Genomic DNA, 227020 nt, shown 5'->3' with positions numbered 1-227020 from the left:
GCATGGACAGCATGTCCTTGGTGATGCCGGCGTTGTTCACCAGCACCTGCAGGCCGCCATCCTGCTTGACGATCGAATCGATCAGCGCGTCGACCGCCGCGACCTCATTGACGTTCAGGACGGCGCCGCGACCGCCGTGCGCCGCCAGGGCCTCGGAGATCGACTGGGCGCCGGCTTCGCTGGTGGCGGTGCCGATGACGACGAAGCCCTTCTGGGCCAGGGTCAGCGCGATCGCGCGGCCGATGCCGCGGCTGGCGCCGGTCACCAGCGCCACTTGCTTGTTGTCGGACATGGATTTCCTTCGGAGCGGAGTTCGTTCGGATCGAGTCGGGTCGGCGGCGGGCCTCAGCCCAGCAACGCGCGGGCCTCGGCCAGCGAGGCCGGATCCAGCACGGTGGCGCTGGCGAGCTCGCCGTCGATGCGCTTGGCCATGCCGGCCAACACCTTGCCGGGACCGCATTCCAGGATGGTGGTCAGGCCGCGGACCTTGAGCGCCTGGACGACCTCGACCCAGCGCACCGGGCCGAAGGCCTGGCGGTAGAGCGCGTCGCGCAGCGACTGGGCATCGTCGGTCACGGCGACGTCGATGTTGTTGATCACGGGGAACGCGGCGGCCTGGAACTGCACCGCGGCCAGCTTCTCGCGCAGGCGGTCGGCGGCGGGCTTCATCAGGCTGCTGTGGAACGGGGCCGACACCGGCAGCGGCAGCGCGCGCTTGGCGCCGGCGGCCTTCAGGGCCTCGTTGGCCTTCTCGATGCCAGCCTTGCTGCCGGCGATCACGGTCTGCTTGGGGTCGTTGAAGTTCACGGCCTCGACCACTTCACCGGTCTCGGCGGCGACGCCGGCGCAGACCTCGCGGACCACGGATGCGTCCAGCCCCAGGATGGCGGACATCGCGCCCGTGCCCACCGGCACGGCTTCCTGCATGGCCTGGGCGCGGAAGCGCACCAGCGGCAGCGCGTCGGACAGGCTCAGCGCGCCGGAGGCGACCAGGGCGGTGTACTCGCCCAGCGAGTGGCCGGCGGCCGCCGTCGGGACCAGACCGGTCTCGGCGATCCAGGCGCGATAGCAGGCCACGCCGGCGGTCAGCATGACGGGCTGGGTGTTGGTGGTCAGGTCCAGCTGTTCCTTGGGACCGTTCTTGATCAGCGCGCCGATGTCCTCGCCCAGCGCGGACGAGGCTTCGGCCAGCGTGCGGACGACTTCCGGATGATCACCCCAGGCGTCCAGCATGCCCACCGACTGCGAGCCCTGACCGGGGAAGACGAATGCGAAGTTCTTGCTCATGGCGGTTCGAGTCCGAGACTATCTATTCAGAGGGAGAAACGCGCGTGACAACCGGGCGACACGTTCGCATCGCCGTCGTCCGCGCGAGCCCGGCCGACGCGCGTCGGCCCGGGCGGGCGGCAATGATCAGAAGTCCAGCAGGACCGCGCCCCAGGTGAAACCACCGCCGACGCCTTCCAGCATCACCGTGTCGCCGGCCTTGATCTTGCCGGAACGCACCGCGACGTCCAGCGCCAGCGGGATCGACGCGGCCGAGGTGTTGCCGTGCTCGTCGACGGTCACGATCAGCTTGTCCAGCGGCATCTTCAGCTTCTTGGCCGTGCCCTGCATGATGCGGATGTTGGCCTGGTGCGGGATCAGCCAGTCGATGTCGGCATCGCTGCGCCCCGCCTTCTCGAGAACGGCGCGGGCGACCTTGTCCAGCACGCCGACGGCGAGCTTGAACACGGCCTGGCCGTCCATCTTCAGCAGCGGGTGGCCGAGGACTTCGCCGCCGGACACGGTGCCCGGGGTGCAAAGGATGTCCGCATGGCGGCCATCGGCGTGCAGCTCGGTGGCGAGGATGCCGGGGGTGTCGCTGGCGCCCAGCACCACCGCGCCGGCGCCGTCACCGAACAGCACGCAGGTCGTGCGGTCCTTGAAGTCCAGGATGCGCGAGAACACTTCCGAGCCCACGACCAGCGCCTTGTTGGCGGCGCCGCTCTTGATCATCGCGTCGGCGACGGTCAGCGCATAGACGAAGCCCGAGCACACGGCCTGCACGTCGAACGCGGCGCAGCCATGGATGCCCAGCTTGTTCTGCAGCAGGCAGGCGGTGGAGGGGAAGACCATGTCCGGCGTGGACGTGGCGACGATGATCAGGTCGATCTCGTCGGGGCGCACACCGGCCGCCTCGAGCGCCGCCAGCGAGGCGGGCAGCGCCAGGTCGCTGGACGTGACGTCCGGCGCGGCGAAGTGGCGGGCGTGAATGCCGGTGCGCTCGACGATCCAGTCGTGCGAGGTCTCGATGCCGTCACGCGCGAGGCGGTCGGCGAGATCCTGATTGGTGACGCGGTCGGCGGGAAGGTGGCTGCCCGTGCCAAGGATGCGGGCGTAGCGCTGGGAAGCAGTGGTCATGCAGCATGGGCGGCCGTGGCCGCCTTGTCTCCAGCACCGTCGCCCTCCTCATTGGCGGGCGCGGGGAGCGCCTGCAGCGTCGCGACGATGCGATCGTGAACCCGGTCTAGGAGCCGGTTGCGGGCCGCATCATACGCCCGGTTCAAAGCCTGCTCGAAAGCGAATGCGTCGGCCGAGCCGTGGCTCTTGAAGACCAGGCCGCGCAGCCCGAGCAGCGCGGCGCCGTTGAAGCGGCGGTGGTCGACGCGGTCCTTGAAGCGCTGCAGCACCGGCATGGCCAGCAGCGCGATCAGCTTGGTGCCGGCGTTGCGGGTGAACTCGGCCTTGATGAAGCTGGAGATCATGCTCGCCAGGCCCTCGGCCGTCTTGAGCGCGACATTGCCGACGAAGCCGTCGCAGACCACGATGTCGGTCGTGCCCTTGAAGATGTCGTTGCCCTCCACGTTGCCGTGGAAGTTGAGCTGGTCATGCGAGGCCGCCTCGCGCAGCAGCTCGCCGGCGCGCTTGATGGTCTCGTTGCCCTTGATCATTTCCTCGCCGATGTTCAGCAGGCCGACGCTGGGGTTCTCCTTCCCGTCGACCGCCGACACCAGCGCACTGCCCATCACGGCGAACTGCAGCAGGTGCTCGGGACCGCAATCCACGTTGGCGCCCAGGTCCAGCACGGTCGTGAAGCCGCCGATCTGGTTGGGCATCACCGTGGCGATGGCCGGACGGTCGATGCCCTCCAGGGTCTTGAGGAGGTACTTGGCGACGGCCATCAGCGCGCCGGTGTTGCCCGCGGAGACGCAGGCCTGCGCCTGGATCGGCGCGCCGTCCTTGCCGGCCTTGAGCTGCGAGATCGCCACCCGCATCGACGAGTCCTTCTTGCGGCGCAGCGCGACCTCGATGGGGTCGTCCATGCTGACGACCTCGCTGGCGGGGACGATGCGGGCGCGCGGCCAATGGGCGGCTTCCTGGAGCGCCTCGGGCTGGCCGACGAGCAGGAGTTCCGCCTCGGGATGCGCGGCCAGGAAGGCCTTGCAGGCCGGGAGCGTCACGGACGGGCCGTGGTCGCCGCCCATGCAGTCCACCGCCAGACGGAGGGGCTCGGCGGAGGGCGAAGAGCTGGAGGCGGGAATAGCGGACATCGAAAGCTGGAAAGAAGCGCCGACCAGGCCGACTGTAGCGACCGCGCAAGAAACATGCGCGACAGCCGGCCATTCGGCCAAGCCGCCGACATTACGCGAGCCGCCCAGGGCGGACAAGCGAGCGCACCCGGGGTCGCCGGGCGCCGACGGCGGTCAGCGGAAAGACGGAAGCAGGAACGGGGACGCGGCGGAAATCGCCACGTCCGGACGAACGAAAGCCCGGCAACGCTGTTCGCGGAGCCGGGCTTGCTTCATTCGATGGGGACCAGGCGGTGGCGCCGGAGCGCCTGGCCAGGCCGGATCGAAGGAACGATCAGGCGGCGTCGGCCTTGGTCTTCAGCACCTTGCGGCCACGGTAGAAGCCGTTGGGGCTGATGTGGTGGCGCAGATGCACTTCGCCGGTGGTCGGCTCGATCGCGGTGCCCGGGGTGACCAGGGCGTTGTGCGAGCGGTGCATGCCGCGCTTCGACGGGGACTTCTTGTTTTGCTGAACGGCCATGTTGATTCTCCTAAAGGCTTCGGCTTCGTGGGCTACGGTGAAGTCGAGGCTTGCTCGGGCTCTCGAGAGAACTCGAGCTGTGCCGCGGACCCATGTTCCGCTACCGACGCCTCGGTCCCGGCCAGTTGCGCAAGGGTTTCGACTGAAACACCTTTACGAGCCGGGAAAGCCCGAGACTATAGCACAAGCCCCTCAGGCTTTACCACCCGTTCCCTTCTTCAGCGCGGCAAGCGCGGCGAAGGGGTTCGGACGGGCCTCCTCTTCCTCGACGACCTCGTCCTCCTCGACGTTGGCGTGGGGCAGCGGCTCGGGGCATGCCTCGTGGCGCGGGACGACGGGGAGCTCCAGCAGCAGCTCGTCCTCGACCAGCTCGCGCAGGTTGAGGTTGCGGGCCAGGGCGAGCACGTCGTCGTCGCTGTCCATGTCCAGCTCGGCGGCCTGGTCCTCGTCCTTGACGAAGCGGAACCAGCGCGACACGGCCAGATCCTCGCCGACCGGCTTCAGGCAGCGCTGGCAGGTCAGCGAGACCTGCGCCTGGGCGGACACCTCCATCCAGACCTGCGCGGCACCGCCCTTGGGGGTGCGCAGCTCGCCATGGGCGGACCAGGTGACGGGCGGCCATTGGGCCGGATCGGATTCAGGCGCGGCCGACTCGGCCAGGCGCGGCAGGCTGATGGCGGGCCACTCGCCCTCGATGGCGGCACCTTCGCGGGCGAAGGCCTCGACATCGAGCTTCAAGGGATCGAACGAACGCGGTTTCATGGGGCGCAAGTGTACGAGCCCCCTCCACGCGCGGGATCGGATACCCACGTCGCACCCGCGCCGGGCGCCGGCCCGATGGGAGAATCCCGGCCCATGACCGCCCTGCCCCGCCCGCTGATCCTGGGCTCCACCTCCCGCTACCGGCGCGAGCTGCTGGAGCGCCTGCGCGTGCCCTTCGAGACCGCCGCCCCCGATGTCGACGAGACGCCCCACTCTGGCGAGACGCCCGAGGCGCTCGCCCGCCGACTGGCACTGGCCAAGGCCCGGGCCATCGCCACGCGTTTCCCGGGCGCGCTGGTGATCGGCTCCGATCAGGTCGCCGATCTCGATGGCCAGCCGCTCGGCAAGCCCGGGACGCACGAGCGCGCCGTCGCGCAGCTGCGGGCGATGCGTGGCCGCACGGTGATCTTCCAGACCGCGCTGGCCGTGGTCTGCGTGGAGACAGGCTTCGTCGCGGAGGACCTGGCGCCGGTCCGGGTCCGCTTCCGCGACCTGAGCGACGACCACATCGAGCGCTACCTGCGCGCCGAACAGCCCTACGACTGCGCCGGCAGCGCCAAGGCCGAAGGCCTGGGCATCGCCCTGCTGGACGCCATCGACTCCGACGACCCGACCGCGCTGATCGGCCTTCCGCTGATCCGCACGGCGGCGATGCTGCGCCGAGGCGGACTCGACGTGCTCGCCCGGCTGCCCTGAGCCGAAGGCCGTTCAGCCCCCATTCGCCGACACCCCGCCACGCAGCAGGCCTCGCAGCCGACGCCGATCCCTCCCCCTTCCTTCGATGGACATTCCGATGACCCGCGGCCACCTCTACCTCGTTCCCAACACCCTCGACTTCGGCATGGACGGCCAGGAAGTCGATCTGCGCGAGGTCCTGCCCGATGCGGTGATCGCGCGCGCCGCGGCCATCACCCATTGGGCGGCGGAGAACGCCAAGACCACGCGCGCCTTCCTGAAGCGCGTCGGCGCGATCCATCCGCTTGCCCTCCCATTGCAGGAGCAGCGCATCGAGGAACTGCCGCGACCGCCCAAGGGCCGCGGCCCGGCGGCCAACGCCGCCATCGCCTCCTCCAGCGAGGAGAAGCAGTGGCTGGCGCTGCTGACACCCGCGATGGACCTCGGCCAGGACATGGGACTGATCTCGGAGGCGGGCATGCCCGCGGTGGCCGATCCGGGCGCCAAGCTGGTCGCCGCCGCGCATGCCGCGGGCATCGAGGTCGTGCCGCTGACCGGACCGAGTTCGCTGCTGATGGCACTCGCCTCCAGCGGCCTGAACGGCCAGAGCTTCGCCTTCGTCGGTTATCTGCCGCTGGAGGCAGCCGAACGCACCGCGCGCATCAAGGCGCTCGACGCGTTCTCCGCCCGCGAGCAGCAGACCCAGCTGATGATCGAGACGCCCTATCGCAACGGCGCGCTGCTGCAGGCGCTGCTGACGACGCTCAAGCCGGGCACGCTGCTGTCGGTCAGCTGCGGGCTGAGCCTGAAGAGCGCGTGGACGCACTCGGCGACGGTGGCGGACTGGCGCCAGGCGCCGAAGGCCCTCCCCGACAAGGTGCCGGCGGTGTTCGCGATCCTCGGCGCGCGCTGAGCCCGAGCGACCGGCTCCGAAGGTCGAGCCGGAACCCGGGGCGCTGAAATGCAAACGGCCGGCGAATGCCGACCGCTTCCTCTCGCATAGGCGCCGCGTCGGGCGCCGCAGGCGTGATCAGGACTCGCTGTCCGCCGTGATCGGCGGCTTCTTGGCGCCGAACAGCGCGGCGACCTTCTTCTTGGGCTTGATGTTGGCCGACACGCCACCACGCGCGGCCGCGGCCTGCCCCTTCTCCCACGAGGGCACCTCGGCGCGCTCGCTGGATTCATAGGGCTTGTCGAACAAGGGGTCGTAGGCCGCCTGGCGCTGGGGCGCGCGATACGGGGCCGACGAGCCATAGGCTTCGTCGCGGCGGTCCTCGCGCTCACGACGGAAGTCGCGGCGCTCGCCGCCACCTTCGCGCTCGCCACGATCACCACCGCGATCGCCGCGGTCCCCACGATCACCACGGTCGCTGCGCTCACCGCGCTCACCGCGCTCACCGCTGAAGCGGCGACGGCTGCCCTCGAGCTCGATCGGCTCCAGGTCCAGCTTCTTCTTGATGAGCTTCTCGATCTCGCCGACCAGACGCGCGTCGGCCTTGGTCACCAGCGTGAAGGCCAGGCCCGAGGCGCCGGCCCGGCCGGTACGGCCGATGCGGTGCACGTAGTCCTCGGCGTTGAAGGGCACGTCGAAGTTGAAGACGGCCGGCAGGTCGGCGATGTCCAGGCCGCGGGCGGCGACGTCGGTCGCGACCAGCAGCTCGACCTCGCCGCGCTTGAAGGCCTCCAGCGACTTCAGGCGCTCGTCCTGAGACTTGTCGCCGTGCAGCGCCGCGGTCTTCAGGCCGTCTCGCTCGAAGGCACGCGCCAGACGCGCCGCGCCCAGCTTGGAGTTCACGAAGACGATGGACTGCTTGATCTCGCGCTGACGCAGCAACTGCTGGACGGCGGCGCGCTTGTCGTCATCGTCGACGCTGAAGAAGCGCTGCTCGACGGTCGATGCCGTCGCGTTCGGACGGGCGACCTCGACCAGCTCCGGATCCTGCAGATAGCTCTGGGCCAGCTTCTTGATCTCGGGCGAGAAGGTCGCCGAGAACAGCAGCGTCTGGCGGGTCTTGGGCAGGTAGCTGAGGATGCGCTGCAGGTCGGGCAGGAAGCCGATGTCCAGCATGCGGTCGGCCTCGTCGAGGACGACGTACTCGACCTGGTTCAGCACGGCGTTCTTGGCCTCGATGTGGTCGAGCAGGCGGCCGGGGGTGGCGATCAGGACCTCGACGCCGCCCTTGAGCTGCAGCGTCTGGGGCTTCATGTCGACGCCGCCGAAGACGCAGGCCACGCGCAGCTGGGTGTGCTTGGCGTAGGCCTTGACGTTGTTGGCGACCTGGTCGGCGAGCTCGCGGGTCGGGGCCAGCACGAGGGCGCGGACCGGGTGCCGGGCGGGCGACATCGAGGCGTTCTCATGCTTGAGCATGCGCTGCAGCAGCGGGATCGAGAACGCGGCGGTCTTGCCGGTGCCGGTCTGGGCGGCGCCCATCACGTCGCGGCCGGACAGGACGATCGGGATCGCCTTGGCCTGGATGGGCGTCATCGTCGCGTAGCCCTGGTCGTCGACGGCACGGAGCAGCTTGGGGTTCAGCGGCAGCGTGTCGAAACGCGGGCTTGGCGTCGGGGTGGTGTCGGTCATAAGCGGCGGATTATCGCCCAAGGCCCTCGTGAGGCCCCGGGAAACCACGGAGGGCGGGTCGGACACGCCCGGAATCCGGGAAGAATCAGTGGTTCTGCGGGTCGACGGGCAGCTTGCGCTGATCGCCGCGGAAGACCAGCCACTTGGGGGTGCGGAAGCGGACGATGCGCCAGTACAGCGCGACGTAGAACACCCCGAACAGCACCATGCAGGCGGCGATCATGGGCGTCGAGTCCCAGAACAGCAGGGCCGGCGCCAGCGAGGAGATGCACAGCGTCCACAGGTAGGGCGCGGTCATCGAGTTCCGGCGCGTCATCAGTCGCGCGTCGCGGGCGCCCAGCGCCCAACGCATCAGCCGACGGTAGATCAGCGAGTGCAGATGGATGCCATCCGGGTCGCCCGGGTTGGTGTTGCGCAGGAAGCGGCGGCGGTAGATCGAGAACAGCGTCTCGAAGACCGGGTAGATGCACACCATCAGCGCGAACAGCGGCGAGACCTCCTGATGACGGTGGATCAGCAGGATGCCGATCTCCGCCAGGTAGAAGCCCATGAAGTAGGCACCGCCGTCGCCCAGGAAGATCAGGCCGGCCGGATAGTTCCAGACGAAGAAGCCCAGGATGGCGCCGACGCCGGCCAGCGACCACAGGGCGATCTCGGTGTCGCCGACCTGGTAGGCGACGTAGGCGAAGGTCAGCAGCATCAGGCTGACGCACATCGAGGACAGGCCGTTGAAGCCGTCGATGATGTTGACCGAGTTGGCCACGCCCGCCACGGTGAAGACGGTGGCGAGGACGGCGCCGACCGTCGTGGCGACGATGAGGTCCAGGCCGGGGATGTCGGTGCGGGTGATCATGGCGCCGAGGACCCAGCAGCCGAGCGCGGCGGACACCGCGGTCGCCAACAGCCGCTTGCCGGGGGAAACGCGCTTGGTGAAGTCCTCGATCAGGCCGGCGGCGAAGGCCGGGATGCCGCACAGCAGCAGCAGCCCACCCATCCGGGCCTGGGGGTGCCCCAGCGCGAAGGCCAGCGCCACCATGCCAGCCAGGCCGGCGAAGATGCCGACGCCGCCGATGCGGGGCACGGGCCGGGCGTGGAACTTCTGCGGCCCGGACAGATCGTGGTCGGCCGACAGGTGCCCATGCACGGTCGACGAATGCACCACGTAGAGAGTGATCACCGCCGCGAGCGCGAACGGGATGAGCAGATACAGCATGCGCGGCAGTGTAACGAGGCGTCGTGCGAATCCCGGCGGTTTTGGCGCAACACGGCTCACATAGAATGCCGCGCTTGTCGACCGGGCATCCTGGCCATCGGCGGCAAAGCCCATCCCAAGGTGAGATCACGCATGGAACTTCGCGCCCAACGCGCCCTTTCCCCGGCCGCAAGAACAACGACCATTGGCCGGCCCCGTTTCGCGCGACAGGCGCTCGCGGTCCTCATGGCCTGCCTGACGGTGGGCTCCGCCATGGCGCAGACCACCGGCTCGACGCTGTCGTCGATGTACGAGTCGTCCAGCGACAGCACCGGCCCGGTGAAGCTGAACTCGTCGAACCGCACGACGCAGGACACGTCCTCGCAGTCGACGGCCGCTTCGACGCAAACCGGCAAGGAAACCCGCAAGCGTGACCGCTACGTGCCGGGCGAGTTCGAGATCTACGTCAACAAGCTCCTGGGCATCGACCTGAAGGATCCCGAGGTCATCGACCAGCTCAAGCGCGCCGACCTCGACCAGGACAATCCCAACCTCTACCTGCTGCGCCAGCAACAGCAACAGTCGGGCGTCGTCACCACCAAGGTCATTTCGCCCGAGATGGTCATCCGCCGACTCGGTTACGACCTGATGCTGGACGACTCCCAGCAACAGCGCGGCCTGAACGGCGATGCCGACGGCCCGCGCATGGCGCCGGCCGACTACCTGATCGGCATCGGCGACGAGATCCAGGTCACCGCCTGGGGCTCGGTCGACGCCGACATGCGCCTGACCGTCGACCGCTCCGGCCGCATCACCATCCCGCGTGTCGGTCCGGTGCTGGTGGCGGGCGTGCGCTACGGCGACCTCAACGAGGTCGTGCGCAACCGCTTCGGTCAGGTCTTCAAGAACTTCCAGGTCAGCACCTCGCTGGGCAAGCTGCGCTCGATCCGCATCTACGTGACCGGCTTCACCGCGAAGCCCGGCGCGTACACGGTCAGCAGCCTGGCCACGATCGTCAATGCGCTGGTGCGTGCGGGTGGCCCGTCGGCGGCCGGCAGCTTCCGCCAGATCGAATTGCGCCGCAACGGCCGCACCGTCGCGACCTTCGACGCCTACGACCTGCTGCTCAAGGGCGACAAGTCCAGTGACCGCGCGCTGCAAGCCGAGGACGTGATCCACATCGGCGCCGTCGGCCCGCAGGTCGCGGTGCTGGGTAGCGTGAACAAGCAGTCGATCGTCGAGCTCAAGCCGGGCGAGACGGTCGATGACGTGCTGGCCATGGCCGGCGGCGTGAATGCCGTGGCCGACCGCACCCGCGTGTCGGTCGAGCGTCTGAGCGAGCGCACCGACAAGCGCGTGGTCGAACTGGCCCTGCCGGCGCAAGCCAAGGCCTCGGTGGTGAACGGCGACGTTCTGCGCGTGTTCAGCAGCGTCAACACCGCGATCCCGCAGTACAAGCAGTACAAGCGCGTGACGGTCGAAGGCGAAGTCGCCAAGCCCGGCGAGTACGTGCTGCCGCCGACGGCCACGCTGCCCGACGCGATCCAGGCCGCGGGCGGCCTGACGCCGCAGGCTTATGTCTTCGGTACCGACTTCTCGCGCGAGAGCGTGCGCCAGTCCCAGCAGGAAAACTATGACCGCGCGCTGCGCGACATGGAGACCGAGCTGACGAAGTACGCGACGACGCAGCGCGCCGCATCCGCCGACGAGGCCGCCGCCAACGCCCAGCGCGCCGCCAGCACCGAGCGCCTCGTCAACCGCCTGCGTGCGGTGCGCCCGACGGGCCGTGTCGTGCTCCAGCTGGAAACCAATGCGAAGCAACTGCCGGCCCTGACCGTCGAGGACGGCGACCGCCTGCTGATCCCCAACCGTCCGATGACGGTGGGCGTGTTCGGCAGCGTGTTCAATGGCGGCAGCTTCTTGCTGAACGACGGCGCGTCGGTGGACGACATCCTGAAGCTGGCGGGCGGCCCGACGCGAGGCGCGGATTCGTCCGGCACCTTCGTCATCCGCGCGAATGGCACAGTGGTGAGCGCCAAGCAGTCGAGCAGCGGCTGGCTGGGCTTCGGCTCCAACCTGACAGGCCTGCAGGCGCTGCCGGGCGACACCGTCTTCGTGCCGGAAGAGATGAACAAGACCACGTTCATCCAGGAAGCGAAGGACTGGACGCAGATCCTCTATCAATTCGGTCTGGGTGCCGCGGCGCTGAAGACGATCAAGAACTGAGATATGTCGATCAGCACCATGACTTCGACCAGCGCTAACAGCCTCCAAGGCGACGATTTCCAGGACGGCATTTCCTTCTCCGTGTTGGCTTCGGCCGTGAAACCCCACAGGCTCAAGATCGCCGCGCTCGCCGTCGCGATCGGCATTGCGGCCTATGGCATTACGCTGATGATCACGCCAACCTTCACCGCACGAGCGACGATCGTCAGCCCCCAGCAGCAGCAAAACTCTGCGGCAAACGCCTTGGCGTCGCTGGGTGCGCTAGCGGGCCTGGCGGGCGGCGGTGCGGTGAAGAGCCAGACTGACCAGTACATCTCGATCATGCAGAGCGTGACGGTGGGCAATCGCATCATCGATCGCTTCAAACTGATGGATTTGTACCAATCCAAGTTCCGGGTGGATGCGCTCAAGCAACTGAGCAGCAGCGTCCGGATCAGCGCGGGCAAGAAGGACAACCTGATCTCGATTGACGTCGACGACAAGGATCCTGCCCGGGCCGCTCAAATGGCAAATGCCTTCGTCGATGAACTTCGTTGGGTCACCAACAATCTCGCATTGACCGAGGCCCAGCAGCGCCGCGTCTTCTTCGAGCAGCAGATGGCTCACACCAAGGAGGCGCTCAAAGCGGCCCAATTGGATGTGCAGAAGACCGGCTTCACCGCAGGCGCGTTGAAAAGCGAGCCAAAGGCTGCCGCCGAGGCCTACGCACGAACCAAGGCGGAGATCGCCGCAACCGAGGTACGCCTGTCCACGCTGCGGAAGACCATGACGGACAGCGCACCCGAAGTGCAGCAGCAAGTGGCAGCACTCGCCGGCCTTCGCGGCCAGCTGGCGCAGTTTGAGCGCCCGATGGAAGCCAGCGGCAGTCAGGACTACGTCTCCGCGTATCGCGAGTTCAAATACCAAGAGGCCGTCTTCGAGATCTACGCAAAGCAGTTCGAGATCGCGAAGATGGATGAAGCCCGCGAGGGCACCTTGATCCAGGTGCTCGATCCGGCCACCCCCCCGGAGCGAAAGAGCAAGCCTCAGCGTACTGTGATCGCGGCGGTCACGACGGTACTTGCAGGGCTCATCCTGACGGCCTTCTTTGCCAGACGAGAGCTGCGTCGGCGACGGGCGAACTGAGGGGGAGGGGGCGTGGTAGAGTCCAGCCCGTTCAACGATTGAACGGGTAATGACTTCGAACGATCCGACCACGTCAGGCCGCGACCCCGAACCGGGTCGGGCGCTCGACTACGAGTTGCTTTCGCAGCTTGAGCAGAAGAACGACAGCAACCAGCGCGACCTCGCGATGCGCATGGGTGTGAGCGTGGGCAAGATCAATTACTGCCTGCGCGCCGTCATCGACCGTGGCTGGGTGAAGGTCAACAACTTTCGTCGCTCGGACAACAAGCTCGCCTATGTCTACATCCTGACGCCGAGCGGGGTTCACGCAAAGATGCGAATGGCGCGACGCTTCCTTGCCATCAAGGAAGCAGAGTTCGAGCAACTGCAGCGAGAGATCGATGCGCTGCGTGACGAGGTATCCCGACAGGGACCGTCGAGTGCCACGGCGGGGCCGATCCATCAAGTTGCTCCAGACGCCACGAGTCACGACGGGCGTGCCTAACTAGAACAAGAGATATCGGGGATGCACACCGTCACCATCAGCAGCGGCAAGACGTTCGAGGCGCAGAGCAGCGAATCGTTGCTCGACGCCGCCCTGCGTCAAGGCGTCGTACTCGACTACAGCTGCCGCACCGGCCGCTGCAGCTCGTGCAAGGGGCGCGTGCGCTCGGGCGAAACGGTCGCCGCGCATGACGAGCTCGGCCTGAGCGCGGAGGACAAGGCCCACGGCTTCATCCTCACCTGCGTGCGACAGGCCTGCGGTCCGGTGGAGCTGGAGATTGACGATCTCGGCGACGTCGTGCTGCCCGAGGCCAAGACCCTGCCCTGCCGAATCCAGTCCATCGAGCGCCTGTCCCACGACGTCGTGCGCGTGATGCTGCGCCTGCCGCCGACCTCGGCCCTGGACTTCCTGCCCGGCCAGTACATCGACGTGATCGGCGCCGAAGGTCTGCGCCGCAGCTACTCCATCGCCAACGCGCCGCGCGCCGACAAGCAGATCGAGCTGCACATCCGTGAAGTGGCCGATGGCGCGATGAGCCGCTACTGGTTCCAGCAAGCCAAGGCGAACGACCTGCTGCGCCTGCGCGGTCCGCTCGGCACCTTCTTCCTGCGCGGCCAGGCCGGCAAGGACTTGGTGCTGCTGGCGACCGGCACCGGCATCGCTCCCGTCAAGGCCATCCTCGAAGGCATGTCCGCGCTGGCCCAGGACGCGCCCCCGCGCTCCGTCACCGTCTACTGGGGCGGGCGCCATCGCGAGGACCTCTATTGGCAGCCGCCCGAGCAGCCGGGCGTGCGCTTCGTCCCCGTGCTGTCGCGCGCCGACGAGGCCTGGACCGGCGCCCGCGGGCACGTGCAGGACGTGATGCTGCGTGAGCACCCCTACCTGGCCGACACGCTGGTCTACGCCTGCGGCTCCGACGCCATGATCCACGGTGCCCAGGCCCGGCTGCACGCGGCCGGCCTGCCCGAGCGCCAATTCCATTCCGACGCCTTCGTGTGCTCGGCCGCGACCTGAGCGTCGACCTCCTCGATCCAACGATCCCGATCCGATAGGACCTTTCCCATGAAAGCAGTGATTCTGGCCGGTGGCCTGGGCACCCGACTCAGCGAAGAGACCTCCACCCGCCCGAAGCCGATGGTCGAGATCGGCGGCAAGCCCATCCTCTGGCACATCCTGAAGATGTACTCGCAGCACGGCGTGAACGACTTCGTGATCTGCTGCGGCTACAAGGGCTACGTGATCAAGGAGTACTTCGCCAACTACTTCCTGCACATGTCCGACGTCACCTTCGACATGCGCAGCAACCGGATGGAAGTCCATCACAAGCGCGCAGAGCCCTGGAACGTCACGCTGGTGGACACGGGTGACGACTCGATGACCGGTGGCCGACTCCTGCGCGTGGCGGACTATGTGCGCAATGACGAGGCTTTCTGCTTCACGTACGGCGACGGGGTCAGCGACGTCAACATCGGCGCCGCGATCGAGTTCCACAAGAGCCACGGCAAGGCCGCCACGCTGACCGCGACCTACCCCCCGGGCCGTTTCGGCGCGCTGGACATCCAGGGCAACCAGATCAAGCAGTTCATGGAGAAGCCCAAGGGCGACGGCGCCATGATCAACGGAGGCTTCTTCGTGCTGTCGCCGCGCGTACTGGACTACCTCGAGAACGACGCCACGGTCTGGGAACAGCAACCGCTGCAACGCCTGGCTGCCGACGGCGAGCTCATGGCCTGGGAGCACGACGGCTTCTGGCAGCCGATGGACACCCTGCGCGACAAGACGTTCCTGGAGGAGCTGTGGGCCTCCGGCAAGGCACCGTGGAAGAGCTGGAAATGAGCAGCCTCGCGCAGACCAATCCCGCCTTCTGGCAGGGCAAGCGCGTCCTGCTGACCGGTCACACCGGTTTCAAGGGCAGCTGGCTCAGCCTGTGGCTGCAGTCCATGGGCGCGACGCTGCGCGGCGTCTCGCTGGCACCGCCGACGGAGCCCGCGCTCTTCGACGTCGCCCGCGTGGCCGAGGGCATGGAGCACTGCATCGCCGACATCCGCGACTTCGCGGCGGTCAAGGCGGCCTTCGACGACTTCCAGCCCGAGATCGTCATCCACATGGCGGCCCAGCCGCTGGTGCGCCTGTCCTATCACCAGCCGATTGAAACCTACGCCACGAACGTGATGGGCACGGTGCACGTGCTCGAGGCCGCGCGCCACACGGGCTCGGTCAAGGCCATCGTGAACATCACGACGGACAAGTGCTACGAGAACCGCGAGTGGGTCTGGGGCTATCGCGAGGACGAGCCCATGGGCGGTCACGACCCTTACTCCAACAGCAAGGGTTGCGCCGAGCTGGTGAGCTCGGCCTACCGCAAGTCCTTCCTCAAGGACGCGGGCATCGCGATGGCCACGGCCCGCGCCGGCAACGTCATCGGCGGCGGCGACTGGGCCCTGGACCGGCTGCTGCCGGACATCCTGCGCGCGTTGCAGGAGAAGCAACCCGTGCTGATCCGCAACCCGCATGCGATCCGTCCGTGGCAGCACGTGCTGGAGCCGCTGTCGGGCTATCTGCTGCTGGCCGAGCGTCTCTATGCGCAAGGCCAGACCGACGCCGAGGGCTGGAACTTCGGTCCCCGCGACGAGGACGCCCGTCCCGTGCAGTGGATCGTCGAGCACCTGTGCGACGCCTGGGGCGACGGCGCTTCCTGGACCCTGCAGCCGGGCAATCACCCGCATGAAGCCAGCTTCCTGAAGCTGGACATCTCCAAGGCGCGCCAGCGCCTGCAATGGGCCCCGCGCTGGTCGCTCGAGACCGCGCTGACCCGCATCACCGATTGGCATCAAGCCTGGCTGTCCGGCCAGGACATGCGCGCCGTCTGTCTGAATCAAATCTCTCAATACCGAGCCGACGTATGACCACTCCCATCAATTTCCAGCCGCAGCTCGACAAGCTCCGCAGCCAGATCAGCGAGCTGGTCCAGCAGTACGCCGACATCGCGTACGCCCCCAAGGCCTTCGTGCCCGGCCAGACGCCCGTGCCCGTCTCGGGCAAGGTGATCGGCGCCGGTGAACTGAAGATGATGGTCGACGCCTCGCTGGACGGCTGGCTGACCACCGGTCGCTTCAACGCCATGTTCGAGCAACGCCTGGCGCAGTTCCTGGGCGTGAAGTACCTGATCACGGTGAACTCCGGCTCCTCGGCCAACCTGGTGGCGTTCTCGGCGCTGACCAGCCCGAAGCTGGGCGATCGCGCGATCAAGCAGGGGGACGAGGTCATCGGCGTCGCCGCCGGCTTCCCCACCACCGTGAACCCGATCGTCCAGTTCGGTGCCGTGCCGGTCTTCGTCGACGTCGACCTGGCCACGCACAACATCGACGCCAGCAAGATCGAGGCGGCGATCACGCCCAAGACCAAGGCCATCATGCTGGCCCACAGCCTGGGCAACCCGTTCAACCTGGACGTGGTCACGGCGCTGTGCAAGAAGTACAACCTGTGGCTGGTCGAGGACTGCTGCGACGCGCTGGGCGCCACGTACAACGGCCAGCTGGTCGGCACCTTCGGCGACATCGGCACCCTGAGCTTCTACCCCGCCCACCACATCACCATGGGCGAAGGCGGCGCGGTGTTCACCAACAACGCCGAGCTGAAGCTGATCGCCGAATCCTTCCGTGACTGGGGCCGTGACTGCTACTGCCCGCCCGGCAAGGACAACACCTGCGACAAGCGTTTCTGCTGGACCAAGGAGCAGCTGGGCGGCGACCTGCCGGACGGTTACGACCACAAGTACACGTACAGCCACCTGGGCTACAACCTGAAGATCTCCGACATGCAGGCCGCCTGCGCGCTGGCGCAGATGGACCGCGTCGAGGAGTTCATTGCCAAACGTCGCGCCAACTTCGCCTACCTGAAGGCCAAGCTGGCCAGCGTGGCCGAGTTCCTGCACCTGCCAGAAGCCACGCCCAACAGCGAGCCGTCGTGGTTCGGCTTCCCGCTGATCGTGAAGGAGACGGCCGGCGTCAAGCGCGCGGACCTGATCAACTTCCTGGAAGAGAACAAGATCGGCACGCGCCTGCTGTTCGCCGGCAACCTGACGAAGCAGCCCTACATGGCCGGCCGCAACTACCGCGTCAGCGGCGAGCTGACCAACACCGACGTCGTGATGAACCAGACCTTCTGGCTGGGCACCTTCCCGGCGCTGGGCCAGGAGCAGCTGGACTACATCGCCGGCAAGCTGGAAGAGTTCTTCGGCGTGAATTTCTGAGCGTCGCCCGCGCGACCTTCGAGACCCCAGACATCCAAGAGAGACAAGTGAGGACAACGATGGACATCGACTACAGCGTTTTCGCCAGCCTGAAGGGCGAGTTCGAAGCCGAGGGCCTGACCCGTGTCGACGTGGCCGCCGAGGCCCTGTTCGCGGCGCGTCAAGGCAAGGACTACCTGGTCAAGATCAGTGGCGCCGAAGCGAAGAGCGACGTCTTCTACCTGGCCGACATCGGCATCACGTCGCTGGTCTGCCCGATGGTGGAGACCGCCTTCGCGATGGAGAAGTACATGGAGATGCTGCCCCAGGGCGCGTTCGAGCATGTGGGCGTGACCATCGAGACGATCACCGCGGTGGCCAACATCGACGCCATCCTGGCCGAGGGCAAGTCGCTCTCCGAGGTCACCATCGGCCGCACCGACCTGACCGCCTCGTACAAGGGCGACAGCGTCGAGTCGGACCGCACCGTGGGCATGGTCAAGACGGTGGCGCGCGCCGCCAAGGCCAAGGGCCTGAAGGTCACGATGGGTGGCAGCGTCAGCAAGCACACGCGCGAGCTGCTGCAGACGGACGCCGAGCTGCGCGGCCTGCTCGACTACGTCGAGACCCGCAAGGCCGTGATGCCGGTGGAGCGCTTCCTGGAGGAGTCCGCGCTGACGCACGCGCTGAAGCTCGAGGAAGTGCTACTGCGCCGCCGGGCGCGCGAGTCCGAGCGCACCCTGCCGGCCGTCAACGCGCGTCTGGCCGCGCTCACCAAGAGGGCCTGAGCCATGAAGCCGCTGATCCTGCTCGACTTCGACGGCGTGCTGTTCAACAGCGCTTACGAGGCTTACCAGGTGTGCGAGCACCTGGCCAAGGGTGACGACCGCTATCGCCACGGACTGTCCTTCGACGAGTTCATGAGCTTCCGCGCCCAGCTGACGGATGCGTGGCAGTTCTGCCGCCTGTATCAGAAGGACCGCATCCTCCGCGACATCACCAAGCTGCACGAGGTCGAGCCGGACGCGGACGACTGGCGCTTCTCGGAAGGCTTCTTCGCCGCGCGCGCCGAGATGATCAAGGACCCGGACTGGGCCAAGCTGATGTCGCCCTACCCGTTCTTCTATCAGCTGCGTCCGCTGCTGATGAAGTACCCGCAGACCTTCAAGATCCTGTCCACCCGCAACAAGGCGTCGATCCAGCGCACGCTGGAGTTCTTCGAGGCCGACGGCATCGAGATCTACGGTCAGGAAGAGATCCGCGAGCACGGCTCCAAGCTGGGCGTGGCCAAGCACAAGCGCTGGCTGGAGAACGGCGACTACGTCGTCTACATCGACGACATGAACTCCCACCTGGAGCCTTTCGAGACCGAGGTGGACCTGTGCATCCACGCGGGCTGGGGCTACGACGTCGCCCACGTGGACAGCTACACGCAGGGCCAGGCCTTCCAGATCATCGGCGGCTTCCTGAAGCTCGCGCACGAGTGAGCGGCACGGCGGGTCCGGTCACGAGCCGCGCCCGCCCGCTTCCCTGAACGACAACCCAAGAGATCCCTCATGAAATACAGCGACCAGATCGGCGAGTGGCTGCGCGACCTCGGCTACACGCATTACTTCTATGTCGGCGGCGGCAACATCATGCATCTCACCGAGAGCCTGAGCCGCTACCTCACCGGCGTGCCGGTGGTGCATGAAGTGGCGGCCGGCATCGGCGCCGAGTATTTCAATGAGATCGCCGAACCGGGTCAGCGCGCGCTGGCGCTGGTCACCACCGGCCCGGGCCTGACCAACGTCGTCACCGCCGTCTCCGGCGCCTGGCTGGAAAGCCGCGAGCTGCTGGTGATCGGCGGTCAGGTCAAGGTCAGCGACCTGGCCTCCGACGGCCTGCGCGGCCGCGGCATCCAGGAGATCAACGGCGTCGAGCTGCTGTCCTCCACGACCAAGGCCTCGGTGCAGTTGCGCGAGCCGGTCGACGCGAAGGCCTTCAAGGACATCGTGTCGCAGTCCTGGCTTCCGCGTAAGGGCCCGGTGTTCATCGAGATGCCCTTGAACGTGCAGGCGGCAACCGTCGAGCCCGAGCCGATCGGCGTGGCGACCAAGCCAGCGCTGCCCATCGCCGCCGAGGCCGACGTGTCCGATGTCGTCGCACGCTACAACGCCGCGAAGAAGCCGGTCCTGCTGATCGGCGGCGGTGTGAGCTACGAGGTCGCACAGCGCCTGCAGCAGCGCCTGACCGAGGCCCGCGTGCCCGTCATGACCACGTACAACGGCGCGGACCGCGTCGACGGCTACGCGGACAACTACCTGGGCCGCCCCAACACCTGGGGTCAGCGCAGCAGCAACATCCTGATCCAGCAATCGGATCTGATCATCGCCGTGGGCACCCGCCTGGGCATGCAGCAGACCGGTTTCAACTGGCAGGAGTTCGGTCGTGACGCCCACATCGTCCAGGTCGACATCGACCCGGCCGAGCTGCGCAAGGGTCACCCGCGCATCGACCAGGGCCTGTGCGTGGATGCCGACGACTTCATCTCCCGCTTCGTGACCGCCGACCTGAAGCCGCATGACGCCTGGCTGGACTACGCCCGCAAGGTGCGCGCCGCGGTGCCGCGCGTCGAGGCGGTCAACCAGACCGGCGCCGACTACCTGTCGCCCTACGACTTCATCGTCACGCTGGAAACGCTGACGAAGTCCGACGATCTGGTGATCCCCTGCTCCAGCGGCAGCGCGTTCACCCTGTCGATGCAGCTGTACAAGCAGCGCTTCGGACAGCGCATGCTGACCAACAAGTCGCTGGCCTCGATGGGCTATGGCCTGTCGGGCGCCATCGGTGCCTGCGTCGCAGCGGACAACGAGCGCCGCACCATCCTGATCGAGGGCGACGGCGGCTTCGCGCAAAACATGCAGGAAGTCGGCACGGCGGAGATCAACGGACTCAACCTGAAGATGTTCATCTTCCACGATCAGGGTCACGCCTCGATCCGGATGACGCAGATCAACTACTTCAAGGGCAAGTACCTCGGCTGCGACCGCAAGTCCGGCCTGGGCTTGCCCAACTGGGACAAGCTGTTCCCGGCCTGGAACGTGCCCGTGGTGCACGTCAACCGCGGCTTCGAGAACGACCCGGTCTTCCTGAAACATTTCAACAACCCGGGCCTGTGCGCCTTCGTCGTGCACATCGATCCGGAGCAGACCTACTTCCCGAAGATCTCCAGCCGCATCACCGAGAGCGGGTCGATGGAGTCCAACCCGATCGACCGCATGACCCCCGAGATCGACTATCTCGAGGGCCTGTCGTTCGACGGCAAGGCCTGACCCTCACGGCAGACACGGCACACGCGATGCATCTGTTCGTCACCGGGGGAACCGGCTTCTTCGGCAAGGCGCTGCTGCGGCACTGGTCCGCGGGCGGCGCGCCGGAACTCGCCGGCGCCCGCTTCACGCTGCTGTCGCGGGACCCCGCGCGCTTCCGCTCGGCGCATGGCGACCTGCTGGCCGGCCTGGACGTGCGCCTCGTCGCCGGCGACATCCAGCGCCCGGAGACGCTGCCCAAAGGCGACTACACGCATGTGCTGCATGCCGCGACGGACTCGACCACGGGCCTGTCGCTGACGCCGCTGCAGCGCTTCAACCAGATCGTCGACGGCACGCGTCACGTGCTGGACCTGGCGCTGCGCTGCGGCAAGCCGCGCGTGCTGCTGACCAGCTCGGGCGGGGTGTACGGGAGCATCGCGCAGTTTCCGGAAGGCGTGCCGGAGGACCACCACGGCATGCCGGATCCGCTGGAACCGCAGAACGCCTACAGCGTGGCCAAGCGACAGGCGGAGCATCTTTGCGCGCTGTACCACGACGCCCATGGCCTCGAGACCGTGGTCGCCCGGTGCTTCGCCTTCGTCGGCGAGGATCTGCCGCTGGACGCGCATTTCGCGATCGGCAACTTCATCCGCGACGCGCTGGCCGGTCGCGACATCGTGATCCAGGGGGACGGCACGCCGGTGCGCTCCTACCTGGATCAGCGGGACCTGGCGCGCTGGCTGTCGACGCTGCTGCTGAGCGGCCGGGCGCAACGCGCCTACAACGTGGGGTCCGGCGAAGCCGTCTCCATCGCGGAGCTCGCGGCCAAGGTCGCGGCGCTCGCACCGGGGCGCAGGCCGGAGGTGCGGGTGATGAAGCAGGCCGAGGCCGGTCAGTCGGCGCGTCGCAACTTCTACCTGCCGGATGTCCGCCGGGCACGCGACGAGCTGGGGCTGCGCGTGGAGGTGGATCTGGCGGCGGCGATCCGCGACGTGTTCCGAGCCAAGGTCGACAGCGGCTTGGACGGCCGTACCGGAGAAAACACATGAGCGATGCAAACAGCACCGCTGCACCGCGTATTGGCGTTCTTGCCAGGCTGGGCCTTGACTTCCACATCCTGGCGACGCTCCTCTTCCGTGGCTGGTCAATCCTCGCCGGGGGCGCCACCGCGCTTCTCATCCCCACTTTTCTCAGTCCGTCCCAACAGGGCTACTACTACACGTTCAACGCGGTACTCGCCACGCAGATCTTCTTCGAGCTTGGTCTCAATCACGTGTTGACCCAACTCACGAGCCACGCCGCCGCGCACCTGCGTCGCGTGTCCGACACCCATCTGGACGGAGACATCCGCTGGCAAAGGGCGGTCGTCTCCCTGCTATCGCTGTCGACGAAGTGGAATGCCGTGATGGCAAGTCTGTTCTTCATCGCACTGCTCGCAGGCGGCAGCCTGTTCTTCTCCCACAAAGGTTCTCTGCCGACCTCCCAGTGGTTGACCACCTGGGTGGTGCTCATCGCGGCCACGGCGCTCAATCTCGCCATGAGCGCGCGCCTGGCGATCTGCGAGGGGCTGGGCGAGGTCGGCCAGGTCGCGCGTCTACGCCTGCGCCAGTCCGTTGCCGGCTATGCCATGCTCTGGCTGCTGTTGCTGAGCGGCCAGGGCCTCTGGGCAGCCGCCGCGGTGCCGCTGGTGTCGGCGGCCGGCACGGCTTGGTGGCTTTCCCGCCAACCCCTCCTGCGTGGGCTACGCGAGCGCGTGTCGACGCCCGCCGACGATCGACCGGCGGGAGGCTACACCTACGGGCGCGACGTATTCCCGCTCCAATGGCGCATCGCGCTGAGTTGGGCGAGTGGCTACTTCATCTTCAATTTCCTGACACCGGTCGTGTTCGCGCATCAAGGCGAGGTCGCCGCAGGACGCCTGGGTTTGGGCCTGACCATCTTCTCGGCGATCTCGACTGTGGGGATCAGCTGGATCTCGGCCAAGATCCCGACCTTCTCCGCGCACATTGCTCGCCGGGAACGCGCCGAGCTGAATGCACTGTTTGACCGCCAGGCACTTCGTTCCGTCGGTGCGACGACCTTCTGCGTGGTCCTGTTCGTCGGCCTCGCGCAAGTCGCGGGTCATTTCGTGCCGAAGATCCTCGACCGACTGCCCCCCCTGCCGGCATTGCTGCTGCTCGCCGCCGTGACGGTCGTGAACTCGATCGTCTTCGCGATGGCGGCCTACATGCGGGCGCACAAGGAGGAGCCCTTGCTGGCCCAGTCCGTCGCCGCAGCCGTCCTCATCGGCGGCGGGGTCTATTGGATGGCGCACGTCAGCCTGACGGCGACCGTCGCGGCTTACGCCGCAGTTTCCTTGTTCGTCGCGCTTCCTTGGTGCGCGCTCATCTTTTCCCGATATCGCCAGAGAACCGAATGACGAGCCGCCCGCTGCTTTCCGTCTGTATCCCGACATTCAACCGAGAAGGATTTCTGCGTGAATGCCTGGAGTCCATTCAGGCTGCAGGTCTTGACGACCAGTTCGAGGTTGTCGTCAGCGACAACGCTTCTTCCGACGGCACGATCGGACTGCTCGAAGAGTTCCGTCACTGCCTCCCCTTGCGGTGGGTCGTGCAGGACACCAATATTGGACCGGACCGGAACTTCGATGCCGTCGTCGCGTTCGCGCAAGGCGAGTACTGCTGGCTGCTGGGGAGCGACGACGTCGTCGAACCCCACACGATCGAGCGCCTTCTGAGATCGCTCCGCGAGCGACGGAACGACATCCTGCATTTCGGCTACGTGCAGACCGACATCCTGCTGAATCGCCTGTATGCCGCGCATCCGCCGGCCGGTCAGGTCGACTCGACTCCCACTGCTCTGGAAAAGTACTTCGGCGACATGCCGAACATGAGCCTACTCTTCACGTTCATTTCTTCTTTCGCATTCCGGCGCACCATCTGGATGGACCGTCGTGATCGAGTGCTTGGCTGGGTCGGCACGTATTACATCCACATGCTCACGATGCATGCCGCCCTCGCGGAAGGAGCTTCCTTGGCGGCGACCGACGAGTGCCTCGTCCTTGCCCGCGGCGGCAATCCCAACGACTTCAATACCGTACCGGGGCGCTTCATCGCACTGGACGCCCAGACCATGCGGCGACTCATCACTGAGATCCACGGCGACACGGCATCCATGTGGAAAGCGATTGGCCGGACATTCCGTCGCTCCTATCCCATCAAGGCGTTGATCTACACGGCGGCCAACGGCGGGCTCCATCATCTGGAAGAGGTGAGGGGCATCTTGATCCGCCTTGGCTATCCAGTCATGTTGCTCGGCTCCTTGCGGCTTCTCGGCAAGCTGAATCTGCTGGGAATCGTCAAGGGCGCACTTGACCTGCGCCGAGCCGCGGTCACCAAACTCTCCACCAAGGTTCATTGACGTGAAGAAAGTTCTCATCGTCTTCGGCACCCGTCCCGAAGCCATCAAGATGGCGCCCGTGGTGCGCGCCCTGCGCAATCAATCGTGGCTCGAGACGAAGGTCTGTGTGACCGCCCAGCATCGTTCGATGCTTGATCAGGTGCTGTCGCTCTTCGACATCGTCCCTGACCACGATCTGAATCTGATGTCCACGTCGCAGACCTTGGACGGTATTTCCGCGCGAATCCTGGAAGCCCTCTCGCGCGTGCTCGACGAGGAACGCCCCGATCTCGTGCTGGTGCATGGCGACACCACCACCACTTCGATGGCTTCGCTCGCCTGTTTCTACAAGCGCATTCCTGTCGGCCATGTGGAGGCGGGCCTGCGCACGGGGAACTTGTGGTCGCCCTGGCCGGAGGAACTCAATCGGCGCATCACGGGTCTCGTCTCGCACCTGCACTTTGCCCCTACGCCGACCTCCGCAGCCAACCTGCAGGCGGAGAAGGTCGATCCGTCGACCGTCGAGATCACTGGCAACACGGTCATCGACGCACTCCTCCAGGTCACCGGTCGTCTCGCGAATGACGCGTCCCTGAGTGCCCCGCTGCACGAGCGCTTCTCCTTCCTCGACAGCGAACGCAAGCTGATCCTGGTGACAGGCCACCGCCGCGAGAACTTCGGCGACGGTATGCGCGAGATCTGCAACGCGCTGCTGGCGCTTTCGCGCCGCGGCGATGTCCAGGTGGTCTATGCCGTCCACCTGAATCCCAACGTCAAGGGGCCGGTCGAGGAGACACTCGGTGGACAGGCCAACATACACCTGATTCCGCCGCAGGATTACCTGTCCTTCGTCTACCTGATGACGCGCAGCCACATCATCCTCACGGACAGCGGCGGTATCCAGGAGGAGGCACCGTCCTTGGGCAAGCCAGTTCTGGTCATGCGCGACACGACCGAGCGGCCCGAGGCGGTCGCTGCGGGCACCGCGCGTCTCGTAGGAGCACACGCAGACAACATCGTGTCGGGCATTGCGGAGTTGCTTGACGCTCCGGGTGTCTACGACGCGATGGCCAATGCGAGCAATCCGTACGGAGATGGCCAGGCCGCCGCTCGCATTGCCGCCCGCATCGAACGGTTCATGAAAGAAGGTCGATGAGCGGCGATATCTGCGTCATTGCATCCTTCCCCTCCGAGGCCAATGCCAAGGATGGAATGATCCAGCGTGTCGCTCACATCGACAGCCTGATGTCCGACGTGCCTCGGACCTATCTGGATCTCTCGTTCACGCGTTTCAGAAACGGGGAGACTCGTCAGGAAGGCGCGGCGACCATTCATTGCCTCAACGTCATCCGTCATTTCTTCCGCATCCTGTCCATACTGAGGAACGCGCGACTCGTGTACGTGCATTCGGCCCATAACGCGCTGCGGCTGATGTTCTTCCGTACTCCGGCTACGGTGATTTTCGACGCCCACGGCATCGTCCCCGAGGAGATGATGGCGGAAGGTCGAGGCGCGGTGGCGCGGGTGATGTCCATCGCGGAGCGGTTCGCGCTGAGGCGTTGTGACGTGCTCGTGTGCGTGACGAGCTCGATGCTGGCCCACTTCAAGGGCAAGCATGGACAGAAGCGCGCACGAGAGGACATAGTGCTGCCAATCCTGCCGCATCTGGGCGATGACACCACCGCGGTTGCCGCCCTGATGGCGAAACGTCTGCCTGACTCGGTCATCTATGCCGGAGGCATGCAGTCCTGGCAGAACGTCGACAAGATGATCGCCGCTGCGGCGCGGCAGCCGCTGCTGTCCTACTCGTTCTTGACCGGTGACGTCGAGCGATTCAGCGCGCGATTGACGGGGAGCCAGATCCCTCGTTTCCAATGTCAATCCGTCGCGCCGGCGAAGGTCAAGGACTTCTATCTCACCCACCAGTACGGATTCGTTCTGCGTGAGGCTGACCTGGTCAATGCGGTCGCCTGCCCGACCAAGTTGGTGGAGTATCTGTACTGGGGCGTGATTCCGGTCGTCATCACGCCACGCATTGGTGACTTCGACAGCACCTCGCTCCAGGGCGTCACTCTTCGGCAGTTCGAGTCCGGCGAACTGCCTGATGCGTCGTCCGCTGATGCCATGCGTCGCCACAACCAGGCGACGGTTCTTTCTCTGGTCGCGTCGGCCCAGGACCATCAGGAGCGCCTGAAGCGAAAGCTGCGAGAAGCGGCGTGATCACAGGCTGCCCAGTACCCACTTATGACCACCACCGACTCCATCACCATCGTTGCCTGTTGCTATCGCATTCCCGCGGCGGAGGTGGTCCGACGGGTTCGTGAACTCGTGGGCGACGATCCCGCAATCGTAACTGGCTACGTCGTCTCCTCCCTGCACGAGCGCGAGTCGGACCTGGGGAACGGTTGGACGGCCCTCCCTTCGGACAACCTCGATTTCGATTTCTCCGCGTACCTCACGGGCGCTCACGCCGCGTTCAGATCTAGCGCCAGCTCGCAGGTGGTCATGTTCCTCAACGACACGTTGTTCACCGATCATGCGGCCACTGCGAACTTCCGGGCGGCGTGGCGCCAACGTGGCCTGATCCGGGATATCGAACTTCCAGCGATGGCCGGAAAGGCTGACGAATACACAACGATCTGCCTGCGGAATCCCTGGAGCGGCCTCGGCATCTATGTCACGAGCTTTTGTTTCGTCCTGAACGGTGCGGCACTCCAACTGATGCTTCGCCTTCGCGATCTCGCGGAGGAAGATGGCGTCACTCATGAGCATGATGTCGACTCGGCGTCATGGGGGGGGCGCCTGCCTGGCGCATTCCGGCAATTTCTCAAGGCGGCCCTGGTATATCCAAGCTCGCCCTACCTTTGGTATCGCCTGCGTAGCGGCAGTTATTCGACGGTGCAGTTGCGCAGCAAGGCGCGCAGCATCTATTTTGAGCATCGCCTTTCGGGTGCGATCGCCGAAAACGGCTGCTTGCTGCCCACGAATGCGGGCCCCCGCTGGGGCACCTACATCGCGATGAGCGAACGGCTGTTCCGCATACGTCGCCGGTTGGGACTGTGATCTACAAGGCTGCATCGATGGACGCCATCCACATGCTCGACACACGGGACCACTTTCGCACCCGCATGCTTTGGTTTGCCGCGGCCCTGTCCGCAGGCTGCGGCTACTCCTTGCTCGACTATGGTTTCACCGCTGATCCGGACTGTCTGACGCAGGCCTGCCTTTGGGCGATCTTGGCGTTGATGTCATTAATCGCGTCGAACGCGCGGACGTCCTATCGATTCCTTTTCTCCTGCGCCTTCTGGGTCACCGTCGAGTTCCTCTTCTACATCGTCCTCAAGGCATTCGCCGTCGCAGACGAGATTGAGCCCGAACCGCTCCAGATGGCACTTCTCGCCTCGCTGCTGTTCCTGGTGGGTTATCTCTTTGGTCAGTGGCTCTGGCCGGCTCGCCCCATCCTTCGCCTGCCGGCAACCAGCGGCGACAAGCGCCTTCCCGGCAGCCGTCGCCTGTACTGGTGGCTCGTACTGTCGTTCGTCGGGTTCAAGCTCCTGTTCTTTGTCATGCTGATGGCCGTTGGCGCGGGCGATACGGCACTCGACGTGTCTCAGGCCACGCAGAACCAGGGAGCGGCCTACCTCTTCAAGATTCCCACGCTGGCCCAAGCAAGCTACTTCCTGCTGCTGCTATTCGCATACAAACATGGCCTCTATCGCAGAACCGCGATCGCGATGACGCTGTGGATCTTCCTGGAGGGCGTGCTGGGCGCGGCTCGATACTCGCTCGTGACGACCATCCTGATCAATCTCCTGCTGTGCCATCTGTATGTCCGGCCGGTGCGGTTGATCTATCTACTGCTGATGGCTCCGCTTTTGGTTTTCCTCGTGACGTTCTTCGGCTATGTCCGGAACATCGAGCTTGCCAATGCGGAGGTCTATCTGGGTGCCTTGAACACATTCGTCGATGAGCGGGAGCTCATGTTCAAACTGTTCATGGGGCGCCTCGACATGCTGCCGCAGATGGCTGAGGCGTTTCAGCTCGACAAGGTCCACCAACTGAAGAACGAGGCTGGGATGTCGTATGTCTATTCGCTGCTGCATGCGGTGCCCCGCAATCTCTGGCCGGACAAACCACCTCTCACGGCGGCGTATGTCACCGAACAGGCAAATCCCTTCGTCTTTGCGGACGGCGTGAACATTTATCCATCGATCATGCTCGAGGGATACATGAACTTTCTTTGGCCGGGCGCCTTGCTCATTGGCGTCGTCATCGCCTGGATGTCCGATTTGTATGAACGCGCACTGCTGCGCGGCTCGCTTCGCGCCCAGGCGTTTGCGTTGCTCGCTTTCACCTTCCCGATGGGCCTGATCAATGAAGGCATCCACAGCAACATCTTCGCCTCTCTCATTTATCTCTTCGCCATCTATGCACTGTGGCTGATGGCGACACAAGCCATCCTTGGCCGCCGACATGTCGCGCGCCTAGCCCTTCCTTGAGACGACTCGCAGACGACATGTCGACGCTCTTCATCAACGGCAAATACCTCGCCCAACCAGTTACCGGCGTGCAACGCTACGCCATGCAGATTCTGGAGGCGCTGGATCTCTTGCTTGCCGAGGGCCAATGGCTCGCGAACGTGCCGCTCGTGCTGCTCGCACCGACACCGTGCCTCCAACCCTTGCCGAACTTTCGTCGTATTGAGGTCCGAAGCATCCCTGCGGGCAACCTGCATGTCTGGGAGCAACTTCGACTGCCAATCGCCGCCCGCGGGTCTTTGCTATTGAATCTCGCCGGCAGCGCGCCGCTCTTCAAGTTCGGGCAGGTCTGCACCTTCCACGACACCGCCGTCTTTGACTTCCCAACGGCCTACAGCGCCACCTTTTCCCGCTGGTATCGCTTCCTCTTTTCGGTTCAGGGAAAGCTCAGCCGCCGTTTGCTGACGGTATCGGAGTTCTCCAAGGCCCGCCTGTCGCTGCACCTCGGGGTCAAGCCAGAGAAAGTGGGAGTGGTTCACAGTGCGGCAGATCACATGCGTGTGCAGGACAGAGACGATCAGGTGCTGTCCAAACTCGGCGTGGCGCCGTCTCGCTATCTGCTCGCGGTTGGCAGCGCAAATCCAACCAAGAACTTCGCACGCTTGATTCAGGCATTCTCCGGTCTTCCCGATCCGGATGCGCGTCTGGTGGTTGTTGGCGGCAGCAATTCAGCTGTCTTCGCGGCAAACGACGACGCAGCCCGGAACGATGCGCGAATCGTTCGCGCTGGTCGTCTGACCGATGCCGAGCTCAAGTCGCTCTACTCGCAGGCGCGCGCCTACGTCTTTCCCTCGGTGTACGAAGGATTTGGCCTGCCGCCCATCGAGGCCATGCTCTGTGGCTGCCCGGTGATCGCTTCCACGGCCGCATCTATCCCTGAAGTCTGCGGTCCCGCTGCCGCCTACTTTGATCCACTCTCCTTGGACTCGATGCGAGAAGCCATGGCTCGGGCCCTGCGAGATGACGCCTGGCTCGACGAACTCCGCGAGGCTGGCCATGAGCGCGCGAAGCTCTACACCTGGCGGAGCGCGGCCACGGGACTGCTCCAGCAACTCGCCCTGCTTGGCGCGGTGCGTCCGGCCGCCTAACGCCGCCTCTGTCCTTCCGATGTTTTGGCCTCTTGGCCACCTTGAGTACAACAACGACATGCCGCCCACCCCGTTGCGCAGCCTTCAGCTGACGAAGTTCTATCCGCCCATCAACGGCGGTATCGAGACCGCAGTACGCGATATCGCGGACGGTCTTACCGCTCGCAACTGGCAAGTCGAGATTCTTTGCGCCAATGTCGTTCGTGAGACTGTCGTCGAATCGGGCACGATCCCCGTGACGAGGGTCGCTTCGTGGGGCCAGGTCGCGTCCACTTCGATGACCCCGTCGCTGATCCCCTGGTTGCGCCGACTTCAGCGCGACCACCAGGTCGTGCACGTCCATTTGCCGAATCCGATGGCGAATCTGGCCCTGTGGCTCACGCGCCCCGAGGCCAAGCTTGTCGTTCATTGGCACAGCGACATCGTCAAGCAGAAGAACCTGCTGAAGCTCTACGCGCCGCTTCAGAACTGGCTGCTGCATCGTGCCGACGCGATCATCGCGACCTCGCCCCCCTATGCGGAGACTTCGCCTTGGCTCCAAGCATTTCGCGACAAGGTCCACGCGGTTCCGCTGTGCGTGCAGGATGTGGGAAAGCAAGGCGATCCAGCCATACGACGAGAGCGGGCAGCATCCCTTCGCGCCAAGTATCCGGGCAAGAAGATCATCTTCGCGCTTGGGCGGATGACCTACTACAAGGGCTTTGACATTCTGATCGAGGCGGCATCATCGCTGAATGACGATGTCATCGTGCTGATCGGCGGGGGCGGCGAACTGCTGCCCAGCCTACGCGAGAAGGTCGTCGCTGCGGGGATTGGCGACCGTGTGCACCTGCTGGGTCGAGTGGAGGACGAGGACCTGCCGTCCTATTACGAAGCGGCCGACATCTTCTGCCTGCCCTCGCTGATGCGTTCCGAGGCCTTTGGTCTGGTTATGCTGGAGGCGATGTCGTTCGGTCGTCCCGTCGTGGCAACAGACATCGTCGGATCCGGCGTGCCGTGGGTCAATGTGGATGGGGAGACCGGCTTGAACGCCAAGCCTGGCGATGCCGCTTCGCTGGCCGCGGCGTTGCGCCGCGTGCTCGAAGACCCCGAGCTGGCCCGCCGTCTTGGAGAAGGTGGGCGCCGCCGCTACGAGAACCAATTTACGATCGAGAAGATGACCGACGCTCTGCTCGGTGTGTACGCTCATCTCGGTCTGTCGCAAGACCTCGGCGCCTGATCGCAAGGTTCCGGATCCCTTAGCCCCCCATCATGACCACCATCGACCGTTTCAAGCAATCCATCGCCAAGTCCATCGAAGTCAAGCAACAGCTGCTGGCCGATGAGGCGCTGATCCACGCCGTCGCTGCCGCGACCGACGCCATCGTGGCCGCAGTCAAGCGCGGGAACCGCGCCATCTTTGCGGGCAATGGGGGAAGCGCAGCCGACGCTCAGCACCTTGCCGCCGAATTCGTCAGCCGTTTCGAGTTCGACCGCCCGGGTCTCCCGGCGCTGTCGCTCTCCACCGATACGTCGATGATCACCGCCATCGGCAACGACTACGGTTACGAACGCCTGTTCCTGCGTCAGTTGCAGGCGCAAGCCCGGCCGGGCGACGTGTTCGTGGGCATCACCACCTCGGGCAAGTCGCCCAACGTGCTGCGTGCCTTCGAGGCCTGCAAGGAGCTTCAGGTCACCTCGATCGCGCTGTGCGGCCTTGGAGGTGATCTGGCCGGCGTGGATCACGTGCTGCGAGCTCCCAGCCGTCATACGCCACGGATCCAGGAATGTCACATCCTGCTCGGCCACATGATCTGCGCCGAGGTTGAACTGCAGATGTTCGGTCATCTCGCTCCCAATCAGGCATGAGTGTCCCCTGCGTCGTCTTGGCCGGAGGTCTCGGCACGCGCTTGCGCAGCGCTGTGCCCGACCTTCCGAAATGCCTGGCGCCAATCGCCGGCAGGCCGTTCCTCGAATGGCAGTTGCGCTCGCTCGCCGAGCGCGGCGTCCCGCGCTTTGTCCTGGCGCTGGGCCATGGCGCCGATCAGGTCCTGCGATCGCTGGCGCAACCCTGGGCACACGACCTGGTCATCGATACCGTGATCGAACGCGAGCTGCTCGGTACCGGGGGAGCCGCTCGCTTCGCGATGGAGGAAACCGGGCTGGACGACGCGCTGATCGCCAATGGCGACACCTTCCTCGGCGGCCCCCTCAACAGCATGCTGGCACCGCTGGATGTCGAGGGCGGCGAACGCATGCGCATCGCTACCGTCCAGGTGCCTGATCGCGGTCGTTTCGGCGGTGTCGCCGTCGATCCAACTCATCGAGTGACGGCCTTCCTCGAGAAAGGTCAGGCCGGCGCTGGACCGATCAACGCGGGGCTGTACCGTGTCCATCGGCTCGCCTTCGACGGCGAACCCGCCGGCGCCTTCTCCATGGAGACCAGCGTGATGCCGCGCCTGGTGGGCCAGCGCGCGCTCCAGGCGCGTGAGTTGGCGGGCCCGTTCATCGACATCGGCATCCCCGATGACTATCACCTCTTCGACACCCGCGTCCAAGACTATGTCCGGCAAGGCTAAGGCCGCCTTCATCGACCGCGACGGCGTCATCAACGAGGAGCGCAACTACGTCCACCGCATCGAGGACTTCGTCCTGTTGCCCGGGGTGGTCGAAGGTCTCGCGCTGCTCCGAGACGCGGGCTACAAGCTGGTGGTCGTGACCAACCAGGCAGGCATCGCGCGCGGCTACTACGACCAGACCGCCATGGAGCGGCTGCACGACCACCTGCGCGCGCGCTTGGCCGAGGGGGGCGTCGTTCTGGATGGCATCTATTTCTGCCCCCACCATCCACAGGGCAGCATCGCCGCCTTCGCCATCGAATGCGACTGCCGCAAGCCTGCTCCCGGCATGCTTCTACAGGCCGAGAGGGACCTCGACCTCGACCTGGCCGGCAGCGTGCTGATCGGCGACAAGCTGAGCGACATTCAGGCAGGTCGACGCGCTGGTGTGCATCGCACCGTCCTCGTCGAATCTGGCCATGCCATCGAAGCCTCCGCGCGCGCCGAGGCGGACCTGGTCGCATCGGACCTGCTCGCCGCTGCCCGGGCGCTCGCCCATTCCTGAGGAGTGGCGCGCGGCGCCCCCCATTTGCTCACATCGAATCGCACGAGGTGCCATGAATCAGATCTATCGCGCACGCGCCCCGCTCCGACTTGGCCTTGCTGGCGGCGGCACCGACGTCAGCCCCTTCAGCGAGGAACAAGGCGGCTTTGTCCTCAACGCCACCATTGACCTCTACGCCCAGGCCATCCTGGAGCCCAGAGACGATGGGCGAATCATCTTCGCCGCCGAGGATCGAGAGGAAACGGTTGAACTCGATTCAATGCCGGCGTTGCCCGATGTCGACCCGCTGCGCCTGCACCGCGGGATCTACAACCGCATCGTCCGGCAGTTCAACGGCGGCAAACCACTGTCCTTCAAGCTCACGACCTTCGCGGATGCCCCCGCCGGCTCCGGCCTCGGCACCTCGTCGACGATGGTCGTCTGCATCATCCAGGCGTTCTCCGAATGGCTGGGACTAGGGCTTGGCGAATATGAACTCGCGCACCTCGCCTACGAGATCGAGCGTGAGGAATTGAAGCTTGCTGGCGGCAAGCAGGACCAGTACGCGGCTGCATTCGGCGGATTCAACTTCATCGAGTTCGGGCCGGGTGCCGATCGCGTCCTCGTGAATCCGCTGCGCATCAAGGAATGGCTGCTCAACGAACTGGAGGCCTCGACCGTTCTGTTCTATACCGGCCAGTCTCGAGAATCCGCCAAGATCATCGAGCAGCAGATCGAGCGGACGAAAGCCAAGTCCTCGCCGTCGCTGACCGCGATGGCTGCGTTGAAGCAGGATGCGGTGTCGATGAAAGAGGCCATCTTGCGCGGCGACCTCGTGCGGTACGCGGCCATCCTGCGTCAGTCGTGGGAAGCCAAGAAGCAGCTGGCCGCCAGCGTCAGCAATCCCCAGCTCGATGCCATCTATGACGACGCCATCGACGCGGGAGCCCTGGCTGGAAAGATCTCGGGCGCTGGTGGTGGCGGCTTCTTCATGTTCTTCGTTCCGCCAGCCCGCCGGATGGCGGTACTGCGCCGACTTCGTCGGCACAACGGAGAAGTCATGAACTTCCATTTCACGGCCATTGGTGCCCAAAGCTGGATCCAGGCGGCCGTCTAGACAGGGCGTAGTGCGGCAAGTGCGTCCTCGCCTTGCCGCCCTCTTCCAGTCAGACCGATTCAGGCGTCCGATAGGCCTCCTTGAATCGAGTGCTGTGCGATCGAGTCTCGATCAGTTCCAGCACCGCGGGGTCATTGGCCTGCGCCTCGCGAGGCGCGAACAATGCCTTCTCGCGCGGGTCGCACCCCTCTGGGACGTCGGTCAAGTAGTAGACGGCGAGCGACTTGCGATAGACGTTCTCAGGCTGCGTCAGTGGCCGCGACAGGCCGTGCCAACTGTTCTGCGTGGTGTCGAAGAGCACCGCGCGGTTGAAGCGCGGAGCCACCTCCCGCTCCAGGTCGCGGGGGGCGCGATTGCCTGCATCATGCGACCAGAATCCGAGGTGGCCGCCATGTGCTTCGGTCATGTCCGACGAGAGGTAGATGATCAGGTTGAGCTTGCGCTGCAGCCGAACCTTGGGGTGGATCGAGTAATCCAGATGCGGGTTGAGGTTGCCCCCGGTACTGTGAATGTGCCAACCGCCCCCATGCAGTCCCTGGTCAGGGTAAAGATTGACATCAAGCGCATCCGCCATCGCCTTTGAAATGGCGTCCGATGTCAGTTCCTTGAAGACCCGATAGGTCAATGACGGGAACACATTCCAATCGTTGAGCGTCTTCTTGTCCTCGATGGCATTCTTGTAGAAGAACCACTTCTCGTGGTCGTAAGGCAGAAACTCGCTTTCGAGCGCCTTGGCCACATCGATCGGGAAAAAGTCGTCAATCACCACATGGCTGAAGGGCTTGCGCTGGTTGAAGTCCTTCAGGGCGGCTCGCAGCCGTGCGAAGTCGATCACAGTCATGTCTGAAGAGTTCCCTGCCTCTGAATATTTGTAAAGCGTGATTATCGCGTTTGCATCGCGTTCGAGTCCCGCCCGCGGTACTCCTCGCCCAGCAAGCTCGCCAGCAATTGACGCGCTTCGGTGTCCAGCCGGCCGCGTGGCACCGCGACACTGCGCTGCAGCCAAGTCGCCACGTCCCTCAGAGCCACTTCGTCATCCAGCTTTGCCAGCAGCAACCTGGACACCGTGGTCTGAAGCGTCTTGTCGCTGTCGCTCAGCAGCTCCTCATAAAGCTTCTCCCCCGGCCTCAACCCCGAGAACTCGATCCGGATATCGCGCAGGTCCTTCCCGCTCATCCGGATCATCGTCTTCGCCAGATCCACGATCTTCACCGGCTCGCCCATGTCGAGCACGAAGACCTGCCCCGACTCCCCGATCGCTCCCGCCTGAACCACCAGGCGCGCCGCTTCGGGAATCGTCATGAAGTAGCGCGTGATCTCCGGATGCGTCACCGTCACCGGCCCGCCCTTCGCGATCTGCTCCTTGAACTTCGGGATCACGCTCCCGCTCGACCCCAGCACGTTCCCGAACCGCACCGCCATGAACTTCGTCGCATGCCCCTGCCCGGCCATGTGACTGATCACCAGTTCCGCGGCCCGCTTCGTCGCGCCCATCACGTTCGTCGGATTCACCGCCTTGTCCGTCGAGATCAGCACGAAGCGCTCGACCCCGCTCTCCGCCGCCGCCAGGCACGCGTGATACGTCCCCAGCGTGTTGTTGCGCAGCGCCGCCCACGCGTTCTCCTCCTCCATCAGCGGCACATGCTTGTAGGCCGCCGCGTGGAACACGATCTGCGGCCGGTGCTTCGCGAAGGTGAACTTCAGGTGCTCCAGGTCCTTCACGTCCCCGATCAGCCGCACCAGCGGGATGTGCGGGAAGCTTTCCCCGAGCTCCTGCTCGATCCGGTACAGCGCGAACTCGCTCAGCTCGTACAGCACGATCCGCGACGGGCCGTAGCGCGCCACCTGCCGGCACAGCTCCGATCCGATCGAGCCGCCCGCCCCCGTGATCAGCACCACCTTGCCGCCGATGCACTCGCTGATGCCGCCTTCGTCCAGCTGCACCGGCTCACGGCCCAGCAGGTCCTCCGGCTCGATGTCGCGCACCTGATTCACCGCGCGACCCGCCAGCAGCTCCTGGCTGCTCGGCACGGTCAGCACGGCCAGGCCCGTCTTGCCCGCGAGGTCCAACGCGCGGCGGCGCTCCGCCGTCGTCGCGCCCGGCATCGCCACGATCACGTGCGTGATGCCCTGCGTGTCCGCCTGGCGCGATGCGTCCTCCAGCGTCCCGATCACCGGCACGCCGGCCACGCGCGCGCCGCGCTTCTCCGGTGCGTCGTCCAGGTAGCCGACCACCACCCAGCCCTGTTGATGCTGGATGCCCGCCACCAGCAGCCGGCCCGCGTCGCCCGCGCCCATCACCAGCGCGCGTCGCTGCTCCTGCGCGCTGCCGCTGATGCGGCTGCGCATGTGCTCGTAGAGCATGCGGTAGCCCATGCGCATGGTCGCGAGCGCCATCAGCGTGAACACCGGATGCAGCGCCAGCACCGCCCGCGGCACCGCCGTCAGCTGCGCCATCAGCACCGCCACCGCGCCGATCAGGCCGGCGATCACGCACACGGCCGCCAGCCGCTTCACCTCGCCGAAGCCGCTGAAACGCCACATGCCCTTGGGCACGCGGAACAGCTTGAGCAGCACGCCGTACAGCGCCACGATGCCCAGCATCACCCAGTGGTCGTAACCAGGCCGGGCCTCGAACCAGCGCTCGAAGCCCAGGCGGAACAGATAGGTCGCCTGCCACGCCAGCGCCACCGCCACCATGTCCAGCGCGAGCGCCAGGCTCTCGCGGTACGGACGGATCCGCGTCAGGAAGGCATCCAGGGACAACCAGTTCATCGTGTCTTTCTCTTTCCCCATCGCGCTTGCTCGTCGTGCTCGCTCGGTTCGCCTTGATCGCCGAAATCGCCCGCGGTCAGGGCTTGATCGCGCCCAGCGTCGCCAGGATCAATCGGATGTCGCCCATCAGGCTGGCGTTGCGCACGTAGTCCGCCGCCAGCCCCAGCTTCATCGGCATCACCACCTCGACGTACTCCCGCTCGGGATCCGCCGCCTTGGCCAGCAGCTCGCTCTCGTTGCGGAAGCTCAGCGAGGCCGGATCGGTGATCCCCGGCCGCACCGACAGCACCACCTCGCGCAGCCCCGCCGGGTACAGCGCGACATAGCGCGGCACCTCGGGGCGCGGGCCCACCAGGCTCATCGCGCCGCGCAGCACGTCCCAGAGCTGCGGCAGCTCGTCCACCTTGCTCGCCCGCAACCAGCGGCCGCTGCGCGTGATGCGCGCGTCCTCGCCGATGGTGATCTGCGGGCCGAGCTTCGGGGCATCCACCCGCATGGTCCGGAACTTGTGGATGCGGAAGGGCTTGCCGTGCCGCCCCACCCGCTCCTGCCGGAACATCACCGGCCCGCGCGAATCCAGCTTGATCCACGCCGCCACCGCCACCAGCAGCGGACTCAGCAGCAGCAGGCCCAGGCCCGCGCAGACGATGTCGAAAAGTCGCTTGGCCATCGGCCCATCCACCCGCGCGTCAGCGTCCCAGGCTGCGGCGCACCGCGTCGACGACGCGCTCCACCTGCGCGTCCGTCATCGCCGTGTACAGCGGGATCGTCACGGTGCGCTCATACGCCTTCTGCGACTCGGGGAACATCTCGGCCGTCAGGCCGTAGCGTTCCTTCCAGTACGGGTGCTGGTGCAGCGGCACGTAGTGCACGCTGCAGCCGATGCCCAGCGCGAACATGCGCTCGATGAACTCGTCCCGCGTCACCGTCGCCGCGTCGCTCAGGCGCAGCACGTACAGGTGCCAGCTGTGCACGTCCTCGTTGGGGGCGCGCGGCGGCAGGATCAGCGGCAGGTCCGCGAAGGCCTCGAAGTAGCGCGCGGCGATCTGCTCGCGACGCGCCTGGAAGGCCGGCAGCCGCTTGAGCTGGTGCAGCCCCAGCGCCGCCGCGATGTCGGTCAGGTTGTACTTGAAGCCGGGCGCGACGATCTCGTAGTACCAGCTCGGCGTCTTGGCCGTGAAGCGGTCGAAGGCGTCGCGGTTGATGCCGTGCAGACGCATCACGCGGGCGCGCTTGGCCAGCTCCGGGTCGCGCGTGACCAGCATGCCGCCCTCGCCCGTCGTCATCGTCTTGTTGGCGTAGAAGCTGAACACCGTGGCGTTGCTGCCCATGGTACCGATCAGCTCCTTCTCCAGCGTCGTGGGCAGTGCGTGCGCCGCGTCCTCGACCACCTTCAGGCCATGCTTGCGCGCGATGTCCAGCAGCGTCAGCATGTCCACGGCCAGGCCGGCGTAATGCACCGGAATGATGGCCTTGGTGCGCGGCGTGATCTTGGCCTCGATCTGGTCGATGGCGATGTTCATGGTCGCCGGGTCGATGTCGACCAGCACCACGTCGGCGCCCATGTAGCGCACCACCTCCGCGGTCGCGGTGAAGGTGTGGGTCGTGGTGATGACCTCGTCGCCGGGGCCGATGCCCAGGGCCTCCAGTGCCAGATGCAGGCCGGCCGTCGCGGAGTTCACCGCCACGCATTCGATCTGCGAGTCGCCGAGGAACTCGGCGAAGGCCTGCTCGAAGCGCTTGGCCTTGGGACCCGTCGTGACCCAGCCGCTGCGCAGCGTGTCGACGACCTCGGCGATCTCCTCCTCGCCCAGCTGGGGCAGCGCGAAGGGCAGGAAGGGCAGCGGCTCGCCGCCGGAGTTCTGGTCTTGGCTCATGGTGTCTTGGTGATCAGCGCCAGCACGTGGCTGCGCAGCAGTGGAATCGTGTTGAGGACGCGATAGGCGGCGGGGTGCACGCGGCAGGCCGCGCGCGCGATCGGGGGCGCCAGCGTGACGCGGCGCACCGTCGCCCGCCCTTGCGGGAACAGCGCGCGCACCCGCGCCAGCGGCACGCCCCGGACGTCCGGGTTGCGCGGATTGTCGACGATGAAGTCGTACCAGAGCACCGCCCCGCCCGGCTTCAGCCAGCGCCACATCGCGTCGGCCAGCCGCCGCTGCAGGGCGTCGTCCAGGATGGACGAGAACACCGTCGACTGCAGCACCAGGTCCTGGCTGCCCGGCTCCACCGCCGCCTGCGAGGCGTCGCCCGCCAGCAGCCGCAGCTGCTGCGGCAAGGCGGCGCGGGCCGCCTCCAGGCGCTCGGGCAGCAGCTCGATGCCGGTCAGGTGCTGGGGCAGCGCGCCCAGCCGCAGCAGGTCCATCAGGTTGCCGCCGGCGCCGCAGCCGACCTCGGTCATGCGCCACTCCGAAGGGGGCAGCGGACCGTCCACGCCCGCCAGGCTGGAGCCCGGCGCGGCGCGATGCGCGGCCAGCAGCCGCAGCGTCGCGGCCTGGCGCTCGTGCAGCATCTGCCAGACCTCGGGGCGCAGCAGGCTGTAGCGCTCCAGCCCAGCGAGCCGCTCGTCGCGGCGGGCATAGCGCTGGGCGATCGCCTGAAGTTCTCGGTCCTGGGTCATGTCGTCGTCGGCGTTGCCTGGGTGAAGACTGCGTGGATCGGGACTGCGGGACTGCGGAAAGCGGACCTGCGCGGGACGGACGGCTGAGATCGTTCCGGAGCGGGTGACCTGTGGTGCCGAGGCGACGAGCCTCAGGACACCGCGTCGATGAAGCGCTGCGCGAGCACCGGATAGGTGTGATTCGCCAGGACGAATGCTCTGCCCCGCTCGCCCATCGCCTCGCGCTCGGCGGCGGGCACGGCGGCCAGGCGCAGCAGACCGTCGGCCACGGCCTTCGCATCCTGCGGCGCGACGGTCAGACCGGCGCCGGCCTCGGCCACCGGATCGTTGCCGGCCTCCACCGAGTGCAGCACCGGCCGCTTGGCCATCATGTAGTCCATCAGCTTGTTGGGCGCGATGCCGAAACGATAGATCGGCGTGCGCTGCCAGCCGATGTAGGCGATGTCGAAGCCCTTGAGCAGCGAGGGGATCTGCGCCTTCGGGATGGGCGGGAACATCGCGACGTTCGTCAGCCCTTCGTCGCGCACGCGCGCTTCGAGCTTCTCGCGCAGATGGCCGCCGCCGACCAGCACGAAGCTCATCGGCCGGTCCTTCACCAGCTTGGCGGCGTCCAGCAGGACATCCAGCGCGTTGGGCTCGCCCATCGAGCCGGCATAGCCCACCACCGTGCGGCCCGCCGCGCGCAGCGCGACCAGATGCGCCTGCACCGCGGCGTCCAGGGGCTCGCCGTGCTCGCTCCATTCGTCCAGCGTGATGCCGTTGGGGACGATGTGCAGCTTGTTCAGGTCCAGCCCGTGCTCGGCCATGTGGCCGTGCACCTTGGGCAGCATGGACACGACCACATCGGCATCGCGGTAGGCATCGTTCTCGGCCTTCTGGCAGAGCATCGCGAAGGGGTGGCGCGGCGACATGCCGGACAGCTCGATCGGCGAGAGCGGCCACAGGTCGTGCACCTCGTAGACCAGCTTGGCCTTGGCCAGGCGCGCGATGCGGCGCGCCACCCACACGTCCATCGGGTAGGTGCTGGAGGCGATCACCACGTCTGGCTCGAACTCGCGCGCCAGGATGTCGGCATCCTTCCAGACCTGCCGGCAGAAGGACCAGATGTTCTTGACCCGGCCCATGCCGTTGCCCTGGTACTCGGGGGTCTCGTAGAAGTGGTAGTTCACGCCGCTCATGCGCGCCATGCCGGGATCCGGCTGCGTCGTGCGCACGTGCGAGTAGGACGCGCCCAGGATCAGCACCTGGTGGCCGGCCTTCACCCACTCGCGGGCCAGGTAGAAGGGGCGGTATTCCATGCCGTGCTTGGGCGAGCCGGCGTAGTGATTGATGAGCAGCAGCTTCATGGGAACGTGGAGAGGATCGGCGCTTGGGGGCAGGCGGTGGGAGGCGGACTCGGCGGGAACTCGGCGGACATGGGGCGCGGGCGCTCAGGCCCGCTTCAGGCGCTCGATGAATCGGGAGACGGCGGGGCCGAACATCGCGTGCTCCGCGATCCACGCCCGGTTGGCGGCGCCGAGGCGGTCCGCGTCGACGGACTGGCCGCCGACATCGGCTTCGCCGACCAGCAGTTGCAGCCGGTCCGGCAAGGTGGCGAGGTCCTCGTCGTGCTTGAGGATCAGCCCGTGACGGCCCAGCAGGGTCTCGGGCTGGACGAGTTCCAAGCTGCCCGCAGTGCCCAGCACCTCGTGATTCGCGGGCAGGTCGGACAGGATGGGCAGGCACTCGTGCGCCATCGCCTCGAGCACGGACACCGACACCGAGTCGCTCTCCGGCAGGCTCAGGAACCAGCGCGCATGCGCATAGCGGCGGCCCTGCGCCGTGGCGTCCAGGCGGCCGGTGAACTCGATCCGGTCGGCCAGGCCGAGCGAGCGGGCCTGATCCTCCAGCGCGCCGCGCAGCGAGCCGTCGTTGGCGACCACCAGGCGCGCCTCGGGCCGCTTGGCGGCGATGGCGGCGAAGACCTCGATGACGCGATGCGGTTGATAGATCGGCTCCAGCCCGCGGTTGGCGAAGAACAGCCAGGGCTGCTTGCGCACGTTCTGCTTGGGCATCTGCTCCAGGCCGAAGGGGAAGGTCATGACCTCGGCAGCGCCGAGCTCGCGCATGCGGGCCGCCATGTGCTCGGAGTCGGAGGTCGTCACCGCGCAGGCCTTGAGCACCTGCGTGGTCAGCCAGCGATAGGCCCAGCCCTGATTCGGGGTGACGAGGATGTCGCTGCCCCAGGCGGAGCCGGCGATGCGGGCGCGCAGCTTCCAGCCGCGGCGCGCGGCCCAGGCCAGCGTGCCGTGCGAGGTCAGGTAGTGCGCGTGCAGCCAGTCGGCGTCGACCTTGCGCAGCCAGGCGCCCAGCGCGGGCAGCTGCTTGAGCACCGCGATGTTGCCGCCCGCGTGCGAGGGATCGGTGCCCAGCGCGAGCCGGCGATCCTCGGGGATCAGGAAGTGGAACTCCGGCGCGAAGCCGCGCGTGGACGCGGCCCAGAGCTCGAGCTCGCGCTGCTGCGAGAGCGCGCGGGCCCATTTCAGGAGGTGGGGACTTTCGCCGTCCCCGATCAGGACCAGTCTCATGCAGGCACTCCGTGGCGGTCCAGGCGCGGCGCGGCGCCGCGGACCAGCCATCCCAGGTAGATCGCGAAGTAGAGGGGCAGCAGCACGGCGATGGCGCCGAGCGCGGTGGTCAGATCGCCGCCGCGGCTCAGCACGATCGCCACCGGCAGCACGTAGAGCGCGTTGCCGATCAGGCTGAAGACGAGCGCGCCCTGCTGGCGGCCGGTCACCATGGGCGTGACCGTCAGCGGCGCGGCGATGAAGTGGGCGGCGACGTAAGGCGCGAGCCAGCGGCCGTACTCGCCGGCGCGGGCCCAGTCGGCGCCCAGCAGCCAGCCGAAGAAGGCCGGGCCGGCGGCCATCAGGAAGAGCATGCAGGGCAGCGCGACCATCGCCAGCAGGCGGATCGCGCGGATCAGGCGCGGGCGCAGGTCGACGCCGCGCTGCCAGTCGCGGGCGAGCTCGCCCAGCAGGGCCTCGGACAGCGCGCCGCCGACCAGCGTCGCCGGCGCCTTCACGAGGCGCACCATCAGCGCGTAGTAGCCGGCCGTCGCGGCGTCGGCCCAGGCGGCGATGAGCGCGAGGACCAGGGTTTCCTGCGCCGCGTTGACGAAGGCATGCGGGCTGTTGAGCAGCGGGAACTGCTTGTAGCGCCAGGCCAGGCGGCGCAGGTGGCGCCAGTGCCAGGTCTTGCCGGACTCGTCGAGCCGGGTGGCGCGGCGCCAGCGGCTGCCGCGCTTGAGCAGCCACAGCGGCGCGAGCAGCGAGGCCAGGCTCTGCGAGAGCACGAGCGCCGCGACGCCGGCGAAGCCGCCCAGCGCGGCGACCGCCTGCGCGGCGGCCATCACGCCCTGCTGCAGCACACGGGCCTGGGCGATGACGCCGATGTTGTTCTGGCGGTTGTTCCAGAGGCTGAGCGCCTGTTGCAGACCCGCGAGCGCGACGACCGGCGCGAGCATCAGCAGCCACGGGTCGAGCGCGTCCAGCGAGACCCAGCGGCCGCCGAGCTTGGCGTGATGCGCCATCGCGAGGTGCCAGGCGCCGGCGCCGACGGCCGTCACGAGGCCCATCGCGAGCGCGATCCAGAGCGCGAGCTGGAGCACCAGCGCGGCCTCGCCGTCGCGGCGGGGGATGACGATGGCGTACTCGTAGCGCGCGTTGGCGATGGTCGCGAGGTTGGCGGCGAGCGCCACGAACAGCGCCCAGTGGCCGAGCGCCTCCGCCCCATACCAACGGGTCAGCAGCGGCGCGGCGAGCATCGGAATCGCCTGCGTCAGCAGCGAGGCGCTCGCCAGTTGAGCGAAGCGGCGGCGGAGGCTCATCGAGCGCCTCCGAAGCGCTCGGCGATCGCGCGCACGGCGGCGCGCTGCGCGGCGCTGAGCCGCGCGTGGCGGCCCAGCGGCAGGTTGAGCACGGTGCGAGCAGCGCGCTCGCCATGCGGGCAGTCGCCCTCGGCGTAGCCGAAGCGGCGGCTGCCCTTGGGATGGACCACGTCGTCGAACCAGGTGCCGCCGACGATGCCGGCCTGAGCGAGCGCTTCGATCGCGGCATCGCGTGTGGCGGTGTCGGGCAGCAGCACCGGATAGCGGAGCAGCACGGCACCCGCGGTCGATGCCGGTCGCTCCCATCCCGGCAGATCGCCGAGCAGCGCGTCGTAGTCGGCGGACTGCGCGCGACGCAGCGCGTGGATCTCGGCGAAGCGGCGGGCTTGGGTGAGGCCGATCGCGGCGCTGAGCGGATGCAGGCCGGCGCGGTAGTCGGGTTGGCTGTCGCCGGCGATCTCGCTGTCCGGCGTCTTGGCGACGACGCCCAGCATCCGCGACGGCGTGCGCAGGATCGCGACCAAGGCATTCAGCGCCGGACGCGGCAGGCTCATCGTGAGCCGATGCCAGCTCAGCGTGAGCAGTTGCTTGACGACGGTCGAGGTCGACGGCGCATGCAGCGCGGGGCGCTTGGCCTCGAACGCGGCGAAGCGCTCGCGCAGCGCGGCGTCGTGGACGACGAGCGCGCCGCCCGTGCCGGTCGTCAGCGGCTTCGAGTACTCGAAGCTGAAGAAGGCCGCGTGACCCAGCGTGCCGGCGACACGGCCGCGACCGTGGCCAGGACCGCCGGCACCGACCATCCCTGTGCTGACCTCGTCGCCGGAACCCGAGTGCTCCGCCGCGTCGTCGGACTCGACGCCGCCCCACGCATGGGCAGCGTCCTCGACGAAGACGACGTCGGGATGCTTCGCCCGCAACAGGTCCAGGCCCGCCGTGACGACACCGAAGTTGTGCGGCACCACCACCATCCGCGTCCTCGCGCCGATCGCGGCGGACCAGTCCTCGGCGCTCGGGTTGAAGCTGTCGGCGGGGATGTCGACATAGCGGACCGTCAGCCCCAGGTGCATGAACACGTTGGGCACGACCACGCAGGTGTAGCCGGGCAGCAGCACCTCCGAGCCGGCCGGCAGCTCGAGCGTCGCGGTGAACGCGTGCAGCGCCGCGCGGCCGCTGCCGAAGAGCTTCAGCTCGTCAACGCCGATGCCCAGGCTGCGCGCGAACGCGGCGCGGAAGTCCTCGCCGCTCGCGTGACCGCGCCGCAGCCAGTGCAGCAGCGCGGCGGGCAGGTCACGCCAGCGCAGCGCGCCGGCGACATGACCCTTCATGAGCCGCTCGACGGCACGCTCGCGCCGTCGGTGCCGTCATTCCTGTCGATGCGATGCAGCGGCCGTGCCGGCACGCCGCCATAGACCCAGCCCGAGGCCAGGAGTCCACGCACCACCGCATGCGCCGCGACGACCACGTCGTCGTCGATGACGCTGCCCGGCAGCACCGTCACGCGGGCGCCGATGAACACGTTGCTGCCGATGCGCACGTCGGCGCGTCGATAGGCCTCGCGGAAGAGACCGGTGGCGGTCACCGCGTTGGATTCGCAGAAGACCATCAGACCCGGGCCGATGGCGACGTCGTCGCCGATGGACAGGCGCTGTCCGGCGACCAGCAGATAGCCGCCCGGCGCGATGTGGCTGCGCGCGCCCATCGTGAAGCGGCCCTCGCCGGTGGCGAGCACCTGCACGTCGCGATAGAGGATGGAGCCGTCGCCGATGGCGCTCCCTGCCCCCGAGCGCACGCGCGCGCCGGGATGGATCCGCACGCCCGCGCCCACGCGCAGGCCCAGCCACGCCGCGACCCGCGCGCCCAGTCGCGCGCGCACCGCATCCAGCGTGTAGCCCAGCAGCGCCATCGGGTGTTTGCCTCGCGTGTCCGGATCAGGTCAGCGCGGCGCGCAACGCGGCGACGACCTGGTCCTGTTGCGCCTCGCTCAGGTCCGCGCTCATCGGCAGGCTCATCACGCGCTGCGCGGCGGCCTCCGAATTCGTCAGCGGCGTCGCGATGCGGCAGCGGTTCTCATAGGCGGGCTGACGATGCAGCGGCTTGGGGTAATGCACTGCCGTCGGAACGCCGGCCTGCTTCAGCGCCTCGACCACCGCCTCGCGGCGGTCCACCTGCACGGTGAACTGCGCCCAGACGCAATCGCGGTCCTCGCGCACGGCCAGTCGCTGCAGCGGCAACTCTCCGATCAGCTGCTGGTAGCGCTCGCCGATGGCCAGGCGCCGGGCGATCTCCCAGTCGAAGCGTTCCAGCTTGCCCAGCACCACCGCGCATTGCAACGTGTCCATGCGACCGCCGACGCCCACCCGCGTGTGCGTGTAGCGCTGGCTCTGGCCGTGGACGCGGATCTCGCGCGCGGCTTGGGCCAGCGCGTCGTCGTCGGTGAACAGCGCGCCACCGTCGCCATAGCAACCCAGCGGCTTGCTCGGGAAGAAGCTGGTCGCGCCCCAGGTCGACAGGCCGCAGCTCTTGCGGCCCTTGTAGCTCGCGCCGAAGGACTGCGCCGCGTCCTCGATCACCGGGATGCCGCCGTGCTTGGCCGCCACCGCGTTGATCGCGTCCATGTCGCAGACCTGGCCGTAGAGGCTCACCGGCATGATGGCCTTGGTACGCGGCGTGATGGCCGCCTCGATCAGCATGGCGTCGAGATTCAGACTGTCCGGCTCGATGTCGACGAAAACCGGCACGCCGCCCAGCAGCACGATGGTCTCGGCCGTCGCGGCGAAGGTGAAGGGCGTGGTGATGACCTCGTCACCGGGCTGCAGGTCCAGCGCCATCAGCGCGATCAGCAGCGCCTCGGTGCCGCTGGCGACGGTGATGCAGTGCTTGGTGCCGGCGTAGGCCGCGAGCGCGGTCTCGAGCTCCTTGACCTCCGGACCCATGATGTATTGGCCGTGGTCCAGCACGCGCTGGATGCGCGCGTCGATGCTGGGCTTGAGCGCCGCGTACTGGGCCTTGAGATCGATGAAGGGCAAGCTCATGCCTGAGGCTCCGTGGCATCCACCAGGCGCAGCGCCCGGTCGTTGAGTTCGTAGACATCGCCGCTGGCCGGGCAGGCCGCGCGGCCCTGGCCCTGGACCGGCAGATCGAGCTTCTCGCCGTGGCGGCTCATCCAGCCGATCTGGCGGGCCGGCACGCCGACCATCAGCGCGTAGGGCGTCACGTCGCCCTTGATCACGGCACCGGCGCCGACGAAGGCGTAGTCACCGACGGTCGCGCCGCACACGATGGTGCAGTTGGCGCCCAGCGTCGCCCCGCGCTTGATCAGCGTGCGGCGGTATTCGTTCTTGCGGGAGACCGCCGAGCGTGGGTTGTAGACGTTGGTGAAGACCATGGACGGGCCGCAGAAGACGTCGTCCTCCAGCGTCACCGCGTCGTAGACCGACACGTTGTTCTGAATCTTGACGTTGCGGCCGATCGTCACGTCGTTGCCGACGTACACGCCCTGCCCCAGCGAGCACCCGTCCCCGATGCGCGCGCCCGCGCACACGTGGCTGAAGTGCCAGACCTTGGTGCCCTCACCCAGCTGCGCGCCCTCGTCGACGAGGGCGCTGTCGTGCTTCCACCAGCCCATGTCAGAACACCAGCGGCAGGCCGACGCGCTGTCCGTCGCGCGCGCTGCGGTAGCAGGCGATCAGCAGCTCCAGCGAGCGCAGGCCCTCGTAGCCGTCGACCTGCGCCTGCGCCTCGCCGCGCAGCGTCTGGATGACGTTGTCGTAATAGGCCGCGTGGCCGAAGCCGTAGACGCTGGTGGTCTCGTAGCTGGCGTTCTTCACCAGCTCGTCGTCCGGATGCGGGGTGTCGAACTGCCAGTGCTCGATCTTGTTGACCGCGGTGCCGCCGATCTTGACCGTGCCCTTCTCGCCCAGGATGGTGATCGAGCCCTCCAGGTTCTGCGGGTAGGTCAGCATCGTGACGTTGATCGACGCCAGGCCGCCGTGGCGCAGGCGCAGGCTCATCACGCCGGTGTCCTCGGCCTCGATGTCGCGGTCCAGCGTGGCGGTGTAGGCGTGCACGTTGTCGACCGGGCCGACCAGCCAGTCCAGCAGGTCCACGTAATGGCTGGCCTGGTTCATGAAGGCGCCGCCGTCCATGTCCCAGCGGCCGCGCCAGCGGGCGGCGTCGTAGTAGCTCTGCGGGCGGGTCCAGAACACGTTGACGGTGCTCATGAAGATCCGGCCGAAGCGGCCCTGGTCCAGCGCCTTCTTGACCAGCTGCACGGTGGCGTTCAGGCGGTTCTGCTTGACGACGAAGAGCTTGACCCCGGCCTCGCGGCAGGCGCGGACCATGGCCTGGCCTTCCTCGAACTTGGTGGCCATCGGCTTCTCGCTGAGCACGTGGCGGCCGGCCTGGGCGCAGGCGATGGCCTGCTGGGCATGCAGGCCGCTGGGCGTGGACAGCACGATCAGGTCGGCGTCCGAGCCCGCCAGCAGCGCCTGCAGCGAGTCGAAGCCGCGCTCGGGCGGCAGGCCGGTCTGGGCCAGCGCGGCCTGGACGGCCTCGGGACGGATGTCGCAGACGGCGACCAGCTCGGCGCGGTCCTGGTGGCGGGCCAGCGCCTCGACGTGGTTCTTCGAGATGCGGCCACAGCCGACCAGGGCGACACGGACCGGGCGGTCCAGGAGGGGGAACTGAGGCATGAGACGCGGGATCACGGGGATCGCAGGGGTTCCCGCGCGCGGGCGGGCGAAGCGCCGGATTTTACGAGCCGAAATGGCGATTCCCGCGCCGCCTGCCGCCCGGACCGCGGCTGGAGCGTCGCGAGCGCCTAAAATCGCGCCCTGCCTTTTTTGCAGCCCACGATGAGCCAGCCCCAAGACCCCCAGACCGGTGCCGACCAAGCGGCACCCGCCCAAGACGAGAACAAGCTGATCGCCGAACGCCGCGAGAAACTCGCCGCGGTCCGCGAGAAGGCCAAAGCCCAGGGCGTCGCGGCCTTCCCCAACGACTTCAAACCGCAGCACCGCGCCCAGCCGCTGCAGGCGCAGTACGGCGAAGTCGCCAACGAGGCGCTGGAGCCGCAGGCCGTCCAGGTGACCGTGGCCGGCCGCATGATGCTCAAGCGCATCATGGGCAAGGCGAGCTTCGCCACGCTGCAGGACGCGACCGGCGCGATCCAGCTCTTCCTGTCCAAGGACGCGCTGGGCGAAGAGGTCTACGCCGACTTCAAGCACTTCGACCTGGGCGACATCCTGGGCGCCGAGGGCACGCTCTTCCGCACCCGCACCGGCGAGCTGTCGGTCAAGGTGACGACGCTGCGCCTGCTGACCAAGTCGCTGCGCCCGCTGCCGGACAAGTTCCACGGCATGGCCGACCAGGAGCAGAAGTACCGCCAGCGCTACGCCGACCTGATCTCGGACGGCAAGGCGCGCGACCGCTTCGTGGCGCGCTCCAAGGCGGTGTCGTCGATCCGCTCGTACATGGTCGACAACGGCTTCCTGGAAGTCGAGACGCCCATGCTGCACCCGATTCCGGGCGGCGCGAACGCCAAGCCCTTCATCACGCACCACAACGCCCTGGACCAGGAGATGTACCTGCGCATCGCGCCGGAGCTCTACCTGAAGCGCCTGGTGGTGGGCGGTTTCGAGCGCGTGTTCGAGATCAACCGCAACTTCCGCAACGAGGGGATCAGCGTCCGGCACAACCCCGAGTTCACGATGATGGAGTTCTACGCGGCCTACTGGACTCACCAGGAGGTCATGAGCTTCACCGAGGAAGTGATCCGACACGCGGCCCGCGCCGCGACCGGCAGCGCGCTGGTGACCTACGCCGGCAAGCCGGTCGACCTGGAGAAGCCCTTCACCCGTCTGTCGGTGCGTCAGTCGCTGATCGTGCACGCCGGCGTGACCGAGGCCGAGGCGGATGACGCCGAGGCGCTGCGCGCCAAGCTGAAGGCGCTGGGCGAGGAAGCTCCGGCGCACTGGGGCCTGTCGGCGCTGCAGTTCGGCATGTTCGAGGCGGCGGTCGAGGAGAAGCTCTGGGAGCCGACCTTCATCGTCGACTACCCGGTCGAGGTCTCGCCGCTGGCGCGCGCCTCGGATGCGGACCCGACGATCACCGAGCGCTTCGAGCTCTTCATCACCGGCCGCGAGTACGCGAACGGCTTCTCCGAGCTGAACGACGCCGAGGACCAGGCCGCGCGCTTCCAGTCGCAGGTCGCCAACAAGGACGCGGGCGACGAGGAGGCGATGTTCTTCGACGCCGACTTCATCCGGGCGCTGGAGTACGGCATGCCCCCGACCGGCGGCTGCGGCATCGGCATCGACCGCCTGATGATGCTGATCACGGACAGCCCGTCGATCCGCGACGTGATCCTCTTCCCGGCGCTGCGCCGCGAGGGTTGACGTGACGGGGGGCCCGCGGGCCCTGCCGCCGAGCCGGACAGGCGTCCGGGCGGCCCCAACGCAAAAGGGACACCGATCGGCGTCCCTTTGCTTTTGGTCTCTGCCCCGATCGCCGGCCGGCGCATCCGGCGGTGTCGATGGGGCCGACCCGTGAGGGCCCTGCGAGGCCTGGCCTTACTTGGCGGCGTTGACCGGCTCGGTCGAGCCACCCTTCTTGGCGGTCTTCAGCGCGGCGGCCTTGGCGGCCAGCTGCTGGGCGCTCGGGGCGTTGATGCCGTTGCTCAGGCCGCTCACGCCAGCCTGGTCGGCCGACAGGGTGGCGACTTCGCCGGAGTCACGGGCGGCTTGCAGCTCGGCGATCACTTCGGCGCGGGTCTTCTCGACGGGCTCGGCGGCGAAGGCGGCACCGGCGGACAGCAGGGCGGCGGCGATCAGGGTGAACTTGTTCAGCGTGTTCATGGCGGTTCCTTCAGGGGTTTGTGGCACCGGACTCCGCACTCCGCGTCGTCCATGGGCTGAACTCTAGGCGGTCCACCCTAGGGGAAACACTAGCCATTCCGGAAAGATCCGTTCGCCGATCGTCAACAATCGCCCAGTTGAGCGCTGACCGTACAGCGGCAAGGGTCAAGGATCGCTGACACATTCATGCAATTCGGCGACGCTCGCCGAACCGGGCCACCCTCTGTGATCACGCGTCGCGGCGGCCCCGGGCTTGCTCACTTGTGCTTGAACGCCGGCGCCCGCTTGGCCAGGAAGGCGTCCATGCCCTCGCGCTGGTCGTCGGAGCCGAACAGCGCGTGGAAGTAGCGGCGCTCCACCGCGACGCCGTCGGTCAGCGGGCCCTGGTAGGCCAGGTTGACCAGTTCCTTGATCAGCATCGTCGACGGGCCGCTGAAGCCGTTGATGGTCTCGGCCGCGGTCAGCGCCTCGCTCATCAGCTGCTCGGCCGGCACCACGCGCGACACCAGGCCGGCCCGCTCCGCCTCGGCGGCGTCCATCATGCGGGCCGTCAGCAGCATGTCCATGGCCTTGCTCTTGCTGACCGCGCGCGGCAGGCGCTGCGTGCCGCCCGCGCCGGGGATGATGCCCAGCTTGATCTCCGGCTGGCCGAAGCGCGCCGTGTCCGCCGCGATGATGAAGTCGCACATCATCGCCAGCTCGCAACCGCCGCCCAGCGCGAAGCCCGCCACCGCGCCGATCACCGGCTTGCGGATCTCCAGAATCGTCTCCCAGTTCTTGGAGATCAGCCCGCTCTTGAACGCCGACATGAAGGTGTGCGGCGCCATCGTCGGGATGTCCGCGCCCGCCGCGAAGGCGCGCTCGCTGCCCGTCAGCACGATGCAGCCGATGCCGTCGTCGGCGTCGAACGCCCGCAGCGCGCGGCCCAGCTCGTCCATCAGCGGATCGCTCAGCGCGTTCAGCTGCTTGGGGCGGTTCAGCCGGATCAGGCCGGTCTTGCGCTCGCCGGTGCCGACGACTTCGACCAGGATGTTCTCGAAGGGCGTCTCGGTCAGGACTGGGGTCATGGGGGTCTCCGTTGAATGCGGGCAACTATAGGGGCGACGAGGCCGGCGCCGCCGTCGGGCCGGACGCCGCTCCCGACGCGGGCGCGGCCGCGGCCATCGCCTGACGCGGCGGGCGCTTGAGCACCAGGTCGATGTGGGTGCGCGGATCCCGCGGCCGGTCCTGCCAGATCCGCACCCGCACCGGCATGAACTGCAGCGAGGGCGCCAGCCAGAACTCCGCCTGCATGTCGCCGCGCGGGTCATCCATGTCGGAATCGATGTGCCATGCCGGGATCGGTCCCAGCGGCGTCGCCACGTCCTCCAGGTCGCGCACCTTGTAGCGCCACAGGTGCACGTTGCGCGGCAAAGCCAGCGGCTGCTGGATGAGCTGATCGCCCTGGGCGACCTGCCGGCCGGTGAGGAACATCCAGGTCAGTTGCACGAACTGGCTGGCCGCGTCCTGCGTGCCATCGGCCACGGGCTCGCGCCGGCCGTCGGCCATGCGCACGCCGCCGACGTCGAAGAGCAGCGTCGCATGGCGATTGCCGCCGGCGAGACCGCCGGTGACCTCGTCGAAGCGCCGCGGCGCGAGGCCCTCGGGCGTGATCTCGCCATCGCTGCTCAGGCGTCGCGACATCAGCGGCGCGATCGACGGCCCCACCCAGGCCTCCAGATGGACCTGGTAGTGCGCCCCGCTGCGCAGCCATTGCACGCGCGCGTCGCCATAGACGGGGCCGCGGAAGTCGCCGGTGAGCTGGTAGTCGAGCTCGGTCGACAGCGGCCACTCGACGCCCGGGATGAACTCGCCCACCGCGTCCGACACCGCCAGCGCGGACGGCGCGACCAGTGCCCGCACCTCGGGCGGCGGCGGCGCGCTCGCGGCCTCGTCCCTCGACAAGGGCGCGAGGCCGTCGGTCGACGCGGGCGTGGGGCTCAGCTTTGGCGGCGGGGTGCCGACCTTGCCTTGGGTTCCTTGGGGGGGCGGTGGCGGCGGGGCCTGCTGGAGCTCGCGCACGAAGGCGGCCTCCAGCCGGTCCGGCTCGGGGGTCTCCGGCATCCAGCGGTCGTGCAGCCCCTGCGCGCCGCGCAGAAGCAGCAAGTGGGCCGCGAGCACCGCCAGCGTCAGCGCGCCCAGGCCGAGCGCGCCACGACGGGCGCGCGGACTCAGCCGCCCAGCCATGCGCGGCGCAGGCTCTGCGCCCGCGCCGGGGCCTTGTCCAGCAGCCCCAGGCAGACGGGACGCGCGGCGCCCTCCTGCGTGGGAAGCGCCAGCGTGAGCGTCAGCATCCGCTGGTCGCGCGCGACCAGCAGGGTCAGGTGTTGCGGGTCCTGCTGGTCCAGCATCAGCGGCAGGTCCTCGAGCTTGCGCACGCGCCAGCCGTTGCAGGCGATCAGTTCGTCGCCGGCGCTCAGGCCGGCCGCCAGCGCGGCGCTGTCCAGCAGCACCTGCTTGATGGTGATCGCGCCGTCGCTCTCCGACACGCGCAGGCCCAGGCGCTGCGCCAGCGTCGGCTTGTCATGGCCCCAGCGCACGCCCATGCGTTCCAGCAACTGCGGCAGCGGCAGGTCGTCGGTGCCGTGGACCCAGGTCGAGAGCGACTGAGCGGCCAGCTCGCCGCCCAGGTCGGTCAGCTTGCGCAGGATCTGCGCCTCGCTCACCGGACCGCCGCCGCTCTCCTTCCAGAGCCCCCGCATCAGCTCGTCCAGCGAGGCGGTCTTCTCCGCGCCGCGCAGCGTCAGGTCCAGCGCCAGCGCCACCATCGCGCCCTTGGCGTAGTAGCTCACCACCGCGTTGGGCGTGTTCTCGTCCTGGCGGTAGTACTTGGTCCAGGCCTCGAAGCTGGAACGGGCCACGCTCTGATGCTTGCGCCCGGGCGCGCCCAGCACCTGGGTGAAGGTCTGCGCGATCAGCTTCAGGTAGCGGGCCTCGTCGATCAGGCCCGAGCGGACCAGGAACAGGTCGTCGTAGTAGGAGGTGAAGCCCTCGAAGAACCACAGCAACTCGGTGTAATTCTCCTGCTCGTAGTCGTAGCGCTCGAACACGTCGGGACGCAGGCGCTTGACGTTCCAGGTGTGGAAGTACTCGTGGCTGATCAGGCCCAGCAGCTTGACGTAGCCGTCGGAGACCTCGTTCTGGCCCAGCCGCGGCAGATCGCGCCGCGACGCGATCAGCGCCGTGCTGGCGCGATGCTCCAGGCCGCCGTAGCCGTCGTCCACGCAGTTGAGCAGGAAGACGTAGCGGTCCATCGGCGGCCGGCTCTTGTGGCAATGCCAGAACGCGATCTGCGCCTCGCAGATGCGCTGGGCGTCGCGCAGCAGGCGCTCGCCGTCGAGGATCGGCAACGCGCCGGAGACGATGAATTCATGCGGCACGCCCTCGGCGACGAACTCGCCGCGCCAGAACGGTCCCAGCTCGAAGGGATGGTCGGCGAGCTCGTCGTAGTCGGCGGACTCGAACTGCTGCGACGCGCCCTCCACCGCCCGCATCGCCGTGCCGATGTCCCAGCCCTTGGGCAGGCCGGCGATCTCGATGCGGTGGGGGAGCGACTCCTTGCCATGCACGCGCAGGCACAGGCTGGTCGGGTTGAAGAAGCCGCGCTGCGCGTTCAGGAAGGCCGCGCGCACCGAGGTGTCGAAGGCGTAGACCGGATAGCTCACGACCAGCGCGCCGCGGCCGGCGCAGTCGAACGCCCAGGTGTTCTTGGAGACCTGGCGCACCGGCACCTCGCGCTGCCCCTGGCGCGCGGTCACGACGCCGACATGGCGGGAGAACTCGCGCACCAGGTAGCTGCCGGGGATCCACACCGGCAGGCTGAGCGTCTGTGAGGCCTCGGGGGCGGGCACCGTGAGCGTCACCTCGAAGCGGTGCGCATGCAGGTCGGAAACGGCGACGCGGTAGTGGATCGCGGCGGTGGCCGAAGCGGTGGGGGAAGTCATGGGGGACAGCCTACCAAGACTGGCCCGGCCTGACACGGAGGCCGGACCCTGCGGGGCGTTACTCGTTCATCGGGCGCTCAGGGGCAACCCGCGGTCCACCGCGGTCGCCCCGGGCGCGCTCAGGTGCCTTGGGCGGCGATGAAGCAGCTCAGGGCCGCCACGGCGCTGAGGCGGAATCGCAGCGTCAGCCAGGCGGAGGCGCCCAGCGACGGGTACAGGCGGCGATCGACCAGGTAGCAGACGATCAGCAGGAAGCCCTCGACGACCAGCCCGGCGTAGGCCGGCATGGTCGAGGCGATCCAGGCCAGCAGCGCTGGAGCGACGCCCCAGATGAAGGGGGTCGGGGACGGGACGGTCTGGCGGAAGCCCAGGCCCCAGTGGATCGCGCCGAGGAAGGAGATCACGACCGCCGCGTAGCGCGACAGCCCGTCGGTGACGTAGGGATGCGCGTCCTCGCGGACCAGCCACACCAGCGCGGCGCCCAGGATGAAGGGGATCAGCCCCGCGTAGCCCAGCCGCAGCGCGACGGGATTGACGCCGCGCGCCGGCGAGGCGGCGGCGGAGGAACTGGAGGACGGGGCGGTACGGTCGTTCATCGCTCAGGCGCCGGGGGCGCGGTGGGCCGCGGGAAATCCGCGTGGATCAGGACTTCTTCTCGAGCGACTGCAGACGCTGCTCGAGCTGTTCGGCGGAGATCGCGCCGGGGGCGCGGCTGCCGTCCTCGAAGAGGATGGCCGGCGTGCCGTTGACGCGGATCTTCTGGCTCAGCGCCAGGTTGCGGTCGATGGCGCTGGCGTCGCACTTGCCGTCGGCGCGCGGCAGCGCGGCGCCGTCCAGCATCCAGTTGCGCCAGGCGATGGTGTTGTCCTTGGCGCACCAGGCGGCACGGGCCTTGTCCGGCGAATCACCGCCCAGGATGGGGATGACGAAGGTGTAGACCGTCACGTTGTTGGCCTCCTGCAGCGACTTCTCGAAGCGCTTGCAGTAGCCGCAGTTCGGATCCGCGAACACGGCGATGCGGCGCTTGCCGTCGCCCTTCTTCCAGACGATCGCGTCCTTGAGCGGCAGCGAGGAGAAGTCGATCGCGGTGATCTTGTTGACGCGGTCCTGCGTCAGGTTGCGCTTGTTCTTGAGGTCGAGGATCTCGCCCTCGATCAGGTACTGGCCGCTGGCGTCGGTGTAGCGGATCTCGGAGCCGATGCGCACTTCCCACAGGCCGGTGATCGGGCTGGCGCGCACCTCGTCGATCTTGATCTCCTTGGGCAGGACGGTCGCGAGGTTCTTGCGGATGGTGTCCTCGTTGGCCTGCGCGGTGCAGCCGAACAGGGCCAGGGCGGCCATCGCCAGCGGCAGGGCCAGGGTCTTGCGGGAAACGTACTTCATGGTCGCCTTCATTCGGTTCGGATCGGGCCGGTCATGCGCCGCGCGGATCGCGCGCGGCGATGGTGGGATTGTGTCGTTCACTGGCCCAGCGCGCGCGCCGTCAGCCACTTCTTCAGGGGGCCCGCGCGGTCGACCAGCCGCAGGCCGTCATTGCGCAGGCGCGCGATCACCGGGATTTGACTGGCGAATCCGCGCAGCAGGCCGTCGGTGAGCTCGCCCATCGCCCAGGTCGGCACGATGCGGGCGCGCTCGTAGCGGCGCAGCAGCTTCTCGTCGCCCAGGCCGCGCCAGGATTCCTTGGCGGCGATGACGTCGGCCAGGGCTTCCACGTCGGCCAAGCCCAGGTTCAGGCCCTGGCCGGCCAGCGGATGGACCAGGTGGGCGGCGTCGCCCAGCAGCACCCAGCCGGGACCGCACAGGCGGTCGGCGCGGCACAGCTGCAGCGGCCAGGCCTGGCGCTCGCCGGCCAGCGACAGCGTGCCGGCGAGGCCGCCGGTGGCCTCCAGCAGCGCCGATTCGAATTCCGCCTTGCCGGCGGTCAGCATCTGCTGCGCGCGCTCGCGCGGCAGCGACCACACCATGCCGTAGCTGTGGCCGGGCTCGGGGCGGTCGAACGGGAGCAGCCCCAGCACGTCGGGGGAACGGAACCACTGCCAGGCCTGGTTCTGATGCGGCTGGCTGGACGTGAGGCGCGTGGCGACACCCAGGTGGCCGTAGTCGTGGCGCTCGTAGCGGACGCCGAACTCCTGCGCCGCGCCGGTGTCGCGGCCCTCGCACAGCGCCTGCAGGGTGGCGGGGACGGCCTCGGTCACGCGGTGCACGTGAGGGGCGAAGCGCAGCGCGGCGTCGAGCTGGTCCTCCAGCGCCGCCGCATCGACGATGTGGCAGAGCTCGCCGGCGCCCTGCTCCCAGGCGCTGAAATGCAGGGCGGCGCCGGCGCGGTCGCCGTGGATGCGCATGTCGTGCACGGGCGTGCGGGCATCCTCGGCCAGGGCTTCCCAGACACGCAGCCGGGTCAGCAGCGCGACCGAGGCGGCATTGAGCGCATAGGCGCGCACGTCGCCGGAGCGGGTCGGGGCGCTGGGGCGGGCCAGCAGCGCGACGCGGTATCCGCGGGCACCGAGCGCCAGGGCCAGGCTGCGGCCGACGCAGCCGCTGCCGCGCACGAGGACGTCGAACTTTTCCATGGCGGGGGATTGTAGGCAGGGGGCTGGGGTCTCCCCGCGCGGGCCGACTAAAATGCGCGCTTCGCGCCGCGGGCGTCGCCATCGGCCCACAAGCGCCGGCGGGTTGACGGAACCCTCTGGCCGCCCATCCTCAAGTTCCCGAAAGCCTTCCCATGAGCCTCAAATGCGGCATCGTGGGCCTGCCCAACGTCGGCAAGTCCACCCTCTTCAACGCCCTGACCAAGGCCGGCATCGCCGCCGAGAACTACCCCTTCTGCACGATCGAGCCCAACGTGGGCGTGGTCGAGCTGCCGGACCCGCGCCTGGGCGCGCTGGCCGAGATCGTCAAGCCCGAGCGCATCGTGCCGGCGATCGTGGAGTTCGTGGACATCGCCGGCCTGGTGGCGGGCGCGTCCAAGGGTGAAGGTCTGGGCAACCAGTTCCTGTCGCACGTCCGCGAGACGGACGCGATCGTGAACGTGGTGCGCTGCTTCGAGGATCCGAACGTGATCCACGTGAACGGCAAGGTCGACCCGATCGCCGACATCGAGGTGATCCAGACCGAGTTGTGCCTGGCCGACCTGGGCACGGTGGAGAAGAGCCTGCACCGCTACAACAAGGTGGCGCGCGCGGGCGACAAGGACGCCATCGCGCTGGTGAAGGTGCTGGAGAAGTGCCAGGCAGCGCTGGACCAGGCCAAGCCGGTGCGCACCATCGACTTCAGCAAGGAAGAGCTGGTCATCCTGAAGCCGCTGTGCCTGATCACCGCCAAGCCGGCGATGTTCGTCGGCAACGTGGCCGAGGACGGCTTCGAGAACAACCCCTTCCTGGACCGCCTGCGCGAGTACGCCGCGGCCCAGAACGGTCCGGTGGTGGCGATCTGCGCCAAGACCGAGGCCGAGCTGTCGGAGATGGAGGACGAGGACCGCGCGATGTTCCTGGCCGAGATGGGTCAGGACGAGCCGGGCCTGAACCGCCTGATCCGCGCCGGCTTCAAGCTGCTGGGCCTGCAGACCTACTTCACCGCCGGCGTGAAGGAAGTGCGCGCCTGGACCATCCACATCGGCGACACCGCCCCGCAGGCGGCCGGCGTGATCCACACCGACTTCGAGCGCGGCTTCATCCGCGCCCAGACCATCGCCTTCGAGGACTTCGTCCAGTTCAAGGGCGAGTCGGGCGCCAAGGACGCCGGCAAGATGCGCGCGGAAGGCAAGGATTACGTGGTCAAGGACGGCGACGTGCTGAACTTCCTGTTCAACGTCTGAGCCAGATCCGATCCAGCCCGGGGCACCCGCCCTGGGCATGACGAGAAACGCCCGCTGTCGCGGGCGTTCTTCATTCCGGCCGAGGAGAGCATCAGCGCGGCGCAGGCCGCCGCGCGAAGATCAGGACTGCTTCCAGCTGTCCATCAGCACGCGCGCGTGATCGCGCGCGGCGCGCTTGATCTTGGTCACCTCGTCGGGACCGAACTGGTCCCAGCCCAGCTTGCTCAGCAGGGTCCGCTTGCCCAGCGAGAACACCATCACCTGCCCGCACAACATCATCACGCGCATCGGCAGCATGGGGTCCGTCGGTCGCAGGCCGCAGTAGCGCGCCACCAGCCGCGCCGACACCTCGCCCATGCGCGGCCGCACGGTGCTGTCGAAGAGCGCGAACAGCACGCCCGGCGCATGGCCGACCTGCTCGTGGGCGATGAAGAGCCGGCGGTACTCGGCGTCGTCGGGCAGCAGCTGGAAATCGGTCAGCGCGTCCAGCATGTCGCCGAACGCGCCGAAGACCTGCTCCGGCGTCGCCGCCGGATCCTCCAGCACCGCCTCGGTCCGCGCCACCACCGGCGCGAAGTGGGCCCGCGAGCTCTCCGCGATGTACTCGGCGCAGGCGCGGTACACGCCTTCCTTGTTGTCGAAGTAGTACTGCAGCGCCGGCGCATTCACCCCCGCCGCCTTGGCGATCTCGCGCGTCGACGCGCCCTCGAAGCCGCGCTCCGCGAACAGCCGCATGGCCACTTCGATGATGCGTCGACGCGTCTCCTCGCCCCGGGCATAGGAGGCTTCGGCGCGGTGGCGGGGCGAACGGGCGGGTCGATCGGAGGCGTCTGTCATGGCGGGGGTACGGCTGGCCACCCCGGTGCGGTCGCAAAGGCGTGGCGCGTCGACATCAAGGCCGCGTGAAGGCCAGAAGGAGGAAATCGCACACCTCGGCGCGCGCCGGGCGGAAACCAAAAATATAGCAGTTGACAGAATTATTCCAACTGGAAAAAGATATCGACCGGAATAATTCTTTGCGCCGGAGCACCGGCCCGACCATGTCCTCCCAGACCCCCGCCGGCCCGAACGGGCCCGACGCCGTGCCGTCCTCCGCCCCCGCCCCCTCGGCGGCCCAGATTTCTCCCGCCGTCAACGGCAAGCCCCCCCGCAAGCGCCGTCCGGTGCTGCTCGCGATCGCCGCGGCGGCGGCGGTCGCCGCCGGCGTCTATGGCGTGCACTGGTGGACCGTCGGCCGCTTCATCGAGTCCACCGACGACGCCTACCTCAAGGCCGACAGCGTCACCGCCGCGCCCAAGGTCGGCGGCTACGTGACGCAGGTCTATGTCGTCGCCAACCAGCCGGTGAAGCGCGGCGATCCGCTGGTGCGACTGGACCCGCGCCAGTACCAGGCCGCCGCCGACCAGTCGCAAGCCACCATCGACGCGCGCAAGGCCGACATCCGCCGCGTCGAGGCCGACCTGCTGCAACAGCAGGCCGCGCTCGCGCAGGCCCGCGCCCAGGCCGATTCGGCCCGCTTCGCCCTGACCCACGCGCAGGACGAGGTCATCCGGCACACGCCGCTGGCCGCCACGGGCGCGACCACCGCCGAGCGGCTCTCCGAACTGCGCAACACGCGCGACCAGGCCGTCGCCAGCCTGGCCGCGAGCAACGCCGCGGTGAAAGCCGCGGAAGGCAAGCTCCAGTCGAGCGAAGCCCAGATCGCGCAGACCAAGGCGCAAGTCGAGGCCGGCGAGGCCGCGCTGCGGCAGAACCACCTGGACGTCGACGACACCGTGGTGCGCGCCTCCATCGACGGCCGCGTCGGCGACACCACCGTGCGCGTCGGCCAGCTGCTGCAACCGGGCACGCGGCTGATGACCGTGGTCCCGACGCAGGACGTCTACCTGGTCGCCAACTTCAAGGAGACGCAGATCGGTCGCATGCGTCCGGGCCAGCCGGTGACGCTGCATGTGGACGCGCTGCCCGACGCCGAGCTGCACGGCACCGTCGAGAGCTTCTCGCCCGGCACCGGCGCGCAGTTCGCGCTGCTGCCCTCGGAGAACGCGACCGGCAACTTCACCAAGATCGTCCAGCGCGTGCCGGTGCGGATCCGCGTCCAGGCCGAGGCCGCCGTGCGCGAGCGCCTGCTGCCCGGCCTGTCGGTGACCGCCGAGGTCGACACCCGCGACGGCTCCGGCGCCAGGGCCGCCGACAGCAAGTCCGCGGACGGCAAGCCCGCGGCCGCGAGGACCGTCGGCGCGTCGGCGGCCACGGAGGCCCGCCATGGCTGAAGCGGCGGCACCCGCCGGCGCCGCGCCGATCCGGTCCCCCGCCGCGCCGGCCCACGCCGAGCCCAACGCCAGCGCGACCGACTGGATCGCGGTGGCCGCCGGCGCGCTCGGCGCGCTGATGGCGACGCTGGACATCTCGATCACCAACTCGGCGCTGCCGCAGATCCAGGGCTCGGTCGGCGCGACCGGCACCGAAGGCACCTGGATCTCCACCGGCTACCTGATGTCGGAGATCGTCATGATCCCGTTGGCCGCGTGGTTGACCCGCGTCTTCGGCCTGCGCAACTTCCTGGTCGGCAACGCCGCGCTGTTCACGCTGTTCTCCGTGCTGTGCGGCCTCTCGGGCAGCCTGCCGATGCTGATCCTGGCCCGCATCGGCCAGGGCTTCACCGGCGGGGCGATGATCCCCACCGCGCAGACCATCATCCGCACCCGCCTGCCGCGCCATCAGCTCCCGGTCGGCATGACGCTGTTCGGGCTGATCGTGCTGCTGGGGCCGCTGCTCGGGCCCGTGCTCGGGGGCTGGCTGACGGAGAACGCGAGCTGGCACTGGTGCTTCTTCATCAACGTGCCGGTCTGCGGCGCGCTGCTCGCATTGCTGCTGCTGGGCCTGCCCTCCGAGCGCACGCATCTGGACCAGTTCATCCGCGCCGACTGGCTGGGCATCGTGGGTCTGGCGGTCGGGTTGTCGACGCTGACCGTGGTGCTCGAGGAGGGCCAGCGCGAACGCTGGTTCGAGTCCCCGCTGATCGTGACGCTGAGCCTGATCTCGGCCGCCGGGATGATCATGATCGCGCTCTCCCAGCGCTATGCCGCCAAGCCCATCCTGCGGCTCAAGCTGATGCGCAACATCCATTACGCCAGCGTCATCGTGATCGTCTTCACCGTCGGCGCGGGGCTGTACTGCATCTCCTACCTGGTGCCGCAGTTCCTGGCGCTGATCGCCGGCTACAACGCGCAGCAGTCGGGCGCGATCATGCTGCTCGCCGGCGTGCCGGCCTTCCTGATGATGCCCATCCTGCCGCGGCTGATCACGCGCGTGGATCTGCGCGTGATGGTGATCCTGGGCCTGCTCGCCTTCGCCGCCAGCTGCCTGCTGGACATCAGCCTGACCGCGCAGAGCGTCGGCCACGACTTCATCGGCTCGCAGCTGCTGCGCGGCGTGGGACAGATGCTCTGCATGATGCCGCTCAACCAGGCCTCGATGGCCACGGTGACGCGCGAGGAATCGGGCGACGCGGCCGGCATCTACAACATGGCCCGCAACCTGGGCGGCTCGGTGGGACTGGCCGTCATCGGCACCTTCATCGACCGCCGCAACAGCCTGCACGTCGAGCGCCTGAGCGAGACGCTCGACGCCAACTCCACGACGCTGCAGGAGCGGTTGGCCGCCAGCGCCGCGAGCCACTTCGCGCAGGTCGGCGACTTCGCCCACGCGCAGTTGCAGGCGATCAAGGAGCTGGTGCTGACCATCCATCAGCAGGCCAGTGTGATGACCTTCTCCGAAACCTTCTACGTGCTGGCGATCGCGCTGCTGCTGTGCATCCCGCTGGCGCTCACGCTCAAGGCGCCGAAGCCGCCCGCCCCGGGCGCGGCCCCAGTGCAGAACGATGCGCACTGAGCGACGCGCACGCCACGCCCTCCCCACGCGGCTCGTTTCCTGAGCGCCCCGCATCGAGACCCCTCATGACGACTTTCCGATTCCCCTCGCCGATCCGCGTCGGCCTGACGACGCTCACGACCCTGTCGGCCGTGGCGGCGGCCGCGGCGATGCTGCTGCTCGCCGGCTGCGCCGCGGTCGGTCCGAACTACGACGGCGCGCCCGGCATCGCCAAGGACGCCCTGGCCGCAGCGCGCTTCGCGCGCGGCGACGCGAACGATCAGAGCACCGCGCCGGTCGCGGCCACCTGGTGGCGCGCGCTGAACGATCCGGCGCTGGACGCGCTGGTCGACCAGGCCCTGCGCGACAGCCCGACCCTGCAGGCCGCGGAGGCCCGTTTGCGCTCGGCCCGCGCGACCCTCAGCACGCAGGAGGCCAACCGGCGTCCGAGCGGCTCGGCCTCCGCGCTGGGTGCCGGTGTCTGGCAAGCCCCGGGCACCGACCATGAATCGACGCTGCATCTCTACAGCGTCGGCTTCGACGCGACCTGGGAGGTGGACCTGTTCGGCGGCCCCCGCCGCGCGGTCGAGTCCGCCACGGCGCAGGCCCAGGCGGTGCAGGCCGATCTGGCCGACGCGCAGGTCTCTCTGACCGCCGAGGTCGCCCAGACCTACGTCGGCCTGCGCGCGCAGCAACGGCGTCAGGCGCTGCTGCGCGACACCGCGGCCGTGGACGCGCAAGCGCTCGCCCTGGCGCGGCAGCGGCTCGCGCAAGGCGTGGCCCCGGCCGACGACGTCGAGCAGCGCGCCCAGCAGGCCGAGACCACGCAGGCCGCGCTGACCGACGTGGCGGCCGAGATCGCCGCCTCGATGGACCGTCTCGCCCTGCTGACCGGCCAAGCCCCGGGCGCGCTGGACGCGCAGCTCGCCAGCGCCACGCCCGCCCTGCCCGCAGCGCCGCGCGAGGTCGCCATCGGCGATCCGGCCGGGCTGCTGCAGCGTCGCCCCGACATCCGCGCCGCGGAGCGACGCCTCGCCGGCCGCACCGCGCAGATCGGCCAGGAGAAGGCGAAGTACTTCCCCAAGCTCAGCCTGCTGGGCAACATCGGCGTCGCCGCGACCGACCCGGGCAAGCTGCTGCGTGCAGACAGCTTGGCGCTGGCCGCGGTTCCGTACCTGAGCTGGAACTTCCTGGACTTCGGCCGCACCGCCGCCGCGGTGCGCCAGGCCGAGGCCGGCCGCGACGAGGCCGTCGCCAACTACAAGGCCGCGGTGCTCGGGGCGCTGCAGGACGCCAACACGTCGCTGTCGCGCTTCGGCCAGCAACGCCAGGCCTTGCTGCATCTGCGGGCGCAGCAGGCGTCGACGGCACGCGCGCTGGATCTCGCGCAGCAACGCCGCCAGGCCGGCACGGCCAGCCAGGTGGACCTGCTCGACGCCCAGCGGCGAGACACGGACGCACGCCTCAAGGCGCTGGACGGCGAGGCCGAGCTGCTCAAGGACTTCGTCGCCCTGCAGAAAAGCCTGGGGCTGGGCTGGGAGGCGGCCTGATCCAGGCGCTGGACACGTCCGTCCAGCCCGAGGCCGGCGCGGCCGCGGCCGCGCCGTCGACCCTGTTCCGCACACCTGGCGTCCATCCGGATCCGCACGGTTCCGCCCCGTCGTTGGATTCCGGGGACAGCCCCGGATCGTGGGGCGGATCGCGGTATCGGGCGGTGCGCGACGCGGGTAGGCTGGCGGCATGACCGCCGCGCCCTCCCCCGCGCCCGCCTCCCCGTCCACCGCCGCCGCGTCGCGGCCCGACATCGACGCCGAAGGCGCGCGGCCGGCGCTCGGCTGGCCGCGGCTGGTGCTGCTGAATCTGGCCATCGCGCTGGCCTATGCCGCGCTCGGCGCGCTGGCGCTGCGGCTGATCCTTCCCCCCGACTACGTCTCTCCCATCTACCCCGCCGCGGGGCTGGCCGTCGCCGCCGTGCTGCGCTGGGGGCCGCGCGCGCTGCCCGGCATCCTGGTCGGCGGCGCGCTGGTCAATCTCTCGCTCTCGCTGGAGCGCGACCACCTGAACCTGCTGCAGGCGCTGTCCGTGGGCATGGGCAACGTCTTGCAGGCCTGGCTGGGCGCGTGGCTGGCGCGGCGCTGGCTCGGTCCGCATCCCACCCTCACCGAGCCCCGCGAGCTGCTGCGCTTCCTGGGCGCCACCGTGGGCGTGGCCTGCCTGGTCAGCCCCACGCTCGGCGTGGCCGCGCTGTGGGTGTCGGGCGCGATCGGGGCCGGGCAGCTCGGGCAGCACTGGCTGTTCTGGTGGATCGGCGATGCCATCGGGGTCCTGATCGGCGCGCCGGTCGCGCTGACGCTGTTCGGCCTGCCGCGCGCGCACTGGGCGCCGCGCCAGATGAGCGTCGCGCTGCCCTTGCTGGTCGCCTGCGCGCTGCTGTTCGCCGCCACCCTGCACGTGGCCCGCAACGAGGAAAGTCGCCGTCGCCATGCGTTCGAGCTGGAGGCCTTCAACGCCCTGGACACCCTGGCCGACACGCTCACCGCGCCGCTGTCCGCGCTGGAGGCCAACCACAGCCTGCTGATGGTGGCGCCCGGCCTGAGTCGTGACGACTTCGAGCGCGCCCATGCGGAACGGGCCCGGGCGGGCGGCGCGGTCTACGCGGTGGGATGGGCGCCCGAGGTCCGCCCCGCCGACATCGCGGCCTTCGAGCGCACCGCGCGGGCCGACGGCTATCCCGACTATCACGTCCACGAGCGCAACCGGCCCGGCGACAGTCCGGCCTCGCCCGACAGCAAGGTGCTGCCGATCCGCCTGATCGCGCCCTATGCCCGCAACCGTCCCGCGATGGGCGTCAACATCCGCAGCATCCCCCAGGCCCGCGAGGCGCAGGACCGCGCCATCGCCACCGGCCAGCCCGCCGCCAGCGAGAGCTTCCCGTTGTCGCAGGACGTGGGCGTGCGAATCATGGGCGTGGTGGTCTACCGCGCGATCTACGACGATGGCGCCGCCGCCCCGCGTGACGCCATGGGCCGTGCGCATGCGCCGAAAGGGCTGGCCTTCGCGACGCTGCGGCCCGAGACCCTGCTGCGCGACGCCCTGCCGGCCCGGCCGCGCCTGGACTATTGCCTGATCGACGCGACACCCCGCACCGCGCACGCGCTGCTGGCCGGCGACCCGCGCTGCACGGACCTGCCCGAGGCCCTTCCACGCAGCGAGCGCGACCTGGACTTCGCCGGCCGGGTCTGGCGCCTGCAGGTCTACAGCCCGTCCGGGCTGCCGGTGCTCGAGGGCAACGCGACCCTGCCCTTCGCGCTGGCCGGCCTGGCCGGCACCGCGCTGCTGGGCGTGCTGCTGCTGGTCATCACCGGCAGCACCGCGCGCGTGGCCCGGCTGGTCGACGAGGCCACCCTGCGCCTGCGCGACAGCGAGGAGCGCTTCCGCATGATCGTCGAGCACGCGCCGGTGGGCGTCGTCGCCGCCGACATCAACGCGCGCCCGCTGGAGATCAACCCCTACTTCTCGCGGCTGCTGGGCATCCCGATCGAGCAGCTGAAGGCGCGCTCGGTACTGGCCTTCACCCATCCCGACGACCGCGCCGAGGACAGCCGGCTCGGCCTGGCGCTGATCCGCGGCGAGATCGACCGCTACAGCCGCATCAAGCGCTACATCGGCGCCGACGGCCAAGTCGTCCCGGTGCGCTCCACCGTGAGCCTGCTGCGCGACGCGCAGGGCCGGCCCTATCGCCTGCTGGGCATCGTCGAGGACATCGGTGAGCAGCTGCGCCTGGCCGAGCTGGAGCGGGAGCACGAGGCGGAGATCGCCGCCAACAAGGCCAAGAACGAGTTCCTGTCCCGCATGAGCCACGAGCTGCGCACCCCATTGAACGCGATGCTGGGGTTCTCGCAGCTGCTGGAGACCGACCAGGAGCCGGGTCACACGCTCAGCCCGCGGCAACTGGTCTGGGTGGCGCAGATCCAGCATTCGGGCTGGCATCTGCTGGCGATGATCGACGACACGCTGGACCTGTCGCGGCTGGAGGTCGGCCAGTTGCGGGTCCGGCTGGGCGACCACGCGCTGACGCCCATCGTCGCGGACAGCCTGGCGATGGTGGAGACCCAGCGCCAGCGCCGTCAGGTCGCCATCGAGGTGGATCTGGCGCCCGAGGTCGATCTGGTGCACGTGGACGCCACCCGGCTCAAGCAAGTGCTGACCAATCTGCTGAGCAACGCGGTCAAGTACAACCACGAGGGCGGTCATGTCTGGCTGAAGGCCCGGCCATGCGGCCCGTCCCGGATCGAGGTCAGCATCGCCGACACGGGCCCCGGCCTGACGCCGGCCCAGCGGGCCCAGCTGTTCCAGCCCTTCAACCGGCTCGGCCGGGAGGCCGGCGGCATCGAGGGGACCGGCATCGGGCTGGTCATCACCCAGCGGCTGCTGGAGTTGATGGGCAGTCAGCTCCAGGTCGCCAGCACCGAGGGCGCCGGGGCGACCTTCAGCTTCGAACTACGAACTTCTGATATTTATCAAGCAGGTCAATGACTTAAGTCGGTGCTAAGACGGCTTGCCCATACTCATTTCTCCGGTGAATCCATTGACGCCCCACGAGAAACAGTGAGTTTCGGGACGCTGTTAGCACTCACCGGACGTGAGTGCTAATATCACCGCTCATCGGCCCGGAAGACCGGCCCGATACAGGAGAAACGAACACATGTCCAACAACCTTGCATTGACGGTCCGCGATCCCTGGGCTCTGGTGCCTTCGCTGGGGAACCTGGACGCCTACATCACGGCGGTGAACCGCATCCCGCTGCTGACGTCGGAAGAAGAACGCGACTACGCCGAGCGCCTGCAGAGCAAGGGCGACGTCGACGCCGCCGGCCGCCTGGTGCTGTCGCACCTGCGCCTGGTCGTCTCGATCTCGCGCCAGTACCTGGGCTATGGCCTGCCGCAGGGCGACCTGATCCAGGAAGGCAACGTCGGCCTGATGAAGGCCGTCAAACGCTTCGACCCCGCGCAGAACGTGCGCCTGGTGTCGTACGCGATGCACTGGATCAAGGCCGAGATCCACGAGTACATCCTGAAGAACTGGCGCATGGTCAAGGTCGCCACGACCAAGGCCCAGCGCAAGCTGTTCTTCAACCTGCGCTCGATGAAGCACGCGCTGAAGGAGCACTCGGATCACCAGCAGCGCGCGTCGCTGACCGAGAGCGAGATCGCCCACGTGGCCGAGACGCTCAACGTCAAGCGCGAGGACGTGCTGGAGATGGAAACCCGCATGTCCGGCGGCGACGTGGCCCTGGAGCCGCAGACCGACGACGACGGCGAGACCTACGCGCCGATCGCCTACCTGGCGGACGACTCGCAGGAGCCGACCCGGGTGCTGGAATCGCGCTCGCGCGATCACCTGGCCAGCGATGGCCTGCGTCTGGCGCTGGAATCGCTGGACCCGCGCAGCCGCCGCATCGTCGAAGAACGCTGGCTGAAGGTGAACGACGACAGCTCCGGCGGCATGACGCTGCATGAGCTGGCCGCCGAGTACGGCGTCTCCGCCGAACGCATCCGCCAGATCGAGGTCGCGGCCATGAAGAAGATGCGCAAGGCGATGACCGCCGCCTGAGCGGCCGGGGCGTTTCCGGCCCGGAACGACGACAGGCTCCGTGAGGAGCCTGTTTCGTTTGGGCCTCCGGCTCTCGTGCCGCGCGCGGATGGCGGGCGCTGCCGCCGCGTCGGGGGCCGGGAGGCCCCCTTCGGATCAGGCGCCGCTCAGCAGCGTCTTGACGTCCGCCAGCATGGCGCTCGCCCCCGCGCCGTAGCGCGAGAACACCCGGATCCGGCCCTGCGGATCGAACAGGAAGCTCGCCGCGGTGTGGTCCATGGTGTAGCTGTCGGGGGTCTGGCCCGGCACCTTGGCGTAGTAGATCTTGAACTCCTTGGCGACATCCTTGAGCTGCTCCGGCGTGCCCCGCAGACCGATGAAGCTGGGATCGAAGCTCTCGAGGTAGGGCTTGAGCAGCTCGGGCTTGTCGCGCTCCGGATCGACGGTGATGAACACGCCCTGCACCTTGTCGCCGTCCGGGCCCAGCGCCTTCTTCACCTGCGCCAGTTCGGCCAGCGTGGTCGGGCAGACGTCCGGGCACTGGGTGAAGCCGAAGAAGACCACCACCACCTTGCCCTTGAAGTCCTCCAGGCTGCGCGAGCGGCCGTTCTGGTCCGGCAGGTTGAAGCCGCGCGCGTAGGCCGCGCCGGTCAGGTCCACGCCCTGGAAGCTGGCCTTCTGGCCGAAGCCGAGCTTGTCGCAGCCGGCGAGCAGGGCCGCCGCGCCGAGGGCCGACAGCAGGAGGGGACGTCGCGAGATCATGGGCACTTCCGATTCGTCGTCGAGGCGGCGCGCGGGCCGCGGCAGTCAGGGAGCGTCGCGGCCGGCCTCAGCCGATCCACGGGCTCACGTAGTGATCGAGCAGCAGCGCGCCGAAGAGCAGCGACAGATGCAGGATCGAGAACATGAAGGTCTTGCGCGCCAGCGCTTCCGAGTACTCGCGCCACAGCAGCCAGGCGTGGTGGCAGAACTTCAGCCCCAGCACCACGGCCGCGGCCAGATAGATCCAGCCGCTCATGCCGCTGAGGAAGGGCAGCAGCGTCGCGGCGAACAGCACCCAGGTGTAGAGGAAGATCTGCAGCCGCGTGAACTCGTTGCCGTGCGTCACCGGCAGCATGGGCAGGCCGGCCTTGCGGTAGTCCTCGCTGCGGTACAGCGCCAGCGCCCAGAAGTGCGGCGGGGTCCACAGGAAGATGATCAGGCACATCAGCCAGGGCTCAGGACCCAGGTCGCCGCGCATGGCGGCCCAGCCGAGCACGGGGGGCATCGCGCCGGAGGCGCCGCCGATCACGATGTTCTGCGGCGTCAGCGGCTTGAGCACCACCGTGTAGATGATCGCGTAGCCGACGAAGGTGGCGAAGGTCAGCCACATGGTCAGCGGGTTCACCAGCACGTACAGCAGCGCCGAGCCCAGCGCGCACAGCAGGCCCGAGAAGGCCAGGGTCTGGTTGCGGCTGAGCTCGCCCCGGGCGGTCGGCCGCCAGGCGGTGCGCTTCATCTTGGCGTCGATGTGCTGCTCGATCAGGCAGTTGAAGGCGGCGGCCGCGCCGGCCACCAGCCAGATGCCGACCGTGGCCGCCACCAGCGTGCCCCACTCGGCCCCGTGCGGCAGGCCGGGAATGGCCAGCGCCATGCCGATGACCGCGCAGAACACGATCAGCTGCACGACCTTGGGCTTGGTCAGTTGATAGAACTGCCACCAGCGCGAAGGCAAGGCGGCGGAGGTCGCGGAACTCATTTCGAACTCACCGTCATGAGGCCGACGCTGTGGCGCGTCGTCTCGATCACACACGTCCGGGTGCCGGCACGCAGGCGCGCCAGCACGATGGAACACATCAACAGCAGCGCGGCCGCGCCACCGGTATGCGCCAGGGCGGCCACCAAGGGCCATCCCAGCACCACATTCGACAGGCCCGAGGCCAACTGCCAGGCGCCGACCGCCAGCAGCCGCCGCGCCCAGCGCCGCCCTTCCCCGGCCGGATCGCCCGCGCCGTGGCGCCACAGCGCCGCGGCCAGCGCCAGCAGCGCCACGAACACGATCATCGCGCCGACGCGATGCGCCAGGTGGATGGCCGTCAGCGCCTCGAAGGGCAGATAGCCGCCCTGGGCGCCGCGGCCCAGCTCGCGCCACAGCGTGAAGCCGTGGTCGAAGTCGGTCGGCGGCAGCCACTGGCCTTGGCAGGTCGGGAAATCCTGGCAGGCCAGGACCGCGTAGTTCGTGCTGACCCAGCCACCCAGCGCGATCTGCGCGATCACCAGCAGCGTGAACCCGCCCACCGCCGCGCGCAAGCCCGCGGACCCGCTCAGCGGGCGCGGTTCATAGGATTCAGCCTGCCAGGCCAGCAGCACCAGCAGGCCGAAAGCCAGCAGCAGGTGGCTGGTCACGATGGCCGGGAACAGTTTCATCGTCACGGTCCAGGCGCCGAACAGCCCCTGCACCAGGATCCAGATCAACGAGAGCGTGGCCCACCAGGGCGAGATCTCGACGCCGCGGTCACCACGATCGCCGCGCGCGTCGCGACGGCGGCGCCACCAGACCCACCAGCTCATGATCGCCAGCGCGACCAGCAGGAAGCCCACGCCGCCCGCCAGATAGCGATGCAGCATCTCCATCCAGGCCTTGCCGTGCGTGACCGGGCCGGTGGGCATGGCGGTCTGCGCGGCATGGATCTCGTCGCGCGCGCCCAGCGGGGAGGCGCTGCCGTAGCAGCCGGGCCAGTCGGGACAGCCCAGGCCGGAATCGGTCAGGCGGGTCAGCGCGCCGATCAGGATCAGGTCGAAGGTGAGGAAGGCGGCGAGCACCGTCAGCGCGCGCAGGCGACGCGCGGTCGCGTCGTGCCGATGCCGCCATTGCCAGACCAGCAGCGGCACCGAGCCCACGAGCGCGGCCACCGCCAGCAACTCCAGCAGTGGCTCGAAATCGAAACCGATGGCCAATCCGTTCATGCGCGCGTCGTCCTCATCCTCTCAACGGCCCGGCTTGTCCCAGCCGGCGTTGGCGCGCATCAGGCGCTCGAGGTCCTTCTTCAGCTGCGACGGGTCGGGCGTCGCCGGGGAGCGCAGCATCCAGCGCCCCATCGGATCGACCAGGAACAGATGCTCGCCCAGGCGGTGGCCGGGCGCGGCCATCAGCCAGCCCTCGATCGCGTCGCGCCTGGCGCGCAAGACAGTCGCGGGAGCGCCGTGGCCAGTGAGCGCGTCCACCTGGGCGGGCGTGAGTTGCACGTCGTCGGGAATCAGGACCAGCTTGTCCAGCCGGTCGCGGTCCTTGCCGAGCATCTCGCGCAACTGGCGCTGCATGAAGAGCATGCGCTCGCAGCCGGTGTCGCAGGCGCGGTCGGGGACGTAGGTCAGCAGCCACTGGCCCTTGAGCGCCTCGGCGGCCACCGGCGCGCCCTGCAGCGTGCTCAGCGCCATCGTGGGCGGCAGGTCGCGGGTGGGCGTGATCAGGTCGCTGTAGGCGCGGCCGCGCAGGTCCAGCACGTAGAAGCTGAAGTAGGAGGCGACCACCGGCGCGGCGCAGATGAGCAGCACCAGCCACAGGGTCCAGCGCGAGCGCCTGGGCGGATCGACGTCCTCCCCCAAGGGCATGGGCATGCTGTGCACGGCCAGCGTCACCGGACCGTCCGGCGGCAGCGGCGTGTCGACCGGCGCGGGCGCGGCCTCAGTCATGGGCGCCGACGGCTCGGCCAGCGCGATGGGGGGCGAGGACTTGGAACCAGACATAAAGACCCAGGATCAGCGCCGCGAGCGCAAACCATTGAAAGGCGTAACCGTAATGCTTGTGGACGTCGACGGTGGGCGCGGGCCAATGCCGGCGCATGCCATCGGACGTGTCGTTGGGCGGACTCGCGCCCGCCGGACCGGCGACCGCGGGGCTTGCCGACGACGCGGCGGCGGACGGGCCGTCGACGCGATCGGGATCGCCTTGCAGCAGCACCAGCGGCAGCAGGCGCAGACCGGTTTCGGCCTGGAAGGCCGCGAGGTCGACATTCTGCCGGATCGGCCCCGACCCCGGTTCGCGTCCGAGTTCGAAGGCCCGGGACAGCGAGGCCGCGAGCCGGCCCTCGATGCGCACATCGCCCGCCGGGGTGCTCACGGGAGGCAGGTCCTCGCGGCGCGCGGCGTTGCGGGGGACCCAGCCGCGCTGGACCAGGATCGCGTCGTGACGGCCCGTCAGCTTCAGCGGCGTGACGACGTAGAAGCCGGGATGGCCCTCCATCACGCGGTTGTCGAGGTAGACGGTGTGGGCGCCGTCCCATTGGCCGGTGAGCGCGGCGCGGCGGTGCTCGAGCGCGCCCGGGGGCGGCAGATCGGCGGGAGGGAGATCGCGGCCCGCGATCGGACTCAGGAGCGCGCGTTCGTCGATCGCCCGTTGCAGCGCTTTTTTCTGATCGGCACGATCGAGTTGCCAGAGGCCCAGCGCGACCGTCGCGGCGATGCCGGCGACCGCGGCGATCAGCAGGACGCCGCGTCGCCCCCGACGGGGCGGTGCCGCGGGCAGCGTGGTCGTCTCAGCCATGCGCATCCCCGGGCGTCGCCCGATGTCCTCGCGGACCTCGGCGTGAATAATCGTCCGCCATGAAATTCATCGTCCTCGTCGCGTTCATCGGCATCCTCGGCGCCCTCGGCTCGGCCGGGGTGCTCATGCTCCGCAAGCAGAAGGGCAAGGCCACCATGTTCCGCGCCCTCGCCCTGCGGGTGGCGCTGTCGGTGGCGCTCTTCCTGTTCATCCTCTTCTCGGCCTGGATGGGCTGGATCCACCCCACGGGTCTGCCGGTCGGGAAATAGGGCCCTTTTCTCCGAGGACCGCCGACTGTCCCCTCGCCCGCTTGCGGGAGAGGGGTGGGGGTGAGGGCCGTGGCAGTCAGCGAGCCCAAGAAAAAAGCGCCGCTCAGCGGCGCTTTCTCATTGTCGATGCCCGATCACATCCAGTACACGACCACGTACAGCCCCAGCCAGACGACGTCCACGAAGTGCCAGTACCAGGCCGCGCCCTCGAAGCCGAAGTGGCGATCCGGCGTGAAGTGCCCCTTCATCAGGCGCAGCGTGATGAACAGCAGCATCAGCATGCCCACGAACACGTGGAAGCCGTGGAAGCCCGTCAGCATGAAGAACGTCGAGCCGAAGATCCCCGAGTTCAGCTTCAGGTTGAGCTCGTGGTACGCGTGGAAGTACTCGTAGCCCTGGAAGCCCAGGAAGGTGATCCCCAGCAGCACCGTCAGCCACATGAAGCCGATGCAACGCGCGCGGTGATTCGCGATCAGCGCATGGTGCGCGATGGTCAGCGTCACGCCCGAGGTCAGCAGCAGCGCCGTGTTGATCGTCGGGATCGGCCACGGCCCCATGGTCGCGAAGGCCTCGACAGTGCCCGCCGGCGACGCCGTGGCGCCCGCCGCGACGCTCGGCCACAGGCCGTTGAAGTCCGGCCACAGCAGGGCGTTGTCCAGGCTGCCCAGCGTAGGGATGCTGTACCCGCGCGACCAGAACAGCGCGCCGAAGAAGGCCGCGAAGAACATCACCTCCGAGAAGATGAACCAGCCCATGCTCCAGCGGAACGACAGGTCGATGCGGTCGCTGTACATGCCGCCTTCGCTCTCGCGGATGGCGTCGCCGAACCACTGCTTGAGCGTGAACGCCCACCACAGCAGGCCCACGAGCAGCGACCACTTGCCCCAGTCGTGGCCGTTGATCCACTGCGCGGCGCCCAGGATCACCCAGAACAGGCCGAACGCGGCCATGACCGGATGCCGGGACGGACCGGGCACGAAGTAGTAAGGGGCCTTGCCTTGAATCGTCGTTGCCGACATGCCTGTCTCTCCTCGAACGCGGTCGCGCGAACGACCGCTGATTTCTCTGAACGACTACAACTTCAAACTGCAACCACCGCGAGGACGTCGCGCGACCCAGCGCGCCCCGCCCCGCTCAATTCATCGCCGCGCCGCTGCTCACGACCCAGCGCACCAGCAGGATCAATCCCACCACGAACAGCGCCGCCGCGATCACGCCCGCCGCGATCACGTGCAGCGGATTGAGCTGCGACACGTCCTTCTCGTACTCCGAGCCCTTGCGGACCCCGAAGAACGACCACGCCACCGCGCGGAAGGTGCCCCAGAACGAGCCCTTGCGCTGCGCGGCCTGCTTCAGATCCTCGCCGGGTTTGAGCTCCTCGGACATCGGCGACGCCATGCCGGTCTCAGCTGCTCGGACCGGCGCGCAGCACCGGGGCCGCCGCCTGCGCCTTGCCCTTGCCCGCCACCTCGAAGAAGGTGTAGGACAGCGTGATCGTGCGCACGTCCTTCGGGATCTTCGGGTCGATGACGAACACCACCGGCCACTCCTTCTGCTCGCCCGGCTTCAGCGTGTACTCGTTGAAGCAGAAGCACTCCAGCTTGTTGAAATACGGCGTCGCCTGCTTGGGCGCGTAGCTCGGGATCGCCTGCGCCGACATGGTCCGCGTCTGGATGTTCTGGAACGTGTACATCACCGTCGTCAGCTCGCCCGGATGGACCACCAGATGCCGCTTGGCCGGCTTGAAGTCCCAGGGACCGCGCGCGTTGGCGTCGAACTCGATCGTGATCTGCCGGCTGTAGTCGATCTGCGTGTTCTTGACGTCCTCGGCCCGCACCGCGTGCTGACGCTCCGACAGCGACAGCACGTTGATGCCCAGCGCCGTGCAGATCGCGCGGTACATGGGCACCAGCGCGTAGCCGAAGCCGAACATCAGGCCCACCACGACCAGCAGCTTGCCGGTCATCCGCAGGTTCTCCCGGCGGAGCCAGTCAGCGATCTTGCGGCGGCTCATCGTGTGCTCGCGACCTGATGGGCCTGTGCGCGCGGCTCGGGCATGAGGCCGCTCAAGCCGCGCCCAGCACGGCGATCTTCACGACGAAACCGATCGCGAAGACCGCGGCCACGCTGGCCAGGACCAGCGCCAGGCGCAGATTGCTCTTGCGTTGCTCGGGGGTCAGCGCCATGGCGGTGCTCCTGCGAGATGGGGCTCAGTGCGCCGCGTGCGACGTGTCGCCGATGATCCGCGTCGCGGTGACGTCCAGCTTGGGCGGCGTCTCGAAGGTGTGGAACGGGGCCGGCGACGGCACTTCCCATTCCAGGCCCTCGGCGGCTTCCCACGGCTTCTGCGGCGCCTTCGCGCCCTTGCCGCGCATCATCGGGATCGCGACCGCGATGAAGAAGTACACCTGCATCAGTCCGAAACCGAAGGCACCGATGGAGGCCAGCGCGTTGAAGTCGGCGAACTGCATCGGGTAGTCGGCGTAGCGACGCGGCATGCCGGCCAGACCCAGGAAGTGCATCGGGAAGAAGGTCACGTTGAAGAAGATCAGCGAGCCCCAGAAGTGGATCTTGCCGCGCGTCTCCGAGTACATGACGCCGGTCCACTTCGGGCCCCAGTAGTAGACGCCGGCGAACAGCGCGTACAGCGAGCCCGCGACCAGCACGTAGTGGAAGTGCGCCACCACGTAGTAGGTGTCCTGGATCTGGATGTCGATCGGGGCCATCGCGCAGATCAGGCCGGTGAAGCCGCCCATCGTGAACACGAAGATGAAGCCGATCGCCCACAGCATCGGGGTCTCGAAGGTCATCGAGCCGCGCCACATCGTCGCCAGCCAGTTGAAGATCTTCACGCCGGTCGGGACCGCGATCAGCATGGTCGCGTACATGAAGAACAGCTGGCCCGTCACCGGCATGCCGGTGGCGAACATGTGGTGGGCCCAGACGATGAACGACAGGATCGCGATCGAGGCGGTCGCGTAGACCATCGAGGCGTAGCCGAACAGCCGCTTGCGCGCGAAGGCCGGCACGATCTGGCTGATGATCCCGAAGGCCGGCAGGATCATGATGTAGACCTCGGGGTGGCCGAAGAACCAGAAGATGTGCTGGTACATCACCGGGTCGCCGCCGCCCGAGGGCGTGAAGAAGCTGGTCCCGAAGTGACGGTCCGTCAGCGTCATCGTGATGGCGCCGGCCAGCACCGGCATCACCGCGATCAGCAGGTAGGCGGTGATCAGCCAGGTCCACGCGAACATCGGCATCTTCATCAGCGTCATGCCGGGGGCGCGCATGTTGAGGATGGTCACGATGATGTTGATCGAGCCCATGATCGAGGACGCGCCCAGGATGTGCATCGCGAAGATGCCGGCGTCCATCGAGGGGCCCATCTGCAGCGTCAGCGGCGCATAGAGCGTCCAGCCCGCGGCGGGCGCGCCGCCGGGCATGAAGAACGAGCCCACCAGGGTCAGCGCGGCGGGGATCATCAGCCAGAAGCTGAAGTTGTTCATCCGCGCGAAGGCCATGTCGGACGCGCCGATCTGCAGCGGGATCATCCAGTTCGCGAAGCCGACGAAGGCCGGCATGATCGCGCCGAACACCATGATCAGACCGTGCATGGTCGTGAACTGGTTGAAGAGCTCGGGGTTGAAGAACTGCAGGCCCGGCTGGAACAGCTCGGCGCGGATGCACAGCGCCAGGATGCCGCCGATCATCAGCATCGTGAAGCTGAACAGCAGGTACAGCGTGCCGATGTCCTTGTGGTTGGTGGCGAAGACCCAGCGACGCCAGCCCGTCGGGGCGTGGTGGTCGTGGTGATCGTCATGATGGTCATGAACGTGACCGGTCGGGTGGTCAAGCACTGCACTCATGTCAATTCCTCGGTAGCTCTATCGGCGGAAATTCACTTGGCGCGCTCGGCCACGACTTCCGCGGGCTGCACGATCTGGCCGGTCTTGTTGGACCAGGCGTTCTTGGTATAGGTGACGACGGCGGCGATCTCGCTGTCCTTGAGCACGGCCTTCCAGGCCGGCATCTGGTTGCGGCCGTTCAGCACGAGGTGCAGCTGCTGCGCATGGTCCTCGGCCTTGACGACGGCGGAGCCGTCCAGCGGCGGGAACTGGCCCGCGCCCTTGCCGCTGGCCTGGTGGCAGACCGCGCAGTTGGCCTCGAACACCTTCTGGCCGCGGGCCATCAGGTCGTCCATCGTCCAGACCTTGCTGGGATCGTCCGCCTTGGCGGCGATCTTCTTCATCTCGCCGTCCACCCAGGCGCTGTAGTCCTTGGCGCTGAGCACCTTGACGTGGATGGGCATGTAGGCGTGTTCCTTGCCGCAGAGCTCGGCGCACTGACCGTAGTAGTCGCCTTCCTTCTCGGCCTTGAACCAGGTGTCGCGCACGTAGCCGGGGATCGCGTCCTGCTTCACGCCGAAGGCCGGCACCATCCAGGCGTGGATGACGTCGTCGGCGGTGGTGATGATGCGGATCTTCTTGTTGACCGGGACGACCAGCGGGTTGTCGACCTTGAGCAGGTAGTTGTCGACGGAGCCGGGGTGGCCCGAGTCCGACAGCGCGCGGTGCGAGGCGTCCAGCGTGGAGACGAAGCCGATGCCCTCGCCCTCGCCCTTGACGTAGTCGTAGCCCCACTTCCACTGGTAGCCGGTGGCCTTGATGGTGAGGTCGGAGTTGGTGGTGTCCTTCATCGCCACGACGACCTTGGTCGCGGGCAGGGCCATGAGGATCACGATGATGAAGGGGATGATCGTCCACGCGATCTCGACCTTCACGCTTTCATGGAAGTTGGCGGAGACGGCGCCCTTGGACTTCCGGTGCTTGAAGATCGAATAGAACATGACCCCGAACACGGCGATGAAGATCGCCAGGCACAGGACCAGCATCATGTTGTGCAGCCACATCTGCTCCTGCGCGATCTTGGTCACGGGGGGCTGCAGGTTCAGCTGGTTGACGGCGGGACCTCCAGGAAGGTCGTTGACCGCCAAGGCGACCTGGCTGGCCAGCGCGGCCGTCAGGCCGAACGCGAGCTGGCTGCAGCGGCGCCCCAGTTGATGCACACAACTGATGTCAATCGTCATGGTCGTCTCTTTATCCAGTCTTTCTCAAGCTCTTGTCACCCGGGTGTCTCCTCCAGGCGGCGTCAGCGCTCGAGCCCGCGTGGGCGGGCTTCGATGCCAAGGCGTTTGGCAGAAACCTTCAGGGCCAGCAGACGTACTCCAGTCGGGGGCGGATTCTAGCCCGGCCCCCTCACGCACTATGACCGCCCCCAGAGGGCCGAACGGCCCAGGATTACCCTCAGAGCACGCCCTCGGCGCGACGTGGCGCGCCTGCGCTAACCGAGCCCGCGCGACGCGGGGGTCAGTGTTTGCCCGCGCCGCGGACCATGGCCCGCATCTGGTCCAGCGAGACCTCGGTGGTCGCCGCCACTTTCAATTTCGGCTGCGGCTTGAACGCATGGCCGTAGACCAGCTCCACGCTCAAGGACAGCAGCCCGTCGGCGCCGCGCAGCGACTCCAGCGCGCGCATGAGCCGATCGCGCCAGGCCCGCGAACGCAGACCTTTCATGCGCGCCGGCGCGACGTTGCCGCCGAGCGCGCGCAGATCCCGCAACAGGTCCTCCGGCCGACGCCAGGTCAGCCGCAGATGTTCCTGGTCCATCACCGGATCGGCGAAGCCCGCGTGCACGAGCAGGTCGCCCAGGTCATGCATGTCGACCCAGTCCGGCGACGGCACGCCCCAGCCCTCGCGCGCGAAGATCGGACGCAGCTCGATGAAGCTGTCCGGCCCCAGGCACGAGAACATCAGGCAGCCCTCGACTTCCAGCCCGCGATGCCATTGCGCGACCAGCGCGGGCTTGTCGGCCTCGCCGTGCAGTTCCATGTTGGACCACAGCAATTGCGCGGCCGCGGCGGGCGGCTCGGCGATGACTTCGGTTCCCGCGCTGCCGCGCAGCTTGTCCATCACCGACTGCATGAAGCCGCGCTTCAGGCGCTGCTGCTGCAGGGCGCGCACGACCTCGTCGGGCTCCAGCCAGAGCTGCGTGGCCTGGGGGTAGTGCTGGCGCAGCCCCGCGTCGCCGCCGCCCGTGGAGGGGCGGCTCTGCAGCACCGCGGTGGGCTGAAGCCGGATCACCGGCAGCCGATCCAGCATGCGGGTCGCGACCTCGTCATGCAGCCAGGGAGCCTGTTCGGATGCGGCCATGCGACGGCGCTGCCGCCGCGCCGCGCCTGCATCGATCTGCTGTGTGCCGGGCGGCCCAACCTCTTCGCCAGTCATGGGGCAGGATTGTAGGCGGCCATGTTTGACCTCGTCCGGCGCTGGTCCTTGTCCCGCGTGACCCTGCGCATGCCGGGCCAGTGCACGCTGTGCCGCCTCTGGTGTCGGGGGCCGATCTGCGCGGAATGCGAGGCTCTCCATCCCGTGGACGACGCGTCGCGCTGCGCGCTATGCGCCCTGATGTTGCCCAGAGGCATCAATGCGGGCCCCAGCGAGGACACCGGCACCGGCCTCCGCGATGCCCCCGGTGAGCGTGTGGCCGACCCCGATGTGGACAGCCGCCCGCGCCTGCGCTGCGGCCGCTGCGCGTCGCATCCGCCGCCGCTGTCGCGCTGCATCGCGGCGATGGATTACGTCTTCCCGTGGGACCGCCTGCTGCTCGGGCTGAAGTTCGGTGAACGCCTGGAGCTCGCGCCGCTGATGGCGTCGCGGCTGGGGCGCGCGATCGCGCGGGCGGACATCGCCGCGGCGCCCGATCTGATCGTGCCGATTCCCTTGTCGATGGCGCGCCTGCGCGAGCGCGGCTACAACCAGGCGCATGAGATCGCGCGCCGATTGCCGCTCGTCACGGAGCGACAATCGCGGCTTTGCGCGCGCACCCTGGTCCGCGTGCGGCACACCGATCAGCAGGCTCAGTTGCCGCTGGACGAGCGACGGCACAACCTGCGCGGCGCCTTCGCCGTCGTGGCGCCGGTGCGGGGGCTGCGGGTCGCGATCGTCGACGACGTCATGACCAGCGGCGCCACGCTGCACGAGGCCGCGCTCACGCTGCACCGCGCGGGGGCCGTCGACGTGCAGGCCTGGGTCGCCGCGCGCACGCCGTAGCGGCCGACGCGCCGCCCAGGCGGCGTTCCCTTCGACAGGCGCGCGCCGCGTCCCGCATCACTTCGAGAAGAGTCGTCCCATGTTCAACATCGTGCTGGTCCATCCGGAGATCCCGCCCAACACCGGCAACGTGATCCGGCTCGCCGCCAACACCGGCTGCCGGCTGCATCTGATCGAACCGCTGGGGTTCTCGATGGAGGATCGTCTGCTGCAGCGGGCGGGCCTGGACTATCACGAGTACGCGCCGGTGCTGCGGCATGCGGACTGGGAGCGGTTCCTGGCGGATGAGCAGCCCGATGCGGCGCGGATGTTCGCGTTCACGACGAGGGGGAGCAGCCTGCTTCCGACGGTCGCGTTGAAGCCGGGGGACTGGCTGGTCTTCGGATGCGAGACGGCCGGACTGCCGCCGGCATTGCGGGATAGTTTCCCGTTGGAGCAGCGGGTCAGGCTGCCGATGCGCGAGGGGCAGCGGAGCCTCAATCTGAGCAATGCGGTGGCGGTGGCGGTCTTCGAGGGGTGGCGGCAGAACGGGTATCTCGATGGGGTTTGAGGTCGGGGGGCTGATGCACGGCATGGGCTGTGGGCTCGCTGTGGGCGACGGCCCTCACCCCAACCCCTCTCCCGCGCCGCGGGAGAGGGGCCACTCGAACCGCGCCGCGTTGACGAACCGCGCCGCCTGAGCCCCTCGCCCGCTTGCGGGAGAGGGGTTGGGTGAGGGCCGTCGCACACCAGAGCCCGCATTGCCCCTCGCCCGCTGCGCGGGAGAGGGGTTGGGGTGAGGGCCGTTGAAGTCAGCGAGCCCCGCTCCCGCGAGGCAACCGTCCTCACTCCCGCTCGATCCTGAGCTGCTTGACCAGCGCTCCCCAGCGCACCCGCTCATCGCGCATCAGCGCATCCAGCCCTTCCGGCGCCGTCCCCGCCGCGCTGAAGTACAGCGGCAACAACTCCCGCCGAAACCCCTCGCCCCTAACGATCCGAATCGTCTCCGCCGCGACCCGCCGCACGATGGCATCGGACGTTCTCGCCGGCGCGAGCAGCGCCTGCCACGAGGTGGCCTCGAACCCGGGATAGCCGGACTCCGCCACCGTCGGCAACTCCGCGAGCGCCGCGAAGCGTCCCGCGCTGGTCACCGCGAGCGCCTTCAGCTTGCCCGCCTTCACCTGCGGCATCGCGATCGCCGGCACCATGAACCCCGCGTGGATCTGCCCCGCGAGCATCGCGTTCACGACCTGCGGGAAGCCGGCATACGGCACGTGCACGATGGACAGCCCCGCCCGCGTGATGAAGGACGCCATGGCCAGGTGCGCCGCCGAGCCTGTCCCCACGCTCCCGTAGTTCAGCGCGCCCGCGCGGCGCTTGGCCAGCGCCACGAACTGCGCCAGCGTCTCCACGCCCAGCGAAGGCGGCACCACCAGCACGTTGGGCGAGCTCGCCACGAAGCTCACCGATCGGAGCTCGCGCGCCGGGTCGTAGGGCAAGGCCTTGGACAGCAGCGGCGCCGTGATCAGCGGCCCCTGAATCGTGAACAGCAGCGTGTGCCCATCGGGCGTCGCCTTCGCCACCGCGCCGGTGCCGATGTTCCCGCCGGCGCCCGGCTTGTTGTCGATGACGATGGGCTGCCCGAGCGCCTGCGCGAGCGGCTCGGCCAAGTAGCGCGCGATCAGATCGGGCGAGCTCCCGCCCGGGAACGGCACGACGAGCCGGATCGGCCTCGACGGCCAGACCGCCTCGGCCCGCGACGCGCCAGCCAGCGGCAGCAACGCGGACGCGGCCAGCAGCTCGCGGCGCCTCGGCATCGCGTTCACCACTCCGACCTGGCCTCGCGGCCCATCAGCGCGTCCATCGCGGCATGCGTGCTCATGCGCCCTTCCAGCACCTCGACGACCGCCGCGGTGATCGGCATGTCCACGCCCGCGCCCCGGGCGCGCGCGAGCACCGTCGGCGCGCTGTACACGCCCTCGGCCACATGTCCCAGCTTGGCGAGGATGCCCGGCAGATCCAGGCCCTCGGCCAGCAGCAGCCCCACGCGCCGATTGCGCGACAGGTCGCCCGTCGCCGTCAGCACCAGGTCGCCCAGACCGGCCAAACCCAGCAGCGTCTCCGGATGCGCGCCCAGCGCGAGCGCGAGGCGCTGCATCTCCGCCAGACCGCGCGTGATCAGCGCGGCACGGGCATTCAGACCCGGACCCTGCCGACCTTGCGCCTCGGCCGCGAGCCGCAGGCCATCGGCGATGCCCACGGCGATCGCCATCACGTTCTTGACCGCGCCGCCGACCTCCACGCCCACCGGATCGGCCGACGAATAGACCCGCAGGCGATCGCTGTGGAAGGCCTGCACGCCCAGTTGCGCCAAGGCCGGATCGGCCGAGGCCGACACCATCGCCGTCGGCTGTCCGGCGGCCACTTCCTGCGCGAAGCTCGGCCCCGACAGGATGCCGGTGGCCAGGTGCGGCGCGACCTCGCGCGCGATCTCGTGACCCAGGCGGCCGGTCCCGGCCTCGAAGCCCTTGCACAGCCACTGCGCGCGCGCGCCTTCGGGCAGTTGCGCCAGCATGCCGCGCAGACCGGACATCGGCGTCGCGATCACGATCAGGCCGTCGCGGCCGTGGCGGATCGCGGTGTCGAGGTCGTCGTCCAGGCGCAGCGACGCGGGGAACGCGGCCCCGGGCAGGTAGCGCTCGTTCGAGCGCGCATGGCGCATCGCGGAGAGCGCGGCGCCGTCGCGCGCCCACAGCAGCACGTCGTGACGCGCGCTCGCGGCGATCGCCAGCGCCGTGCCCCAGGCGCCGGCGCCCAGCACGGTGATCTTCATCGGCGCGGAGGTGTTCATCGCGGTCGGCTCGTTCGGGTCTCAGAAAGCGACACGCCGGCCGGCGGACGGATCCGCGAGGCCGGCGCGTTCACGGGCGTGACGCTCAGTTCGGAGCGGTCGACGCGTCGCCGTTGGCTTGCGCCGCGGCCATGATCTGGGCCTGCTGGGCCTCGAACATCGCCTGGAAGTTCACTTCCGTCAGCATCACGGGCGGGAAGCCGGCGCGCGTGCACACGTCGGAGACGATGGCGCGCAGGTAGGGGTAGATCATCTGCGGGCAGACGATCGACAGGATGCCTTCCAGCTGTTCCTGCGGCAGGTTGCGGATCTCGAAGATGCCGGCCTGCTTGGCTTCGATCAGGAACAGGGTCTTGTCCTCGATCGAGGTCGTCACGGTGGCGGTGACGCTGACCTCGAACAGGCCCTCGGCGATCGGCTCGGCGGCCAGCGAGAGCTTGATGTCGACCTGCGGCTGGGCCTGCTCCATCAGGATCTGCGGAGCGTTCGGCTGCTCCAGCGACAGATCCTTCAGGTACATGCGCTGAATCTGGAACACGGGGGTGTTGGTGTCGTCGGCCATGAGGGTCATCCAAATGAAAAAGCCCGCCAGCGCGGGCCGCGGCGGGCATTATGACCGAGGGATCACGACAGTTCGCCGAGGGATTCCCAGGTCCGGCGGTTCGCGTCGCCGCGCGGTCGGGCGATCTCCGGAAGCCGCCCGATCCGGCCGCTCAGGCCGCCAGCAGCGGCTGCAGGCCGCCGCGCTGGTCCAGCGCGATCAGGTCGTCGCAGCCGCCGACATGGGTGTCGCCGATGAAGATCTGCGGGACGGTGCGCCGGCCGGTCAGCTGGATCATCGCGTCGCGCTGGGTCGGGTCCAGGTCGACCCGGACCTCCTCGATCTGGGCCACGCCGCGCTGCTTGAGCAGCGACTTCGCGCGCACGCAGTAGGGGCAGACCAGGGTCGTATACATCTTCACGGCGGCCATCGCCAATTCTCCAAATGATCGTGTCGAAGGTCCGATGCCGATCGGTCACCCGACCGGCGCGCGGCTGACAGGGCGGTCAGGCCGCGGACTTCTCGACGGGCAAACTCGCTTCGCGCCAGGCCTTCAGGCCGCCTGCCACGACCACGACGTTCGCGTAGCCCTGTTTGCGCAGGATGCCAGCGGCGCGCTGGGCGCGTGCGCCGGTCTTGCACATCAGCACCACGGGCAGGGCCTTGTTCGTGGGCAGTTGCTTGATGGGGGTCTCCGTGCCAGTCAGCAGTTCCAGCGGCACGCTGCGGGCGCCGTTGGCGTGGCCCGCGGCGTATTCCGCGGCATCGCTGACGTCGATCAGCACGCCCTTCTCGCGGTTGATCAGACGCACCGCCTCGGCGGTGGAGACGCCGGCGGACTTGTCCTTGAGGGAGGTCCAGGCCAGCAGGCCGCCCGACACCAGGGCCGTCAGCACGAGATACCAGTTTTCGATCAGGAACTTCAAGGCGCCGCCCGTCTTTGTTGAATCCAAAAGCGGGCGATTATAGAAAGCCCGGCCTCGCGCGGCGCAGGTCGACCCGCAGGACCGACCTGTGCCCGATCACCCGATCACGAGAGCTTGAAGGTCGACACCGCCGACTGCAGGCCGCGGGCCTGCTGCTCCAGGCTGTTGGCCGCGGCGGCGGCTTCCTCGACCAGCGCCGCGTTCTGCTGCGTCATCTGATCCAGCTGCACCACCGACTCGTTGACCTGGCCGATGCCCTGGCTCTGCTCGGCCGAGGCGGCGGTGATCTCGCTGATGATGTCCGAGACGCGCTGCACGCTGGCCACGATCTCCTCCATCGTCACGCCCGCGTCCTGCACCAGACGCGAGCCCGATTCGACGCGCTCGACGCTGGCACCGATCAGGGTCTTGATCTCGCGCGCGGCCTCGGCGCTGCGTTGCGCCAGCGAGCGCACTTCCGACGCGACCACCGCGAAGCCCTTGCCGTGCTCGCCGGCACGGGCCGCTTCGACGGCGGCGTTCAGCGCCAGGATGTTGGTCTGGAAGGCGATGCCGTCGATCACGCCGATGATGTCGCCGATCTTGCGCGAGCTGGCGCTGATCTCGTCCATCGTCGACACGACCTGACCCACCACCTCGCCGCCCTTGCGCGCCACCGTGGCGGCGCTGCCGGCCAGCTGATTGGCCTGGCTGGCCGCGTCGGCGCTCTGGCGCACGGTCTCGGTCAGCTGCTGCATGTTGGAGGCGGTCTGCTCCAGCGAGCCGGCCTGTTTCTCGGTCCGCACCGACAGGTCCTGGTTGCCGGCGGCGATCTCGCGCGAGGCCACCGTCATCGAGTCCGTCCCGCTGCGCACGTTGGCGACGATGGCCGACAGGCCCTGTGCCATGTCGCGCACCGCGGCCAGCAGGCTGGCGTCGGCGCCAGGCGCCACTTCGATGCGCTGCGAGAGATCGCCCTCGGCCATCTGACGCATCACGTCGCGGGCGTACTCGGGCTCGCCGCCCAGCTGGCGCCACACGCTGGCGATCAGCAGCCAGGAGCCCAGCCCCAGGCACAGCACCACGATCAGGCCGCTGCCCACCGTCGCCCACAGGCCCGCGCCGACGCCGTGCTCGGCGCGCGACAGCGTCGCGTCGAAAGTCGCGCGCGCGTCGTTGCGCGCTTCGGTCAGGGTCTGCTCCAGCGACTTCTGGGCCGCCTGCATCTTGGGGATAGCGCCGGCCTGATCGCCCTGCTTGATGCCCAGGAAGAGCTGTGCCGTCTCCACCGAGGCCGCGTAATAGGCCTCGAAGCCGGCGTCCAGCTTGGCGCCTTCTTCGGCGCGGCCCGGAATCGCCTTGATCGAGGCGATCACCTTGCGCATGGACGCGGCGCGCTCGGCGGCCTCGTCCAGACGCTTCTTCTCGCCCTCGGCGACGGCGGACTGGATGGTCCCGCCCAGCGCCTCGAGCTGCGCGGCGACCTGGTTGGTCGCCACGAGATAGGGATAGTCGGCCTCGCCCAGCGCATGGATGGCGCCCGAGGTCCGCGAGGAAAAGAGCAGCACCACGGCGATGCCCACCGCGAAGACGATCGCCGCCAGCACCGGCAGCATCGCGATACGGGTCTTCAAATTCATGCCTGACTCCAGTTCTTCACTGTCTTCACTGTCTCCACCCGGCCTCCCCGGAAGATCGATCCGCCCGATGTGCCGCGGGGGCCGCCGCTCCGGCCGTCTGCGCGGCGTCGGAGCGGGGCCCGCCCGCGGCGGGCGGCGGCGTCAGTCGACGCTCAGCACCACCTTCACCGAGCCGTCGACAGCCGACTTCTCGATGTAGCCGATGGCGTCGGGGTTCGCGGCGACGAACTTCTTCACTTCGGCAGCGCTGCCCAGCTCCTTGGGCGGCGTGCCCTTGCCGGAGAACACCAGGCGCGACCAGGCGGCCTTGACCTGCGCCGAGGACTTGCCGGTGGCCTTCGAATAGAAGTGCTCGCGCGCGGCGGCGCTGTCGGGCAGGTCCACCGCCTGCGCGGCGGCGCCGCTGGGCAGCGTGTTGGTCTTGCCCAGGAAGATGCTGGAGACCTGGTCGGCCGTCATGCTGGCGGCCAGGTTCTTCGGATTGACGACCACGGCGACCTGCGCCTGGGCGGAGGCCGCGGCGACGAGGACCAGCGCGCCGAGCAGGGGCTTGATCATGTTGAACTGCATTGAAGCCTCTTGTCTTGCTTAGAACACGAAGTCCACAGCCAGGCTGTAGACGCCGACGCGCGCGTTGTTGAAGCCCGGCTGGACGTTGTAGAACTGGCCGGCGCCGGTGGTCTTGATGCTGTCGTACTGGGCCTTGACCGCGACATTGCGCCACGCGTCCCAGCGCACGCCCACGGCGATGGTCTTCTGCGGCGTGCTCTGCGCGGCCAGGGCGGCGTCGACGACGGCGCGCAGCGGCAGGTTGGCCACGACCACGCTGGACGGGATGGTGTTGTCCACGTTGCTGCTGTCGGTCTTCTGCTGCGACAGCGTGGCGTAGGGGGTCCACTTGCCGACGCGGTAGCCGACGGTGGTGTACCAGCCGGTGGTGTCGGGGACGAACGAGTCGGTGCGGCGCTTGGTGTACTCGGCGGCGACCACCCACTGGCCTTCGTCGTAGGTCAGGCCGATGCCGGAGAAGCTGGCGTCCTTGTCGGTCGGGTCGAAGGCGTTGCCCACGGCGGCGAACGGCGTCTGGCGCAGCAGGCCGACCAGCGCGTCGGCGGAGGCGCTGTGCGCGCTGAGCTTGCCCTGGACATGGCCCAGGCGCAGGTTCAGGCCGTCGAGCAGCTCGGCGGTGAAGTTCACGCCGACCATCTTCTTGATCTCGATCTTGACCTGGCGGACGTAGGAGGAGCTCTCGCCGCCGATGGCCTGCACCGACACGGTCTTGCCGGCGATCTGGGTGGTCCAGTTCACGTCGGCGCCGTCGAAGTGGCTGACGGGCACCTGGCCGTAGACGTCGATGGGCGGGCGCAGCCAGGTGTTGGCGTAGCCCACGTCGCGGAAGTCGGACACGGCGAAGAAGGGGGCGCCCATGCGGCCGGCGCGGATGGCCAGGCCAGGGGTGGCCTGCCACTTGGCGAAGGCCCATTCGATCTGCGGCGTCCAGTCGCCCTTGCCGGTCTGCTTGGTCAGCACCTGGACGGTGGCGGAGAACTGGCTGTTGAACTTGGCCGTGCCCTGCAGGCCCAGCTTGGAGTCGACTTCGCCGCTGATGGACTTGTCGGCGCCGTGCACTTGGCCGGGGATGACGTACTCGGCGCCGTCCTTGGTCGCGCCGGTCAGGCCGACCGTGCCGAAGCCGGAGAACGAGAACATCGAGTCCGACTGACTCTGCGCCTGGGCGCCGAAAGCCACCAGCGCCAGCGCCAGGGGCGTCATGCGCAAGCTCTTCACAACCATCATTGAAAGTACTCCAGTACTGCGTTGAAGCCCGGCACGGGCCGGAGCGGAATGGCGAGGACGCGGTGCGCCTTTCGCCCGATGCGAAAACTGTTGTCGGCGGTGTGGAAGGCTTCTTGAGGCGATCCCCCTGGAGGGGAACCTCTAGAATCCGCCGGGCCCGCCGGGACCCGGCCAAACTTCACAGACAGACCCCATGTACAAGCTCGTGCTGATTCGCCACGGCGAATCGACCTGGAATCTCGAGAACCGTTTCACCGGCTGGACCGATGTCGATCTGACGCCCACCGGCGTGGCCCAAGCGCAGCAGGCGGGCCGTCTGCTGAAGGAAGCCGGTCTGGACTTCGACGTGGCCCACACTTCGGTGCTCAAGCGCGCCATCTGGACGCTGTGGCATGCGTTGGACCAGATGGATCGCCAGTGGCTGCCCGTGCGTCACAGCTGGCGCCTGAACGAGCGCCATTACGGCGCCCTGCAGGGCCTGAACAAGGCCGACATGGCCAAGCAATACGGTGACGAGCAGGTGCTGGTCTGGCGCCGCAGCTACGACACGCCGCCGCCCGCGCTCGAAACGGGCGACCCGCGCAGCGAGCGCGGCGACATCCGCTACGCGGGTCTCCAACCCAGCGACATTCCGCTGACCGAGTGCCTGAAGGACACCGTGGCCCGCGTGCTGCCGTACTGGAATGAACAGATCGCGCCCGCCATTCTGTCGGGACAACGCGTGCTAATCGCGGCCCACGGCAACTCGATCCGGGCTCTCGTGAAGTATTTGGACGGCATCGCCGACGAAGCCATCGTTGGCGTGAATATTCCCAACGGCATCCCGCTGGTCTACGAACTGGACAAGGACCTCAAGCCCATCAAGAGCTATTACCTGGGCGACGCCGAAGCCGCCGCCAAGGCCGCCGCAGCGGTGGCGAATCAGGGCAAGGCGTGATCGCCTTGAGCGCTTTCACGGCCTGAGCCGCGGTCCAATATCCGCGGCCGCAGGCAGCAAAAAGCCCGGCAGTGCCGGGCTTTCTCTTTTGGGTGAGCGCGTGGGACGCGATCTCAGGCCGACCTCACGCCCGCCTCACCGCCTCCGGAACACCGTCGCCAGCAGCTGCGCGACGCACACCGCGTTGCTCTCGTGCGGGACCGCGTTGCTGCTCCAGACGTGGCGCACGCCGGCCTCGCGCAGCTTGGGCAGGGCGTCACCGTTGAACAGCGCGTGCGTGACGGCCACGTCCACCGACGCCGCGCCGCGCTCCAGCGCCTCGCGCGCCGAACCCATCAGCGTGCGGCCCGTCGAGGCCATGTCGTCGAGCAGCACCACCGCCTTGCCGCGCACGTCGACGTCCGGGAAGGCCAGGGTGACCTGCGTGTCGCCGAAGCGCACCTTGCGGCCCACCGCGTGGGCGAGCTTGCCGGCCCGTGCCGCCTCGGCGACCCATTGGCCCGACTCCTCGTCCGGTCCGACCAGCACGGCGCCCGGCACCTGCGCCGCGATCCAGCGACCCAGCAGCGATGCCGCCGACAGCGACACCCCGCGGCCGACGGGCATCACCTCGTCCAGGCTGGCGATGCGGTGCAGGTGCGGATCCACGGTGACGACGCGGTCGAACTGCGTCGCCAGCAGCGCCGAAATGTGGCGCTGGCTGACCGCCTCGCCGGCAGTGAACTCCATGTCCTGCCGCATGTAGGCCAGATAGGGCGCCACCAGGGACAGGCGCTGCACCCCCCAGGCACGCGCGGCCGGCGCCGCGATCAGCAGCTCGACCAGCCGGTCGTTGGGTTGGTGCTGCAGGCCGCGCAGCAGGATCACGTCCGCGGGCAGCGGCTTGGGCAGCACCAGGCGGACCTCGCCGTCCGGGAAGCGGTGACGGGTGATGACGCCCATCGGGCGCCCGAGCTCGATGGCCAGACGCGTGGCCAGGTCCTGTTCATCGTCGAAGGCAAGCAGCATCGGCGGATCCTCGCACCATTTCCTGTCGTCGGGGAGCGGTCCGCCCCCAGGTGGGGCGGCAATCGGTCGCCCGAGGGCAAGTGCCGCGCCTGGGGGAGCGGCGTACTGCGACGCTCCCACCCTCACCCCCGCCCTCTCCCGCCCCGCGGGAGAGGGAGTGAACAAGCACCGCGCTGAATGCCCCCTCGCCCGCTTGCGGGAGAGGGCTGGGGAGAGGGTCTTCGGGCTCGCCGGAAAGCGAGGCCCCCGCCCTCATCAGGGCGCCGGCAGCGCCGCCGTGATGCGGCGGGCGAGTTCCTCCGCCAGATGGCGGCGGTCCAGCCCTTCGGTGGGCAGCGCCGGCAGCGCGCGCACCTCCACCGCCAGGTCCTTGGCGGTCAGGATGCGCCACAGGCTCTCCATCAGCGACATCTGCCCGATGTACTGGGCCGCCTCGCTGTAAGGCCTGCCCGGCTGGTGCCAGCGCAGCACCACCGGCTGCAAGGGGGTCGCCGTGCTGATCGCCGCCTGCAGCAGGTTCCCGTGCAACGGGAGCAGCGGATAACCGGCGCCGGTCGTGCCCTCGGGGAAGACGGCCACCGTCTCGCCGGCGGCCAGCGCCTCTGCGGTCTTGTGCACCACGCGCAGCGCATCGCGCTTGCTGGCGCGCTCGATGTAGAGCGTGCCCACCGCCGTCGCCAGCGAGCCCACCAGCGGCCAGGTCGCGATGTCCGCCTTGGACACGAAGCGCGCCTCCGGCATCACCGCGTGCATCGCCGCGATGTCCAGCCACGAGATGTGGTTCGCCGTGATCAGCCGCGGCGCGGGCGACTGCTCGCCCGGCGCGTCCAGCCGCACGCCCAGCACGCGCAGCAGCTTGCCCGACCACCAGCCCACGTAGCGCTGTTTGGTCCTGGCGTCGAAGCCGCTCCAGCGCACCTGCACGAGGAACACGCCGTGCCCGATGTGGGCCACCATGCGCAGCGCCCGCCACACCCCGACGAAGGCGCGCATCAGACGGTCCGCTCGACGTCGGTGACCAGCGATTCGAAGGCGACCGTGCCGGCCACCAGCGTGTAGCACACGCGGCCCGGCAGCTCGAAGCCGGTGATGTCGAAGCTGAAGGGGGTGTGCTTGCCCTGGCTGACCAGACGCTCCGGCGTCACCGCGCCACTGGCCTCGGCGTCGAAGACGACCACGTCGCCCACGCCCCCCGCGACCAGCCGGCCCGCGCTCGCCGACAGCGAGCCCAGCGCGCCGCCCAGCACCTTGACGGGACGCGCGGTGATCGCGCCCAGGCTCTGCGCCAGGGACAAGCCCTCGTCCGCGCCCCAGCGCAGCGCCAGGCTCAGCAGCAGCTCCAGCCCGGTCGCGCCCGGCGTGGCCTCGGCGAAGGGCAGCGACTTCTCGTCGGCCGTCACCGGGTTGTGATCGCTGACCAGCGCGTCGATCGTGCCGTCGGCCAGGCCGGCGCGCAGCGCGTCGCGGTCGCGCTGCTGGCGCAGCGGCGGCAGCAGGCGCATCGACGGGTCGAAGTAGCCGATGTCCACGTCGCTCAGGTGCAGCGAGTTGATGGACACGTCCGCCGTGATGGGCAGGCCGTCCTTCTTGGCCTGGCGCACCAGGTCCACGCCGGCCGCGCTGCTCAGGCGGCACAGGTGGACGCGCGCGCCGGTCGTGCGGACCAGCTCGATGATGGTGTGCAGGGCGATGGTCTCGGCGATCACCGGCTCGCCCGACAGGCCCAGCCGCGTCGCCACCGGGCCGCTGGCGGCCACGCCCCCGCTCAGCCACGGATCGCGCGGATGCAGCCACAGCGCGTAGCCGAAGCTCGACGCGTATTGCATCGCGCGCTGCAGCGTCACCGTGTTGCGGATGGGCTGGTTGGCCTGCGAGAAACCGACGCAGCCGGCCTCGGTCAGCTCGGCCATCTCGGTCAGGGCCTCGCCCGCCAGGCCACGCGTGATCGCGCCCAGCGGGAACAGCCGGCAGCGGCTGAGCTTGCGCGCGCGGAACTTGAGCATCTCCACCAGACCCGGCTCGTCCAGCGCGGGATCGGTGTCGGGCGGGCAGACCAGGCTGGTCACGCCGCCGGCGGCCGCGGCGGCCAGCTCGCTCTCCAGCATGCCTTCGTGCTCGTGGCCGGGCTCGCGCAGGCGCGCGGCCAGGTCGACCAGGCCCGGCGCGACCACCAGGCCGCTGGCGTCGATGACGCGGTCCGCAGCGAAGTCGCCGACTTCGCCCATCGCCACGATGCGGCCCGAGGCGATGGCCAGGTCGCCTTGCTGGTCCAGGCCCGACGCGGGGTCGAGCAGGCGGCCGTTCTTGATCAGGATCTTCATGCTTCGTTCCCCGCCAGGATGGACATCACGGCCATGCGCACCGCGATGCCGAAGGTGACTTGAGGGAGGATCACGCTGTGCTGGCCGTCGGCCACGGTGGACGAGATCTCCACGCCGCGGTTGATCGGACCCGGGTGCATCACGATGGCGTCGGGCTTGGCCAGCGCCAGCTTCTCGGGCGTCAGGCCGAAGCTCTTGAAGTACTCGCCCGCGCTGGGCAGCATCGCGCCGCCCATGCGCTCGTTCTGCAGGCGCAGCATGATGATGACGTCGGCGTCCTTCACGCCCTCGGCCATGTCGTGGCACACGCGCACGCCCATGTCCTTGAGGTCGCCGGGGACCAGCGTCTTCGGGCCGACCGCGCGGATCTCCGGCACGCCCAGCGTCGACAGCGCATGGATGTCGCTGCGCGCCACCCGCGAGTGCACGATGTCGCCGACGATCGCCACCGTCAGATTGGTGAAGTCCTTCTTGTAGTGACGGATCGTGTACATGTCGAGCAGGCCCTGCGTCGGATGCGCGTGGCGGCCGTCGCCGGCGTTGACCACGTGGACATGCGGGGCGCAGTGCTGCGCGATCAGATACGGGGCGCCGGACTCGCTGTGGCGGACCACGAACATGTCCGCATGCATCGCCGACAGGTTGGCCACCGTGTCCAGCAGCGTCTCGCCCTTGGCGGTGCTGGAGCGCGCGATGTCCAGGTTGATCACGTCGGCCGACAGCCGCTTGGCGGCGATCTCGAACGTCGTGCGGGTGCGGGTGCTGTTCTCGAAGAACAGGTTGAACACCGACTTGCCGCGCAGCAGCGGCACCTTCTTCACTTCGCGGTCGTTGACCGACAGGAAGGTGCCGGCCGTGTCCAGGATCTGGTGCAGCACCGCACGGGGCAGGCCCTCGGTGGACAGCAGGTGGATCAGCTCGCCGTGCTTGTTGAGTTGGGGATTGCGTTTGCTCAGCATGGGATCAGTCCCCCTTCACGTCGAAGCTGAAGCGGCCGGAGTCGTCCTTGGCCAGGCGCAGGCGCTGCTCGGGCGCCAGCGCGACGCGGGCGGCCGAGAACACCGGCTCGATCGGCAACTGGCGGCCGCCGCGGTCGACCAGCACCGCCAGCGTCACGCTCGCGGGGCGGCCGAAGTCGAAGAGCTCGTTGATCACCGCGCGCGTGGTGCGGCCGGTGAAGAGCACGTCGTCGATCAGCAGGATGTGGCGGCCCTCGACGTCGAAGGGCAGCTTGGTGTGATCGGCGCTGGCGTTCATGCCCTTGCTGCCGAAGTCGTCGCGGTGCAGCGCGCTGGAGATGACGCCGTGCTGGCCGTCCAGCTTCAGGTCCTGCTGCAGGCGCTCGGCCAGCCAGGCCCCGCCGGACCAGATGCCCACCAGGGCGCAGTCAGGTTGCAGCAGGCGCTGGACGCCGCGCGCGAGGTCGGCGTAGAGCGCTTCCGCATCAAGGTGCAATGTGCTCATGGATGTTCCCGGAAGAATTGTTCAAGGATCAATGCCGCGCTGGCGGCATCGAGGTCGCGCGCGCCCTGCGACTGGGCTTCCGCGCTGGTGTAGCGTTCGTCGACTTCGACCACCGGCAGCCGATGGCGGCCGCGCAGCTGGCCGGCGAATTTCCTCGCGCGCGCCGTCATCTCGTGCTCGGCGCCGTCCGGATGCCGCGGCACGCCGACGACCAGCGCGTCGGGCTGCCACTCCTGGATCAGCGCCGCGATCGCGGCCCAGCGGGCGTCGCCCTGCTCGGTGATCGTCCGCAACCCGCGCGCGCTGCCCAGCATCCGGTTGCCGGTCGCCACGCCGAGGCGCTTGGTACCGAAATCAAATGCGAGGGGAGAAACGAAGGAGGCGGGAGTCGCGGCCATGGCTGCGGGCTCCCGGGTCATGCCCGCCGCCGGGCCGCCCCAAGGCGGGCAGCGCCCCTCGGGGGCAGGAGCAAAGCGACTGGGGGGCTCAAGGTGCTCATGCGTGCCCGGCCTCCTGGCTGAGCATGCGGGGATCGATGCCCAGCAGCGCGAGCGCCTTGTCGTAGCGCTCCTCGATGGGGGTCTCGAAGATGATCTCGGGCGTGGCGTCGACGGTGATCCAGCCGTTGCGGCCGATCTCTTCCTCGAGCTGCCCGGCGGCCCAGCCGCTGTAGCCCAGCGTGACCAGCACCCGGCGGGGGCCGGCGCCGCTGGACAGCGCCTCCAGCACGTCGCGGCTGGTGGTCATCTCCAGACCACCGGGGACGGCCAGCGTGGCGTTGTAGTGGTTGCCCTGCTCGTCCAGCGGCTCGTGCAGGACGAAGCCGCGTTCGGTCTGGACCGGACCGCCGTAGAACACCGGCCGCGCGGCCATGTCCTCGTCGTTGAGCTCGAGCTCGACCTTCTCGAACAGGTTGCCCAGCGTGAGCGAAATCGGCTTGTTGATGACCAGGCCCAGCGCGCCCTTCTCGTTGTGCTCGCACAGGTAGACGACGGAGCCGGCAAAGGTCTCGTCCACCATGCCCGGCATGGCGATCAGGAACTGGTTGGTCAGGTCGATGCGTTCCTTGGACATAGCGGCGGATTCTATTTCACCGACACTCCGCTCCCATGACGGATCGCTCCCAAACCACCGCGCCGGACCCGGACACCGCCCTGGTCTGGCTGCGCCGCGACCTGCGCGCGCACGACCATGCCGCGCTGTACCACGCGCTCAAGCGCCATCGCCGCGTGTTCTGCGCCTTCGTGCTGGACACTGCCATCCTGGACGCGCTGCCGCGCGCCGACCGCCGCGTGGAATTCATCCTCGATGCCCTGCGCGTGCTGGACGCGGACCTGGGCGCGCTCGCCCCAGGCGCCGGGCTGATCGTGCGCCACGGCCTCGCCCGTGAGCAGATCCCCGCGCTGGCCGCGCAGCTGGGCGCCGGGGCGCTTTACTTCAACCACGACGACGAGCCCGACGCGCTCGGGCGGGATGCCGCCGTCGGCGAGACGCTGCTGGCGCGCGGCCTGCAGGTGGCGAGCTTCAAGGACCACGTGATCTTCGAGCGCTCGGAGGTGCTGACGGGCGCACGCCAGCCCTACGGTGTCTTCACGCCCTACAAGAACGCCTGGCTCAAGGCGGTCACGCCCTTCTACCTGAGCAGCTACCCGGTCGAGCGCTACGCCGAGCGCCTGGCGCGCCTGCCCGCGACGCTGCCGGACGGCACGCCGCTGCACGGCGCGCGCGTGCCGGCGCTGGGCGACATCGGCTTCGAGCCCGCGGGCCTGAACGCGGCGCTGAGCGGCGGCAGCGCGGGCGCGCGGCGGCTCTTCGACGAGTTCCTCGAGCGCATCGACCGCTACGCCGACACGCGCGACTTCCCCGCCGCCAAGGGCCCCAGCTACTTGAGCACGCATCTGCGCTTCGGGACGATCTCGATCCGCGAGCTGGCGCGCGAGGCGCATGCGCGCGGCTACGCGGCGACCGGCGGCAGCGCGGGCGCGCAGACCTGGTTGTCGGAGCTGATCTGGCGCGATTTCTATCACCAGGTGCTGCACCACCATCCCCGCGTGGCCGAGCGGGCCTTCCGGCCCGAGTACGACCGCATCCGCTGGGCCGAGGGCCCCGACGCGGACGCCGACTTCGAAGCCTGGTGCCAGGGCCGCACCGGCTATCCGCTGGTGGACGCGGCCATGCATCAGATCAACGAGACCGGCTACATGCACAACCGGCTGCGCATGGTCACGGCGAGCTTCCTGATCAAGGACCTGGGCATCGACTGGCGCCGCGGCGAGGCCTACTTCGCCGAGAAGCTGATCGACTTCGACCTGGCGGCCAACAACGGCGGCTGGCAGTGGGCGGCGTCCAGCGGCTGCGACGCGCAGCCCTACTTCCGCATCTTCAATCCGGTGAACCAGAGCGAGAAGTTCGATCCCGACGGGAAGTTCATCAAACGCTACCTGCCGCAGCTGGCGAAGCTCCCGCCCAAGCTGCTGCACGCGCCCTGGCTGGCCAAGCCCGTGGAGCTCGCCGCCTGCGGCGTGGTGCTGGGCCGGGACTACCCCGCGCCCATCGTGCGCCACGAGACGGCGCGCATGGCCACCATGGACCGCTACGCCGTGGTCAAGGACCGCGGCTTCCCGGACGCGCCCCAGGTCTCGGACCAGTAAGGGCGAGCCTCACTGGTAGGTGATCGTGACGGTCACCGCGTCGACGTAGGGCCCGCCGGGGATGGTGGTCACCTGCCGGCCCGGGATCCGGCCGTAGACGGTGTAGGTCACCGAGCCCAGCAGGCTGATCACGTCCAGCAGCACGAAGCCCGAGGCCGTGGACGTCGACGCGGTCCCGTCGCCCCAGATGGACGTGTAGCCGGAGTCGGAATAGAGGTTGTAGCTGAGCACGTTCGCGCCGTAGGCCAGGCGCCGGCCGGCGAAGGTCGAGCCACCGCCGGTGCTGAGCGCGATCGTGTACGGCACCAGCAGGCCCGCGACGCCGCCGCACTTGATCGTCACCGTGCCGGTCGTGTCGGTGTTGCCGTAGGCGAGCGGGTTGTAGTTGGCGAACAGCAGGCTGGTCGTCTGCGCCGAGCAGCTGCACGCGCCCACGCAGACCAGGACGGCCGAGGCCTCGTGCGCCGCGAGCGCCAGCGGCAGCACGAGCGCCGCCTTCAGGGCCAGTCGCGCCGGCAGGCGGCGGAAGAGCGGGAGGGGGGTCGAGGTCATCGTGACTCCTTCGGGAGGACGGGGATCGGCGCGGCGGTCGGCGCGGGAGGCGGGACCGAGGCCGGCGCGGGAGGCGGGGCAGACGTCGGGACGGCGGGCGGAACGGAAGACGGCGCGGGTGGCAGGACGGAGCGAGCTCCGGGCTCCTGGCGGCACACGAGCGTGCCCAGCTCGGGCAGCTCGGCCGCCTGCGGCGGCAGGCGCAGCTCCAGGACGCAGGGCTTGCCGTCCTCGCGCACGGCGCGCACGCGGTTGACGGCGCCGGGCTCGGTCGCCAGGCCGGTCAGGAAGGCCTTGCCGTCCAGACCCATCGGGAAGGCGCGCGAGGCGCCGATCAGGCGCAGCTCGGTCCCGGGGGGCAGCGGCTCGCCGTCCTCGTCGACGGCGCGGAAGGTCGCCGTCTGGCTGTGCGTGATGGGGAAACGGATCAGCGCCGCGCTGCGCGCCGCCGGGGTGACCTGCAGCTCCAGCGTCTCGATCTCGGCGTCCAGCGGCAGGTCGTCGGCGACGACGCCGACGCGATTGACCTGGTAGCCGCGCAGCGACGGCAGGAAGGCGCGCCCGCGCGAATCGGTGCGCGCCACCGGCTGGTTGTCGTGGGTGATGCGCACGTCGGGCTGCTCGCCGACCTGCACCACCGCGAAGCCGCCGTCGATGCGGCGGCTCGCGTAGGCGCTGCCGTCGATGTAGGCCAGCCCGCCGCTGGCACCCAGCCGCACGTCGGTGCGCCCGGCCAGCCGCGACACGCCGCCATCCAGCGCGACCACGTTGCTCTGCCACTGCGCCTGCGCCTGCTGCCGCCCGCGCGATTCGGCGAGCAACTGGTAGCCCAGACCCTCGCCCACCGGCGGGTTGCTCTGGAGCTGCATTTGCCACACGTCCTGCGAGGACTGCCCGCCGCCGCGCTGCCCCTGCCAGGCGGTGGACAGGCTCTTGTTGCCGTCGAGCAGCAGGGTCCAGAACACCGAGATCGAGGTCCCGCCACCATCGCCCGCGCGAAGCGCCGACACGCCGAAGAAGCCCCAGTTGCCCAGACTGCGGCTGGCGTTGAGCGACAGCAGCTTGTTGGCGACCTGCAGTTGCCCGTCGGGCGCGGGCCGCTGCGGCTTGCCCTGGTTCACCAGGCCCACGCCCAGGCCCCACTGCCGCCAGGAGGTGCCGACGGAGGCTGACAGGCTCCACTTCGGCAGCACGGGCGCGCCCAGTTGCGTGAAGCCCGCGCTGGCGCGCTTGATCTGGAAGCCGCCGCTCCAGTCCATGCCCTGGCGCTCGAGACCGACGGTGGCCAGCGCGCCGCGCCGCGCGTCGGGATCGTCGCTGCGGCTGGCCACGCCGGACAGGCTCAGCGTGCCCAGCGAGCGGATCAGCCACAGCCCCGAGGCGCCCACCGCCTGCTGGCGCGCGGAGAACTCGCCGCGCCACTCCTGCGTGAAACCGGCGCTGACGCCGTGGCGCCAGGTGCCGCTGAGCATCGCGCGGCCGTAGCGGTTGCTGTCGATGCCGTAGTTCTCGCGCAGCCAGCCGGTCTCCAGGCTGTAGGCCGACAGCCCCGGCTTGAGCAGCGAGGGGCTGATGTAGTACGGCTGCACCACCACCTGCTCGCGGCCCAGCAGGTCGCGCACCACGGTGCGGATCTCCCCCTGGCCGGTGACGATGGGCAGGTCGGTGATGTCGAAGGGACCAGGCTGCACGCGGCCCTGCAGCCGCTGGCTGTTGTTGACGAAGACGTCCACCGTCGACGGCAGCGCGGCCTCGCCCTTGAGCGTGGGCAGCGGGAAGCTCAGGAAGCCCGGACGCAGCGAGAAGTCGGTGCTCCACTGCACGCCGCCGAAGCGCATCGCCTGTCCCCAGGTGCCGGGCTGCGCGATGCCGTCGCCCACGCGCCAGCTGGTCAGGTGCTCCGGCCGGTCCATGGTCCAGCGCGTGGACAGCCGCACCCAGCCGCCCCCCGTGCCGCTGCGGTAGAGCTGCTGGTGGTTGAGGTCCCCCGCCGGCGTCAGCAGCCCCAGTTCCCCGAAGCCGTCGACGTTGCCGCCCCCGGCCGTGCCCACCCCGGTGCCAGTGCGCAGCTGGCGCTGCCACTGCACGTCGTAGTTGCCGTAGAGCCCGAAGGCCGAGGGCAGCGTCACCTGCGTCGCGGCGCGCGCCACCTCGATCTGCTGGTCGGAGAAGGCCTGGGGCGGCGCGTCGATCTCCAGCGTCTGGCTGAGCTCCTCGATGCGCCAGCGCATCAGCTCGCCGGGGCCCTCGCCCAGGATCATGTGCAGCTCGCCGTCGATCATGCGGGGCGGCAGGCCCCCGGGCCGGAACTTGAGCTCGGTCCAGAGCTCCTGCGGGATCGCCAGCCCCTCGGGCACGCGCACCGCGCGCACCGTCTGCGGCTGGGCGATGCCGTTGATCTTCAGCCCCAGCAGCAGGGTCTCGCCGAAGCGCGGCGTCTGCGCGGCCAGGCGCTCGGCCGAGGCGCGATCCTCGGCGGCCGAGGCCGATGGCGCGGGAGGCACGGGCAAGGGCGCCGACGCGCCAGGCCGCGGTGCCGGGACGGGCGCGGGCACGGTCGGCACCGGCGCGACGGGCGGAGCCTGCGCGCGAGGCTCGGCCGCCGCGGCGATCGCCGTCAGCGTCGCCAGCGCCCGCAGGCGGTGTCGGAGGATCATCGGCGGCAGGGCCGTCTCACTTGGTCGTGGCGCCGGCCGCCGGCATGGTCTGCAGCCCCTGGTCCGTCATGACCTGGAGGTTGCCCACCGCGCCGCTGGGCATCTGCACGCGATAGCTGCGCTGCTCGCCGGGGAAGACCACGCTCTGCGCGCCCTGCACCGGCAGGGACTTGGTCTCGCCCGAGGCGCTGGTGATGCGCAGCTCGCTGACCTTCACATGGACGTTGCCCCCGTTGGTCACCGTGGCCACCGTCTCGCCGCTGGCGGCGCGCTGCACGCTCCAGCTCTCGGCGCGCCGCACCTGCGTGGGCGCGACGAAGACCGGCACCCGCAACGCCACCAGCACCCGCACCGCGCCGGTCACCTGCGTGCCGTCGTTGGCGCGCGGGGTGGGCACCTCGCGCAGCACCATGCGGTAGGTGGCCTCCTGCTGCAGGTCGGGCGTGCGCCGCAGCCCCACGCGCAGCACCTGCGCCTGGCCGGGTTGCAGCGTGAAGATCGGCGGATTGACCAGCAGGTCGGTCGTCGGACCGTCGACGTCCTGACCGTTCTGGCGGGTCCAGAGGATGCCCTCGGCCTGCATGGTCACGGACTCGTTGCCGTTGTTCTGGACCTGCACCGTGGCGCGGTCGTTCGCGCGGTCCAGCCGCACGTTGACCGGCATGATGCTCACGTCCGCGGCCCAGGCCGCCGGCGTCAGCGACGAGGCCACCAGCGCCGCCACCGCCATGAGCGCCCCGCGCGCACCCGCCGCGGACCGCCACGCGGCCCACCCTCGCTTGATCGGATTCATCGACGTCTCTCCCTGATCTGTTCGACTGCTTCCGTCGCGGGCCCGCGTGGCCCGCCTCGTGCTCAATACGTGATCGTCACCGTCACCGTGTCCGTGTAGGTCCCGGGAATCGTCCCGGTCAGCGACGGCAGCCGGCCATAGATGTAGACCGTCAGCAGGCCGCCCGTGCCGTTGCCGCCGTAGGTGGTGCTGCCGCTGGTCCCGTCGCCCCAGATGGCGGTCCGGGCCGCGTCCGTGTAGAGCTGATAGCCCAGCGTGTAGCTGCCGTTCTTGAGCTTGCGCTGGCTGAAGTTGGTGATGCCGCCCGCGTTCAGGCCGGCGCTCAGCGACAGCGTGAAGGGCGTGGTGTTGGTGCACTCGACGGTGAGCGTCGAGGTGGCGTCGACCGGCACGGTGCCGATCGGATCGATGGTGTTGCCGAAGCTCAGCGTCGAGCCCGACACGTTGCAGGCCGTGGTGACGGTGGTCTGCGAGCTCAGCGTGTTCGTCGAGGTGCCGGCCAGGACGGCGTCGCCGTACCCCGACAGGAGCGCGGCGAGGAAGAGGATCCGTCCCTGCATCCGGTCTCCGTTCAGTGCACCACGACGCTGCCCTTTTCGGGAAGCTTGGCGCCATGCGCGCGGGCCTCCGCCAGGATCAGCAGGCCGCGCGCGGTGATCGCGTCGCGGGGATAGAGGGACAGCCCCACGTGCGAGTCCAGCCGCACGGGATGGCCGCCCAGGTCGAAAGGCTCGGACAGCGACTCGCGCATGCGCTCGGCCAGCGATTCGGCCTCGGCGGGCGAGCCCACGCGGGTCACGACCAGGGCGAACTGCTCGTTGGCATGCCGCGCCAGCAGGTCGGCCGGCCCGGCGCAGCCCGACAGGCGCCGGCCGATCTCGACCAGCACCGGCGCCGCCGCCGCCACGCCCTCGCCGCGCAGCAGCGCGTCCAGGCCCTTGAGCACCACGATGTTGACGGCCACCTTGCCGGCCTCGGCGTTGACCATGCGCAGCACCTGGTCCAGGCGCTCGAGCAGCGCGACCTGCCCCAGCATCCCGGTGGCGCCGTCGCGCAGCAGCGGCGAGGGGCGCGACTGCCGGCCGGTGGCGCGCTCGCTCTGCAGCAGCTCGTCCAGGTCGCCGAACAGCGTCTCCAGACCGCTGCCCTTGTCGTAGAAGCCATCGGCCCCGGCCTTCATGCACAGGTCGCGGTAGGCGTCCATCGCATGGTGGGTGAGCATCAGGATGCGGCCGGCGTAGCCCTTGCGGCGCAGCGCGCGCAGCACGTCGATGCCGGTGCCCACCGCCAGCGTCATGTCCAGCAGCACGGTGTCGGGCTGCAGCCAGTCGATCAAGGCGACCGCCTGCGGCGCGGCGTCCGCTTCACCGACGACACGGACACCGGTCATCGATTCGAGCCGGCGCGCCAGGAGCCGGCGGATGGCCGACGAGTCCTCGACGAGAAAGATGTCCATGAAGGGGTACTCCGGATTCGCGCAGCCACGGGTCGTCGCTGCATGTCCGGCATCTTCCGCCCGGGCATGCGAATGCATCAGCAGCGCGCCACGCAAGCTGATGTCGGGGTCCGTCCGCAGGGTTTGTCCGGCGATCACCTACAAGTCCCCCTCCCGTTCGTCGCCCCCTCCGAGGGGTTGCGCTGTCCCGGCCCCGGCGCCGCGCGTCTTCACGCGGCGCTCACGCGGGTCGCGCCGCGGGCCGTGCGGCGCGTCCGTTCCGACAGGACCTCAGGCGGCGTCCGTCAGCCCGTGCTGGACGCAGTACTTGGTCAGCTCGGTGTTGTTGCGCCAGCCCGTCTTCTCCAGGATGCGGGCCCGGTAGGTGCCCACCGTCTTGGCCGACAGGTGCATGGTGTCGGCGATCTCGGCCGGCGTCTTGCCGGCGGCGATCAGCAGCATCACGCGGTGTTCCTGGGCCGAGAGCTGCTCGTGCGGCAGTTGGTCCGGCGAGGCGCCGCTGAGCAGGCCCAGCAGGTGGTCCGCCATCGCCGCCGTCACGTAGCGGCCGCCTTGCAGCAGGCGTTGCAGGGCCACGACCAGCTCGTCGGTCGCCTTGTCCTTGGGGAGGTAGCCGGAGACCCCCATCTGCAGCAGCCGGGCCGCGTAGGCGGACTCGGCGTTCAGGCTCAGCACCAGCACCGGGACGCCCTTGAGCGCGCGCAGCATGCGGCTCGCGCCCTCGGTCCCGCTGGCGTCGGGCAGCGACAGGTCCAGCACCAGCGCGTCGGGCTTGTGGGCCAGGCCGTGCTGGAGCCCCTCGGCGATGGTGGCGGCCTCGTCGATGGTGGCCTGCGGCCATTGATGCTGGATCAGCTGCTTGACCCCAAGCCGCATGATCGGATGGTCGTCAACGATCAGAAACCTCATCCCAGCCCTCCTCGTTCTCGATGGACTCGCCATCGGCATCCGCCGCTCCCGCGTCGCGGTTCAGCGGCACCCGCACGTCGATGCGGGTGCCCCGGCCCTCCGCCGGCCCGAAGGCCATGGATCCGCCGGCCAGCACCGCCCGCTCCCTCATGTTCCTCAGCCCCGACGCGTCGGCCCGCACATGGCCGGGACCGACGCCGTCATCCTCGATCCGCAGCAGGTACTCCGTCCCCTCGATGACCGAGGAGATCGACAGCTGATGCGCCTGCGCGTGCCGCAGCACGTTGGTCGCCGCCTCCTGCAGCAGGCGGAACAGCTGGTTGTGCTGTTCGGCGCTCAATTCGTCGTCCGGGGCCAGGTCCATGTCGATGATCAGCTCGGTCTGCCGCTGCAGCCCCTGCACGTAGTGCTGCACCGCCGCGGCGAAGCCGAAGTCGTCGAGCAACGGGGGCCGCAGGCTGGTGGCGATGCGGCGGGCGGCACCGATGACCTCGTCGGCGATGCCCAGCATCTCGTCCAGCATCGGCTCCCGCGCCGGCGCGATCTTGCGCGCCATCGACAGCGCCAGCATCTTCCCCGCCGTGCCCAGCTGGCCGAGCTGGTCGTGCACCTCGCGCGCCAGCCGGCGCCGCTCGGCCTCCACGCCGCGGTCCAGCTCCGCCGCGAAGCTCTGGATGCGCAGCAGCGCCTCGCTCAACTCCCGGGTCCGCTCGGCCACGGCCGTCTCCAGCTGCGCGTGGCTGTCGCGCAGCGCCCGCTCGGCGGCGTCACGCCGCTGGCGCTCCCGCCACAGGGCCACCAGCGCCGCCGCCACCATCACCCCGCCCGCCGGCGGCAGCACCTGCGCCAGCAGCGTGGTGCGCTCGGTCTGCCGGACCACCTCCACCTCGATCGCGTCGATGCGGCGCTGCTGCAGCGATTCCAGCCGCCCCAGCTCGCCGCGGATCTCGTCCATCAGCTGCTTGCCCGCCACGTAGGCCTGCACGTCCTTGAGCGCCGACTCGCCCAGCTTCCAGCGGTTGTCGATGTTGCTGGCGACCTGGCGCCGACGCTCGGCGATGAAGCGATCCAGGCGTTCGAACGCGGGTTGCTGCCGATCGCCGCTCAGGGCCAGGGCGTCCTTCAACGCGGCGTAGCGGCTGTCCAGCTCGCGCGTCGCGTTCTCATACGGTTCGAGGAAGGCGGCGTCGCCGGTGATCAGGAAGCCGCGCTGGCCGGTTTCCAGGTCGATCAACAGCCCGTTCAGATCGCTGATCAGCAATTGCGTGCGCAACGCATGGGCGCGGACGGCCTCCTGGCGCGTCAGATCGCCCAGACTGCGGTATTCGCTGTACGCGGTGGCCACGAAGGCGATACAGCCGGCGAGCAGCAAGCCCGCGGCCACCGGAAAGGTCTGCAAGCGCATGTAGGACCGGGCTCGAGCACCCGTGTTCAACTCACCCTGTGGAGACCGTCGTATTCCGGTGATGACAAGCGCCCGGCTCCACCCCACTGCTTCGGATCCTTCGATCCCTGGAACTCTCGCTCTCTCGCAATCGACAGGACGCGCCCTCTGCGGGGCGCGTTCACATGGCGCTAACGCTAGAGGGGCTGAGAGAGAAAAGCAAGTCCCGGCTTCGATGCCCGTGCCGGCAACGCCACGATGGCCATTGCCCGAACGGGTCTCGCGATGGGGCATTCCGCCAGCCATGCGGCGTACGGTGCCGGGGTCAGTCCTTGATCGAGATCGCCGGAGGCGACCGCGCGGGGCTCAGAAGAGCTCGACGTCGCTCAGCTGCTTGGCCTCGACCATGGTCCCCTGGGCGACCAGGGCGGCATGGCTCTGGACCTGGTTCCGGCCGGCGCCCTTGGCGTGGTAGACCGCCTTGTCGGCGCGCTCGAAGGCCGCGGCCGGCGAATCCCCGCCGCGGATCTGCGTGAAGCCGATGCTCACCGTGATGCGCCCCACCTGCGGGAAGGCGTACTGCGCGGTGTTGAGGCGGAAGCGCTCGAAGGCATGGGCCGCGTCGGCCTCGTCCTCGCAGCGCATCAGCACGACGAACTCCTCCCCGCCGAAGCGGTAGAGCAGGTCGTTGAAACGGAAGCTGCTGCGCATCAGGCGCGACAGCAGCAGCAGGACCTCGTCGCCGATCAGGTGACCGAAGCGGTCGTTGATCGACTTGAAGTGATCGATGTCGATCACGCCCAGCCAGTAGCGCGGATGGATCTCCGCGTGGCGGCGGTCGTCGCCGGCGCTGACGGGGGCCAGGCGATGCGGGAGCTCCGACACCGCCTTCAGGAAGCTCTCGTCGAAGGTCTTGCGGTTGAGCAGGCCGGTCAGCGTGTCGCGCTCGCTGTAGTCCAGCAGGCCCTGGAAGTTGTGATAGATCCGCAGCACGCTGGAGACCATGCGCTGGGCCTCGGCCTTGAGGCGGCGCGCGGTGTGCAGCTCCAGCACGCCGACGATCTCCCGCTCGGTGGCCAGCGGGAACAGCGTCACCCAGTCCTTGTCCTCGCGCTGCTGCAGCACGCTGCGCTGCGTCAGGCATTCGAGGCGGCGGGGGTGCTCGGCCAGGCGGGGGAGCGCGTCGGGATCGACCCAGAGCGAATCGGCGGTGGCCACCGCGTCGCCGGCGCGCAGCCGGGCACGGGTCAGCCAGCGTTGCTCGCCGGGCTCGCCGACGCAGCGGTAGATCGCCACGGCGACCAGGCCGCCGACGAGATCACGCAGCGCCGTGACCAGGGTGACGTCCATGACGTCCCGGTCACGGAACCCCGTCAGTTCGGCAAGATGATCGACGACCCCGGACATGGTGCTTGTTCGCTGCTCTTGTGGGGCATCGACCGCGTCCGGGAGTGTCCCGACGCCTATGCCCGCGCCGGCTTGCCGGCGGAATGGTGCGCAGTGTATCGGGCGATGAGTCCGAGCAGGTGCTCTTCGTCATAGGGCTTGCCCAGGTAGTCGTCGACGCCGAGTTGCTGCGCGTAATCGCGATGCTTCTGCGCGATCCGCGAGGTGATCATGATCACCGGCAGCGATGACAGGCGTGCGTCGGCCCGCAGGTTGCGCACCAGATCGAAGCCGTCCATGCGCGGCATCTCGATGTCCGACAGCACGACCGCCGGCAGCTCGTCGCCACCCAGCCGTTCCATCGCATCCAGACCGTCCTTGGCCAGCAGCACGCGGTAGCCCTCGCGCTCGAGCAGGCGCTGCGTCACGCGGCGCACCGTCAGCGAGTCGTCGACCACCATCACCAGGGGCGCGAGCTGGACCGGGGCCTGCTCGATCACGACCTGGCGCGCGGCTTCCGCCTCGTGCACGCGCTGCTGCGCGGCATGGCCGTAGCGGTTGGCCAGCGCCACCGGGTTGTAGATCAGCGCCACGTCGCCCGACGCCAGCAGGCTGATGCCGGCAAGACCCGGCACCTGCATCAGCTGCGGGCCGAGGTTCTTGATCACGACTTCCTGGTTGCCCAGCACTTCGTCCACGTGCAGCGCCAGGCGCTGCTGCGCGCTGTGCACCAGCGCCACCGGCACGGTCTTGCCCTGCGCGATGCCGCGGTCGCTGTGGTGCATCAGGCCGCCCAGCCAGTAGAAGGGCATGCGCTCGCCGGCGGCCGTCAGCGCGCCATCGGCGTAGGCCTGCTCGACCTGTTCGACGGACATGCGCTGCACCGACAGCATCAGGTTGGCGGGCACCGCGACCTTGCGGTCACCGTAGCGCAGCACCACGACCTGCGTCAGCGCGGTGGTCAGCGGGACGCGCAGCTCGAAGCTGGCGCCCTGCCCCGCGGTCGACTGGGTCAGCACGTAGCCGCCCAGCGTGTTCACCTCCGAGCGCACGACGTCCATGCCGACGCCGCGTCCGGCCATCTCGGTCAGCGCTTCCGCCGTCGAGAAACCGGGCTCGAAGATCAGGTCCATCAGCTGCGAGTCGTCCATCGCCTGACCCGGCTGGATCAGGCCCTGGCTCTCGCCGCGGGCACGGATGCGGCCCAGGTCCAGGCCGGCGCCGTCATCGCTGAAGCGGACCTGGATCTCGTTGCCTTCCTGATGCAGGCTCAGCACGATGCGGCCCGAGGCCGTCTTGCCGGCCTGCTGGCGGGTCTCGGGCGTCTCGATGCCGTGCACGACGCTGTTGCGCAGCAGATGCTCGAAGGCGCCCGTCAGACGCTCCAGCACCGCGCGGTCCAGTTCGACGCCGCCACCGCGGATCTCCAGCTGGGCTTGCTTGCCGCTCTCGCGGGCGGCCTGGCGGACGACGCGATGCAGACGCTCGGCGAGGCTGGAGTCGAACTCCACCATCCGCGTGCGCAGCAGGTCGTCCTGCAGCTCGCGCGTCAGGCGCGACTGGGCCGCCAGTTCATCCTCGCCGGCCGCGACGTTGCGCTGCAGACCGCGCTGCACGGTCGCCACGTCGTTGACCGACTCCGCCAGCATGCGGGTCAGTTCCTGGAAGCGGGTGTAGCGGTCGAACTCCAGCGGGTCGAAGTCCTTGCCGGTCGCCTGCGCGGCTTCCTGGCGGGCGGCGATGCGGGCCTCGGCCTGCAGCTCCAGCTCGCGCAGCTGCGTGCGCAGACGCTCCAGGTTGTCGTCCAGGTCGGACAGCGAGGTCCGCATCTGCCCCAGCTCGGACTCCAGACGCGCGCGGCGGATGGAGACCTCGCCGGACAGCGCGGCCATGCGTTCCAGCAGCACGCCACGCACGCGCACCTGCGCGGCAGGGGCCACCGGGGCGCTTTCCAGCGGCTGACCCAGGTCGGCGATCTCGCTGAAGTGGGCCCAGTCGATCTCGATGTCGGGCGCGGGCACCGGCGCGGCCACGGGCGCGGCGATCACCGGCTCGGGCAGCGCCTCGGGGGCGCTCGCGGTCATCGGTTCGGCCGGCTCGGCGTGCTCGGCCGCTTCCGGGGCGTGCGTCGGCTCGGCCTCGGCCGGGGCATCGCCCACGGCGGCCGGGATCGCGTCCGAGCCCTCGGCGGGCGCCAGCACGGTCTCGACCGCGGCGGTCGCCGGGAGGGGCGCGGGCAAGTCCACGACCGGCTGCGCGGCGGGCGCCATCGGCGCCGGCACCACCGGCTGCGGATCGCGCCAGTTGCGCTGCAGCGTGGTGAAGCTGTGCTCCAGCGCGTCGCCGGCGTCCTGCAGCGCGAGCAGTTGCTCGAAGCGCGGCTCGCCGTCGCCGATCAGGCGCTCGATCTGCGATTCCAGCTGGTGGGCCTGCTCGCCCAGGCGCATCGCGCCGGCCAGACGGGCGCCACCCTTGAAGGTGTGCAGCACCCGCATGCAGGCGGCGGCGCGGCTGCCGTCCGCGGGCGTCGCGGCCCACTCGCGCAGCGCGGCGTGCAGCTCGCCCAGCAGGTCCTCGGCCTCTTCCTCGAAGATCGGCATCAGCTCCGGCTCGATCTGGTCGGGCTCGCTGAAGTCGAAGTCCTCGTCGGCGGCCTGGGCCGCGTGCGCGACGAAGCTCGCATGCTGCGTGTCGGGCGTCGGCGCCGCGAAGGGCTCGATCGACGCGGCCGACAGGTCGTTCAGCGCGGACGGGAGCGCGGCGGTCGACACCTCCTGCAGCGACATGGCCAGCAGGCCGGCGTCGCTGTCGGCATGGCCGTCCGGGAGCGGCGCGCCCGGTTCGAAGGCATGCAGCTCGGCCATCAGCGCGGGCTCGGCTTCCTTCAGGAAACCGGCGGCGAACTGGTGCAGCAGGCGACGGATCTCGTCGGAGGCGCGCGGGAACAGCGTCGGGTCGCGGACCTCGTGCCCCTGCGCGCGCTCGAGCGCATGCTCCAGCGCGCGGGCCAGCCCGGACAGGTCGTCGAAGCCGACCGTCGCGGCGCTGCCGGCCAGGCCGTGGGCCAGGGCCTCGGCATCGGCGGGCAGCGGGGCCTGGGGCAGCAGCGACCACTCGCTGAGCTCGACCTGCAGACGGCGCGAACGCTCGTCGGCCTCGTTCAGGAAGATGTTGAACAGCGCGATGCTGATGCGCAGCGGGCCGATGACCTTGACGCCCTCGTCCGATTCCTCGGCGGGCTCGTCCTCGTAGGCTTCCGGCGGGATGACCGCGGTGCCGCCGACCAGGCTCAGCGCCGGCGCGGCATGCGCGGGGGACGGGGTCCCCAGATCGAGGTCGGGCAGTTCCAGCTCGGACAGGCTGCGCGGCAACAGGCCGTCCACCGGCGTGGGCGACTCCGCGTCGTGCTCGCCCGCGTGGGCGGAATCGGCCGCGTCGGCGGCCGGCGCGTCGTGGATCAGCTCCTGCGCCAGGTCCAGCGTCAGCGCGACGGCCGGCGCCTCGACCGCGGGCGCGGCTTGCGTGTTCAGGTCGGACAGGTCCAGCAGGTCCAGCGTCGGCTCATCGACGACGGGTTCCGGCGCCAGGTCCAGCGGCATGGCCTCGGTCGGCTCGATGTCCAGCAGCGGCGCGTCCTCCGGCCAGCCCGGGGGCAGGTCCAGCCCCGCGGTCGGTTCCAGCGCCACCGTCGGCTCGGCATGGAAGTCCGGGGCGGCCAGGTCCAGGGTCTCGATCGGGGCGAGCGGCTCGATCAGCTCGGCGGGCTCGACCACCTCGGCCACCGTGGGCAGCGCCAGGGTCTCGTCCAGCGTGGGCGCCGCGGCGGTGACCGCCGGCAGGTCGACCAGCTCGACGACGTCCACCACATCGACCACGTCGACGAGGTCCGTCGGCACGGCCGGCTTCAGCGCGGCCAGGTCGACCGTGCTGTCGAGTTCCGGCAGCGCCTGGGTCAGCTCGGGGATCTGCGGGGCGGTCTCGGCGTGCAGCGCCTGCGGCAGATCGGCCGGGAACTCCAGCGGCAGCTCGGTGAGCTCGGCGGCGGCGGCCGCGCCGCTCACGGCCTGCGGCAGGCCCAGGTCGGTGACGATGTCCAGGTCGGGCATCGGCAGCGGGTCGACGTCCAGGCCCGGCAGTTCGAGCGCGGGCAGGTCCAGCGACGGCAGCTCCTCGGCCAGACCGTGGGACGAGGACGCATCCAGCGTCGCCAGCAGGTCCAGCGCGGCCTGCTCGTCGGGCGTCGGCGCGGCCGCGGCCGTCTCGCCGGTCAGCGTCGGATCGGAGAGGTCGGTCAACTCGCCCAGGTCGCCCAGGGCCAGGTCGGAGACCTCCAGCGTCGCCGGCAGTTCGGCGACCTCGATGACTTCGCCCAGGTCGGGCAGTTCGCCCAGGTCCAGCAGTTCGACCGCGTCGGGGTCGACCGGCGCGGCATGCGCGGTCGGGGCCTCGTGCGGCTCATGGGCCTCGGGAACCGGGAGCGTCTGCGGCAGGGCCAGGTCGACCGCCTCGGCGGCCACGGCCAGCGACAGCGGCACCGCGGCCTGCGCCTCGGGCGTCGGGATCGCGGCGGCGGAAGCGGCCAGCGGCTGATAGCGGTTCTCGAGCCGCAGCGCATCGGCGGCGGCGCGGAACGGGGCGCTGTGATAGCCGTGCGGACGGCCTTCGCCGATGGCGCTCGCCCAATCCTGGAAGGCGTCCAGCGCCTCGTTGCTGAAGCGCAGCAGGTCCTGGTCCGCCTGCGGGTGCTCCGACAGGCGGTGGTTGTAGAGCTGCTCGCAGGCCCAGCCGGCTTCGCCGAACTCGTTCAGCCCGACCATGCGCGAGCTGCCCTTGAGCGTGTGGAACGCGCGCCGCACCGTCGTCAGCTGCTCCTTGTCGGAGCCGTTGCGGGCCAGCGCGGACAGCGCCTCGCGCGCGGTCGCGACGACCTCGCCCGCCTCTTCCAGGAAGATGCCCAGCATCTCCTCGTCGATGGCCTCCTCGGCCTGCGGGATCGGGGCGCTGGGCGCGGGAGCGGGCGGCGCCAGGGGGGCGGCGGCCTCGATGAACTGCTGCAGCGACTCGACGGCCTGGCTGCCGCCGGCCGCGTCGCCCGCGGACAGCAGCTGTTGCTGCGCCTGCTGCGCGGCCTGCGCCAGGCCGAGGTCGTCGGCGGCGCGGGCTTCGTGCGAGATGCGTTCCAGGTCGCGCGCCAGGTCCTCGGCCGGACGGTCGCCCTGGGCGACGGCCTGCGCGGTCGCCTGCAGCTGATCCAGCAGCTGCGGCTTGGCGGCTTCCTCGGCGGCGGCCAGCTCGCGCGCATGGGCGCGCTGCTCGCTCTCGCGGCCGACCAGCGATTGCAGCAGGCCGGCGTCCTCGTCGAAGCGGAACATGCGCTTGGCCAGTTGCGGCTGGACGCTGAGCATGTCGATCAGGAAGCCGACCGCGCCCAGGTTGTGGGCCAGGCGGTCGAACTGCGCCTGCGGACCGGCCAGCGAGGGGTCGACCTCGGTGTTGGCCAGCTCGTCGACCTGGTCGCGCATGCGCAGCATGGCCTGGGCGGCCTGCGCCAGGCCCAGCACGCTGAACACGCCACGCATGGCCTGCAGCTGGTTGGGGACGGGGATCAGCAGCTCGCGCTTGGACGGGTCACGGAAGTACTCGTCGCACTGGCGCTCGACCTCGGACAAGCTGGCGCGCAGCTCGTGCACGACCGAACCCAGGGTCTGGCGGTCGGCGACGCGGCGGTACAGCTCCTCCATCCAGGCTTCGAGCGGGAGCGGTGCCTCGCCGTGGCCGACGGATTCGATGCGGCGGGCCAGGCTCTTGACGCGCTCGGCCTGCTCCGGCTGGTCGAAGGCCTCGTCCTCGAGGGCCGCCTCCAGGTACAGCATGCAGGTGGCGATCTCCATCGCCAGCGCGGGCGACGGGGCCTGCCCCGAGCGCAGCGTGGTGACGACGGCGCGGCGCAGCGTGTCGCCCAGCACTTCACCGCTGGGGAAGAGCTTCTGCAGGGACTCGGCGACGTTGGCGAACTGCTCGTTCAGGCCGCCCAGGCGATGGGTCTCGCCCTCGGCGGCCGAGGCCCAGGATTCCTTGGCCGCGGCGACGCGGCGCTTGGCGTTGGCGACCCAGGTCGGGTCGATGCGGCCCAGCGTGTCGTCGCGGTAGTCGACCGCCTGCGCTTCCACCAGGCCGTAAGCAAGCTGCACCGCTTCGAGGCGCGGGGCGCTGCCGGGCGCGGGCTGCCTGGACGCGGCGGCGAAGAACAGCAGGTCCTTGGCCAAGCGCTCCGACGGGGCGGCGTCGCTGCCGGCGCGCAGCTGCGCCAGCAGGCGCGAGCCCAGGCGTTTGACCAGGGTGTCCACCGGGAGCAGGCCGCGCGATTGGGCCTCGAACTGGCCGGCGGCCAGCATCCAGAGGGTGCGGGCGTTGGGCAGCGATTGGGTCAGCGCCAGGCCGGCGCACAGGTCGCTCAGCAGCTGGCCCTGGCCGGGGGCCGGGGCGCGCATCTGCTTGAGCAGCAGCGTCTCGAAGGGACCGCGCATCTGCTCGGCGCTCAGCGCGCGCACGGCGTGGTCCAGCGGCAGCTCGCGCCAGCGGAATTCCTCGGTCCACAGGTCGGCCGGGTGAATCCGGCCCGCGCCGTTGAGTTCCTGCAGCGACTGATAGGCCGGGAACAGCGCCAGCGAGCTGGGCTGGCCACCGGCCAGGGTCTTGGCGATGAAGGCCAGCACGGCGAAGTCGGCGCGCTCGACGGCCTCGACCTCGGCGATGGTCACCGCGTTGGGGGATTCGGCCAGCCGGAACAGCGTGGCCTCGGCCGCGCGCAGCAGCTGCGCGGCGGCGGGCAGGCTGACCACGGCCAGCACGCCGGCGGCCTGGTGCATCTGCTGGGCAGCGCCCTGCAGCGCGGGGCTGGGTTGGCCGTCGCCGCCGGTCAGGGTCGATGACCGCGCATCGGCATCGCGCAGCACGCGGCGAAGGGCCTTGTGCACCGATTCCAGCGTGCGGCGCAGTTCCTCCTGGACCCAGGCCAAGGGGCTCAGGTCGGCGGGGAACTCGGATTCGCGCGTAAGGTCCATGCTCGCTCTTTGTTGTCGCTCTTGTCTCGCCGTCTTCCCTGCTCGGGCGCGCGGGCCGCTCCTCGGCCTCGCCTGCCCGTCCTCTGGATCAGACGACCTTGAATCGGGCCACCGACTGCTTCAGCGCCTCGGCGGACCGCGACAGCTCGTGCACCATCTGCGCCGTCGACCGCGTGCCCTCGGAGGTCTGCTCGGTCACCGCGAAGATGTGCTGGATGTTGGCGCCGACCTCGTTGGCGGCGCGCGCTTCGTTCTGCGCGACCGACGAGATCTGCGCGATCAGGTCGTCCAGGCGCCGGGACACCGAGTCGATGTCCTCCAGCGCGCGGCCGGCCGCGTCGGACAGCTTCGTGCCCTCGACCACGCCCAGCGTGGACCGCTCCATGGCGGCCACCGCGTCGTGCGTGTCGGTCTGAATGGTCTTGACCAGCGCCGCGATCCGGCGCGTCGCGTCGGCGGAACGTTCCGCCAGACGCTGCACTTCTTCCGCCACCACCGAGAAGCCGCGACCGGCTTCACCGGCGGACGCCGCCTGGATGGCCGCGTTCAGCGCCAGCACGTTGGTCTGCTCGGTAATGTCCGAGATCAGCTCGGTGATCTCGCCGATCTCCTGCGAGGACTCGCCCAGGCGCTTGATGCGCTTGGACGTTTCCTGGATGTGGTCGCGGATCTGGTTCATACCGCCGATGTTGTTCTGCATGGCCTGCAGACCCTGCTCGGCGGCTTCCCGGGACTGGCGCGCCACGTCGGCGGTCTGTTGCGCCTGCGCGGACACGTCGTTGATCCGGTGCGCCATCTGCAGCACGGCCTCGCCGGTGGCGCGGATCTCGTGCAGCTGTTCGGTCGAGGCGGCCAGCAGCTCGGTCGAGGTCTGGTCGACCTGAGCCGTCGTGTCCGTCACCCGGACCGCCGTGGTCTGCACCTGGTGCACCAGCGTGCGCAGCTCTTCCACGGTGTAGTTCACCGAGTCGGCGATCGCGCCGGTGATGTCCTCCGTCACCGTGGCCTGGTGCGTCAGGTCGCCTTCCGCGACCGTCTGCAGCTCGTTCATCAGTCGCAGAATCGCGGCCTGGTTGGCGTCGTTGACGCGCTTGGCCTCCTGCTCCTGGGCCTCGGCCTCGCGGCGCTGTTCTTCGGCCAGCTGCGCGCGGCGTCCCTGGTCCGTCACGTACAGGCGCAGGAAACCGACCGCGCCCAGGATCAGCAGCGCCAGCGAGGCGACCATGCCGATCAGCAGCAGCGGGTTCAGGCCGCCGGCCGACTCCAGGCCCTGCGACAGCTCGTCCAGGTCCTTGCGCAGCACTTCGCTGTCGTTGAGGATCGCCGTCTGCGCTTCCCGCGCGGACACCAGGCCCTGCAGGTTGGACAGGATGGCGGTGGCCTGCGTGCGGGTCTGGTCGTACTGGGTCAGCAGGACCTTCAGGCGCTCGCGCACCTGCGCGTCCTTGGCGCCGTTCAGGTGCAGCTCGGGGTTGCCGTTGAGCAGCGCCTGGGCGATCTCGCGGAAGGCGTTCAGGTCCTTGCCCAGCAGGAAGACGGCCTCGGGGCTCACGCCTTCCTGCGTCAGGAATTCGTTGGCGGACTTGCCGATGCGCTGGGTCAGCATCACCAGCTGGCCGACCGCGGCGACTTCGCCGGTCGGGGCCGAGCTCTGCAGCGACAGCGAGGCCACGGCCTCGGCGCTTTCCAGCAGGTCGGACGATTGCCGGTTGATGGCGCGCAGCGCGGCGCCGACCTGCGTCAGCACCTTCTCCTGGGCCAGCATGACCTTGGTGTTCTTGTCGGCGCGGGCGACCATGGGGGCGATGCGCTCGAGCGTCGCGTCGACCGAGCCCGGGGCCTTGGCCAGATCGCCGCTGCCGTCGCGCAGCGAGCCGATCACGCCGGTCAGCACGTCCGACGCTTCCTTCATCTCGGGGAAGGCGTTCTTGTTGCCCAGCAGCGCGGTCGAGACCGCCTTGGCCAGTCGCTGCGACTGCATGGCCGCCTGACCGGCGCCGCGCACCTGCGCCGCGGAACGGTTGCCGCCGACCAGCGACATCGTCACCGTCAGCGTCGTGCCGATCAGGCCGGCCGCGACCAGCGCGGTCAGCAGGCCGGTGCGGCGGGCCTCGGGGGCCTTCACGGCCGGCATCGGGGTCGGCGCTTCCGGGGCGGTGGCCGACGGCTGGTAGCCGGCGTTCGTGTCCTGGAATTCCGGGGTCGGCTGGGCCGTCGTGATGATCGAGGGCTGGAAGTCCTGGGTGTCGTCGGTGCCCGGCCCCGTCTGCTCGGTGGTCGGTCCCGCGTCGATGTCGACGTCCGCCTTGCCCTCGTTCTTGCCCTTGTTCTTGATCTTGTCCAGGAAGCTCATCTCACCCTCGTTTGGTCGTTTCTTCGTTCGGGACCCGGAACGGGACCGTCGCCTCGCCGTGTGGCGCTCAGTTCAACACGATGCGCAGGAACTGGGGATGCTGCGCGAGCGCATCCAGATCCAGCACCTGCCAGCGCCGGCCCTCCCCGTCGCGCATGCGCGCCGGGGCGAAGTCCGGATGGCCGGGCGTGTCGGGCTCGGCCTGGAGTTGTTCGTCACCGCGCAGCCCCAGCAGCTGGTCCACCAGCAGCGCGCAGTTGATGCCCAGTTCCGGGCTGACCGACACCAGCCGGTGGGCCGTGGTCAGCGCCGTCGGGCCGCGCAGGCCCAGGAAGGCGGACAGGTCCACCACCGTGTGCAGTCCGCCGCGCAGGTTCGCGACGCCCAGCATCCAGGGTTGTGTGTAGGGGACGGGTTGCAGCGGGACCGGCGTGAAGATCTCGCCGGACTGCTTCAGCGGGAGCAGCAGCCCCAGGCCGGCGCACTCGACGGCCAGCCAGCTGGCGGCCTGAGGCGCCTCGCGCGCCGCCTGCATGCGCTGCGCCAGCCGTTGTTGAAGTTCGCGCAGCGCTTGCTTGTTGGCCATGATGGTGTCAGCCCAGCGCCTTGATCTTGGCCAGCAGTTCCTCGGCCTTGACGGGCTTGACGACGTAGTCGCGCGCGCCCTGGCGCATGCCCCAGACCTTGTCGGTTTCCTGGTTCTTGCTGGTGCACATGATCACGGGCACGTCGGCGTAGCGCTCGTCGCGAGTGATGGCGCGGGTCAGCTGGAAGCCGTTCTGGCCGGGCATGACCACGTCCATCAGGATCAGGTCGGGCTTCTCCTCGGCCAGACGCTTCATCGCCTCTTCGCCGTTCTCGGCGGTGCGCACGGAAAAGCCGCGCTTGCCGAGCATGTCGCTCAGCGCGTGCAGCTCGGTCTTCGAATCATCGACCAGCAGGATCTTTTGGATGGGCATGAGAACTCCCCTTGTGGCGCCCCGGGACGGCTGGCGGCCTTGTCGGATGTGGGCGTCGTTGGGTGTTGTGGAAACTGGGCTTGGGAGCGGACGCGGGCTCAGGCCTCGCGCCGGTGCTGTTGGACCGCCTGCAGCAGCTGGTCCTTGGTGAAGGGCTTGGTCAGGTAGTCCTGCGATCCCACCATCCGGCCACGCGCCTTGTCGAACAGGCCGTCCTTGGAGGACAGCATGATCACCGGGACGTTGGAGAACTGCGGGTTGCGCTTGATGATCGCGCAGGTCTGATACCCGTCCAGGCGCGGCATCAGGATGTCGCAGAACACCAGGTCGGGCTGGTAGTCGCTCAGCTTGGCCAGCGCGTCGAAGCCGTCCTCGGCGAGCACGACCTCATGGCCGCCCTGCTTCAGGAAGATCTCGGCGCTGCGGCGGATCGTGTTGCTGTCGTCGATGACCAGCACCTTGGTCGCCGTGCGGGGGCTCGCGCTGGATTCCAAGCTGTTCTCCGTATTGTTCAGACGTTGGTTGTCAGAGAAATTTCAGGATCGCGACAGAAGTTCGGTCCCTTCCGGGGTCGGCCGCGATGATCGATGACAGGACGATCGGCCGGCGCCCGGAAGTGGGGGTCAGATCTGGACCATTTCGAAGTCCTCCTTGCGGGCGCCGCATTCGGGACAGGTCCAGTTCATGTCGACATCCTCCCAACGCGTGCCGGCGGCGATGCCGTGCTCGGGGTCCCCCGCGGCCTCGTCATAAATCCAGCCGCAGATCAGGCACATCCAGGTCCTTGCTTCGCTCACGATGGGTTGACTTTGCATCACTACAATGATCGAAAGATTGTAGCCACGCCCCCCGGGCCGATCGGAGGGCAGAAGTACCGATGAAACAACAGTCGATAGCGGTGCTTCTTCACATCCCGCGCATCAGTTCACGGCTTCGCGCCACCTATTCATGAGCCGCCCAGACCTCTCATCGCAAGACCCCCACGACGCCGTCGACGACGAGCAGGAATCCCCCCCGCCCGCCTGCGTGATGAGCTTCAACGCCAGCGACCCCAGCGGCGCGGGCGGCAGCGCCGGTGACGTCGCGACCATCGCGGCCATGGGCGCGCACGCGCTTCCGGTGGTGACGGCCATCGTCATGCGCGACACGGCGGAGGTCTTCGACCACCACACCCTGGACGGCGACGTGATCGTCGAGCAGGCCCGCTCGATCCTGGAGGACGTCCCGGTCGCCGCCTGGAAGGTCGGTTTCCTGGGCAGCGCCGAGGGCATCTCGTCGGTGGCGGAAGTGCTGTCCGACTACCCCGACACCCCGCTGGTGGCCTATCTGCCCAGCATCTCCTGGCTGGACGAGGAGCAGCAGCAGAGCTACCTGGACGCCTTCCGCGAGCTGGTGCTGCCGCAGACGCTGGTCCTGGTGGGCAACCACAAAACGCTGAGCGACTGCCTGCTCCCGGACTGGGACGCCGACCGCCCGGCCTCCCCGCGCGAGCTGGCCGTGGCCGCGCACCAGCATGGCGCCGCGCACGTCCTGGTGACCGGCATCGGCCTCCCGAACCAGTTCATCGACAACGTCCTGGCCGGCCCGCAGGGCGCCATCACGGGCGAGAAGTTCGAGCGCTTCGAGGCCAGCTTCGTGGGCGCCGGCGACACGCTGTCCGCCGCCCTGGCCGCGCTGCTGTCGGTCGGCTCCGAGCCGCACGACGCGGTGGGCGAGGCCCTGGCGTTCCTGGACCAGTCGCTGGAGGCGGGCTTCCGCCCCGGCATGGGCAACGTGGTCCCGGACCGCTTCTTCTGGGCGCTGCCGCCCGGCGAGGAAGGCGAGGACGGCCAGCCGCTGCCCGCCTCGGCCACGGCCGCCGAGGAAGCCCCGATGGACGAGCCGCCCAGCCGCGGCGGCCCGCGCCGCATCCACTGACCCCGCGCCCGCGCCCACCCACGCGCCGCGCGGCGACCCTCGAGTAGTACGGACCCGATCCCATGAGCCAGAACGAGACCCTGTTCGCCCGCGCCCAGCGCGTCATTCCCGGTGGCGTGAACTCGCCGGTGCGCGCCTTCCGCGCGGTCGGCGGCACGCCGCGCTTCATCACGCGCGGTGAAGGCGCCTACATCGTCGACGCCGACGGCAAGCGCTACATCGACTACATCGGCTCCTGGGGCCCGATGATCCTGGGCCACGGCCATCCGGCCGTGCTGGAGGCCGTGCAGAAGGCCGTGCTGGAGGGCTTCTCCTTCGGCGCCCCCACCGAGCGCGAGGTCGAGCTGGCCGAGGAGATCCTGGCCCTGGTCCCGAGCTGCGAGCAGGTCCGCCTGGTCAGCTCCGGCACCGAGGCCACGATGAGCGCCATCCGCCTGGCGCGCGGCGCGACGCACCGCAGCAAGTTCATCAAGTTCGAGGGCTGCTATCACGGCCACACCGACGCCCTGCTGGTGAAGGCGGGCTCGGGCCTGGCGACCTTCGGCCATCCGACCTCGGCCGGCGTCCCCGAGGAGACCGCGCAGCACACCATCGTGCTGGAATACAACAACGTCGCCCAGCTCGAGGAAGCCTTCGCGCTGCACGGACCGGAACTGGCCTGCGTGATCATCGAGCCCATCGCCGGCAACATGAACTTCGTGCGCGCCAGCGTCCCCTTCATGACCCGCTTGCGCGAGCTCTGCCGCCAGCACGGCGCCCTGCTGGTGCTGGACGAGGTGATGACCGGCTTCCGCGTCGGCCTGCGCAGCGCGCAGGGCCTGTACGCCGACCTGATCCCGGGCTTCGTGCCCGACATCAGCGTGTTCGGCAAGGTCATCGGCGGCGGCATGCCGCTGGCCGCCTTCGGCGCCAGCCGCGAGATCATGCGCCACCTCGCCCCGCTGGGCGGCGTCTACCAGGCCGGCACGCTGTCGGGCAACCCGGTGGCCACCGCCTGCGGCCTGGCGACCCTGCGCGAGCTCAAGAAGCCCGGCGTCTTCGACGCGCTGGCCGCCCGCACCCAGCGCCTGGTCGACGGCCTGAAGGCCGTGGCGGCCGAGAACGGCGTCCCGTTCAGCGCGGATTGCCAGGGCGGCATGTTCGGCTTCTTCCTGCTCCCCGAACTGCCCCAGAACTACACGACCGTCATGACCACGGACAAGGAGCGCTTCAACCGCTTCTTCCACGGCATGCTGGATGCCGGCGTCTATCTGGCCCCGGCCCTGTACGAGGCCGGCTTCGTCTCCGCCGCCCACACCGACGCCGACATCGACGCCACGCTGGACGCCGCCCGCCGCGCCCTGCGCTGAGCCCCTTCCCCGACGGGTCGGGACCGCGGCCCCACCCGTCAGGCGGCGTGCCCGGGTCGTCGCAGGAATTTCACCTCGCGACAGGCATTACCCTTGCTTACCGTTTGGTACAGCAGCTGAGAGAGAGACATGCATATCCACATCCTTGGCATCTGCGGCACCTTCATGGGCGGGCTGGCGGCGCTGGCGCGCGAGGCCGGCCACACGGTCACCGGCTGCGACGCCAACGTCTATCCGCCGATGTCGACGCAGTTGGAGGCCCTCGGGATCGAGCTGATCCAGGGCTTCGGCGCGGAGCAGCTCTCGCTCAAACCGGATCTGTTCGTCGTCGGCAATGTGGTGACGCGCTCGTCGGAAGGCCGCTTCCCGCTGATGGAAGCCATCCTGGACGCCGGCCTCCCCTACACCAGCGGCCCGCAATGGCTGGCCGAGCACGTCCTGCAGGGCAAGCACGTGCTGGCCGTCGCGGGAACGCACGGCAAGACCTCGACGACCTCCATGCTGACCTGGATCCTGGAAGCGGCGGGCCTGGCGCCCGGCTTCCTGATCGGTGGCGTCCCTCAGAACTTCGGTGTCTCCGCGCGCCTGGGCGGCGGGAAGTACTTCGTCATCGAGGCCGACGAGTACGACACCGCCTTCTTCGACAAGCGCAGCAAGTTCGTCCATTACCGGCCGCGCACGGCCATCCTGAACAACCTCGAGCACGACCACGCCGACATCTTCCCGGACCTGGCCGCCATCGAGACCCAGTTCCACCATCTGGTGCGGACGGTGCCGCCGTCGGGCCGGCTGGTGGTGAACGCCCGCGAGGAGGCGCTGCAGCGCGTGCTCTCGCGCGGCTGCTGGAGCGAGGTGCAGCGCTTCGGCGCCCGCAAGGAAGAGCCCGGCGCGCTGCGCGCTCGCGGCGAGCCGACGTCCTTCGACGTGCTGCGCGGCAGCCTGAAGGTCGGACACGTGACCTGGGAACTGCTGGGGGAGCACAACCAGCTCAACGCGCTGGCCGCGATCGCGGCGGCGGAGCACGTCGGCATCGACCCCGAGAAGGCGGCCGAGGCGCTGAGCAGCTTCAAGAACGTGCGCCGCCGGCTGGAGCTGCGCGGCGAGGTCCGGGGCATCAAGGTCTACGACGACTTCGCGCATCACCCGACCGCGATCCACACCACCATCGACGGCCTGCGCCGCCGCATCGCCCCGCAGGAGCGCATCCTGGCGGTCTTCGAGCCGCGCTCCAACACGATGAAGCTGGGCACCATGAAGGCGCAGCTCCCCTGGGCGCTGGAGGAAGCCGACCTGAGCTTCTGCAACCAGGAAGGCCTGACCTGGGACGCGGCCGAGGCGCTGGCCCCGCTGGGCGAGCAGGGGCTGGTCGGCGCCGATGTCGATGCGCTGGTGGCCATGGTCAAGCGCGCGGCCAAGCCCGGCGACCACGTGCTGTGCATGAGCAACGGCGGTTTCGGCGGCATCCACGAAAAGCTGCTGGACGCGCTGAAGTAAACCGGCGATCCTGCGCCCGCGCCGTGCCGGGCGGTTTTCCGCGCCCCGGCACGCATGCTGGGGTCGGTTCTTGCCTACCCCGCCGATATTCGACAGTTCCCGAGGAGCGACGAGACGATGAGTGGTCCTGGCAAGCTGGTGCCCGCGCTGCAGAACCGGTCCTTCCTGTGCCTGCTGGCGCTGGTGACCGTGGCGTTCGGCTGGATCCTGTGGCCGATGCTGAGCGCGGTCCTGTGGGGGGTGGCGCTGGCCATCGTGTTCCAGCCGCTATATCGCAAGCTGCTGCGCAAGACGAAGCGGCCCGGCGTGGCGGCCGGGCTCTCGATCGTGGTGATCCTGCTGCTGGTCGTGCTCCCGCTGACCTACGTCATGGGCGCGCTGGTGAAGGAGGCCTCGGTCGTCTTCGAGATGGTCAAGAGCGGCAAGTTCAACTTCGGCACCTATGTCGCCCAGATCTACGCGGCGCTGCCGGGCTGGCTGCTGGAGCTGCTCGAGCGCCTCGGTCTGCATGACCTGTCCAACCTGCAGGAGAAGCTGGGCAGCGCGCTGAACCAGGGCAGCCAGTTCATGGCGACCAAGGCGCTGGGCTTCGGCCAGGACACCTTCGACTTCCTGGTGAGCTTCTGCGTGATGCTCTACCTGCTGTTCTTCCTGCTGCGCGACGGCGAGCAGCTCTCGGCCCGCATCCGCGACGCGCTGCCGCTGCAGGACTCCTACAAGCGCCAGCTCGGCGAGAAGTTCCGGACGGTGATCCGCGCGACGGTCAAGGGCAACATCGCGGTGGCCGCGATCCAGGGCGCGCTGGGCGGCCTGGCCTTCTGGGTGCTGGGCATCCACGCGCCCGTGCTGTGGGCAGTGCTGATGGCCTTCCTGTCGCTGCTCCCCGCGGTGGGCGCGGCGCTGGTCTGGGGCCCGGTGGCGATCTACCTGCTGTCGACCCACCAGATCGCCTCGGGCGTGGGCCTGCTGTTCTTCGGCACGGTGGTGATCGGGCTGGTGGACAACCTGCTGCGGCCGCTGCTGGTGGGCAAGGACACCAAGATGCCGGACTACATCGTGCTGCTGTCGACGCTGGGCGGCATGTCGGCCTTCGGCATCAACGGCTTCGTGATCGGGCCGCTGTTCGCGGCCATGTTCATCGCCGTCTGGGACATCGTGGCCGCCGAGCGGCGGTATCCGGTCGGGGACAGGGATACATGACGGGCTGACCGCCCCTCCCGATCACGGCGCCTCTTGGCGCCGTTTTCGTTCGTGGCGCCAAAGGGTTCCAAGGAGAACCGTCAGGCGGCATGACGGCCCTCATCAGACCCATAGAGAAAGGCCGGCATTGCCGGCCTTTCGCTTGGAGGCTGGAGAGGCCCGATCACCAGGACCGGGCCGCCCCCGCGCCATCAAGTGCGCGTCATCGACGCCTTCAGCACGTTGCTGATCAGGTCCAGGCTCTCGGCCAGGTGGGCACGGGTCTCGATCGAGCCCTTGCCCTGCGCCGCGCGCAGCTCCGATTGCAGTTGCACCGCGTTCAGGCGCAGCACGGCATAGGCTTCCGCGAACTGGCCCGACGCCGCGCCGCCGCGCGTCAGGTTGGCCTGCAGACGGCGCAGGTACTCGCGCTGCAGGTTGCGACGCAGCGGATCGATCTCCGCGCCGGTCTTGAGCTCGCTCCAGATCGACGATTGCAGCGTCGAGTAGACCTCGTGGATCGAGATCAGGCCCTTGCGCTGCGCTGCCGGCACGTAGTTCGGCAGCTCGATCAGGCGGATGGCCGTCTGCGCCTGCAGCAGGCGATCCAGCGCGTTCAGCTGCACCCGCGACACCGCCGCCGGGATGCTGACGAAACCGCGGTTGTTGAAGTCCACGTAGTCCGCGGTGATCGAGGTCAGGAACTCCGGCTTGAAGCGGAAGCTGTCCGCGCTGAACAGGCCCGAAGCCAGGAAGCGCAGCGCCTCGCGCTGCTTGGCCGGATCGACCGGACGCTGGGCCGGCGTGGCCGCGCCCGGGACGTCGCGGGTCGTGATCATGCCGCCCACGTACTTGCCCACCAGCTCCGACGCGCGGCCCAGCTGGTTGAAGCCGCTCTGCAGCTGGCGACGCTGGCGCAGCGGATCGTCGCCGGCCTCGGGCTTGCGGGCCTGCACGCGCGACCACATCTCCTGCGTCAGCTTCAGGCGCTTCTTGTAGTAGGCCAGCGGATCGTCGCCCAGGTCGAAGCGGTTGATCATCGGATCCATGCCGTCGATCGGACCGAAGCCGCCCGCGTCGTAGTCGTCCGCGTAGGCATGGCCCGGCAGCGTGTTCTGCGACGCGATGCGCAGCAGCTCGGCGGCCTCGGCCTCCTTCGGGACCTGTTTGTAGGCGTACTCGATCGCCCAGTAGTCGTAGGCGCCCAGCGTGGTGTTGTTGTAGGTGGTCGGCGCCTCGCCCTCCAGCGGGATGTTGTAGGCGTTGTAGTCCATCACCGAGGCCGACAGGCCGTGCGCGTCGGTCCAGGCCTTGTCCTTGAGCTGCGCCTGCGTGACCTGCGTCGAGGCCTTGAAGTTGTGCTTCAGACCCAGCGTGTGACCCACCTCGTGCATGATCACGTCCTTGATCCGCGCCTGGATGAAGGCGTCGGCCTCGGGACTGTCCGGCGCGATGTCGCCGCGTGCCTCCAGCACGTCCAGCGCGAATTCCATCTCCGCCGCGGCGTCCTGCGCATAGGTGCAGTAGGTCGCGTTGCGACCTTCGCGCCAGCCCTGGTTCAGCGCCGCGAGCGCATGCGCCTCGCTGATCGAGGCGACCTCGCCGGTGGACGTCGAGCCCATGCCGCGCGGCACGTCCTCGGTGATGAAGGCGCGGCCGCCGCGGCTGAACACGTCGCTCATGCCGATGTCGGCGTCCAGGATCTCACCGGTGCGCGGATCGACATGGCTGGGGCCGATGGCGAAGCCCACGTCCGAGCCCACGAACCAGCGGATCGACGCGTGCGACGCGTCCATGTTGTCCCAGTCCGCGTCGTCGGGCTGCTGCTTGGCCACGACGGCGTTCTTGAAGCCGATCTTCTCGAAGGCCTTGTTCCATTCCAGGATGCCGGCCTCGACCGCGGGGCGGTACTTCGGCGGAATGTTCTTGTCCATCCAGTAGACGATGGGCTGCACCGGCTCGGACAGCGCGGCCTCGGGGTCCTTCTTCTCCAGGCGCCAGCGGTTGACGTTGTGCACGCGCGGATTGGGCTTGAGGTCGTCGCCCAGGTCGGTGTACGACTCGGTGAAGTGGCCCAGGCGGCCGTCGGCGCGTCGCGTGGCCGCGGGCTGCTCGGGCAGCGCGCGGAAGTTGTAGACGAAGCCCATGAACATCGAGCGCGCGTCCGGCGTCGATTGCGGCGGCGTCGGGACCGGCACGGGCGGCGGCACCAGCGGCGGGGCCGGGATGCGCGGCGTGAAGTAATGGACCTTGGCGCCCAGCGTGCTCAGTTGCGCGTCGGCGCGGGTGTTCTCGAAGTAGGAGTTGCCGCGATCCACCGCGTAGGGCAGGCGGTAGGCCATCTCCAGGCGGGTGGACATGCCGGGGATGTCGCTCAGCAGCAGACCGGCATCGACCAGGAAGGACTTGCGCTCCGGGTGATCGGCGCTGGCCACGGGGCCGGCCGCCAGCAGCGAGGGCGAGAAGGCCTCGTCGACGGCGCGCTTGCCGCCGCCTTCGCCGCGGAACTTGGTGTTCAGCGCGATCAGTTGGACGGTGTTGCCGACGCGGCGCCATTCGGCCATCACGTCCGGGCCCATCTGGCTGGCGTAGAAGCCGCGCTCGCCGATGGAGCTGGTGATGTTGATGGTGAACAGGAAGGGCTTGTTCAGCATCGCGCGCGGGATCTCGAGCCAGACCTTCTCGTCCTTGCGCAGGATCGGGAACAGGCCGTCCTGCCGCTTGGTGTCGCGGCTGACCTCGGCGAAGGGCTTGGGCGCGGTCGGATCGGCGGCGGGACGCGGCGCGGTCATCGGCGAGGTGGCGCCAGGCGCGCCCGGCGCGCCGGAGGCGGCGTTGGCCGGGGCCTGAGCGGCGGCCGGCGCGGCGGCGCCCGTGGTGGTGCCAGGCGTGGCGCAGGCGGTCAGCAGCAGGGCCGCGGCCGCGATGGCCGTCAGCTGGATCGTGTCCCTGTGGATCATGGTCGACGTCGTTTTTCCGGGCCGGACCGGGGTCGCCGGTGCGGGCCCATGTTGGGAAATGCCGGCGCCCTCCCCGGGGCCGGCTGGATCGCGCAATGTGCGGGGGCCAGGCCCCCGCGTCAATGCGAAGTAACGAGCGCAACGGCACGCTGCCGCCGCGCTGCGGACGCGATCTTCGCGCGCCGGACGACCCATGCCGGAAGTGACATCGGGCGCACCCGCCCCTCGGAAGGCCCGATGCCATCGGCCTCGCCCGCCGTCGACCGGCGGTCGGCCCGCGAGGCGCGCCTACACTGCGCCGCCATGACCGCCTCGAATCCCGCCGCACCGGCGCAGGGCCCGGTGCCCGCACGTCGCACACATCTGCTGTACCTGCACGGCTTCCGCTCGTCGCCGCGCTCGGCCAAGGCGCAGCGCATGGCGCGCTGGGTGGCCGAGCACCGCCCCCACGATCTGGTCTTCACCTGCCCTCAACTGCCGCCATCGCCTCGCGAGGCGATGGCGCTGGTGGCCGAGCTGATCCGCGACTGGCCGCGCGAGACCATGGCGGTGATGGGCAGCTCGCTCGGCGGCTTCTACGCCACCCACGTCGCGCAGGGCACGGGCGCGCGCACGGTGCTGCTGAACCCGGCCGTCGACCCGGCCCGGGACTTGGCGAACTACATCGGCGAGCAGACCTGTTGGCAGAACCCCGAGGAGCACTTCTTCTTCCGCCCGGAGTTCGTCGACGAACTGCGCGCGCTCGAGGTGGGCGCGCTCGCGCATCCGGACCGGATGCTGGCGGTGATCGCCAAGGGCGACGAGGTGCTCGACTGGCGCGAGATGCACGCCCGCTACGCCGCCTGCCGCGTCCATCTGCTCGAGGGCAGCGACCACGGCCTGGCCGACTTCGACGACTACCTCGAGGCGCTCACGCGCTTCCTCGGTCTCTGAGCCGGCGAGCGGCGCCCGGTCGCCGCGCGGGCGCCGGGCGACGGCCTGTCACGGGTCTCTCCGGGCAGACCTGACGCATCACCTGAGCTGCAGCAGCACGCTCCAGTGCTGCTGGTTGAGGTCGGACTTCTCGCAGGTCGCGTCCTCGGCGCAAGGGCTGCCCGGACGGGGACGGTTCCGCGGCGCGCCGACGTAATGCCGGCGCGACAGCAGGCCGGACTCGTTGATCATCAGCTGGCGCCGCGTCACCGACTGCATCACGTTGCCGCCGATGGATTCGATCTTCAGCGTCTTCCGGTCCACCGAGACGACCACGTCGCAATGCGACTTGGTGCGACCGTCGATGGCGGGCAGGCGCTCCTGCCAGTCGGCGAAGCGATCCAGCACCGGCTTGCCGCGCGAGTAGCAGATCAGATCGCCCACCCGCGGCGCGGTGCGGCGGATGTCGCAGGCGCGGAAGGCGTAGCCGGGGGACTCGCGCATCGCGCCGGCGATGTAGACCGCATGCGCGCCGGAGAAGTGGAAAGCCTGGTCGCTCAGGCCGGCCTCGTGCATCACGAAGGAGATGAACGCGCCCGACCAGGGCGAGTCCGAGATCGCGGCCCGCACCACCGATTCCCGCATCGCCTCGCTCATCGGCGAGCCGGACGGCACCGCGGCGAGCACGGCGCCGACGGTGTCGACACGGCTGCGCGGCGCGGACGCCGGATCGTCGAGCAGCGCCGGCGCCCACTTCAGATCGCGGTGGTCCGCGGTGCCGGGGCGATGCTGGTCCAGCACCTGCCAGTAATGCCAGATGCGACGCCAGGCGTAGCGCTGGGCGGAGGGCGCGTCGTCGCCCTCGGCGGCGCGGAGCGGCTCGGTCTCCGTCTCCACCGAGCCGAACTTCCACAGCCGGCCGTGGGCGTCGATGCGATGGCCGTCGACGCGCTGGTACTCGCGCATCGCGATGTCGGCCAGGCGCTGGCCGAGCTCAGGCGCGGGGCCGGGCGCCTCGCAGGACTGCGCGGCGGCCCGCGTCGGCGCGACATGGAGGACCACCGCGAGCGCGGCGGCGGAGAGGAGGCGAAGCGGCGTGAGGATCATCGGGCGCGGACGTCGTCGTGAGGTCGCGCGCATTGTGGGAGCCGCCCTCCCCCCTCGGTCATGCCAATCGGCGCGAGGTCCATTCCCGGCGGCTATCCACGTCGCGGATCGCCCGGACACGGCCCGGGCACGCCGCCGTGACTCGCGACCCGTAGCTCGTAGCTCGTAGCTCGTGGCTCGTGGCTCGTGGCTCGTGGCTCGTGGCTCGTGGCTCGTGGCTCGTGGCTCGTGGCTCGTGGCTCACGGCTCGCGGCTCGCGGCTCGCGGCTCGCGGCTCGCGGCTCGCGGCTCGCGGCTCGCGGCAGGACCGAGCGCCCCCGCACGCGCCGCCTACTTCCGACGTCCGGTGGCCCGCAGCACCAGCAGCGTCAGCCCCGCCGTCAGCACGACGATCAGGCCGAGCACGACCCAGAAGCCGTTCTTGTGCTCGAGCAAGGGCAGCCCGCCGACGTTCATGCCGAACAGGCCGCTGATCAGGTTGATCGGCAGCGCCAGCACGGTGACCATCGTCAGCACGTACAGCGTCTGGTTGTTCTCTTGCGCGACATGGGCCGCCGTCTCGTCCTGCACCGCGCGGATGCGCTCCTGCAGCGCCTGGATGTCGCGCAGCACCAGCGCGAACTCCTCGCTCGCCTGCTGGAGTTGCTGCTTGTCGTGATCGGCCACCCACTCCGGCGGGTTCGACAGCATGCGCAGCAGCGCGCTCGGCTCCGGCGCCAGCAGCCGCTGCAGCCGCACCATCAGCCGGCGCAGCGCGGCGACCTCGGCCTCATGGCCCGCGTGGCGGCCGGCGAGCAGCGCGTCCTCGATGTCGTCGACCCGCTCGGTGGCCTGGCGGACGATGCGTTGCAGCTCGTCGGCCTGGTCGCGCAGCAGGTGGTCCAGCAGGGCCACGCTGGAGCGCGGCCGGTCGCCGCGCTTGATCGCCATGCGCAGCCGGTCCACCGAGCGCAGCGGCGCGCGGCGCACGCTCAGCACCAGGTGCTCGCTGACCTGCATCCACAGCGTGGAGACATCGCCCACGTCGAAGGCGAAATCGAAGGTGACGTCGTTCAGCACCGCGAAGAGGTGGTCACCGACGCGCTCGATGCGCGAGGAGCGCGAGCCTTGCTGCTGCGCCTCGTCGAAGCTCTCGGCCAGCGCGGCGTTGCGACGCAGCCAGGGCAGCGCGCCGGCATGCGCCAGGTTCAGGTGCAGCCAGAGGAAGCCGCCCTCCGGATCGGACAGGCGCGCCTGTGCCTGGGCCAGCGTGGGCAGCGCCTCGGTCGGGCGTTCCGGATGGATCCAGAAGCCGCAGATCAGGCCGTGCTCGTCGCCGCCGTAGGGGGCCGCGGGCAGGCCGCCGAAGCCGTTCGCGGCCGGACCGGCGGCCGCGCTGGAGGTGTCATTCATCGCCATCCGCGGATGGTAGTTGGGCGATGACCTCGCCCATGCGAATCCGGTCGCCGACCTGCAAGCCTGCCGACAGGTTCACGCCCGGCGGCAGGAACACGATGATGGTCGAGCCCTGCTCGAACCAGCCCATCTCCTCACCGCGCGCGTGCGCATGGTCGACCTCGAAGCGGTGCGGGCCGGGATGGTCCGGCCGCAGCGTCAGGTCCAGCGCATGCAGGCGCAGGCTGGCCACCAGGATGGCCGCCACCGGCACCAGCGCGATGGGGGTGCCGTCGGGCAGCTGGCACTCGACGGCGGCGCGCACGTTGCGGCAGAACAGCCGCTCCACCCGCTTGAGCGCGATCGGGTTCACGTTCCAGGTGTCGCCGGCGATGTGGGTGACGCGCTCGATGCGCAGGTCGGCCGGCGCGTGGAAGCGGTGGTACATCGACGAGGTCAGCCGCAGCGTCAGGTAGCTCCCGTTCAGATAGGGCGCGGCGCGGGTCGCGTCGCCGAAGAGCTCGGCGATGCGGTAGTCCATGCCCTTGGCCTGCAGCGCCATGCCGCGCGTGACCGGGCCGTGCGCGCCGACGATCGCGTCGCAGGGGCTGACCACGGTCGCCGGCGTGGTGGCGATCGGCCGCATGCCGGGCTTGAGCCGGCGGGTGAACACGTCGCGCAGCGAGCGGTAGCCGCGCTCGGGCGGCTGGGCCTCGCTCAAGTCGAGGTCGGTGAACAGTCGCCACAGCGCCACGCTGAAGCGCGTCAGCAGCGGGGACTCGATCCCGGCGTACCAGCCCATGAAGCGCGTCAGCGCCAGGCGGGGGACGCGGTTGGTGAGGAGGAAGTTGAGGTCTTCCTGCTGGGTCAGACGGTCGCGCCAGCGAGCCAGTTTCATGGACATGTCAATTCCGTCGGATACATATCTCCGCAATTTGCCAATGCTGTGTGACAGCTGAACGAGGCTCCGGAGGCCCATGCCCATGTCGACGTCGATCTTCACCTTCGATCTGCTGCCCGTCGCCGCGGCGGCGCTCGGCCTTCTGGCCCTGTACAAGGCGCCCACCGGCTGGCGGCGGCTGCAGCTCTCGCGCGCGAAGCACCCGTCGCTGGCGGGGCACTCGCGCATGGCGGTGCGGCTGGCGCGGCTGATGCCCAGCCAGCGCTTCGACGAGCAGCGCTTCTTCGACGCCGACGACGCGTCGGCGGAGATCGTCGACCGCCGCCGCGCGAGCTTCGCCGCGCTGTCGGCCGGCCTCAAGCGCCGCCACGCGCGCAGCATCGCGACGACGCAGGCGATGAAGCCCTCGCTGCCCGACCTGCAGTTCACCAGCACCTACCGCGTGCCGCCGCCCTTCAGCCCGCTGGTGCAGAGGGAGCTGCCGCTCGGTCCCGTGATGACCTCGTCCGACGGGCACTGGCTGACCGACGCCGATGGCGAGCGCTTCATCGACCTGGCCGGCAGCTACGGGGTGAATCTCTTCGGCTACGACTTCTACCGCGACTGCATCGCCGAGGGGGCGAAGCGGGTGGAGAAGCTCGGGCCGGTGCTGGGGGTCTACCACCCCCTGGTCGAGGAGAACGCGCGGCGCATCCTGGGCCATGCGCGGATGGACCAGCTGTCCTTCCACATGTCCGGCACCGAGGCCGTCATGCAGGCGGTGCGTCTGGCCCGCTATCACACGGGGCGGACGCACATGGTGCGCTTCTGCGGCGCGTACCACGGCTGGTGGGACGAGGCCCAACCGGGTCCCGGCAATCCGCTGCCGGCCGAGCGCACCTACACGCTGCGCGACATGCACGAACGCAGCCTGCAGGTGCTGCGCACGCGGCGCGACATCGCCTGCGTGCTGGTGAATCCGCTGCAGGCGCTGCACCCCAACAAGCCGGCGCCGGGCGACGGCTCGCTGGTGGACAGTTCACGCCGCGCGTCCTATGACCGCGCGGCCTACGCCACCTGGCTGAAGCAGCTCCGCGAGGTCTGCACCGAACGCAACATCGCGCTGATCTTCGACGAGGTCTTCATGGGCTTCCGCCTGGGCGCGGGCGGCGCGCAGGAGTACTTCGGCGTGCGCGCGGACCTGGTGACCTACGGCAAGACCCTGGGCGGCGGGCTGCCGGTCGGCGTGGTGTGCGGCCGCGCGGCCTGGATGAAGCGCTACCGCGAGGAGCGGCCGGCGGACATCTGCTTCGCGCGCGGCACCTTCAACACGCATCCTTATGTGATGGGTGCGATGTCGGTGTTCCTGGATGCGCTGGAGACACCGGAGCGCCAGCGCCAGCTCGTCGAGCAGGACGCGCAGCAGGACGCGCGCCGCGCGCGTCTGAACGCCGCGCTCGAGGCGGAGGGCCTGCCACTGCGCGCGGCCAACATGTCCTCGATCTGGACGCTCTACTACACGCAGCCCTCTCGCTACAACTGGATGCTGCAGTTCTTCCTGCGCGAGCAGGGCCTGGCCCTGAGCTGGGTGGGCACGGGCCGGATGATCTTCAGCCTGGACTTCAGCGAGGCCGATTTCGACGAGGTGCTGCGCCGCATCCTCGCCGCCTCACGCGCGATGCGCGACGGCGGCTGGTGGAGCACCGGCCCCGAGATGGACAGCAACAAGGCCATCAAGCGTCGCGTGCTGATGGAGACGCTGGGCTTGCGCGGGTGAGCACGTCGCGGCCGCCTCTGGCCGCAGTCGCGAATGGATTCTGACGGTGCCCCCCCCTTTGGCGGGGCCGCCATCGGCGCCTTTCCCCATGAGGCAGGAACTTCCCGTCTTCGTTGACGAATGTCAGCGTCATCCCCTGTCCTTGGCGAGGAGCGATTCCTAGACTTCTCGACCTTGCCCGTGCCGTCGCATGGGTCTTGTCCGAAGGAGTCGTTCGATGTATTCGGCATTCGCTGTCGCCAACGCGTTCATCGAACGCGCCAAGGAAGGTCGCCTGCGCGGCCTCACGCCAATGAAGCTCCAGAAGCTTCTGTTCTTCACCCAGGCTTGGCATCTCAAGGTCGTGGGGACACCTTTGATCGACGACACGTTCACACGGCGTCCGAACGGACCGGTACTGCCGTCAATCCAGTACCAGGTGAATGCTTACGGAGAGCGTGAGATCGGCGAGACGATCCGGGCGCTGTCGGGTGTCGACGATCGCGGAGCATGGGCCGTGCCGCTGCTGCAATTGCACGACCGAGACATTGAGCGGCTGGTCGACGCCATCATCGTGTCGTATGGCGGATACAGTGCTCGCGAGCTGTCTGACATGACTCATCTGCCGGGATCTGCGTGGTCGCAGGGTAGCGCGCTCTTCGAGGTCATCCCCAACGAGACCATTCGCCTGGATCCGACGATCGCATGAGGCCAGGACCCGTCACCCAGTGGCACCCCGTCGGGGGTGTCGGAGACCCGCATCGGGACACCAAGGGGGCGGCCAGTCCGGCCGCGCCTGGTGGCGAGCCCACATCGATGGATCAGGTCGGTGCCGATCAACTTCGATTCGAGATCACGGCGGACATGCGCTCCAACCGAGAACTGCGGGAGAAATACGCCAGCAAGGCCTACGGTCTCGCCCTCGCGTGCCTCGCGCTGTGGGCCATCTGCGTCGGCGCCCAAGGTGTGGTGAACGCGATCTCCGGCATCGAGATGTGGTCCGACCAAGTCCTCATCGCCGTCACGACGGGCGTGACCGTCAGCGTGCTGGCGGCTTTCCTCGGTGTGATCCGAGGACTGTTTCCGGGCAAGGGCCAGGAGGCGGAGGTGATGAAAGCCGCCGCCTGAGCCCACCTCAGCGCTGCACTGCCGACGCGGCCGACGCCGCGGTGGCGACGGCTCGCGGCGCCTCGACGGCCTGCTCCGCGGTCGCGGCCTTCTCCGCCTCGCGCTCGCGCGCCTCCCGGGTCACCGCCTCGATCGCAGCGACGACCACCTCGGGCTTGTCCCGCTGGATGTAGTGCCCCGCGCCGGGCACCGGCTGCAGGCCCTTCCCGCCCACCAGCGGCAGCCAGTTCGGCTCCAGCCCGTGGACCATGCTCTCGAAGCCGCTGGCCGCCTCGACCGGCGAATACACCGTCCGCGTCAGCACCCGCACCGGCACCTCGGGACGCGGCTTCTGCAGCAGCGCGTCGACGCACTCCTGCTGCATGTTGAACTCCACCTGCATCATTCCGCGGAACACGCGCCGGCTCATGCTCTCCAGCATGTTGGCCATCAGCGGCACCTCGACCTGCATGCGGCGCAGGTGCATCGGATGCGTGGCGTCGACGAGCACGATGCCCGCCACCTCGTCCGGATACAGCCGCGAGTAGGCGTACTGGTACAGCCCACCGATGGAATGCCCGACCAGCACGTACGGCGGCTTCACGCCCGCGCTCTTGAGCAGCTCATGCAGCTCGCTCGCGATGCCGCAGGGGCTGCGCGGGATGGGTGGCGTGGCGGTGCTCTCGCCATAGCCGGGTCGGTCGTAGGCGAAGACGCTGTAGTGCTCGCGCAACTGGCCGAGCACCGGCGCCCACGGATCGCGGCCGTCTCCCAGGCCCGATTGCAGGACGATGGTCGGCTCGCCATGGCCGACCTTGGTGTAGACGATGGGGCCGCCCACGACGCGCTGATTGCCCGTGTTGGGCATCACGCTGCCGCAGCCGGCCGTCAGCGCGGCCGCGGCGCACACCGCCGCCAGCGCGATCAGGCGCGGCGACGGCCAGGACATCGGCGCCCCAGGGCGCCGTTCATTCGATGACATGCGGGGAACTCCTTCTCGCCGGCGGGCGCGGCCGGATCGTCGCGATCCGCCGTCCAGCCGCCCTGCCCCGCGTCTTCGGACGATCCGCCCTTGCGGATCGTCGCTTGCGCGTCCCTGTCGGGTCAGGCGGCCTGTTCGCCGTTCACGGCATTGTGCCCATCGCCGCGGGCCCACAGCATCGGATCCATGCGCTCACCGCGCAGCAGATGCAGCGGGGCGCGGTGGTACAGCTGGATGTCGTGGAAGGGGTCGGTGATGATCTTGGTCGCCCAGGCCACGCCGGTGCGCAGGTCGCGGGTCACCGCCAGCTGCAGCACGCGGAAGGCCAGGCCGCCCACGCCGATCCAGAACCACACCAGGCCCAGCTGGTGCAGGTACTCGACGAAGCCGGTCGCCGGCGCGAACACGCCGAACAGACCCGGCTGCAGCCACAGCAGCACCGGCGACGCGGCCCACAGGCCCATCAGCACGATCTTGCGGCGCAGGTTGTAGCCGACCTTGATCTCCTCCTTGTACTCATGCGTGGCCTGGTTCACCTCGTCGTAGCCCTTGGGCTCGAAGAAGAAGTGACCCGCCTGGCGGCTGGTCATCGACACGCCCCAGGCCAACAGCGCGGCCCAGGCGGGATCGACCAGCAGCAGGCCGTAGGCGATCACGAAGCAGCAGGCGCTCAGCAGGTGCAGCGACTGGTTGATGCGGCAATGGTGGTAGTAGCGGTGGTCGTCCCAGCGCTGTTCGTTCAGGAGTGCCAGAAAGTCTTTCATGCGGGCCTCGTCCATGGGTGAGCGGGTGAGCGTGCCGGCCATCGATGGCAATCGCGTGATGTCGCGGTGATGCATCGATGACGAACGCGTGGCGACTGTGTCTATCGGCTGTTTCAGGCGCGTGACGGTCCGCGCCGTCACAGAACTGTTGCGATCGAGGTTGATCATCCGCGCCATGACGACCCCGCCGATCGAACTCGAAGTCGACGAGCTCCCCACCCGCCAGCGCCACTTCCGCGTGGCCGTGGTGACGGAGACCTATCCGCCCGAGGTGAACGGCGTGGCGCGCAGCATCGCGTGCGTCGTGAAGGGGCTGCAGGCGCGGGACCACGCGGTCCAGCTGCTGCGGCCGCGGCAGGCGCCGGCGGGACTGCCCGTCACGCAGGAGGCTCCGGTGGACGAGGTGCTGATGCGCGGCCTGCCGGTGCCGCGCTATCCGCATCTGCGCATGGGGGTCGTCTCCAAGCGCACCTTGGCCAATCTCTGGGCCAGCAAGCGTCCCGACATCGTGCACATCGCGACCGAGGGGCCGATGGGCTGGTCGGCGCTGCAGGCGGCCCGGCAGCTCAAGCTCCCGGTGGTGTCGGAATTCCGCACCAACTTCCACGCCTACGCCCAGCATTACGGCATCGGCTGGCTGAGGCGCCCGCTGCTGGCCTATCTGCGCAAGTTCCACAACCGATGCCACAGCACGATGGTGCCGAACGCGGCGCTGGCCGGCGAGCTGATGGCCCAGGGCTTCCGCCATGTCAGCGTGATCGCGCGTGGGGTCGATACGCAACTCTTCCATCCCGGCCATCGCAGCGACGCGCTGCGCGAGAGCTGGGGGGCGGCGCCAGGCGACCCGGTGCTGCTGCACGTCGGGCGGCTGGCGGCGGAGAAGAACCTCCAGTTGCTCGCCGAACTGTGGCCCAGCATCCGCCAGCGGCATCCGCGAGCACGTCTCGTGCTGATCGGCGATGGGCCCGCCCGGGCTGAACTCGAGCAGCAGCTGCCCCCTTCGTCCAACGTCGTCTTCGCCGGCATGCGCCATGGAGATGACCTCGCCGCGTGCTATGCGAGCGGCGATCTGTTCGTGTTCCCTTCCATCACCGAGACCTACGGGAACGTCACGCCGGAAGCGCTCGCCAGCGGGCTGCCGGTCATGGCCTTCCAGTACGCGGCCGCGGCGCTGCTGGTGCGCGATGGGGTGAATGGGGGGCTCGCACCGTTCAACGACAACTCGGCTTTCCATGCGCGAACGCTGGCGTTGCTCGAGGACCTGCCGCGGCTGCGCGCGATGGGCGCCTCGGCGCGCGATACGGCGGATTCGCTCGGGTGGGACGGGATCGTCCAAGGCATCGAGCAGGTCTATGCGGCCGCCATCGACGGCACCAGCACGGCCTTGCGCGCAGGGTCGCAGCTGTCGGGGATGACGGCGACGCGGGCGCTCTGACCGAGCGACAGCTCGAAGCAAGCCCGGCGCGCGGCGCCCCTCGCGGTCCGGCGGGGGCGCTCAACTCCCTCCGCTCACCTGCGGCTCGCTGCGGTCAGACAGAGTGCGCCCAGTCAGTTCACAAGCACGCTTCGCGTGCACCGCCCGACCTTCGGGGCGCCGCGCGCCGGGCTTGCTTCGAGCTGCGATGCAGCGGTTCGGTTCGGGGATCCGGATGGGCGTCAGCCTGATATGCCGCCCTCGGCGGCACCGGGGACCAGGGTCTCGCGGCGGGCGTGGCGTCGGATCATCAGGATCAGGACGCACAGGCACACGAAGAGGCCCAGACCGCTCATCAACCAGACCAGCGGCACGCCCAGGGCCTGCAGGATCGCGTAGGCGCCCAGCATCACGAGGATGCTCAGGTTCTCGTTGAACCCCTGCACGGCAATCGAGCGGCCGGCGCTCAGGATCTGCACGCCACGATGCTGCAGCAGGGCGTTCATCGGGACCACCATCGCACCACCGACCGCACCCACCAGCACCATCGCGGGCAAGGCCCAGCCCAGCGAGGTCACCCAGGGCGTGCCCAGCATCAGCGCGCCCAGCATCAGGCCCAGCGGCATCACCTTCAAGGAGTGATGCAGCGCGATCCAGCGGCCGGCAAGACCCGCCCCCACGACGACACCGACCGCCACCGTGGCCTGCAGGTAGGCCCCCTGGTTGAGGCGCAGACCCAGCACATCCTGGGCCCATTGCAGGACGGCGAGCTGCAGGGTCGCGCCGGCACCCCAGAACAGCGTGGTCATCGACAAGGACAGGCGTCCGCCCAGGCGGTCCCGCCAGAGCGCGGCATTGGAATGGTAGAAGTCCCGCAGGATCTCGCGGGGGCGGCTCGGCGCCTTCGGGTAGACGATGCCGCTTTCCGGCACGCGCAGCTGCAGCGCGGCCGCCAGGGCGTAGACGCCCAGCAGCGCGCAGAGCGAGGCGGTCAGCGGATGCCCGACCCCGAGGGCGGCGACCTCGGCCATCCACCAGGGACTGACCAGCAAACCACCCACCAGGGTCCCCAGCAGCACCGAGCACACGACCGACACCTCGATCCAGCCGTTCGCGGCGACGAGCTTGGTGGGGGGCACGATCTCGGTGATCAGGCCGTACTTGGCCGGGGCGTAGCAGGCGGCGGCGGTGCCGACGATGCCGAAGGCGAGCAGCGGATCCAGTCCCAGCGCGAGCAGGCCCACGCCGACCGCCTTGAGCCCGTTCATGCAGGTCATCAGCGCGACCTTGGGGCAGGCGTCGGCGATCAGCCCCACCACCGGCGCCAGGCCGACGTAGGCCAGCGTGAAGCAGAGCTTGAGCAGCGGCGCCCACCAGGCGGGCTGGCCCATCTCGCGCAGCAGGGCGATGCCGACGATCAGCAGCGCGTTGTCCGCCAACGCGGAAAAGAACTGCGCGGCGATGAGGGTGTGGAAGCGCGGTGGCATGAGCGCGGCGAGTATGCGAAAGCGCCGTGACCGGCGCTTGACACCCGGTTGACTCGGTGTTGACAGCCGGTTGACGACGCGCTCCGGACCGTCGGGCGTCGCGGCGACGCGACTCGTCGGGGCCTTCGGAACGAATTGACACGGCACCCGGCACCACCCGTTCGGACCGCCTTCCCCGATCAGCGACAATCCCGCCGCTATGTTTGCCCTGTTCGAAGACGCCGGAAAGTTCCTCGCCGGCCGCATCCTGTCCGAAGCCGAATCCTCGATGCAGATCGAGCTCGATTCGGGCAAGCGCGTCAAAGTGAAAACCGCGCATGTCCTCATCAAGTTCGACAAGCCCTCGCCGGCCGAGCTGATCGCGGACGGCCAACGCCTGTCCGAGGAGATCGACCTCGACCTCGCCTGGGAGTTCGCGCCCGAAGGCGAGTTCGGCTTCGCCGACCTGGCCCGCGACTACTTCGACGCCAAGGCGACGCTGGGCCAGCAGGCCGGCGCGCTGTTCCGGCTGTTCGAGGCCCCCCATTACTTCCGCCGGATGGGCAAGGGCGTCTTCAAGAAGGCGCCCGCCGAGACGGTGAAGGCCGCCCTGCTGGGCATCGAGCGCAAGAAGCAGATCGCCGCCCAGATCGAGCAATGGGCCGCCGAGCTGGCCCAGGGCCAGTGCCCGGCCCCGATCGGCGACCAGATCTACAAGATCCTCTTCCGCCCCGACAAGAACGGCCCCGAGTACAAGGCCGTGGTCGAGGCCGCCAAGCGCAGCCAGAAGGCGCCGCTGGACCTGCTCAAGGACGCCGGCGCGATCGCCAGCCCCTACCAGTTCCACTGGAAGCGCTTCCTCTTCGAGCACTTCCCCAAGGGCACCAACTTCCCCGCGCTCAGCGCCCCCGAGATCAAGGAAGAGCTGCCGCTCGCACCCGTGCGGGCCTTCTCGATCGACGACTCGCAGACGACGGAGATCGACGACGCGCTGTCCGTCCAGGGCCTGGGCTCCGGCACCGTGGTCTTCGGCGTGCACATCGCCGCGCCGGGCCTGGCCATCCAGCCGGACTCGGCCGTGGACAAGGTCGCCCGCGACCGCTTCTCCACCGTCTACATGCCGGGCTGGAAGCTGACCATGCTGCCCGACGACGTGGTCCAGGCCTACACGCTGATCGAGGGCCGCGACTGCCCCGCCGTCAGCATCTACCTGAGCATGGACGAGGCGACGCTGGAGATCACCTCGCGCGAGACCAGGCTGGAACGCGTGCCCATCGCCGCCAACCTGCGCCACGACAAGCTCGACCACGTCATCACCGACGCCACGCTGACCGGCGCGGCCCCGGCCGACTACGACTTCGCCCCGGAACTGGCCTTCGCCTACCGTCTGGCCAAGGACCTCAAGGCCAAGCGCGAGGTGGTGCGGGGCAAGCCCGAGACCTTCAACCGTCCGGACTACAACTTCCGCCTCGAGGGCAACGACGGACGCGAGCCCGAGGGCGCCGAGCAGGTCTCGATCACGACGCGTCAGCGCGGCGCGGCCCTGGACCTGATCGTGGCCGAGGCCATGATCCTGGCCAACTCGAGCTGGGGCGGCATCCTCGCCGACTGCGGCGTGCCCGGCATCTATCGCAGCCAGGCCAGCCTCGCGCCCGGCATGAAGGTCCGCATGGGCACCAAGCCGGCGCCGCACGCCGGCATGGGCGTCGCGCAGTACACCTGGGCCACCTCCCCATTGCGCCGCTACGTCGACCTGGTCAACCAGTGGCAGATCATCGCCTGCGCCCGCCACGGCAAGACGGCCGCGCTGGCCGCGCCGTTCAAGCCCAAGGACGCGCAGCTGTTCTCCATCATCTCGGGCTTCGACGCGGCCTACAGCGCCTACAACGGCTTCCAGTCCGGCATCGAGCGCTACTGGACGCTGAAGTACCTGCAGCAGCAAGGCATCACCGAGCTGACCGCCTCCGTGCTGAAGGACGGTCTGGTCCGCGCCGACACGCTGCCCCTGGTGTTCCGCGCGCTGGGCTGCGAGAACCTGCCGCGCAACAGCCACGTGAAGGTCCGCATCACCGGACTGGACGAGCTGACGCTGGACGTGCACGCCAACCTGGTCGAACGCCTGGATGCCGAGGCCGAGCCCGCCGCCGACACCGAATCCGACGAGGACGAGGAACCGGCCGGCGTGCTCACCCTGGCCATCGACGTCAACGACGAAGGCGCCGAGCCGGCCGCGCCGGCCCCCGCAGCCTCCTGATCCTCACGCGCCCACGATGCCCAAGCTCAGCGTCCTGCATTACGCCCTGATCATTTCGGCCGGCGTGCACCTGGGCCTGGGCACGCTCAAGCTGGTCGCCCCGGAACAGTTCAACCGGCTGTTCCAGGACGAGGCGCTGGAGGTGGTGCTGGTGAACGCGCGCGGCCAGGACGCGCCCGACAAGGCGCAGGCGCTCGCCCAGGCCAACCTGGCCGGCGGCGGCGAACTGGCCGCCAACGTGCGCGCGACCTCCCCGATGGCGCCCTCCCCGCTCGAGGAGACCGGCGACAGCATCGAGCGCGAGCACAGCCAGATCCAGCAACTGCAGCAGGTGCAGGAACAGCTGCTGACGCAGCTGCGCCGCCAGCTGGCCGTGCTGCCGCCGCCCGATCCGATCCGCGACAAGAGCACGGTCGAGGGCCGGCAGATCGCCGAGCACCGCCGCCAACTGGTCCAGGCGCTGGCCGAGATCGAGAAGCGGGTGAACGTCGAGAACGCGCGCCCGAAGAAGCGCTACGTGAGCCCGGCCACCCGCGAGACGGTCCACGCGATCTATTACGACCAGCTGCGCCGCCGCATCGAGGCCCGCGGCACGCGCGACTTTCCCTCGTACCAGGGCCGCAAGCTCTATGGCGAGCTGACGATGAACATCCAGGTCGACTACCACGGCCGCGTCGTCGAGACCGAGATCGTCCAGAGCTCCGGCAACAGCGTGCTGGACCGCCGCGCCGTCGCGATCGTGCGGGCGGCCGCGCCCTTCGGCCAGTTCACGTCCGAGATGCGCCGCGGCGCGGAGATCCTGGTGATGTCCTTCCGCTTCCGGTTCAACCGCGACGAGAGCGTGGAGACGACGCTCAGCGCGCCGCAGCCGTCCTGAGCGGCCGGCGTGTTCCGAGCCTCCGACCCGACCGCCCCGCCCTCCTCTATATATAGAGAGCCATGAGCGCCGACTCCTCCGCCTCCGTATCGTCCGCCGCCGCGGCCCTCGACCGCTACGCCGTCGCCGGCAATCCGGTCGCGCACAGCCGCTCGCCCGAGATCCACGCCGCCTTCGCCGTGCAGACCGGTCAGTCGCTGGTCTATGAGCGCCTGCTCTGCCCGCTCGACGCCTTCGAGGCGACGATCCGCGGCTTCGTCGCCGCGGGCGCCCGCGGCTGCAACGTCACCGTCCCGTTCAAGTTCGAGGCCTTCCGCCTCGCGCAACGCCTGACCCCGCGCGCCCGCCTGGCCGGCGCGGTGAACACGCTGCGCTTCGACGCGGAAGCCGCGGGCGGCTGGCTCGGCGACAACACCGACGGCGCCGGCCTGGTCGCCGACATCGAACGCAACGCCGCCCGGCCGCTGCGCGGTCAGCGCGTGCTGCTCATCGGCGCGGGCGGGGCCTCGGCCGGTGTGCTCGGCAGCCTGATCGCCGCGCGGCCCGCCGCGATCCGCGTGGTCAACCGCAGCCCCGACAAGGCGCTCGCGCTGATCGACAGCCATCGCGCCTGGGCCGACCAACACGGTGTCGCGCTGAGCGCCGGCCCCTTGGACGCAGCCGCGCCGGACGGACCGCACGAGGTGCTGATCAACGGCACCAGCGCCTCGCTCAGCGGCGCCGGCGTGCCGCTGCCCGAGACCGGCGCGCCCGTGCTGGCCCGCGGCGGCCTGGCGGTCGACATGATGTACGGCCCGTCGGCCGCGGCCTTCCTGGACTGGGCCGACGCGCAGTCGGGTCCCGGCGGCGCGCGACGCGATGGCCTGGGCATGCTGGTCGAGCAGGCCGCGGAAGCCTTCCTGGTCTGGCGCGGCGTGCGCCCGGACAGCGCCAGCGTGCTGGCCGACGTCCGCCGCCGCCTGGAGTCCGCCGCATGAAGCAGGTCTGGCGTGTGCTCGGCATGCTGGTCGTCAGCATCGTCTGCCTGCAGCTCTACTTCGTGGCCCGCATCGTGGTGATGAAGGTGGTCGCGCCGCAGTCCACGACCTTCCAGCGCTCGGAGGCGCTGCGCCTCGCGCGCGAGAACCACCAGATCCTCTGGACCCAGGAATGGGTCGATGACGCGCGCATCAGCAAGCACCTCAAGCGCGCCGTGATCGCCAGCGAGGACGCCGGCTTCATGGACCACGGCGGCGTCGAGTGGGACGCCATCCAGAAGGCCTGGGACAAGAACCAGAAGGCGCAGGAGCAGGCCGACAAGCGCGCCGCGCGCCAGGCCAAGTTCGCGCCGAACAAGCCGCCACCGGTCCCCAAGGTCATCGGCGGGTCGACCATCAGCCAGCAACTGGCCAAGAACCTCTTCCTCAGCTCGGAGCGGACCTTCATCCGCAAGGGCCAGGAGATCGCGCTGACCTACATGCTGGAAGCGATCCTGGGCAAGCACCGGATCCTGGAGATCTACCTCAACAACGTCGAGTGGGGCGAGGGCGTGTTCGGGGCACAGGCCGCGGCGCGTCACTATTACCGCGTCGGCGCGGACCGGCTCGGCCCCAACCAGGCGGCGCGCCTCGCGGTGATGCTGCCCGCGCCCAAGCGGTTCGAGAAACGCCCCGGCTCGCCCTACGTGATGGGCCGTGCTGGCACCATCGAGGCCCGGATGGGCGCGGTCGAGGTACCCTGAGCGGCACGCGCCACCGGGATCGGCGAGCGCGTCCGGACGCCCGCCCGCGTGCCGAAAGAACGCCATGACCGCTGAACTGACGACCGAGATCGCCGCCACCGCCGCCCGGCTGGTGGTGGAGGAAGGCCTGGAATACGGCCCCGCCAAGACCCGCGCGCTGAAGACCTTGGGCCTGCCCGCCCGCACCGCGCTGCCGACCAACGACGAGCTCGAGGACCAGGTCCGCGACTACCTCGCGATCTTCTGCGCCGACACCCAGCCCGAGGAACTGCGAGCGCTTCGCGAGCTGGCCGCCGTCTGGATGGAGCGCCTGGCCGAGTTCCGCCCCCACCTGAGCGGCGCCGTCTGGCGCGGCACCGCGACCCGGCTCTCCAACATCCACCTGCAGCTGTACTGCGATGACAGCAAATCCTGCGAGATCGCGCTGCTCAATCAGGGCATCGACTACGACGTCGGGCAGTCGCGCAACGCGCGCGGCCAGACGGTGGACCAGCTCATCCTGGACGCGCCCTGTCGCGCGCTGAACGAGCGGGTCACCATCGCCCTGACCATCCTCGATTACGACGACCAGCGCGGCGCGCTCAAGCCCGACGCGCGCGGCCGGACCGAACGCGGCGACCTCGCGGCGCTGCGCCAACTGCTGGACACGACGAAGGACGACTGATGCAACGACGCGCGATCTTGGGTTTGGGCGCCGCGGGCCTGGTGGCCGCGGGCGCGGGGGCGTATCTCGCCCTTCGTCACGGCCATGGCGACTCTGCCGGCGGGACCGCCGCCGGACCGGCGGCCGGTCCGCTGTCGCCCGAGGCGGCCGCGTTCTGGAACGCCAGCTTCGACACCCTGGACCAGTCCACCTACCAGCCGGCGCAGCATCTGCGCGGCAAACCGCTGCTGCTGAACTTCTGGGCGACCTGGTGCGCGCCCTGCGTGAAGGAGCTGCCGGAGATCAACCAGTTCCATGACGAGTTCGCCGCCAAGGGGTGGCAGGTGCTCGGTCTGGCGGTGGACGCCCCGACGCCGGTGCGCGGTTTTCTCGAAAAGCTGCCGCTGAAGTTCCCGGTCGCGCTCGCCGGACTGACCGGCACCGACCTGTCCAGGACGCTGGGCAACAGCAAGGGCGGCCTGCCCTTTACCGTCGCGTTCGGCGTTCAAGGCGAACCGATCTGGCGCAAACTCGGCGCGACCCACCTCGAGGAATTGCGCGAGATGGCCCGGTCCGTGACCGTGTGAGCCTCACGCGACCTCGGGTCAACCCCTAGATGGGAGGGGCGCCGGACATAGCCGCCGCCCCAGGCAAGGTCAAGCCATTTATTTTTGGGAAGCCGCCGGGATCTGGGGTCAAAAGGCGTAAAGTCCACCCTTTTACGCTTCTAGTGTCTTCGCTCTAAATGGCGGGACCGGTCGCTGAATGCAAGTTCTGGTACTACACGGCCCCAACCTCAATCTGCTCGGCACGCGCGAGCCCGAGGTCTACGGCGCGACCACTTTGGCGCAGATCGACGACGATCTGCGGCAGATCGCGCAGGAAGCCGGCGTAGCTCTGGAGAGCCATCAGAGCAACCACGAAGGTGCCCTGGTGGACCGCATCCAGGCGGCCGGACGGGACGGGACGCGCTTCATCATCATCAATCCGGCGGCCTACACGCATACCAGCGTCGCGATTCGCGACGCGCTGGCGGCGGTGGCCATCCCATTCGTTGAGGTGCACCTGTCCAACATCCACAAGCGGGAATCCTTCAGGCATCACAGCTACCTGTCGGACCTCGCCGTGGGCGTCATCTGCGGACTCGGCCCGGCGGGTTACCGTCTGGCCTTGCAATACGTGCTGCAGTCCGCGCAGAGCCAGCGTCGAACGTCCTGAGACGCACGGCCCCCGGCCGCAAGAAGATCCCTCCGAAGACCACAACCGATCCCCGTTGGAGAAACCGTTATGGATTTGCGCAAGCTCAAGACCCTGATCGACCTCGTGTCCGAGTCGAACATCTCTGAACTTGAAATCACCGAAGCCGATGGCAAGGTGCGCATCGTCAAGTCCGATGGCCAGCCCGTCGTGGCCGCCATGCCCATGATGCAGGCCGCGCCGCAGATGGTCGCCGCCCCCGTGGCCGCCGCCCCGGTCGCCGCCGCGCCCGCCGCCGCCGCCCCTGCGCCGGTCGTCGAGACCGGCCACATCGTCAAGTCGCCGATGGTCGGCACCTTCTACCGCGCCTCCAGCCCCAACGCCAAGGCGTTCGCGGAAGTCGGCCAGCAGGTCAAGGAAGGCGACCCCATCTGCATCATCGAGGCGATGAAGATCATGAACGAGATCGAAGCCGACAAGTCCGGCACGATCACGAAGATCCTGATCGAGAACGGCCAACCGGTGGAATTCGGCCAGTCGCTGATCGTCATCGAGTAAGGCGGCCCCCAGATGTTCAAGAAGATCCTCATCGCGAATCGCGGCGAGATCGCTCTTCGGATCCAGCGCGCCTGCCGCGAACTGGGCGTGAAGTCGGTCGTCGTGTATTCGGAGGCGGACCGCGACGCGAAGTACGTGAAGCTGGCCGACGAGGCCGTCTGCATCGGCCCCGCGCCGTCCGCGCAAAGCTATCTGTCGATGCCGGCCATCATCGCGACGGCCGAGGTCACCGACGCGGAAGCGATCCACCCCGGCTACGGCTTCCTGTCCGAGAACGCGGACTTCGCCGAGCGCGTCGAGCGCAGCGGCTTCACCTTCATCGGCCCGACCCCGGAGAACATCCGGACGATGGGCGACAAGGTCTCGGCCAAGCAGGCCATGATCAAGGCCGGCGTCCCCTGCGTGCCCGGCTCCGAGGGCGCCCTGCCGGACGACCCGAAGGAGATCGTCCGCATCGCCCGCGCGGTCGGCTACCCGGTGATCATCAAGGCCGCCGGCGGCGGCGGTGGCCGCGGCATGCGCGTGGTCCACACCGAGGCCGCCCTGGTCAACGCGGTGCAGATGACCAAGGCCGAAGCGGCCGCGGCCTTCGGCAACCCGCAGGTCTACATGGAGAAGTTCCTGGAGCATCCGCGTCACGTGGAGATCCAGGTGCTGGCCGATGGCCACAAGAACGCCGTCTGGCTGGGCGAGCGCGACTGCTCCATGCAGCGCCGCCACCAGAAGATCATCGAGGAAGCGCCGGCGCCCGGCATTCCGCGTCGCCTGATCGAGCGCGTGGGCGACCGCTGCGCGGCCGCCTGCAAGAAGATGGGCTACCGCGGCGCGGGCACGTTCGAGTTCCTGTACGAGAACGGCGAGTTCTACTTCATCGAGATGAACACCCGCGTGCAGGTGGAGCATCCGGTGACCGAGCTGGTGACCGGCATCGACATCGTGCAGATGCAGATCCGCATCGCCGCCGGCGAGAAGCTCCCCTTCACGCAGCGCAACATCACGATGCGCGGCCATTCGATCGAGTGCCGCATCAATGCCGAGGACCCGGTGAAGTTCATCCCGTCCCCGGGCCGCATCACGATGTGGCACCCGCCCGGCGGCCCCGGCGTGCGCGTGGACTCGCATGCGTACACCAACTACTTCGTCCCGCCGAACTATGACTCGATGATCGGCAAGATCATCGTCCACGGCGACACCCGCGAGCAGGCCCTGGCCCGCATGCGCATCGCGCTGTCGGAGACCGTCGTCGAAGGCATCCAGACCAACATCCCGCTGCACCGCGAGCTGATGGCCGACGCCAAGTTCATCGAAGGCGGCACCGACATCCATTACCTCGAGCAGTGGATGGCGGCGCACAAGCGCTGATCCAGGCAGTCGCCCTCGCTGAGCGACAATGCACGGCCCTCAAGCGCGGACATCCGTCCGCCTTGAGGGCTTGTCCTTTTCCGATCCTTTGATGCTTCGGCGCCAGGGCCCCGCGATCCTTCCGATCCGCGCGATCCGAGCCGAACGCCCCGACCTCCCGGAGTTGCCATGAGCGATGACACCCCCAACCCCGCCCTGCTGCACGAACTGGTGCTGATCTGCCGCGAGCAGGACGTCGAGATCGTCAGCGACGCGCTGATGGAGGTCGAGTCGCTGGCCGTGTCCGTCGAGGACGCCGATGCCGACACGCCGGCCGAGCACGCGCTGTTCGGCGAGCCCGGCATGCCCGCGCCCAAGCCGGGCTGGGAGCGCTCGGTGGTGAAGGCGCTGTTCGCGACCGAAGCCGAGGCGACCGAGGCGGCGACCCTGCTGCTCGCGCAGGACTGGGCCACCGACGTGCATGTGCAGACCATCCAGGCCGTGGCCGAGCAGGACTGGGTCCGCCTGACCCAATCGCAGTTCGCGCCGGTCGAGATCACGCCCGAGTTCTGGATCGTCCCGTCCTGGCACGAGGCCCCCGCCCAGGCCAGGCAGGTGATGCGTCTGGACCCGGGCCTGGCCTTCGGCACCGGCACGCACCCGACCACGCGCATGTGTCTGCGCTGGATCGCCGGCCACGGCGCGGAAGCGGCTGGCTGGGACCGGGTACTCGACTACGGCTGCGGCTCCGGCATCCTCGCGATCGCGACCGGCCTGTTCGGCGCGAAGCACATCGACGCGGTCGACATCGACCCCGCGGCGGTGACCGCCTCGGTCCACAACGCCAAGGACAACGGCGTGACGCTGAACGCCGCGCTGCCCGACGCCGCCCAGGGCGAGTACCCCATCGTGCTGGCCAACATCCTGGCCACGCCGCTGAAGCTGCTGGCGCCGCTGCTGTGCGGCCACCTCGCGCCCGGCGCCCATCTGGTGCTCGCGGGCATCCTGGAGCGCCAGGCCGACGAGCTCAAGGCCGCGTATGCGCCCTATGTGGCGCTGGACGTCAGCGATCGCGAGGACGGCTGGATCCTGATGACCGCGCGCCGCCCGGCCTGAGAACGACGGGACATCGGGTTGTTCACGGCAAGGCCTGACCCTGGCTCCATGGCATCATCGCGCCCATGAATCTCGCGACCCGCTGCACCACCTGCGGCACCATCTTCCGGGTGGTGCAGGACCAGTTGCGTGTCTCCGAGGGTTGGGTGCGCTGCGGCCGCTGCGCCGAGGTGTTCGACGCCCGCGAGCAGCTGTTCGACCTTGAGCGCGACAGTCCGCCGCCCTGGCCGCCCGTGGGCGCCGGCACGCCGGCGGAACCCGAGCCGCTCGCGCGCCGTCCCGCGCCAGAACCGCCCTATCAGCCCTACCAGGGCCAGTTCCAGCCGAGCCAGCCCGCCCCGCTGCCCGAGCCGATGCCGGCACCGACGCCGGCCTACGCGCCCTCGTCCTACGCACCGTCGTCGTTCCAACCCTCGTCCTACGAACCCTCGCCTCCGGTCCATGCACCGGAGCCGCCGCGCGCGCCCGAACCTCGCCACGAGGTCCGGCAGGACGCCCGCGATTCGTGGCTGGCCGCCGATGACGAGGACCTGAATCCCTTCGCGCCGCCGCGCCAGGTCAGCGACGAGGAGCTCTACGCCGACGACCCCATCGAGGATGTCGTGGGCGCGCGCTTCAACGCGACCGGCTTCGACGAGGAGTCGATCGAGGACCGCCGCGAGCCTTTCCTCGACGCGCCGCCAGCCCCCGCGCCCGATCCCCGCGCGCATCTGCCCGAACCCAAGGGCATGCGCTTCGAGGAGGACGAGCTGCCGCCGCCGATGCTCGACGACGACCGGCCCGACGTGACGCTGGCACTGAGCCCCGCGACCGCCGCGCAGCTCGACGCGCACGAGCCGTCGATGGAGCCGACCACGTCCATCCTCGCGGCCGACGAGGACGCGCTGGCGGAGTCGCACAAGGCCGCCCGCGCCGCCGAGAAAGCGCGCAAGCCAGGACGCTTGTGGAATCCCTTCAAGCGCTTCCGGCGCGAGAAGTCGTCCGCGCCGAATCCGGCCGAGACGACGATGACGGAGCTCGCGAGCGAATCGGAGCTGATGGCCGCCGCGGCGCTGCATGCGCCCGCCATCGAGCCCGGCATGGGCGCCTCCGTGAATGGGGCATCCGCGGCCGCCCCGGTGCCGAGCTTCATGCGCCAGGCCGAGGCCGCGCGCCGCTGGCAGCGGCCCGGCATGCGGATCGCGCTGGGCGGTCTGGCCACGGTGCTCGCGCTCGGCCTGATCGCGCAGCTCACCTGGCACGGCCGCGAGGCGATCGCGGCGCAGTACCCGGTCGCGCGCCCCGCGCTGAGCTCGCTGGCGCAGGCGATGGGCCAGGAACTCAAGCCCTGGCGCCACATCGAGGCGCTCAGCGTCGAGAGCAGCAGCCTCAACCCCGCGGGCGCGGGCAACCAGTACCGCTTCAGCATCAGCCTGCGCAATCGCAGCGGCTGGGACGTGGCGCAGCCCTGGGTCGACCTGACCCTGACGGACGCGGCGGGCCAGATCGTCGTGCGCCGCATGCTGTCGCCGACGGAAATGCAGGCCGGCCGCCCCGCGCTGCCCGCCGGCGCGGACCAGCAACTGCAGCTGGTCTTCGACAGCGGCGCGCAGAAGATCAGCGGCTACTCGGTCGAGCTTTTCTACCCCTGAGCCCCGACCGTACCCAGGACCCTCATCGATCGGGCACCGCGAGGTGCCCGTTTTCCTTGGCGCCGCGATCCTGGAGCGCCAAAGAAAAAACCCGGCTTGCGCCGGGTTTGGAGGGCTTCGCGAAACCGGACCCTGAGGTCCGGTCAGCGCTCAAGCTCAGGGCTTGTTGCCGGTCGGGAAGGGCCACGCGGCTTGCGGGCTCAGGGCCGTCTTGGCAGCGGGAGCCGGCGCGGCGGCAGGCTTGGCAGCCGGGGCAGCGGCAGGCTTGGCGGCCTTGGCAGCCTTCGGAGCAGCAGCCTTCTTGGCAGCGGGCTTCGCGGCCGGCTTGGCAGCGGCCTTGGGCGCAGCGGCCTTCTTCGCAGCAGGCTTGGCGGCGGCCTTCTTGGCAGCAGGCTTCGCGGCCGGCTTGGCGGCGGCCTTCTTGGCAGCCGGCTTCGCGGCAGGCTTGGCGGCCTTGGCAGCCACCTTGATCGGCGGCTTCTTGGCAGCGGAGGCCTTCTTCGGAGCAGCAGCCTTCTTGGCCGGAGCAGCCTTCTTGGCGGCCACGACCTTCTTCGCCGGAGCAGCCTTCTTGGCGGCAGCGACCTTCTTCGCCGGAGCAGCCTTCTTCGCGGCAGCGGCCTTCTTGGCCGGAGCGGCCTTCTTCGCCGGAGCAGCCTTCTTGGCGGCGGCGACCTTCTTGGCCGGAGCTGCCTTCTTGGCCGGAGCGGCCTTCTTGGCGGCCGGAGCCTTCTTGGCCGGAGCGGCCTTCTTCACAGCGGCCTTCTTGGCCGGGGCTTTCTTGGCCGGAGCGGCCTTCTTCGCAGTTGCCATTTCAGTTCTCCTTGATCAAGTGGAAATAGCCCTGCCCGTCATCAACCGGTTGATGCCAGTGCAGGTATTCATCGCCCACGACGCGCGGGAGTTGCGCTCCGCGGTGCGATGAATCAGGTTGCGATGCGTGTCCGCCGCTTCTGCGTCGGTCGGATCTCGCATCGCCAAGCTTGATCTCTTCTTCAAAAACAAACGTGCTTCGAGGGTCGCTCTGGCTCGGGACTCTTCAGTCCCAGGACAGGGCGCCGCCCGATTGGTATTCGATGACCCGCGTCTCGAAGAAGTTGCGTTCCTTCTTCAAGTCGATCATTTCGCTCATCCACGGGAACGGGTTCTCTTCGTTCGGGAACAGCGCCTCGAGACCGATCTGGGTCGCGCGACGGTTCGCGATGTAGCGCAGGTAGCCCTTGAACATCGCCGCGTTCAGACCCAGCACGCCGCGCGGCATGGTGTCCTCGGCGTAGCGGTACTCGAGCTCCACGGCCTGCTGGAACAGCGCCTTGATCTCGGCGCGGAACTCGGGCGTCCACAGGTGCGGGTTCTCGAGCTTGATCTGGTTGATCAGGTCGATGCCGAAGTTGCAGTGCATCGACTCGTCGCGCAGGATGTACTGGTACTGCTCGGCCGCGCCGGTCATCTTGTTCTGGCGACCCAGCGCCAGGATCTGCGTGAAGCCGACGTAGAAGAACAGACCTTCCATCAGGCACGCGAAGACGATCAGCGACTTCAGCAGCGTCTGGTCGTTCTCAGGCGTGCCGGTGACGAAGTTGGGATCCATGATCGCGTCGATGAACGGGATCAGGAATTCGTCCTTGTCGCGGATCGACTTCACCTCGTGATAGGCGTTGAAGATTTCGCTCTCGTCCAGTCCGAGGGACTCGACGATGTATTGATAGGCGTGCGTGTGGATCGCTTCCTCGAAGGCCTGGCGCAGCAGGAACTGGCGGGCTTCGGGGGCCGTGATGTGGCGGTAGGTGCCCAGCACGATGTTGTTGGCGGCCAGCGAGTCGGCGGTGACGAAGAAGCCGAGGTTGCGCTTGATGATGCGGCGCTCGTCCTCGGTCAGACCGTTCGGGTCCTTCCACAGGGCGATGTCGCGCGACATGTTCACTTCCTGCGGCATCCAGTGGTTCGCGCAGGTGGCGAGGTACTTCTCCCACGCCCACTTGTACTTGAACGGGACCAGCTGATTGACGTCGGTCTGGCCGTTGATGATGCGCTTGTCGGCGACGTTGACGCGGCGCGCGTCGGCGCTGACGGAAGACGTGGTGCTCATGCCCGCGGCGGGGACAGTCGACTCACGCGCAACTGGAGCAGTTGCTGCGTTGATCGGTGCGCCGTGCGATGGCGCGTTGCTCGAGGGCTTACGGTCTTCTTCCCAAACCAGCATGGTGGTCTTCCTATGGTCGCGGATTATCGGAGTGTTGTGTTCAAACACAAAGGACTTCTTGACTTTGACGCCGCTTCGCCGTTGCTGGTCCGCATCGCATTGGACGCGTGGGACCGTGTGCTTCGCGCCTCTTGATGGGCGCGACATCGCGCCGATGAGTGGCGCGCCTGGAGCCGGAGCGGCTGTCCGATCAAGCGTTCATCGATCGCTTGCGAGGACCTCCGGAAAAACCGGAGATCGCCGCAAACATCGATGAACACTCGCATCGCGAGCGTCGGAGGTGTCGGCGCCGAACACGCGGACACCTCCTGTTTCGATTACTGGCAGGCCTCGCAACCGGGGTCGTCGATGGCGCAGAAGGTCACGTCCGTCGCCGGCGTCGCGTCGCCGAGATCCGGCGCGGCCGACGTTGCGATCGGCGCAACACTCGCCACTGCGATCGGTGCCGCCGCGACCGGCGCGGCGCTCACGCCACCCGCGCCGCTGCTCACCGCGTTGAGCTGGCCGGCGTTCTGCACGGTGCTCTTCTCGGCGTGCGTCGCACCCATCGTGCGGAGGTAGTAGGTGGTCTTCAGACCACGCTGCCACGCCAGCTTGTAGGTGTCGTCCAGACGCTTGCCCGACGCGCCGGCCATGTAGATGTTCAGGCTCTGCGCCTGGTCGATCCACTTCTGGCGACGCGCGGCGGCTTCCACCAGCCACACGGTGTCCACTTCGAACGCCGTCGCGTACAGGTGCTTGAGTTCCTCGGGCACGCGGTCGATGCGGCGCAGCGAACCGTCGAAGTGCTTGAGGTCCATGACCATCACGTCGTCCCACAGGCCCAGCTTCTTGAGGTCGCGGACCAGGTGCTCGTTCACCACGGTGAACTCGCCCGACAGGTTGGACTTCACCGACAGGTTGCCGAAGCAGGGCTCGATCGACGCGTCGACGCCGATGATGTTGGAGATCGTCGCGGTCGGCGCGATCGCCACGCAGTTGCTGTTGCGCATGCCGTCACGGGCGATCTTGGCGCGCAGCGCGTCCCAGTCCAGCGACGACGAACGGTCCACGTCGACGAAGCCGCCGCGGGCCTCGGCCAGCAGGTCCAGCGAATCGATCGGGAGGATGCCGCGATCCCACAGCGAGCCGCGATAGCTGCTGTAGCGGCCGCGCTCGGCGGACAGCTCGGTCGAGGCCCAGTACGCGTGGTAGCAGACGGCTTCCATCGAGCGGTCGGCGAATTCCACCGCGGCGTCGGAGGCGTAGGGCACGCGCAGCTGATACAGCGCGTCCTGGAAGCCCATGATGCCCAGGCCGACCGGACGGTGGCGCAGGTTGGAGTCGCGGGCCTTCTTGACGGCGTAGTAGTTGATGTCGATGACGTTGTCGAGCATGCGCATCGCCGTCGACACCGTCTTCTTCAGCTTGGCCTGGTCGATCTGGCCGTCCTTCAAGTGCTGCGACAGGTTGACCGAGCCCAGGTTGCAGACCGCGATCTCGTTGTCGTTGGTGTTCAGCGTGATCTCGGTGCACAGGTTGGACGAGTGCACGACACCGACGTGCTGCTGCGGGCTGCGCACATTGCAGGCGTCCTTGAACGTGATCCAGGGATGGCCGGTCTCGAACAGCATCGTCAGCATCTTGCGCCACAGGTCGCGGGCCGGCATGCGCTTGTAGAGCTTGAGCTCGCCGCGATCGACCTTGGCCTCATACGCCTCGTAGGCAGTCTGGAAGGCCTTGCCGAACAGGTCGTGCAGGTCCGGGCAGGTCGAGGGGCTGAACAGCGTCCAGTCGCCGCCTTCCATGACGCGCTTCATGAACAGGTCGGGAATCCAGTTCGCCGTGTTCATGTCGTGCGTGCGGCGACGGTCGTCACCGGTGTTCTTGCGCAGCTCCAGGAACTCCTCGATGTCCAGGTGCCAGGTCTCCAGATACGCGCAGACGGCGCCCTTGCGCTTGCCGCCCTGGTTCACCGCGACGGCGGTGTCGTTGACGACCTTCAGGAAGGGGACGACGCCTTGCGACTTGCCGTTCGTGCCCTTGATGTGCGAGCCCAGCGCGCGGACCGGGGTCCAGTCGTTGCCCAGGCCGCCGGCGAACTTCGACAGCAGCGCGTTTTCCTTCAGCGCCTCGTAGATGCCGTCCAGGTCGTCGGCCACCGTCGTCAGGTAGCAGCTCGACAGCTGCGAGCGGCGGGTGCCGGAGTTGAACAGCGTCGGGGTCGAGCTCATGAAGTCGAAGCTCGACAGGACTTCGTAGAACTCGATGGCGCGGGCTTCGCGGTCGATCTCGTTCAGCGCCAGGCCCATGGCCACGCGCATGAAGAAGGCCTGCGGCATCTCGATGCGGGTGCCGTCGACGTGCAGGAAGTAGCGGTCGAACAGGGTCTGCAGGCCCAGGTAGTCGAACTGCAGGTCACGATCGGCCTTCAGCGCCGCGCCCAGCTTGGCCAGGTCGTACTGCTGCAGCTTCTCGTCCAGCAGCTCGGCCTGCACGCCCTTCTTGATGAAGCCGGGGAAGTAGTCGGCGTACTTGGTGGCCATGTCGGCCTGCGTGTACTCGGCGCCCAGGATCTCCTTGCGGATCGTGTGCATCAGCAGACGAGCGGTGGCGCGGGTGTAGCCCGGGTCCTTCTCGATCAGCGTGCGGGCGGCCAGGATGGCGGCCTTGTAGACCTCGTCGATCGGCACGCCGTCATACAGGTTGCGCTTGGTCTCGGCCAGGATCGGGTCCGGCTTGACGTCGGCGCCCAGGTTCTCGCAGCTCGACACGATCAGCGCGGACAGCTTGTTCAGGTCCAGCGGGACGCGCACGCCGTTCTCGGTCACCGAGATGCCGGACTCCAGCACGGCGGCCTGGCGCTGCTCGCCCTGGGCCGCGCGCTCCTGCGTGCGGCGCTCGCGGTACAGCACGTAGGCGCGCGCCACTTCATGGTGACCGCCGCGCATCAGCGCCAGCTCGACGTGGTCCTGCACGTCCTCGATGTGGAAGGTGCCGCCGCCCGGACGCGAGCGCACCAGCGCCTTGACGACCGACTCGGTCAGCGCGTCGACGGTCTCGCGCACGCTGGCGGAGGCCGCGCCGCTGGTGCCGTGCACCGCGAGGAAGGCCTTCATCATCGCCACGGCCACCTTGCTCGGCTCGAAGTGCACCACCGCGCCGTTGCGGCGGATGATCTGGTGCTGCGGGAAGCTGGCGGCAACGGGAGCGGACTCGCGCGGAGTCTGCGCCAGGCCCGTTTCAGCGGTCGGTGTGGCGGCGACTGTCTGCATGGGATCCTCGTCTGTTCTGGTGTCGAAAAACAAAAAAGCTGCGCCCGGCCCGGTTGGTAAGCAGTGGGCCCGACGGTCAGGGGGTCAGGTGGTGTTCGCGATGCTGCGGATGCGCCGTGGACTGTGCGTCCAAGCCCGGCGAGGGGGTCGCCGCGGGCGGGAACAAGACTTCTGTTGGAGCATTCATCGCCGGTTTGCGAAGGCCGCAGGATAGCATGCAAAACACTATATCTAGTGGTCGCGCCACCTTCAAGGAACTACCGCTAGTGCCGTCACGGCTTGACTCCGCACACCTGCTGGGCTAGCCGCAAAGGCCGTCGGCGCACAGCCCCGATGGATGCGCGCATCGCTTCCGGAGCGCGAGGATTGGCGCGGTCTGGCGGACCGAAATGCCCGCGAGAGCCCATGCCCGCTGCGCTGTCGCCGATGGCGGTTTGATGACATCCCGGCGCGGGTGTCCCCAGGGATCAGGACAAGCCCGAACTAGGACCTTCCCGTAGCCGCCGGGGCGGTGGGGTCATGGTCGCCCTGCGCCCTGCGCGGGCGAGGAGCGGGCCATCCGCCCGGGGGAAACCGGGGATCGAACAAGGATCGGGTGGGCGCCGATCCCGGCCAGGGCCGGGGCCGGCTCAGGCCTCGTCGCCGCCGATGGAGATCGCCAGCCGCGCCATGCGGTAGCGCATCTGCCGCAGCGAGAGGCCCAGGCTCGCGCCGGCCGCCGTGCGGTTGTTGCGGTACTGCTCGAGCGCCCGCAGCAGGATGCGGCGCTCGACCTCGTCCAGGTAGGTCGCCAGGTCCCGGGGCAGCGGGCTGCCGTCGCGCAGCTCGGGCGGGAGGTGCGCGTCCGGTGCCGCCTCGGCGCCCGCGCCGGGGGCGGCGTCCAGGGCCGTGAAGGCGGACTCGCCCGATGCCGCGTCGGTGCCCAGCACGCTGTCGGGCAGGCCGAGGTCGGCCAGGTCGATGCTGTCGCCGCTGGACAGCGCCAGCGCGCGGTGCAGCAGGTTCTCCAGCTCGCGCACGTTCCCGGGGAAGCTGTAGCGCGACAGCGTCGACTGCGCGGACGCGGTCAGGCGCGGCACCGGCGAGACGCCGGCATCGGCGGCGATGCGCTCCAGGATGCGGGTGCTGATCGGGGTCAGGTCTTCCATGCGCTCGCGCAGCGGCGGCACGCGGATCTGGATCACGTTGAGCCGGTAATACAAGTCCTGGCGGAAGCGGCCCGCGGCGACCTCGGCCGCGAGGTCCTTGTGGGTCGCGCTGAGCAGCCGCACGTTGACCGGCATCTCGGCCACCGCGCCGACCGGCCGCACCGAGCGCTCCTGCAGCGCGCGCAGCAGCTTGGACTGCATCGCCAGCGGCAGGTCGCCGATCTCGTCGAGGAACAGCGTGCCGTTGTGGGAGGCCTGGAAGAAGCCCTCGCGATCCTCGCTGGCGCCGGTGAAGGCGCCTTTGCGGTAGCCGAAGAACTCGGCCTCGAGCAGTTGCTCCGGGATCGCGCCGCAGTTGACCGCGATGAAGGGCTGCGGGCGGCGCGCGCTGACGTCATGGATGGCGCGGGCGACCAGTTCCTTGCCGGTGCCGGACTCGCCGTGCAGCAGCACGGGCGCCATGCTGCGGGCCACCTTGCCGATCAGCTCGCGCACCTGCCGCATCGCGGCGGAGTCGCCGACCAGCCGATCCAGCGCCGACGAGGTGCCGGCCGCGCGCGCCTCGGCGGACGCGGGCGCGCGCTTCTCGACGGCGGGCTTGCGCGGTTCGGCGGACGCGGCGCGAGGGGTGATCGGCGCCGGCATCGCGGCCGCTCCAGCCGATGGCGACGGCACCGGCGCGGCCGCGATCGCGGACGCGAAGGCGCGCGGCGCCGATTCCTCGCTCTTGGGCGCGCGGCCCAGCGCCGAGGCGACGACCATGCGGAACTGGCGCAGGTCGACAGGCTTGGTCAGGTAGTCGTAGGCGCCGGCCTTGAGCGCCTCGACGGCGTTCTCGGCCGAGCCGTAGGCGGTGATCACCAGCGCGCGCTCGCCGCGGCCCTGCTGCTCGAGCCAGCGCAGGATGTCCAGCCCGCTGCCGTCGGGCAGCCGCATGTCGGTGATGACCGCGTCGTAGCGGCGCGCGCCCAGCAGCTCCAGCGCGTCCTCCACCGTGCCGGCGCTGTCGAGCGTGTAGCCCTCGCGCAGCAGCGTCATCTCGTAGAGAGTGCGCAGGTCGGGCTCGTCGTCGACGACCAGCAGGCGGGGATCAGCGCTCATGGAGTTCGGTATCGGGGAAATGGGAATCCGGGCCGGGGGAGGGAATGGAGGCCAGCACCGCCGCCGGCGAGGCCGGCCGCGGGAGCAGCACCCGGAACTCGTTGGCGCCCGCGGCCGGACCGGTCTCGACGCGGTGGTAGGCGATGCTGCCCCCGTAGCGCTCGCAGAGTTCGCGGCAAATGTACAGGCCCAGACCCGAGCCCCGGCTGCGCGTCGAGAAGAACGGCTCGAACAAGTGTCTTTCGACCTCCGCCGGGATCGGGTCCGCGCGGCTGAAGACCGACAGTCGCACCCAGTCGCCCTCCTCCGTCTGCTGCACGCGCAGCGTGGCCGGACCGGGATGCGCATGGCGCAGGCCGTTGTCGAGCAGGTTGATCAGGATGCGGCGCAGATGCTCGGGGTCGAAGCTGACGGTCGAGGTCTCGCTGCCGAGCTCCAGGCGCAGCGGGCTGGCCTCGCCCTCGGGCAGGCGCTGGGTGGTGGCCCAGTCGGCGGCGTACTCGCGCAGCAGCGGCGCGACGGTGAGCGTCAGCGCCACCGGCGCGATGCCGGGCGCGACCTCCATGACGTCGTCCACCAGCCGCTTCAGCCGCTCCACGTTGGAGGCCACCATGCGGGTGAGCGGCTCCAGCCGCGGGTCCTGGGCACAGTCCTCCGCGAGCAGCGCGTTGGCCTGCGCGATCGCGGTCAGCGGGTTGCGGATCTCGTGCGCGATGCCGGCGGAGACCCGGCCCATCGCGGCCAGCTTCTCCTGGCGGTTGCGCGCCTCGAGCAGGCGGTTGTCCTCGAGGAAGAGCACGCACAGGTCGTCGCCGTCGAGCGGCCGCAGCGTGAAGCGCATGCGCACGCGCAGCGAGCGCTGCGAGCCGCGGCCGAAGTCCAGCAACAGGTCACGGCCCGCCTCGGGCCAGTGCTCGCCGCCGAAGGCGCGCTCGATCGCACGGAGCAGCGGCAGCCACGCGGGCGTGGCATCCAGGCGGAACGGACCGGCGCGCAGCGAGGCCCCCTCGGCCAGCAGCCCCCGCGCGGCCGGATTGGCGGTGCGCACCAGGCCACGGCGGTCGACGACGGCCACGCCCTCCTCCATCTCCTCGATCACGAGGCGGTTGAGGTCGGCCTGCTGGCGCGCGTACTCAAGGCTGCCGCGCGCGGCACGTTCCTCGCGGGCCAGGCGGCCGGCGATCTCGTTGGCCAGCAGAGTGACGACGAACAGGCCGCAGCCCAGCAGCCCGGCCTGGCTCAGGCGCAGACCGCCCTCGTGGCCCATCAGCACCACCCAGCCGCCGACACCCAGCAGCACCAGGCTGGCGAGCGCGGCAATGCCCAGCGCGCGCAGCCGCGGCTGCAGCGCGCCCCCCATCAGCGCCGGCATGAAGAACAGCGCGCCGTAGGTTCCGCTGGGCTCGTGCAGCTGCAGCAGGCTGAACAGGATCACGTCGACGCCGATGCTGAAGACGATCTGCCGCGTGGTGAGACCGGGCCGGTCCTTGGGTGGCGCGTCGCCGCCGCCGAACCAGCGCGGCAGCAGCCAAGCCAGCACCGCCTGCACGCCGTAGATCAGCGACAGCAGCGCCACCCAGCCCGCCGGGCGCGCGCCCATCAGGCCCGCGAGCGACTGCGTCGCCAGCACGGCCAGGCCCAGCGCGGCGCGCGCGCCCATGAAGGCGCGGTAGAGCCGCTGGACGGTGCCGGCGCTGATGGCGCCGAGGGTCGGGTCGGGGGCGGGCATGCGAGGGCGGATCAGGTCCGGTCGCCGCGCGAGGACTCGAGCCGCGCCTCGTGCGCGCTGCGGTGCTCGGTGCTGCAGAACGCGCCGCCACGACCGGGCAGCGCCTCGCTGGCGGGCAGATGCGTGCCGCATTCGGCGCAGCGCACCATGGACTCGGGGCCGGCCGGCGCGGGCGGCGCGGGCGGGGCCTCGCGACGCGGCGTCGGCGCCTCGGGCCTACCCCGTTTGAAGCCGAGCATGAAGGCGACAACCGCCAGCAGGACGATCCAGAAGAGCAGCTTGATCACGGTGCGGAGCGGAGGGCTGAGAAGCGTCGACGGTCGACGCGGGCGAAAGAATCGGTGGGCATGGCGGTCGCGCCGCAGGGCCCGCGAACGCGGCTCATGGCGAGGGGCGCTGGAGGATCACCTCCAGCACGAAGCGCGAGCCGGCATAGGACAGCAGCAGCAGCCCGGCCCCGAAATAGAGCCAGCGCGTCGCGCGCTTGCCGCGCCAGCCGAACACGCGGCGGCCGGTCAGCAGGCCGGTCAGCACGACCCAGCCCAGCACGGCGAACAGCGTCTTGTGGTCCCACTTCCAGTGCGGCGTGAAGGCCACGCCCAGCAGCAGCGCGAGGGACAGCACCACGACGCCGGCGGTCACGAACTGGAAGGTCAGCCGCTCCAGCCGCAGCAGCGGCGTGCCGAGCACGGGCGCGCCCTGCCCCTTCTGCGCGCGCATCTGGCGCTCGGCGCGGTTGAGCATCACCGCATGCATCACGGCCACGCCGCACAGGCCGTAGGAGGCCAGGCCCATCGCCCAGTGCAGCGGCGCGAGCGGCGAGCCCGCCTGCGGTCGGTATTCGCCCGGGAACATCCAGGCGAGCAGCATGACGATCAGGCCCAGGACGCTGAGCAGCCGCTGCGCGGAAGGCAGCGGCAGGAAGCGGCTCTCGACCAGGTAGACGCCGGTGACCAGCCAGATCGTCATCGACAACGACGGGGCGAAGCCGAAGCGCGCCGCGTGGCCGCCATTGACGGGCGCGGCGCCGATGCCGCCGACGTCCACGATCAACGCGGCCAGGTGCAGCACCCAGGCCAGCACCAGCACCGAACGCCAGGTGCGAGGCTGGCGGCTGGCCCAGACCGCGGCGGCCGCGTAGGCCAGCGCGCCGGTGGCGCTGAGGACGGCCAGAAGCTGCCCGCTGGGCTCGGCGGAGGCGACGGATAAAATCATCCGCAAAGTGTAATGACGCGCGCCCCTCTTATCAGGGGCGCCAATACGATGGCTTCCACCCTGACCGATCGACTGAGCCGGCTCGTGAAGACGATGCGCGGCCAGGCCCGCATCACCGAGTCCAATGTGCAGGACATGCTGCGCGAGGTGCGCATGGCGCTGCTGGAGGCCGACGTGGCGCTTCCGGTGGTGCGCGACTTCATCGCGCGGGTGAAGGAGAAAGCGCTCGGCCAGGAGGTCGTGGGCTCGCTGAACCCCGGCCAGGTGCTGGTCTCGGTGGTCCACAAGGAGCTCGCCGCCACCATGGGCGAAGGCGTGGCCGACCTGAACCTGGCCGCCCAGCCCCCCGCCATCATCCTGATGGCCGGTCTGCAGGGCGCCGGCAAGACCACGACGACCGCCAAGCTCGCCAAGCACCTGATCGAGAAGCGCAAGAAGAAGGTGCTGACGGTGTCCGCGGACGTGTACCGCCCCGCCGCGATCGAGCAGCTCAAGACGGTGACGAAGCAGGCCGGCGCCGAATGGTTCCCGTCCGCCCCGGACCAGAAGCCGCACGACATCGCGCTGGCCGCGCTGGACCACGCCAAGCGCCACTTCTTCGACGTGCTGCTGGTCGACACGGCCGGCCGTCTCGCGATCGACGAGGCCCTGATGGCCGAGATCCGCGACCTGCACGCGACGCTGAATCCGGTGGAGACGCTGTTCGTCGTCGACGCCATGCAGGGTCAGGACGCGGTGAACACCGCCAAGGCCTTCAAGGAAGCGCTCCCGCTGACCGGCATCGTGCTGACCAAGCTGGACGGCGACTCGCGCGGTGGCGCGGCGCTGTCGGTGCGGCAGGTCACGGGCGCGCCGATCAAGTTCGCGGGCGTGTCCGAGAAGATCGACGGCCTGGAGGTCTTCGACGCCGACCGGCATGCCGGCCGCGTGCTGGGCATGGGCGACATCGTGGCGCTGGTGGAGGAAGTCCAGAAGGGCGTGGACGTCGAGGCCGCGCAGAAGCTGGCCGAGAAGCTCAAGTCCGGTGACGGTTTCGACCTGAACGACTTCCTGGCCCAGATCTCGCAGATGAAGAAGATGGGCGGGCTGTCGGGCCTGATGGACAAGCTGCCCACGCAGATGACCGCCAAGGCCGGCGCCGCCGACATGGACAAGGCCGAGCGCGACATGAAGCGCATGGAAGGCATCCTCAACGCGATGACCGCGAAGGAGCGCCGCCAGCCTTCGCTGCTGATGGACGGCAAGTCCAAGGCCAGCCGCAAGCGCCGCATCGCCGCCGGCGCGGGCGTGCAGATCCAGGAGGTCAACCGCCTGCTGAACCAGTTCGACCAGATGCAGGGGATGATGAAGAAGATGAAGGGCGGCGGTCTGATGAAGATGATGAAGAAGATGGGCGGCCTGAAGAACCTCATGGGCGGCGGAGGCGGCGGCTTCCCGATGTGATCGGCGGGTCCGATCCCGCAACGACGAAGGGCTCCCGATGGGAGCCCTTCTGCTTGGCGGGTTCGACAGGTTCGGCGGGTCAGGACCGCCGACCTTGCTCCGGCATGGATGCCGGCGCGTTCATTCCAGCAGCGCCTGCGCGAACTCGCGCGCATCGAAGGTCTGCAGGTCCTCGAGCTTCTCGCCCACGCCGATGAAGTAGACGGGGATGGGCCGCTCGCGCGCGATCGCCGCGAGCACGCCTCCCTTGGCGGTGCCGTCGAGCTTGGTGACCACCAGGCCGGTCAGGCCCAGCGCGTCGTCGAAGGCCTTGACCTGGTTGAGCGCGTTCTGACCGGTGTTGCCGTCGACCACCAGGAGCACCTCGTGCGGCGCGGTGTCCTGGGCCTTGCCGATCACGCGCTTGATCTTCTTGAGCTCCTCCATCAGGTGGAGCTGCGTGGGCAGGCGGCCGGCGGTGTCGGCGATGACGACGTCGCTGCCGCGCGCCTTGCCGGCGACGACGGCGTCGTAGGTCACGGCGGAGGGGTCCCCGCCTTCCTGGCTGACGATCTGGACGCGGTTGCGGTCGGCCCAGACGGCGAGCTGCTCGCGCGCGGCGGCGCGGAAGGTGTCGGCGGCGGCCAGCAGCACGTTGGCCTCGGCCTCGGCCAGATGGCGGGTCAGCTTGCCGATGCTGGTCGTCTTGCCGGCGCCGTTCACGCCCACGACCATCATCACGGTGGGCGTGTGCTCGCCGATCACCAGCTGGCGCTGCAGCGGCTGGAGCAGCTCGGTCAGCGCATCCACCAGCAGATGGCGCACGGCGGCCGGATCGGTGGCCTTGGCGTCCTTGACGCGGCGCTTGAGGTCCTCGAGCAGGAACTCGGTCGCCTTCACGCCGGCATCGGCCATCAGCAGCGCGGCTTCCAGTTCCTCATAAAGCGCGTCGTCGATCTGGGTTCCGGTGAAGACCTGCGCGATGCTGGAGCCCGTCTTGCGCAGCCCTTGGCGCAGCTTGTCCATCCAGCTCTTGCGCGGGACGGGTTCGGCGACCGGGCCCGGGGCTGCAACCACAGACGCGGGCGCGGGTGCGGGTGCGGGCGCCGCTGCGACAGGAGCCGGCTTCAGCGCGGGCGTGGGAGCCGGAGCGGGAGCGACCACCGGCGCGGGTGCGGCAACGGGTGCGGGTGCGGGCGTGACCACCGCGGCAGGCGCGGGGGCAGGTGTCGCCACCAGGGCGGGTGCCGGGGTCGGTGTGGGAGTCGGGGGGGCGACCGGCGCCGCGACCACTGGCGCCGGAGCGGGCGTCGATGCGGGGACAACGGGCGCGGGCGCGGCGACAGGCGACGGGGTCAGTGCTTGCGGCGCGGGGGCGACGGGAGCCGGAGCCGGAGCCGGAGCCGGTGCGGGCTCGACGGCGGGAGCAGGGGCTGGCGCGGCTTCGGGAGCCGGCGCTGGCGTGGGTTCACTGGAGCCGAAGCCGAGTTTTTTCTTGAGGAAGCTGAACATGGAGAGCTCGTGAGGAACGGGCCGCCGAACTTTTTTTGTTGTCGGCGTCGGCAGGACTTGCATTGTCGACGAAAAGCTTGCTATAGTCGCGTTCTTCGCAAGGCGCTTTAGCTCAGCCGGTTAGAGCGACGGAATCATAATCCGCAGGTCCGGGGTTCGAATCCCTGAAGCGCCACCAAATACGAAACCCCGCAAGACGCAAGTCTTGCGGGGTTTTCCGTTTGGGCGCTCGCCGTGGCGGTCCGGGCGCCGGGCCTCCGCCGCGGCGAAGGCCCTCGACCCAGCGCGATCTCAGTTGCAGCTCAGGGTCGCCAACCCCTTCCCTGCCCCCGCCACGTTCGCGAGCTTCTGCTTCACGCAGGCCGGATCGTGGACCGTGTACGCATACGGGATGCCCACCGGGAAGTTGGCCGTCGTCGTCCAGTCGCTCGCGTCACGCGACGGGCTGGACCCGCTCGCCACCCAGGTGATGCCGTAGGTCGCGAAGTCGGCGGGGCTCTTCACGTTGTTGTTGCGCAGCTCCCAGTAGCCGATGGACGGGCTGTCGCGCGAGGTCACCGGGTTCTGCGCGTTCTCGAAGTAGTTGCCCTCGATCAGCGAGTACCCGCCCATCCGGATGTTGGCCCCCGAGGTCAGCACCTGCGAGTACAGGTTGTTGTACAGGTGCGTGTAGCCCGCCCGCTGCAGCGGCAGCCGCGACCCGACGTTGCGGTACAGGTTGTGGTGGAAAGTGATGTTGCGATCGCTGGCATCGCTGTCGCTCGAACCGATCAGACCGACCTTGTGGTGGTCGTGGATGTAGTTGTACGAGTAGGTGATGTGATGCGCGCCCGCCTTGTTGTCGACCAGGCCGTCGAACTCCAGGTCCCCCGCGCCCGAGCACTCCGCCGTCGAGCTGAACAGCGTGTTGTGGTCGATCCAGACATAGCCGGGGAACTTGCCGCTCTGGCCCTCGATGCCGATGGCGTCGATGGACCCGGGCAGCAGCCCGATGGTCATGTTGCGGATGATGATGTTGGTCGCCGCGGCCTTCACCGCCAGGCCGAAGTTGGCCGCCGACCCGTTCACGCCCTCGATGGTCACGTCGCTCTTGTTCTTGATCTCGACGATCGCGCCGGCCGGCTTCTTCCATTGGGTGCAGGGATCGGGGATGGTGCCGAAGTCGAAGGTCCCCGTGTAGCGGATCACCAGCCCGCCGCTGCCGCTGTAGGCGTTGATCGCGGCCTGCATCTCGGCGGCCGTGGTCACGGTCACCGGCGCGGCCGAGCCCCCGCCGGTCACCTGCCCCGCGTAGCCGCCGCTGTGCCCGGCGGGCGACGGCGAAGGCGCGGGCGAAGGAGAGGGTGCCGGTGACGGGGCAGGAGAAGGCGACGGCGCGGGCGTGCCGCCCACCGGCCCTACCGCGCACTTCTCCTTCACGCCGGGATTCGGATCCGCCCCGTCGAAGGACGCGGACGTGCAGGCGATGTTGCCGCTCAGCGTCTTGAGGACCCACTTGTCCTTCACGCCGAAGGACACCTGGCGCGGCGTGTCGCCGGCCTTGCAGGTGCCGCCTTCGTCGGCGCACTTGGAGAAGCCGGACGGCCAATCCACCGCGTGCGCGACGCCCGTCGGCACCACCGCCCCGAGGGCGACGGCCATCACGGCCAGGCCGGACCTCGGGCTCGGTGCGCGCAGCGCGGGCACGGGCGGTTTCGGCGCGACGAGATCGACGCCGTCGATCGAATGCTTGCTGTTCATCGAATGTCTCCCAGGTTCTCGTTGGAGCGATCCGGCGCGGGCATGGCTGCGCCCTCACCGGTCACCGGTGAATCGAAAAATCGACAAGGAACCCAACTGCCTCTCCCTCCGCCTCGCGCGACGCGGACCAGCAGGATCCGCATCGGGGACGGTGGCCGTGGGCAGCGGCCATGTGCCGACGCGCCAGCGCGCAGGCGCGGCCACGTCGACAACGGGCGCAGACTATCGAGAACGCCTGATTTCGGAAAGGCGTTTTACATTTACCGAGGCGGCGTTACGGATTTTCCGAAGACGTCCATCCGCCGCCCAGCGCCTTGACCAGCGCCACCGTCGCCCGCCGCTGGCGGGTCGCCAGATCGACCGCGCTGCGGCGCGCCTGCAGGCCGGCGGTCTGGGAGGTCACGACCTCCAGGTAAGCCGCCGCGCCGGCGCGATACCGGTTCGTCGCCAGTGCCAGCGAGCGCTCGGCCGCGTCGACCGATTTGCGCTCCGCCTCCAGCGCCTCGCCGTAGCGGTCGAGCAGCACCAGCTGGTCCTCGACCTGCTGGAAGGCGCCCAGCACCGTGCCGCGATAACGCTCCGACACCTCGTCCAGCGCGGCTTTCGCGCGCGCTTCCTCGGCCTTGCGGCGGCCACCGTCGAAGAGGTTGAAGGCCAGCGTCGGGCCGATGGCCCAGAACAGGTTGGGCGCCTCGACGAAACGTCCCAGGTCCGCCGTCTGGAAGCCGCCCTGCCCGCCCAGCATCACCGAGGGGAAGTAGGCCGTCTTCGCCACGCCCAGCGTCGCGGTCGCGGCGACCACGCGCTCCCGCGCGGCGGCGATGTCGGGACGTCGCTCCAGCAGCGTCGACGGCAGGCCCGTCGGCACCACCGGCATCGTCAGCTTCCGCTTCGACGGAGCGATGCTGAAGCTCGAGGGATTCGCGCCGACCAGCGCGGCGATCGCGTGCTCCATCACGGCCCGTTGCGCCTGCGACTGGCGATGCTGCGAGCGCGCCGATTCCAGCTGGCCCTCGGCCCGCGCCTGATCGAGGCCCGAGGCGATGCCGGCCTGGTGCCGCCGATCGATCAGGTCGAAGGCGCGCGCGTAGGCCTCCTCGGCATCGGCGAGCAGTTCGTTGTCACGATCCAGCCCGCGCAGCACCAGCATCGAATCCGCGAGCTGCGTCTGCAAGGCGAGCCGCGCCGCGGCGAGGTCCGCCTGCGCCGCGCGTTCCGACGCGACGCCCGCGGCGACCTGGCGCGAGATGCGGCCCCACAGGTCCACCTCGTAGCTCAGGTCCAGACCCAGCGTCGCGCTGTTGTACCAATCGGGCGAGGTCGGCCCCAGCACCCGCAGCGGGCGACGCTCGGACTGCCGGTCGCGCTGCACGTTGAGCGAGCTGTTCAGCGTCGGCGACTGCGCCGCGCGCAGGCTGTCCGTCGCGGCGCGCGCCTGCTGGTAGCGAGCCAGCGCGGAGGCGAGATCCGGGCTGTTGTCGACCAGCCGCTGCTGGAGGGCATCCAGTTCCGGATCGCCGTAGGCCTTCCACCAGCCGTCGTGGACGATGGCGGGCGCGGCCGAGGACGCCGCCTCGACCCAGGGACCGCGCGCCTCCTTGAAGGCCGGCGCGGCGGGGACCTCGGGCAACCGGACCTTGGGCGCCTCGGCGCAGCCGGCGACCAGCGCGACCATCGCGGCCGCGGCGACCGCGATCAAGCCCGCGCGACGCAGGGCCGGGGCGCTCACGAACGGCCCTTCGCGGACGCCGCCGCGGCGGGCGACGAGGCCGGCTGGGCGACGCGCACGACATCGCCTTCGCTCAGGCCGTCGGGCGGGTTCTCGATGACGCGATCCTTGGCGCTCAGACCGGCGCCGAGCTCGACCCGCGTGCCCATGTCGCGCGCGATCGTCACCTTGCGCAGGCGCACGCGGTTCTCGCCGTCGACGGTCGCGACCTGCACGCCGTCCTTGCCGATGATCACCGCGCCCGGCGGCAGCGACACCCCCGCGTCGGCCTGCGCCGCCGCGTCCGCGCCGGTGAAGCGCACCGTGGCGAAGCCGCCTGGGAGCAGCTGGTCATGGTCGTTGTCGACCATGAGCTGCACCAGCATCGCGCCCGTGCCCGTGTTGATCGACTGCGACAGCGACTGCACCGTCGCCGCGAAGCGCTGGCCGGGCCGCTCGGGCACGATCAGCTCGGCCTTCGCCCCCGGACGCACCTGCGCGACCTGGCGCTGCGGGACGTTCACGTAGACGCGCAGCTTGCGGGTGTCGGAGACGACGAAGAGCTCGCTGCCCGGCGCGCCGCCGACATTGATCAGCGCGCCCACGTCGGTGTTGCGCGCGGTCACCACGCCGTCGAAGGGCGCGGTCAGCTGGGTGAAGCGCTTGAGCGCCTCGATGCGGTCGAGGTTGGCCTGCAGCGCCGCGACCTGCGACTGCTTCGCGGTCATGTCGCCGGTGCGCTCGTCCACTTCCTGCCTGGAGACCGAGTCCGAGGCCAGCAGGCCCTGCCAGCGCTTGGCCGTGCTCGCGGCCAGCGCCGCGTTGCTGCGCGCGGTCGCGAGCTCGGCCTTGGCCTGCATCAGCTGCTGGTCCAGATCCGGTGTCTCGATCTCGGCCAGCTGCTGCCCGGCCTTGACCTTGCCGCCGATGTCGACGTTCCAGCGCTTCAGATAGCCGCTCACGCGGGCATAGATGGGCGCGCGCGACCAGGCCTCGATGCGGGCGGGCAGCTCCAGGCCGGCGCTGCTCAGCGGCTGCGGCGCGATCAGCGCCACCGTGGGCTGGCCACGATCGCCGGCCGCGGCCAGCAGCTGCTCGGCGTTGGACTTGCGGGCCCACAGCCCCGCCACGACCACGCCGGCCGCGATCAGCAGCGCGACGGTGGCCGCCAGCTTGAAGCGCGGGGGACGGGATTGAACGGCATCAGTTCGCATGGGAAGGATCTCCTGACGCGGCCAGCGGAGGCACGGCGTCGGCACGGGATTCGGATTCGGAGGGAGCGGGCTTGCGGTGGTGGCGATGCACGATGCTGAACACCACCGGCACGAAGACCAGCGTCGCGAAGGTGGCGAAGACCAGGCCGCCGATCACGGCGCGGCCCAGCGGGGCGTTCTGCTCGCCGCCCTCGCCCAGGCCCAGCGCCATCGGCAGCATGCCGATGACCATCGCGAGCGCGGTCATGAGCACCGGACGGAAGCGCACGAAGCCCGCTTCCAGCGCGGCCGCGGTGGCGTCGCCCAGTTCCTCCAGACGCTCGCGCGCGAAGCTGATCACCAGCACGCTGTTGGCCGTGGCCACGCCCATGCACATGATGGCACCCGTCAACGCGGGCACCGACAGCGTCGTCCCCGTCGCGAAGAGCATCCACACGATGCCCGCCAGCGCGGCTGGCAGCGCCGACACGATCACCGCCGGGTCCAGCCAGGACTGGAAGTTCACGACGATCAGCAGGTAGATCAGCACCACCGCGCCCAGCAGCCCGAAGAGCAGCCCGGAGAACGCGCGGTCCATGGTCTTCACCTGGCCCAGCAACTGCACGTTGGAGCCCTTGGGCACGTCGGCGGCGGTGTCGGCGATGACCTTGCGGATGTCCGCGGCCACGGCGCCCAGATCGCGGTCCTGCGTGGTCGCGTGGATCTGCACCATGGTCTGCACGTCGTACTGGCTGATCAGCGCCGGGCTGTTGCTGCGCTGGAACGAGGCCAGCCCGCCCAGCGTCGCCGTGCCCGGCTGCGCGCCGTTGCCGATGGGCAGGTTGCCCAGCGCGGCCAGCGAGTCCAGCTGGAACTGCGGCGTCTGCATCACGATCGAATAGCTCACCCCGTTGGCCGGATTCAGCCAGAAGGTCGGCGCGACCTGCGAGCTGCCCGCCAGGTTCACCACCAGGCTGTTGGCCACGTCGCGGGTGGTCAGGCCCAGCAGTTGCGCCTGGGTGCGGTCCACGTCGACGTTGAAGGTCGGCGCCTTGTTGGATTGCTGGATGCGCGCGTCGGCCACGCCCGGGATCGCCTTGATCCGCTTGAGCAGCTGCTGCGCATAGGCGAAGTTGGACTCGACGTCGCGTCCCCGCACCTGCACGTCGATCGGCGCCGGCGCGCCGAAGTTCAGGATCTGGCTGACGATGTCCGCCGGCGGGAAGGAGAAGGTGGTGTCGGGGAACTCGCGCGGCAGCTGCTCGCGCAGCTCGCGCACATAGTCGGCCGTCGGGCGATGGCCTTCCTTGAGCGCGATCTGGAAGTCGCCGTCGGACGAGCCCAGCACGCCGGTGTTGTTGTAGGTCAGGTTGATCGACGACGGCGGCAGACCGATGTTGTCGACCATGGTCTCGATCAGCTCCGACGGGATCACGCGACGCACGGCCTGCTCGATCTTGGCGAAACGGGCGGCCGTCTCCTCCACGCGCGTGCCCACCGGCACGCGGGCGTGCATCAGGATCTGGCCCGAGTCCACCTGCGGGAAGAAGTTGCTGCCGATGAAGGGCACCAGCAGGAAGGACGCCAGCACCACCACCGCGAACCCGATCAGGAAAGGCTTGCGCCGGCCCAGCGCGGCCTCGAGCAGGCCGCGGTAGCTTTCACGCACGCCTTCGAAGCGGGCCTCGAAGTTGCGCTGGAAGCGCACCAGCGGATTGCGCGAGGGCGGCTGCGCCAGGTGGCCGTGGCCGTCGGTCAGCGGCGCATGCGGCTGGAGCAGGTACTTGGCCATCGTCGGCACCAGCGTGCGCGACAGGATGAAGGAGCACACCATCGCGAAGATCACCGCCTCGGCCATGGGCACGAAGAGGAAGCGCGACACGCCCTCGAGGAAGAACATCGGGATGAACACGATGCAGATGCACAGCAGCGAGACGAAGGCCGGCGTCACGATCTGCCGCGCGCCGTCCATGATCGATTCCTCGACGCCCTTGCCGTGCTCCAGGTGCCAGTTGATGTTCTCGATGGTCACCGTGGCGTCGTCGACCAGGATGCCCACCGCGAGCGCCAGGCCGCCCAGGGTCATGAGGTTGAGCGTCTCGCCGATGGCCGCCAGGCCCAGGATCGATCCCATGATCGACAGCGGGATCGAGACCGCGATGATCACCGTCGAACGCCAGCTCCCCAGGAACAGCAGGATCATCGCGCTGGTCAGGGCCGCGGCGATCGCGCCCTCGGTGGCCACGCCCTTGATGGCGGCGCGCACGAAGACCGACTGGTCGTTGATGGGCTTGACCTCCAGCGCGTCGGGCAGCGAGGGCTTGAGCTCCGCGAGCTTGGCCCGCACGCCGTCGACGATCGCCAGCGTGGACGCGGCGCCGTTCTTCAGCACCGACATCAGCACCGAGCGGCCCCCGTCCACATGGACGATGTTGGTCTGCGGCGCGTTGCCGTCGTGCACGTCGGCGACGTCGCGCAGATAGATCGTCGACCCATTGACCACCTTGACCGGCAGGCGGCCCAGCTCGTCGATCGCCGAGGGCGCGCTGTTGAGCTGCAGCGTGTACTCGAGGCCGCCGATCTTCTGCGTGCCGATCGGCGTGAGCACGTTCTGCGTGGCCAGCGCGCTGGCCACGTCCTGGGCCGACAGCCCGCGCGCCTGCAGCGCCGCGGGGTTCACGTCGATCTGGACCTGGCGCTGCTTGCCGCCGTAGGGCAGCGGGATGGCCGCGCCGGGCACGGTCACCAGCGGGGTGCGGACGGTGTTGAAGCCCAGGTCGAAGAGCTGCTGCTCCGACAGGCCCTTGCCCGACAGCGCGAGCTGCAGGATCGGGACCGTCGCCGCGTTGTAGTTCAGGATCAGCGGCGGCGTGGTGCCGGCCGGCATCTGCCGCACCGCGACCTGCGAGACCGCGGTCACCTGCGCGTTGGCCACCGCGATGTTGACCCCGGGCTGGAAGAAGATCTTCACCACCGAGACGCCGGGATAGGTGTTGGCCTCGATGTGCTCGATGTCGTTGACCGTGGTGGTCAGCGTGCGCTGGAACAGCGTCGAGATCCGGCCCGCCATCTGGTCGGGCGGCAGGCCGGTGTACTGCCACGCGACCGCGATCACCGGGATGCGGATCTCCGGGAAGATGTCGGTCGGCGTGCGCATCGCCGCCAGCGGCCCGAGGATGAGCAGCAGCAGGGCCAGCACGAAGAAGGTGTAAGGACGTCGCAGCGCGACGCGCACGGCGGCCATCAGCATGGCCAGGTTCCCACGATCGTTGTCATCGTCGCTCTCTTGGTCGTCCGGTCCGCCGTTGGACCGATGTCGTGCCGCCGTCCGGTGAGGCGCGCGTCCACGGGCTCGTGGTCGCGGTCGCCGATGCGCTGATCGGCGCGCTCGCCAAGCGCCCGAGGCGCGCGGATCCCGGATCCGCGGCTTCGGGTTTTCGGCGGAGTCTCAGCGGCGGATTCTGATGTGTCGGCGCGCGGCGCCATGTTGCTGCTCGGTAATGTCGTACGCGTACGGGGGAGATGCCGTCCGCGCACCGTGACAGCGCGGCGCGCTTCGGATCCCCAGGGCGATTGACGCCCCGAGGCACCGCGCCGGGGCCTGGTGTCGCGGCCCGCGGATTCAGCCTTCGGCGGGCTCGGCATCGCGAGGCGTCAGGGGGATGGGGGATGCGCGCCGGCCGGTCGCCAGGATCGCCACCAGCGCGGCGCCGAGCAGCACGGCCGCGGCCGCGAAGGCAAGCGCGAAGCGATGCGTGGCCGAAGCCTCCGGCCCCGCCGCGGCGGACACGGCGACCAGCGCCGCCAGGCCCAGCGAGCCGCCCAGCTGATGCACGACGTTGACCACGCCCGAGGCGGCGCCCGCGTCGCGCGGGTCGACACCGGACACCCCGGCGACGGTCAGCGGGCTCAGCGTCAGGCCCTGGCCCAGGCCGATCAGCACCATGGGCAGCGCGACCGCGGTCCAGTAGCCGCCGCCGGCCTCGAGGTGCCCCAGCCAGGCCACGCCCAGCGTGGACAGCGCCAGGCCCGTGATCAGCACGCGGCGCAGGCCGAAGTGGCGGGTCAGCCGTGCGGCCGCCATCGCCGAGGCGAAATTGGTCAGCGTGGCCGGCAGGTAGGCGGCGCCGGCGCTCATCGCGCTCATGCCCAGCACGCCCTGCAGGTACTGCGTCGTGAAGAACCAGAAGCCCATCATTCCGCCGAGGAAGAAGAAGCGCGCCGCGTAGGCGCCCGCGCGGCCGCGGTCGGCGAACAGGCGCAGCGGGAGGAGCGGCTGCGCGACGCGCGCCTCATGGCGCAGGAAGCCGGCGAGCAGCACCAGCGCGCCGATCAGCAGTGCCCAGGTCACCGGATCGGACCAGCCCCCGGACAGGCCATGCGCGAGGGCAGCGGCCCGCGACGCGGCAACGCTGGTGGCGTCCGTCACGCCGGAGGCGCCTGCCGTGGCAGCGCCCTCGCCCGCGCCTTCGGCGCCGCGCACGATGGCGTAGACCAGGCCCACCATGCCGAGCGTCGACATCACCGCGCCGGCGACGTCCAGGCGCTGGCCGGTGTCCTCGGCCCGCTGGACCGGCACGAGCCGCCGCGCCGCGACGATCAGCGCCAGCCCCACCGGCAGGTTGATGAAGAAGCCGACGCGCCAGGACAGCAGGTCGGCCAGCAGACCGCCGACCACCAGCCCCACGCTGGCCGAGATGCCGGCCGTCGCGCCGTAGAAGCCCAGCGCGCGGGTGCGGGCCGGGCCTTCCGGGAAGGTCGCCGTCAACAGCGCCAGCGTGGCCGGCGCCAGGATGGCGGCGCCCGCGCCCTGCACCGCTCGCGCCGCCACCAGCCAGACGGGGGACTGCGCCGCGCCGATCGCGGCCGAGGCCAGCGTGAACAGCGTCAGTCCCGCCATGAGCATGCGGCGCCGCCCGAGCAGGTCGCCCGCCCGCGCGCCCAGCAGCAGCAGCCCGCCGAAGGCGAGCGTGTAGGCGTTCTGGACCCAGCTCAGCCCGGTCGGGCTGAAGCCCAGCGATTGCTGGATGTGGGGCAGCCCGGTGATCACGATCGAGGCGTCGAGCACGATCATGAAGTAGCTGACGATCACCAGCGCGAGCAACGCGCCGGCCTGCGCGGCGGAGGGGGAACGGTCGGTCATGGCGGAGCGGGCGCGTCGTCGCGCGGAGATGCGGTTGCGGAGAGCGCCTCCGCTGCGTGAGGACCGGACTGTAGAAAAACGATCCGCAAGCCACTAGCCGGTGATCCGTTGAAGGATTCGCAAGCGTGGCTTGACACCCCGACACCCCGCCATGAGGCCCGCGCGGCCACAATGGCGCGTCCCCGGAGACCGCCATGCCCGTCAACGAACTGCGCGCCATCACCACCTTCGTCCGCACCGCCGAGCTGGGCAGCCTGCGCCGCGCCGCGGTCGCGCAAGGCATCTCGCCGCAGGCGGCCAGCCAGGCGCTGGCGCAGCTGGAACAGCACCTGGGCGTGCGGCTCTTCCACCGGACCACGCGGGCGATGGCGCTCACCGACGAGGGCCGCCACTTCCTCGAGGGCGTGCGACCGGCGCTGGGCTGGCTGCAGCGCGCGATGGAAGGCGTGCGCCAGGCCAAGGACGAGATCGCCGGCCCGCTGCGCATCGTCGGACCGCGCTCGGCCTTCCGGCCGGCGCTGTGGGCGCTGCTGGACGAGTTCTGCACGCGGCACCCGGACGTGCACCCGGAAGTGCAGCTCGCCGACGACATCGGCAACTGGGTCGAGGACCGCGTGGACGTGGGCTTCCGGGTCGGCGCGTCGCCGGCCGAGGGGGTGATCGCGCGGCGGCTGTTCCCGGTGCAGACCATCATCTGCGCCGCGCCCGCCTACCTGCGCCGGCACGGGGCGCCGCAGTCGCTGGACGACCTGGCCGCCCACCGCTGCAGCGCCTTCCGGCATCCGGAGGGGCGCATCGTCGCGTGGTCGGTGAAGGTCGGGAAGGACGTCGCGGCGCAGCCGGTCGTGCCGGCGCTGTGCATCAACGACGAGGAGCTCGAGTTCGACGCGCTGCTCGGCGGTCATGTGATCAGCATGATGACCAACATCACCGTCGCGGCCCACATCCGCGCCGGGCGCCTGGTGCCGCTGCTCACGCGGCATGTGGCCTCCCCCGCCAGCCTGCATGTCTACTGGGGCAGCCGCAGCGCGCAGCCCGCCCGCGTGCGCGCCTTCATCGATCTGGCCATCGAGCGGCTCGCGGACAGCGAGGACTTCGTGCTCGGCGCGAAGGAGCTCGCCGCCGCCGAGGCCAAGGGCCGCGAGCAGCATGTGCGGACCAAGGCCCGCTGAGGGAGTTGAACTCGCGCGAAGGTACCGCCGGGTGCTGGTCGGGTGCTGGTCGGGTGCTGGTCGGGTGCTGGTGGGGTACTGGTCGGGCGCTTGAGGAGCCTGTGCCGGGCCCGCTCAGAAGCTCCCGAAGATCCCGCCCAGCACGATCACCGCGACCAGCGCCAGCAGCGCGCCGACGATGCCGACCACGACGATGTCGCGGTAGCTCTCCTTGTGCGTGCAGCCGCAGACGGCCAGCAGGGACACGACCGCGCCGTTGTGCGGCAGGCTGTCCAGCGTGCCGGCGCCGATCACCGCGACGCGGTGCAGCAGCGCCGGGTCCAGGCCCGTCGTGTGCGCCACCTGCATGAAGGTCGGGCCGAGCGCCTCCAGCGCGATCGTCAGCCCGCCCGAGGCGGACCCGGTCAGCGCCGCCAGCAGATTCGTCGACACCGCCAGCGACACCAGCGGCCCGCCCTCGATGCCCAGCACCCAGTCCTTGACGAGGCCGAAGGCCGGCAGCGAGGCCACGACCGCGCCGAATCCCACGAGACTCGCCACGGAGAGCACCGGCAAGACGGCGGCGTTCGCGCCGGCGTCGATGCTGCGCTTGAGGTCGGCGAGCCGCCGCCAATGCAGCGCGACCAGCACCAGATTTGCCACGAACAGCGCCACCAGCACCGCCCACACGCCGCCCACCGCGCTGAGGTCGACCCCGCCGAAGCGGCGCTCGGCGAGGTAGCCGGTGTCCAGGCGCGGCAGCACGATCAGGCTGGCCAGCAGGTTGATGCCGACCACCACCAGCAGGGGCAGCGCCGCTGCCACGATGCCCGGCGGGCCCAGGCCGTTGAAGGAGCCGGACCCCACGGGCGCGCCGGGCGTCGTTGCCGCGGCGATCGTCGATCCGCCGTCGACCTCGGCGCCGAAGAGATCGAGCTGACGGCGCTCGTCGGGTGAGGACAGCTCCGCCGGATCGAAGTGGCCGGCCATGTTGCCGCGCTCGCGCAGCAGCGGATCGGTGGCGGCGTCGCGCGTCGGGCCGGGCGCGCGATAGCCTTCGCCGGCGCGGCGGGCGCGGCGCTCGACCACGCCCAGCCACCACAGGCCGAAGCCCAGCATGATGGCCGCGGCGATCAGGCCCAGCCCCGGCGCGGCGAAGGCCGTCGTGCCGAAGAAGGGCATGGGAATGGCGTTCTGGATCGCCGGCGTGCCGGGCAGCGCGGACATGGTGAAGGTCGAGGTGCCCAGCGCGATCGCCGCCGGCATCAATCGAGGCGGCAGGTCCGCCGCGCGGAACATCGCGTGGCCCATCGGCGCCAGGACGAAGAAGGCGACGAACAGGCTGACCCCGCCGTAGGTCACCGCCGCGCCCGCCAGCACCACCGCCAGCAGCGCCCGCCTCGGTCCCAGCCATCCGGTCATGAAGCCCGCGATCGCGCGCACCGAGCCGCTGTCCTCCATCAGCTTGCCGAAGATGGCGCCCATCAGGAACAGCGGGAAGAACTGCGCCAGAAAGCCCGCCGCCGCAGGCATGAAGACCTGCGTCCAGTGCGCCAGCACCGGCTGGCCCGACAGCGCCGCCGCGACCAGCGCCGCGGCCGGCGCCAGCAGCAGCACCGTCCAGCCGCGATACGAGAAGCCGACCAGCAGCGCCAGTCCGACCACGATGCCCAACAGCCCGATCACGTCCATCGCTCAGGCCTCCCCGATCAGCGCGTCGAGGTCGAAGGTCGAGCGCTTGCCCAGGTCGTCCGCATGGGCGGCGATGAAGGCGCCGGCCGCCGCGCGACCCTCGTCGCGCAGGCGCTCGAAGAAGCGCCATTCGGCCAGCATCTTGGACGAGGCGCCCAGGTTGTCCACCGCGTCGGTCCCGATGCGGTGGATGCGCATGCGCGCCCATTGGCGGCCCTCGCTCTGGCCCGCGTCGGCGACCTGCCGCAGGATCGCGATCATCCGCAGCTCCTTGAGCAGCGGCGCGTTGAAGGACAGCTCGTTGATGCGGTTGTGGATGGCGCGCGCGTCGCGCGGCACGTCGTCGCGCGCGACCGGATTGATCTGGACCAGGATGGTGTCCTCCGAGCGGCAGTGCCGCACCAGCGGCGTGATCGTCGGGTTGCCGGCGTAGCCGCCGTCCCAGTAGCTCTCGCCGTCGATCTCCACCGCGTGGAACAGGCTGGGCAGACAGGCGGAGGCCATCAGCACCTCGGGGCGCAACTCGGCGTTGACGAAGACCCGACCGCGGCCGGTGCGCACATTGGTGGCGGTGACGAAGAGCTTGACCTCCGACGCCGCCAGGCGCTCGAAGTCCACGTGGGATTCCAGCAGCGCGCCCAGCGGGTTGCTGCCGCGCGGGTTGAAGTCGTAGGGCGACCAGACGCGCGCGGCCAGGTCCAGCATCAGGAACATGGGCGAGTTGTCCAGCGCCCATTGGCCGGTGAGGATGTCCAGCGGGCCGCGCCGCAGCGGGCTCAGCAGCGCCGCGTCCGCGACGCCGCGCCAGAACGCCGCCAGCGCCTCGCGCGCGCCGTCGCGGCCGCCGCGCTCCAGGCCGGTGAGCATGACCGCCGCGTTCATCGCGCCGGCCGAGGTGCCGGAGATGCCGTCCAGCTTCAGCCAGCCCTCCTCCAGCAGCCGGTCCAGCACCCCCCAGGTGAAGGCGCCGTGCGAGCCGCCGCCCTGCAGCGCCAGGTCCACCAGCACCGGCGCGCGGTCCGCGTTGCGCGAGCCGGTCGGCTGCGGGACGACGTCGTCCTCGTCCGGGCCGGCGGCGCCGGGAGAGGCACCGGGGGGCGCGTCGAGCGTCACCGTCTCGGGCGGCGCGACGCCCAGGTCTTCCGTCGTGGGGGCCATCGGGATGTCCTTCCGGGAAACCGGCAGCGGCTTTGCTGCACCGCAACATCCTAGGGAGGTCCGCCGCGGCTGCCAAGCGTGGTTCCGTGACCCGATGCCCCGTTCGCCAGTGCCGCCCTCGGCGCGGCACTGGCGAACGGGGCCGCCCGGCAAGCCGACGGCCCATCGGATCGCGAACTCCTTCGCGCTATGCGCACGGCTTACAAATTCCCGGGAAAGTCCCGGCGTTTCCACGGCCAGATCACCGCTTGAAACCAGCTGCAACTCCTTAATATCCCGGCCCAGCGGACCGCCCGGCGCATCGCCGGCCCTTCAAATCCCGTCCGCCAGAAAGACATCGGGCAGTACATGAAGTCGATCGGGTCGTTGGGCATGCGCACACGCGCGAACTTGCTCCAGGTGGTCATGCCGCTGATGGCGACCATGGCGATCGCCGCCGTCACCGCGCTCTCGCTGGGCTTGTCCAGCGCGCAGGCCGAGCCGGCCGCCGCGACAGCCGTCGACCTCTCCGGCAACACCGGCCCCTCGAACACCCCGGGCGTCACGACCCGCGCCGCGCCGCGCGCCTCGGTCACCCTCGTGCCGCAACGTCCGCAGCAGCAGCAGCAGATGGCGCCGTCCGCCGTCGCCCGTCCGGCGCCGCTGCGCGTCGACTTCCGCGGCGAGGCCGCCTCCCCCGAGGCGCTCGCCAGCGCCCGCACCGCCTTCGAGCGCGGCGACGCCCAGGGCCTGCCCTTCGCGGTCGTCGACAAGAAGGAGGCCAAGCTCTTCGTCTTCGGCGCCGACGGCCGCCTGGTCGGCGCGGCGCCCGCGCTGCTGGGCCTGGCCCGCGGCGACACCGTCGCGCCGGGCGTCGGCCGCATGGTCGCCACCGGCATCCCGGCGGCGCTGCGCACCACGCCCGCCGGCCGCTATGACAGCCAGCCCGGCCCCAACCTCAAGGGCGAGACCGTCATCTGGGTCGACTACGACGCCGCCTTCGCCATCCACCGCCTGCGCCCCAGCCCCGCCTCGGAGCGCCGCGCCGAGCGTCTGGCCTCGCCCTCCCCGGACGACAACCGCATCTCGCTGGGCTGCGTCGTCGTGGCGGGCGAGTTCTTCGACCGCGTCGTGACGCCGGTCCTGGGCCGCGGCCCCGGCGTCGTCTACGTGCTGCCGGAACCCGCCCCCGCCGCCGTCGCGCAGAACTCGGCCGGCGCGCGCCTCTGAGCGGCGGCGCGCGACACCCGCGGTCACGCCTGCCGGCGGGCCGCCCGGTACACTCCCGGCTTTTCCGCAGCCACTGGATCTACACCATGTACCGCTGTGCCACGCCCGCCCTGCCCCGCCGTCGCTGGTTGACGGCGCTGGTCGCCAGCACCGCCTTCGCCGGACTGTTCGCCGCCTCCACGGCGTACGCGCAGATCGTTCCCGGCCACCGCTATTTCCCGCAACGCGCGCTGCGCGGCGAGCTGATCGTGGGCGTCGCGCCCGACGTGACGCTCAACGGCAAGGCCGCCCGGCTCGCGCCCGGCGCCCGCATCCGCAACGCGGTCGACCAGTGGGCCTCTCCGGGGTCGCTCTTCAACACCAAGCTGATCGTGATCTACACGACCGACATGAACGGTCTGCTGATGGACGTCTGGGTGTTGAACGATGTCGAGCTCGCCAACAAGTCCTGGCCGACCACGGTCCAGCAGGCGTCGACGCTGGTCTTCGACCCGGCCAGCCAGGTCTGGCGCAAGCCCTGATCCCCTGATTCCGAGCCCGCGCCGCGCCTGTCCTCCCGCAGGACGCCGCGCCTCGCGGGCCATCGCATCGCTCGCGCGGCCACGCCGCGCCACTCCCGGAGTTCCCCATGAGCAAGAAAGTCTTCATCAAGACCTTCGGCTGCCAGATGAACGAGTACGACTCGGACAAGATGGCCGACGTGCTGCGCGCCGCCGAGGGCTATGAGCCCACCACCGACGTCGACCAGGCCGACCTGGTGCTGTTCAACACCTGCTCGGTACGCGAGAAGGCGCAGGAGAAGGTCTTCTCCGACCTGGGCCGCATCAAGCACCTCAAGGCCAAGGGCGTGATGATCGGCGTGGGCGGCTGCGTCGCCAGCCAGGAGGGCGCGGCCATCATCGAGCGCGCGCCCTACGTCGACGTCGTCTTCGGTCCGCAGACGCTGCACCGCCTGCCGCAGATGCTGGCCGAGCGCCAGCAGCAGCAGCGTCCGCAGGTGGACATCTCCTTCCCCGAGATCGAGAAATTCGACAACCTGCCGCCGGCCAAGGTCGAGGGCGCCTCGGCCTTCGTCTCCATCATGGAAGGCTGCTCCAAGTACTGCTCCTACTGCGTCGTGCCCTACACCCGCGGCGAGGAAGTCAGCCGGCCCTTCGAGGACGTGCTCGAGGAAGTCGCCGGCCTGGCCGACCAGGGCGTCAAGGAAGTGACGCTGCTGGGCCAGAACGTCAACGCCTATCGCGGCCGCATGGGCGAGGCGGCGTCCGGCGCCGGGATCGGCGAGGACGACGAGGGGATCGCCGACTTCGCCATGCTGCTGGAGTACGTCGCCGAGATCCCCGGCATCGAGCGCATCCGCTACACGACCAGCCACCCCAACGAGTTCAGCCAGCGCCTGATCGACGCCTACGCCAAGATCCCGCAGTTGGTGGACCATGTGCACCTCCCGGTGCAGCACGGCTCGGACCGCATCCTGATGGCGATGAAGCGCGGCTACACCACGCTGCAGTTCAAGAGCATCGTGCGCAAGCTGCGCGCGGTGCGGCCGAACATCCGGATCGCCTCGGACTTCATCGTCGGCTTCCCCGGCGAGACCGAGGAGGACCACGCCAAGACCATGCAGCTGGTGCGCGACATCGGCTTCGACGCTTCCTTCAGCTTCATCTTCAGCCCGCGTCCCGGCACGCCGGCGGCCAACCTGGCCGACGACACACCGCACGAAGTGAAGGTGCGCCGCCTGCGCGAGCTGCAGGCCGAGATCGAGGCCACCGCCATCCGCCACAACGAAAGCCTGGTCGGCCAGACGGTCCCGGTGCTGGTCTCGGGCCACGCCAAGCGCGACGCCACCGAGCTGATGGGCCGCACCGAGTGCAACCGCATCGTCAACTTCAAGGGCCATGAGCGGCTGATGCACCAGATCATCCCGGTGCGCATCTCCGAGGCTTTCGCGCACTCGCTGCGCGGTGAAGTGCCGCTGACCGAGGACCTGGCGGGCTGAATCCGGATCGCCGGCGTCCGGGCGCGTTGCGCGCCGACGACGGGGGGCGAAGGACGGATCGCCCGACCGGTCGGGCGATGCGGACCGGTCGGCCCGGGCTACTTCTTGTAGCTGACGCCCCACTGGGCGAGCGTCACGCCCAGCAGCATCAGGCCGTAGCCGGCCATGGTGCCGTCGCGGCCGATCAGGACCAGCGCCGCGACGATGCCCAGGGTCCCGCCGAGCCCGCCCCAGGCGGCCAGCGTGCGCCAGCGCATGCCGGAAACGGTCTCCCGCCAGATCAGCTTGAGCGCCAGCGCCATCAGCGCGGCCACGCCCCAGGCGGGCAGGAACAGGTTGCCGAGATGCCAGAAGGCGTCGAGTGGATCCACGAGAGGGTTCGCTCCGGGCGAGGGGTGAAAGCGTCACGAATGCGTCGTTCTTGACGCTTCCCCGGGCGCAGAGCGCTCGGGCAAGTCCCGGGTGACACACGGGGCGGGGCGGAATTTTATAATCGCGCCCATGTCCGTTTTCGCCCTCGGTCTGAACCACACGTCCGCGCCGCTCGACCTGCGCGGACGTTTTGCGTTCACGCTCGAGCAACTGGCCCCGACGCTGCTGCGTTTCCAGGACCAGGTCAGCACCGGCCGCCGCCGCGCGACCCCGGCGGCCGAGGCGGCCATGCTCTCCACCTGCAACCGCACCGAGCTCTACGTCGCCGGCGACGCCGACATGGTCCGCCCCGCCGTCGACTGGCTGGCCCAGCTGGGCGGCGTCGGCAGCGCGACGCTGATGGATCACTCGTACATCGTCGAGGACACCGCCGCCGCGCGCCACGCCTTCCGCGTCGCCAGCGGGCTGGACTCCATGGTGCTGGGCGAGCCCCAGATCCTGGGCCAGCTCAAGCAGGCGGTGCGCGAGGCCGACCAGGCCGGCACCCTGGGCACGACGCTGCACCAGCTCTTCCAGCGCAGCTTCTCGGTGGCCAAGGAAGTGCGCAGCTCCACCGAGATCGGCAGCCACTCGATCAGCATGGCGGCCGCGTCGGTCCGGCTCGCGTCGCAGCTCTTCGAGAACCTGGCCGACATCAAGGTGCTGCTGGTCGGCGCCGGCGAGATGATCGAACTGGTCGGCACGCACTTCGCGGCCAGGACGCCGAAGGCGATCGCCGTGGCCAACCGCACGCTGGAACGCGGCGAGAGGCTCGCCTCGCACCTGAGCGCGGAGGCCTTCCGCCTGGCCGACCTGCCCGACCGCCTGCATGAATTCGACGCGGTGATCTCCTGCACCGCGTCCTCGCTCCCACTGATCGGCCTGGGCGCCGTCGAGCGCGCGCTCAAGAAGCGCCGCCACAAGCCCATGTTCATGGTCGACCTGGCCGTCCCGCGCGACATCGAGCCCGAGGTCGCCCAGCTGGACGACGTCTACCTCTATACCGTCGACGACCTGTCGCAGCTGGTGCAGACCGCCGGTGAGAAGCGCCAGGCGGCCGTGCAGCAGGCCGAGGCCATCATCGAGACCGGCGTGCAGAGCTTCGTGCACTGGCTGGGCCAGCGCCACACCGTCCCCCTGATCCAGGCCCTGCACCAGCAGGCCGACAGCTGGCGCGAGGCCGAGCTCCAGCGCGCCCGCAAACGTCTGGCCAAGGGTGAGGACATGGACGCGGTGCTGGACGCGCTCGCGCGCGGCCTGACCCAGAAGATGCTGCACGGCGCGATGGCCGAGCTCAACGGCAGCGACGGCGAGCAGCGCCTGGCCATGGCGCAGACCGTCTCCCGCCTGTTCCTGCGCAGCAGCGCCAAGGCCCCGGGCCTGCGCGAGGCCGGCCTGGATGCCCGCGGCGGCGACGAGCGCGCCGACTCCTAGCGACGCCCTTCCCGGCCGGTCCGCCCCGCGGCGACCGGCGAGGCCCCGCCCGCTCGGGCCGCGCCTCGATCGCAGCTCGGCATCCCCGTGCCCCCTCTTCCCCGACGCCCGACGGCGTCCCGCACCGGACCCCGGTTCCCATGAAAGACGCCCTGCGCCAGCAGTTCGACCGCCTCGGCTACCGGCTGAGCGAGCTCGACACCACCCTCGCCGACGGCAGCATCGCCGCCGACATGAAGCGCTATCGCACCCTGACGCGGGAGCAGGCGGAGGTGTCCTCGCTGGTCGAGCGCTACCGCCGCTACCTGCAGCGCGAGAGCGACCTGGCCGCCGCCCGGGAGCTGCTCGACGCCGGCGACGCCGAGATGGCCGAGATGGCGCGCGAGGAGATCGCCTCGGCGCAGGACGACCTGGCGCGCCTGGACCAGGAACTGCAACTCGCGCTCATCCCCAAGGATCCGGACGACGACCGCCCGGCCTTCCTCGAGATCCGCGCCGGCACTGGCGGCGACGAGTCGGCGCTGTTCGCCGGCGATCTGACCCGCATGTACACCCGCTTCGCCGAGGCCCGCGGCTGGCGCTGCGAGGTGTTGTCGGCGAATGAATCCGACCTGGGCGGATACAAGGAAATCGTGCTGCGCCTGGAGGGCGACGGCGTGTACGGGCAGATGAAGTTCGAGTCGGGCGGCCACCGCGTGCAGCGCGTCCCGGCCACCGAGTCGCAGGGCCGCATCCACACCAGCGCCTGCACGGTCGCCGTGATGGCCGAGCCGGACGAGGCCGAGGAGATCCAGCTCAATCCAGCCGAGCTGCGCATCGACACCTTCCGCGCCAGCGGCGCCGGCGGTCAGCACGTCAACAAGACCGACAGCGCGATCCGCATCACCCACCTGCCGACCGGCCTGGTCGCCGAGTGCCAGGACGACCGCAGCCAGCACCGCAACAAGGCCAAGGCGATGGCGGTGCTCGCGGCCCGTCTCCGGGACAAGGACCGCAACGAGCGCGCCGCCAAGGAAGCCGCCCAGCGCAAGAGCCTGATCGGCAGCGGCGATCGCAGCGACCGCATCCGCACCTACAACTTCCCGCAGGGCCGGCTGACCGATCACCGCATCAACCTGACGCTCTACAAGCTGGGCGCGATCATGGACGGCGACCTGGAGGACGTGCTGCGCGGCCTGCAGCAGGCGCAGGCGGCCGAGCAACTGGCCGCGCTGGAAGGCGGCACGGCATGAGCGACAGCCCCACCAAGGCCCCCGTCCCGCTGACCGTGCTCGGCGCCGAACGGGCCGCCGTCGCCGCCGGCCTGTCGCGCCAGGAGGCGCAGTACCTGCTGCAGGCGCTGCTGAACGTGTCGCGCGCCTGGCTGATCAGCCATGACGGCGATCCGCTGGACGAGGCCACGACGGATCGCTTCCGGCACTGGCTCGACCGGCGGCTGGACGAGGTGCCGCTGGCCTATCTGGTCGGCGAGAAGGAGTTCTTCGGCCTGATGCTGCGCGTCACGCCCGAGACCCTGATCCCCCGCCCCGACACCGAGCTGCTGGTGCAGTGGGCGCTGGAGCGGCTGGACGGCCCGCGCGCGCCGCGCGTGGTCGACCTGGGCACCGGCACCGGCGCGATCGCCCTGGCGATCAAGTCAGGCCGCGGGGATGCCGACGTCCGCATGGTCGACGCCAGTCCCGGCGCGCTGGCCGTGGCGCTGGAGAACGCGGGCCGACTGGGCCTGGCGGTCGACGGTCACCTGGGCAGTTGGTTCGAGCCGCTGGCCGGCCAGCCGCTGTTCGACCTGATCGTCAGCAATCCGCCCTACGTGGCCGGCGACGACCATCACCTGGACGCCCTGCGCCATGAGCCGCGCATGGCGCTCACCCCCGAGGGCGACGGCCTGGACGACCTGCGCCACCTCGTCCGCGCGGCGCCGGACTGGCTGCGGCCGGGCGGCTGGCTGCTGCTGGAGCACGGCTGGGACCAGGCCGAGGCGGTCATGGCGCTGCTGCGGGCGCGCGGCTTCGTCGACGTCGAGAACCGGCGGGACCTGGGCGGGCAGCCCCGGGCCAGCGGCGGCCGCTGGCCGGAATGACCCTTCCCCATCGATGTAGGGCTTTCACAGTGCGGGAATCAGCGCCGGGATTCCACAACAGTGGGCAAAACACCCCGCGTTTCGATATGGCGCGGTCACCGCGCCGGGCGTAGCATCACCTGACCCGCCCCCGGAATTTCCACCCCTGCCGGGCCCGTCTTCCGTCAGTCCAGGAGACCCCCCATGCGTGCCGCCTCGCTGTCCTTGCGCCTCGTCGCCGTCGTCATCGGCGGTCTCATGGCCGGTTCCGCCTGGGCGCAGCAGGGCTTGCAGCTGCGGGCCAAACCGCAGGCCTTCAGCAGCTGGCAGGCCCGGCTGCAGATCAGCCAGAGCCTGGACGACAACACCACCTCCTACGACGCCCGACGCGGCAGCCGGCTGCTCAGCGCCAACCTGCTGGCGGACTACTACCTGACCGGCTCGGGCTTCGGCAGCGGCACCCGCGGCGGCCTGCGCGCCACCGGCGGCCTGATGCTCGGCCCGATGTCGCTGCTGCAGAGCAGCGGCGGCGTGGCGCTCGGCCGCGGCGCCACCGTCAGCCCCTATCTCTCGGCCGGCAACCGCAACCTCAGCCTGCTGACCGGCCCGGATCGCGAGCCCACCCAGTCGCTGTCCTATGTCGGCCTGGGTTACACCAGCTACTCGCTGCGCAACGGCTGGGGCTTCAGCGCCGACCTGGGCGTGATCGCCCCCGGCGCACCCGGCCTGCGCCTGGGCAACAGCGCCCCGCTGGCCGACCTGTCCGGCGACTACCGCTACAAGCCGCTGGTCCAGTTCGGCGTCAGCTACAGCTTCTGAACCAGGCCGCCCTCGGGCGGCCTGCTCGTCTCGCTCGCCCCGCGCGATTCAGTCCGTCCCTGGCCGGGGCTCCCGCCTGACCGCGGCCGAGCCCGCCGCAGCGGGGACATTCCCGGTGGCCGATAATCCCGCGATCGCGCGGCGTCCCGCTCGCCTGCCCTCCCGTCCTCGGGAGCGGCGCCTGCCGCGTCGCGACACGACATCCGCAATTCCGCATCCGCCACCGCATTCGAGAGGATTCCGCCATGAGCGACGTTCAGCAACGCATCGACGACCTGGTCAAGGGCAACCGCGTCATGCTCTTCATGAAGGGCACGGCCCAGTTCCCGATGTGCGGTTTCTCCGGCCGCGCGATCCAGATCCTGAAGGCCAGCGGCGCCACCGAGATCAAGACCTTCAACGTCCTCGAGGACGAAGGCGTGCGTCAGGGCATCAAGGAATACGCCAACTGGCCGACCATCCCGCAGCTCTACATCGACGGCGAGTTCGTCGGCGGCTCCGACATCATGATGGAGATGTACGAGAGCGGCGAGCTGCAGCAGCTGCTGGCCACCGCCTGATGACGACGCCGGGCGCGCCCGCCGCGAGCCGTCCGCGCCTGATCGTCGGCATCACCGGCGCGACCGGCGCGGCCTATGGGCTGCAGCTGTTGCGCCGCGCCCGCGCGCTGGGCGCCGAGACGCATCTGATCCTGAGCCCGGCCGGCGTGCTCAACGCCCACCACGAGCTGGGCCTGACGCGCGCCCAGCTCGAGACCGAGGCCGACGCGGCCTACTCGCCCGGCGACGTCGGCGCCTGCGTCGCCAGCGGCAGCTTCCCGACGGCGGCCATGGTGGTCGCCCCGTGCTCGATGCGGACGCTGGCCGCCGTCGCCCACGGACTGTCGGACAACCTCATGACGCGCGCTGCCGATGTCACGCTCAAGGAGCGTCGCCGGCTGATCCTGATGGTGCGGGAAACGCCGCTCAACCTCGCCCACCTGCGCAACATGACCGCGGTGACCGAGATGGGCGGGATCATCTTCCCGCCGCTGCCCGCGCTGTATCTGCATCCCAAGTCCATCGACGAGATGGTCGCGGAGACGGTCGAGCGCGTGCTGGAGCTGTCGCAGTTGCCCGGCGCCGCGCCGCAGGCTTGGCAGGGATTGCGCCCGTCCGCCTGAGCGCCTCGGCTCGACCCGCAGGAACGACAACGCCGCCCTCGAGGCGGCGTTGTGCTTTCCAGCCCCTGATCGCTCGGGCGACAGGCGCCGAGGCCGGCACTCGGGTCACCCCGGGGTCAAGTCTTGCCCGGCATCAACCAGCGCTTGCGAGCGCCCATGACCAGGTTCGGATACTCCGGCTTGCCGCGGCTGCCGTTGTAGCGCCCCAGCGCGAGGTAGAGGTCGCCCTTCTCGATGTCGAGGTAGTGGCGCAGGATCACGCAGCCGAAGCGCAGGTTGGTCTGCATGTGGAAGAGCCGCGAGACCTGCCCGTCGCCAATCGAGCGCGTCCAGAACGGCATCACCTGCATGTAGCCGCGCGCGCCGGCCACGCTGATCGCGTACTTGCGGAACCCGCTCTCGACCTGGATCAGGCCCAGCACCAGCGCCGGTTCCAGGCCCGCGCGGGTGCTCTCGTACCAGACGGTCTCGAGGAATTCCAGCCGGGTCTGCGCCTCGCTCTTGGCCTTCTTCAGGCGCTCGCTCATCTCGCCCAGCCAGCGCAGGTAGGCGAGCCGCGGCTCGATCGCGCTGAACTGCGGCTTGGGCGGCGCGTCGTAGGCGATCGCGGCCGACAAGGCCGAGCGCACCGCGTCGGCGAGCGGCTCCTCGACCTGCGCGCCGGCGAATGCCGGGCGCGGCAGCAACGCGGCAGCGCCGCTGATCAGCAAGGCGCGCCGGAGCGCGGACGGAGCGGGATTCATCGGGACAACCAGGATTCGAGCGGCAGGCGGCGGGCGCCGATCACGTGCGCGAGCGCCACGCCGCCGACCCAGTAGGCCAGCGACAACAGCGCCACGACGACGGTGCCCGGCTGCCAGGACAGTCCGGCACCGCTGAAGAGCGCGAAGCTGAGCACCGAGCTCGTCAGATAGAGCGTCAGCGTATGGCGCCCCAAGGGCGCGAGCAAGGCCAGCAGACGCGGGTCGCGCCGCAGGCGCAGCACCACGGCGGGCACGGCGGCGCTGAGCAGCAGCAGGGTCGGGAAGAGATAGAAGATCGCGTACTGGCCGCTGACGAAGGCATCGCCCTCGCGCAAGCCGGGCCACAGCAGCGAGGCAAAGGCGATGTTCACCCCCACGGCGGGCAGCAGCCAGCGACGGGACCATCGCGCGAGCATCGGCTCCCAGCGCGGATGCGAGAACAAGCGCAGCCGCGCCGACATCAGGCCCGCCGCCATCAGCAGCAGCGGTGTCGGCAAGCCGAGGATCACGAAGGCGATGGTGGTGGAGAGGAAGTGACCCGCGTTGCGCAGCGTCCAGTCGGCCCAGGTGGCCGGCTGCGCCAGCGGCGTGGAGGGCACGTGGTCCAGCGTCATGGACGCCATCACGAAGGTGAGCGCGATCACACCCAGCTCCAGCAACAGCAGGACGCCGATCCGCACCTTCATCTCCGACAGGCGAATGCCGGCCCACAGCGCCAGCACCGAGCCCGCGACCGCGTAGAGCGTGAGGATGTCGCCCATGTAGAGCAGCGTGCCGTGCAACACGCCCAGCAGCAGGAGCTTGCCCAGGCGCCGACGGCGGCGCGCCAGTCCGGCCTCGCCGCGGTCCTGGGACAGGCCCTGGCTGTAGCCGAAGAGGAAGGCCAGCAAGGAGATGCCCTTGCCGGCGATCAGCGCGTGCAGGAACCAGGAGACGGCTTCCGCCAGGACGCTGCCCGCGGGCGTGGGCGGGCTCATCGGCCCCATGTCGGGCAACGCGCCGTAGCCGCCCCAGTTCACCGCGACGACCGGCAGCAGCGCGAGCGCGCGCAAGGCATCCACCGCCGCGACGCGCTGCGGCGGACGGGCCGGGCTCACGCCAGGCGTTGCTTCAGATGCGCGACGACGTCGGCGAGCGCCAGCTTGCTGGCTTCGGCGTCACGACGGCCCTGGTACTCGACCTGACCTTCCTTGAGGCCGCGGTCCGAGATCACCACGCGGTGCGGCACGCCGACCAGCTCCCAGTCCGCGAACATCGCGCCGGGGCGCTCGCCGCGGTCGTCCAGCAGCACGTCGACGCCCAGCGCCAGCAGCTCTTCATAGAGCTTGGTGGCGGCGGCCTTCACCTCGTCGCTGCGATCCATGCCGATGGGGCAGATCACGGCCGTGAACGGGGCGATCGCATCCGGCCAGACGATGCCGCGCTCGTCGTGGTTCTGCTCGATGGCGGCGCCGAGGATGCGGGTCACGCCGATACCGTAGCAGCCCATCTCGAACAGCTGCGGCTTGCCGTTCTCGTCCAGGAAGGTGGCGTTCATCGCGGCCGAGTACTTCGTGCCCAGATAGAAGACGTGGCCGACCTCGATGCCGCGCTGGATCGCCAGCACGCCCTTGCCGTCGGGCGAGGGGTCGCCCTCGACGACGTTGCGGATGTCGGCGACCAGATCCGGTTCGGGCAGATCGCGGCCCCAGTTGGCGCCGGTGAAGTGGAAGTCGGCCTCGTTGGCGCCGCAGACGAAGTCGGCCATGTGGGCGACGGTGCGGTCGGCGATGACCTTGAGCGGCTGCTTCAGGCCGATCGGGCCGAGGTAGCCGGGCTTGCAGCCGAAGTGGGCGTCGATCTCGGCGGCGGTGGCGAAGCGGAAGCCGCCCTTCAGGCCTTCCAGCTTGCCGACCTTGACTTCGTTCAGGTCGTGATCGCCGCGCACCAGCAGCAGCCAGACCTGCGACTTGACGATGGTGCCGTGCTCGTCGAGCTCGTCGGTGGCCAGCACCAGCGACTTCACCGTCTGCGACAGCGGCAGTTTCAGCAGCTCGGCGACGTCGGCGCAGGTGGCCTTGCCGGGCGTCGCGGTCTTGGTCAGCGCCTGCGTCGCGGCGCCGCGCGTCGCGATCAGCGACAGCGCCTCGGCCAGTTCGATGTTGGCGGCGTAGTCGCTGGTGGGGCAGTAGATGATCGCGTCCTCGCCGGTGTCGGCGATGACCTGGAACTCGTGCGAGCGGTCGCCGCCGATGGCGCCGGTGTCGGCGGCCACGGCGCGGTATTGCAGGCCCAGGCGATCGAAGATCTTGCCGTAGGCGGCATACATGATGTCGTAGCTGCGGCCGGCGGCGTCCTTGTCACGGTCGAAGGAATACGCGTCCTTCATCGTGAACTCGCGGCCGCGCATGATGCCGAAGCGGGGACGGCGCTCGTCGCGGAACTTGGTCTGGATGTGGAAGAAGTTCTTCGGGAGTTGCTTGTAGCTGCGCAGCTCCTGGCGGGCGATGTCGGTGACGACCTCTTCCGACGTGGGCTGGATGATGAAGTCGCGGCCATGGCGATCCTTCACGCGCAGCAGCTCGGGGCCCATCTTGTCGAAGCGGCCCGTCTCCTGCCACAGCTCGGCGGGCTGCACCACCGGCATCACCAGCTCGACCGCGCCGGCGCGCACCATCTCGCCGCGGATGATGTTCTCCACCTTGCGGATCACGCGCAGGCCCATCGGCATGTAGTTGTAGATGCCGGCGCCCAGGCGCTTGATCATGCCGGCCCGCATCATCAGCTTGTGGCTGACGATCTCCGCATCGGCGGGGGCTTCCTTGAGCGTGGAGATGAAGAACTGGGAGGCTTTCATGGGCGCAGAAAATAAAAGTCCGCGGTCAGCCAGGCCGCCGCGGAAGAACCGGTCATCACCGAGGGTTAGCGATGATCGCGCCGGGCCTCAGCCCCGGTGCAATAATCAATCCAACGAATGATTTGAAGGTTGATTATGCTCGACCGTGAAGGCTTCCGGCCCAACGTCGGCATCATCCTGCTCAACCACAAGAACGAGGTGTTCTGGGGCAAGCGCATACGCACCCATTCTTGGCAGTTCCCCCAAGGGGGCATCAAGCATGGGGAGACGCCCGAGCAGGCGATGTTCAGAGAGCTGCATGAGGAAGTGGGCCTCACCGCAGACCATGTGCGGATCATCGCGCGCACGCGCGACTGGCTGCGCTACGAAGTCCCCGACCACTTCATCCGCCGCGACGCGCGCGGCCACTACCGCGGGCAGAAGCAGATCTGGTTCCTGCTGCAGCTGACCGGGCGCGACAGCGACATGAACCTGCGGGCCACCGACCATCCCGAGTTCGACGCCTGGCGCTGGAACGAATACTGGGTGCCGCTGGAGGCGGTGATCGAGTTCAAGCGCGGCGTCTATCAGATGGCGCTGACGGAGCTCGCCCGCTTCCTGCCGCGGCTGAACCATCACAACCGCTATCTTCGCGCGGGCATGCGGCCGCCGCCGCGCGGCGACCGCTATGGCGGTCACGGGGATCACGATCCGAATCGGCACGAGCAAGGTCACGACCACGGGCACGATCACGGACATGAGCCGGGTCACGACCACGGCCATGAGCCGCATCCGCTCGACGAGCGCGGCGTGCGGGCCCATGAGGGCCTCGAGCCACCGGCGAGCGCCCCCGGGGAGCCGGTCCGCAAGGATTGAGGATCGGATCGACGTGATCCAGACGAACGAACGGGCCTGACGGCCCGTTGTTCTTTTCAGCGTCTGCTCGGCGCCAGCTCGGCGGCGATGCAGCGCCGATTCAGCGCAGGACCAGGTTGTCCCGGTGGATGAGCTCCGGCTCGGCCGCGTAGCCGAGCACGCGCTCGATGTCGAAGGACGGCTTGCGGGCGATGAGGCGGGCCTCGGCGCTGCCGTAGTTGGTCAGCCCGCGCGCGAGTTCGACGCCGTTCATGTCCAGCACCGCGATCACGTCGCCGCGATGAAACTCGCCGGAGACCTCCTGCACGCCGATGGGCAGCAGGCTCTTGCCCTCCTCGCGCAGCTTGATGGACGCGCCGGCGTCGATGCGCACCGAGCCGCGCATCTGCAGGTGATCCACCATCCACTGCTTGCGCGCCGCGAGCTTCGCGGTCGACGCCAGCAGAGCCGTGCCGATCGCCTCGCCGCGCGCCAGGCGCAGCAGCACGTCGGGCTCGCGGCCCCAGGCGATGACGGTGTTGGCGCCGCTGCCCGCGGCCCGCTTGGCCGCCAGGATCTTGGTGATCATGCCGCCGCGCCCCAGACTGGAGCCGGCGCCGCCCGCCATCTCCTCGAGCTCCGGCTTGCCGGCGGTGGCCACGTCGATGAAGCGCGCATCCGGGTCCTTGCGTGGATCGGCCGAGAACAGGCCCTTCTGATCCGTCAGGATGACCAGCGCGTCCGCCTCGACGAGATTGGCGACGAGCGCGCCCAGCGTGTCGTTGTCGCCGAACTTGATCTCGTCGTTGACGACGGTGTCGTTCTCGTTGATGACCGGCACCACGCGGTGCTGCAGCAGCGCCAGCAGCGTCGAGCGCCCATTCAGGTAGCGCTCGCGATCGGCCAGGTCGGCGTGGGTCAGCAGCACCTGCGCGCTGGTGAGGCCCTGCTCCCGCAGCTTGGTCTCGTACATCTGCGCCAGGCCCATCTGACCGACGGCGGCCGCGGCCTGAAGCTCATGGACTTCCTTGGGCCGGCTGGCCCAGCCCAGGCGCTTCATGCCCTCGGCAATCGCGCCGCTGGAGACCATCACCACCTCGCGACCCTCGCGCGCCAGCTCCGCGAGTTGCCGGCACCAGTTGCCGATCGCCTCGGCGTCGACGCCACGCCCCTCGTTGGTCACCAGACTCGAACCGACCTTGACGACGATGCGTCGCGCGTCCTTCAGGACGCCCTTCAATTCGACAGTACTCATGCGCGGGGATGCTCGGAGGAAGTGATGAAGGGGCGTTCGGGCGGCCGCGAGGCCGCCGGATCAGGGCAGCGGATCGAAGCGCGGATCGCGCTCGGGCGGCTTCTCGGCCTTCTCCGCCTTGCCCTTGCCGGCCGTCTTCTTGGCCGCGGGCTTCTTGGCGGCGGGCTTGGCCGCCTTGACCGGGGTCACGTCCTCGACGGCGATGGCTGCTGCGGTGGCCGCCTTGGCCGCTTCCGCCTCGGCCTTCGCGGTCTTGATCGCCTTGGCCTTGGAGGCACGTGTCTTGCGCGTTTCCTGGAACGCCTTGGGCGCGTCAGGGATCGGCTCGTCGAAGCGGGCATCCGGATCCTCGACCGGCGGCGCCTGGATCGCGGCAACGTGGTCGTAGATGGTGCGGATCAGCGGCTCGCAGCCTTCGCGCGTCAGCGCGGAGATCTCGAAGACCGGGCCCTTCCACTTGTAGCGTTTCACGAAGTCCTTGACGCGGCCTTCGCGCTCCTCGGCCGGCACCATGTCCAGCTTGTTCAGCACCAGCCAGCGCGGCTTCTCGTACAGCGCCTCGTCGTACTTCTTGAGTTCCTTGACGATGGCCTTGGCCTCGGCGACCGGGTCCACGTCCGGGTTGAACGGTGCCAGGTCGACCACGTGCAGCAGCACGCGCGTGCGCTGCAGATGGCGCAGGAACTGGTGGCCCAGGCCGGCGCCCTCGGCGGCGCCCTCGATCAGGCCGGGGATGTCGGCGATCACGAAGCTCTTCTCCGGACCGACGCGCACGACGCCCAGGTTCGGATACAGCGTGGTGAAGGGGTAGTCGGCGATCTTGGGGCGCGCGTTGGACACGGCCGCGATGAGCGTGGACTTGCCGGCGTTGGGCTGACCCAGCAGGCCGACGTCGGCCAGCACGCGCAGTTCCATCTTGACCTTCTTGATCTCGCCGGGCCAGCCGGGCGTCTTCTGACGCGGCGCGCGGTTGGTCGAGGTCTTGAAGTGCAGATTGCCGAAGCCGCCGTCGCCGCCCTTGGCCAGCAGCACCGGGACATCGGGCTCGAGCAGCTCGGCGATGATTTCCTCGGTCTCCAGGTCACGCACGATGGTGCCGACGGGAACCTTCAGGATGATGTCCTCGGCGGCGGCGCCGAACTGGTCCGAGCCGCGACCGGCCTCGCCGTTGCGGGCCTCGTGGCGGCGCGCGTAGCGGTAGTCGATCAGCGTGTTGAGGTTGCGGTCGGCCATCGCGAAGACGCTGCCGCCGCGGCCGCCGTCGCCGCCGTCCGGGCCGCCGAAGGGGATGAACTTCTCGCGGCGGAAACTGGCGCAGCCGGCGCCGCCGTTGCCGGCGGCGATATCGATGGTGGCTTCGTCAACGAACTTCATGGGTGGCCTTCGGATCCCGGAGCGGGGCTATCGTAATTCACGACCCCGCGCTCCCGCGCAAGGTCATGCTTTGAATCGGAGCGAGTCAGGGTTCGCCGGGACTCGCGGTCGGCGTGGATCTCGCGGCGACGCGCGATCCGGAAAAAGCAAAGCCCCGGACAAGGCCGGGGCTCTGGGTCCGCCACGGTGACCCGGGCTTGCGCCCGGGACCGCGGCATCAGGACTTCAACAAGCTCAGATCGCCGTGACGACGACGGTCGAGCGGTTGTTGGCGCCCTTGACAGCGAAGGACACCGTGCCGTCCACCAGAGCGAACAGCGTGTGGTCCTTGCCCATGCCCACGTTGGTACCAGCGTGGAACTTCGTGCCGCGTTGGCGGACGATGATCGAGCCAGCCGAGATGGTCTGGCCGCCGAACACCTTGACGCCCAGCATCTTCGGCTTCGAGTCGCGGCCGTTTCGTGTCGAGCCGCCGCCCTTTTTCTGTGCCATGGATTACTCCTAGATCAGATTACGAGAGTGACAAGAGATCAGCCGTTGACCGCGCTGATTTCCAGCTCGGTGAACGTCTGGCGATGGCCTTGGCTCTTCTTGTAGTGCTTGCGACGACGCAGCTTGAAGATGCGCACCTTGTCGTGCTTGCCATGAGCCACCACGGTGGCCTTGACGCTGGCGCCAGCAACCAAGGGAGTCCCGATCTTGAGGTCAGCGCCGTTTCCGACTGCCAGAACCTGGTCGATCACGATCTCTTGGCCAACTTCCGCAGCAATCTGTTCTACCTTGATCTTTTCGCCAGCAGCAACCTTGTATTGCTTGCCACCGGTTTTTATGACCGCGTACATATCAGCCCTTTCAACACAGGAAGGCGAACCGCCAGAACGGGGTGCGAGACCTCGACCCGGCGCGAAGGTCATCAAGACGATCGCCCAAGAAAAAACACCGCAATGAGATGCGGAGCCCGCGAATGTAGCACAAGCGCCACCCTGATGCAAACCCTGAGGCGCCGCCAGCCCCGTCGCCATGGGCCTTCGCGGGCTGATCGACCTGCCCCGGGCCTCTGGGAACCCGATCGGACGCGCGCTTGTGCGAGGCAGGCGACCACTCGGACAAGCCCCTGCTGTCCGCCTTCCTATAATCGCGGCTTCCCCTCACAGTGAGTCGAGAGTGCAACCCATTGCCTCTACCCCCGTCGCCGAGGTTCTCGAGGCGTTGAATGCACAGATGGATGAAGTCGATGCCGTGATCGCGCAGCGCCTTCGCTCGGACGTCGCACTCATCAATCAGATCTCCGCATACATCATCCATGCCGGTGGCAAGCGCATGCGGCCGAAGCTGGTGCTGATGTTCGCCAATGCGCTGGGCGCCGACTCCCCCGCCAGCCGCGAGCTCGCCGCGGTGGTGGAGTTCATCCACACCGCCACGCTGCTGCACGACGATGTCGTCGACGAGTCCGAGCTGCGTCGCGGCAAGCAGACCGCCAACGCGCTGTTCGGCAACGCGGCCAGCGTGCTGGTCGGTGACTTCCTGTACTCCCGCGCCTTCCAGATGATGGTGTCGGTGAACCGGATGCGCGTGCTGGAAGTGCTGGCCGACGCCACCAACGTGATCGCCGAGGGCGAGGTCCTGCAGTTGATGAACATGCATGACCCGGACGTGGCGGTCGAGAGCTACCTGCGCGTGATCCGCTACAAGACCGCCAAGCTCTTCGAAGCCAGCGCGCGCCTGGGCGCGGTGCTCGCCGACGCGCCCGCGGAACTCGAGGAAGCCTGCGCCGGCTACGGCCGCGCGCTCGGCACCGCCTTCCAACTGATCGACGACGCCCTCGACTACGAGGGTACGGCCGAGTCGCTCGGCAAGAACGTCGGCGACGACCTGCGCGAGGGCAAGCCCACGCTGCCGCTGCTGATCGCGATGGAGCGCGGCACCGACGACGAGCGCGCGCTGATCCGTCACGCCATCGAGCACGGCGAGGTCGAGCGCCTGAAGGACATCGTGACCATCGTCCAGCGCACGGGCGCCCTCGAAGCCACCCGCGAAGCCGCTCGCGCGGAGGTCGCACAAGCGAGACAACATTTGTCGGCGCTACCCCTTTCCAAGTGGAAAGAAAGCCTGCTAGAATTTGCGGCTCAGTCGGTAGAGAGAAGTTCTTGAAACCGAGTGACCAAAACGGGGTGTAGCTTAGCCTGGTAGAGCGCTACGTTCGGGACGTAGAGGCCGGAGGTTCGAATCCTCTCACCCCGACCAGGACAACGAAAACGCCGCGGATCGCAAGATTCGCGGCGTTTTTCTTTGGTCGGTCGACCAGGCCGAGTCGGGCGTCTGACGCAGTGGGCGTCCAGGCTCAGTTCTGGACCGCGCACCGGACGGGGTCGGGTGTTGCCACCGGCGCTAGCGATGCCACATCGGCGGATGACGCTGATGCCAAGCGAAGACCTGCTCCAGCGCACCGGACAAGCTCATCAGCAATTCGTCCTGCCCCGGCTGCGCCATGAGCTGCACGCCGACGGGCACACCGCACGCGGTCTGATGCACCGGCAGGCTGACCGCCGGCGCGCCGCAGAAGTTGGCCCAGGGCGTGAAGGCGCTCCAACGCAGCATCGCCTCGCTGGACGCCCAGCCGTCGTCCAGCCGCAGCGCGCCACTGGGCAAGGCCGGCGCCGAACTGGTCGGCGTCATCAGCACGTCGACCTCCGATTGCCACTTCAGCCAGGCGCTCGCCGCGGCCGCGATGCGCGCCTGCGATTGCGCGAAGCGGACCGCACTGATCTCCGCCGCCCGCTGCGCATGCCAGCGCGTGTAGGGCATCAGCGCGGCGCGACGCTCCTCGGGAATCTGCAACTGCACATGCCCGGCGATGCCGACGCTGAGCACGTCGCACAGCGGCTCCAGCAGATGCCAGATGCGCAAGGCCGATGGCAGCGCCACCGGTACGACCTCGTAGCCCATTGTTTCCAGTGCCCGCGCGGCGACGGCGCAAGCCTCCTGGCAATCGGCATGGGCCTCGGTCTCGTCGCTGCCCGGATCGATCAACAGGCCGATGCGCAATCGCTCGGGCGGCGGCGTGCGCGCGGCCCGGCGGTGCGCCTCGGGCGTCCAGGTGGGTTGACGCCAGAGTTCACCCGGTCCGATCGTGCCGACGGCGTCGAGGTAGAGCGCCGCATCGCCGACCGTGCGCGCCACGGGTCCCTCGCTGCCGAGCTGATACCAACCCGGCAACACCGACGGGATGCGTCCCCGGCTGGGCTTGAAGCCCACCAGGCCGCAGTTCGACGCGGGCGTTCGTGTCGAGCCCAGGCCATCGCTGGCATGCGCCAAGGGCGCGAGTCCCGCCGCCACCGCCGCGGCCGCGCCACCACTGCTGCCGCTGGCCGACAAGCCCTGCCCATACGGACTCAGCGCGGGCGGCGCCAGCTGCGTCTCGGTGTAGCAGCAGGGGCCGAACTCGGGCGCATGGGTCTTGCCGAGCACCACGATGCCCGCCTGCCGCAAGCGGCCGACAACCGCGCCATCCTGGGTCGGCACCCAGCCCGCCAGCGCCGCGCTGCCCATCGAGGTGGGCAGGCCGGCCGCCGGATGCAGATCCTTCAGCGGCATCGGCAGACCGTGCATCAATCCCACGGGCCGCTGCGAATCCACCCGCCGCGCGCCCGCCATCGCCGCCTCGGCAAACACGTTGACGAAGGCCCCGAGCGCCTCGCCGTGACGCTCGATGCGCGCCAGATAGTGCGCTGTCAGCTCGCTGGAGGAGATCTCCCGGCGGCGCAGCGCCGCGCACTGCGCCTCGGCGCTCAGCTCATGCAGGTCGGCCATGGCCGTGTCAGCGATCGGCGGCGAGCTGCGCCATCACGGCGTCGATCTCCTCCGCGACCTGGGCGACGAAAGGCGGCAGCACCGCGATGCCCATGTGATCGGCCCCCTCGAGTGCACGCACGCGGCCGCGCGTCGACAGATCCGCATGCGCCTGCTGATAGCCGGGCCAGCGCTGGTAGACCGCATCGAGCCCCTCGATACCGGTCGACGCCGGCTGCTTGGGTGCCCACAGCACGACCAGCGGACGTGCGCCCAGATCCGGAGAAGCGGCCGCCTGACGGCCCACCTGCTGCAGGCCCTGCACCTCGCCGAGCATCGCGTCGATCGCCTCTGGCGTGAAGGTCGATTTCATCTGCTCGCCGACCTCGGGCATGTCGGCGCACACCGCATCGATCATCGCGAACTCCGGCGGCGGCGGACCGCCCTTGCGCAGCTTGACCCGCTTGGCCCGCTCGGCGGCCATCTGCTCGACGGGCGCCTCGTTGTAGAGCGCGAACTGGTCCGGGTGGCTGGCGTCCAGCATCATCAGTCCGACCACCTGCTCGGGATAGAGCCCGGCATAGACGCGGTTCAGCAGCCCGCCCAGCGAATGGCCGATGAAGACCACCGGACCGCGAACGCCCGCAGCCTCCAGCAGCGCGTGCAGGCGGCGCGAGTTGCGCTCCGCGTCCAGCGGCAGGCCGTCGGGCTGGCTCCAGCCCAGGCCCGGGCGGTCGTAGCTGCAGACCTGGTACTTGCGAGCCAGCGTCCGCTGCAGGCGCGCGTACAGCGGCGAGACCGTGCCCGCGCCCGACTCGATCACCACGGTGGGCTGACGCGCGTCGGTGGGCGCGGGGCCGCTCAGGTGCAGATGCAGGCGCAGCCCGTCGATCTCGTAGAGCTGGCCCGGCGGCTTCACCGCTGGCGCAACCCAGTGCGGATCGGCCACGCGCGGCCAGTAGTCGAGGCTGCGCACGCGATACGGCAGTCGCGCGAAGTCCACGTTCACCGCCCCCGGCGTGGAGACGTAGAGCACCGCCGTCGCCAGCGGCGCGAAGCGGGCGTGGAAGTGCTGGGCCGACTTCACGACGATCAGCTTCTTGTCGGTCAGCGTGATGCCGAGTCCGGTGAAGTGCTCGGTCGCCAGCACCTGGCTGCGCTTGCTGATCAGCGCGATGTCGATGCCACGCCCCGTGCGGACCCAGACGCTGCGGCCCAGGCCCATGAAGTCGTCGCCCATCAGGCCGGGCTGGGTGTGGTCCTCCACCACCGCCATCACGGTGACGCTCAGGTCGATCGGATCACCGGACATCGGACCGCCCTTGCCGCCCAGACGCAGCTCGACGCGCGCGCCCACGCCGGCATCGGCGCAGAGCTGCACCGCGCCCAGGTCCCAGAAGCCACCGATCGCGATGTCGTCGAGGCCGCGCGCCAGCAGCTCGCGCAGGATGAAGGTGCTGTCGCTGAGCGCGCCGCCGCCGGCGTTGTCGGCCATGTCGGCCAGCACCACCGGCCCGCCCTGCGGCGCCAGCAGCGTGGCCTGCGCCAGTGCCTGATCGATGCTCAGCGCCGGCGTGCCGGTCTGCTCCCGGATCGCCCAGAACTCGCGTCCCAGCTGCTCGGCCAGCTCGGCGGCCAGCGCGGGATCGTTGTCGGTGGTCACCCACAGCTTGGCGCCGGACTCCGGCACGTCGGCCCAGGGGAAGCCGTGCCCCAGCGACACCGACAGCACGCCCGGCTGCTGCTCCACGGCCTGCATGCGGCGCACGAAGCCGGACATGGGCTCGCGCGTCGTGTGCCACTTGCCGACCATCTTGCAGTCGTAGACCGCGGTGCTCGGCTTGACGCGTCCCAGCGCGGTCTCGCGCACGATGTCGTAGAGCTCGCGCATGCGGGCCAGCGCATCGGTGTGCGGGTACTCCTTGAACGCGATGATCACGTCCGCCGACGTGCGCATCCGCTCGGTGTAGTGGCAATGCAGGTCGAGCTCCACGCCGATGGGCACGGACGGTCCGACGATCTCGCGCACGCGGACGAGCAGGTCGCCCTCGCAGTCGTCATAGCCGTCGGCCACCATCGCGCCGTGCAGGATCAGGATCACCCCGTCCAGCGGTCCGGCGGCGAGCGTCGCGCGCAGGTCGGCGAGGATGTCGTCGCGCAGCTGCTCGTAGACCGAGCGCACCGTGCGGCCCAGCGGCATCGCGAAGGCGGTCAGGCTCTCGACCAGTTCATCGCCCTCCTCCGCCATCCATTGGCGCAGGGTGAGCGTGCTCAGCCCGAAGCCCTTGGGATCGCGCGTGCTGGCGTCGCCGCGAAAGATGCCGTACTCCTGGAAGCTGCCCCAGCCGGTCGGCGCGACCGCGAAGGTGTTGGTTTCCGTGGCAAGAAAGGCGGTGAAAAACTTCATCTCGGGTACTCCAAATGTCCAGGTGTCCGGGGGTCGGGGGGGCCTGACGTCCTGCGGTCGTGCCGTCCGGACGACTTACCGGTCCGCGCGCGCGAAGCGCAGGTGGCGGGTGCGGATGCTCTCCATCCGCAGGCCGACGACGGGACTTCCCGGCCCGGCGGCGCGATCGAGGTTGAGCACGTTGCTGTTGGCCAGCGCGGCCAGCAGCGGCTCGGTCGGGACGAGCAACATCACCTCGTCGGACACGGGATGCGCGCGGTAGCGCAGCTGACCATGGCGGCCCTGCACGGTGAAGCTCAGTCCCGCGTCGTCGGCCTCGATCAGCCCGCCGGCATCGAGGTCCGCGCTGTGGAAGGCGCCGACCAGGCTGGGCGCGAGCGATGCCGCCGTCGGCGCGGTCTCGGGCACCAGCCGCAAGCGCAGCAGCTCACCGCCGTCGCGCACCTCCAGGACGTCGGGCGCCTGCGCGGGATCCACGCCGCTCAGGTCGATCTCGACCGAGCTGGTCGCCGTCTCCATCACGCCGATCCACACGCGATGCCCGATGCCCTTGCGCAGCGGCAGCACATGGCTGCCATGCACCGACACGCCCAGCAGACCGGCGACCGTGCCAAAGCGCATCAGCAGACCGCTCGCGGGATCGTGATAGTGCCGACCCTGCAGACCCGGAAATGCATCGGCCGCGACGCGCGGCACCGCTTCCTGCGCGGTGAGCGGCAGTTGATCGGCGAGCAGCAGATCGATCAGCTTGAAGGCGACCGCGGCGGGATTGGCCGCGCTGCCGTTGGTCATGATGGTGATGTCCAGCCCATGCGCCGGCACGGTGATCATCTGCGAGCCGCCGCCCAGCACCGCGCCGTTGTGATGGATCACCTCGACACCGCGGTAGGGATGACGGATCAGGCCGAAGCAGTAGGGCGACACCTCGCCCGAGGCCAGCGTCGTCGTCTCCAGCATCTGCGCCCAGCTCTTCGCGCTGCCGACGGTCTTGCGCTCGCTGCGCAGGTGGGCCAGCCAGATGAGCATGTCGTCCACCGTCGAGATGAGCGAGCCGCTGCCCTCGAACTCCGTGGGATAGGTCGCGCGGGTCCAGCGCCCGCGCGCGCCGGGCGCGGCGCCGAGCACCGGCAGGTAGAGCCCCGCCAGCCCCTCGCGCACGTCGAGCACGTTGGCGGTCGACTCGGTGTCCAGCATGCCCAGCGGCTCGAAGATGCGCTGGCGCAGGAACTCGGCGAAGCTCAGCCCGCTGACCCGCTCGACGATGCGCGCCAGCATCAGGTAGCCGCCGTTGCTGTAGATCATGCGGGTGCCGGGCTCGTAGTTGAGCTCGCGCTGCCGCGCCATCATCGACAGGCTGATGCCCGCCGGCTGCGGGTTCAGGCCGTTGGCCCAGGCCCAGAGTTCCTCATGACCTCGCCAGCCGCCGGTGTGCTGCATCAGCTGGCGCAAGGTCGGCCCGGCGGCGCTGAGCTCGGGCAGCTCGGGCAGGTGGCGGCGCGCCATGTCGTCGATGTCCAGCTTGCCGTCCTCGGCCAGCAGCAGGATGGCCAGCGCGGTGAAGTGCTTGCTGGTCGAGGCCAGCCGCATGCGCGTGCGCGGCGTGTTGATCACGCCGAGTTCCAGGCTGGCCAGGCCGAAGCCGCGGCGGTACAGCAGCTCGCCGTTGCGGCTGACGCCGACCACCATGCCGGGCTCGTCGGCGCGGCACAGCGGTTCCAGCGCCGCGTCGATGGTCTTGACCAGCTCGGCCTTGGTGGAGGCGGTCGCGGCGGCGGCGTTGGCGGCCTCGACCGCCGCGGACGAGGCCGCCGCGGAAGTGGCGGTTGACGACGAAGCGCCGGGGCGGGAAGCGGAGGTCGAGGTGTTCATCGCAGTCATGAGGTGGCGTTGACTTTCTTGAGCAGCCGCACGAAGGCGGGTTCGGTGGCGCGCAGCAGCAAGGCGCCGGACAGGCAGCCGGTCAGCGTCGCGGCCACGATGGCCATGGCCAGGCCGTTGGGGATGTTCCTGACCGCGTCGGAGATCACGCCGATGGCCAGCGGACCCAGCACCGCGAAGGGCAGCGTGCCCATGGACAGCACGCCGATCACGCGGGCCCGCAGGTGCGGCGGCGCGACTTCCTGCAGCACGTTGGGCAGCACCACCGCGCCGCAGATCAGCGGCACCAGCAGCATGGACAGCAGCACGAACACGTCGGTGGCGGAGCGAACGAACAGCAGCCCGATCGAGATCAGCGCGGCGGCGGCGTAGCCCAGCACCAGCACCCGCACCGGCGCGGCCAGGCCGACGCGGCGCCGCGCCACGCGCATCGCCTTGACGCCCAGCACGCCGCCGACCAGCGTGCCGGCCATCACCGCGATGCCGATGCCCTGCCCCAGCTGCGCCGGCTGGATGCCGAACTGACGCGCCGCGACGATGGGGATCCAGCTGCCGATGGAGCTCAGCCCCACCGAGGCCAGGCCGGACCCCGCCACCAGACAGGCCAGCGTGCGCCAATGCGCGCGCAGGTAGTCGCGGAAGCTGATGCCGCCCAGCTCGGCGCCGTCCGCGCCGACCGCGGCCACGGTGGCGGTCGCGCGGGTGGCGGATCCAGCGCTCGCGCCGCTGGCATGCCCCTCGGCGGACTCGACGGTCGGCGGCTCATAGCCGGCGGCGGCCTTGCCGCGCGCGCTGCGGATGGTCAGCACCAGCAGGATCACCGGCAGTCCGACGAAGGCCATCACGAAGAAGGTCAGGCGCCAGGTCTCGTAGCCCTGCCAGCCGGCCGGCATCAGATGACGGGACTTCTCCACCGCCAGCACGATGCTGCCGCCCAGTACCGCGCCGAGCGCGCTGCCGAAGATCGACGAGATGCCGAAGATCGCGTTGGCCAGGACCCGCTGGGCGCGCGGGAACAGATCGGGGATCAGGCTGTTGGTGATGGGGCCGAGCCCGGCCTCGCCCACGCCCAGTCCGATCGACGCGACGAACAGCATGGTGTAGTCCATCGCCGTGCCGCGCAGCCCGGTCGCCGCGCTCCAGACCAGCACGCAGGCGGCCAGCACCACGCGGCGGTCGTAGCGGTCACCCAGCCAGCCCAGCGGCAGCGTCGCCAGCCCGGTGAACAGCACCAGCCCGCCGCCCTTGAGCATCCCGATCTGGGTGTCGCTGAGCGAGAGCGTGGCCCGCATCGGCTCGGTCAGCAGCGTGACCAGCATCGCGTCGACCGATCCGAGGATGGTCGCCACCAGCAGCACGGCCAGCGTGTACCAGGACGCGGCCCCGGCCTTGCGGGCCGGAATCGCCGTCGTAGGGACGTGCGAGGGGGAAGCCGCCGGGTCGGCGGTCGTTGCGAAGAGCGTCATGATCAGAAGGGGACGTTGACGGCCACGCCGATGGTGCGCGGCTCCACCACCACCGCCTTGCCGGCGGTGGCGGAGGCGACGGCGACGGCGGCCAGGCCGCGGCTGTTGGCCAGGTTGCGCACGTAGGCGGAGAGCTGGAAGCGCTCGTAGTCGATGCCGGCCTGCAGGCCCAGCACCGTGTAGGCCGGCAGGCGGTAGGGCCGCGCCACCGTGCTGCCGGGGAAGCCAGCATTGCGCTCACCCGTGTGGCGCAGGTTGGCGCCGACATAGGCCCGGTGGCCGAAGAGCTCGAGGTTGCGCGTGGCCGCCAGCGACGCGCTCACGCGCGCGGTGTCGGGCAGCCGGTCGCCCGCATGGCCGCCCAGGCCCGAGGCGTCGGTGCGCAGCTTGGCGTCGATCAGCGAGAGCGCGCCATCGAAGCGCCAGGCCGCGCTGGGCAGCCAGCTCAGCGCCAGCTCCGCGCCGCGGATGCGCGCCTTGCCCGCGTTGGTGAAGAAGCTGAAGATGCTGCCGTCGGAGACGATCTGCTGGATGTCGGTCCACTCGATGTCGTAGAGCGCGGCATCGATCACCAGCGTGCGGTCCAGCAGCGCCGCCTTGTAGCCGGCCTCGTAGCTCCACAGCGAGTCCGACTTGAACATCGGCTTGATGGTCGGCGAGGTCGTCGGCAGCAAACCGTTCGGGCCGCCGGGCCGGTAGCCGCTGGCGACGCGGGTGTAGACCGAGTTCTGCGCGTCGATCTTGTAGCCGGCGGTGGCCAGCCAGGTCGTGGCGGTCTCTTTCGACTCGCCGCCGTTGGACGAGGCGCCGCCGGAGAGCAGCCCGTCGGAGGTGTTGGTGAAGCGCTGCTCCATGCGGCCCACACGCACGCCGCCCGTCAGCGCCAGCGCGGGCGTGGCGTGCCAGGTCACGTCGCCGTAGGCCGCGAGGTCGCGGTAGGTCGCGGGCTTGGTCGTCTCGTAAAGCTTGAGCGAGCCGGGGCCGGCGGCGGTCGCGTATCGGATGCCGCCGTCCACGCTCGAGCGCTCGCGGTTGATGTACAGGCCGGCCAGCCATTCGATGTCGCGCGAGGCGCGCGAGGTCAGGCGGAATTCCTGGCTGACGCGATGCTGCTTGCCGCGGCTGTCGCCCCAGACCGAGGTCGCGGGCAGGCCGGCGCGCACCAGCACCGGCAGGATGCTGGCCGACGCGTCCGACAGCGCGTGCAGCTTCACGTCCTGCACCGAGGTGATGGCGTTCAGCCGTGCCCAGCCCATGTCGTACTCGATGTCCAGGCCCAGCAGATGGGTGCGGACGCTGTTCGGCTCCTCGGCGTCCAGCTTGCGCAGACGCTCGCCCAGCGTGGGCTGGCCGGTGACCAGGTTCAGGTCCTCGTAGTCACTGCCGACGCGCGTGGCCTCCTGGGAGGTCAAGGTCAGACGCATCGTCAGGTTGCGGGCCGGCGTCAGCAAGGCCGAGATCCGCGCGCCGGTGGTCGTGCCGCGATTGACGTTGGTCTGCGCGGCCACGCCGACGGTGTCGTCGTAGCCGCCGAAGCGCGTGGTGTAAGCCGCGACGCGCACCGCCGCCACATCCTGCTTGATCGGGACGTTCACGACGCCGTTGACCGTGTGGCCCATGCCGCCGTAGCGGGTGGAGGTCAGCGCGACGCGCGCGTTGCCGGAGAACTCGCCGGTGTCCGGCTCGTTGGTCACGTACTTGATCAGGCCGCCCATCGCGCCGGCGCCGTACAGCGTGCCTTGCGGACCGCGCAGGATCTCGATGTGGCGCAGGTCCAGCAGGCCCATGTCCAGCGGCGTCATCGCGCCCAGGCCGTAGGGGGCGCTGGAGCCGGTGGCCACGTCGTCGACATAGACGCCGACCGAGGACGCGCCGACCGAGGCCGTCGCAAGTCCGCGGATGCTCAGCGCGCCGGCGTAGGCGCCGCCGTGCGTCAGCGTGACGCCGGGCTGGTTGGCCACGTAGTCGGCCAACTCGCGGGCGCCGTTGCGCTCCAGCGCCTCGGTCTGCAGCACGTCGACCTTGAGCGGCACCTCACGCACCGGCTCGCGGCGGCGCGCCGCGCTGACCACGACCGAGTCCAGCGTCGACACATCGGCGCGCGGCTTCGGATCCTCGGGCGTCCCGACGAACAGCACCATCGCGCCGCTCTCGTCGCGACGCACTTTCAGCCGCGTGCCCTCCAGCAGACGCGCCAGCGCGTCCTCGGGCGAGAGCTTGCCCTTCAGGCCCTTGGTCGACAGGCCCCGGAGGTCCTCGACCTTGTAGATCAGCTGGACGCCCGCCTGGGCGATGTAGGCATCGAGCGCGCTCTTCAGGTCGCCCGCGGCGACGTCGAAATCGCGGCTCTGCGCATGGACGGTGGCGGCCGCGACGGCCAGGGTGCAGGCAATGGCCAGTCGACGGAGCGACTGACCGCGTACGCATTTCTTCATTTGGGGGGATCCTCGGTGGGAAAACGATGAACTGCTACCCAACCAAGACGGACGGGCCGTCATCTTCCGGTAGTAAATCTCCCCCTCTCGGCGTAAACACCTACCCCTCGCACGCGCCCCACCGGCGGCACGGGCCAGGCGACGCCCGATGGCGGATGGACCGCGACGCCATCGCCACGCCACGCGATCGACACCGACACCGACACCGACACCGACACCGACAACGACAACGACAACGACAACGACACCGACACCGACACCGAGGGTGTACCGGAAGCGGGCCGCTCGCCCGTCTTGAGGAAGGAGTCCTTCACTCCTTCATTCCTCACGCGAGCCCGCCCCATGACCCCCACCCCCGACACCCCGCAACCGACCGGCCTGGCGGCCGTCGACGCCCTGCTCCAGCCCTTCAATCGCAGCGACGCGCCGGGCCTGGTCGTGGGCATCGCGCGCGCCGGCAGGATCCTCTACCGACGCGGTGTCGGGCTGGCCAGCATCGAGCAGGGCGTGACCATGTCGCCGCGCACGCGCGTGCGCATCGCCTCCACCAGCAAGCAGTTCACCTGCCTGGCCGTGCTGCTGCTGGCCGAGGACGGCCTGCTGGACATCGACGACCTCGTCTACCGTCATCTGCCGGAGCTGACCGTGCTGCATCCGGCCGGCCCGACGCTGCGCCAGCTGATGCAGCACCTGGGGGGATGGCGTACCGACCTGCCCTCGGTCGCGCAAGGCCTGGCCCTGCTGCCCACGGTGGACTGGTCCCAGCCCATCGCCGATCCCAACCGCGAGCTCAACTTCGAGCCGGGCACGCGGATGATGTACTCGAACACCGGCTACCAGTTGCTGGCGCGGGTGGTCGAGCGCCTGAGCGGCCGCAGCTTCGAGGACTTCCTGCGCGAGCGCATCTTCGCGCCGCTGCGCATGCACGACACCGAGTCGCTGACCAGCGACCTCGAGATCCGCCCCGGCATGGCGATGCAGTACCAGGCGCAGCCCGCCTCGGTCGGCGGCGGCCTGCGGCGCGGCATCTATCCGAGCGAGCTGCGCGGCAGCGGCTCGCTGGTCTCCACGGTCGACGACATGCTGCGCTGGCTGGCGCATCTGCGCAGCCCGAGCAAGCTCGTGGGCAGCGCCGCCAGCTGGGCGAGCATGATCGAGCGGCCGACCCTGTCCACCGGCGTGCGCCTGCCCTACGCGCTGGGCCTGATCCGTCACGACTACCGCGGCGTCGAGGTGATCCAGCATTCGGGCGCGGTGCTGGGTGCGACCACGCAGATGATCACCGTCCCCGCGCACGGGCTGGACATCGTCATCCTGGTCAACGGCGCGCCCGTCTCGCCGGTGGCGCTGGCCTTCCAGATCATCGATGCGCTGCTCGGCGATGCGCTGGGCGAGCCGTCCGTCCACGTCCCGGCCGAGCCCCATGCGGCGCTGCTGGGTCGCCGCTATCACTCGCCGGAGACCGGCGCGGTGTTCGGTCTCGAGGACGCCGGCGGCAAGCTCGCGCTGAGTTGGCTCGGGGGTCGCGGCATACCGCTGCGCCAGATCGACGGCGCGGCGGTCGTGCCCTGCGAGGACAGCGCGCTGAGCCCGCTGGCCCTGTCGCTCGAGGAGCTCGCGAGCGAGACCGCGCCGCAAGTCCTGACCCTCGACGACGGTGGCCGGCTGCTGCGTTGCACGCTGCTGCCCGAGCAGGCGCCGAGTGTCGCGTCGCTGGCGGCGTCGCTGGCCGGCCGCTACCGCGTTCCGGACCTGGGCATCGAGGTCCCGGTCGAGCTGGAGGGGGACGGCGCGAACACTCGCATCGTCGTGCAGCTGCACGGCCCGCACGGCCGCAGCGCCTATCGCCTGGAACCGCTGTCGTCCGACGTGATGCTGGCCCTGCCCACCGATGGGCTGTTCGCCGGCATGGGCGGCGCCAGCATCGTCAACATCGATCGCGAAGGCGACCGGGTCGTCGGCCTGCGCCTGGACGCGCCGCGCCTGAGCCGCCTGCGCTTCATTCGCGAGGAGGCGCATGCATGAAGAGCGGGCGCACGACCAGCATCGCCAGCAGCACCAGCGCGACCAGCAAGAACAAAGAGAGCGAGAGCAGCATGACCAGCATGAGCAGCACGACAAGCACCACGAGCGCGAGCGGCAAGAAGACGATCTTTGCCGCCTTCCTGGCCACCGAGACCAACACCTACGCCGCCGCGCCGACGGGCTGGGGCTGCTTCGAGGAGTACGGCATCCACCGCGGCGACGCCAGCACGCGGGACCCGCTGGGGATCGGGGGCTCGATGGTCGAGCTGCGCCGCCTGCTCGGCGCCGAGGGCCATGAGCTGATCGAGAGCCTGAGCGCCTTCGCCCAGCCGCTGGGCCGCACGGTGCGCGCCGTCTACGAGCGGCTGCGCGACGACATCCTGGCCGACCTGCGCGCGTCCGGTCCGGTGGACGGCGTGATCCTGATCCTGCACGGCGCGATGGTGGCGGACGGCTACGACGACTGCGAGGGCGACCTCATCGCCCGCGTGCGCGAGATCGTCGGCCCCGCCGTGCCCATCGGCGTGGAGCTCGATCTGCACTGCCACTACACCGCGCTGATGCAGCGCTCGGCGGACGTGATCATTGCCTACAAGGAGTACCCGCACATCGACGCGACGCCGCGCCTGCAGGAGCTGCTGCGCATCGTGCTCGACGCGAGCGCCGGTCGGGTGAAACCCACCGCGGCGATGTTCGATTGCAAGATGGTCGGCCTGTGGCACACGACGCGCGAGCCCATGGCCGGTTTCGTCCGGCGCATGCAGGCGGTGGAGCAGCAGCCCGGCGTGCTGTCGGTGTCGCTGGGTCACGGCTTCCCCTGGGGCGACGTGCCCGAATCGGGCGCGCGGCTGTGGGTCGTCACCGACAACGATGCGGCGCTCGCCGCCTCGCTGGCCGAGCAGCTGGGCCGCGAGTTCTGGGCGCTGCGCGAGCAGACCGCCACGCCGATGCTGGAGATCGACGCGGCGCTGGACCGCGCCGCCCAGGTCGTCGGTGGGCCGGTCGTCATCGCCGACATCGCGGACAACGCCGGCGGCGGCGCGATGAGCGACAGCAGCTTCATCCTGCAAGCCCTGCTGGCCCGCCAGGTGAGCGACGCGGCGATCGGCGCGTTCTGGGATCTCGGCGGGATCCAGCTGTGCCGTGATGCCGGCGTGGGCGCGCGCATCGCGCTGCGACTGGGCGGCAAGTGCGGACCGGCCTCGGGGACGCCGGTCGACCTGGACGTCACGGTGATGGTGATGCTCGACCACCATGAGCAGATCGGGCTGAACTCGAACGACGAGATCGCGCCGCTGGGCCCCAGCGTCTGGGTGCGGACGAGTGGCGGGCTGGACATCGTGCTGGTCAGCGTGCGCAGCCAGACCTTCTCGCCGACGGTCTTCACCGGCCTGGGCATGGACCTGAGCGCCAAGCGGGTGATCGTCGTCAAGTCGACGCAGCACTTCCATGCGCAGTTCGCGCCGCTGGCCAAGGAGATCCTCTACGTCACCACGCCCGGCGCGATCGACATGGACTTCGCCCGGCTGCCCTACCGCGTGCGCGACCTCGACTACTGGCCGCGCGTGGCCGATCCGCACGGCTTCGCCACCCAGGACGGAGCGAACGCATGAATTCGTCGGACATCACCCCACGCGAGATCGCCGGGAGCGAGACCTCGGGGTCGGCCATCACCTCGGCCGACTGCCTGGTGATCGGTGGCGGCATCGCGGGCGCCTCGGTCGCGCGCTGGCTGGCACCGCACGCGCGCACCATCGCGCTGGAACGCGAGAGCCAGCCCGGTTACCACGCGACGGGCCGCTCGGCCGCGCTGTTCATGGAGAGCTACGGCAATCCGCAGGTGCGCGCCCTGACGCGCGCCAGCCGCGCCTTCTTCGAGCAGCCGCCGGCGGGTTACTCCGACCATCCCCTGCTGACGCCGCGGGGCGCGCTCTTCGTCGCCACCGAGGCGCAGCGCGAGCCCTACGAGCATCACTGGGAGGTGCTGCGGGCCATCACGCCGAACGCGCATCGGCTCAGCGCCAACCAGGCCTGCGCGATGGTGCCGGTGCTGAGGCGCGAGCTGCTGCACGGCGCGATCCATGAGCCCGAGGCGGTCGACATGGACGTGCATGCGTTGCATCAGGGCTTTCTGCGCGAGCTGCGGCGGGAAGGCGGGCGGCTGGTCTGCGACGCGGAGGTCACGGCGATCGAGCGGCATGGCGCCGACTGGCGCGTGCGGGCCGGCGGGCAGGTCTACCAGGCGCCGGTGCTGATCAATGCGGCCGGGGCTTGGGCCGACGTGATCGCGGGACTGGCGGGCGTGCGGCCCATCGGGCTGGAGCCGCGACGGCGCTCGGCGTTCATGTTCGCGGCGCCGGCCGGGATGGACACGCATGCCTGGCCGCTGGTGTTCGGGGCGGACGAGGACTGGTACATCAAGCCGGATGCGGGCTTGCTGCTGGGGTCGCCCGCGAATGCCGATCCGGTGGCGCCGCACGATGTGCAGCCGGAGGAGTTGGACATCGCGCTGGCCATTCATCGGATCGAGGAGATGACGACGATGACGATCCGGCGGCCCAGCCACACCTGGGCGGGACTGCGGTCCTTCGTCGCGGATGGGGGATTGGTGGGGGGATTCGATGAGGAGGCGGCGGGGTTCTTCTGGTTGGCCGGGCAAGGCGGCTATGGGATCCAGACTTGCGCCGCGATGGGGGAGGCTTGCGCGGCCTTGGCGCTGGGGCGGCGGTTGCCGCAGCGGCTGGTGGATTTCGGGTTGAGCGCGTCGATGTTGTCGCCGACCCGATTGATGGGCCGTTCTTAGCCCCTCGCCCACGGAGTGGGAGAGGGGTTGGGGTGAGGGCCGTGGCACACCAGAGCCTCAGCCCTCTTCGAATCCCGATGGCGCTTGCGAAGGCCAGTAGCGCTCGCTGTCTGCACCGGCCCTCACCCCAACCCCTCTCCCGCAAGCGGGCGAGGGGCTAACGCGGGCGAGGGGATCGAAAGGTCTCAGCCCCAGAGCCCCACCTCCGCCCCCTCCAGCATCGCCCCCTCATACCGCATCGCCGGCGACCGATCCGCGCTCATCAGCATCGGCCCGTCCAGATCCACATACGCGCACTCCTGCGCGATCAGATGCGCCGGCGCCATCGCCAACGACGTGCCGCCCATATTCCCCACCATCAGCCCGAAGCCCATCCTCTTCGCCTCGGCCGCCAACGCCAAGCCCTCGGTCAGCCCGCCCGACTTGTCGAGCTTGATGTTCACGTACTGATACCGCCCCGCCAGCGCCGACAACGAGCCGCGATCCACGCACGACTCGTCCGCCGCCAGCGGAATCGGCGAGACCAACCCGTCCAGCGCCGCATCCTGCCCACGCTCCACCGGCTGCTCGATCAGCTCCACCCCCTGCGCCTGCAGCTCCGGCAGGATGCGCTCCAGCAGTTCTCGACTCCACGCCTGATTCGCATCGATCACCAGGCGCGCCTCCGGATGCTCCTCCCGCGCGAATCGCACCATGTCCAGATGCCGCGTCCCATCCGCCTTCAGCTTGAGCAGCGGCAGATGCCGCGCCGCGCGAATCTTGCGCCGCACATCCGCTTCGCTCCCCAGACCGATCGTGTAGGCCGTCAGCACCGGCTCCACCCGCGACAGCCCCGCCATCTGCCAAGCCGCCCTGCCCGCCTGCTTCGCCCGCAGGTCCCACAACGCGCAATCCAGCGCATTGCGCGCCCCTCCAGGCGGCAGCAGGCTCATCAGATCGGCGCCGCTCAGATCCACCTGCAGCCGCCCGCGCACGGCCTCGATCTGCGCCGCCATCGTGGCCTGCGTCTCGCCCTTGTAGGGCACGCCGGTGGCCTCGCCATAGCCGCTCCTGCCCTGCTCATCGCGCAGGCGCACGACCAGCACCTTGATCTCGGTCATCACGCCGCGCGAGATCTCGAAGGGTTCGCGCAGGGGCCAGCTCTCGCCGGCCAGGGTGCATTCAAGCAGCATGGGACAACTCCTCGGAAGAATGGATCGCATCGGCCAGGCGCTCGACGCCGCCGCGCAGGGGATCGACGACGGGCAGGCCCAGCTCGGCCTCGACCCGCTCGCGATAGAGGCGCCACTCGTCCTCGCTCAGCGCGGACGAATTGACGCTGACGCCGACACAGCGCACCGCCGCGTTGGTCAGGCGGCCGGCGCCCAGGTAGGCCTCGATGGCCTCGCTCAGCGACGGCAGCGGGAAGTCCGGCAGGCTGGCGATGTGCTCCCGGCCGACGTGGTGGCACAGCACCAGCGCGTCGGGCTGCGAGCCATGCAGCAGCCCCAGCGTGACGCCCGCATAGGCGGGATGGAACAGCGAGCCCTGGCCCTCGATCACATCCCAGTGATCGGGCGCGTTGTCGGGCGAGAGCTGCTCGGCCACGCCCGCGACGAAGTCGGACACCACCGCGTCGATCGCCACGCCGCTGCCGGAGATCATCACGCCCGTCTGGCCGGTCGCCCGGAAGCTGGCCGCCAGGCCGCGGGCCTGCAGCGCGCGGGTCAGCGCCAGCGCGGTGTACTTCTTGCCCAGCGCGCAATCGGTGCCCACGGTCAGCACGCGCCGACCGGTGCGCTTGCGGCCGGTGCCGGTGACGCGCGGCCAGGCGCCGTGGCGCACGTCGTGCAGCTGCACGCCGGCCGAGCGCGCGGCATCGGCCAGCCCGGGCAGATCGCCCAGGCGCTGGTGGAGACCGCTGACGATGTCCAGGCCCGCGCGCACCGCGTCCAGCAGGGTCGGCAGCCAGTGCACCGGCAGCTTGCCGCCGACCGGCGCGATGCCGATCAGCAGCGAGCCGGCGCCGGCGGCCGCCGCCTCGGCGATGGTCATGGCCGGCTTGCCGGTGCTGACGCGGGCGTCGGGGAAGGCGAGCTCGCCCAGCACGTCCTCGGGACACCAGTCGGCGACGCCGAAGGCGGTCTTCGCATCGACGGCGGAACTCACGTCGCCGAGGAAGATCAGATAGGGTTTTCGCAATACAAGCATGTCGGAACCATCCGCGGAGAAAAGGAAATCGAAGAAGGATCGCGAGCGCTCCGGGGCGCCCGGGGGCGATCGGGGACAGGGGCGCTTGGGCGCCGCGGGCCGCCGGTACGGCGGTCGGTGCCCGGGTCGGAGCCCGGGCTCGGACGCCATGGGGCGGCTGTCCTTGAAGACGAGGGGCGGGCGGACTTCCGCGCCGCCTTCGGGTATTCCCCCGGTCCGCGTGGGCGGGCGCAGAATCTTTGCGCCGCCCATACCGGATTTGCGTGCGCGCTTCGTCTTGAATGACAGGCGGACACCGTCCACAGATCGTGGCGAGCCCCGTCGGCATGAGGAGCCGTGTTGAACACCGATGAGTTGAACGCCTGGTTCGTGGATGAAGTGCTGCCCCAGGAGGCCATGCTGGAACGATTTCTCAGACGCAACTGGCGAGACATGGACGAGATCCCCGACCTGCGTCAGGAGGTCTATGCCCGCGTCTACGACGGCTGCGCCCGCTGCAAGCCCGAGTCCACCCAGGCCTTCCTGCTGACGACCGCGCGCAACCTGCTGATCGACCGCGCCCGGCGCGCGCAGATCGTGTCCATCGAGACCTATGCCGACATCGAGGCGCTGGCGCCCACGCTGGACGAGCTCAGCCCCGAGCGCCATCTGGCCGCCCGCAGCGAGCTCAAGCTGCTGCAGCTGGCGCTGAACCTGCTGCCCGCGCGATGTCGCGAGGTGATCGAGCTGCGCAAGATCGAAGGTCTGTCGCAGCGGGAGGTCGCCGCGCGCATGGGCATCACCGAGGACACGGTGGAACGCCAGGTGTCCAAGGGCGTGCGCGCCCTGGCCCAGGCGCTGCAGTCCGCGGGGCAAGGCAGCGGCGGCGCCACGCCGGCCGCCGCTCCGCTGCGAAAGGGACGGAAAACACAATGAAGTACAAGAACAGCGAGCTGAACGACATCGAGACCTGCGCGGCCGACTGGATCGCGGAGCGCGACCGCTCGAACGGGCAACTCCCGCCCGAGCGCCGGACCGCGCTGGACGCGTGGCTCGCCGCGTCGACCGCGCACCGCGTCGCCTACCTGCGCCTGGAGCAGGCCTGGCAGCGGGCCGAGCGGCTGCGGGCCCTGCAGCCCGGCGCGCCGCCGCTGGCCGCGCCCGAGTCGCCGGGGCTGGACGTCCGGGGCGAGGCCGCCGGCCGCAAGCCCGCGGGGATGTCGGGCTGGCGCACTGGTCGGCGGTCCGGTGGGACCTCGGCCGGCTTGCCCGGCTGGCTCTCCGCGCGCCCCGCCCTGTGGCGCGGCGCGGCCGGCGTCGGCCTGGCGACGCTGGCCCTGGTGCTGGGGCTGCAGGTCGTCGGTCCGCGTCCGGAGACCGTCGACTACGCCACCGCGCGCGGCCAGCGCGAATCGGTGATGCTGGCCGACGGCTCCCAACTGACCCTGAACACCGCCACCCAGGTGCGCACCGAAGTCACGCCGCAATCCCGCCAGGTCTGGCTGCAGAGCGGCGAGGCCTTCTTCGACATCGCCCACGACGCGCAGCGCCCCTTCGTCATCCACGCCGGCAAGCAGCGGGTGACGGTGCTGGGGACCAAGTTCTCGCTCCAGCGGGACGGGGACAAGCTGCGGGTGACCGTGCTGGAAGGCCGCGTCCAGGTGCAGGCCGATCAGGCCAGCAGCCGCCCCACCGTGCTGGCGCGCGCCGACACCGCGGTGGCGGAGGCCGACAACCTGCTCGTCACCCGCGTCTCGCCGCAGCAGCTCTCCGCCCGGCTGGGCTGGCTGCAGGGCAAGCTGGTGCTCAACGAGGTCACGCTGGCCGAGGCCGCCCGCCAGTTCAACCGCTACGGCAGGAAGCAGCTGGTCATCCAGGACGCCGCCGCCGAGCGCATCGTCATCGGCGGTGTGTTCGAGGCGGGCAATGTCGAGGCCTTCGCGCGCCTGCTGCACGCGGGCTTCGGCCTGCAGGTCCAGGACGTGGGCGAGGAGATCCGCGTCTCCAGCCCGGGGTCATGAAGCCCCGATGACGGGAGGCCGCGGCGGGGCGATGACCGGACCCTGGCGGGGCGGTGGCGACGCGATCCTGGGGAAAGCGCATGACGCTGCAACATTTCGGGCTCAATTTCCAGTGACCGAAGTCGATATTGCACGAAGCGTCCGTCTTCGGTGAGACACCGGGTCGGCCCCGCCGTCGACCCATCATCCATGGGGGTACAGTGCAGGGCTGCTCCGTGCCTGTCGGGGCACGGCAACCCAACCCGATCGCGACATCCGTGGACACCACCCTGGCCGAACCTCCTCAGTCCGCCCTTTCCGGCGTCGCCCGCGTGCTCGTGCACGCCGGCAGGCTCAAGCCGCAGGCGGCCGAGGACCTGGTGCGGCAGGCGCGCGAGAAGAAGATCAGCTTCGTCAACGCCGTGATCGCCGCCGGGGCGGTGTCGTCGTTCGACCTCGCCCATACGCTGTCCCATGCGCTGGCGCTGCCGCTGATGGACCTCAACGCGGTCGACGCGCACAAGCTCCCGCAGAACATCATCGACGCCAAGCTGGCGGCCCAGTACCAGGTCGTCGTGCTGGCGCGCCGTGGCAACCGGCTGTTCATCGGCGGCGCCGACCCGACCGAGCAGGAGGTCGTCGAGCGCATCAAGTTCGCGACCCAGCTGACGCCGGAATGGATCATCGTCGAGCACGACAAGCTCGCGAAACTGCTGGGCATCGCGGCGGCCAGCGCCTCGGAGGCGCTCGAGGCGATGTCCGGCGAGGACTTCGACTTCGACATCGCCGAGGAGGAGACCGCGCCCGCCGAGGAATCGCAGGAGATCGCCGACGTCGAGGACGCGCCGGTGGTGCGTTTCCTCCAGAAGATGCTGGTCGACGCGATCAACATGCGGGCGTCCGACCTCCACTTCGAGCCCTACGAGTACCACTACCGCGTCCGCTTCCGCGTCGACGGCGAGCTGCGCGAGATCACCCAGCCCCCGATCGCGATCAAGGACAAGCTGTCCTCGCGGATCAAGGTCATCTCCCGCCTGGACATCGCCGAGCGCCGCATCCCGCAGGACGGCCGGATGAAGCTCAAGTTCGGCTCCAAGGCGATCGACTTCCGGGTCTCGACGCTGCCGACGCTCTTCGGCGAGAAGATCGTGATCCGTATCCTGGACCCGTCCTCGGCCCGGCTGGGCATCGAGGCGCTGGGCTACGAGAAGATCGAGAAGGACCGGCTGCTGCAGTGCATCCACCGGCCCTACGGGATGATCCTGGTCACCGGGCCGACGGGCTCGGGCAAGACGGTGTCGCTGTACACCTGCCTGAACATCCTGAATCAGCCCGGCACCAACATCTCGACCGTCGAGGACCCGGCGGAAATCAACCTGCCCGGCATCAACCAGGTCAACGTCAACGACAAGGCGGGCCTGACCTTCTCGGCCGCGCTGAAGGCCTTCCTGCGTCAGGATCCGGACATCATCATGGTCGGCGAGATCCGGGATCTCGAGACCGCCGACATCGCCATCAAGGCCGCGCAGACCGGTCACATGGTGATGTCGACGCTGCACACGAACGACGCCCCGAAGACCCTCACACGCCTGCTGAACATGGGGGTGGCCCCGTTCAACATCGCCTCCAGCGTGCTGCTGATCACCGCCCAGCGCCTGGTGCGCCGGCTGTGCGAGAACTGCAAGGCGCCCGCGGACTTCCCGCGCGAGGCCATGCTGCGCGCGGGCTACGCGGAAGAGGATCTCGACGGCAGCTGGAAGCCGTATCGGGCCGTAGGCTGCTCAAGTTGCAACAATGGTTATCGAGGACGTGTCGGTCTTTACCAAGTGATGCCCATCAGCGAGGCGATCCAGCGGATCATCCTGGCCGAGGGAACGGCCCTGGACATCGCCGATCAGGCCCGCGCGGACGGCGTGCGGGATCTGCGCCAGTCCGGGCTGGTCAAGGTCCGGCTGGGCGTCACGACCCTGGAAGAGGTACTGGCGGCCACCAACGAATGAGTCCGGCATGAACGCGGCGCCCACGGGCGCCGCGTTCATGCGTGCGGACCCCTGTCGTGGGGACCGGCAGATCAACGAGTCAAAGACATTGGGAGCGCCGCCCGGGCGGCGCGACGGCAGGAGGTGATATGGCGACGACCACCGCAGGCGCGAAGGGCGCTGGCAAGGGCATCAAGGAATTCATCTTCGAGTGGGAAGGGAAGGACCGCAACGGCAAGATCGTCCGCGGTGAAATGCGCGCGGGCGGCGAGGCCGTCATCAGCGCCTCCCTGCGCCGCCAAGGCATCCTGGTCACGAAGGTCAAGAAGCGCCGAGCCTCCGGCGGCAGCCGGATCAAGCAGAAGGACATCGCCGTGTTCACGCGCCAGTTGGCGACGATGATGCGCGCCGGCGTCCCGCTGCTGCAGGCCTTCGACATCGTCGCGCGCGGCAGCAGCAACCCCCGCCTGACCAAGCTGCTGACCGACATCCGGCAGGACGTCGAGACCGGCACGTCGTTGTCGGCCGCCTTCCGCAAGCATCCGATCTATTTCGACGCGCTGTACTGCAATCTGGTCGAGGCCGGTGAGTCGGGCGGCATCCTGGAGGCGCTGCTCGACCGCTTGGCGATCTATCAGGAGAAGACGGTCGCCCTGAAGGGCAAGATCAAGTCAGCGCTGACCTACCCCATCGCCGTGATGATCGTGGCTTTCGTCGTCACCGCGGTCATCATGATCTTCGTGATCCCCTCGTTCAAGGAAGTCTTCACCTCCTTCGGCGCCGACCTGCCGGCCCCGACGCTGTTCGTGATGAAGATGTCGGAGATCTTCGTCGCCTACTGGTGGCTGATCTTCGGGGGACTGGGCGGCGGCATCTACTTCTTCCTTCAGTCCTGGAAGCGGTCCGAGAAGATGCAGAAGGTCATGGACCGCCTCCTGTTGAAGCTGCCCATCTTTGGCCAGTTGATCTACAAGGCGGCGGTGGCGCGGTGGACGCGCACGCTGTCGACAATGTTCGCCGCAGGCGTGCCACTGGTGGAAGCCCTGGATTCCGTGGGCGGCGCTTCTGGCAATGCGGTCTTCCTCGAAGCGACCGAGAAGATCCAGCGCGACGTCTCGACCGGCGCCTCGCTGACGACCTCGATGCAGACGACCGGCATCTTCCCGATCATGGTCCTGCAGATGTCCTCGATCGGCGAGGAGTCCGGCTCGCTCGACCACATGCTGGGCAAGTCGGCCGACTTCTACGAGGAAGAAGTGGACGAGGCGGTCAAGGCGCTGTCCAGCCTGATGGAACCCATCATCATCGTGTTCCTGGGCACGGTCATCGGCGGCATCGTGATCGCCATGTACCTGCCGATCTTCAAGCTGGGCGCGGTGGTCTGAGTGTTGACCCCGGAGTTGCAGGACGCCCTGCTGTCGCCCTGGTTCCTGGGCCTGATCGGACTGTGCATCGGCAGTTTCCTGAACGTCGTGATCTACCGGCTGCCGGTGATCATGCAGCGCGAGTGGCTGGGCGAGTACGCCGAGCAACTGCAGAACGAGGACGAGCTGCGGGAATTCGGCGGCCTGGACGAGGCCCGCTCGGTCCAGGTCGCGCAGGCCGCGAAGGTGCTGGACGAGTCGCTCCAGCAGCTGCCCCCGATGTCGCTGGCCCGTCCCGCCTCGCGCTGCCCGCACTGCGGTCACGTGCTGCGCTGGCATGAGAACCTCCCGCTGGTGGGCTGGCTGCTGCTGCGCGGCCGCTGCTCGTCCTGTCGCGCGGGCATCTCGTTCCGCTACCCCTTCGTCGAGCTGCTGACCGGGCTGCTGTTCGCCGGCATCGCCTGGAACTTCAACAGCCAGCCGGTCGCCCTGCTCTATGGCGGCTTCGCGGCCGCGCTGGTGGCGCTGGCCGGCATCGACTGGGACACGACCTTCCTGCCGGAGAGCATCAACCAGCCACTGCTGTGGGCGGGCCTGTTCCTGTCCGTGCTGGGCTGGACGCCGGTGAGCCCGCATGACGCCGTGATCGGCGCGGTGGTCGGCTACCTGCCGCTGTGGCTCATCTACTGGGGCTACAAGCTGCTGTTCAACAAGGAAGGCATGGGCTACGGCGACTTCAAGCTGCTGGCCGGCATCGGCGCCTGGCTGGGCTGGCAACTGGTCCTGCCCGTGGCGCTGGCCGCCTCGCTTGTGGGCACCGTCGTCGGCCTGGCGATGAAGTGGCGCGGCGACCTGCGCGAGGGCCGCTACGTCCCCTTCGGTCCCTTCCTGGCCGGCGGCGCGCTGCTGGTGCTGCTGGTCGGACCCGGCCGCATCATCACCTGGTGGCTGCACCCCTGAGGCCCCCATGCGCATCGGCCTGACCGGCGGCATCGGCAGCGGCAAGAGCACGGTCGCGCAGGCCCTGGTGATCCAGGGCGGCGCGCTGCTCGTCGACACGGACGCCATCTCCCGGGCCCTGACCCTGCCCGGCGGCGCCGCGATGCCGGCGATCGCGCAGGCCTTCGGGCCCGGCTTCGTCACGGCCGACGGCGCGCTGGACCGCGCCGCGATGCGCGAACTCGCCTTCCGCGATCCCGGCGCCAAGCGGCGCCTCGAGGCCATCCTGCATCCGATGATCGGCGACGAGACCACCCGCCAGGCGGCGCTCGCGGCGCCGGGACAGATCGTGGTCTTCGACGTGCCGCTGCTGGTCGAGTCCGGCCGCTGGCGCCGGCAGGTGGACCGGGTGGTCGTGGTGGACTGTCGAGAATCCACGCAGATCGAGCGCGTGATGGCGCGCTCGGGCCTGAGCGAGGCGGCCGTGCGGGCCATCCTCGCGCAGCAGGCCGATCGGGCCGCGCGGCGCGGCGCCGCGGACGCGGTCCTCTACAACGACGGCCTCACGCTCGAGGCGCTCCAGGCGGAGGTCGGCGCGCTGCTGCGCAGTCCCCTGTTCTGACCACCCCTCACCCGATCGGGGTGATGCGCCGCGGCACTGTGGAACAATGGCCGCTTGCCGCAAAGGGATGGTCGACTTGGTCCTCTACGAATATCCGTTCAACGAGAGCATCCGCACGATGCTCAGGCTGGAACATCTGTTCGATCGGCTCGGTCAGCTGATGGCGCGCGACACCGCGCTGGACCATCACTACGCGCTCGCCACCATCTTCGAGGTGATGGACGTCGCGTCCCGGGCCGACCTCAAGGCCGATCTGCTGAAGGATCTGGAGCGCCACCGCACCCAGTTCAACAGCTACCGCGGCAACCCCGCGGTGTCCGAGGCCGTCCTGGACGAAGTCGTCGGCCGCATCGACGTCGCCTTCGACAAGCTCAACCAGTTGCCCGGCAAGGCCGGCCACATCCTGACCACCAACGAGTGGCTGATGAGCATCCGCAGCCGGATCTCCATCCCCGGCGGCACCTGCGAGTTCGACCTGCCCGCGTACTACGCCTGGCAGCAGCTGCTGCCGGTGCGGCGCCGCAACGACCTGATGCAATGGGCGCAGACGCTGATGCCCATGGCCGAGGCGCTCAACGTGCTGCTGGGCCTGCTGCGCGACAGTGGTTCGCCGCACAAGGTGGCGGCGCACGGCGGCCAGTACCAGCAGAGCCTCCCGCCCGGCCGCAGCTTCCAGTTGCTGCGCATGCGCATCGATCCCAGCCTGGGCCTGGTGCCCGAGATCAGCGGCCACCGCCTGATGGTCTCCATCCGCCTGATGCGCCAGGACGAGGACGGCCGCTTGAAACCGGCGCCGGTCGACGCCACCTTCGAACTGACCCTTTGCTCCTGAGGCGCTGACGCGTTCATCGCGACGACGCGCCTCGCCGTCCCCGCTTCCGCCATGCCCGAGAAATTCATCCCCGCCACGCCGACGCCGCGCATCGTCCCCTGCCCCACCTGCGGCGGCGACAGCATCTTCGCGCCCAGCAACCTGTGGCGCCCCTTCTGCAGCGAGCGCTGCCGGCAGATCGACCTGGGCCATTGGTCCGACGAGTCCTTCCGCATGCCCGCGCCGCCCACGACCGTCGACGAGGACGAAGCCTCGAAGTGATCTCGGCGCGCGACGCGCCACGCCCGCCCCCCCGCGGGCGCCCATGAAAAAACCGGCCGTCAGGCCGGTTCTGCTTTGAGCGCTCGAACCTGGACGTCCGAGCGGCTCAGGCGGGCAGCAGTTCCCGCCGCACCAGGTCCTCGCGCGCCAGCTCGGGCGTCGTGAACAGATGGGTGTGCCAGCCCAGCGCCTTCGCCGCCGCGATGTTGGCCGGATGGTCATCGAGGAAGAACAGCTCCTCCGGCTTCGCGTCGAACTGCTCTTGCGCCAGATCGAAGATCGCGCGCGAGGGCTTGGACTGCTTGACCCGGCCCGAGAACACCCCCGACACGAACCAGTCCTTCAGCGGGAAGCTCTGCTCCAGATAGTCCGCGTAGGGCTCCGGCATGTTGGACAGGAAGTGCAGCGTGTGGCCCTGCGCCTTGAGTTCCTGGATCAGCGCGGCCGAGCCCTCGATGAGGCGCAGCTCCGACGGGACCGCGTCCATCACCGCCACGATCTCCTCGCGCGGCCAGCCGGTGCGGGCGTGGATGCGGTCGGCGGTGGTCGGCGCGTCGATCAGGCCCTGGTCGAAGGCGCCCCAGTCGCCGCTGTAGTCCTGGAACAGGTCCTTGGCGAGCGCGGCGCCCTGGATCTCGTCAGCCGCGCGATGGGCCCACACGCGGGCCAGGAAGCTCGGCGGATGCCAGCGGAACAGCACCGCGCCGAAGTCGAAAACAATCTTCATGCTCTGAATCTCTGGAGGGCGAGCCTGTGCGGCCCGATGAAAACGGGAACGGGAACGGGACGGCCGAGCGACGAAGGCCGGCAGGTCCCGACCTTCGCCGCGGCGTCAGGCGCGCAGCTTGTTCAGCAGGCCGGCGGTGGAGCCGTCCAGGCCCGCGGCATCGCCGCTCGCCAGTCGCGGCAGCAGGCCGTTGCACAGCGCCTTGCCCAGCTCCACGCCCCACTGGTCGAAGCTGTTGATGTTCCACACGGCACCGCTGACGAACACGCGGTGCTCGTACAGCGCGATCAGCGCGCCCAGCGAGGACGGCGTCAGCGCGTCCAGCAGCAAGGTGGTGCTGGGCCGGTTGCCGGTGAAGCTGCGGTGACGCGACAGGACATCGGGGTCGAGCTCCTTCGATGCCGTGGGCGCGAACTCGGCGCGCGCGACCTCGGCGGTCTTGCCCTGCATCAGGGCCTGCGACTGCGCCAGGCAGTTGGCCAGCAGCTTGACGTGCTGGTCCTTCAGACGGTCCAGCCACTCGCCGCCCACATGCGCGCCGAAGTTGGGCGTCTTCACCGCGATGAACTCCACCGGGATCACGTCCGTGCCCTGGTGCAGCATCTGGAAGTAGGCGTGCTGGCCGTTGGTGCCGGCCTCGCCCCACACGACCGGGCTGGTCGCGAAGCTCAGCGGATCGCCCTCGCGATCAACGCCCTTGCCGTTGCTCTCCATCTCCAGCTGCTGCAGGTAGGCGGGCAGCCGGCGCAGGCCCTGGTGGTACGGGGCCACCGAGCGGCTCGTGAAGCCGTGGAAGTTGCGATACCAGACGTCCAGCAGGCCCAGCAGCACGGGGAGGTTCCGCTCCAGCGGCGCCTCGCGGAAATGCTGGTCCATCGCGTGCGCACCGGCCAGCAGCGCGCGGAAGTTCTCCGAACCCACGGCGATCGCGATCGGCAGGCCGATCACCGACCAGAGCGAGTAGCGCCCCCCCACCCAGTCCCAGAAGCCGAAGGTGGTGTCGATGCCGAAATCAGCCGCCGCCTTGGCGTTGCTGGTGGTGGCGGCGAAGTGCTTCGCCACGTCGGTGCCGCCGGCGGCCAGGAACCAGGCGCGCGCGGCCATCGCGTTGGCCAGCGTCTCCTGCGTGGTGAAGGTCTTGGACGCGACGATGAACTGCGTCGTCGCCGGGTCCAGCTCGCGCAGTACCGGGGCCAGGTCATGCCCGTCGACGTTGGAGACGAAATGCAGGCGCAGGCCGGCCGGCACATACGACTGCAAGGCCTGCACGACCATGGCCGGACCGAGGTCCGAGCCGCCGATGCCGATGTGCACGACGTCGGTGATGCCGCTCTTCGCCTGATCGCGCACGCCGTCGGCGAACGCGAGCATGCGCGTCAACGACGCCTGCACCTCGTCGGTGAACGGGCCCTTCCCCGCCGGCGCGCGCAGCGCCGTGTGCAGCACCGCGCGCCCCTCGGTCGCATTGATGGGATCCCCGTTGAAGAGCGCCTCGCGCTGCGCCGTCAGTTGCACGTCCCGGGCCAGCTGCAGCAGCAGATCCAGCGTGGCGCGGTCGATGCGGTTCTTCGAGAGATCCGCGAAGACCTCCGGCGCCTGCAGCGACCACGAGGCGAAGCGCTCGGGATCGGCCGCGAAGGCCTGGCGCACGTCGAACGCGCGGCCGGATTGCTGGAAATGGGATTGCAGGGCTGCCCAGGTCGGGCTGCGGTCGCAACGCGGGAACTCGGTCATCGCAGGCTTTCGATCATCTGGTCCAGCTTGCCGGCGTCGACGGCAAACAGGCGGATGCCTTCGGCCAGCTTCTCGGTGGCCATGGCGTCCTGGTTGAGGGCGAAGCGGAAGGCCGCCTCGTTGAAGGAGACCTTGGGCAGATCCTGTGCCTTGGCCGCGTCAGCGTCGAGCACGCGCGTGAGCGGCGTCTCGTTGGCCTGCAGCTGGGCCAGCAGGTCGGGGCTGATGGTCAGCAGATCGCAGCCGGCCAGCGCCTGGATCTGACCCACGTTGCGGAAGCTGGCGCCCATGACCTCGGTCTGGATGCCGTGCTTCTTGAAGTAGTTGTAGATCGCGGCGACCGATTTGACGCCCGGATCGTTGACGCCGGCGCTGGCGGCCTCGTCCCAGCTCGCGCCGGCGGACTTCTTGTACCAGTCGTAGATGCGGCCGACGAACGGGGAGATCAGCTGGATGCCGTTCTCGCCGCAGGCCACGGCCTGGCAGAAGGAGAACAGCAGCGTCAGGTTGGTGTGGATGCCCTCGGCTTCCAGCTCGCGCGCGGCCTGGATGCCTTCCCAGGTCGAGGCGATCTTGATCAGCACGCGGTCGCGGCCGATGCCGGCGGCTTCGTACAGGCCGATCAGGCGGCGCGCGCGGGCCAGCGTGGCCACGGTGTCGAAGCTCAGGCGCGCGTCGACCTCGGTCGAGACGCGGCCCGGGACCACCTTCAGGATCTCCAGGCCGAAGGCCACCAGCACCTTGTCGACGATCAGGTCCAGCGTCTCGGTCTTGTGCGCCGCGACGGTGTCCTCCAGCAGGTGGGCGTAGTCGGGCGACTGCACCGCCTTCAGGATCAGCGACGGATTGGTCGTCGCATCGCGGGGCGTGAACTGCGCGAGCTGCTTGAAGTTGCCGGTGTCGGCGACGACGGTGGTGAAGGCCTTGAGTTGTTCGAGCTGGTTCATATGCGATGGCGCCGGGGGGGCGATGGACGGTGGAATCGGCTTTGCCCCGCGAGCGTGGCGGGGGAAACCCCGTATTAGAACCGCTGGGCCGCGGACCTCCCCGGCATGCCCCGCGGCACGTTGACCGCCTCAAGAAACTGGGGCATCATAATTCCGGTAACTTCGTTACATCAAGACATCTTCGCCTCTCCCGGCGGCGATGCCGGTTCTGAATCGCAACCCACGAAACTGTCCGTTCCCTCGCGGGAACGTCGCGCTCATGTCCTTCGATCTCGTCTTCTTTGGTGGCACCGGTGACCTGACCTGGAGAAAGCTGATGCCAGCGCTGTTCCAGGCCTTCCGCCACGGCAAGCTGCCCGAGGGCGGCCGCATCCTGGCGGTCGCCCGTGACGAGCAGACCGACGAGCGCTATCGCGAGTGGCTCAAGGAGCGCTTCCAGGAAGTGGAAGCCGGCAAGCGCCCCAACGACGAGGAGTTCGCCCGCTTCTCCGAGCTGGTGCACTACCGCCGCATGGACCTCTCGCAGCCCGAGCACTACGGCAAGCTCAAGGAGTGGCTGAGCGAGCGCAACGCCGACACCGTCGTGCTGTACCTGGCCACCAGCCCCCACCTGTTCACGCAGATCTGCCAGCAGCTGGGCGCCGCCGGCCTGAACGGCCCCAAGGTGCGCGTGGTGCTGGAGAAGCCGCTGGGTCACGACCTGGCCAGCGCGCAGGAGATCAACAAGGTGGTGCGCTCGGTCTTCGACGAGACGCAGGCCTTCCGCATCGACCATTACCTGGGCAAGCCCTCGGTGCAGAACCTGATGGCGCTGCGCTTCGGCAACGCGTTGTTCGAGCCGCTGTGGCGTCGCGAGAGCATCGCCAACATCCAGATCACGCTGGCCGAAGGCCTGGGCGTGGGCACCCGCGGGCCGTTCTACGACAGCACCGGCGCCCTGCGCGACATGATCCAGAACCATGCGCTGCAGCTGCTGACGATGATCGCGATGGAAGCCCCGTCGAGCAACGACGCGGACGCCATCCGCGACGAGAAGCTCAAGGTGCTGCGCGCACTCAAGCCCTTCACCGCCGAGAGCGTCGCCCGCGACGTGGTGCGCGGCCAGTACCGCGCCGGCAGCGTCGACGGCAAGCCGGTGCCCGCCTATCTGGACGAGGGCAAGATCCCCCCGGACAGCCACACCGAGACCTTCGTCGCGCTCAAGACCGAGATCCAGAACTGGCGCTGGGCGGGCGTGCCCTTCTATCTGCGCACCGGCAAGCGCCTGGCGGCGCGCGACGCGCAGATCGTCATCAACTTCCGCCCGGTGCCGCATCCCATCTTCCCGGGCAGCAGCTGCCCCAACCGGCTCATCATCAAGCTGCAACCCGAGGACGGCCTGGAGCTGCAGCTGATGGCCAACAAGGGCGGCTCCAGCACCGAGGCGCTGAGCCCCGTCTCGCTGGACCTGGACTTCGACAAGGCCTTCGCCCACACGCGGGTCGGCGCCTACGAGCGTCTGCTGCTCGATGCGATCGCCGGCCGCCTGAATCTGTTCGTGCGCAGCGACGAGCAGGAACAAGCCTGGAAGTGGGTCGAGCCCATCCTGAATTTCTGGAAGCAGGACAGCACCGGCCCGCGCACCTACGTCGCCGGCAGCTGGGGCCCGCCGGCCGCCAGCGCGCTGATCGCGCGGGACGGTCACTCCTGGATCGAAGAGTGCTGACCCGATGAGCATGCTCGAACGCATCAAGGCCGCGCTGCCCGCGCTGCCGCCCGCCGAGCAGCGGGTCGCCAAGCTGCTGCTGGCCGATCCCCGCTCCTTCGCGAACCTGCCGGTGAGCGAGCTCGCCGACCGCTCCCACGTCAGCAAGCCGACGGTGGTGCGCTTCTGCCGCAGCGTCGGCTATGACGGGCTGGCGGACTTCAAGCTCAAGCTGGCCGGCAGCGTCAATGAAGGCGTCCCCTTCGTCCACCGCGCGGTGGACGAGGACGACAAGCCCGGCGACCTCATCGTCAAGGTGGTGGACAACGCCGTCGCGGCGCTGCTCCATTACCGCAACGACGCGGCCAGCCATGCCTTCGAGCGCGCGATCACGGCGCTGTCCGAGGCGGCACGCCAGCACAGGCGCATCGAGTTCTACGGCGTCGGCAACTCCGGCATCGTGGCGCAGGACGCGCAGCACAAGTTCTTCCGCCTCGGCGTGAACACCTTCGCCTGCAGCGACGGCCACGTGCAGCTGATGAGCGCGACCATGCTCGACAGCGGGGACTGCGCGGTGATCATCTCCAACTCGGGCCGCAGCCGAGACCTGATGGACGCCGCGGAGATCGCCCGCAAGAAGGGCGCGACGACGATCATCATCACCGCCAGCGGATCCCCGCTCGCGCAGATGGGGCAGTTGCCGGGTCAGGTCTTGCTGGCCGTCGATCACCCCGAGGACTACGACCGCTACAGCCCCATGGTGTCGCGGCTGCTGCACCTGATCGTGGTGGACGTGCTCACCACCGGCGTCGCGCTGCGACTCGGCGAGAACCTGCGCCCGATGCTGCAGGAGATCAAGCGCAACCTGCGGACCAAGCGCTACGCGCAGTGAAGGGCGGCTCCGCGACGCGGGGTCCTCGATGGCGACGCAAGGCGCTCGCCAAAGGAAAACGGGCCGCTGATGCGGCCCGTCGTCGTTGGGGGAGCGAGATCGCTCAGGCGGCCTGCGCGGGCGCCGCGGCGTCGCTCCAGAACAGCTGTTCCAGACCATAGACGCGGGCCAGCTCGCGCAGCTCGCGCGGGGCCTGATGCAGCGTCAGCTGCCAGCCGTCCTGCCCGCACAGGCGCAGGGCGCTGAGCAGCAGGCTGAGCGCGGCGGAGTCGAAGTCGTTCAGGCCGCTCGCGTCCAGGCTCACCGAGCGGCCGGCGGCGTTGCCCACCTGCGCCGACTCGGCGCGCAGCGCGCCTTCCAGCTTCGCCCACTCCTGCGGGACGTTGTCCATGCGCAGCCGCGACGGCAGCTTCAGCATCGCATCAGCCCTTCTTGGCGGCCGGCGCCGGGCGCGCGTTGCGCTCGGCCAGCGACTTGATCAGGCCGTCGATGCCCTTGGCGTTGATCTCCTGCGCGAAGCTGTTCTTGTACTGATCAGCCAGCCAGATGCCCAGCACGTTCACGTCGTAGATCTTCCAGCCGGCGTCGGTCTTCTCGACGCGGTAATCCAGCTGGATCGGGTCGCCCTTGCCGCGGATCTCGGTGCGCACGATCACCTCGGTGTCCTCGGCGGCGGCGCGCATCGGCTTCATCGCGATGGTCTGGTCCTTCACCTGCGTCAGCGCGCCGGCATAGGTGCGCACCAGCAGGGTCTTGAACTCGTCCTGCAGACGCTGCTTCTGCTCGGGCGTGGCCTGGCGCCAGAAGCGGCCCACGGCGGTCGACGTGATGCGCTGGAAGTCGACATGCGGCATGACCTTGTCGTTGACCAGCTCCATGACCTTGTTGACGTCGCCGCCCTGGATGGCCTTGTCGCTCTTGACCGCGTCCAGCGTCTCGATGGAGAGCTGACGGATCAGTTGGTCCGGCGCCGAGCTGTCGGCGGCGAACGAGACCATCGGGCCCAGCGCCGCGATCGAGACGACCAGGCGCAGCATCAGACGTTTGGTGGAGTTCATGCTTGTCCTTTCTAGCTTCATGACTCGGCGAAGCCTCTCCGCAACGCGGTGGGGGCTGCGCCGGTTCACCGGTGACGCGATGGGTTCGTCACCGGGTGTTGCCCGACGGGTCAGCGGTCGCCTTGCGGGTTGACCGGCTTCTCGTCGGGGGTGATGACTTCGTAGTCATCCTCTTCTTCCTGCTCCTTGTGCGACTTGATGTTGCGTCGCTGCAGGTAGGCGTCCCGGATGAAGGTGTACTTGTCCAGCGCGATGCCATCGAGCATGTCGGTCACGCGCAGCAGGTTGGCGCGGGTGTTGACCAGTTGCAGCGCGGTGATGCCGATCTTGTACTCGCCGTCGTCGAAGATGTACGCGGGCGAGAAGTAGACGTTCGCCGGCAGCGTCACCGAATCGCGCAACGAGGACGGGCCCAGGATCGGCCAGACGATGTACGGGCCGGTCTTGACGCCCCAGTAGCCCAGCGTGCGGCCGAGGTCCTCGGACTGCTTCTCCAGGCCGGAGGGAGTGGCGATGTCGATCAGGCCGGCGATGCCGAACACCGAGTTCACCGCCACGCGCATGGTCTGCGTCGCGCCGTTCTTGAAGCGGCCCTGCAGGAACAGGTTGACCGCCGACCAGGCGTCCGAGAAGTTGCCGAAGAAGTTGTCCACCGCCTGGCGCGCTGGCTGCGGCACCAGGTCCGAGTAGGCGGTCGCCACGGGACGCAGGACGTTCTCGTCCAGCTTCTCGTTGAAGTTGAAGACCTTGCGGTTCCAGTTTTCCCAGGGGTCGAGGCGGTTGCGCACGCGCGGGCCCGGCGCCGGAGCGTCGGACGCGGCGCTCGCGGCCGCTTCCGCCGCCTGACCAGCCTGGCCCGCGGCGGCGGGCTCGGCGGCCGCGCCCGAAGCGGCCGGCGCCGGCGCCGGCGCCGAGGCGGGAGCGTCGGCGGCCGCAGCCGCGCCGTCCGTCGCCGAGGCGGCCGCGTCGGCGGCCTTGGCGGCGTCCGCCTGCTCGGCGTCGGCGGCGACGACCACATCGGCCTTCACCGTCTCGAGCGGCGCGGCCACCGCGACCAGCGTGTCCTGCGCCTGCGCCTGCGCCTGCGTGGGCGGCTGAACCGCCATCGCCTCAGGCGCCTGCTGCGCCAGGGCCGGCGTGGCCAGCAGCGCGGCGCTCAGCAGCACCGCGAGATCCGCCCGGACGAAAATCCGGGCCGGGGCTTCTTGGGTCATTGTTTCTCTCCCGAGGCCGGTGCCGCGGAGGCATCGGCCGCCTTGTTATAGAGGAACTGGCCGATCAGGTTCTCCAGCACCACCGCCGACTGGGTCTGCGTGATGATGTCGCCCGCGGCGAGGTTCTTCTCCGCCGCGCCCGGTTCCAGTCCGATGTATTGCTCGCCCAGCAGGCCGGACGTGAGGATCTTGGCGGAGCTGTCCTTGGGGAAGGCCACGCCGGCGTTCATCTTCAGCGCGACGCGCGCCTGGAAGGACTTGTCGTCGAAGGTGATCGCGCCCACGCGGCCCACGACCACGCCCGCGCTCTTGACCGCGGCGCCCGGCTTCAGGCCGCCGATGTTGTCGAACTTGGCGGTCACGTTGTAGGTGTCCTGGAAGTTCAGCGTGAGCAGGTTGCCGGCCTTCAGGGCCAGGAACAGCAGGGCCGCGCCGCCCAGCAGCACGAAGAACCCGACCCATGCGTCGTAACGAGAGGATTGCATCGGCAACTCCGGATCTGTTTTCTTGTTTGTTGATGGCGAGGTTCTGGACGTCTTGGCCGATCGGGCCTCAGATCGAGAACATCATGGCGGTGAGGATGAAGTCCAGCCCCAGCACCGCCAGCGACGACAGCACCACGGTGCGGGTGGTCGCCTCGGACACGCCTTCCGGCGTCGGACGGCAGGAATATCCCTGAAGCAGCGCGACGAAGCTGACCGTCACCCCGAACACCACGCTCTTCACGACGCCGTTGCCGACGTCCTTGAACACGTCCACGCCGCCTTGCATCTGCGACCAGAAGGACCCGGCGTCGATGCCGATCAGCGGGACGGCGACCAGCCAGCCGCCGACGATGCCGACGGCCGAGAACACGGCCGCCAGCAGCGGCATCGAGATCACGCCGGCCCAGAAACGGGGGGCCAGCACGCGCTGGATCGGATCGACGGCCATCATCTCCATGGCGCTGAGCTGCTCGCCGGCCTTCATCAGGCCGATCTCGGCGGTCAGCGAGGTGCCGGCGCGGCCCGCGAACAGCAGCGCGGCGACGACCGGGCCCAGTTCACGCACCAGGCTCAGCGCGACCAGCAGGCCGACCGCCTCGGCGGAGCCGTAACGCTGCAGCGTGTAGTAGCCCTGCAGCGCCAGCACGAAGCCGACGAACAGGCCCGACACGCCGATGATGGACAGCGAGCGGTTGCCCACGTAGAAGATCTGTTCCCGCACCAGCACGAAGCGGCGCAGGCTGAAGCCCAGGTGCAGCACCAACGTGCCCAGCAGACGCGCCGAGGCGCCCCAGTCGGTCAGTTTCAGGCGCAGGCCGCGCCCGATCGAAGTGGCCAGGGCGATCATGCGGCGGCCTCCTCGGGCAGGCCGAAGTCCTCGCGGACCGGCTTGGCGGGCTGGTGGAAGCGGACGGGACCGTCCGACTCGGCGTTGACGAACTGGTGCACCAGCGGGTCGCTGCTGTGGCGCAGCTCGTCCGGGGTGCCCTGGGCGACGACGCCGCCGTTGGCCACCATCACCACGTGGTCGGCGATGCCGAAGGTCTCATGGATGTCGTGCGACACGATGACGCTGGTCAGGCCCAGCGCGTCGTTCAGGT

At 69.4% G+C, this 227020-nt stretch carries 197 protein-coding genes, 2 tRNA genes and 3 pseudogenes (2 of these 202 running past the window's edge); 85 read left to right on the top strand and 117 right to left on the bottom strand.

Annotated features, from left to right (window positions below; genetic code table 11):
* The 6 genes from fabG to MCHT01_RS13065 form a co-directional block, all read right to left on the bottom strand.
* A protein-coding gene (gene fabG, locus MCHT01_RS13090) for a 3-oxoacyl-ACP reductase FabG (protein WP_067065740.1) crosses the window boundary here: on the bottom strand, positions 1-292 show its start. 446 nt of this gene lie to the left of the window's left edge; the window shows 292 of its 738 coding nt (coding positions 1-292); the start codon lies at positions 290-292; its stop codon lies beyond the left edge, outside the window.
* Positions 293-345: 53 nt separating this feature from the next.
* Positions 346-1287 carry an ACP S-malonyltransferase gene (fabD, locus tag MCHT01_RS13085; protein WP_067065739.1) on the bottom strand — a complete coding sequence of 314 codons (942 nt, stop codon included), beginning with the start codon at positions 1285-1287 and terminating at the stop codon, positions 346-348.
* Between the two features lie 126 nt (positions 1288-1413).
* Entirely contained in the window at positions 1414-2403 is a 990-nt protein-coding gene (locus tag MCHT01_RS13080; protein WP_067065738.1) for a beta-ketoacyl-ACP synthase III, read from the bottom strand.
* Positions 2400-3533 carry a phosphate acyltransferase PlsX gene (gene plsX / locus MCHT01_RS13075; RefSeq protein WP_084452509.1) on the bottom strand — a complete coding sequence of 378 codons (1134 nt, stop codon included), beginning with the start codon at positions 3531-3533 and terminating at the stop codon, positions 2400-2402. The genes MCHT01_RS13080 and plsX overlap by 4 nt, the downstream gene beginning before the upstream one ends.
* A 313-nt stretch (positions 3534-3846) precedes the next feature.
* Positions 3847-4032, bottom strand: coding sequence for a 50S ribosomal protein L32 (rpmF, locus tag MCHT01_RS13070; protein WP_067065736.1), 186 nt, complete (start codon positions 4030-4032; stop codon positions 3847-3849).
* A gap of 192 nt (positions 4033-4224) precedes the next feature.
* Entirely contained in the window at positions 4225-4794 is a 570-nt protein-coding gene (locus MCHT01_RS13065) for a YceD family protein (RefSeq protein WP_067065735.1), read from the bottom strand.
* Positions 4795-4887: 93 nt separating this feature from the next.
* On the opposite strand from MCHT01_RS13065, the gene MCHT01_RS13060 reads away from it, so the two are divergent.
* A complete protein-coding gene (locus MCHT01_RS13060) occupies positions 4888-5490 on the top strand; it encodes a Maf family nucleotide pyrophosphatase (protein WP_174549051.1) in 603 nt (200 codons plus the stop codon).
* Positions 5491-5587: 97 nt separating this feature from the next.
* Positions 5588-6382 (top strand): SAM-dependent methyltransferase, encoded by a 795-nt coding sequence (locus MCHT01_RS13055; protein WP_245643259.1) that lies wholly within the window; start codon positions 5588-5590, stop codon positions 6380-6382.
* 117 nt (positions 6383-6499) lie between these two features.
* On the opposite strand, the gene MCHT01_RS13050 is transcribed toward MCHT01_RS13055, so the two are convergent.
* Both MCHT01_RS13050 and MCHT01_RS13045 read right to left on the bottom strand, forming a co-directional pair.
* Positions 6500-8050: a DEAD/DEAH box helicase gene (locus MCHT01_RS13050; RefSeq protein ID WP_067065732.1), complete on the bottom strand. Its 1551-nt coding sequence runs from the start codon at positions 8048-8050 to the stop codon at positions 6500-6502.
* Between the two features lie 85 nt (positions 8051-8135).
* Positions 8136-9263, bottom strand: a complete 1128-nt coding sequence (locus MCHT01_RS13045) for an MraY family glycosyltransferase (protein ID WP_067065731.1) — start codon at positions 9261-9263, stop codon at positions 8136-8138.
* 225 nt (positions 9264-9488) lie between these two features.
* On the opposite strand from MCHT01_RS13045, the gene MCHT01_RS13040 reads away from it, so the two are divergent.
* From MCHT01_RS13040 to MCHT01_RS12930, 23 genes are all read left to right on the top strand, one after another.
* Complete coding sequence (locus MCHT01_RS13040; RefSeq protein ID WP_067065730.1) at positions 9489-11468, top strand: SLBB domain-containing protein; 1980 nt, start codon at positions 9489-9491, stop codon at positions 11466-11468.
* A 3-nt stretch (positions 11469-11471) separates the two neighbouring features.
* Positions 11472-12593: a Wzz/FepE/Etk N-terminal domain-containing protein gene (locus MCHT01_RS13035; RefSeq protein ID WP_067065729.1), complete on the top strand. Its 1122-nt coding sequence runs from the start codon at positions 11472-11474 to the stop codon at positions 12591-12593.
* A gap of 49 nt (positions 12594-12642) precedes the next feature.
* Entirely contained in the window at positions 12643-13077 is a 435-nt protein-coding gene (locus MCHT01_RS13030; protein ID WP_084452505.1) for a MarR family EPS-associated transcriptional regulator, read from the top strand.
* Positions 13078-13098: 21 nt separating this feature from the next.
* Positions 13099-14091: an FAD-binding oxidoreductase gene (locus MCHT01_RS13025; protein ID WP_067065728.1), complete on the top strand. Its 993-nt coding sequence runs from the start codon at positions 13099-13101 to the stop codon at positions 14089-14091.
* Between the two features lie 48 nt (positions 14092-14139).
* Complete coding sequence (gene rfbF / locus MCHT01_RS13020) at positions 14140-14913, top strand: glucose-1-phosphate cytidylyltransferase (protein ID WP_067065727.1); 774 nt, start codon at positions 14140-14142, stop codon at positions 14911-14913.
* Positions 14910-15983: a CDP-glucose 4,6-dehydratase gene (gene rfbG / locus MCHT01_RS13015; RefSeq protein ID WP_067065726.1), complete on the top strand. Its 1074-nt coding sequence runs from the start codon at positions 14910-14912 to the stop codon at positions 15981-15983. The genes rfbF and rfbG overlap by 4 nt, the downstream gene beginning before the upstream one ends.
* Complete coding sequence (gene rfbH, locus MCHT01_RS13010; RefSeq protein ID WP_067065725.1) at positions 15980-17329, top strand: lipopolysaccharide biosynthesis protein RfbH; 1350 nt, start codon at positions 15980-15982, stop codon at positions 17327-17329. Before rfbG ends, rfbH begins: the two co-directional genes overlap by 4 nt.
* Before the next feature lie 59 nt (positions 17330-17388).
* Positions 17389-18096: an aldolase/citrate lyase family protein gene (locus MCHT01_RS13005; RefSeq protein ID WP_067065724.1), complete on the top strand. Its 708-nt coding sequence runs from the start codon at positions 17389-17391 to the stop codon at positions 18094-18096.
* A gap of 3 nt (positions 18097-18099) precedes the next feature.
* Positions 18100-18795, top strand: a complete 696-nt coding sequence (locus MCHT01_RS13000; RefSeq protein ID WP_067065723.1) for a hypothetical protein — start codon at positions 18100-18102, stop codon at positions 18793-18795.
* A 69-nt stretch (positions 18796-18864) separates the two neighbouring features.
* Positions 18865-20622: a thiamine pyrophosphate-binding protein gene (locus MCHT01_RS12995; protein ID WP_067065722.1), complete on the top strand. Its 1758-nt coding sequence runs from the start codon at positions 18865-18867 to the stop codon at positions 20620-20622.
* Between the two features lie 26 nt (positions 20623-20648).
* Entirely contained in the window at positions 20649-21650 is a 1002-nt protein-coding gene (locus MCHT01_RS12990) for an NAD-dependent epimerase/dehydratase family protein (protein ID WP_067065721.1), read from the top strand.
* Positions 21647-23020: a polysaccharide biosynthesis protein gene (locus MCHT01_RS12985; RefSeq protein ID WP_067065720.1), complete on the top strand. Its 1374-nt coding sequence runs from the start codon at positions 21647-21649 to the stop codon at positions 23018-23020. The genes MCHT01_RS12990 and MCHT01_RS12985 overlap by 4 nt, the downstream gene beginning before the upstream one ends.
* On the top strand, positions 23017-24021 hold the full coding sequence (locus MCHT01_RS12980) for a glycosyltransferase family 2 protein (RefSeq protein ID WP_067065719.1): 1005 nt from the start codon (positions 23017-23019) through the stop codon (positions 24019-24021). The genes MCHT01_RS12985 and MCHT01_RS12980 overlap by 4 nt, the downstream gene beginning before the upstream one ends.
* A 1-nt stretch (position 24022) precedes the next feature.
* Positions 24023-25156 (top strand): non-hydrolyzing UDP-N-acetylglucosamine 2-epimerase, encoded by a 1134-nt coding sequence (wecB, locus tag MCHT01_RS12975; protein WP_067065718.1) that lies wholly within the window; start codon positions 24023-24025, stop codon positions 25154-25156.
* Positions 25153-26220 (top strand): glycosyltransferase family protein, encoded by a 1068-nt coding sequence (locus MCHT01_RS12970; RefSeq protein ID WP_067065717.1) that lies wholly within the window; start codon positions 25153-25155, stop codon positions 26218-26220. The genes wecB and MCHT01_RS12970 overlap by 4 nt, the downstream gene beginning before the upstream one ends.
* A 24-nt stretch (positions 26221-26244) precedes the next feature.
* On the top strand, positions 26245-27063 hold the full coding sequence (locus tag MCHT01_RS12965) for a hypothetical protein (protein WP_067065716.1): 819 nt from the start codon (positions 26245-26247) through the stop codon (positions 27061-27063).
* 17 nt (positions 27064-27080) lie between these two features.
* Positions 27081-28499, top strand: a complete 1419-nt coding sequence (locus MCHT01_RS12960) for an oligosaccharide repeat unit polymerase (protein WP_067065715.1) — start codon at positions 27081-27083, stop codon at positions 28497-28499.
* Positions 28500-28516: 17 nt separating this feature from the next.
* On the top strand, positions 28517-29626 hold the full coding sequence (locus tag MCHT01_RS12955) for a glycosyltransferase family 4 protein (protein WP_067065714.1): 1110 nt from the start codon (positions 28517-28519) through the stop codon (positions 29624-29626).
* 58 nt (positions 29627-29684) lie between these two features.
* A complete protein-coding gene (locus MCHT01_RS12950) occupies positions 29685-30845 on the top strand; it encodes a glycosyltransferase (RefSeq protein ID WP_067065713.1) in 1161 nt (386 codons plus the stop codon).
* Between the two features lie 32 nt (positions 30846-30877).
* Positions 30878-31474, top strand: coding sequence for a D-sedoheptulose-7-phosphate isomerase (locus MCHT01_RS12945; RefSeq protein ID WP_067065712.1), 597 nt, complete (start codon positions 30878-30880; stop codon positions 31472-31474).
* Positions 31471-32184, top strand: coding sequence for a nucleotidyltransferase family protein (locus MCHT01_RS12940; protein ID WP_084452501.1), 714 nt, complete (start codon positions 31471-31473; stop codon positions 32182-32184). The genes MCHT01_RS12945 and MCHT01_RS12940 overlap by 4 nt, the downstream gene beginning before the upstream one ends.
* Positions 32168-32728, top strand: a complete 561-nt coding sequence (gene gmhB / locus MCHT01_RS12935; protein ID WP_067065710.1) for a D-glycero-beta-D-manno-heptose 1,7-bisphosphate 7-phosphatase — start codon at positions 32168-32170, stop codon at positions 32726-32728. The genes MCHT01_RS12940 and gmhB overlap by 17 nt, the downstream gene beginning before the upstream one ends.
* A 52-nt stretch (positions 32729-32780) precedes the next feature.
* Complete coding sequence (locus MCHT01_RS12930; RefSeq protein WP_067065709.1) at positions 32781-33824, top strand: GHMP family kinase ATP-binding protein; 1044 nt, start codon at positions 32781-32783, stop codon at positions 33822-33824.
* 49 nt (positions 33825-33873) lie between these two features.
* Here MCHT01_RS12930 and MCHT01_RS12925 read toward each other — a convergent pair whose 3' ends face one another.
* The 13 genes from MCHT01_RS12925 to MCHT01_RS12865 form a co-directional block, all read right to left on the bottom strand.
* On the bottom strand, positions 33874-34665 hold the full coding sequence (locus MCHT01_RS12925) for a 2OG-Fe(II) oxygenase (RefSeq protein WP_067065708.1): 792 nt from the start codon (positions 34663-34665) through the stop codon (positions 33874-33876).
* 41 nt (positions 34666-34706) lie between these two features.
* Positions 34707-36599 carry a polysaccharide biosynthesis protein gene (locus MCHT01_RS12920; RefSeq protein WP_067065707.1) on the bottom strand — a complete coding sequence of 631 codons (1893 nt, stop codon included), beginning with the start codon at positions 36597-36599 and terminating at the stop codon, positions 34707-34709.
* Between the two features lie 76 nt (positions 36600-36675).
* A complete protein-coding gene (locus MCHT01_RS12915; RefSeq protein WP_067065706.1) occupies positions 36676-37269 on the bottom strand; it encodes a sugar transferase in 594 nt (197 codons plus the stop codon).
* A 19-nt stretch (positions 37270-37288) separates the two neighbouring features.
* The gene (locus MCHT01_RS12910; RefSeq protein WP_067065705.1) at positions 37289-38476 is read right to left on the bottom strand and encodes a DegT/DnrJ/EryC1/StrS family aminotransferase; all 1188 of its coding nucleotides are present in this window, start codon (positions 38474-38476) and stop codon (positions 37289-37291) included.
* A complete protein-coding gene (locus MCHT01_RS12905) occupies positions 38473-39216 on the bottom strand; it encodes a class I SAM-dependent methyltransferase (protein WP_067065704.1) in 744 nt (247 codons plus the stop codon). Before MCHT01_RS12905 ends, MCHT01_RS12910 begins: the two co-directional genes overlap by 4 nt.
* 131 nt (positions 39217-39347) lie before the next feature.
* Positions 39348-40562: a glycosyltransferase family 4 protein gene (locus MCHT01_RS12900; RefSeq protein ID WP_067065703.1), complete on the bottom strand. Its 1215-nt coding sequence runs from the start codon at positions 40560-40562 to the stop codon at positions 39348-39350.
* Positions 40563-40646: 84 nt separating this feature from the next.
* Entirely contained in the window at positions 40647-41783 is a 1137-nt protein-coding gene (locus MCHT01_RS12895) for a glycosyltransferase (protein ID WP_245643257.1), read from the bottom strand.
* Complete coding sequence (locus MCHT01_RS12890) at positions 41780-43084, bottom strand: lipopolysaccharide biosynthesis protein (RefSeq protein WP_067065701.1); 1305 nt, start codon at positions 43082-43084, stop codon at positions 41780-41782. Before MCHT01_RS12890 ends, MCHT01_RS12895 begins: the two co-directional genes overlap by 4 nt.
* Positions 43081-44409, bottom strand: coding sequence for a DegT/DnrJ/EryC1/StrS family aminotransferase (locus tag MCHT01_RS12885; RefSeq protein WP_067065700.1), 1329 nt, complete (start codon positions 44407-44409; stop codon positions 43081-43083). Before MCHT01_RS12885 ends, MCHT01_RS12890 begins: the two co-directional genes overlap by 4 nt.
* Positions 44406-44987 (bottom strand): acyltransferase, encoded by a 582-nt coding sequence (locus MCHT01_RS12880; RefSeq protein WP_067065699.1) that lies wholly within the window; start codon positions 44985-44987, stop codon positions 44406-44408. Before MCHT01_RS12880 ends, MCHT01_RS12885 begins: the two co-directional genes overlap by 4 nt.
* A gap of 25 nt (positions 44988-45012) precedes the next feature.
* On the bottom strand, positions 45013-46110 hold the full coding sequence (locus MCHT01_RS12875; protein WP_067065833.1) for a DegT/DnrJ/EryC1/StrS family aminotransferase: 1098 nt from the start codon (positions 46108-46110) through the stop codon (positions 45013-45015).
* 2 nt (positions 46111-46112) lie between these two features.
* Positions 46113-46709 (bottom strand): acyltransferase, encoded by a 597-nt coding sequence (locus MCHT01_RS12870; RefSeq protein WP_067065698.1) that lies wholly within the window; start codon positions 46707-46709, stop codon positions 46113-46115.
* A gap of 1 nt (position 46710) precedes the next feature.
* Complete coding sequence (locus tag MCHT01_RS12865; RefSeq protein WP_067065697.1) at positions 46711-47775, bottom strand: Gfo/Idh/MocA family protein; 1065 nt, start codon at positions 47773-47775, stop codon at positions 46711-46713.
* 162 nt (positions 47776-47937) lie between these two features.
* Here MCHT01_RS12865 and lysS point away from each other — a divergent pair, with 162 nt between their 5' ends.
* On the top strand, positions 47938-49479 hold the full coding sequence (lysS, locus tag MCHT01_RS12860) for a lysine--tRNA ligase (RefSeq protein ID WP_067065832.1): 1542 nt from the start codon (positions 47938-47940) through the stop codon (positions 49477-49479).
* 174 nt (positions 49480-49653) lie between these two features.
* On the opposite strand, the gene MCHT01_RS12855 is transcribed toward lysS, so the two are convergent.
* From MCHT01_RS12855 to MCHT01_RS12825, 7 genes are all read right to left on the bottom strand, one after another.
* The gene (locus MCHT01_RS12855) at positions 49654-49938 is read right to left on the bottom strand and encodes a DUF4148 domain-containing protein (protein WP_067065696.1); all 285 of its coding nucleotides are present in this window, start codon (positions 49936-49938) and stop codon (positions 49654-49656) included.
* Positions 49939-50195: 257 nt separating this feature from the next.
* Positions 50196-51005, bottom strand: coding sequence for an enoyl-CoA hydratase (locus MCHT01_RS12850; RefSeq protein WP_067065695.1), 810 nt, complete (start codon positions 51003-51005; stop codon positions 50196-50198).
* A 25-nt stretch (positions 51006-51030) separates the two neighbouring features.
* Positions 51031-52164 (bottom strand): DUF3108 domain-containing protein, encoded by a 1134-nt coding sequence (locus MCHT01_RS12845; protein ID WP_067065694.1) that lies wholly within the window; start codon positions 52162-52164, stop codon positions 51031-51033.
* Positions 52149-53921, bottom strand: coding sequence for a M61 family metallopeptidase (locus MCHT01_RS12840; RefSeq protein ID WP_067065693.1), 1773 nt, complete (start codon positions 53919-53921; stop codon positions 52149-52151). The genes MCHT01_RS12845 and MCHT01_RS12840 overlap by 16 nt, the downstream gene beginning before the upstream one ends.
* A 119-nt stretch (positions 53922-54040) precedes the next feature.
* Positions 54041-54517, bottom strand: a complete 477-nt coding sequence (locus MCHT01_RS12835; RefSeq protein WP_067065692.1) for a DUF3429 domain-containing protein — start codon at positions 54515-54517, stop codon at positions 54041-54043.
* Between the two features lie 46 nt (positions 54518-54563).
* Positions 54564-55304, bottom strand: a complete 741-nt coding sequence (locus tag MCHT01_RS12830; RefSeq protein ID WP_084452565.1) for a DsbC family protein — start codon at positions 55302-55304, stop codon at positions 54564-54566.
* A gap of 77 nt (positions 55305-55381) precedes the next feature.
* A complete protein-coding gene (locus tag MCHT01_RS12825) occupies positions 55382-56491 on the bottom strand; it encodes an FAD-dependent monooxygenase (protein ID WP_067065691.1) in 1110 nt (369 codons plus the stop codon).
* 152 nt (positions 56492-56643) lie between these two features.
* Between MCHT01_RS12825 and ychF the strand changes: the two genes are divergently transcribed.
* On the top strand, positions 56644-57735 hold the full coding sequence (ychF, locus tag MCHT01_RS12820) for a redox-regulated ATPase YchF (RefSeq protein ID WP_067065690.1): 1092 nt from the start codon (positions 56644-56646) through the stop codon (positions 57733-57735).
* A 120-nt stretch (positions 57736-57855) separates the two neighbouring features.
* On the opposite strand, the gene MCHT01_RS12815 is transcribed toward ychF, so the two are convergent.
* The gene (locus tag MCHT01_RS12815; RefSeq protein ID WP_067065689.1) at positions 57856-58572 is read right to left on the bottom strand and encodes a CerR family C-terminal domain-containing protein; all 717 of its coding nucleotides are present in this window, start codon (positions 58570-58572) and stop codon (positions 57856-57858) included.
* Between the two features lie 203 nt (positions 58573-58775).
* Between MCHT01_RS12815 and MCHT01_RS12810 the strand changes: the two genes are divergently transcribed.
* The 5 genes from MCHT01_RS12810 to rpoH all read left to right on the top strand — a co-directional run bounded on the left by MCHT01_RS12810 (position 58776) and on the right by rpoH (position 67222).
* Positions 58776-60008, top strand: coding sequence for an HlyD family secretion protein (locus tag MCHT01_RS12810; RefSeq protein WP_084452499.1), 1233 nt, complete (start codon positions 58776-58778; stop codon positions 60006-60008).
* A complete protein-coding gene (locus MCHT01_RS12805) occupies positions 60001-61629 on the top strand; it encodes an MDR family MFS transporter (protein ID WP_067065688.1) in 1629 nt (542 codons plus the stop codon). The genes MCHT01_RS12810 and MCHT01_RS12805 overlap by 8 nt, the downstream gene beginning before the upstream one ends.
* Positions 61630-61778: 149 nt before the next feature.
* On the top strand, positions 61779-63158 hold the full coding sequence (locus MCHT01_RS12800; protein WP_067065830.1) for an efflux transporter outer membrane subunit: 1380 nt from the start codon (positions 61779-61781) through the stop codon (positions 63156-63158).
* 190 nt (positions 63159-63348) lie between these two features.
* The gene (locus MCHT01_RS12795) at positions 63349-66144 is read left to right on the top strand and encodes a CHASE domain-containing protein (protein WP_067065687.1); all 2796 of its coding nucleotides are present in this window, start codon (positions 63349-63351) and stop codon (positions 66142-66144) included.
* Between the two features lie 169 nt (positions 66145-66313).
* A complete protein-coding gene (gene rpoH, locus MCHT01_RS12790) occupies positions 66314-67222 on the top strand; it encodes an RNA polymerase sigma factor RpoH (protein ID WP_067065686.1) in 909 nt (302 codons plus the stop codon).
* A gap of 135 nt (positions 67223-67357) precedes the next feature.
* On the opposite strand, the gene MCHT01_RS12785 is transcribed toward rpoH, so the two are convergent.
* The 5 genes from MCHT01_RS12785 to MCHT01_RS12765 all read right to left on the bottom strand — a co-directional run bounded on the left by MCHT01_RS12785 (position 67358) and on the right by MCHT01_RS12765 (position 71723).
* Positions 67358-67963 (bottom strand): SCO family protein, encoded by a 606-nt coding sequence (locus MCHT01_RS12785; protein WP_067065685.1) that lies wholly within the window; start codon positions 67961-67963, stop codon positions 67358-67360.
* A 67-nt stretch (positions 67964-68030) separates the two neighbouring features.
* A complete protein-coding gene (cyoE, locus tag MCHT01_RS12780) occupies positions 68031-68939 on the bottom strand; it encodes a heme o synthase (RefSeq protein WP_067065684.1) in 909 nt (302 codons plus the stop codon).
* The gene (locus MCHT01_RS12775; protein WP_067065683.1) at positions 68936-70147 is read right to left on the bottom strand and encodes a COX15/CtaA family protein; all 1212 of its coding nucleotides are present in this window, start codon (positions 70145-70147) and stop codon (positions 68936-68938) included. Before MCHT01_RS12775 ends, cyoE begins: the two co-directional genes overlap by 4 nt.
* 21 nt (positions 70148-70168) lie before the next feature.
* Positions 70169-70873 (bottom strand): SCO family protein, encoded by a 705-nt coding sequence (locus MCHT01_RS12770; RefSeq protein WP_067065682.1) that lies wholly within the window; start codon positions 70871-70873, stop codon positions 70169-70171.
* Entirely contained in the window at positions 70866-71723 is an 858-nt protein-coding gene (locus MCHT01_RS12765; RefSeq protein WP_084452563.1) for an SURF1 family protein, read from the bottom strand. The genes MCHT01_RS12770 and MCHT01_RS12765 overlap by 8 nt, the downstream gene beginning before the upstream one ends.
* 59 nt (positions 71724-71782) lie before the next feature.
* Here MCHT01_RS12765 and MCHT01_RS12760 point away from each other — a divergent pair, with 59 nt between their 5' ends.
* Positions 71783-71992 carry a DUF2909 domain-containing protein gene (locus MCHT01_RS12760; protein WP_067065680.1) on the top strand — a complete coding sequence of 70 codons (210 nt, stop codon included), beginning with the start codon at positions 71783-71785 and terminating at the stop codon, positions 71990-71992.
* Between the two features lie 134 nt (positions 71993-72126).
* On the opposite strand, the gene MCHT01_RS12755 is transcribed toward MCHT01_RS12760, so the two are convergent.
* The 7 genes from MCHT01_RS12755 to MCHT01_RS12730 form a co-directional block, all read right to left on the bottom strand.
* The gene (locus MCHT01_RS12755; protein WP_067065679.1) at positions 72127-73011 is read right to left on the bottom strand and encodes a cytochrome c oxidase subunit 3; all 885 of its coding nucleotides are present in this window, start codon (positions 73009-73011) and stop codon (positions 72127-72129) included.
* A 115-nt stretch (positions 73012-73126) separates the two neighbouring features.
* Positions 73127-73390 (bottom strand): DUF2970 domain-containing protein, encoded by a 264-nt coding sequence (locus tag MCHT01_RS12750; RefSeq protein ID WP_148661512.1) that lies wholly within the window; start codon positions 73388-73390, stop codon positions 73127-73129.
* A gap of 7 nt (positions 73391-73397) precedes the next feature.
* Positions 73398-74006: a cytochrome c oxidase assembly protein gene (locus MCHT01_RS12745; RefSeq protein ID WP_067065678.1), complete on the bottom strand. Its 609-nt coding sequence runs from the start codon at positions 74004-74006 to the stop codon at positions 73398-73400.
* Between the two features lie 52 nt (positions 74007-74058).
* Positions 74059-74178, bottom strand: coding sequence for a cytochrome oxidase small assembly protein (locus tag MCHT01_RS27140; RefSeq protein WP_218017896.1), 120 nt, complete (start codon positions 74176-74178; stop codon positions 74059-74061).
* A gap of 24 nt (positions 74179-74202) precedes the next feature.
* Positions 74203-75858 carry a cytochrome c oxidase subunit I gene (gene ctaD, locus MCHT01_RS12740; RefSeq protein WP_067065677.1) on the bottom strand — a complete coding sequence of 552 codons (1656 nt, stop codon included), beginning with the start codon at positions 75856-75858 and terminating at the stop codon, positions 74203-74205.
* Positions 75859-75890: 32 nt separating this feature from the next.
* Positions 75891-77078 carry a cytochrome c oxidase subunit II gene (gene coxB, locus MCHT01_RS12735; RefSeq protein WP_084452494.1) on the bottom strand — a complete coding sequence of 396 codons (1188 nt, stop codon included), beginning with the start codon at positions 77076-77078 and terminating at the stop codon, positions 75891-75893.
* Between the two features lie 280 nt (positions 77079-77358).
* Positions 77359-78201: a hypothetical protein gene (locus tag MCHT01_RS12730; protein WP_084452492.1), complete on the bottom strand. Its 843-nt coding sequence runs from the start codon at positions 78199-78201 to the stop codon at positions 77359-77361.
* A 219-nt stretch (positions 78202-78420) separates the two neighbouring features.
* On the opposite strand from MCHT01_RS12730, the gene MCHT01_RS12725 reads away from it, so the two are divergent.
* Together MCHT01_RS12725 and MCHT01_RS12720 are read left to right on the top strand one after the other, a co-directional pair.
* A complete protein-coding gene (locus tag MCHT01_RS12725) occupies positions 78421-79101 on the top strand; it encodes a ComF family protein (protein WP_148661511.1) in 681 nt (226 codons plus the stop codon).
* Positions 79102-79180: 79 nt separating this feature from the next.
* Positions 79181-79651, top strand: a complete 471-nt coding sequence (locus tag MCHT01_RS12720) for a tRNA (cytidine(34)-2'-O)-methyltransferase (RefSeq protein WP_067065675.1) — start codon at positions 79181-79183, stop codon at positions 79649-79651.
* Positions 79652-79925: 274 nt separating this feature from the next.
* On the opposite strand, the gene MCHT01_RS12715 is transcribed toward MCHT01_RS12720, so the two are convergent.
* The 8 genes from MCHT01_RS12715 to MCHT01_RS12680 all read right to left on the bottom strand — a co-directional run bounded on the left by MCHT01_RS12715 (position 79926) and on the right by MCHT01_RS12680 (position 86814).
* Positions 79926-80897, bottom strand: coding sequence for a Bug family tripartite tricarboxylate transporter substrate binding protein (locus tag MCHT01_RS12715; RefSeq protein WP_067065674.1), 972 nt, complete (start codon positions 80895-80897; stop codon positions 79926-79928).
* A gap of 5 nt (positions 80898-80902) precedes the next feature.
* Positions 80903-81913: an NAD(P)H-dependent glycerol-3-phosphate dehydrogenase gene (locus MCHT01_RS12710; protein WP_067065826.1), complete on the bottom strand. Its 1011-nt coding sequence runs from the start codon at positions 81911-81913 to the stop codon at positions 80903-80905.
* 103 nt (positions 81914-82016) lie between these two features.
* On the bottom strand, positions 82017-82493 hold the full coding sequence (secB, locus tag MCHT01_RS12705) for a protein-export chaperone SecB (RefSeq protein ID WP_067065673.1): 477 nt from the start codon (positions 82491-82493) through the stop codon (positions 82017-82019).
* A 151-nt stretch (positions 82494-82644) separates the two neighbouring features.
* Positions 82645-82902, bottom strand: coding sequence for a glutaredoxin 3 (gene grxC, locus MCHT01_RS12700; protein WP_067065672.1), 258 nt, complete (start codon positions 82900-82902; stop codon positions 82645-82647).
* Positions 82903-82978: 76 nt separating this feature from the next.
* Positions 82979-83398, bottom strand: coding sequence for a rhodanese-like domain-containing protein (locus MCHT01_RS12695; RefSeq protein ID WP_067065671.1), 420 nt, complete (start codon positions 83396-83398; stop codon positions 82979-82981).
* 104 nt (positions 83399-83502) lie between these two features.
* Positions 83503-85017 carry a methyl-accepting chemotaxis protein gene (locus MCHT01_RS27830; RefSeq protein ID WP_067065670.1) on the bottom strand — a complete coding sequence of 505 codons (1515 nt, stop codon included), beginning with the start codon at positions 85015-85017 and terminating at the stop codon, positions 83503-83505.
* Positions 85018-85158: 141 nt separating this feature from the next.
* On the bottom strand, positions 85159-85587 hold the full coding sequence (locus tag MCHT01_RS12685; RefSeq protein WP_067065669.1) for a type 2 periplasmic-binding domain-containing protein: 429 nt from the start codon (positions 85585-85587) through the stop codon (positions 85159-85161).
* An 18-nt stretch (positions 85588-85605) separates the two neighbouring features.
* Positions 85606-86814 (bottom strand): porin, encoded by a 1209-nt coding sequence (locus MCHT01_RS12680; protein WP_067065668.1) that lies wholly within the window; start codon positions 86812-86814, stop codon positions 85606-85608.
* Positions 86815-87007: 193 nt separating this feature from the next.
* On the opposite strand from MCHT01_RS12680, the gene gpmA reads away from it, so the two are divergent.
* Complete coding sequence (gene gpmA, locus MCHT01_RS12675; protein WP_067065667.1) at positions 87008-87751, top strand: 2,3-diphosphoglycerate-dependent phosphoglycerate mutase; 744 nt, start codon at positions 87008-87010, stop codon at positions 87749-87751.
* A 135-nt stretch (positions 87752-87886) separates the two neighbouring features.
* Here the strand turns inward: gpmA and MCHT01_RS12670 are convergent, their stop codons facing one another.
* The 7 genes from MCHT01_RS12670 to MCHT01_RS12640 all read right to left on the bottom strand — a co-directional run bounded on the left by MCHT01_RS12670 (position 87887) and on the right by MCHT01_RS12640 (position 93618).
* Complete coding sequence (locus MCHT01_RS12670) at positions 87887-88759, bottom strand: ribose-phosphate diphosphokinase (RefSeq protein ID WP_067065666.1); 873 nt, start codon at positions 88757-88759, stop codon at positions 87887-87889.
* A 255-nt stretch (positions 88760-89014) separates the two neighbouring features.
* The gene (locus tag MCHT01_RS12665; protein WP_067065665.1) at positions 89015-89752 is read right to left on the bottom strand and encodes a lysophospholipid acyltransferase family protein; all 738 of its coding nucleotides are present in this window, start codon (positions 89750-89752) and stop codon (positions 89015-89017) included.
* Positions 89752-91080 (bottom strand): dihydroorotase, encoded by a 1329-nt coding sequence (locus MCHT01_RS12660; protein WP_067065664.1) that lies wholly within the window; start codon positions 91078-91080, stop codon positions 89752-89754. Before MCHT01_RS12660 ends, MCHT01_RS12665 begins: the two co-directional genes overlap by 1 nt.
* Positions 91077-92039 carry an aspartate carbamoyltransferase catalytic subunit gene (locus MCHT01_RS12655; RefSeq protein WP_067065663.1) on the bottom strand — a complete coding sequence of 321 codons (963 nt, stop codon included), beginning with the start codon at positions 92037-92039 and terminating at the stop codon, positions 91077-91079. The genes MCHT01_RS12660 and MCHT01_RS12655 overlap by 4 nt, the downstream gene beginning before the upstream one ends.
* Positions 92040-92043: 4 nt before the next feature.
* On the bottom strand, positions 92044-92544 hold the full coding sequence (gene pyrR, locus MCHT01_RS12650; RefSeq protein WP_067065662.1) for a bifunctional pyr operon transcriptional regulator/uracil phosphoribosyltransferase PyrR: 501 nt from the start codon (positions 92542-92544) through the stop codon (positions 92044-92046).
* A complete protein-coding gene (gene ruvX, locus MCHT01_RS12645) occupies positions 92541-92963 on the bottom strand; it encodes a Holliday junction resolvase RuvX (RefSeq protein ID WP_067065661.1) in 423 nt (140 codons plus the stop codon). The genes pyrR and ruvX overlap by 4 nt, the downstream gene beginning before the upstream one ends.
* 76 nt (positions 92964-93039) lie before the next feature.
* Positions 93040-93618 carry a YqgE/AlgH family protein gene (locus MCHT01_RS12640; RefSeq protein ID WP_067065660.1) on the bottom strand — a complete coding sequence of 193 codons (579 nt, stop codon included), beginning with the start codon at positions 93616-93618 and terminating at the stop codon, positions 93040-93042.
* A 35-nt stretch (positions 93619-93653) separates the two neighbouring features.
* On the opposite strand from MCHT01_RS12640, the gene MCHT01_RS12635 reads away from it, so the two are divergent.
* Positions 93654-95195, top strand: a complete 1542-nt coding sequence (locus MCHT01_RS12635; protein WP_067065659.1) for a cryptochrome/photolyase family protein — start codon at positions 93654-93656, stop codon at positions 95193-95195.
* Between the two features lie 9 nt (positions 95196-95204).
* Here MCHT01_RS12635 and MCHT01_RS12630 read toward each other — a convergent pair whose 3' ends face one another.
* The 14 genes from MCHT01_RS12630 to MCHT01_RS12565 all read right to left on the bottom strand — a co-directional run bounded on the left by MCHT01_RS12630 (position 95205) and on the right by MCHT01_RS12565 (position 115523).
* Entirely contained in the window at positions 95205-95747 is a 543-nt protein-coding gene (locus MCHT01_RS12630; protein ID WP_067065658.1) for a spore coat protein U domain-containing protein, read from the bottom strand.
* Complete coding sequence (locus MCHT01_RS12625) at positions 95744-98404, bottom strand: fimbria/pilus outer membrane usher protein (protein WP_067065657.1); 2661 nt, start codon at positions 98402-98404, stop codon at positions 95744-95746. Before MCHT01_RS12625 ends, MCHT01_RS12630 begins: the two co-directional genes overlap by 4 nt.
* Before the next feature lie 16 nt (positions 98405-98420).
* A complete protein-coding gene (locus MCHT01_RS12620) occupies positions 98421-99197 on the bottom strand; it encodes a fimbrial biogenesis chaperone (protein WP_067065656.1) in 777 nt (258 codons plus the stop codon).
* 62 nt (positions 99198-99259) lie between these two features.
* A complete protein-coding gene (locus tag MCHT01_RS12615; RefSeq protein ID WP_067065655.1) occupies positions 99260-99757 on the bottom strand; it encodes a Csu type fimbrial protein in 498 nt (165 codons plus the stop codon).
* An 11-nt stretch (positions 99758-99768) separates the two neighbouring features.
* Positions 99769-100653 (bottom strand): response regulator, encoded by an 885-nt coding sequence (locus MCHT01_RS12610; RefSeq protein WP_067065654.1) that lies wholly within the window; start codon positions 100651-100653, stop codon positions 99769-99771.
* 270 nt (positions 100654-100923) lie between these two features.
* Positions 100924-101562 carry a response regulator gene (locus MCHT01_RS12605; RefSeq protein WP_067065653.1) on the bottom strand — a complete coding sequence of 213 codons (639 nt, stop codon included), beginning with the start codon at positions 101560-101562 and terminating at the stop codon, positions 100924-100926.
* Positions 101543-102967, bottom strand: a complete 1425-nt coding sequence (locus tag MCHT01_RS12600) for a CHASE3 domain-containing protein (RefSeq protein ID WP_067065652.1) — start codon at positions 102965-102967, stop codon at positions 101543-101545. The genes MCHT01_RS12605 and MCHT01_RS12600 overlap by 20 nt, the downstream gene beginning before the upstream one ends.
* Before the next feature lie 345 nt (positions 102968-103312).
* Positions 103313-104296, bottom strand: coding sequence for a GGDEF domain-containing protein (locus MCHT01_RS12595; protein ID WP_245643254.1), 984 nt, complete (start codon positions 104294-104296; stop codon positions 103313-103315).
* Between the two features lie 113 nt (positions 104297-104409).
* Positions 104410-111396: a hybrid sensor histidine kinase/response regulator gene (locus MCHT01_RS12590; RefSeq protein ID WP_067065650.1), complete on the bottom strand. Its 6987-nt coding sequence runs from the start codon at positions 111394-111396 to the stop codon at positions 104410-104412.
* 88 nt (positions 111397-111484) lie between these two features.
* Positions 111485-113749 (bottom strand): methyl-accepting chemotaxis protein, encoded by a 2265-nt coding sequence (locus MCHT01_RS12585; protein WP_067065649.1) that lies wholly within the window; start codon positions 113747-113749, stop codon positions 111485-111487.
* 67 nt (positions 113750-113816) lie between these two features.
* Positions 113817-114335, bottom strand: a complete 519-nt coding sequence (locus MCHT01_RS12580; RefSeq protein WP_067065648.1) for a chemotaxis protein CheW — start codon at positions 114333-114335, stop codon at positions 113817-113819.
* 7 nt (positions 114336-114342) lie between these two features.
* On the bottom strand, positions 114343-114708 hold the full coding sequence (locus MCHT01_RS12575; protein ID WP_067065647.1) for a response regulator: 366 nt from the start codon (positions 114706-114708) through the stop codon (positions 114343-114345).
* 98 nt (positions 114709-114806) lie between these two features.
* Positions 114807-115202 carry a response regulator gene (locus tag MCHT01_RS12570; protein ID WP_067065646.1) on the bottom strand — a complete coding sequence of 132 codons (396 nt, stop codon included), beginning with the start codon at positions 115200-115202 and terminating at the stop codon, positions 114807-114809.
* Between the two features lie 129 nt (positions 115203-115331).
* A complete protein-coding gene (locus tag MCHT01_RS12565; RefSeq protein WP_084452486.1) occupies positions 115332-115523 on the bottom strand; it encodes a rubredoxin in 192 nt (63 codons plus the stop codon).
* A gap of 133 nt (positions 115524-115656) precedes the next feature.
* On the opposite strand from MCHT01_RS12565, the gene thiD reads away from it, so the two are divergent.
* From thiD to MCHT01_RS12545, 4 genes are all read left to right on the top strand, one after another.
* Positions 115657-116625: a bifunctional hydroxymethylpyrimidine kinase/phosphomethylpyrimidine kinase gene (gene thiD, locus MCHT01_RS12560; protein WP_067065644.1), complete on the top strand. Its 969-nt coding sequence runs from the start codon at positions 115657-115659 to the stop codon at positions 116623-116625.
* Between the two features lie 62 nt (positions 116626-116687).
* Positions 116688-117974, top strand: coding sequence for a glutamate-1-semialdehyde 2,1-aminomutase (hemL, locus tag MCHT01_RS12555; protein ID WP_067065643.1), 1287 nt, complete (start codon positions 116688-116690; stop codon positions 117972-117974).
* Positions 117975-118103: 129 nt separating this feature from the next.
* Positions 118104-119468, top strand: a complete 1365-nt coding sequence (gene mpl / locus MCHT01_RS12550) for a UDP-N-acetylmuramate:L-alanyl-gamma-D-glutamyl-meso-diaminopimelate ligase (protein WP_067065642.1) — start codon at positions 118104-118106, stop codon at positions 119466-119468.
* A 117-nt stretch (positions 119469-119585) separates the two neighbouring features.
* On the top strand, positions 119586-120668 hold the full coding sequence (locus MCHT01_RS12545) for an AI-2E family transporter (protein ID WP_084452482.1): 1083 nt from the start codon (positions 119586-119588) through the stop codon (positions 120666-120668).
* A 191-nt stretch (positions 120669-120859) separates the two neighbouring features.
* On the opposite strand, the gene MCHT01_RS12540 is transcribed toward MCHT01_RS12545, so the two are convergent.
* Positions 120860-123607: a zinc-dependent metalloprotease gene (locus tag MCHT01_RS12540; protein ID WP_067065641.1), complete on the bottom strand. Its 2748-nt coding sequence runs from the start codon at positions 123605-123607 to the stop codon at positions 120860-120862.
* A gap of 303 nt (positions 123608-123910) precedes the next feature.
* Here MCHT01_RS12540 and MCHT01_RS12535 point away from each other — a divergent pair, with 303 nt between their 5' ends.
* Positions 123911-124540, top strand: coding sequence for a YqiA/YcfP family alpha/beta fold hydrolase (locus tag MCHT01_RS12535; RefSeq protein ID WP_067065640.1), 630 nt, complete (start codon positions 123911-123913; stop codon positions 124538-124540).
* 78 nt (positions 124541-124618) lie between these two features.
* Here MCHT01_RS12535 and MCHT01_RS12530 read toward each other — a convergent pair whose 3' ends face one another.
* The 3 genes from MCHT01_RS12530 to asd form a co-directional block, all read right to left on the bottom strand.
* Positions 124619-125626 (bottom strand): DUF2272 domain-containing protein, encoded by a 1008-nt coding sequence (locus MCHT01_RS12530; RefSeq protein WP_067065639.1) that lies wholly within the window; start codon positions 125624-125626, stop codon positions 124619-124621.
* A gap of 330 nt (positions 125627-125956) precedes the next feature.
* Positions 125957-127018: a transporter gene (locus MCHT01_RS12525; protein ID WP_067065638.1), complete on the bottom strand. Its 1062-nt coding sequence runs from the start codon at positions 127016-127018 to the stop codon at positions 125957-125959.
* The gene (asd, locus tag MCHT01_RS12520) at positions 127011-127904 is read right to left on the bottom strand and encodes an archaetidylserine decarboxylase (protein ID WP_245643252.1); all 894 of its coding nucleotides are present in this window, start codon (positions 127902-127904) and stop codon (positions 127011-127013) included. Before asd ends, MCHT01_RS12525 begins: the two co-directional genes overlap by 8 nt.
* Before the next feature lie 79 nt (positions 127905-127983).
* On the opposite strand from asd, the gene MCHT01_RS12515 reads away from it, so the two are divergent.
* The 3 genes from MCHT01_RS12515 (at position 127984) to MCHT01_RS12505 (ending at position 130764) form a co-directional block, all read left to right on the top strand.
* Positions 127984-129657: an aminotransferase class III-fold pyridoxal phosphate-dependent enzyme gene (locus MCHT01_RS12515; protein ID WP_067065823.1), complete on the top strand. Its 1674-nt coding sequence runs from the start codon at positions 127984-127986 to the stop codon at positions 129655-129657.
* Between the two features lie 217 nt (positions 129658-129874).
* Positions 129875-130345, top strand: a complete 471-nt coding sequence (locus MCHT01_RS12510) for a Panacea domain-containing protein (RefSeq protein WP_067065637.1) — start codon at positions 129875-129877, stop codon at positions 130343-130345.
* A 107-nt stretch (positions 130346-130452) separates the two neighbouring features.
* A complete protein-coding gene (locus MCHT01_RS12505; RefSeq protein WP_067065636.1) occupies positions 130453-130764 on the top strand; it encodes a hypothetical protein in 312 nt (103 codons plus the stop codon).
* A gap of 7 nt (positions 130765-130771) precedes the next feature.
* Here MCHT01_RS12505 and MCHT01_RS12500 read toward each other — a convergent pair whose 3' ends face one another.
* Positions 130772-131725 (bottom strand): alpha/beta fold hydrolase, encoded by a 954-nt coding sequence (locus MCHT01_RS12500; protein ID WP_084452476.1) that lies wholly within the window; start codon positions 131723-131725, stop codon positions 130772-130774.
* A gap of 122 nt (positions 131726-131847) precedes the next feature.
* The gene (locus MCHT01_RS12495) at positions 131848-132489 is read right to left on the bottom strand and encodes a hypothetical protein (RefSeq protein WP_067065822.1); all 642 of its coding nucleotides are present in this window, start codon (positions 132487-132489) and stop codon (positions 131848-131850) included.
* 175 nt (positions 132490-132664) lie between these two features.
* On the opposite strand from MCHT01_RS12495, the gene MCHT01_RS12490 reads away from it, so the two are divergent.
* Complete coding sequence (locus tag MCHT01_RS12490; protein ID WP_084452561.1) at positions 132665-133924, top strand: glycosyltransferase family 4 protein; 1260 nt, start codon at positions 132665-132667, stop codon at positions 133922-133924.
* 221 nt (positions 133925-134145) lie between these two features.
* Here MCHT01_RS12490 and lplT read toward each other — a convergent pair whose 3' ends face one another.
* On the bottom strand, positions 134146-135390 hold the full coding sequence (gene lplT / locus MCHT01_RS12485) for a lysophospholipid transporter LplT (protein ID WP_067065634.1): 1245 nt from the start codon (positions 135388-135390) through the stop codon (positions 134146-134148).
* A gap of 199 nt (positions 135391-135589) precedes the next feature.
* Between lplT and MCHT01_RS12480 the strand changes: the two genes are divergently transcribed.
* The 11 genes from MCHT01_RS12480 (at position 135590) to MCHT01_RS27825 (ending at position 146706) form a co-directional block, all read left to right on the top strand.
* Entirely contained in the window at positions 135590-137623 is a 2034-nt protein-coding gene (locus MCHT01_RS12480) for a ribonuclease catalytic domain-containing protein (protein WP_067065633.1), read from the top strand.
* Positions 137624-137639: 16 nt separating this feature from the next.
* Positions 137640-138500, top strand: coding sequence for an energy transducer TonB (locus tag MCHT01_RS12475; protein WP_067065632.1), 861 nt, complete (start codon positions 137640-137642; stop codon positions 138498-138500).
* A 62-nt stretch (positions 138501-138562) separates the two neighbouring features.
* Entirely contained in the window at positions 138563-139477 is a 915-nt protein-coding gene (gene aroE / locus MCHT01_RS12470) for a shikimate dehydrogenase (protein ID WP_067065631.1), read from the top strand.
* The gene (locus MCHT01_RS12465; protein ID WP_067065630.1) at positions 139474-140220 is read left to right on the top strand and encodes a transglycosylase domain-containing protein; all 747 of its coding nucleotides are present in this window, start codon (positions 139474-139476) and stop codon (positions 140218-140220) included. The genes aroE and MCHT01_RS12465 overlap by 4 nt, the downstream gene beginning before the upstream one ends.
* Before the next feature lie 64 nt (positions 140221-140284).
* Entirely contained in the window at positions 140285-140884 is a 600-nt protein-coding gene (locus MCHT01_RS12460) for a hypothetical protein (RefSeq protein ID WP_067065629.1), read from the top strand.
* Positions 140884-141450, top strand: coding sequence for a TlpA disulfide reductase family protein (locus tag MCHT01_RS12455; protein WP_067065628.1), 567 nt, complete (start codon positions 140884-140886; stop codon positions 141448-141450). Before MCHT01_RS12460 ends, MCHT01_RS12455 begins: the two co-directional genes overlap by 1 nt.
* 178 nt (positions 141451-141628) lie before the next feature.
* Entirely contained in the window at positions 141629-142081 is a 453-nt protein-coding gene (gene aroQ, locus MCHT01_RS12450; RefSeq protein ID WP_067065627.1) for a type II 3-dehydroquinate dehydratase, read from the top strand.
* A 69-nt stretch (positions 142082-142150) separates the two neighbouring features.
* Positions 142151-142618: an acetyl-CoA carboxylase biotin carboxyl carrier protein gene (gene accB, locus MCHT01_RS12445; protein WP_067065626.1), complete on the top strand. Its 468-nt coding sequence runs from the start codon at positions 142151-142153 to the stop codon at positions 142616-142618.
* A 12-nt stretch (positions 142619-142630) separates the two neighbouring features.
* Positions 142631-143980, top strand: a complete 1350-nt coding sequence (accC, locus tag MCHT01_RS12440; protein ID WP_067065625.1) for an acetyl-CoA carboxylase biotin carboxylase subunit — start codon at positions 142631-142633, stop codon at positions 143978-143980.
* A 198-nt stretch (positions 143981-144178) separates the two neighbouring features.
* Positions 144179-145075, top strand: coding sequence for a 50S ribosomal protein L11 methyltransferase (prmA, locus tag MCHT01_RS12435; RefSeq protein WP_067065821.1), 897 nt, complete (start codon positions 144179-144181; stop codon positions 145073-145075).
* Positions 145076-145140: 65 nt separating this feature from the next.
* Positions 145141-146706, top strand: a complete 1566-nt coding sequence (locus MCHT01_RS27825) for a zinc-ribbon and DUF3426 domain-containing protein (protein WP_067065624.1) — start codon at positions 145141-145143, stop codon at positions 146704-146706.
* Between the two features lie 156 nt (positions 146707-146862).
* On the opposite strand, the gene MCHT01_RS25650 is transcribed toward MCHT01_RS27825, so the two are convergent.
* The 7 genes from MCHT01_RS25650 to MCHT01_RS12395 all read right to left on the bottom strand — a co-directional run bounded on the left by MCHT01_RS25650 (position 146863) and on the right by MCHT01_RS12395 (position 157356).
* Positions 146863-147519 carry a histone gene (locus tag MCHT01_RS25650; RefSeq protein ID WP_084452474.1) on the bottom strand — a complete coding sequence of 219 codons (657 nt, stop codon included), beginning with the start codon at positions 147517-147519 and terminating at the stop codon, positions 146863-146865.
* 226 nt (positions 147520-147745) lie between these two features.
* On the bottom strand, positions 147746-148909 hold the full coding sequence (locus MCHT01_RS12420) for a ribonucleotide-diphosphate reductase subunit beta (protein WP_067065623.1): 1164 nt from the start codon (positions 148907-148909) through the stop codon (positions 147746-147748).
* 317 nt (positions 148910-149226) lie between these two features.
* Positions 149227-152163 carry a ribonucleoside-diphosphate reductase subunit alpha gene (locus MCHT01_RS12415; protein ID WP_067065622.1) on the bottom strand — a complete coding sequence of 979 codons (2937 nt, stop codon included), beginning with the start codon at positions 152161-152163 and terminating at the stop codon, positions 149227-149229.
* A gap of 629 nt (positions 152164-152792) precedes the next feature.
* Positions 152793-154412 (bottom strand): sigma-54-dependent transcriptional regulator, encoded by a 1620-nt coding sequence (locus MCHT01_RS12410; protein WP_067065621.1) that lies wholly within the window; start codon positions 154410-154412, stop codon positions 152793-152795.
* Positions 154402-156141, bottom strand: a complete 1740-nt coding sequence (locus MCHT01_RS12405; RefSeq protein ID WP_067065620.1) for a sensor histidine kinase — start codon at positions 156139-156141, stop codon at positions 154402-154404. The genes MCHT01_RS12410 and MCHT01_RS12405 overlap by 11 nt, the downstream gene beginning before the upstream one ends.
* Before the next feature lie 11 nt (positions 156142-156152).
* Positions 156153-156428, bottom strand: coding sequence for a PP0621 family protein (locus MCHT01_RS12400; protein ID WP_067065619.1), 276 nt, complete (start codon positions 156426-156428; stop codon positions 156153-156155).
* 94 nt (positions 156429-156522) lie between these two features.
* Complete coding sequence (locus tag MCHT01_RS12395) at positions 156523-157356, bottom strand: cytochrome C assembly family protein (RefSeq protein ID WP_067065618.1); 834 nt, start codon at positions 157354-157356, stop codon at positions 156523-156525.
* Between the two features lie 48 nt (positions 157357-157404).
* Here MCHT01_RS12395 and ffh point away from each other — a divergent pair, with 48 nt between their 5' ends.
* Positions 157405-158799: a signal recognition particle protein gene (gene ffh / locus MCHT01_RS12390; RefSeq protein ID WP_067065617.1), complete on the top strand. Its 1395-nt coding sequence runs from the start codon at positions 157405-157407 to the stop codon at positions 158797-158799.
* A 120-nt stretch (positions 158800-158919) separates the two neighbouring features.
* On the opposite strand, the gene ftsY is transcribed toward ffh, so the two are convergent.
* Positions 158920-160290 carry a signal recognition particle-docking protein FtsY gene (ftsY, locus tag MCHT01_RS12385; RefSeq protein ID WP_148661510.1) on the bottom strand — a complete coding sequence of 457 codons (1371 nt, stop codon included), beginning with the start codon at positions 160288-160290 and terminating at the stop codon, positions 158920-158922.
* Positions 160291-160391: 101 nt separating this feature from the next.
* Between ftsY and MCHT01_RS12380 the strand changes: the two genes are divergently transcribed.
* A tRNA-Met gene (locus tag MCHT01_RS12380) sits at positions 160392-160468 on the top strand.
* A gap of 113 nt (positions 160469-160581) precedes the next feature.
* Here the strand turns inward: MCHT01_RS12380 and MCHT01_RS12375 are convergent.
* The 5 genes from MCHT01_RS12375 to MCHT01_RS12355 all read right to left on the bottom strand — a co-directional run bounded on the left by MCHT01_RS12375 (position 160582) and on the right by MCHT01_RS12355 (position 170074).
* Positions 160582-162030 carry a pectate lyase family protein gene (locus MCHT01_RS12375; protein ID WP_218017895.1) on the bottom strand — a complete coding sequence of 483 codons (1449 nt, stop codon included), beginning with the start codon at positions 162028-162030 and terminating at the stop codon, positions 160582-160584.
* Between the two features lie 274 nt (positions 162031-162304).
* Positions 162305-163759: an efflux transporter outer membrane subunit gene (locus MCHT01_RS12370; RefSeq protein WP_245643250.1), complete on the bottom strand. Its 1455-nt coding sequence runs from the start codon at positions 163757-163759 to the stop codon at positions 162305-162307.
* Positions 163756-164952 (bottom strand): efflux RND transporter periplasmic adaptor subunit, encoded by a 1197-nt coding sequence (locus MCHT01_RS12365; protein ID WP_067065615.1) that lies wholly within the window; start codon positions 164950-164952, stop codon positions 163756-163758. Before MCHT01_RS12365 ends, MCHT01_RS12370 begins: the two co-directional genes overlap by 4 nt.
* Positions 164942-168178 (bottom strand): efflux RND transporter permease subunit, encoded by a 3237-nt coding sequence (locus MCHT01_RS12360; RefSeq protein ID WP_067065818.1) that lies wholly within the window; start codon positions 168176-168178, stop codon positions 164942-164944. The genes MCHT01_RS12365 and MCHT01_RS12360 overlap by 11 nt, the downstream gene beginning before the upstream one ends.
* 375 nt (positions 168179-168553) lie before the next feature.
* Positions 168554-170074, bottom strand: coding sequence for an MFS transporter (locus MCHT01_RS12355; protein ID WP_067065614.1), 1521 nt, complete (start codon positions 170072-170074; stop codon positions 168554-168556).
* A 194-nt stretch (positions 170075-170268) separates the two neighbouring features.
* Here MCHT01_RS12355 and MCHT01_RS12350 point away from each other — a divergent pair, with 194 nt between their 5' ends.
* Positions 170269-171246, top strand: coding sequence for a LysR family transcriptional regulator (locus MCHT01_RS12350; protein WP_067065613.1), 978 nt, complete (start codon positions 170269-170271; stop codon positions 171244-171246).
* Between the two features lie 114 nt (positions 171247-171360).
* Here the strand turns inward: MCHT01_RS12350 and MCHT01_RS12345 are convergent, their stop codons facing one another.
* Together MCHT01_RS12345 and MCHT01_RS12340 are read right to left on the bottom strand one after the other, a co-directional pair.
* Positions 171361-172917, bottom strand: coding sequence for a GntP family permease (locus MCHT01_RS12345; protein ID WP_218017894.1), 1557 nt, complete (start codon positions 172915-172917; stop codon positions 171361-171363).
* A 3-nt stretch (positions 172918-172920) separates the two neighbouring features.
* Positions 172921-173907: a patatin-like phospholipase family protein gene (locus MCHT01_RS12340; protein WP_245643270.1), complete on the bottom strand. Its 987-nt coding sequence runs from the start codon at positions 173905-173907 to the stop codon at positions 172921-172923.
* A 540-nt stretch (positions 173908-174447) separates the two neighbouring features.
* On the opposite strand from MCHT01_RS12340, the gene MCHT01_RS12335 reads away from it, so the two are divergent.
* The 3 genes from MCHT01_RS12335 (at position 174448) to miaB (ending at position 177283) form a co-directional block, all read left to right on the top strand.
* Positions 174448-175284, top strand: coding sequence for a hypothetical protein (locus MCHT01_RS12335; protein WP_245643248.1), 837 nt, complete (start codon positions 174448-174450; stop codon positions 175282-175284).
* An 86-nt stretch (positions 175285-175370) separates the two neighbouring features.
* A complete protein-coding gene (locus tag MCHT01_RS12330) occupies positions 175371-175805 on the top strand; it encodes a hypothetical protein (RefSeq protein ID WP_067065612.1) in 435 nt (144 codons plus the stop codon).
* Positions 175806-175912: 107 nt separating this feature from the next.
* Positions 175913-177283 carry a tRNA (N6-isopentenyl adenosine(37)-C2)-methylthiotransferase MiaB gene (gene miaB, locus MCHT01_RS12325; protein WP_067065611.1) on the top strand — a complete coding sequence of 457 codons (1371 nt, stop codon included), beginning with the start codon at positions 175913-175915 and terminating at the stop codon, positions 177281-177283.
* 98 nt (positions 177284-177381) lie between these two features.
* Here the strand turns inward: miaB and MCHT01_RS12320 are convergent, their stop codons facing one another.
* A complete protein-coding gene (locus MCHT01_RS12320; RefSeq protein WP_067065610.1) occupies positions 177382-177654 on the bottom strand; it encodes a hypothetical protein in 273 nt (90 codons plus the stop codon).
* A 130-nt stretch (positions 177655-177784) separates the two neighbouring features.
* Here MCHT01_RS12320 and hemA point away from each other — a divergent pair, with 130 nt between their 5' ends.
* The 6 genes from hemA to MCHT01_RS12290 all read left to right on the top strand — a co-directional run bounded on the left by hemA (position 177785) and on the right by MCHT01_RS12290 (position 183168).
* Positions 177785-179128: a glutamyl-tRNA reductase gene (gene hemA, locus MCHT01_RS12315; RefSeq protein ID WP_067065609.1), complete on the top strand. Its 1344-nt coding sequence runs from the start codon at positions 177785-177787 to the stop codon at positions 179126-179128.
* A gap of 140 nt (positions 179129-179268) precedes the next feature.
* Positions 179269-180360 (top strand): peptide chain release factor 1, encoded by a 1092-nt coding sequence (gene prfA, locus MCHT01_RS12310; protein ID WP_067065608.1) that lies wholly within the window; start codon positions 179269-179271, stop codon positions 180358-180360.
* Entirely contained in the window at positions 180357-181208 is an 852-nt protein-coding gene (gene prmC, locus MCHT01_RS12305; protein WP_067065607.1) for a peptide chain release factor N(5)-glutamine methyltransferase, read from the top strand. Before prfA ends, prmC begins: the two co-directional genes overlap by 4 nt.
* A 183-nt stretch (positions 181209-181391) precedes the next feature.
* Positions 181392-182006, top strand: a complete 615-nt coding sequence (locus MCHT01_RS12300; protein ID WP_067065606.1) for a hypothetical protein — start codon at positions 181392-181394, stop codon at positions 182004-182006.
* Positions 182007-182251: 245 nt separating this feature from the next.
* Positions 182252-182566, top strand: coding sequence for a Grx4 family monothiol glutaredoxin (gene grxD, locus MCHT01_RS12295; protein ID WP_067065605.1), 315 nt, complete (start codon positions 182252-182254; stop codon positions 182564-182566).
* Complete coding sequence (locus tag MCHT01_RS12290) at positions 182566-183168, top strand: UbiX family flavin prenyltransferase (RefSeq protein ID WP_067065604.1); 603 nt, start codon at positions 182566-182568, stop codon at positions 183166-183168. Before grxD ends, MCHT01_RS12290 begins: the two co-directional genes overlap by 1 nt.
* Positions 183169-183284: 116 nt before the next feature.
* Here MCHT01_RS12290 and MCHT01_RS12285 read toward each other — a convergent pair whose 3' ends face one another.
* Genes MCHT01_RS12285 through MCHT01_RS12275 form a run of 3 tightly spaced genes read right to left on the bottom strand, consistent with a single transcriptional unit; the run spans position 183285 to position 186747 of the window.
* Positions 183285-183911 (bottom strand): lytic transglycosylase domain-containing protein, encoded by a 627-nt coding sequence (locus MCHT01_RS12285; RefSeq protein WP_067065603.1) that lies wholly within the window; start codon positions 183909-183911, stop codon positions 183285-183287.
* Complete coding sequence (locus tag MCHT01_RS12280; RefSeq protein WP_067065602.1) at positions 183908-185008, bottom strand: DUF418 domain-containing protein; 1101 nt, start codon at positions 185006-185008, stop codon at positions 183908-183910. The genes MCHT01_RS12285 and MCHT01_RS12280 overlap by 4 nt, the downstream gene beginning before the upstream one ends.
* On the bottom strand, positions 185005-186747 hold the full coding sequence (locus tag MCHT01_RS12275; RefSeq protein ID WP_067065601.1) for a proline--tRNA ligase: 1743 nt from the start codon (positions 186745-186747) through the stop codon (positions 185005-185007). The genes MCHT01_RS12280 and MCHT01_RS12275 overlap by 4 nt, the downstream gene beginning before the upstream one ends.
* A gap of 135 nt (positions 186748-186882) precedes the next feature.
* Between MCHT01_RS12275 and MCHT01_RS12270 the strand changes: the two genes are divergently transcribed.
* Complete coding sequence (locus MCHT01_RS12270) at positions 186883-187602, top strand: RNA pyrophosphohydrolase (protein WP_084452467.1); 720 nt, start codon at positions 186883-186885, stop codon at positions 187600-187602.
* 100 nt (positions 187603-187702) lie between these two features.
* On the opposite strand, the gene proB is transcribed toward MCHT01_RS12270, so the two are convergent.
* The 4 genes and pseudogenes from proB to rplU all read right to left on the bottom strand — a co-directional run bounded on the left by proB (position 187703) and on the right by rplU (position 191052).
* A complete protein-coding gene (gene proB, locus MCHT01_RS12265; RefSeq protein WP_067065600.1) occupies positions 187703-188836 on the bottom strand; it encodes a glutamate 5-kinase in 1134 nt (377 codons plus the stop codon).
* Between the two features lie 312 nt (positions 188837-189148).
* Positions 189149-190210 (bottom strand): annotated as a pseudogene (cgtA, locus tag MCHT01_RS12260) (Obg family GTPase CgtA); the annotation flags it as partial.
* Positions 190211-190444: 234 nt separating this feature from the next.
* Positions 190445-190702, bottom strand: coding sequence for a 50S ribosomal protein L27 (gene rpmA, locus MCHT01_RS12255; protein ID WP_067065599.1), 258 nt, complete (start codon positions 190700-190702; stop codon positions 190445-190447).
* Positions 190703-190740: 38 nt separating this feature from the next.
* The gene (gene rplU / locus MCHT01_RS12250) at positions 190741-191052 is read right to left on the bottom strand and encodes a 50S ribosomal protein L21 (RefSeq protein ID WP_067065598.1); all 312 of its coding nucleotides are present in this window, start codon (positions 191050-191052) and stop codon (positions 190741-190743) included.
* A 379-nt stretch (positions 191053-191431) separates the two neighbouring features.
* On the opposite strand from rplU, the gene MCHT01_RS12245 reads away from it, so the two are divergent.
* Both MCHT01_RS12245 and MCHT01_RS12240 read left to right on the top strand, forming a co-directional pair.
* Complete coding sequence (locus MCHT01_RS12245; protein WP_067065597.1) at positions 191432-192361, top strand: polyprenyl synthetase family protein; 930 nt, start codon at positions 191432-191434, stop codon at positions 192359-192361.
* A gap of 16 nt (positions 192362-192377) precedes the next feature.
* Positions 192378-192454: transfer RNA gene (locus tag MCHT01_RS12240), tRNA-Pro, on the top strand.
* 144 nt (positions 192455-192598) lie between these two features.
* On the opposite strand, the gene MCHT01_RS12235 is transcribed toward MCHT01_RS12240, so the two are convergent.
* From MCHT01_RS12235 to MCHT01_RS12215, 6 genes and pseudogenes are all read right to left on the bottom strand, one after another.
* Positions 192599-194020, bottom strand: a complete 1422-nt coding sequence (locus tag MCHT01_RS12235) for an amidase (RefSeq protein WP_067065596.1) — start codon at positions 194018-194020, stop codon at positions 192599-192601.
* A 7-nt stretch (positions 194021-194027) separates the two neighbouring features.
* A pseudogene (locus MCHT01_RS27400) lies at positions 194028-194822 on the bottom strand (alpha/beta fold hydrolase); the annotation flags it as partial.
* A 129-nt stretch (positions 194823-194951) separates the two neighbouring features.
* Positions 194952-196406 (bottom strand): annotated as a pseudogene (locus MCHT01_RS27395) (M81 family metallopeptidase); the annotation flags it as partial.
* 75 nt (positions 196407-196481) lie between these two features.
* Positions 196482-198275 carry a serine hydrolase domain-containing protein gene (locus MCHT01_RS12225; protein WP_067065595.1) on the bottom strand — a complete coding sequence of 598 codons (1794 nt, stop codon included), beginning with the start codon at positions 198273-198275 and terminating at the stop codon, positions 196482-196484.
* 5 nt (positions 198276-198280) lie between these two features.
* Positions 198281-199750 carry an MFS transporter gene (locus MCHT01_RS12220; protein ID WP_067065594.1) on the bottom strand — a complete coding sequence of 490 codons (1470 nt, stop codon included), beginning with the start codon at positions 199748-199750 and terminating at the stop codon, positions 198281-198283.
* Between the two features lie 2 nt (positions 199751-199752).
* On the bottom strand, positions 199753-202185 hold the full coding sequence (locus MCHT01_RS12215) for a TonB-dependent receptor (RefSeq protein WP_067065593.1): 2433 nt from the start codon (positions 202183-202185) through the stop codon (positions 199753-199755).
* A gap of 342 nt (positions 202186-202527) precedes the next feature.
* Here MCHT01_RS12215 and MCHT01_RS12210 point away from each other — a divergent pair, with 342 nt between their 5' ends.
* From MCHT01_RS12210 to MCHT01_RS12200, 3 genes are all read left to right on the top strand, one after another.
* A complete protein-coding gene (locus MCHT01_RS12210; RefSeq protein WP_067065592.1) occupies positions 202528-204210 on the top strand; it encodes a serine hydrolase domain-containing protein in 1683 nt (560 codons plus the stop codon).
* A gap of 80 nt (positions 204211-204290) precedes the next feature.
* On the top strand, positions 204291-205823 hold the full coding sequence (locus MCHT01_RS12205; RefSeq protein ID WP_067065814.1) for a M81 family metallopeptidase: 1533 nt from the start codon (positions 204291-204293) through the stop codon (positions 205821-205823).
* Positions 205820-207013 carry an NAD(P)/FAD-dependent oxidoreductase gene (locus MCHT01_RS12200; protein WP_084452453.1) on the top strand — a complete coding sequence of 398 codons (1194 nt, stop codon included), beginning with the start codon at positions 205820-205822 and terminating at the stop codon, positions 207011-207013. The genes MCHT01_RS12205 and MCHT01_RS12200 overlap by 4 nt, the downstream gene beginning before the upstream one ends.
* Before the next feature lie 185 nt (positions 207014-207198).
* On the opposite strand, the gene dgcA is transcribed toward MCHT01_RS12200, so the two are convergent.
* Positions 207199-208185 carry an N-acetyl-D-Glu racemase DgcA gene (dgcA, locus tag MCHT01_RS12195; protein WP_067065591.1) on the bottom strand — a complete coding sequence of 329 codons (987 nt, stop codon included), beginning with the start codon at positions 208183-208185 and terminating at the stop codon, positions 207199-207201.
* Positions 208175-209203 (bottom strand): N-acetyltransferase DgcN family protein, encoded by a 1029-nt coding sequence (locus MCHT01_RS12190; protein WP_067065590.1) that lies wholly within the window; start codon positions 209201-209203, stop codon positions 208175-208177. The genes dgcA and MCHT01_RS12190 overlap by 11 nt, the downstream gene beginning before the upstream one ends.
* Before the next feature lie 336 nt (positions 209204-209539).
* Here MCHT01_RS12190 and MCHT01_RS12185 point away from each other — a divergent pair, with 336 nt between their 5' ends.
* The 8 genes from MCHT01_RS12185 to MCHT01_RS12150 all read left to right on the top strand — a co-directional run bounded on the left by MCHT01_RS12185 (position 209540) and on the right by MCHT01_RS12150 (position 217179).
* A complete protein-coding gene (locus MCHT01_RS12185) occupies positions 209540-210118 on the top strand; it encodes an RNA polymerase sigma factor (RefSeq protein WP_245643244.1) in 579 nt (192 codons plus the stop codon).
* Complete coding sequence (locus MCHT01_RS12180) at positions 210115-211203, top strand: FecR family protein (protein ID WP_067065588.1); 1089 nt, start codon at positions 210115-210117, stop codon at positions 211201-211203. Before MCHT01_RS12185 ends, MCHT01_RS12180 begins: the two co-directional genes overlap by 4 nt.
* 257 nt (positions 211204-211460) lie before the next feature.
* A complete protein-coding gene (pilB, locus tag MCHT01_RS12175; protein WP_148661509.1) occupies positions 211461-213182 on the top strand; it encodes a type IV-A pilus assembly ATPase PilB in 1722 nt (573 codons plus the stop codon).
* Positions 213183-213310: 128 nt separating this feature from the next.
* Complete coding sequence (locus MCHT01_RS12170; protein ID WP_067065587.1) at positions 213311-214546, top strand: type II secretion system F family protein; 1236 nt, start codon at positions 213311-213313, stop codon at positions 214544-214546.
* Positions 214547-215485: a prepilin peptidase gene (locus MCHT01_RS12165; RefSeq protein WP_420541827.1), complete on the top strand. Its 939-nt coding sequence runs from the start codon at positions 214547-214549 to the stop codon at positions 215483-215485.
* Positions 215486-215492: 7 nt separating this feature from the next.
* Complete coding sequence (gene coaE, locus MCHT01_RS12160) at positions 215493-216086, top strand: dephospho-CoA kinase (protein WP_067065586.1); 594 nt, start codon at positions 215493-215495, stop codon at positions 216084-216086.
* 76 nt (positions 216087-216162) lie between these two features.
* On the top strand, positions 216163-216918 hold the full coding sequence (zapD, locus tag MCHT01_RS12155; RefSeq protein ID WP_067065810.1) for a cell division protein ZapD: 756 nt from the start codon (positions 216163-216165) through the stop codon (positions 216916-216918).
* Between the two features lie 51 nt (positions 216919-216969).
* Entirely contained in the window at positions 216970-217179 is a 210-nt protein-coding gene (locus MCHT01_RS12150; RefSeq protein WP_067065585.1) for a DNA gyrase inhibitor YacG, read from the top strand.
* A gap of 106 nt (positions 217180-217285) precedes the next feature.
* Here the strand turns inward: MCHT01_RS12150 and MCHT01_RS12145 are convergent, their stop codons facing one another.
* The 3 genes from MCHT01_RS12145 to tal all read right to left on the bottom strand — a co-directional run bounded on the left by MCHT01_RS12145 (position 217286) and on the right by tal (position 220587).
* Positions 217286-217906: an HAD family hydrolase gene (locus tag MCHT01_RS12145; protein ID WP_067065584.1), complete on the bottom strand. Its 621-nt coding sequence runs from the start codon at positions 217904-217906 to the stop codon at positions 217286-217288.
* Between the two features lie 105 nt (positions 217907-218011).
* Positions 218012-219640 carry a glucose-6-phosphate isomerase gene (gene pgi, locus MCHT01_RS12140; protein WP_067065583.1) on the bottom strand — a complete coding sequence of 543 codons (1629 nt, stop codon included), beginning with the start codon at positions 219638-219640 and terminating at the stop codon, positions 218012-218014.
* Positions 219637-220587, bottom strand: a complete 951-nt coding sequence (gene tal, locus MCHT01_RS12135) for a transaldolase (RefSeq protein ID WP_067065582.1) — start codon at positions 220585-220587, stop codon at positions 219637-219639. The genes pgi and tal overlap by 4 nt, the downstream gene beginning before the upstream one ends.
* Positions 220588-220846: 259 nt before the next feature.
* Here tal and zwf point away from each other — a divergent pair, with 259 nt between their 5' ends.
* Positions 220847-222292 carry a glucose-6-phosphate dehydrogenase gene (zwf, locus tag MCHT01_RS12130; RefSeq protein ID WP_067065581.1) on the top strand — a complete coding sequence of 482 codons (1446 nt, stop codon included), beginning with the start codon at positions 220847-220849 and terminating at the stop codon, positions 222290-222292.
* Between the two features lie 10 nt (positions 222293-222302).
* Positions 222303-223163 (top strand): MurR/RpiR family transcriptional regulator, encoded by an 861-nt coding sequence (locus MCHT01_RS12125; protein ID WP_067065809.1) that lies wholly within the window; start codon positions 222303-222305, stop codon positions 223161-223163.
* Positions 223164-223266: 103 nt separating this feature from the next.
* Here the strand turns inward: MCHT01_RS12125 and MCHT01_RS12120 are convergent, their stop codons facing one another.
* The 6 genes from MCHT01_RS12120 to MCHT01_RS12095 form a co-directional block, all read right to left on the bottom strand.
* Positions 223267-223581: an STAS domain-containing protein gene (locus MCHT01_RS12120; RefSeq protein WP_067065580.1), complete on the bottom strand. Its 315-nt coding sequence runs from the start codon at positions 223579-223581 to the stop codon at positions 223267-223269.
* A gap of 4 nt (positions 223582-223585) precedes the next feature.
* A complete protein-coding gene (locus MCHT01_RS12115; protein ID WP_067065579.1) occupies positions 223586-224221 on the bottom strand; it encodes an MlaC/ttg2D family ABC transporter substrate-binding protein in 636 nt (211 codons plus the stop codon).
* A 110-nt stretch (positions 224222-224331) separates the two neighbouring features.
* Positions 224332-225435, bottom strand: a complete 1104-nt coding sequence (locus MCHT01_RS12110) for an MlaA family lipoprotein (RefSeq protein ID WP_067065578.1) — start codon at positions 225433-225435, stop codon at positions 224332-224334.
* Positions 225432-225920: an outer membrane lipid asymmetry maintenance protein MlaD gene (gene mlaD / locus MCHT01_RS12105; RefSeq protein ID WP_067065577.1), complete on the bottom strand. Its 489-nt coding sequence runs from the start codon at positions 225918-225920 to the stop codon at positions 225432-225434. The genes MCHT01_RS12110 and mlaD overlap by 4 nt, the downstream gene beginning before the upstream one ends.
* Positions 225921-225987: 67 nt before the next feature.
* Complete coding sequence (gene mlaE / locus MCHT01_RS12100) at positions 225988-226767, bottom strand: lipid asymmetry maintenance ABC transporter permease subunit MlaE (RefSeq protein WP_067065576.1); 780 nt, start codon at positions 226765-226767, stop codon at positions 225988-225990.
* Positions 226764-227020: the 3' end of an ABC transporter ATP-binding protein gene (locus MCHT01_RS12095; RefSeq protein ID WP_067065575.1), read on the bottom strand. It continues 586 nt past the right edge of the window; only the last 257 of its 843 coding nucleotides appear in the window; the start codon falls outside the window, past its right edge — the gene reads right to left on this strand; the stop codon is at positions 226764-226766. The genes mlaE and MCHT01_RS12095 overlap by 4 nt, the downstream gene beginning before the upstream one ends.

It is taken from the genome of Mitsuaria chitosanitabida ATCC BAA-476 = NBRC 102408 (assembly GCF_001598255.1).
Lineage (GTDB): Bacteria > Pseudomonadota > Gammaproteobacteria > Burkholderiales > Burkholderiaceae_C > Roseateles > Roseateles chitosanitabidus.
Note: the sequence above shows the minus strand (reverse complement) of the source record. Positions and strands in the feature narration are given on the sequence as shown.

Coding starts and splice junctions, on each gene's coding strand:
- MCHT01_RS13035 (WP_067065729.1), top strand. CDS start 11,472: ATGTCGATCAGCACCATGACTTCGACCAGCGCTAACAGCCTCCAAGGC.
- MCHT01_RS12915 (WP_067065706.1), bottom strand. CDS start 37,269: ATGGCCAAGCGACTTTTCGACATCGTCTGCGCGGGCCTGGGCCTGCTG.
- MCHT01_RS12120 (WP_067065580.1), bottom strand. CDS start 223,581: ATGCTGAAGCTGCCGTCGCGGCTGCGCATGGACAACGTCCCGCAGGAG.
- MCHT01_RS27140 (WP_218017896.1), bottom strand. CDS start 74,178: ATGGCGCTGACCCCCGAGCAACGCAAGAGCAATCTGCGCCTGGCGCTG.
- hemL (WP_067065643.1), top strand. CDS start 116,688: ATGAGCCAGAACGAGACCCTGTTCGCCCGCGCCCAGCGCGTCATTCCC.
- mlaD (WP_067065577.1), bottom strand. CDS start 225,920: ATGCAATCCTCTCGTTACGACGCATGGGTCGGGTTCTTCGTGCTGCTG.
- MCHT01_RS12415 (WP_067065622.1), bottom strand. CDS start 152,163: ATGCAGACAGTCGCCGCCACACCGACCGCTGAAACGGGCCTGGCGCAG.
- proB (WP_067065600.1), bottom strand. CDS start 188,836: ATGAGTACTGTCGAATTGAAGGGCGTCCTGAAGGACGCGCGACGCATC.
- MCHT01_RS13065 (WP_067065735.1), bottom strand. CDS start 4,794: ATGAAACCGCGTTCGTTCGATCCCTTGAAGCTCGATGTCGAGGCCTTC.
- grxD (WP_067065605.1), top strand. CDS start 182,252: ATGAGCGACGTTCAGCAACGCATCGACGACCTGGTCAAGGGCAACCGC.
- MCHT01_RS12770 (WP_067065682.1), bottom strand. CDS start 70,873: ATGACTGAGGCCGCGCCCGCGCCGGTCGACACGCCGCTGCCGCCGGAC.
- MCHT01_RS12375 (WP_218017895.1), bottom strand. CDS start 162,030: ATGAACAGCAAGCATTCGATCGACGGCGTCGATCTCGTCGCGCCGAAA.
- rfbF (WP_067065727.1), top strand. CDS start 14,140: ATGAAAGCAGTGATTCTGGCCGGTGGCCTGGGCACCCGACTCAGCGAA.
- plsX (WP_084452509.1), bottom strand. CDS start 3,533: ATGTCCGCTATTCCCGCCTCCAGCTCTTCGCCCTCCGCCGAGCCCCTC.
- MCHT01_RS12330 (WP_067065612.1), top strand. CDS start 175,371: ATGTACCGCTGTGCCACGCCCGCCCTGCCCCGCCGTCGCTGGTTGACG.
- MCHT01_RS12285 (WP_067065603.1), bottom strand. CDS start 183,911: ATGAATCCCGCTCCGTCCGCGCTCCGGCGCGCCTTGCTGATCAGCGGC.
- MCHT01_RS12775 (WP_067065683.1), bottom strand. CDS start 70,147: ATGAACGGATTGGCCATCGGTTTCGATTTCGAGCCACTGCTGGAGTTG.
- lplT (WP_067065634.1), bottom strand. CDS start 135,390: ATGCCACCGCGCTTCCACACCCTCATCGCCGCGCAGTTCTTTTCCGCG.
- MCHT01_RS12170 (WP_067065587.1), top strand. CDS start 213,311: ATGGCGACGACCACCGCAGGCGCGAAGGGCGCTGGCAAGGGCATCAAG.
- MCHT01_RS12845 (WP_067065694.1), bottom strand. CDS start 52,164: ATGGCTGGGCGGCTGAGTCCGCGCGCCCGTCGTGGCGCGCTCGGCCTG.
- MCHT01_RS12405 (WP_067065620.1), bottom strand. CDS start 156,141: ATGCCCGCCCCCGACCCGACCCTCGGCGCCATCAGCGCCGGCACCGTC.
- MCHT01_RS12145 (WP_067065584.1), bottom strand. CDS start 217,906: ATGAAGATTGTTTTCGACTTCGGCGCGGTGCTGTTCCGCTGGCATCCG.
- MCHT01_RS12475 (WP_067065632.1), top strand. CDS start 137,640: ATGCCCAAGCTCAGCGTCCTGCATTACGCCCTGATCATTTCGGCCGGC.
- MCHT01_RS12600 (WP_067065652.1), bottom strand. CDS start 102,967: ATGCGCTTGCAGACCTTTCCGGTGGCCGCGGGCTTGCTGCTCGCCGGC.
- hemA (WP_067065609.1), top strand. CDS start 177,785: ATGTCCGTTTTCGCCCTCGGTCTGAACCACACGTCCGCGCCGCTCGAC.
- MCHT01_RS12590 (WP_067065650.1), bottom strand. CDS start 111,396: ATGGACCTTACGCGCGAATCCGAGTTCCCCGCCGACCTGAGCCCCTTG.
- MCHT01_RS12465 (WP_067065630.1), top strand. CDS start 139,474: ATGAAGCAGGTCTGGCGTGTGCTCGGCATGCTGGTCGTCAGCATCGTC.
- rfbG (WP_067065726.1), top strand. CDS start 14,910: ATGAGCAGCCTCGCGCAGACCAATCCCGCCTTCTGGCAGGGCAAGCGC.
- MCHT01_RS12515 (WP_067065823.1), top strand. CDS start 127,984: ATGTCGACGTCGATCTTCACCTTCGATCTGCTGCCCGTCGCCGCGGCG.
- MCHT01_RS12805 (WP_067065688.1), top strand. CDS start 60,001: ATGGCTGAAGCGGCGGCACCCGCCGGCGCCGCGCCGATCCGGTCCCCC.
- MCHT01_RS12665 (WP_067065665.1), bottom strand. CDS start 89,752: ATGCGCGCCTTCGTCGGGGTGTGGCGGGCGCTGCGCATGGTGGCCCAC.
- MCHT01_RS13045 (WP_067065731.1), bottom strand. CDS start 9,263: ATGCTGTATCTGCTCATCCCGTTCGCGCTCGCGGCGGTGATCACTCTC.
- MCHT01_RS12955 (WP_067065714.1), top strand. CDS start 28,517: ATGTCGACGCTCTTCATCAACGGCAAATACCTCGCCCAACCAGTTACC.
- MCHT01_RS12460 (WP_067065629.1), top strand. CDS start 140,285: ATGACCGCTGAACTGACGACCGAGATCGCCGCCACCGCCGCCCGGCTG.
- MCHT01_RS12620 (WP_067065656.1), bottom strand. CDS start 99,197: ATGAATCCGATCAAGCGAGGGTGGGCCGCGTGGCGGTCCGCGGCGGGT.
- MCHT01_RS12900 (WP_067065703.1), bottom strand. CDS start 40,562: ATGAAGCTGCTGCTCATCAATCACTACGCCGGCTCGCCCAAGCACGGC.
- ruvX (WP_067065661.1), bottom strand. CDS start 92,963: ATGACCCGGGAGCCCGCAGCCATGGCCGCGACTCCCGCCTCCTTCGTT.
- gmhB (WP_067065710.1), top strand. CDS start 32,168: ATGTCCGGCAAGGCTAAGGCCGCCTTCATCGACCGCGACGGCGTCATC.
- rfbH (WP_067065725.1), top strand. CDS start 15,980: ATGACCACTCCCATCAATTTCCAGCCGCAGCTCGACAAGCTCCGCAGC.
- MCHT01_RS12825 (WP_067065691.1), bottom strand. CDS start 56,491: ATGGAAAAGTTCGACGTCCTCGTGCGCGGCAGCGGCTGCGTCGGCCGC.
- MCHT01_RS12220 (WP_067065594.1), bottom strand. CDS start 199,750: ATGACGCTCTTCGCAACGACCGCCGACCCGGCGGCTTCCCCCTCGCAC.
- MCHT01_RS13025 (WP_067065728.1), top strand. CDS start 13,099: ATGCACACCGTCACCATCAGCAGCGGCAAGACGTTCGAGGCGCAGAGC.
- accC (WP_067065625.1), top strand. CDS start 142,631: ATGTTCAAGAAGATCCTCATCGCGAATCGCGGCGAGATCGCTCTTCGG.
- MCHT01_RS12345 (WP_218017894.1), bottom strand. CDS start 172,917: ATGGACGTGATCGGGCTGTTGGGCATCGTGGTCGGACTGGCGCTGCTG.
- MCHT01_RS12930 (WP_067065709.1), top strand. CDS start 32,781: ATGAATCAGATCTATCGCGCACGCGCCCCGCTCCGACTTGGCCTTGCT.
- MCHT01_RS12205 (WP_067065814.1), top strand. CDS start 204,291: ATGAGCAGCACGACAAGCACCACGAGCGCGAGCGGCAAGAAGACGATC.
- MCHT01_RS12290 (WP_067065604.1), top strand. CDS start 182,566: ATGACGACGCCGGGCGCGCCCGCCGCGAGCCGTCCGCGCCTGATCGTC.
- prfA (WP_067065608.1), top strand. CDS start 179,269: ATGAAAGACGCCCTGCGCCAGCAGTTCGACCGCCTCGGCTACCGGCTG.
- accB (WP_067065626.1), top strand. CDS start 142,151: ATGGATTTGCGCAAGCTCAAGACCCTGATCGACCTCGTGTCCGAGTCG.
- MCHT01_RS12800 (WP_067065830.1), top strand. CDS start 61,779: ATGCTGCTGCTCGCCGGCTGCGCCGCGGTCGGTCCGAACTACGACGGC.
- MCHT01_RS12545 (WP_084452482.1), top strand. CDS start 119,586: ATGAGTGGTCCTGGCAAGCTGGTGCCCGCGCTGCAGAACCGGTCCTTC.
- MCHT01_RS12985 (WP_067065720.1), top strand. CDS start 21,647: ATGAGCGATGCAAACAGCACCGCTGCACCGCGTATTGGCGTTCTTGCC.
- MCHT01_RS12505 (WP_067065636.1), top strand. CDS start 130,453: ATGGATCAGGTCGGTGCCGATCAACTTCGATTCGAGATCACGGCGGAC.
- coxB (WP_084452494.1), bottom strand. CDS start 77,078: ATGACGATTGACATCAGTTGTGTGCATCAACTGGGGCGCCGCTGCAGC.
- MCHT01_RS12925 (WP_067065708.1), bottom strand. CDS start 34,665: ATGACTGTGATCGACTTCGCACGGCTGCGAGCCGCCCTGAAGGACTTC.
- MCHT01_RS27830 (WP_067065670.1), bottom strand. CDS start 85,017: ATGAATTTGAAGACCCGTATCGCGATGCTGCCGGTGCTGGCGGCGATC.
- aroE (WP_067065631.1), top strand. CDS start 138,563: ATGAGCGCCGACTCCTCCGCCTCCGTATCGTCCGCCGCCGCGGCCCTC.
- dgcA (WP_067065591.1), bottom strand. CDS start 208,185: ATGCTGCTTGAATGCACCCTGGCCGGCGAGAGCTGGCCCCTGCGCGAA.
- MCHT01_RS13030 (WP_084452505.1), top strand. CDS start 12,643: ATGACTTCGAACGATCCGACCACGTCAGGCCGCGACCCCGAACCGGGT.
- MCHT01_RS12615 (WP_067065655.1), bottom strand. CDS start 99,757: ATGCAGGGACGGATCCTCTTCCTCGCCGCGCTCCTGTCGGGGTACGGC.
- tal (WP_067065582.1), bottom strand. CDS start 220,587: ATGAACCAGCTCGAACAACTCAAGGCCTTCACCACCGTCGTCGCCGAC.
- MCHT01_RS12730 (WP_084452492.1), bottom strand. CDS start 78,201: ATGGCCGCATCCGAACAGGCTCCCTGGCTGCATGACGAGGTCGCGACC.
- pyrR (WP_067065662.1), bottom strand. CDS start 92,544: ATGAGCACATTGCACCTTGATGCGGAAGCGCTCTACGCCGACCTCGCG.
- prmC (WP_067065607.1), top strand. CDS start 180,357: ATGAGCGACAGCCCCACCAAGGCCCCCGTCCCGCTGACCGTGCTCGGC.
- MCHT01_RS13060 (WP_174549051.1), top strand. CDS start 4,888: ATGACCGCCCTGCCCCGCCCGCTGATCCTGGGCTCCACCTCCCGCTAC.
- MCHT01_RS12670 (WP_067065666.1), bottom strand. CDS start 88,759: ATGCTGCTTGCCTTCGACGATGAACAGGACCTGGCCACGCGTCTGGCC.
- MCHT01_RS12225 (WP_067065595.1), bottom strand. CDS start 198,275: ATGAACACCTCGACCTCCGCTTCCCGCCCCGGCGCTTCGTCGTCAACC.
- MCHT01_RS12625 (WP_067065657.1), bottom strand. CDS start 98,404: ATGATCCTCCGACACCGCCTGCGGGCGCTGGCGACGCTGACGGCGATC.
- mpl (WP_067065642.1), top strand. CDS start 118,104: ATGCATATCCACATCCTTGGCATCTGCGGCACCTTCATGGGCGGGCTG.
- MCHT01_RS12765 (WP_084452563.1), bottom strand. CDS start 71,723: ATGGCTGAGACGACCACGCTGCCCGCGGCACCGCCCCGTCGGGGGCGA.
- grxC (WP_067065672.1), bottom strand. CDS start 82,902: ATGGCCGCCGTGAAGATGTATACGACCCTGGTCTGCCCCTACTGCGTG.
- MCHT01_RS12200 (WP_084452453.1), top strand. CDS start 205,820: ATGAATTCGTCGGACATCACCCCACGCGAGATCGCCGGGAGCGAGACC.
- MCHT01_RS12635 (WP_067065659.1), top strand. CDS start 93,654: ATGACGGATCGCTCCCAAACCACCGCGCCGGACCCGGACACCGCCCTG.
- ffh (WP_067065617.1), top strand. CDS start 157,405: ATGGCTTCCACCCTGACCGATCGACTGAGCCGGCTCGTGAAGACGATG.
- MCHT01_RS12275 (WP_067065601.1), bottom strand. CDS start 186,747: ATGAAAGCCTCCCAGTTCTTCATCTCCACGCTCAAGGAAGCCCCCGCC.
- MCHT01_RS12945 (WP_067065712.1), top strand. CDS start 30,878: ATGACCACCATCGACCGTTTCAAGCAATCCATCGCCAAGTCCATCGAA.
- MCHT01_RS12150 (WP_067065585.1), top strand. CDS start 216,970: ATGCCCGAGAAATTCATCCCCGCCACGCCGACGCCGCGCATCGTCCCC.
- MCHT01_RS12870 (WP_067065698.1), bottom strand. CDS start 46,709: ATGGGCTGGTGGAAGCACGACAGCGCCCTCGTCGACGAGGGCGCGCAG.
- MCHT01_RS12760 (WP_067065680.1), top strand. CDS start 71,783: ATGAAATTCATCGTCCTCGTCGCGTTCATCGGCATCCTCGGCGCCCTC.
- MCHT01_RS12895 (WP_245643257.1), bottom strand. CDS start 41,783: ATGAGACTGGTCCTGATCGGGGACGGCGAAAGTCCCCACCTCCTGAAA.
- MCHT01_RS12235 (WP_067065596.1), bottom strand. CDS start 194,020: ATGGCCGACCTGCATGAGCTGAGCGCCGAGGCGCAGTGCGCGGCGCTG.
- MCHT01_RS12835 (WP_067065692.1), bottom strand. CDS start 54,517: ATGAACGACCGTACCGCCCCGTCCTCCAGTTCCTCCGCCGCCGCCTCG.
- MCHT01_RS12365 (WP_067065615.1), bottom strand. CDS start 164,952: ATGCGAACTGATGCCGTTCAATCCCGTCCCCCGCGCTTCAAGCTGGCG.
- MCHT01_RS12885 (WP_067065700.1), bottom strand. CDS start 44,409: ATGAAGGGTCATGTCGCCGGCGCGCTGCGCTGGCGTGACCTGCCCGCC.
- MCHT01_RS12850 (WP_067065695.1), bottom strand. CDS start 51,005: ATGACCCCAGTCCTGACCGAGACGCCCTTCGAGAACATCCTGGTCGAA.
- MCHT01_RS12355 (WP_067065614.1), bottom strand. CDS start 170,074: ATGACCGACCGTTCCCCCTCCGCCGCGCAGGCCGGCGCGTTGCTCGCG.
- pgi (WP_067065583.1), bottom strand. CDS start 219,640: ATGACCGAGTTCCCGCGTTGCGACCGCAGCCCGACCTGGGCAGCCCTG.
- MCHT01_RS12660 (WP_067065664.1), bottom strand. CDS start 91,080: ATGAAGATCCTGATCAAGAACGGCCGCCTGCTCGACCCCGCGTCGGGC.
- MCHT01_RS12610 (WP_067065654.1), bottom strand. CDS start 100,653: ATGGACATCTTTCTCGTCGAGGACTCGTCGGCCATCCGCCGGCTCCTG.
- MCHT01_RS12655 (WP_067065663.1), bottom strand. CDS start 92,039: ATGCTGAGCAAACGCAATCCCCAACTCAACAAGCACGGCGAGCTGATC.
- MCHT01_RS12640 (WP_067065660.1), bottom strand. CDS start 93,618: ATGTCCAAGGAACGCATCGACCTGACCAACCAGTTCCTGATCGCCATG.
- MCHT01_RS12480 (WP_067065633.1), top strand. CDS start 135,590: ATGTTTGCCCTGTTCGAAGACGCCGGAAAGTTCCTCGCCGGCCGCATC.
- MCHT01_RS12905 (WP_067065704.1), bottom strand. CDS start 39,216: ATGACCCAGGACCGAGAACTTCAGGCGATCGCCCAGCGCTATGCCCGC.
- rpmF (WP_067065736.1), bottom strand. CDS start 4,032: ATGGCCGTTCAGCAAAACAAGAAGTCCCCGTCGAAGCGCGGCATGCAC.
- MCHT01_RS12190 (WP_067065590.1), bottom strand. CDS start 209,203: ATGCTTGTATTGCGAAAACCCTATCTGATCTTCCTCGGCGACGTGAGT.
- MCHT01_RS12495 (WP_067065822.1), bottom strand. CDS start 132,489: ATGAAAGACTTTCTGGCACTCCTGAACGAACAGCGCTGGGACGACCAC.
- MCHT01_RS12980 (WP_067065719.1), top strand. CDS start 23,017: ATGACGAGCCGCCCGCTGCTTTCCGTCTGTATCCCGACATTCAACCGA.
- MCHT01_RS12350 (WP_067065613.1), top strand. CDS start 170,269: ATGCCCGTCAACGAACTGCGCGCCATCACCACCTTCGTCCGCACCGCC.
- MCHT01_RS12525 (WP_067065638.1), bottom strand. CDS start 127,018: ATGAATGACACCTCCAGCGCGGCCGCCGGTCCGGCCGCGAACGGCTTC.
- MCHT01_RS12890 (WP_067065701.1), bottom strand. CDS start 43,084: ATGAGCCTCCGCCGCCGCTTCGCTCAACTGGCGAGCGCCTCGCTGCTG.
- MCHT01_RS12500 (WP_084452476.1), bottom strand. CDS start 131,725: ATGTCATCGAATGAACGGCGCCCTGGGGCGCCGATGTCCTGGCCGTCG.
- MCHT01_RS12580 (WP_067065648.1), bottom strand. CDS start 114,335: ATGGCCAACAAGCAAGCGCTGCGCGAACTTCAACAACGGCTGGCGCAG.
- MCHT01_RS12180 (WP_067065588.1), top strand. CDS start 210,115: ATGAAGTACAAGAACAGCGAGCTGAACGACATCGAGACCTGCGCGGCC.
- MCHT01_RS12995 (WP_067065722.1), top strand. CDS start 18,865: ATGAAATACAGCGACCAGATCGGCGAGTGGCTGCGCGACCTCGGCTAC.
- MCHT01_RS12110 (WP_067065578.1), bottom strand. CDS start 225,435: ATGACCCAAGAAGCCCCGGCCCGGATTTTCGTCCGGGCGGATCTCGCG.
- MCHT01_RS12335 (WP_245643248.1), top strand. CDS start 174,448: ATGCGCACACGCGCGAACTTGCTCCAGGTGGTCATGCCGCTGATGGCG.
- MCHT01_RS12125 (WP_067065809.1), top strand. CDS start 222,303: ATGCTCGAACGCATCAAGGCCGCGCTGCCCGCGCTGCCGCCCGCCGAG.
- MCHT01_RS12300 (WP_067065606.1), top strand. CDS start 181,392: ATGCGTGCCGCCTCGCTGTCCTTGCGCCTCGTCGCCGTCGTCATCGGC.
- MCHT01_RS12245 (WP_067065597.1), top strand. CDS start 191,432: ATGGATGAAGTCGATGCCGTGATCGCGCAGCGCCTTCGCTCGGACGTC.
- ftsY (WP_148661510.1), bottom strand. CDS start 160,290: ATGTTCAGCTTCCTCAAGAAAAAACTCGGCTTCGGCTCCAGTGAACCC.
- rpoH (WP_067065686.1), top strand. CDS start 66,314: ATGTCCAACAACCTTGCATTGACGGTCCGCGATCCCTGGGCTCTGGTG.
- MCHT01_RS13080 (WP_067065738.1), bottom strand. CDS start 2,403: ATGACCACTGCTTCCCAGCGCTACGCCCGCATCCTTGGCACGGGCAGC.
- MCHT01_RS12830 (WP_084452565.1), bottom strand. CDS start 55,304: ATGAAGTACGTTTCCCGCAAGACCCTGGCCCTGCCGCTGGCGATGGCC.
- MCHT01_RS12750 (WP_148661512.1), bottom strand. CDS start 73,390: ATGGCGTCGCCGATGTCCGAGGAGCTCAAACCCGGCGAGGATCTGAAG.
- MCHT01_RS12535 (WP_067065640.1), top strand. CDS start 123,911: ATGACCGCCTCGAATCCCGCCGCACCGGCGCAGGGCCCGGTGCCCGCA.
- MCHT01_RS12420 (WP_067065623.1), bottom strand. CDS start 148,909: ATGCTGGTTTGGGAAGAAGACCGTAAGCCCTCGAGCAACGCGCCATCG.
- MCHT01_RS12575 (WP_067065647.1), bottom strand. CDS start 114,708: ATGCCCATCCAAAAGATCCTGCTGGTCGATGATTCGAAGACCGAGCTG.
- zwf (WP_067065581.1), top strand. CDS start 220,847: ATGTCCTTCGATCTCGTCTTCTTTGGTGGCACCGGTGACCTGACCTGG.
- gpmA (WP_067065667.1), top strand. CDS start 87,008: ATGTACAAGCTCGTGCTGATTCGCCACGGCGAATCGACCTGGAATCTC.
- MCHT01_RS25650 (WP_084452474.1), bottom strand. CDS start 147,519: ATGGCAACTGCGAAGAAGGCCGCTCCGGCCAAGAAAGCCCCGGCCAAG.
- MCHT01_RS12510 (WP_067065637.1), top strand. CDS start 129,875: ATGTATTCGGCATTCGCTGTCGCCAACGCGTTCATCGAACGCGCCAAG.
- MCHT01_RS12455 (WP_067065628.1), top strand. CDS start 140,884: ATGCAACGACGCGCGATCTTGGGTTTGGGCGCCGCGGGCCTGGTGGCC.
- MCHT01_RS12920 (WP_067065707.1), bottom strand. CDS start 36,599: ATGAACTGGTTGTCCCTGGATGCCTTCCTGACGCGGATCCGTCCGTAC.
- MCHT01_RS12990 (WP_067065721.1), top strand. CDS start 20,649: ATGCATCTGTTCGTCACCGGGGGAACCGGCTTCTTCGGCAAGGCGCTG.
- MCHT01_RS12605 (WP_067065653.1), bottom strand. CDS start 101,562: ATGAGGTTTCTGATCGTTGACGACCATCCGATCATGCGGCTTGGGGTC.
- MCHT01_RS13055 (WP_245643259.1), top strand. CDS start 5,588: ATGACCCGCGGCCACCTCTACCTCGTTCCCAACACCCTCGACTTCGGC.
- ychF (WP_067065690.1), top strand. CDS start 56,644: ATGAGCCTCAAATGCGGCATCGTGGGCCTGCCCAACGTCGGCAAGTCC.
- MCHT01_RS12720 (WP_067065675.1), top strand. CDS start 79,181: ATGTTCAACATCGTGCTGGTCCATCCGGAGATCCCGCCCAACACCGGC.
- coaE (WP_067065586.1), top strand. CDS start 215,493: ATGCGCATCGGCCTGACCGGCGGCATCGGCAGCGGCAAGAGCACGGTC.
- MCHT01_RS12815 (WP_067065689.1), bottom strand. CDS start 58,572: ATGACAGACGCCTCCGATCGACCCGCCCGTTCGCCCCGCCACCGCGCC.
- MCHT01_RS12865 (WP_067065697.1), bottom strand. CDS start 47,775: ATGCCTCAGTTCCCCCTCCTGGACCGCCCGGTCCGTGTCGCCCTGGTC.
- MCHT01_RS12910 (WP_067065705.1), bottom strand. CDS start 38,476: ATGAGCCAAGACCAGAACTCCGGCGGCGAGCCGCTGCCCTTCCTGCCC.
- MCHT01_RS12215 (WP_067065593.1), bottom strand. CDS start 202,185: ATGAAGAAATGCGTACGCGGTCAGTCGCTCCGTCGACTGGCCATTGCC.
- MCHT01_RS12680 (WP_067065668.1), bottom strand. CDS start 86,814: ATGATGGTTGTGAAGAGCTTGCGCATGACGCCCCTGGCGCTGGCGCTG.
- MCHT01_RS12840 (WP_067065693.1), bottom strand. CDS start 53,921: ATGACTTCCCCCACCGCTTCGGCCACCGCCGCGATCCACTACCGCGTC.
- MCHT01_RS12855 (WP_067065696.1), bottom strand. CDS start 49,938: ATGAACACGCTGAACAAGTTCACCCTGATCGCCGCCGCCCTGCTGTCC.
- asd (WP_245643252.1), bottom strand. CDS start 127,904: ATGTCCATGAAACTGGCTCGCTGGCGCGACCGTCTGACCCAGCAGGAA.
- MCHT01_RS12410 (WP_067065621.1), bottom strand. CDS start 154,412: ATGAGCGCTGATCCCCGCCTGCTGGTCGTCGACGACGAGCCCGACCTG.
- MCHT01_RS12950 (WP_067065713.1), top strand. CDS start 29,685: ATGCCGCCCACCCCGTTGCGCAGCCTTCAGCTGACGAAGTTCTATCCG.
- MCHT01_RS12270 (WP_084452467.1), top strand. CDS start 186,883: ATGCTCGACCGTGAAGGCTTCCGGCCCAACGTCGGCATCATCCTGCTC.
- MCHT01_RS12210 (WP_067065592.1), top strand. CDS start 202,528: ATGACCCCCACCCCCGACACCCCGCAACCGACCGGCCTGGCGGCCGTC.
- MCHT01_RS12880 (WP_067065699.1), bottom strand. CDS start 44,987: ATGGCGCTGCTGGGCTACACGCTGGATGCGGTGCGCGCGCGACTGGGC.
- MCHT01_RS13005 (WP_067065724.1), top strand. CDS start 17,389: ATGGACATCGACTACAGCGTTTTCGCCAGCCTGAAGGGCGAGTTCGAA.
- MCHT01_RS12595 (WP_245643254.1), bottom strand. CDS start 104,296: ATGGACGTCACCCTGGTCACGGCGCTGCGTGATCTCGTCGGCGGCCTG.
- MCHT01_RS12115 (WP_067065579.1), bottom strand. CDS start 224,221: ATGAACTCCACCAAACGTCTGATGCTGCGCCTGGTCGTCTCGATCGCG.
- MCHT01_RS12565 (WP_084452486.1), bottom strand. CDS start 115,523: ATGCAAAGTCAACCCATCGTGAGCGAAGCAAGGACCTGGATGTGCCTG.
- MCHT01_RS12970 (WP_067065717.1), top strand. CDS start 25,153: ATGAGCGGCGATATCTGCGTCATTGCATCCTTCCCCTCCGAGGCCAAT.
- mlaE (WP_067065576.1), bottom strand. CDS start 226,767: ATGATCGCCCTGGCCACTTCGATCGGGCGCGGCCTGCGCCTGAAACTG.
- miaB (WP_067065611.1), top strand. CDS start 175,913: ATGAGCAAGAAAGTCTTCATCAAGACCTTCGGCTGCCAGATGAACGAG.
- MCHT01_RS13000 (WP_067065723.1), top strand. CDS start 18,100: ATGAAGCCGCTGATCCTGCTCGACTTCGACGGCGTGCTGTTCAACAGC.
- MCHT01_RS12710 (WP_067065826.1), bottom strand. CDS start 81,913: ATGAAGATCACCGTGCTGGGCGCCGGCGCCTGGGGCACGGCGCTGGCG.
- MCHT01_RS12490 (WP_084452561.1), top strand. CDS start 132,665: ATGACGACCCCGCCGATCGAACTCGAAGTCGACGAGCTCCCCACCCGC.
- fabD (WP_067065739.1), bottom strand. CDS start 1,287: ATGAGCAAGAACTTCGCATTCGTCTTCCCCGGTCAGGGCTCGCAGTCG.
- MCHT01_RS12715 (WP_067065674.1), bottom strand. CDS start 80,897: ATGCCGAGGCGCCGCGAGCTGCTGGCCGCGTCCGCGTTGCTGCCGCTG.
- MCHT01_RS12585 (WP_067065649.1), bottom strand. CDS start 113,749: ATGAGCTTCCTGGACAAGATCAAGAACAAGGGCAAGAACGAGGGCAAG.
- thiD (WP_067065644.1), top strand. CDS start 115,657: ATGAGCCGCCCAGACCTCTCATCGCAAGACCCCCACGACGCCGTCGAC.
- MCHT01_RS12745 (WP_067065678.1), bottom strand. CDS start 74,006: ATGAGCCGCCGCAAGATCGCTGACTGGCTCCGCCGGGAGAACCTGCGG.
- MCHT01_RS12960 (WP_067065715.1), top strand. CDS start 27,081: ATGGACGCCATCCACATGCTCGACACACGGGACCACTTTCGCACCCGC.
- MCHT01_RS12940 (WP_084452501.1), top strand. CDS start 31,471: ATGAGTGTCCCCTGCGTCGTCTTGGCCGGAGGTCTCGGCACGCGCTTG.
- MCHT01_RS13050 (WP_067065732.1), bottom strand. CDS start 8,050: ATGACCGACACCACCCCGACGCCAAGCCCGCGTTTCGACACGCTGCCG.
- MCHT01_RS12810 (WP_084452499.1), top strand. CDS start 58,776: ATGTCCTCCCAGACCCCCGCCGGCCCGAACGGGCCCGACGCCGTGCCG.
- MCHT01_RS12530 (WP_067065639.1), bottom strand. CDS start 125,626: ATGATCCTCACGCCGCTTCGCCTCCTCTCCGCCGCCGCGCTCGCGGTG.
- MCHT01_RS12755 (WP_067065679.1), bottom strand. CDS start 73,011: ATGTCGGCAACGACGATTCAAGGCAAGGCCCCTTACTACTTCGTGCCC.
- rplU (WP_067065598.1), bottom strand. CDS start 191,052: ATGTACGCGGTCATAAAAACCGGTGGCAAGCAATACAAGGTTGCTGCT.
- ctaD (WP_067065677.1), bottom strand. CDS start 75,858: ATGAGTGCAGTGCTTGACCACCCGACCGGTCACGTTCATGACCATCAT.
- rpmA (WP_067065599.1), bottom strand. CDS start 190,702: ATGGCACAGAAAAAGGGCGGCGGCTCGACACGAAACGGCCGCGACTCG.
- MCHT01_RS27825 (WP_067065624.1), top strand. CDS start 145,141: ATGAATCTCGCGACCCGCTGCACCACCTGCGGCACCATCTTCCGGGTG.
- secB (WP_067065673.1), bottom strand. CDS start 82,493: ATGGCCGACGACACCAACACCCCCGTGTTCCAGATTCAGCGCATGTAC.
- MCHT01_RS12395 (WP_067065618.1), bottom strand. CDS start 157,356: ATGATTTTATCCGTCGCCTCCGCCGAGCCCAGCGGGCAGCTTCTGGCC.
- MCHT01_RS12630 (WP_067065658.1), bottom strand. CDS start 95,747: ATGACCTCGACCCCCCTCCCGCTCTTCCGCCGCCTGCCGGCGCGACTG.
- MCHT01_RS12965 (WP_067065716.1), top strand. CDS start 26,245: ATGACCACCACCGACTCCATCACCATCGTTGCCTGTTGCTATCGCATT.
- MCHT01_RS12540 (WP_067065641.1), bottom strand. CDS start 123,607: ATGATCCACAGGGACACGATCCAGCTGACGGCCATCGCGGCCGCGGCC.
- lysS (WP_067065832.1), top strand. CDS start 47,938: ATGAGCCAGCCCCAAGACCCCCAGACCGGTGCCGACCAAGCGGCACCC.
- aroQ (WP_067065627.1), top strand. CDS start 141,629: ATGCAAGTTCTGGTACTACACGGCCCCAACCTCAATCTGCTCGGCACG.
- MCHT01_RS12685 (WP_067065669.1), bottom strand. CDS start 85,587: ATGCAGTTCAACATGATCAAGCCCCTGCTCGGCGCGCTGGTCCTCGTC.
- MCHT01_RS12785 (WP_067065685.1), bottom strand. CDS start 67,963: ATGATCTCGCGACGTCCCCTCCTGCTGTCGGCCCTCGGCGCGGCGGCC.
- MCHT01_RS12795 (WP_067065687.1), top strand. CDS start 63,349: ATGACCGCCGCGCCCTCCCCCGCGCCCGCCTCCCCGTCCACCGCCGCC.
- cyoE (WP_067065684.1), bottom strand. CDS start 68,939: ATGAGTTCCGCGACCTCCGCCGCCTTGCCTTCGCGCTGGTGGCAGTTC.
- MCHT01_RS13040 (WP_067065730.1), top strand. CDS start 9,489: ATGGCCTGCCTGACGGTGGGCTCCGCCATGGCGCAGACCACCGGCTCG.